The 230,686-nt window shown below is 63.8% G+C and carries 194 protein-coding genes and 3 riboswitches (2 of these 197 only partly in view); of the genes, 122 read left to right on the plus strand and 72 right to left on the minus strand.

The annotated features are described in order from the left end of the window. Positions 1 to 331, minus strand: the 5' portion of a protein-coding gene (locus JVX98_RS05825; RefSeq protein WP_205236113.1) for a glyoxalase. 77 nt of this gene lie to the left of the window's left edge; 331 of the gene's 408 nt are visible here — the first part of the coding sequence; its start codon is at positions 329 to 331; its stop codon lies off the left edge, out of view. Between the two features lie 91 nt (positions 332 to 422). Here JVX98_RS05825 and JVX98_RS05830 point away from each other — a divergent pair, with 91 nt between their 5' ends. Continuing rightward, on the plus strand, positions 423 to 1,331 hold the full coding sequence (locus tag JVX98_RS05830; protein WP_205236114.1) for a LysR family transcriptional regulator: 909 nt from the start codon (positions 423 to 425) through the stop codon (positions 1,329 to 1,331). Then, the gene (locus tag JVX98_RS05835) at positions 1,324 to 1,467 is read left to right on the plus strand and encodes a hypothetical protein (protein WP_205236115.1); all 144 of its coding nucleotides are present in this window, start codon (positions 1,324 to 1,326) and stop codon (positions 1,465 to 1,467) included. The genes JVX98_RS05830 and JVX98_RS05835 overlap by 8 nt, the downstream gene beginning before the upstream one ends. A gap of 16 nt (positions 1,468 to 1,483) precedes the next feature. Here JVX98_RS05835 and JVX98_RS05840 read toward each other — a convergent pair whose 3' ends face one another. Both JVX98_RS05840 and JVX98_RS05845 read right to left on the minus strand, forming a co-directional pair. Continuing rightward, complete coding sequence (locus tag JVX98_RS05840) at positions 1,484 to 1,765, minus strand: hypothetical protein (RefSeq protein ID WP_205236116.1); 282 nt, start codon at positions 1,763 to 1,765, stop codon at positions 1,484 to 1,486. Next, positions 1,762 to 2,766 (minus strand): GlxA family transcriptional regulator, encoded by a 1,005-nt coding sequence (locus JVX98_RS05845; protein ID WP_205236117.1) that lies wholly within the window; start codon positions 2,764 to 2,766, stop codon positions 1,762 to 1,764. The genes JVX98_RS05840 and JVX98_RS05845 overlap by 4 nt, the downstream gene beginning before the upstream one ends. 120 nt (positions 2,767 to 2,886) lie before the next feature. On the opposite strand from JVX98_RS05845, the gene JVX98_RS05850 reads away from it, so the two are divergent. Continuing rightward, positions 2,887 to 3,504, plus strand: a complete 618-nt coding sequence (locus tag JVX98_RS05850; RefSeq protein ID WP_205236118.1) for an isochorismatase family protein — start codon at positions 2,887 to 2,889, stop codon at positions 3,502 to 3,504. Positions 3,505 to 3,573: 69 nt separating this feature from the next. Here JVX98_RS05850 and JVX98_RS05855 read toward each other — a convergent pair whose 3' ends face one another. From JVX98_RS05855 to JVX98_RS05880, 6 genes are all read right to left on the minus strand, one after another. After that, positions 3,574 to 4,590 carry a LacI family DNA-binding transcriptional regulator gene (locus JVX98_RS05855; RefSeq protein WP_205237005.1) on the minus strand — a complete coding sequence of 339 codons (1,017 nt, stop codon included), beginning with the start codon at positions 4,588 to 4,590 and terminating at the stop codon, positions 3,574 to 3,576. 121 nt (positions 4,591 to 4,711) lie between these two features. Then, positions 4,712 to 5,992: a D-tagatose-bisphosphate aldolase, class II, non-catalytic subunit gene (locus JVX98_RS05860; protein WP_205236119.1), complete on the minus strand. Its 1,281-nt coding sequence runs from the start codon at positions 5,990 to 5,992 to the stop codon at positions 4,712 to 4,714. A 5-nt stretch (positions 5,993 to 5,997) separates the two neighbouring features. Next, complete coding sequence (locus tag JVX98_RS05865) at positions 5,998 to 6,939, minus strand: sugar kinase (protein ID WP_205236120.1); 942 nt, start codon at positions 6,937 to 6,939, stop codon at positions 5,998 to 6,000. A 22-nt stretch (positions 6,940 to 6,961) separates the two neighbouring features. After that, positions 6,962 to 7,924, minus strand: coding sequence for an ABC transporter permease (locus JVX98_RS05870; protein WP_043622580.1), 963 nt, complete (start codon positions 7,922 to 7,924; stop codon positions 6,962 to 6,964). Beyond that, positions 7,921 to 9,432 (minus strand): sugar ABC transporter ATP-binding protein, encoded by a 1,512-nt coding sequence (locus JVX98_RS05875; RefSeq protein WP_205236121.1) that lies wholly within the window; start codon positions 9,430 to 9,432, stop codon positions 7,921 to 7,923. The genes JVX98_RS05870 and JVX98_RS05875 overlap by 4 nt, the downstream gene beginning before the upstream one ends. A gap of 110 nt (positions 9,433 to 9,542) precedes the next feature. Next, positions 9,543 to 10,433, minus strand: a complete 891-nt coding sequence (locus JVX98_RS05880; RefSeq protein WP_192450180.1) for a substrate-binding domain-containing protein — start codon at positions 10,431 to 10,433, stop codon at positions 9,543 to 9,545. 258 nt (positions 10,434 to 10,691) lie between these two features. Between JVX98_RS05880 and JVX98_RS05885 the strand changes: the two genes are divergently transcribed. Beyond that, on the plus strand, positions 10,692 to 10,976 hold the full coding sequence (locus JVX98_RS05885; protein WP_205236122.1) for an acylphosphatase: 285 nt from the start codon (positions 10,692 to 10,694) through the stop codon (positions 10,974 to 10,976). 30 nt (positions 10,977 to 11,006) lie between these two features. On the opposite strand, the gene JVX98_RS05890 is transcribed toward JVX98_RS05885, so the two are convergent. Then, complete coding sequence (locus JVX98_RS05890) at positions 11,007 to 11,675, minus strand: TetR/AcrR family transcriptional regulator (protein WP_205236123.1); 669 nt, start codon at positions 11,673 to 11,675, stop codon at positions 11,007 to 11,009. A gap of 189 nt (positions 11,676 to 11,864) precedes the next feature. Here JVX98_RS05890 and JVX98_RS05895 point away from each other — a divergent pair, with 189 nt between their 5' ends. Next, positions 11,865 to 13,061 carry a multidrug effflux MFS transporter gene (locus JVX98_RS05895; protein WP_205236124.1) on the plus strand — a complete coding sequence of 399 codons (1,197 nt, stop codon included), beginning with the start codon at positions 11,865 to 11,867 and terminating at the stop codon, positions 13,059 to 13,061. Between the two features lie 83 nt (positions 13,062 to 13,144). On the opposite strand, the gene nrdF is transcribed toward JVX98_RS05895, so the two are convergent. From nrdF to JVX98_RS05930, 7 genes are all read right to left on the minus strand, one after another. Continuing rightward, positions 13,145 to 14,119 carry a class 1b ribonucleoside-diphosphate reductase subunit beta gene (gene nrdF / locus JVX98_RS05900; RefSeq protein WP_205236125.1) on the minus strand — a complete coding sequence of 325 codons (975 nt, stop codon included), beginning with the start codon at positions 14,117 to 14,119 and terminating at the stop codon, positions 13,145 to 13,147. A 109-nt stretch (positions 14,120 to 14,228) separates the two neighbouring features. Next, the gene (gene nrdE / locus JVX98_RS05905) at positions 14,229 to 16,382 is read right to left on the minus strand and encodes a class 1b ribonucleoside-diphosphate reductase subunit alpha (RefSeq protein ID WP_205236126.1); all 2,154 of its coding nucleotides are present in this window, start codon (positions 16,380 to 16,382) and stop codon (positions 14,229 to 14,231) included. Next, positions 16,352 to 16,768, minus strand: a complete 417-nt coding sequence (gene nrdI, locus JVX98_RS05910; protein ID WP_205236127.1) for a class Ib ribonucleoside-diphosphate reductase assembly flavoprotein NrdI — start codon at positions 16,766 to 16,768, stop codon at positions 16,352 to 16,354. Before nrdI ends, nrdE begins: the two co-directional genes overlap by 31 nt. 12 nt (positions 16,769 to 16,780) lie before the next feature. Continuing rightward, positions 16,781 to 17,002 (minus strand): glutaredoxin-like protein NrdH, encoded by a 222-nt coding sequence (gene nrdH, locus JVX98_RS05915; RefSeq protein ID WP_192450207.1) that lies wholly within the window; start codon positions 17,000 to 17,002, stop codon positions 16,781 to 16,783. A 388-nt stretch (positions 17,003 to 17,390) separates the two neighbouring features. Further along, positions 17,391 to 17,617, minus strand: a riboswitch (cobalamin riboswitch). A 150-nt stretch (positions 17,618 to 17,767) separates the two neighbouring features. Continuing rightward, positions 17,768 to 18,559 (minus strand): acyl-CoA thioesterase, encoded by a 792-nt coding sequence (locus tag JVX98_RS05920; protein ID WP_205236128.1) that lies wholly within the window; start codon positions 18,557 to 18,559, stop codon positions 17,768 to 17,770. Beyond that, complete coding sequence (metE, locus tag JVX98_RS05925; protein ID WP_205236129.1) at positions 18,556 to 20,907, minus strand: 5-methyltetrahydropteroyltriglutamate--homocysteine S-methyltransferase; 2,352 nt, start codon at positions 20,905 to 20,907, stop codon at positions 18,556 to 18,558. Before metE ends, JVX98_RS05920 begins: the two co-directional genes overlap by 4 nt. Before the next feature lie 100 nt (positions 20,908 to 21,007). After that, positions 21,008 to 21,228, minus strand: a riboswitch (cobalamin riboswitch). A 19-nt stretch (positions 21,229 to 21,247) separates the two neighbouring features. Then, entirely contained in the window at positions 21,248 to 21,538 is a 291-nt protein-coding gene (locus JVX98_RS05930; protein WP_205236130.1) for a hypothetical protein, read from the minus strand. Positions 21,539 to 21,690: 152 nt separating this feature from the next. On the opposite strand from JVX98_RS05930, the gene JVX98_RS05935 reads away from it, so the two are divergent. The 6 genes from JVX98_RS05935 to JVX98_RS05960 all read left to right on the plus strand — a co-directional run bounded on the left by JVX98_RS05935 (position 21,691) and on the right by JVX98_RS05960 (position 27,883). Then, positions 21,691 to 22,617, plus strand: coding sequence for a LysR substrate-binding domain-containing protein (locus JVX98_RS05935; RefSeq protein WP_205236131.1), 927 nt, complete (start codon positions 21,691 to 21,693; stop codon positions 22,615 to 22,617). Positions 22,618 to 22,841: 224 nt separating this feature from the next. Next, complete coding sequence (locus tag JVX98_RS05940; protein WP_205236132.1) at positions 22,842 to 23,684, plus strand: metallophosphoesterase; 843 nt, start codon at positions 22,842 to 22,844, stop codon at positions 23,682 to 23,684. Then, on the plus strand, positions 23,681 to 24,847 hold the full coding sequence (locus JVX98_RS05945) for an ABC transporter ATP-binding protein (protein WP_205236133.1): 1,167 nt from the start codon (positions 23,681 to 23,683) through the stop codon (positions 24,845 to 24,847). The genes JVX98_RS05940 and JVX98_RS05945 overlap by 4 nt, the downstream gene beginning before the upstream one ends. After that, positions 24,840 to 25,760 (plus strand): carbohydrate ABC transporter permease, encoded by a 921-nt coding sequence (locus JVX98_RS05950; RefSeq protein ID WP_205236134.1) that lies wholly within the window; start codon positions 24,840 to 24,842, stop codon positions 25,758 to 25,760. Before JVX98_RS05945 ends, JVX98_RS05950 begins: the two co-directional genes overlap by 8 nt. Next, positions 25,757 to 26,593, plus strand: coding sequence for a carbohydrate ABC transporter permease (locus JVX98_RS05955; protein WP_192450227.1), 837 nt, complete (start codon positions 25,757 to 25,759; stop codon positions 26,591 to 26,593). The genes JVX98_RS05950 and JVX98_RS05955 overlap by 4 nt, the downstream gene beginning before the upstream one ends. Before the next feature lie 24 nt (positions 26,594 to 26,617). Then, entirely contained in the window at positions 26,618 to 27,883 is a 1,266-nt protein-coding gene (locus JVX98_RS05960; protein ID WP_205236135.1) for an ABC transporter substrate-binding protein, read from the plus strand. 63 nt (positions 27,884 to 27,946) lie between these two features. On the opposite strand, the gene JVX98_RS05965 is transcribed toward JVX98_RS05960, so the two are convergent. Continuing rightward, positions 27,947 to 28,933 (minus strand): substrate-binding domain-containing protein, encoded by a 987-nt coding sequence (locus JVX98_RS05965; RefSeq protein WP_205236136.1) that lies wholly within the window; start codon positions 28,931 to 28,933, stop codon positions 27,947 to 27,949. 235 nt (positions 28,934 to 29,168) lie between these two features. Here JVX98_RS05965 and JVX98_RS05970 point away from each other — a divergent pair, with 235 nt between their 5' ends. The 8 genes from JVX98_RS05970 to JVX98_RS06005 all read left to right on the plus strand — a co-directional run bounded on the left by JVX98_RS05970 (position 29,169) and on the right by JVX98_RS06005 (position 39,045). Continuing rightward, on the plus strand, positions 29,169 to 30,197 hold the full coding sequence (locus JVX98_RS05970; protein WP_034805587.1) for a substrate-binding domain-containing protein: 1,029 nt from the start codon (positions 29,169 to 29,171) through the stop codon (positions 30,195 to 30,197). A 59-nt stretch (positions 30,198 to 30,256) separates the two neighbouring features. Continuing rightward, positions 30,257 to 31,798, plus strand: coding sequence for a sugar ABC transporter ATP-binding protein (locus JVX98_RS05975; RefSeq protein WP_205236137.1), 1,542 nt, complete (start codon positions 30,257 to 30,259; stop codon positions 31,796 to 31,798). Between the two features lie 28 nt (positions 31,799 to 31,826). Next, positions 31,827 to 32,816 (plus strand): ABC transporter permease, encoded by a 990-nt coding sequence (locus JVX98_RS05980; RefSeq protein ID WP_192450236.1) that lies wholly within the window; start codon positions 31,827 to 31,829, stop codon positions 32,814 to 32,816. 2 nt (positions 32,817 to 32,818) lie between these two features. Next, positions 32,819 to 33,829: a sugar-binding transcriptional regulator gene (locus JVX98_RS05985; protein ID WP_043622624.1), complete on the plus strand. Its 1,011-nt coding sequence runs from the start codon at positions 32,819 to 32,821 to the stop codon at positions 33,827 to 33,829. Then, positions 33,826 to 34,821 carry an aldo/keto reductase gene (locus JVX98_RS05990; RefSeq protein WP_205236138.1) on the plus strand — a complete coding sequence of 332 codons (996 nt, stop codon included), beginning with the start codon at positions 33,826 to 33,828 and terminating at the stop codon, positions 34,819 to 34,821. The genes JVX98_RS05985 and JVX98_RS05990 overlap by 4 nt, the downstream gene beginning before the upstream one ends. Positions 34,822 to 34,833: 12 nt before the next feature. Continuing rightward, on the plus strand, positions 34,834 to 36,582 hold the full coding sequence (locus tag JVX98_RS05995; protein ID WP_205236139.1) for a glycerol-3-phosphate dehydrogenase/oxidase: 1,749 nt from the start codon (positions 34,834 to 34,836) through the stop codon (positions 36,580 to 36,582). After that, the gene (locus JVX98_RS06000) at positions 36,555 to 37,397 is read left to right on the plus strand and encodes a class I fructose-bisphosphate aldolase (RefSeq protein WP_205236140.1); all 843 of its coding nucleotides are present in this window, start codon (positions 36,555 to 36,557) and stop codon (positions 37,395 to 37,397) included. Before JVX98_RS05995 ends, JVX98_RS06000 begins: the two co-directional genes overlap by 28 nt. A 118-nt stretch (positions 37,398 to 37,515) precedes the next feature. Then, positions 37,516 to 39,045: an FGGY-family carbohydrate kinase gene (locus JVX98_RS06005; protein ID WP_205236141.1), complete on the plus strand. Its 1,530-nt coding sequence runs from the start codon at positions 37,516 to 37,518 to the stop codon at positions 39,043 to 39,045. A 75-nt stretch (positions 39,046 to 39,120) separates the two neighbouring features. On the opposite strand, the gene JVX98_RS06010 is transcribed toward JVX98_RS06005, so the two are convergent. From JVX98_RS06010 to JVX98_RS06050, 9 genes are all read right to left on the minus strand, one after another. Beyond that, positions 39,121 to 39,747: an outer membrane protein gene (locus JVX98_RS06010; RefSeq protein WP_205236142.1), complete on the minus strand. Its 627-nt coding sequence runs from the start codon at positions 39,745 to 39,747 to the stop codon at positions 39,121 to 39,123. Positions 39,748 to 39,950: 203 nt separating this feature from the next. Next, complete coding sequence (locus tag JVX98_RS06015) at positions 39,951 to 41,288, minus strand: HAMP domain-containing sensor histidine kinase (RefSeq protein ID WP_205236143.1); 1,338 nt, start codon at positions 41,286 to 41,288, stop codon at positions 39,951 to 39,953. Then, positions 41,285 to 41,959: a response regulator transcription factor gene (locus JVX98_RS06020; protein ID WP_060521968.1), complete on the minus strand. Its 675-nt coding sequence runs from the start codon at positions 41,957 to 41,959 to the stop codon at positions 41,285 to 41,287. The genes JVX98_RS06015 and JVX98_RS06020 overlap by 4 nt, the downstream gene beginning before the upstream one ends. Before the next feature lie 294 nt (positions 41,960 to 42,253). Next, positions 42,254 to 43,993: a M14 family metallopeptidase gene (locus tag JVX98_RS06025; protein WP_205236144.1), complete on the minus strand. Its 1,740-nt coding sequence runs from the start codon at positions 43,991 to 43,993 to the stop codon at positions 42,254 to 42,256. Further along, positions 43,990 to 44,844, minus strand: coding sequence for an ABC transporter permease (locus JVX98_RS06030; RefSeq protein WP_077963156.1), 855 nt, complete (start codon positions 44,842 to 44,844; stop codon positions 43,990 to 43,992). The genes JVX98_RS06025 and JVX98_RS06030 overlap by 4 nt, the downstream gene beginning before the upstream one ends. A 4-nt stretch (positions 44,845 to 44,848) precedes the next feature. Next, positions 44,849 to 45,772 (minus strand): ABC transporter permease, encoded by a 924-nt coding sequence (locus tag JVX98_RS06035; protein ID WP_192450263.1) that lies wholly within the window; start codon positions 45,770 to 45,772, stop codon positions 44,849 to 44,851. Between the two features lie 61 nt (positions 45,773 to 45,833). After that, positions 45,834 to 47,321, minus strand: a complete 1,488-nt coding sequence (locus JVX98_RS06040) for an ABC transporter substrate-binding protein (protein ID WP_371742649.1) — start codon at positions 47,319 to 47,321, stop codon at positions 45,834 to 45,836. 91 nt (positions 47,322 to 47,412) lie between these two features. Further along, positions 47,413 to 49,245 carry an ABC transporter ATP-binding protein gene (locus JVX98_RS06045; RefSeq protein WP_205236145.1) on the minus strand — a complete coding sequence of 611 codons (1,833 nt, stop codon included), beginning with the start codon at positions 49,243 to 49,245 and terminating at the stop codon, positions 47,413 to 47,415. 14 nt (positions 49,246 to 49,259) lie between these two features. After that, the gene (locus JVX98_RS06050) at positions 49,260 to 49,844 is read right to left on the minus strand and encodes a winged helix DNA-binding protein (protein WP_205236146.1); all 585 of its coding nucleotides are present in this window, start codon (positions 49,842 to 49,844) and stop codon (positions 49,260 to 49,262) included. A gap of 121 nt (positions 49,845 to 49,965) precedes the next feature. On the opposite strand from JVX98_RS06050, the gene JVX98_RS06055 reads away from it, so the two are divergent. Both JVX98_RS06055 and JVX98_RS06060 read left to right on the plus strand, forming a co-directional pair. Further along, complete coding sequence (locus JVX98_RS06055) at positions 49,966 to 53,586, plus strand: hydantoinase B/oxoprolinase family protein (RefSeq protein ID WP_205236147.1); 3,621 nt, start codon at positions 49,966 to 49,968, stop codon at positions 53,584 to 53,586. 292 nt (positions 53,587 to 53,878) lie between these two features. After that, positions 53,879 to 55,780 carry a methyl-accepting chemotaxis protein gene (locus tag JVX98_RS06060; protein ID WP_205236148.1) on the plus strand — a complete coding sequence of 634 codons (1,902 nt, stop codon included), beginning with the start codon at positions 53,879 to 53,881 and terminating at the stop codon, positions 55,778 to 55,780. A gap of 141 nt (positions 55,781 to 55,921) precedes the next feature. Here the strand turns inward: JVX98_RS06060 and JVX98_RS06065 are convergent, their stop codons facing one another. Further along, a complete protein-coding gene (locus tag JVX98_RS06065; RefSeq protein WP_205236149.1) occupies positions 55,922 to 60,391 on the minus strand; it encodes a putative Ig domain-containing protein in 4,470 nt (1,489 codons plus the stop codon). A gap of 587 nt (positions 60,392 to 60,978) precedes the next feature. Between JVX98_RS06065 and JVX98_RS06070 the strand changes: the two genes are divergently transcribed. Both JVX98_RS06070 and JVX98_RS06075 read left to right on the plus strand, forming a co-directional pair. Next, positions 60,979 to 61,938, plus strand: coding sequence for a 3'-5' exonuclease (locus JVX98_RS06070; protein ID WP_205236150.1), 960 nt, complete (start codon positions 60,979 to 60,981; stop codon positions 61,936 to 61,938). A 666-nt stretch (positions 61,939 to 62,604) separates the two neighbouring features. Beyond that, a complete protein-coding gene (locus tag JVX98_RS06075) occupies positions 62,605 to 64,887 on the plus strand; it encodes a TonB-dependent receptor (protein ID WP_371826498.1) in 2,283 nt (760 codons plus the stop codon). A gap of 74 nt (positions 64,888 to 64,961) precedes the next feature. Here JVX98_RS06075 and JVX98_RS06080 read toward each other — a convergent pair whose 3' ends face one another. The 6 genes from JVX98_RS06080 to JVX98_RS06105 form a co-directional block, all read right to left on the minus strand. Continuing rightward, a complete protein-coding gene (locus JVX98_RS06080) occupies positions 64,962 to 66,494 on the minus strand; it encodes an aldehyde dehydrogenase family protein (protein ID WP_192450535.1) in 1,533 nt (510 codons plus the stop codon). Positions 66,495 to 66,521: 27 nt separating this feature from the next. Then, complete coding sequence (locus tag JVX98_RS06085) at positions 66,522 to 67,406, minus strand: NAD(P)-dependent oxidoreductase (protein WP_205236151.1); 885 nt, start codon at positions 67,404 to 67,406, stop codon at positions 66,522 to 66,524. Positions 67,407 to 67,582: 176 nt separating this feature from the next. Next, positions 67,583 to 68,500, minus strand: a complete 918-nt coding sequence (locus tag JVX98_RS06090) for a LysR family transcriptional regulator (RefSeq protein ID WP_246764805.1) — start codon at positions 68,498 to 68,500, stop codon at positions 67,583 to 67,585. Between the two features lie 24 nt (positions 68,501 to 68,524). Beyond that, positions 68,525 to 69,682 carry a M20 aminoacylase family protein gene (locus tag JVX98_RS06095; protein WP_205236152.1) on the minus strand — a complete coding sequence of 386 codons (1,158 nt, stop codon included), beginning with the start codon at positions 69,680 to 69,682 and terminating at the stop codon, positions 68,525 to 68,527. A gap of 112 nt (positions 69,683 to 69,794) precedes the next feature. Then, on the minus strand, positions 69,795 to 70,307 hold the full coding sequence (locus tag JVX98_RS06100) for a hypothetical protein (protein WP_192450285.1): 513 nt from the start codon (positions 70,305 to 70,307) through the stop codon (positions 69,795 to 69,797). A gap of 15 nt (positions 70,308 to 70,322) precedes the next feature. Then, positions 70,323 to 71,141 (minus strand): DUF3100 domain-containing protein, encoded by an 819-nt coding sequence (locus tag JVX98_RS06105; RefSeq protein ID WP_192450287.1) that lies wholly within the window; start codon positions 71,139 to 71,141, stop codon positions 70,323 to 70,325. 450 nt (positions 71,142 to 71,591) lie between these two features. Between JVX98_RS06105 and JVX98_RS06110 the strand changes: the two genes are divergently transcribed. The 7 genes from JVX98_RS06110 to JVX98_RS06140 all read left to right on the plus strand — a co-directional run bounded on the left by JVX98_RS06110 (position 71,592) and on the right by JVX98_RS06140 (position 79,651). Further along, the gene (locus JVX98_RS06110) at positions 71,592 to 72,617 is read left to right on the plus strand and encodes an ABC transporter substrate-binding protein (RefSeq protein WP_192450289.1); all 1,026 of its coding nucleotides are present in this window, start codon (positions 71,592 to 71,594) and stop codon (positions 72,615 to 72,617) included. Between the two features lie 159 nt (positions 72,618 to 72,776). After that, entirely contained in the window at positions 72,777 to 74,282 is a 1,506-nt protein-coding gene (locus JVX98_RS06115) for a sugar ABC transporter ATP-binding protein (protein WP_205236153.1), read from the plus strand. Then, positions 74,282 to 75,274 (plus strand): ABC transporter permease, encoded by a 993-nt coding sequence (locus JVX98_RS06120; RefSeq protein ID WP_192450537.1) that lies wholly within the window; start codon positions 74,282 to 74,284, stop codon positions 75,272 to 75,274. Before JVX98_RS06115 ends, JVX98_RS06120 begins: the two co-directional genes overlap by 1 nt. Then, positions 75,271 to 76,227 carry an ABC transporter permease gene (locus JVX98_RS06125; RefSeq protein WP_192450293.1) on the plus strand — a complete coding sequence of 319 codons (957 nt, stop codon included), beginning with the start codon at positions 75,271 to 75,273 and terminating at the stop codon, positions 76,225 to 76,227. The genes JVX98_RS06120 and JVX98_RS06125 overlap by 4 nt, the downstream gene beginning before the upstream one ends. Beyond that, positions 76,224 to 77,243 carry a LacI family DNA-binding transcriptional regulator gene (locus JVX98_RS06130; RefSeq protein WP_205236154.1) on the plus strand — a complete coding sequence of 340 codons (1,020 nt, stop codon included), beginning with the start codon at positions 76,224 to 76,226 and terminating at the stop codon, positions 77,241 to 77,243. Before JVX98_RS06125 ends, JVX98_RS06130 begins: the two co-directional genes overlap by 4 nt. 78 nt (positions 77,244 to 77,321) lie before the next feature. Further along, the gene (locus tag JVX98_RS06135; RefSeq protein ID WP_205236155.1) at positions 77,322 to 78,566 is read left to right on the plus strand and encodes a Gfo/Idh/MocA family protein; all 1,245 of its coding nucleotides are present in this window, start codon (positions 77,322 to 77,324) and stop codon (positions 78,564 to 78,566) included. Between the two features lie 248 nt (positions 78,567 to 78,814). Next, a complete protein-coding gene (locus tag JVX98_RS06140; RefSeq protein WP_205236156.1) occupies positions 78,815 to 79,651 on the plus strand; it encodes a universal stress protein in 837 nt (278 codons plus the stop codon). Positions 79,652 to 79,697: 46 nt separating this feature from the next. Here JVX98_RS06140 and JVX98_RS06145 read toward each other — a convergent pair whose 3' ends face one another. Continuing rightward, entirely contained in the window at positions 79,698 to 80,147 is a 450-nt protein-coding gene (locus JVX98_RS06145; protein WP_205236157.1) for a pyridoxamine 5'-phosphate oxidase family protein, read from the minus strand. 227 nt (positions 80,148 to 80,374) lie between these two features. Between JVX98_RS06145 and JVX98_RS06150 the strand changes: the two genes are divergently transcribed. The 3 genes from JVX98_RS06150 (at position 80,375) to JVX98_RS06160 (ending at position 84,047) form a co-directional block, all read left to right on the plus strand. Next, complete coding sequence (locus JVX98_RS06150) at positions 80,375 to 81,853, plus strand: SLC13 family permease (RefSeq protein WP_246764806.1); 1,479 nt, start codon at positions 80,375 to 80,377, stop codon at positions 81,851 to 81,853. 172 nt (positions 81,854 to 82,025) lie between these two features. Next, on the plus strand, positions 82,026 to 83,198 hold the full coding sequence (locus tag JVX98_RS06155) for a glycerate kinase (protein WP_205236158.1): 1,173 nt from the start codon (positions 82,026 to 82,028) through the stop codon (positions 83,196 to 83,198). Between the two features lie 141 nt (positions 83,199 to 83,339). Beyond that, on the plus strand, positions 83,340 to 84,047 hold the full coding sequence (locus tag JVX98_RS06160) for a class I SAM-dependent methyltransferase (protein WP_205236159.1): 708 nt from the start codon (positions 83,340 to 83,342) through the stop codon (positions 84,045 to 84,047). A 12-nt stretch (positions 84,048 to 84,059) separates the two neighbouring features. Here JVX98_RS06160 and JVX98_RS06165 read toward each other — a convergent pair whose 3' ends face one another. Then, positions 84,060 to 85,457, minus strand: coding sequence for a S8 family serine peptidase (locus JVX98_RS06165; RefSeq protein WP_246764807.1), 1,398 nt, complete (start codon positions 85,455 to 85,457; stop codon positions 84,060 to 84,062). 157 nt (positions 85,458 to 85,614) lie between these two features. On the opposite strand from JVX98_RS06165, the gene JVX98_RS06170 reads away from it, so the two are divergent. Together JVX98_RS06170 and JVX98_RS06175 are read left to right on the plus strand one after the other, a co-directional pair. Next, entirely contained in the window at positions 85,615 to 86,157 is a 543-nt protein-coding gene (locus JVX98_RS06170; RefSeq protein ID WP_205236160.1) for an RNA polymerase sigma factor, read from the plus strand. Further along, positions 86,154 to 86,954, plus strand: a complete 801-nt coding sequence (locus JVX98_RS06175) for an anti-sigma factor (protein WP_205236161.1) — start codon at positions 86,154 to 86,156, stop codon at positions 86,952 to 86,954. The genes JVX98_RS06170 and JVX98_RS06175 overlap by 4 nt, the downstream gene beginning before the upstream one ends. Positions 86,955 to 87,003: 49 nt before the next feature. Here the strand turns inward: JVX98_RS06175 and JVX98_RS06180 are convergent, their stop codons facing one another. Next, a complete protein-coding gene (locus tag JVX98_RS06180) occupies positions 87,004 to 87,486 on the minus strand; it encodes an Lrp/AsnC family transcriptional regulator (RefSeq protein WP_043621407.1) in 483 nt (160 codons plus the stop codon). 154 nt (positions 87,487 to 87,640) lie between these two features. Here JVX98_RS06180 and JVX98_RS06185 point away from each other — a divergent pair, with 154 nt between their 5' ends. Genes JVX98_RS06185 through JVX98_RS06195 form a run of 3 tightly spaced genes read left to right on the plus strand, consistent with a single transcriptional unit; the run spans position 87,641 to position 91,293 of the window. Then, positions 87,641 to 88,846 (plus strand): diaminopropionate ammonia-lyase, encoded by a 1,206-nt coding sequence (locus JVX98_RS06185; protein WP_205236162.1) that lies wholly within the window; start codon positions 87,641 to 87,643, stop codon positions 88,844 to 88,846. 39 nt (positions 88,847 to 88,885) lie between these two features. After that, positions 88,886 to 90,025, plus strand: coding sequence for a M20 aminoacylase family protein (locus JVX98_RS06190; protein WP_371826499.1), 1,140 nt, complete (start codon positions 88,886 to 88,888; stop codon positions 90,023 to 90,025). A gap of 29 nt (positions 90,026 to 90,054) precedes the next feature. After that, positions 90,055 to 91,293, plus strand: a complete 1,239-nt coding sequence (locus JVX98_RS06195; protein WP_205236164.1) for a Zn-dependent hydrolase — start codon at positions 90,055 to 90,057, stop codon at positions 91,291 to 91,293. A 100-nt stretch (positions 91,294 to 91,393) separates the two neighbouring features. Here the strand turns inward: JVX98_RS06195 and JVX98_RS06200 are convergent, their stop codons facing one another. The 4 genes from JVX98_RS06200 to JVX98_RS06215 form a co-directional block, all read right to left on the minus strand. Next, a complete protein-coding gene (locus tag JVX98_RS06200; RefSeq protein WP_205236165.1) occupies positions 91,394 to 91,930 on the minus strand; it encodes a hypothetical protein in 537 nt (178 codons plus the stop codon). Positions 91,931 to 92,301: 371 nt separating this feature from the next. Beyond that, entirely contained in the window at positions 92,302 to 94,125 is a 1,824-nt protein-coding gene (gene thiC / locus JVX98_RS06205) for a phosphomethylpyrimidine synthase ThiC (protein WP_205236166.1), read from the minus strand. Positions 94,126 to 94,215: 90 nt separating this feature from the next. Further along, positions 94,216 to 94,344: riboswitch (TPP riboswitch) on the minus strand. Between the two features lie 97 nt (positions 94,345 to 94,441). Beyond that, on the minus strand, positions 94,442 to 95,806 hold the full coding sequence (locus JVX98_RS06210; RefSeq protein ID WP_205236167.1) for a sigma-54 dependent transcriptional regulator: 1,365 nt from the start codon (positions 95,804 to 95,806) through the stop codon (positions 94,442 to 94,444). Positions 95,807 to 95,809: 3 nt separating this feature from the next. Beyond that, entirely contained in the window at positions 95,810 to 97,678 is a 1,869-nt protein-coding gene (locus tag JVX98_RS06215; protein WP_205236168.1) for an ATP-binding protein, read from the minus strand. 228 nt (positions 97,679 to 97,906) lie between these two features. Here JVX98_RS06215 and JVX98_RS06220 point away from each other — a divergent pair, with 228 nt between their 5' ends. Then, the gene (locus JVX98_RS06220; RefSeq protein ID WP_205236169.1) at positions 97,907 to 99,232 is read left to right on the plus strand and encodes a dicarboxylate/amino acid:cation symporter; all 1,326 of its coding nucleotides are present in this window, start codon (positions 97,907 to 97,909) and stop codon (positions 99,230 to 99,232) included. A gap of 77 nt (positions 99,233 to 99,309) precedes the next feature. On the opposite strand, the gene JVX98_RS06225 is transcribed toward JVX98_RS06220, so the two are convergent. Then, positions 99,310 to 100,029, minus strand: coding sequence for a YafY family protein (locus tag JVX98_RS06225; RefSeq protein ID WP_192450326.1), 720 nt, complete (start codon positions 100,027 to 100,029; stop codon positions 99,310 to 99,312). Between the two features lie 94 nt (positions 100,030 to 100,123). Here JVX98_RS06225 and JVX98_RS06230 point away from each other — a divergent pair, with 94 nt between their 5' ends. Further along, positions 100,124 to 100,735 carry a glutathione S-transferase family protein gene (locus tag JVX98_RS06230; RefSeq protein ID WP_205236170.1) on the plus strand — a complete coding sequence of 204 codons (612 nt, stop codon included), beginning with the start codon at positions 100,124 to 100,126 and terminating at the stop codon, positions 100,733 to 100,735. Positions 100,736 to 100,766: 31 nt separating this feature from the next. Here JVX98_RS06230 and JVX98_RS06235 read toward each other — a convergent pair whose 3' ends face one another. From JVX98_RS06235 to JVX98_RS06270, 8 genes are all read right to left on the minus strand, one after another. Next, entirely contained in the window at positions 100,767 to 101,267 is a 501-nt protein-coding gene (locus tag JVX98_RS06235; protein ID WP_192450330.1) for a hypothetical protein, read from the minus strand. Positions 101,268 to 101,362: 95 nt separating this feature from the next. After that, positions 101,363 to 102,286: a response regulator transcription factor gene (locus JVX98_RS06240; RefSeq protein ID WP_192450332.1), complete on the minus strand. Its 924-nt coding sequence runs from the start codon at positions 102,284 to 102,286 to the stop codon at positions 101,363 to 101,365. Next, positions 102,279 to 105,665, minus strand: a complete 3,387-nt coding sequence (locus JVX98_RS06245; protein ID WP_205236171.1) for an ATP-binding protein — start codon at positions 105,663 to 105,665, stop codon at positions 102,279 to 102,281. The genes JVX98_RS06240 and JVX98_RS06245 overlap by 8 nt, the downstream gene beginning before the upstream one ends. Positions 105,666 to 105,862: 197 nt before the next feature. Next, positions 105,863 to 107,266, minus strand: a complete 1,404-nt coding sequence (locus tag JVX98_RS06250; protein WP_205236172.1) for a CehA/McbA family metallohydrolase — start codon at positions 107,264 to 107,266, stop codon at positions 105,863 to 105,865. Between the two features lie 7 nt (positions 107,267 to 107,273). Beyond that, complete coding sequence (locus JVX98_RS06255; RefSeq protein ID WP_205236173.1) at positions 107,274 to 108,377, minus strand: ABC transporter ATP-binding protein; 1,104 nt, start codon at positions 108,375 to 108,377, stop codon at positions 107,274 to 107,276. 13 nt (positions 108,378 to 108,390) lie between these two features. Continuing rightward, positions 108,391 to 109,224 (minus strand): carbohydrate ABC transporter permease, encoded by an 834-nt coding sequence (locus JVX98_RS06260; protein WP_205236174.1) that lies wholly within the window; start codon positions 109,222 to 109,224, stop codon positions 108,391 to 108,393. Continuing rightward, complete coding sequence (locus tag JVX98_RS06265) at positions 109,224 to 110,132, minus strand: carbohydrate ABC transporter permease (RefSeq protein WP_205236175.1); 909 nt, start codon at positions 110,130 to 110,132, stop codon at positions 109,224 to 109,226. Before JVX98_RS06265 ends, JVX98_RS06260 begins: the two co-directional genes overlap by 1 nt. Positions 110,133 to 110,248: 116 nt before the next feature. Further along, positions 110,249 to 111,610 (minus strand): extracellular solute-binding protein, encoded by a 1,362-nt coding sequence (locus JVX98_RS06270; protein WP_205236176.1) that lies wholly within the window; start codon positions 111,608 to 111,610, stop codon positions 110,249 to 110,251. A 232-nt stretch (positions 111,611 to 111,842) separates the two neighbouring features. Between JVX98_RS06270 and JVX98_RS06275 the strand changes: the two genes are divergently transcribed. Both JVX98_RS06275 and JVX98_RS06280 read left to right on the plus strand, forming a co-directional pair. Then, positions 111,843 to 112,883, plus strand: coding sequence for a LacI family DNA-binding transcriptional regulator (locus tag JVX98_RS06275; protein ID WP_029742798.1), 1,041 nt, complete (start codon positions 111,843 to 111,845; stop codon positions 112,881 to 112,883). A 312-nt stretch (positions 112,884 to 113,195) separates the two neighbouring features. After that, complete coding sequence (locus JVX98_RS06280; RefSeq protein WP_246764808.1) at positions 113,196 to 114,830, plus strand: DUF5054 domain-containing protein; 1,635 nt, start codon at positions 113,196 to 113,198, stop codon at positions 114,828 to 114,830. Here JVX98_RS06280 and JVX98_RS06285 read toward each other — a convergent pair. After that, on the minus strand, positions 114,817 to 116,127 hold the full coding sequence (locus JVX98_RS06285) for an adenylate/guanylate cyclase domain-containing protein (RefSeq protein WP_205236177.1): 1,311 nt from the start codon (positions 116,125 to 116,127) through the stop codon (positions 114,817 to 114,819). The two genes, JVX98_RS06280 and JVX98_RS06285, sit on opposite strands and share 14 nt — an antisense overlap. 325 nt (positions 116,128 to 116,452) lie before the next feature. Here JVX98_RS06285 and urtA point away from each other — a divergent pair, with 325 nt between their 5' ends. From urtA to JVX98_RS06315, 6 genes are all read left to right on the plus strand, one after another. Then, positions 116,453 to 117,745 carry an urea ABC transporter substrate-binding protein gene (urtA, locus tag JVX98_RS06290; RefSeq protein ID WP_205236178.1) on the plus strand — a complete coding sequence of 431 codons (1,293 nt, stop codon included), beginning with the start codon at positions 116,453 to 116,455 and terminating at the stop codon, positions 117,743 to 117,745. Positions 117,746 to 117,917: 172 nt separating this feature from the next. Next, positions 117,918 to 119,534: an urea ABC transporter permease subunit UrtB gene (gene urtB, locus JVX98_RS06295; protein WP_205236179.1), complete on the plus strand. Its 1,617-nt coding sequence runs from the start codon at positions 117,918 to 117,920 to the stop codon at positions 119,532 to 119,534. Then, complete coding sequence (gene urtC / locus JVX98_RS06300; protein WP_205236180.1) at positions 119,531 to 120,691, plus strand: urea ABC transporter permease subunit UrtC; 1,161 nt, start codon at positions 119,531 to 119,533, stop codon at positions 120,689 to 120,691. The genes urtB and urtC overlap by 4 nt, the downstream gene beginning before the upstream one ends. A 4-nt stretch (positions 120,692 to 120,695) precedes the next feature. After that, positions 120,696 to 121,460, plus strand: a complete 765-nt coding sequence (gene urtD, locus JVX98_RS06305; protein WP_205236181.1) for an urea ABC transporter ATP-binding protein UrtD — start codon at positions 120,696 to 120,698, stop codon at positions 121,458 to 121,460. Between the two features lie 35 nt (positions 121,461 to 121,495). Then, a complete protein-coding gene (gene urtE, locus JVX98_RS06310) occupies positions 121,496 to 122,191 on the plus strand; it encodes an urea ABC transporter ATP-binding subunit UrtE (RefSeq protein ID WP_205236182.1) in 696 nt (231 codons plus the stop codon). 306 nt (positions 122,192 to 122,497) lie between these two features. Continuing rightward, positions 122,498 to 122,956 carry an Rrf2 family transcriptional regulator gene (locus JVX98_RS06315; RefSeq protein WP_192450353.1) on the plus strand — a complete coding sequence of 153 codons (459 nt, stop codon included), beginning with the start codon at positions 122,498 to 122,500 and terminating at the stop codon, positions 122,954 to 122,956. A gap of 50 nt (positions 122,957 to 123,006) precedes the next feature. Here JVX98_RS06315 and JVX98_RS06320 read toward each other — a convergent pair whose 3' ends face one another. After that, a complete protein-coding gene (locus JVX98_RS06320) occupies positions 123,007 to 123,720 on the minus strand; it encodes an SDR family NAD(P)-dependent oxidoreductase (protein ID WP_205236183.1) in 714 nt (237 codons plus the stop codon). Positions 123,721 to 123,771: 51 nt separating this feature from the next. On the opposite strand from JVX98_RS06320, the gene JVX98_RS06325 reads away from it, so the two are divergent. From JVX98_RS06325 to JVX98_RS06335, 3 genes are all read left to right on the plus strand, one after another. Beyond that, positions 123,772 to 124,389, plus strand: a complete 618-nt coding sequence (locus JVX98_RS06325; RefSeq protein WP_205236184.1) for a Crp/Fnr family transcriptional regulator — start codon at positions 123,772 to 123,774, stop codon at positions 124,387 to 124,389. A 66-nt stretch (positions 124,390 to 124,455) separates the two neighbouring features. Further along, entirely contained in the window at positions 124,456 to 125,031 is a 576-nt protein-coding gene (locus tag JVX98_RS06330; RefSeq protein ID WP_246764809.1) for a class I SAM-dependent methyltransferase, read from the plus strand. Positions 125,032 to 125,171: 140 nt separating this feature from the next. Continuing rightward, positions 125,172 to 126,398, plus strand: coding sequence for an acyl-CoA dehydrogenase family protein (locus JVX98_RS06335; RefSeq protein WP_205236186.1), 1,227 nt, complete (start codon positions 125,172 to 125,174; stop codon positions 126,396 to 126,398). A gap of 78 nt (positions 126,399 to 126,476) precedes the next feature. Here JVX98_RS06335 and JVX98_RS06340 read toward each other — a convergent pair whose 3' ends face one another. Together JVX98_RS06340 and JVX98_RS06345 are read right to left on the minus strand one after the other, a co-directional pair. Beyond that, a complete protein-coding gene (locus JVX98_RS06340; protein WP_205236187.1) occupies positions 126,477 to 127,874 on the minus strand; it encodes an LLM class flavin-dependent oxidoreductase in 1,398 nt (465 codons plus the stop codon). Positions 127,875 to 127,953: 79 nt separating this feature from the next. Further along, entirely contained in the window at positions 127,954 to 129,171 is a 1,218-nt protein-coding gene (locus JVX98_RS06345; RefSeq protein WP_205236188.1) for an SfnB family sulfur acquisition oxidoreductase, read from the minus strand. Between the two features lie 395 nt (positions 129,172 to 129,566). On the opposite strand from JVX98_RS06345, the gene JVX98_RS06350 reads away from it, so the two are divergent. The 14 genes from JVX98_RS06350 to JVX98_RS32230 all read left to right on the plus strand — a co-directional run bounded on the left by JVX98_RS06350 (position 129,567) and on the right by JVX98_RS32230 (position 146,986). Then, entirely contained in the window at positions 129,567 to 129,953 is a 387-nt protein-coding gene (locus JVX98_RS06350; RefSeq protein WP_043617543.1) for a hypothetical protein, read from the plus strand. 157 nt (positions 129,954 to 130,110) lie between these two features. Then, the gene (locus JVX98_RS06355; RefSeq protein WP_034805970.1) at positions 130,111 to 131,013 is read left to right on the plus strand and encodes a LysR family transcriptional regulator; all 903 of its coding nucleotides are present in this window, start codon (positions 130,111 to 130,113) and stop codon (positions 131,011 to 131,013) included. Positions 131,014 to 131,102: 89 nt separating this feature from the next. After that, complete coding sequence (locus JVX98_RS06360) at positions 131,103 to 131,591, plus strand: GAF domain-containing protein (protein ID WP_192450367.1); 489 nt, start codon at positions 131,103 to 131,105, stop codon at positions 131,589 to 131,591. Between the two features lie 57 nt (positions 131,592 to 131,648). After that, positions 131,649 to 132,767, plus strand: coding sequence for an NAD(P)-binding domain-containing protein (locus JVX98_RS06365; protein WP_205236189.1), 1,119 nt, complete (start codon positions 131,649 to 131,651; stop codon positions 132,765 to 132,767). A 216-nt stretch (positions 132,768 to 132,983) separates the two neighbouring features. Then, positions 132,984 to 133,928 (plus strand): ABC transporter permease, encoded by a 945-nt coding sequence (locus JVX98_RS06370; RefSeq protein WP_192450369.1) that lies wholly within the window; start codon positions 132,984 to 132,986, stop codon positions 133,926 to 133,928. Beyond that, positions 133,925 to 134,743, plus strand: a complete 819-nt coding sequence (locus JVX98_RS06375) for an ABC transporter permease (RefSeq protein ID WP_205236190.1) — start codon at positions 133,925 to 133,927, stop codon at positions 134,741 to 134,743. The genes JVX98_RS06370 and JVX98_RS06375 overlap by 4 nt, the downstream gene beginning before the upstream one ends. Then, positions 134,740 to 136,368: an ABC transporter ATP-binding protein gene (locus JVX98_RS06380; RefSeq protein WP_205236191.1), complete on the plus strand. Its 1,629-nt coding sequence runs from the start codon at positions 134,740 to 134,742 to the stop codon at positions 136,366 to 136,368. Before JVX98_RS06375 ends, JVX98_RS06380 begins: the two co-directional genes overlap by 4 nt. 1 nt (position 136,369) lies before the next feature. Continuing rightward, entirely contained in the window at positions 136,370 to 137,227 is an 858-nt protein-coding gene (locus JVX98_RS06385) for a serine hydrolase (RefSeq protein WP_205236192.1), read from the plus strand. A 31-nt stretch (positions 137,228 to 137,258) separates the two neighbouring features. Then, positions 137,259 to 138,803 (plus strand): ABC transporter substrate-binding protein, encoded by a 1,545-nt coding sequence (locus JVX98_RS06390; protein WP_205236193.1) that lies wholly within the window; start codon positions 137,259 to 137,261, stop codon positions 138,801 to 138,803. Between the two features lie 112 nt (positions 138,804 to 138,915). After that, complete coding sequence (locus JVX98_RS06395) at positions 138,916 to 140,355, plus strand: M20 family metallopeptidase (RefSeq protein ID WP_205236194.1); 1,440 nt, start codon at positions 138,916 to 138,918, stop codon at positions 140,353 to 140,355. A gap of 250 nt (positions 140,356 to 140,605) precedes the next feature. Continuing rightward, on the plus strand, positions 140,606 to 141,865 hold the full coding sequence (repA, locus tag JVX98_RS06400; protein WP_205236195.1) for a plasmid partitioning protein RepA: 1,260 nt from the start codon (positions 140,606 to 140,608) through the stop codon (positions 141,863 to 141,865). 5 nt (positions 141,866 to 141,870) lie between these two features. Then, on the plus strand, positions 141,871 to 142,950 hold the full coding sequence (gene repB, locus JVX98_RS06405) for a plasmid partitioning protein RepB (RefSeq protein WP_205236196.1): 1,080 nt from the start codon (positions 141,871 to 141,873) through the stop codon (positions 142,948 to 142,950). A gap of 341 nt (positions 142,951 to 143,291) precedes the next feature. Continuing rightward, a complete protein-coding gene (locus tag JVX98_RS06410) occupies positions 143,292 to 146,144 on the plus strand; it encodes a DNA translocase FtsK (protein WP_205236197.1) in 2,853 nt (950 codons plus the stop codon). A gap of 158 nt (positions 146,145 to 146,302) precedes the next feature. After that, positions 146,303 to 146,986 carry a DUF930 domain-containing protein gene (locus JVX98_RS32230; protein WP_246764810.1) on the plus strand — a complete coding sequence of 228 codons (684 nt, stop codon included), beginning with the start codon at positions 146,303 to 146,305 and terminating at the stop codon, positions 146,984 to 146,986. A gap of 74 nt (positions 146,987 to 147,060) precedes the next feature. Here the strand turns inward: JVX98_RS32230 and JVX98_RS06420 are convergent, their stop codons facing one another. The 6 genes from JVX98_RS06420 to JVX98_RS06440 all read right to left on the minus strand — a co-directional run bounded on the left by JVX98_RS06420 (position 147,061) and on the right by JVX98_RS06440 (position 151,128). After that, complete coding sequence (locus tag JVX98_RS06420) at positions 147,061 to 147,939, minus strand: SDR family NAD(P)-dependent oxidoreductase (protein WP_205236201.1); 879 nt, start codon at positions 147,937 to 147,939, stop codon at positions 147,061 to 147,063. Beyond that, on the minus strand, positions 147,936 to 148,721 hold the full coding sequence (locus JVX98_RS06425; RefSeq protein ID WP_205236203.1) for a hypothetical protein: 786 nt from the start codon (positions 148,719 to 148,721) through the stop codon (positions 147,936 to 147,938). Before JVX98_RS06425 ends, JVX98_RS06420 begins: the two co-directional genes overlap by 4 nt. A gap of 10 nt (positions 148,722 to 148,731) precedes the next feature. Beyond that, positions 148,732 to 149,319: a protein-S-isoprenylcysteine O-methyltransferase gene (locus tag JVX98_RS06430; RefSeq protein WP_205237012.1), complete on the minus strand. Its 588-nt coding sequence runs from the start codon at positions 149,317 to 149,319 to the stop codon at positions 148,732 to 148,734. 186 nt (positions 149,320 to 149,505) lie between these two features. Then, the gene (locus JVX98_RS06435; RefSeq protein ID WP_043616286.1) at positions 149,506 to 150,075 is read right to left on the minus strand and encodes a hypothetical protein; all 570 of its coding nucleotides are present in this window, start codon (positions 150,073 to 150,075) and stop codon (positions 149,506 to 149,508) included. A gap of 144 nt (positions 150,076 to 150,219) precedes the next feature. Then, positions 150,220 to 150,351: an ABC transporter gene (locus JVX98_RS32235; RefSeq protein WP_082006004.1), complete on the minus strand. Its 132-nt coding sequence runs from the start codon at positions 150,349 to 150,351 to the stop codon at positions 150,220 to 150,222. 189 nt (positions 150,352 to 150,540) lie between these two features. Then, on the minus strand, positions 150,541 to 151,128 hold the full coding sequence (locus tag JVX98_RS06440) for a L,D-transpeptidase (RefSeq protein ID WP_192450383.1): 588 nt from the start codon (positions 151,126 to 151,128) through the stop codon (positions 150,541 to 150,543). Positions 151,129 to 151,464: 336 nt separating this feature from the next. Here JVX98_RS06440 and JVX98_RS06445 point away from each other — a divergent pair, with 336 nt between their 5' ends. The 13 genes from JVX98_RS06445 (at position 151,465) to JVX98_RS06505 (ending at position 168,978) form a co-directional block, all read left to right on the plus strand. Further along, on the plus strand, positions 151,465 to 152,220 hold the full coding sequence (locus tag JVX98_RS06445) for an SDR family NAD(P)-dependent oxidoreductase (protein ID WP_192450384.1): 756 nt from the start codon (positions 151,465 to 151,467) through the stop codon (positions 152,218 to 152,220). 177 nt (positions 152,221 to 152,397) lie between these two features. After that, the gene (locus JVX98_RS06450; RefSeq protein WP_246764811.1) at positions 152,398 to 153,471 is read left to right on the plus strand and encodes a LacI family DNA-binding transcriptional regulator; all 1,074 of its coding nucleotides are present in this window, start codon (positions 152,398 to 152,400) and stop codon (positions 153,469 to 153,471) included. Positions 153,472 to 153,490: 19 nt separating this feature from the next. Continuing rightward, positions 153,491 to 154,237, plus strand: a complete 747-nt coding sequence (locus JVX98_RS06455; protein WP_192450385.1) for a transporter substrate-binding domain-containing protein — start codon at positions 153,491 to 153,493, stop codon at positions 154,235 to 154,237. 78 nt (positions 154,238 to 154,315) lie between these two features. Next, on the plus strand, positions 154,316 to 155,971 hold the full coding sequence (locus JVX98_RS06460) for an amino acid ABC transporter permease (RefSeq protein ID WP_205236204.1): 1,656 nt from the start codon (positions 154,316 to 154,318) through the stop codon (positions 155,969 to 155,971). Between the two features lie 10 nt (positions 155,972 to 155,981). After that, complete coding sequence (locus JVX98_RS06465) at positions 155,982 to 156,644, plus strand: SDR family oxidoreductase (RefSeq protein WP_205236205.1); 663 nt, start codon at positions 155,982 to 155,984, stop codon at positions 156,642 to 156,644. Between the two features lie 13 nt (positions 156,645 to 156,657). Further along, entirely contained in the window at positions 156,658 to 159,687 is a 3,030-nt protein-coding gene (locus JVX98_RS06470) for an aminotransferase class III-fold pyridoxal phosphate-dependent enzyme (protein ID WP_205236207.1), read from the plus strand. Between the two features lie 194 nt (positions 159,688 to 159,881). After that, positions 159,882 to 161,030, plus strand: a complete 1,149-nt coding sequence (locus JVX98_RS06475) for an ABC transporter ATP-binding protein (RefSeq protein WP_205236208.1) — start codon at positions 159,882 to 159,884, stop codon at positions 161,028 to 161,030. Positions 161,031 to 161,050: 20 nt separating this feature from the next. Further along, complete coding sequence (locus tag JVX98_RS06480; RefSeq protein ID WP_192450389.1) at positions 161,051 to 162,280, plus strand: sugar ABC transporter substrate-binding protein; 1,230 nt, start codon at positions 161,051 to 161,053, stop codon at positions 162,278 to 162,280. Between the two features lie 25 nt (positions 162,281 to 162,305). Continuing rightward, a complete protein-coding gene (locus tag JVX98_RS06485; RefSeq protein ID WP_246764812.1) occupies positions 162,306 to 163,259 on the plus strand; it encodes a carbohydrate ABC transporter permease in 954 nt (317 codons plus the stop codon). Beyond that, on the plus strand, positions 163,252 to 164,064 hold the full coding sequence (locus JVX98_RS06490; protein WP_205236210.1) for a carbohydrate ABC transporter permease: 813 nt from the start codon (positions 163,252 to 163,254) through the stop codon (positions 164,062 to 164,064). Before JVX98_RS06485 ends, JVX98_RS06490 begins: the two co-directional genes overlap by 8 nt. A 4-nt stretch (positions 164,065 to 164,068) precedes the next feature. Next, positions 164,069 to 165,775: an amylo-alpha-1,6-glucosidase gene (locus JVX98_RS06495; RefSeq protein ID WP_205236212.1), complete on the plus strand. Its 1,707-nt coding sequence runs from the start codon at positions 164,069 to 164,071 to the stop codon at positions 165,773 to 165,775. A 29-nt stretch (positions 165,776 to 165,804) separates the two neighbouring features. After that, positions 165,805 to 166,839 carry a LacI family DNA-binding transcriptional regulator gene (locus tag JVX98_RS06500; RefSeq protein ID WP_192450395.1) on the plus strand — a complete coding sequence of 345 codons (1,035 nt, stop codon included), beginning with the start codon at positions 165,805 to 165,807 and terminating at the stop codon, positions 166,837 to 166,839. Between the two features lie 126 nt (positions 166,840 to 166,965). Beyond that, complete coding sequence (locus JVX98_RS06505; protein ID WP_246764813.1) at positions 166,966 to 168,978, plus strand: beta-galactosidase; 2,013 nt, start codon at positions 166,966 to 166,968, stop codon at positions 168,976 to 168,978. Between the two features lie 112 nt (positions 168,979 to 169,090). On the opposite strand, the gene pcaF is transcribed toward JVX98_RS06505, so the two are convergent. Genes pcaF through JVX98_RS06520 form a run of 3 tightly spaced genes read right to left on the minus strand, consistent with a single transcriptional unit; the run spans position 169,091 to position 171,950 of the window. Further along, positions 169,091 to 170,296, minus strand: coding sequence for a 3-oxoadipyl-CoA thiolase (gene pcaF / locus JVX98_RS06510; RefSeq protein WP_205236214.1), 1,206 nt, complete (start codon positions 170,294 to 170,296; stop codon positions 169,091 to 169,093). After that, positions 170,296 to 171,078, minus strand: a complete 783-nt coding sequence (locus tag JVX98_RS06515) for a CoA-transferase subunit beta (protein ID WP_205236215.1) — start codon at positions 171,076 to 171,078, stop codon at positions 170,296 to 170,298. The genes pcaF and JVX98_RS06515 overlap by 1 nt, the downstream gene beginning before the upstream one ends. An 11-nt stretch (positions 171,079 to 171,089) precedes the next feature. Next, positions 171,090 to 171,950 (minus strand): CoA transferase subunit A, encoded by an 861-nt coding sequence (locus JVX98_RS06520; protein WP_205236217.1) that lies wholly within the window; start codon positions 171,948 to 171,950, stop codon positions 171,090 to 171,092. A gap of 177 nt (positions 171,951 to 172,127) precedes the next feature. Between JVX98_RS06520 and JVX98_RS06525 the strand changes: the two genes are divergently transcribed. The 4 genes from JVX98_RS06525 to JVX98_RS06540 all read left to right on the plus strand — a co-directional run bounded on the left by JVX98_RS06525 (position 172,128) and on the right by JVX98_RS06540 (position 180,632). Next, entirely contained in the window at positions 172,128 to 172,883 is a 756-nt protein-coding gene (locus tag JVX98_RS06525) for an IclR family transcriptional regulator (RefSeq protein ID WP_205236218.1), read from the plus strand. Between the two features lie 636 nt (positions 172,884 to 173,519). After that, on the plus strand, positions 173,520 to 174,416 hold the full coding sequence (locus tag JVX98_RS06530; protein ID WP_205236219.1) for a GAF domain-containing DNA-binding protein: 897 nt from the start codon (positions 173,520 to 173,522) through the stop codon (positions 174,414 to 174,416). Between the two features lie 256 nt (positions 174,417 to 174,672). After that, positions 174,673 to 179,655 (plus strand): autotransporter domain-containing protein, encoded by a 4,983-nt coding sequence (locus tag JVX98_RS06535; RefSeq protein ID WP_205236220.1) that lies wholly within the window; start codon positions 174,673 to 174,675, stop codon positions 179,653 to 179,655. 314 nt (positions 179,656 to 179,969) lie between these two features. Next, on the plus strand, positions 179,970 to 180,632 hold the full coding sequence (locus JVX98_RS06540; RefSeq protein ID WP_205236221.1) for a sulfite oxidase-like oxidoreductase: 663 nt from the start codon (positions 179,970 to 179,972) through the stop codon (positions 180,630 to 180,632). Here JVX98_RS06540 and JVX98_RS06545 read toward each other — a convergent pair. After that, positions 180,617 to 181,282, minus strand: coding sequence for a TetR/AcrR family transcriptional regulator (locus JVX98_RS06545; RefSeq protein WP_205236222.1), 666 nt, complete (start codon positions 181,280 to 181,282; stop codon positions 180,617 to 180,619). The genes JVX98_RS06540 and JVX98_RS06545 overlap by 16 nt on opposite strands. Then, a complete protein-coding gene (locus JVX98_RS06550; RefSeq protein WP_205236223.1) occupies positions 181,267 to 182,736 on the minus strand; it encodes an amidase in 1,470 nt (489 codons plus the stop codon). Before JVX98_RS06550 ends, JVX98_RS06545 begins: the two co-directional genes overlap by 16 nt. 166 nt (positions 182,737 to 182,902) lie before the next feature. On the opposite strand from JVX98_RS06550, the gene JVX98_RS06555 reads away from it, so the two are divergent. Together JVX98_RS06555 and JVX98_RS06560 are read left to right on the plus strand one after the other, a co-directional pair. Further along, positions 182,903 to 183,211, plus strand: a complete 309-nt coding sequence (locus tag JVX98_RS06555; RefSeq protein WP_205236224.1) for a hypothetical protein — start codon at positions 182,903 to 182,905, stop codon at positions 183,209 to 183,211. Continuing rightward, positions 183,211 to 184,152 carry a sterol desaturase family protein gene (locus tag JVX98_RS06560; RefSeq protein WP_192450416.1) on the plus strand — a complete coding sequence of 314 codons (942 nt, stop codon included), beginning with the start codon at positions 183,211 to 183,213 and terminating at the stop codon, positions 184,150 to 184,152. The genes JVX98_RS06555 and JVX98_RS06560 overlap by 1 nt, the downstream gene beginning before the upstream one ends. A 48-nt stretch (positions 184,153 to 184,200) precedes the next feature. Here the strand turns inward: JVX98_RS06560 and JVX98_RS06565 are convergent, their stop codons facing one another. Then, a complete protein-coding gene (locus JVX98_RS06565; RefSeq protein WP_205236225.1) occupies positions 184,201 to 185,649 on the minus strand; it encodes an NCS1 family nucleobase:cation symporter-1 in 1,449 nt (482 codons plus the stop codon). A gap of 248 nt (positions 185,650 to 185,897) precedes the next feature. Here JVX98_RS06565 and vapB point away from each other — a divergent pair, with 248 nt between their 5' ends. Then, positions 185,898 to 186,131 (plus strand): type II toxin-antitoxin system VapB family antitoxin, encoded by a 234-nt coding sequence (gene vapB / locus JVX98_RS06570; RefSeq protein ID WP_205236226.1) that lies wholly within the window; start codon positions 185,898 to 185,900, stop codon positions 186,129 to 186,131. After that, positions 186,131 to 186,538, plus strand: coding sequence for a tRNA(fMet)-specific endonuclease VapC (vapC, locus tag JVX98_RS06575; protein WP_205236227.1), 408 nt, complete (start codon positions 186,131 to 186,133; stop codon positions 186,536 to 186,538). Before vapB ends, vapC begins: the two co-directional genes overlap by 1 nt. A 12-nt stretch (positions 186,539 to 186,550) precedes the next feature. Here the strand turns inward: vapC and JVX98_RS06580 are convergent, their stop codons facing one another. Continuing rightward, positions 186,551 to 187,450 carry a helix-turn-helix domain-containing protein gene (locus tag JVX98_RS06580; protein WP_205236228.1) on the minus strand — a complete coding sequence of 300 codons (900 nt, stop codon included), beginning with the start codon at positions 187,448 to 187,450 and terminating at the stop codon, positions 186,551 to 186,553. A 128-nt stretch (positions 187,451 to 187,578) separates the two neighbouring features. Here JVX98_RS06580 and pobA point away from each other — a divergent pair, with 128 nt between their 5' ends. Beyond that, positions 187,579 to 188,751, plus strand: coding sequence for a 4-hydroxybenzoate 3-monooxygenase (pobA, locus tag JVX98_RS06585; protein ID WP_192450426.1), 1,173 nt, complete (start codon positions 187,579 to 187,581; stop codon positions 188,749 to 188,751). Here the strand turns inward: pobA and JVX98_RS06590 are convergent. Both JVX98_RS06590 and JVX98_RS06595 read right to left on the minus strand, forming a co-directional pair. Continuing rightward, positions 188,745 to 189,287 (minus strand): GNAT family N-acetyltransferase, encoded by a 543-nt coding sequence (locus JVX98_RS06590; protein WP_205236229.1) that lies wholly within the window; start codon positions 189,285 to 189,287, stop codon positions 188,745 to 188,747. The genes pobA and JVX98_RS06590 overlap by 7 nt on opposite strands. A gap of 87 nt (positions 189,288 to 189,374) precedes the next feature. Next, positions 189,375 to 190,289 (minus strand): LysR substrate-binding domain-containing protein, encoded by a 915-nt coding sequence (locus JVX98_RS06595; protein ID WP_192450430.1) that lies wholly within the window; start codon positions 190,287 to 190,289, stop codon positions 189,375 to 189,377. Between the two features lie 368 nt (positions 190,290 to 190,657). Between JVX98_RS06595 and JVX98_RS06600 the strand changes: the two genes are divergently transcribed. From JVX98_RS06600 to JVX98_RS06675, 16 genes are all read left to right on the plus strand, one after another. Further along, positions 190,658 to 191,695 carry an extracellular solute-binding protein gene (locus JVX98_RS06600; protein ID WP_246764814.1) on the plus strand — a complete coding sequence of 346 codons (1,038 nt, stop codon included), beginning with the start codon at positions 190,658 to 190,660 and terminating at the stop codon, positions 191,693 to 191,695. Between the two features lie 114 nt (positions 191,696 to 191,809). After that, positions 191,810 to 192,796 carry an ABC transporter permease gene (locus JVX98_RS06605; protein ID WP_205236231.1) on the plus strand — a complete coding sequence of 329 codons (987 nt, stop codon included), beginning with the start codon at positions 191,810 to 191,812 and terminating at the stop codon, positions 192,794 to 192,796. Further along, positions 192,796 to 193,590, plus strand: coding sequence for an ABC transporter permease (locus tag JVX98_RS06610; protein ID WP_127889868.1), 795 nt, complete (start codon positions 192,796 to 192,798; stop codon positions 193,588 to 193,590). Before JVX98_RS06605 ends, JVX98_RS06610 begins: the two co-directional genes overlap by 1 nt. After that, positions 193,590 to 194,672, plus strand: a complete 1,083-nt coding sequence (locus tag JVX98_RS06615) for an ABC transporter ATP-binding protein (RefSeq protein ID WP_043612758.1) — start codon at positions 193,590 to 193,592, stop codon at positions 194,670 to 194,672. Before JVX98_RS06610 ends, JVX98_RS06615 begins: the two co-directional genes overlap by 1 nt. 68 nt (positions 194,673 to 194,740) lie before the next feature. After that, positions 194,741 to 195,856: an NAD/NADP-dependent octopine/nopaline dehydrogenase family protein gene (locus tag JVX98_RS06620; RefSeq protein WP_205236232.1), complete on the plus strand. Its 1,116-nt coding sequence runs from the start codon at positions 194,741 to 194,743 to the stop codon at positions 195,854 to 195,856. Next, positions 195,853 to 197,040, plus strand: coding sequence for a glycine C-acetyltransferase (locus JVX98_RS06625; protein WP_205236233.1), 1,188 nt, complete (start codon positions 195,853 to 195,855; stop codon positions 197,038 to 197,040). The genes JVX98_RS06620 and JVX98_RS06625 overlap by 4 nt, the downstream gene beginning before the upstream one ends. Positions 197,041 to 197,051: 11 nt before the next feature. Further along, the gene (tdh, locus tag JVX98_RS06630; RefSeq protein ID WP_205236234.1) at positions 197,052 to 198,086 is read left to right on the plus strand and encodes an L-threonine 3-dehydrogenase; all 1,035 of its coding nucleotides are present in this window, start codon (positions 197,052 to 197,054) and stop codon (positions 198,084 to 198,086) included. A 128-nt stretch (positions 198,087 to 198,214) separates the two neighbouring features. Beyond that, positions 198,215 to 199,210 (plus strand): LysR family transcriptional regulator, encoded by a 996-nt coding sequence (locus JVX98_RS06635; RefSeq protein WP_205236235.1) that lies wholly within the window; start codon positions 198,215 to 198,217, stop codon positions 199,208 to 199,210. A gap of 63 nt (positions 199,211 to 199,273) precedes the next feature. Further along, positions 199,274 to 200,374 carry an extracellular solute-binding protein gene (locus JVX98_RS06640; protein WP_205236236.1) on the plus strand — a complete coding sequence of 367 codons (1,101 nt, stop codon included), beginning with the start codon at positions 199,274 to 199,276 and terminating at the stop codon, positions 200,372 to 200,374. A gap of 79 nt (positions 200,375 to 200,453) precedes the next feature. Further along, positions 200,454 to 201,434, plus strand: a complete 981-nt coding sequence (locus tag JVX98_RS06645) for an ABC transporter permease (RefSeq protein WP_205236237.1) — start codon at positions 200,454 to 200,456, stop codon at positions 201,432 to 201,434. 10 nt (positions 201,435 to 201,444) lie between these two features. Then, positions 201,445 to 202,236, plus strand: a complete 792-nt coding sequence (locus tag JVX98_RS06650) for an ABC transporter permease (protein WP_192450441.1) — start codon at positions 201,445 to 201,447, stop codon at positions 202,234 to 202,236. A 4-nt stretch (positions 202,237 to 202,240) separates the two neighbouring features. Then, complete coding sequence (locus JVX98_RS06655; protein ID WP_043614933.1) at positions 202,241 to 203,311, plus strand: ABC transporter ATP-binding protein; 1,071 nt, start codon at positions 202,241 to 202,243, stop codon at positions 203,309 to 203,311. A 13-nt stretch (positions 203,312 to 203,324) separates the two neighbouring features. After that, positions 203,325 to 204,794: an NAD(P)-binding domain-containing protein gene (locus JVX98_RS06660; protein ID WP_205236238.1), complete on the plus strand. Its 1,470-nt coding sequence runs from the start codon at positions 203,325 to 203,327 to the stop codon at positions 204,792 to 204,794. Between the two features lie 31 nt (positions 204,795 to 204,825). Then, the gene (locus JVX98_RS06665; protein ID WP_192450443.1) at positions 204,826 to 205,332 is read left to right on the plus strand and encodes a CMD domain-containing protein; all 507 of its coding nucleotides are present in this window, start codon (positions 204,826 to 204,828) and stop codon (positions 205,330 to 205,332) included. A gap of 1 nt (position 205,333) precedes the next feature. Then, a complete protein-coding gene (locus tag JVX98_RS06670) occupies positions 205,334 to 205,912 on the plus strand; it encodes a peroxidase-related enzyme (protein ID WP_205236239.1) in 579 nt (192 codons plus the stop codon). Beyond that, positions 205,913 to 207,259: an MATE family efflux transporter gene (locus JVX98_RS06675; RefSeq protein WP_246764815.1), complete on the plus strand. Its 1,347-nt coding sequence runs from the start codon at positions 205,913 to 205,915 to the stop codon at positions 207,257 to 207,259. It begins immediately after the preceding gene. 18 nt (positions 207,260 to 207,277) lie between these two features. On the opposite strand, the gene JVX98_RS06680 is transcribed toward JVX98_RS06675, so the two are convergent. Then, entirely contained in the window at positions 207,278 to 208,516 is a 1,239-nt protein-coding gene (locus JVX98_RS06680) for an FAD-binding oxidoreductase (protein WP_205236240.1), read from the minus strand. A gap of 24 nt (positions 208,517 to 208,540) precedes the next feature. After that, positions 208,541 to 209,365, minus strand: coding sequence for a M55 family metallopeptidase (locus JVX98_RS06685; RefSeq protein ID WP_205236241.1), 825 nt, complete (start codon positions 209,363 to 209,365; stop codon positions 208,541 to 208,543). Between the two features lie 109 nt (positions 209,366 to 209,474). Here JVX98_RS06685 and JVX98_RS06690 point away from each other — a divergent pair, with 109 nt between their 5' ends. The 19 genes from JVX98_RS06690 (at position 209,475) to JVX98_RS06780 (ending at position 230,386) form a co-directional block, all read left to right on the plus strand. Next, positions 209,475 to 210,932: a M81 family metallopeptidase gene (locus JVX98_RS06690; protein ID WP_205236242.1), complete on the plus strand. Its 1,458-nt coding sequence runs from the start codon at positions 209,475 to 209,477 to the stop codon at positions 210,930 to 210,932. Positions 210,933 to 211,107: 175 nt separating this feature from the next. Continuing rightward, positions 211,108 to 211,740: a helix-turn-helix domain-containing protein gene (locus tag JVX98_RS06695; protein WP_205236243.1), complete on the plus strand. Its 633-nt coding sequence runs from the start codon at positions 211,108 to 211,110 to the stop codon at positions 211,738 to 211,740. A gap of 123 nt (positions 211,741 to 211,863) precedes the next feature. Further along, complete coding sequence (locus JVX98_RS06700) at positions 211,864 to 213,405, plus strand: ABC transporter substrate-binding protein (protein ID WP_205236244.1); 1,542 nt, start codon at positions 211,864 to 211,866, stop codon at positions 213,403 to 213,405. Between the two features lie 131 nt (positions 213,406 to 213,536). Continuing rightward, positions 213,537 to 214,550, plus strand: a complete 1,014-nt coding sequence (locus tag JVX98_RS06705; protein ID WP_205236245.1) for an ABC transporter permease — start codon at positions 213,537 to 213,539, stop codon at positions 214,548 to 214,550. A 47-nt stretch (positions 214,551 to 214,597) separates the two neighbouring features. After that, positions 214,598 to 215,461 carry a D,D-dipeptide ABC transporter permease gene (gene ddpC, locus JVX98_RS06710; protein ID WP_246764873.1) on the plus strand — a complete coding sequence of 288 codons (864 nt, stop codon included), beginning with the start codon at positions 214,598 to 214,600 and terminating at the stop codon, positions 215,459 to 215,461. Between the two features lie 2 nt (positions 215,462 to 215,463). Beyond that, on the plus strand, positions 215,464 to 216,483 hold the full coding sequence (locus tag JVX98_RS06715) for an ABC transporter ATP-binding protein (protein ID WP_246764816.1): 1,020 nt from the start codon (positions 215,464 to 215,466) through the stop codon (positions 216,481 to 216,483). Further along, entirely contained in the window at positions 216,480 to 217,472 is a 993-nt protein-coding gene (locus JVX98_RS06720) for an oligopeptide/dipeptide ABC transporter ATP-binding protein (RefSeq protein WP_246764817.1), read from the plus strand. Before JVX98_RS06715 ends, JVX98_RS06720 begins: the two co-directional genes overlap by 4 nt. A gap of 232 nt (positions 217,473 to 217,704) precedes the next feature. Further along, positions 217,705 to 218,073, plus strand: coding sequence for a hypothetical protein (locus tag JVX98_RS06725; RefSeq protein WP_246764818.1), 369 nt, complete (start codon positions 217,705 to 217,707; stop codon positions 218,071 to 218,073). Between the two features lie 61 nt (positions 218,074 to 218,134). Then, positions 218,135 to 218,959 carry a creatininase family protein gene (locus JVX98_RS06730; RefSeq protein WP_192450451.1) on the plus strand — a complete coding sequence of 275 codons (825 nt, stop codon included), beginning with the start codon at positions 218,135 to 218,137 and terminating at the stop codon, positions 218,957 to 218,959. Positions 218,960 to 219,022: 63 nt separating this feature from the next. Then, positions 219,023 to 220,636 carry an ABC transporter substrate-binding protein gene (locus tag JVX98_RS06735; RefSeq protein WP_192450550.1) on the plus strand — a complete coding sequence of 538 codons (1,614 nt, stop codon included), beginning with the start codon at positions 219,023 to 219,025 and terminating at the stop codon, positions 220,634 to 220,636. A gap of 110 nt (positions 220,637 to 220,746) precedes the next feature. After that, positions 220,747 to 221,394 (plus strand): AAA family ATPase, encoded by a 648-nt coding sequence (locus JVX98_RS06740; RefSeq protein WP_192450452.1) that lies wholly within the window; start codon positions 220,747 to 220,749, stop codon positions 221,392 to 221,394. A gap of 348 nt (positions 221,395 to 221,742) precedes the next feature. Next, positions 221,743 to 222,507, plus strand: a complete 765-nt coding sequence (locus tag JVX98_RS06745) for an IclR family transcriptional regulator (protein WP_205236247.1) — start codon at positions 221,743 to 221,745, stop codon at positions 222,505 to 222,507. Further along, on the plus strand, positions 222,507 to 223,619 hold the full coding sequence (locus JVX98_RS06750; RefSeq protein WP_052201714.1) for an ABC transporter substrate-binding protein: 1,113 nt from the start codon (positions 222,507 to 222,509) through the stop codon (positions 223,617 to 223,619). The genes JVX98_RS06745 and JVX98_RS06750 overlap by 1 nt, the downstream gene beginning before the upstream one ends. 121 nt (positions 223,620 to 223,740) lie before the next feature. After that, positions 223,741 to 225,459: an iron ABC transporter permease gene (locus JVX98_RS06755; protein ID WP_192450454.1), complete on the plus strand. Its 1,719-nt coding sequence runs from the start codon at positions 223,741 to 223,743 to the stop codon at positions 225,457 to 225,459. Further along, positions 225,452 to 226,531, plus strand: a complete 1,080-nt coding sequence (locus tag JVX98_RS06760) for an ABC transporter ATP-binding protein (RefSeq protein WP_205236248.1) — start codon at positions 225,452 to 225,454, stop codon at positions 226,529 to 226,531. The genes JVX98_RS06755 and JVX98_RS06760 overlap by 8 nt, the downstream gene beginning before the upstream one ends. A gap of 21 nt (positions 226,532 to 226,552) precedes the next feature. Then, complete coding sequence (locus tag JVX98_RS06765; protein WP_205236249.1) at positions 226,553 to 227,767, plus strand: CaiB/BaiF CoA-transferase family protein; 1,215 nt, start codon at positions 226,553 to 226,555, stop codon at positions 227,765 to 227,767. Beyond that, complete coding sequence (locus JVX98_RS06770; protein ID WP_205236250.1) at positions 227,764 to 228,612, plus strand: CoA ester lyase; 849 nt, start codon at positions 227,764 to 227,766, stop codon at positions 228,610 to 228,612. Before JVX98_RS06765 ends, JVX98_RS06770 begins: the two co-directional genes overlap by 4 nt. Before the next feature lie 38 nt (positions 228,613 to 228,650). Further along, entirely contained in the window at positions 228,651 to 229,676 is a 1,026-nt protein-coding gene (locus JVX98_RS06775) for a hydroxyacid dehydrogenase (RefSeq protein WP_246764819.1), read from the plus strand. Between the two features lie 23 nt (positions 229,677 to 229,699). Then, positions 229,700 to 230,386 carry an RraA family protein gene (locus JVX98_RS06780; RefSeq protein WP_205236251.1) on the plus strand — a complete coding sequence of 229 codons (687 nt, stop codon included), beginning with the start codon at positions 229,700 to 229,702 and terminating at the stop codon, positions 230,384 to 230,386. 200 nt (positions 230,387 to 230,586) lie between these two features. Here the strand turns inward: JVX98_RS06780 and JVX98_RS06785 are convergent, their stop codons facing one another. Next, positions 230,587 to 230,686 carry the 3' portion of an outer membrane protein gene (locus JVX98_RS06785; RefSeq protein ID WP_205236252.1) on the minus strand. Its footprint extends 512 nt past the window's final position, so 100 of the gene's 612 nt are visible here — the last part of the coding sequence; its start codon lies off the right edge, out of view; it ends in the stop codon at positions 230,587 to 230,589.

The raw sequence follows: 230,686 nt of genomic DNA on the forward strand, positions 1-230,686 counted from the left end.
CGGGTGCGCGCAGGAACAGCCGGCGCTCGCCGATATCGGCAAGGTCCATGGTCGAATAGGGAATGGCGAGCCGGTCGAGCCTGGTGCGAAAGGCGGCGTAGCCTTCGAGCCGGAAGCCGACATGGTCTATCGCCTCGGCCGCCCGCTCAAAGCCCATGCCGCGGCTACCGATGATGTGCACGATCGGCTTGCCTTTGGCATAGAGCCAGCAGCCGGGTATGTGGCGGATCTCGGCCGGACGTTCGCCGACGGTGAGATGGAAGACCGTTTCGAAGAACGCGCGCGTCCCGTCGATATCGGCAGTGCGAATGGTGACATGGTCGAGCTGCATCACGCGTCTCCTTTCGCTTCGGAATTTAGCGCTTGCGGTGCATCCGGATAATTGGCTTAGTTCCAAAATTATATTTCGGAGAAATCGAAAGATGTTGCTCGACAATCTGGCACTGTTCCTTCTGATCGTCGAAAAGGGCGGGCTTTCCGCCGCCGGCCGCGAGAAGGGGTTGTCGCCAGCCTCGGTGTCCGAGCGGTTGGCTGCACTGGAAGCGCACTATGGCGCGGCACTTCTGAAACGGACGACGCGGGCGATCAGCCTGACGGAGGAGGGGCGCCTGCTGGTGGACGGAGCCCGCCGGTTGCTGGCGGAGGCGGACGAACTGGAAAGCGGCATCCGTTCGGGCACGCGCACGATCTCCGGACCGATCCGGCTGAGTGCGCCTGAGGATATGGGGCGGCGCTATATCGTGCCGATCCTCGACCGTTTTCTCGCCGAGCACCCCGACGTGACGGTCGATCTCAATCTCACCGACGGTTACCTCGACCTGGTCGGCCAGGGCATGGATTTTGCAATCCGCCACGGCGTGCTTGCCGACAGCACGCTGCGGTCTCGGCCGCTCGGGGAGAACCGGCGCGTGGTGTGCGCGGCGCCGGCCTATCTCGACGCCATGGGGAGACCGGAGCACCCCGACGATCTCTCCCGCCACGACTGCATCATCATGCGCTTCGGCGCCAATCTCGATCGCGAATGGACCTTTCAGGTTGACGGCAAGCCGCACAGGGTGATGGTGCGCGGCCGGCGCGTCGCCAATGACGGCGGGCTGGTGGCGCAGTGGTGCCGCGACGGCCATGGCATCGCGTTCAAGTCCGTCTGGGACATCGCCGAGGACCTGGCGTCCGGTGCCCTCATCGAACTGCTGTCCGAGTTTGCGATGGGCGAAACCGGGCTTCAGATCGTCTATCCGCCGCTGAGCGTGCAGCCGCGCCGGGTGCGGCTGTTGATCGAGCGGATTGCTTCGGAACTGAGCGCCGTCGAGCATACGGCAAAACGTGCCTAGACCGGCCGGTTGCTGGATCGCCGAGCGTTTCGGCTATTCGGCCTTCTTCCTCTGCGTGGCCGGGGTTTCGCCGGTTGCGGTGCAGGCGATGGCGATCCTGTTGCGGCAGCCGAAGACGCGGCCGCTGCTGGCTTGATGTCCTCAGCGCTGGATCACACTAGGTAGAGGATCGGCTGCCCGTCGCGAACGAGGGCGACGCCCTCATTGCCATGGAGCACGCCCCGGTGCCTGCTGCGGCACAACCACAAGGAGTCCCTAGCCGCCATCGCGTCCAGCAGCGGTGAGAGCAGGACGTGCGGGGCGGGAACCCGCTCCAAGAATTTCGGGGCGCCGAATTCGCAGTCAATCTTCTGGGCGATCCAGTCGCTGAAGCCTTCTGGCGTGGTTTCCTGCACCAGTTCGACGTCGTCCGGGTCGCAATCCAGTCTGGTCATGTCACCGCTGCTTCCGAAGGTTTGCGATCTGAGACGACCCTATCCGACGACTTTTTGTTCCGGAACTGCCGGCGATAGCTCGCCGGCGAAATGGAAAACGCCCGGGTAAAATGCTGGCGGAGCGAGACGGTGGAGCCGAAGCCGGCCATGTCTGCGATGTGATCGACGGAACAGGAACCGGTCTCGAGCAGGCGCTGCGCCACCGCGAGACGCTGCGCCAGCAGCCATTGCGTGAAGGTCGTTCCGGTCTTCTTGCGGAAGTGACGGGTGAAGCTGCGCAGACTCATGCCGGCGTGATCGGCGAGGCGCTCGAGCGCCAGCGGCTCGTCGAGATGTTCGATAGCCCAGGCGATTGTTGCTCCGAGCGGGTCGCCGCTGCCGGGGGCGGGGAGCGGCGCTTCGATATATTGCGCCTGGTCGCCCTGGCGATGCGGCGCCACGACCAGCCGGCGGGCGACGCGATTGGCGATCTCGGCACCATGGTCGTTGCGCACGATGTGCAGACAGCAGTCGATCGCGGCAGCGGTTCCGGCCGACGTCAGGACGTCGCCCTCGTCGAGGTAGAGCGCGTTCCGATTCAGTGCGACTTGCGGGTACGCACGCTCGAATTCATCGGCCCAGGCCCAGTGCGTCGAGGCCGCCCGCCCGTCGAGCAGGCCGGCTTCGGCCAGCACGAAGGTGCCGAGGCAGAGACCGACAAGCCGGGCGCCACGGGCGTGGGCGGCGCGCAGGGCCTCAAGCAGCCTTTGCGAAGGACGGGTGTTCGGATCGTTCCAGGCAGGCACGATGATCGTATCCGCCTCAGCGAGGCGCGCGAGATCGTGCTCCACCGCGATGCTGAAGCCGGACATGGTGCGGATGGAACCAGTCTCCTCTCCGGCAATCAGCAGGCGGTAACGCGGCGCGCCGAGCTTCAGGAGGTCGTCGCCGAAGACGATGCAGGGCACCGAGAGGTGAAACGGGCTGATGCCCTTAAAGGCGACGATGGCGATGGTGTGCATGTTCCTGGCCGGTACTCATTCATTTGGCTGGAACCTATCACATATTGTCATTCAGGCCACTTTCGCGTGGAGGCCGCTTTGACGATCTTCGCGGGCGTCGAAATACGAAAGGAACCTTTGATGACACAACACCCGACCATCCGCACGATTGCCGGCGCTCCGGCGCCTAAGAGCCTCGATCCCCAGACGACGGCGCTTTTGGTGATCGATTTCCAGAACGAGTATTTTGCCGGCCGTATGCCGATCCCGGACGGCGAAAAGGCGCTTGCCAATGCAAAGCGGCTGATCGCGCGCGCCGATGCCGAGGGCATGAAGGTCTATCATGTCAAGCATGTCACGCCGGCCGGCAGCCCTGTCTTCGCCGAGGATAGTGAGACCTCTGCGTTTCACCGGGACATTCAACCGGCTGCGAACCATTCGGTGGTGCGCAAATCGTCGGTCAGCGTTTTTGCCAGCACGGATCTCAGCATCCAGTTGAAGCAGGCGGGCGTCGATACGCTCGTCATGTCAGGGCTGATGACCCATGCCTGCGTTGCCGGCGCGGCACGCGATGCCGTACCGCTCGGCTTCAGTGTCATCGTCGCTTCGGATGCCTGCGCCACGCGCGATCTCGATACGGGTGATGGCGAGGTCGTTCCGCATGCGGTGCTGCATCGCTCGTCGCTGGCGACGATCGATGACACCTTCGGTGACATCCTGACGACCGATCAGGTTCTGGGGCTGGCGCGCCGATCCTGATTGTTGGGCGTCTGCCTGGACGGGCTTTTCCGAAGGGTCGCAGTCCGGGAAATTGCTGGTCGACGTCTATTAGGCCGAACCGCGCAGCATGATCTCGGCGCTCAGGAGAATACGCTCGTCCTCGGGGAAGGCGCCGCCGTCGTCGGTGGTTTCCCCGAGCTTGAACAGCAGCAGCTCGATCGCCAGCCGGCCGATCTCGTTGTAGTTCTGCGCCACCGTCGTCAGCGGAGGGCAGGTGTAGCGTGACAGCGGGTGGTCGTCGTGGCCGGCGACCCTGATATCAGCATCGGCATCACGCCCGACCTTGAGCCCGGATTGGAAGGCGGCGGCGATGACGCCGAAGGCGACGCGGTCGTTGGCGCAGAGCACCGTCTGGGTCGGGAAGCCGCCGGAGCCGAGGATGCGCAGCGTCTCGTCAAAGCCGAATTTTTCAAAATCCCAGGCGGCATTCGGCGTGGTTTCGACCAGCGCCGGCTCCATCTTCAACTGCTGCATCGCCTCCAGATAGGCGTCGCGCCGGGCGATCGCGTTGTTGTTGACCGGTGGCATGCCGAAGTAGCAGGGCGGGCTGCCGGAACGGCAGAGATAATCGACCATCAGGCGGAAGCTCTGGCGGTTGTCGGTGCCGACGAAGGAGGAGCTGTCGTCGAGCGGCGAGTCCACGTAGATCAGCGGAATGCTGGCGCCGAGCGTTGTCAGCGTCTTGTGGTGCGATTGCACGCCGAGCGGGGCGATGATGGCGCCGGCGACGTTCATCGACTTGAAAGTCTCGATCGCCCGCTCCTCCATCTCCGGTCGCCCGTCGGAGGAGAGCACGAAGGCGAGGAAACCCGCCTGGTTGGCGATGTGCTCGATCCGGCGCGTCAGCGCCATGTAAAAGGGGTCGGTCGAGTTCGGAACGATGACGCCGAGGATGTTGGTGCGGCGGCGGTTCAGGTTGACGGCGAAGATGTTCGGGCGAAAACCCGACTGCTTGATCGCCGCCTCGATGGCATCGCGGGTCTTCTTGCGAACCGAGCCTGGATCATTGAAGTATTTTGAGACCGTCGGGCGCGACAGGCCGACGAACTCCGAAAAATCCTCCATGGTCTTGATCTGTCTGTCCACGGTCGCTGTGCCCCATATTGTTTTGATTTCGTTTATAGGTTCATTTCGAGGGGATAGGCAGTACCGGCTCGCAAATATTCACCGAACATCCGACCTGCCGCTAAGCGCGACAGGCCACAAAGTAATCCTTGAGAACCCGGTCGACGGCAGCAAGTGCCAACGGATTTGCTTGAGCGGCCACCTTGCCGTCGCGCACTCGCTCGTAACTGCCGGGGAGATACTGGCTGATCAGCGTTTCCGGGATCGTCACGCCGTCGAGTAGTGCCAGAAGTTCTTCGACCGCTGCTGCGACCTTCGGATGCGGCCAGTAATAGCGGATGCGGTCGCTATAGGAAAAATGCCGCTGCAGCCGCTGAGCTTCCGCCGAGCCGTGGTAATACTTGCCCCAGTTGGCCGGCTCCTCGCGCATCACGTCCTCGGTGACCGCCGCCAGCGTCTGCTTGCGGGCGTCCGGAAAGAGGAAAGCGGCGATCTGGTCGAGGCCGTAAAGCGCCTCGCGCAGCGCGAAGGTCAGGCCGGGGCCGACCTTGAGGATCGCAAAACCATCGGAGACGAGATCGCGCAGCGCTTCCGGTGTCTGGTAGTCGGTCGAATGTGCCTCGAAGACGACGCCGTCGAGCTGTTTCAGGCTGGCGCTGAGCTTGGCGGCCTTTGCCCTGTCATAGGCGATGACGTTCTCGTTGCCGAATTCGACTCCCGGCTGGACCACTGCGCCGACGACACGTCCGAAGGCGTCGGCCGCACCGGCCTTTTCGAAGGCCTGGCGATGGATCGATACGGTCTCGATCGCCGCGTCGGGGGCGGTGACTTCCAGCGTGTCGAGTTCTTCCAGCGCGCCGCCCGGAACCGGCACTTCCGTGCCGATGATATAGACGGGAGCGGTGTGGCTCTCGCCACGAAGGGCGGCTTCGGCGGCCGCGGCCAGACGCGCGGCACGTTCTGCGGTCATCGCATCGGGCAGAGCCACCGGCTCGCCGGCGCAGCCCATGCTGGTGTCCAGATGCAGCTTGGTGAAGCCGGCCTTCGCATAGGCCTTGATCATCGTCTCGGCCTTGTCCATCGCTTCCGCAGCCGGCAGGTGCTTCCACGGGTTCGGGCCGAGATGATCACCGCCAAGGATGATTTTGTCCTTGGGGAAGGCGACGCGATCGGCGATCTCGGCAACGAAGCGGGTGAAGTCGGCGGGCGTCATGCCGGTATAGCCGCCGTCCTGGTTGACCTGGTTGCAGGTCGCCTCGATCAGGAGCGCCGCGTCCTCCTTGAGTGCCCGCAGCATGGCGGCTTCGATCACCAGCGGGTGGGCCGAGCAGACGGAGGGAATGCCGCGCGGGCCGGGGCGTTCGGACCAGCGGGCGATGTCGATCAGAAGGTTCTGTTGCATGGCGGTCAGCCCTTTTTCGCAGTGATGAAGGTTTCGAGATCGATGCGCGTCGAGGCGCCTTCCATCGGGCCCGAAATCATGACGGCGCGCGCGCCCGAGGCATTGGCGAATTCCAGCGCCTCGGCCGGCTTTGCCCCGTTCAGCCAGAAGGTGACGAAGGTCGCGCCAAAGCAGTCGCCGGCGCCGGTCGGGTCGATTTCCTCGACGGCAAAGCCCGGATGCGAAAGCGTCGTTTCACGATCGAAATAGCTGGCGCCCTCGGCGCCGCGCTTGACGACGATCACCTTGATGCCGGCGGCGAGCAGTTCCGATACGGCTTCCGCTTCGGTCTTCGCCTTGGTGAACAGGAAGAGTTCCTGTCCGCTCGGCAGGAAGAGGTCGGTCTTGGCGAGGACCGTCTGCAGCGCCTCGCGCATGCCCGGGCTGTCGAGGATTTCGGGGCGAAGGTTCGGGTCGAAGGAGACCGTGCCGCCGGCCGATTTGATGATCTCGATTGCCGCGATGATGCTCTCGACCACGCTTGGGGCGTAGAGCGACGAGCCCATCACATGCAGGTGGCTGCAGGTTCTGACCAACGCTCGGCTTGCCTCGTCGAGCCGGATCGTGCCGCAGGCGCTGTGGCGGATGTTGAAGACGAAGGCGCGGCTGCCGTCGGGCCGGTAGCGCACGAAGGCGCTGCCGGTGGTGCCGAGCGGGTCGACCGCTATGCCCGAGATATCGACGCCATCTGCTTTCAACCGGTCGAGGTTGACGTGGCCGAAATCGTCGTTGCCGACGCGGGAGATCATGGCCGCTGCCTGGCCGAGCTTGCCGACCTGGTCGATGAAGATCGCCGGCGCGCCCGAGGGGTAGGGACCGATCAAAGGGGTCGCCCGGCGAAAGCCGTCGCCCTTTTCGGTGGCGATGATCTCCACGAGGATTTCGCCGATCGTCAGTATCTTGTGCATGGGTGTGTTCTCTTCGGAAAGATCAGCGTTTTGCCTGCTTGGCGCGCACGTCGAGCCAGACGGCGATCAGGATCACCAGGCCCTTGACGATGAGCTGGTAGAAGTAGGGGACCGACAGCATGTTCATGCCGTTGTTCATGACGCCGATGATGAGGGCGCCGATCAACGTGCCGACCATTGTGCCGACGCCGCCGGCAAGCGAGGTGCCGCCAAGCACGGCAGCCGCGATCGCGTCGAGCTCGTAGCTCATGCCGGCATTGGTCTGGGCGGAGAACAGGCGGGACGAGAGCAGCACGCCGCTGATCGCCGCCATCACGCCGGAGATCATGAAGATGGTGATCTTCAGCCGGTCGACCTTGATGCCGGAATAGACGGCCGCCTCGCGGTTGCCGCCCGTCAGATAGGCGCGGCGGCCGAAGCTCGTCTTGCTCAACAGGATGTGGTTGACGAGAAAGAGCACGGCGACGACCCAGATGATGATGGGCAGGCCAAGGAAGCTCTCGGTGCCAATCGCGGTCCAGGTCGAGTTCTCGATCATCGCCGGCGCGCCGTTGGTCGGCAGGCTGACCATGCCGCGGTAGATGCCCATGGTCGCGACGGTGACGATGAAGGAGGGCAAAAGCAGCTTTGCCGTCAGCACCCCGTTCAGCATGCCCATGAGGGCGCCGGCGAGAAGCGTGACGACGAGCGCCGGCGCAAAGCCGAGGCCGAAGGCGAAACATTGCGCGCCGACCATGCCGGCGACCGCAATGATCGAGCCGACCGAAAGGTCGATCTCGCCGAGCAGGATCACCCAGGTCATGCCGAAGGCGGCGATCGCCACCACGGCCACCTGCTGCAGGATGTTCATGAAGTTGACGACCGACATGAAGCGCGGGTTGAGGAAGGAGAAGATGACGCAGAGCATCACCAGCGACAAAAGGATGCCGCCATACTGTTTCAGGGCACGCAGGAAGGCGGCCTGGACTTCGGATTGCTGTGTCATGATTGGAATCCCGTTGCGTGCGCCATGATCGTTTCGGGGTTGAGGTCGGCGCCGGAAAGCGTTGCGCCGATGACGCCTTCGTGCATGACGACGACGCGGTCGCTCATTCCCAGAACCTCCGGCAGCTCGGAGGAGATCAGCAGGATCGCCGTTCCCTCGGCCGCCAGCTGGCGGATGATCTTGTAGATTTCGAACTTGGCGCCGACGTCGACGCCGCGGGTTGGCTCGTCGAGGATCAGCACCTTGGGTCGGGTCAGCAGCCACTTGGCAAGCACGATCTTCTGCTGGTTACCGCCGCTCAAGGAGCCGGAGGGCGTATCGAGCGAGTGGGTCTTGATCGCCAGCCGGCCGACTTCCTGGGCTGCCGCCGTGCGTTCGGCGCGGCTGCGGGTGAAGCCGAGCGGGCCGGTGAAATCGGAGAGGGCGGCCATCGAGATGTTCCAGCCGACGCTGTGGCTGAGCACGAGGCCCTCTTCCTTGCGGTTTTCGGTGACGAAGCCGATGCCGCGGGCGATCGCCTCTGCCGGCGAGCGGAAGCGGACCGCTTGCCCTTCGAAGCGCACGGTGCCGGTCGCAGTCTTCATGCCGAACAGCGCGTTCATCACCTCCGAGCGGCCGGAACCGACCAGCCCGAAGAATCCGAGGACTTCCCCGGGCCGGATGTCGAAGGAGATGTCCTCGAATTCGCCGTCGCGGGTCAGGCCATCGACGGCCAGAACCGGGGTAGCATCCGCCTTCTGCTCGTGCGCCGGCGGCGGATAGATTTCGTCCATGCGGCGGCCGACCATCAGCGCGATCAGCGCCTCGATGGTGACGTCGTCGCGATCATGGGTGGAGACATATTCACCGTCGCGGATGACGGTGATGTCGTCGCTGAGCCGCATGATCTCTTCCATGCGGTGCGAGATGTAGATGACGGCGACGCCGCGGCTCTTCAGCCGCCCGATGATCTCGAACAGGATCTCGGCTTCGCTCTCGCTGAGCGATGACGTCGGCTCGTCGAGGATGACGACCTTGGCCTCGTGGCTGAGGCCCTTGGCGATCTCGACCAACTGACGCTGGGCGATCGAGAGATTGCCGACCTTCTCGCTGACGTCGATCGGCAGGCCGAGATCGGCAACGATCGCGCGGGCCCTTGCGACCAGCTCCTTGTCGTTGATGAAGCCGAAGCGGCGCGGCTCGCGGGTGGCGAGAATGTTCTCGGCTACCGTCAGGTTGCTGCAGAGGCTGAGTTCCTGGAAGACGATGGCAAGCCCGAGGGCGGCGGCATCCTGCGGGTTGCGCGGCTGGTAGGGGCGCCCGTCGAGTGCGATCTCTCCCGAGGTCGCCGCGTGCACGCCGGCAAGGATTTTCATCAGCGTCGATTTGCCGGCGCCGTTTTCGCCGAGCAGTGTGTGTACCCGGCCGCGCCGGACCTTGAGGCGCATGCCCTTCAGTGCCGCGACCTGGCCGAAGGATTTGGTGACGTTGTCGATTTCGAGAATGGTATCGCTGGTCGAACCAAACATGGCGGCCTCCTTCAGGTCAGCCGAGAGCAGCGTCTCCGGCCAGAGGACGGAAACGGACCCCGATGGGTGCCGCCGCCCCTGAGGTGAGGCGGCGGCTGTCCAGGGAGGACTTATTTCGCGGTGTAGACGCCCGGAACGATCGGCTGTTCGGCCGGGACGGTCTCGCCGGCGGCAACCTTGACGGCGGTGTCGACGGCCTGCTTGCCCATCTGGTCCGGGAACTGCTGGATGACGCCGACCATGACCGGGTTGGTGTCGACGGCGTCGCGGGCTTCCTTCATGCCGTCAAAGCCGATGACCTTGACCTGGGATTCCAGACCAGCAGCCTTGACTGCGACGGCGGCAGCGAGCGCCGCATCGTCGCCGAAGCCGAAGATGCCGGTGATATCGGGATTGGCCTGCAGCATGTTCTGGGCAGCGGCCAGCGCTTCGGCGCGGGTAATGCCGGTCTGGATCGCGACGATCTCCATGTCGGGATGCTTGGCGATCGCTTCCTTGAAGCCGTTGACGCGGTTCACCACCGACTGGACCGTCGGGTAGTCGATGACGGCGACCTTGCCCTTGTTGTCGAGGACCTTGGCCATCAGCTCGCCGGCCTTGACGCCGCCGGTGAAGTTGTCGGTGCCGATGTGCGAGGTCACGGTCGCGCCGTTGGCCGGAACGTCGACGGTGATCACCTTGATGCCGGCCTTTTCGGCCTTCTCGATCGCGGCGCGTACGCCCTGGCTGTCGACCGGCGAGATGACGATGACGTCGACGCCTTTGACGATGAAGTCCTCGACGTCGGCGAGCTGCTTGTTCAGATCCTGGTTGGCGATCGAGACCTCGAGCTTGACGTTCTTGGCTTCGGCCTCGGCTTTCATCGCGTCGGCGAGCTCGATGTAGAACGGATGCTGCTGGGTCAGCAGCGATGCGCCGATGCCATCGGCGAAGGCGGTGGAGGCGAGGAGCGACAGCGCCGTGCCGGCGACGAGCGATTTCAGAATGCGGGACATGTTCATGGTTTCCTCCCTGGAAACGGCGCGGGCCTTCTTGTGTCTCAGCCAAGCTGGCGAGGCCCTCCCATCGCCGTCTTGGTGAGGCCGTAAAAACCATAAAAGTTTTCGCGCGTCAACTTTTAAAAAGACACGAACAAAATATTTGAAATGCAGTGTGGAAATTTTTAGGTTGCAGTGATCGCCTTTCGGTCCTTTTGCGGGTGGCTTGTCTTTCCACCGCTCTGCGCCAGATTGCGTGATAGACGACAAGGGAGACGAGCCATGGCTGAGGCTGATAAGACGGCGCTGGTCCGAATTCTCGGGCGGGTGCAAGGCGTTAGCTTCAGGGTCTGGACGCGCGACGAGGCGCGCAAGCTCGGCCTTGTGGGATGGGTTCGAAACGAAGCGGATGGCTCGGTGGCTGCATTGATCAGCGGCCCGGAGGATGCGGTCACCCTCATGCTAGAGCGTCTGCATGACGGCCCGCCGGGTGCATGGGTTTCGAAGGTCGTTGCCGAATTTGTCGACCCGCCCGAGCACATCGGTGATTTTCGCATCACCAGATAGGTCGGCATTGGTTTCTGGCCCCGGGTGGCCTTAGCCCGCCGAAACCGCTGCCGGCCGGCCATAGGCGCGCAGGAACGTCTTCACAGCCCTGCGGGCGCTGATCTCCAGGTCTTCTTCGCTCGGCGTTTCACCGAAGAGCCCGCCCATCTGCAGGTCCGCCTTGATCAGCGCGATGAACTGGCGCGCTGCGAGGTCGAAGTCGTCGATGTCGAGCGGTGCCACGTGGGCAAGGCGTGCAAACAGCGCCGCCAGCGCCCGGTCGGTCTTGCCCGGTCCCTGCTCCCGCCAGAACTGGAACAGATGCGGATAGCGATTGCCCTCGGTCGAGATCAGCTTCTGGATGAACTTGGCGTCCTGGTTGCAATTGCAGTTCTTGTTGAGGCGCACGACAAATTCGACCAGGTCTTCCTCGAGGTTGTCGGCGTTTTCTGGAAAGGTTGCGAGGATGGAGAAAAGCACGCCGTTCACGCGATCCATGATGTCCTGGATCACCGCCATGAACAGCGTCTCTTTCTCGCGGTAGTGATTGTAGATGGTCTGGCGCGAGACCCCGGCCACGACCGCAATCTCGTCGATGCTGGCGCCGGAAAAGCCTTCCCGACAGAAAACATCGGCCGCGGCCTCCAGGATCGAGAGGCGTTTCGCGAATTGCCCTTTCTGGGGGCGAGCGTCAGCCGAGGCCAAATCAAATTTCTTCATGGATCGAAGATAGGCCCCATTGACGATTTAGACAATACTGTCTAATTTTACACTTGTGTCCAAATTAATGGACGAAATAGTCAGCGCAGGATTCGGTTCCCCAACGCTCGATCCTGGCACGACGATGTCTTTGAGTTTCAATCCGGGCGGCAGCGGTTCGGCTGGCGCGATTTCTGAAAGTTCATTGCCATGACAACGTCCTTCCTTCGCACGGCGATCGTGCTCGGCCTGATCTCGGCGATCGGCCCCTTTGCAATCGACATGTACCTGCCGGCCCTGCCGTCGATCGGCAAGGATCTGGCGGCCGAAAACGGCGTGGTGCAGCTTAGCCTGCTGGCCTTCTTCATCTCCTTTGCCATCTCGCAGCTGATCTACGGTCCGCTCTCCGATATCTGGGGCCGCAAGGCGCCGCTCTACCTCGGCATCGGCCTCTTCACCGTCGCCAGCATCGGCTGCGCGCTTTCGACCGACATTGAAACCCTGATCGCCTTCCGCTTACTGCAAGGCATCGGTGGTGCCGCCGGCATGGTCATCCCGCGCGCCGTGGTGCGCGATATGCACACCGGCGTTCAGGCGGCGCGGCTGATGTCGATGCTGATGCTGGTCTTCAGCATTTCGCCGATCCTGGCGCCGCTTGCCGGCAGCGCAGTCATCGGCTTCTACGGCTGGCGCGGTGTGTTCTATGCAGTGACCATTGCCGCCTTCATTGGCCTGATCCTGCTGTTAACGCAACTGCAGGAAACCCGGCCGAAGAAGGATCGCGCCGGCAGCAGCATCGCAAGCGCGCTTGCCGCCTATCGCCTGCTTCTGTCCGACCGCAATTTCCTGACGCTCACCTTCATCGGCGGGCTTGGGATCTCCGGGTTCCTCGTCTATCTCGCCAACTCACCCTTCGTGCTGATCGACCACTATGGGCTGACGCCGACGCAATATAGCCTGGCGTTCTCGATGAACGCCGTGTCGTTCTTCGCGGTGTCGCAGGCGACCGGCTGGCTCGGCGAACGTTTTGGCCTGGTGCGCGTCATGCATCTTGCCGTCGGCGCCTTCGCGCTCACCATGGTCACGATGTTCATCGTCATGAGCCTCGGCTTCAACCAACTGCCTGTCATGGCCGCCTTCCTGTTCGTCGGCTACGGCGTGCTCGGCCTGGTCATCCCGACCTCGGCGGTGCTGGCGCTCGAAGACCACGGCGAGATCGCCGGTACGGCGTCGGCACTGATGGGTACGCTGCACTTCGTCACCGCCGCCGTCGCCATGGTGGTTGCGACCATCTTCTTCGACGGCACGGCCCTGCCGATGGCCGGCGCGATTGCCGCTTGCGCCCTTGCCGCCTTCCTCCTGACCCAGGCCACGATCGGCCGCAGCCGGGTGGTCGCTGCGGAATAGGGGCTGCTATTACCGAACCAAAAGGCCGGCGAGGGTGTTCCTCGCCGGCCTTTTGTTTTCAGGTGTGACCGGATGGGCTGTCTTTAAAAGTCCCAGTCCTCGTCCTCGGTCGCCACCGCCTTGCCGATGACATAGGAGGAGCCGGAGCCGGAGAAAAAGTCGTGGTTCTCGTCGGCGTTCGGCGAAAGGGCGGAGAGGATGGCCGGATTGACCTTGCACGCCTCCGCCGGGAACAGCGCCTCGTAGCCGAGGTTCATCAGCGCCTTGTTGGCGTTGTAGTGCAGGAACTTCTTCACGTCTTCGGTGAGCCCGACGTCGTCATAGAGTGCCTCGGTGTATTTTGCCTCGTTGTCGTAGAGTTCGAGCAACAGGTCGAAGGCGAAGTCCTTGATTTCCTGACGGCGCTCCTCGCTCAGGCGCTCAAGCGCGCGCTGGAACTTGTAGCCGATGTAATAGCCATGCACGGCTTCGTCGCGGATGATCAGCCGGATCATGTCGGCAGTGTTGGTGAGCTTGGCGCGGCTCGACCAGTACATCGGCAGATAGAAGCCGGAATAGAACAGGAAGCTTTCGAGGAAGACGCTCGCGACCTTCTTCTTCAAGGGATCGCCGGAGGCATACTCTGCCATGATCAGCGCCGACTTCTTCTGCAGGAACTCGTTTTCCTCTGACCAGCGATAGGCGTCGTCGACATCGGGTGTCAGGCAGAGCGTCGAGAAGATCGAGGAATAGGAGCGCGCGTGCACCGCCTCCATGAAGGAGATGTTGGAAAGCACCGCCTCCTCGTGCGGGGTGGCGGCATCCTCCATCAGCCTGATGGCGCCGACGCCGTTCTGGATGGTGTCGAGCAAGGTAAGCCCGGTGAAGACGCGGATCGTCAGCGTCTGCTCCTCGGGTTTAAGCGTCGCCCAGGACGGGATGTCGTTGGAGAGCGGCACTTTTTCCGGCAGCCAGAAATTGCCGGTGAGCCGGTTCCAGACCTCAAGATCCTTGTCGTCCTCGATCCGGTTCCAGTTGATGGCGCGGATGCGGCTAGCGGGTTTGGTGTGCATGTTCATCGGTTAGCCTTCTTTGGGTCGTGTCGGCCCCTCATCCGCCTGCCGTCACCCTCTCCCCACGTGCGGGGAGAGGGTGAGGGGCAGCTTGGGCAGTTGCTGGAATGCAAAGTTACAGAGCGCAGGAAACGCAGCCCTGGACCTGTGTGCCCTCAAGCGCCATCTGGCGAAGGCGGATGTAGTAGATGGTCTTGATGCCCTTCTTCCAGGCGTGGATCTGGGCGCGGTTTATGTCGCGGGTCGTCGCCGTGTCGCGGAAGAACAGCGTCAGCGACAGGCCCTGGTCGACGTGCTGGGTGGCCGCCGCATAGGTGTCGATGATCTTTTCCGGGCCGATCTCGTAGGCGTCCTGGTAGTATTCGAGATTGTCGTTGGTCATGAAGGCGGCCGGGTAATAGACGCGGCCGATCTTGCCTTCCTTGCGGATCTCGATCTTCGACACGATCGGGTGGATCGAGGACGTCGAATGGTTGATGTAGGAGATCGAGCCGGTCGGCGGCACGGCCTGGAGGTTCTGGTTGTAGAGCCCGCCTTCGATCACCGCCCGTTTCAGTTCCAGCCAATCCTCCTGGGTCGGGATGGCGATGCCGGCTTCCTCGAACAGGTCCTTCACCTTTTCGGTCGCCGGTAGCCATTCGGCCTCGGTGTATTTGTCGAAATAGTCGCCAGAGGCGTATTTCGAGTTTTCGAAGCCGGCGAAGCTCTTGCCCTTTTCGACCGCCAGCCGGTTCGATGCGCGGATGGCGTGATAGGTCACTGTGTAGAAATAGATGTTGGTGAAATCGATGCCTTCCTCGGAGCCGTAATAGATGCGCTCGCGGGCGAGATAGCCGTGCAGGTTCATCTGACCGAGGCCGATCGAATGGCTGTCGTCGTTGCCCTTTTCGATCGAGGGCACGGACGAGATATGGCTCATTTCGGAGACGGCGGTCAGCGCCCGGATCGAGGTCTCGATCGTCTGGCCGAAATCCGGGCTGTCCATGGCAGCCGCAATGTTCAGTGAGCCGAGATTGCAGGAGATATCCTTGCCCATGTGCTTGTAGGAGAGGTCGTCGTTGAACGCGCTCGCCTCGCTCACCTGCAGGATCTCCGAGCAGAGGTTGCTCATGGTGATGCGGCCGGCAATCGGGTTTGCCCGGTTCACCGTGTCCTCGAACATGATGTAGGGATAGCCGCTCTCGAACTGGATCTCGGCGATGATCTGGAAGAAGTCGCGCGCCTTGATCTTGCGCTTGCGGATGCGGGCGTCCTCCACCATCTCGCGATATTTCTCCGTCACCGAGATTTCGGTGAGGGGCACGCCATAGACCTGCTGCACGTCATACGGCGAGAACAGGTACATGTCCTCGTTGTTGCGGGCGAGCTCGAAGGTGATGTCGGGAATGACGACGCCGAGCGACAGCGTCTTGATGCGTATCTTCTCGTCGGCGTTCTCACGCTTGGTGTCGAGGAAGCGCATGATGTCAGGGTGGTGGGCATGGAGATAGACCGCGCCCGCGCCCTGGCGCGCACCGAGCTGGTTGGCATAGGAGAACGAGTCTTCCAGCAACTTCATGACCGGGATGACCCCGGAGGACTGGTTCTCGATCTGCTTGATCGGCGCGCCCATCTCGCGGATGTTGGTGAGCGACAGCGCCACGCCGCCGCCGCGCTTGGAAAGCTGCAGCGCCGAATTGATGGCACGGCCGATGCTCTCCATGTTGTCCTCGATCCTCAACAGAAAGCAGGAGACGAGCTCGCCACGGCTTTTCTTGCCGGCATTGAGGAAGGTCGGCGTCGCCGGCTGGAAACGGCCGGAAATGATCTCGTCGACGAGGTCGCGGGCAAGCGCCTCGTTGCCGCGCGCCAAGGCCATCGCCACCATGCAGACGCGGTCTTCGTAGCGTTCCAGGTAGCGCTTTCCGTCGAAGGTTTTGAGCGTATAGGACGTGTAATATTTGAAGGCGCCGAGGAAGGTCGGGAAACGGAACTTCTTCGAATAGGCGTGGTCGTAGAGATCGCGCACGAAGTTGAACGAATACTGGTCCAGCACGTCCTGCTCGTAGTAGCCCTCGGTCACCAGATAATCGAGCTTTTCCCGCAGGTTATGGAAGAAGACCGTGTTCTGGTTGACGTGCTGGAGGAAGTATTGCTTCGCCGCCTGCCGGTCCTTGTCGAGCTGGATCTTCCCCTCCTCGTCGTAGAGGTTCAGCATCGCATTCAGCGCGTGGTAATCCAGCGCCGCTTCCGTCGCCTTCAGGGGGCGTTCGAGTGTTGTGACGTCCAAAATCGTTCCATCCCGTTTTTGACATTGGCGACGTCCTCGTCGGTTCCGAGCAGCTCGAACCGGTAGAGGTAGGGCACCCGGCACTTGTCCGAGATCACGTCGCCGGCGATCCCGTAGGTCGCGCCGAAATTGCTGTTGCCCGCTGCGATCACGCCGCGGATGTGAGAGCGGTTGCCCGCGTCGTTCAGGAAGCGGATCACCTGTTTCGGCACGGCACCTCGGCCATCGTCGCCGCAATAGGTCGGTACGATGAGCACATAGGGCTCCGAAACCGTAAGTGCATCCTTACTTTCTTTGAGCGGTATGCGGGCCGCGCGAAGGCCGAGTTTCTCGACGAAGCGATGGGTGTTTTCCGAGCGGCTGGAAAAATAGACGATCAGCCCCATCGCTTCTCTCCCTCAGGAAAGCGCGCTGATCATGTCCGGGCGGAACCCCGCCCAATGCCGCTCGCCGGCGACGACCACTGGAACCTGCCGATAGCCGAGACCCTGCACGAGCGCGAAACCGTCGGAATCCTCGGAGATATCGACGATGCGATAATCGATGCCCTGGCGGTCGAGCGCGCGGGTGGTGGCGGTGCATTGGACGCAGGCGGGTTTGCTGTAGACGGTGATCGACATGGGTTCCTCGTGAGGGGCTGGCAAATGGGCGCAAAAAATCGGCGGGTCGCGCGAACGCGAACCGTGGGCTTGACGATAGGGTACGAAACATCGCTCCCCGATCGCCTCGACCGGAGTGGATGTCGGCAAGCTGGCCCAAAATCGACTAGGCAGCCGGGCCGGCTCGTTCTGGTCGGGCGCTCTGGAATTTCCGCGGGTGCGGGCTCTCAGGACGCGGCCTTTCGATCAGGCGCGCAACAATGCGCACCCGTCCGCAGAAGGTGGATCTGAACTGGAAGAAACTGACATGACTTCACCCCGAAGCTTTCGACAGGCTGCCGGGGAGATGTCGAGACGATCGGGCAGGCTCATCCTGCCACGCACTCAACCCCTCCGGACACCCCGCCCGTGGACGTTTGTTGCTCGAGGCAGGTCTCCTGGCTTACGGGTCAAAGCTTTCATCCCGACCTTCCCGAGGCCTCATGCCTCAGTGGTCCAATTCCGGACAGTCGCTCGCCGTCTACAGTTGCGGGGGCAGCTACGGCATAGCCTGAGCGGAAACCCGCCGGCGCACCGTATTCCCGTCTTAGCTCCCAATCCTTGCGAATCGGAAGAACCTCGAACACTAGATATAGTAGTTCATCGCAAATCTGCGTCAATAGGTTCTATATGCTGGAGGCAGGGGTGCAGCGGTCTTTTCTTTTTCGGTGTGGATAACGGGGAGTAAATGGCGGGCGCGATCAATCCTGTGGACCGAGGGCGCCATGAGCGGCGCCCCCGGCTTGCTCAGGCGGCGAAGGCCGCAACCGGGCGGTTGCGGCTGTCGACGGCCACCATCACGAAAGTCCCGGTGACGGTCAGCACGCGCACGCCGCTGAGCAGTTCTTCCGACCAGAGCTCGACCTCGATCGTTGTGGAACTGCGTCCGGTCCGGGTGACCCGCGCCAGCGTATCGACGATCGTTCCGGCGGCGACACGCCGCTTGAAATCGCCACTGCAGGAGGCGAGCGCCATCAATTTTCCGGTCAGCCGGCTCGCGGCGACGAAGGCCGCCTTCGTCATCTGGGCGAGTGCATCGCCGCCGAAGAGCGCGCCGGCGCTGTTGGTCTGGCCCGGAAAAATGATGTCGGTCATGCCGACGAAATCGGCCGCGGGCACAGCTGGCGTGGGCTCGGCGAGCGGCGGAAGGTGCCAGTCGGCACCTTTGTCCTGCGGCATCCCAACCATGGTGAACTGTCCGCGTGAGCAAAGATCGCGGCCGCCGGTCGCAAGGTCTTCGGCCACCATCTCGACGTCGACGACCATCGAGAGCCGCCCGACGCGCACCGGGCGGCCAGAGAAACTGACGGTCTGGCCGATGCGGGCGGGTGCGCGAAAGTCGATCCGGTCGCAGGAGGCGGTGACGAAGGGAACGCGGCCGTGGCGGGTGGCGACGATGAAGGCGATCCGGTCCATCAGCGCCAATGCGGCACCCCCGAAGAGGGTGCCGTGATGATTGGTGTCGCCGGGAAAGACGATATCGGCGAGGGTCTGTGGCGCCGGGGTTTCCCCCGACGCCGCTTCCGTGTGGTCCGTCATGCGCGAAGCGCCTTGCGGGGATCATCCGCGAAGGCCTGGCGCAGGGCGCGCGCCGCCGCCACCATGTTGACAAGCGCCGGCCGGGTTTCCTCCCAGCGCCTGGTCTTCAGCCCGCAATCCGGGTTGACCCAGATCTGCGCCGGCGTCAGCCCTTCGGTCGCGCGCTCGATGAGATGCACCATTTCATCCACCGCCGGTACGCGGGGCGAATGGATATCGTAGACGCCCGGGCCGATCTCGTTCGGATAGGCCCTTCCGGTGAACGCGCCGAGCAGTTCCATCTTCGATCGCGACGTCTCGATCGAAATCACGTCGGCATCCATTGCCGCGATCGCCGGCATGATGTCGTTGAACTCCGAGTAGCACATATGGGTGTGGATCTGGGTGGCGTCGCCGACGCCGGCGGCGCTGAGGCGGAAGCACTCCACCGCCCAGTCGAGATAGGCCTTGCGGTCGGCGGCCTTGAGCGGCAGGCCCTCGCGCAGCGCCGGCTCGTCGATCTGGATGATGGCGATGCCCGATGCCTCGAGGTCCCTGACTTCGTCGCTAAGCGCCAGCGCGATCTGCCGGCACACCACCGACCGCGGCAGGTCGTCGCGCACGAAGGACCATTGCAGCATGGTGACCGGACCCGTCAGCATGCCCTTGACCGGTCGATCGGTCAGTGACTGTGCAAAGGCCGCCCATTCGACCGTCATCGGGTTTGGCCGAGAAACGTCGCCGAAGATGATCGGCGGGCGCACGTAGCGCGAACCGTAGCTCTGTACCCAGCCACTTCGGGTAAAGGCGTAGCCCGAGAGCTGCTCGCCGAAATACTGCACCATGTCATTGCGCTCGAACTCGCCGTGTACCAGCACGTCGATGCCGATCTCCTCCTGCCAGCGCACCGCCTGCTCGGTCTCCCGGCGCAGATAGGCGGTGTAGTCGACATAGCTGAGTTCGCCCTTGGCATGCAGGGAACGGGCCTGCCGTACTTCCGGCGTCTGCGGGAAGGAGCCGATCGTCGTCGTCGGGAAAAGCGGCAACGGCAGCGCGTCCGCCTGGAGCGCGCGACGGGCCGGGAAGGGAGACCGGCGCTCGCTGTCGGCTGCCGTCAGCGCCTTCAGTCGCCCGGCAACGAGTGGATCATGGATCCTGAGCGACGTCAGACGCGCCTTGGCAGCTTCGCTCGATGCCGCAAAGGCCCTTTCCGGATGGGCAAGCCCCGGCTCGAAGGCGCGGGCAAGAAGGCTCAACTCGTCGAGCTTCTGCACGGCGAAAGCGAGCCACGAGGCAAGCTCCGGGTCGAGCGCCTGTTCCAGGTCGAGGTCGACGGGCACATGCAGGAGCGAGCACGAGGGCGAAAGCTCGATCCGGTCGCGGCCATGGGCGGAGATGAGCGGCTGCAGGCGGCGCAACAGGCCGGCAAGATCCGTCCTCCAGACGTTGCGGCCGTCGATGATGCCGAGCGACAGCACTCGGTCAGCCGGAGCGGACTGGAGGAGGACCTCGATCTGCTGCGGCGCGCGCACGAGATCGACATGCAGGCCCGCGATCGGCAGCGCCAGGGCGCTCACCATATTGTCGCCGATCGCGCCGAAATAGGTCGCAAGCATGATCCGGAGCCCGGGAACCTTCGCCCGGAACGTATGATAGGCAAGGTCCAGGGCCTGCCTTTCCCGGTTGGTGAGATCGAGCACTAGGCAAGGCTCGTCGATCTGAACCCAGTCGGCGCCGGCATTGGCAAGTTCGGTTAGCAGCTCGACGTATACGGGAAGCAGGCGCTCGATCAGGTCCAGGGGATCGAAATCTCCGCCCTTCGCCTTGCCGAGCTTGAGGAAGGTCACCGGGCCAAGCAGGACCGGGCGGGTTCGATAGCCGAGGGCTTCGGCCTCGAGAAAGGCTTCGAGCGGCCGGTTACGCGTCAGCGCAAAGCGTTGATCCGCTTCGAATTCGGGCACCATGTAGTGGTAGTTGGTATCGAACCACTTGGTCATCTCGAGTGCGGCGTTGCCGCCGTCACCCGCATGCGTGCAACCGGAAGCGCAGGGCGAACCGGTCGAGCCGCGCGCCATGGCGAAATAGGTATCGAGATCGACGGGACCGCCCTCCCAGCCATAGGCGGCCGGGACCGCACCGACGAGCACGGCAGTATCGAGCACGTGGTCGTAGAACGAGAAATCGTTCGAAGGGAGGATGTCGATGCCGCGCGCCTTTTGCGCCGCCCAGTTTTCGGCCCGAAGCCGGCGGCCGACGTCGAAAAGGTCGTCACGGCTGATCTTGCCGGACCAGTAGCGTTCAAGCGCGAATTTCAGTTCGCGGTGGCGGCCGATGCGCGGGAAGCCGAGATTGGCAGTCTTGATGGTCATTTCCTTACCCCGAAGGTTGAAGGGCAAGGCTTGAATGCGACGCATCCGCGACGCGAGAAGGGTCCCGCGTCGTCAACGCGCCCCATCGGACACCCCGCCCGTGGACGTTGTTTATCGCGGCAGGTCTCCTGGCTTGCGGGTCAACGCGGACCGTTCCGTCTTCCCGAGGCGTCTTCCTCAGTGACATCATCGAACGGCCGCTCTCCGCCTACAGTTGCGGGGGCAGCTCCGGCCTGGGCGCTTGTCAGCGCCGCACCGAATTCCCTCTTAGCTCCGCCCCGCCGGATGGCGAGGCGCAGAACCACGATGTCGGGAACAATGCCCTGCAATCGCTCGGCCGTCAATCGCATAAAGAAATGCTTATGTCTTTATTCTCTCCGGCCTGGGCGCGGGGCGAAACGCGGGCAATGCGCGGTCCTTCGCTGCAAACTGCTTTCGCGGCGGGTTGCACCGGCACGGGCTTGGGCTCCTCCGGCCAGTGCCACGGATCCGCGGTGTCGCCGACGCGCGCACGGATATGTTCCTGGTCCCGCGTCAGGCCGATATCCCGGAGCTGGAACTCGTTGAACGTGTCGATGGCGACCGGAGGACTGAGGGTCCTGTCGGCCCAATTCAGGGCATGGTAAATCATTGATCGCACTGCGCTAAGCATTGCTATCCTCACTTCTCTACAAGGCGTGTGTTCGCGAAAAAAGTGAGGTTTTTTGCCGTTTCGCGCAAAGCGATTTCTCGCATGCTGGCATAAAGAATGCTTATCTCAGCGTCATGAGCAAGATTCCCCCTATGAGTGCAGTGCGCGCCTTCGAGGCCGCCGCCAGGCACCTGAGTTTCACCCGCGCCGCCGAAGAGCTTGGCATGACGCAGGCGGCCGTCAGCTATCAGATCCGGTTGTTGGAGGAACGCATCGGCGCGCCGCTCTTTGTCCGCCTTCCGCGCGAGGTGCGGCTGACCGGTGCCGGGCGGCAGCTGGCGCCAAAGGTAACCGAAGCGATCGATCTTTTAGGGGCGGCCTTCTCGGAGATTGCCGACAAGACCGAACATCACCTGCACATTTCGGTGCTACCGACCGTCGTTTCGAGCTGGCTCGGCCAGCGGCTCGCCACCTTCCAGACCGCGCATCCGAACATCAGCATCAGGGTCCACATGTCGACCGAGCTGGTCGATTTCAAGCGTGACGCTATCGATCTCGCGGTGCGCAGCGGTGCCGGCGACTGGCCGGGAAACGATGTCTTTCCCTTGTTTCCGCTCGATTACGTGCCGGTCTGCACGCCGTCCTTCCTGGAGAAACATCAACTCAAGGAGCCCGCCGATGTTCTGAGGATCCGGCGTTTCGGCAATGCCAACTGGTGGCGGCGGTGGATGATCGAAACCGGCGTCGAGCCGCCGGCGAGCAATGGTACCGAGCTGATCTTCGACGTCCAGGCGATGGATGTCGCCACCATCCTGGCGGATCACGGCATGGCGATTGCCGTCTCGACCTTCCTGATGGATGAACTGAAGAGCGGCCGGCTGATCCGGCCGTTCGAGCATGTGGTGCGCGACGGCCGCGCCTATTGGCTGGTCTATCCGCAAAGCACCAGGCGGCAGAAGAAGATCCAGGCCTTTCGCGACTGGGTCGTCGCCGAAGCAGACGCGTCGAATGCGATGCTTGCGACCGTCATGGAGCAGTCCTGTCCGGCATCTTTTCGGGGCAAACTCGGCGCAAAGTAATGAGCCTGGGGAAAGAAGACGCAGACGCATCTGGTGCGCGCGTGCCGGTTCGCGCCGGCCGGGCTTCTGAAAATGACGCTTTCATGGAGAAACTGAAAATCAGCTGAGAACGGCTGTTACCAAACTGACATGGCGGCTCCCTAAAGACTGCGGCCAACCGCAGAGAAGGGGAGAGACAACCCTCCGACGCGGATACCGCAAGCCATTGTCGGAGGCCCGTTTCCATGAAAATCGTCCAGATCAGCGACACCCATCTCAGCCCCGCCAAAAGCCATTTCAACGGCAATTGGGAACCGGTTCGCGCCTGGATCGAGGCGGCGGCGCCCGATCTCGTCATCCACACGGGCGATGTCACCATCGATGGTGCCGACCACGAAGACGACATCACCTTCTCGCTCGATCTGATCGGTCAGCTCTCGATGCCGGTCGCGATCGTTCCCGGCAATCACGATGTCGGCCATCTACCGGGCTCGCACCAGCCTGTGGATCCCGTCCGGCTTGCCCGCTGGCGCCGTCTCGCTGGTCCGGACTACTGGGGCCGCGACCATGGCGACTGGCGGCTGCTCGGCCTCAACAGCCTGCTGATCGGCTTCGAAGACGACGAAGAAGACAGGCAATTTGCCTGGCTGGAGGAGCAGCTGCTTGGTCGCGACGGCCGCCGGGTGGCGGTCTTCGCCCACAAGCCGCTCTTCGTCGACGACCCGGCCGAGGGCGACACCGGCTACTGGGGCATCCGTCCCCGCCAGCGCCAGCGCCTCTTTGATCTTTTCGCCGAAGCCGAGGTGGCGTTGCATGCAAGCGGTCACCTGCACTGGGCCTGGACCGGCGAACATGCCGGGACGTCGCTCGTCTGGGCGCCGCCGACCTCCTTCATCATCGACACGCTGGAACGGCCGATGCCGGGCGAGCGGCTGGTCGGTGCCGTCGTGCACGAACTCACCGATGCCGGCGTGACCAGCGAAATCGTCGCGGTGCCGGGTCTGACGAGCCACGTGCTCGACCCGATCGTCGAGGAGGTCTATCCGCTCGCCGCCAAGAAGAAGGTTCGCGTGGAGGCAGCGCAATGAGCGTGCTTTCGCTGGATGGCATCACCAAGTCCTATGGCGGCAACGCCATCCTGAAGGGCGTCAGCCTGGAGGCGGAAGCCGGCGAGTTCATTGCGCTCGTCGGCCCTTCCGGCTGCGGCAAGAGCACGCTTCTGCGCATCGTCGCCGGCCTCGATCACGGCGATGCCGGCGAGATCGTGATCGGCGGCCGCAGTGTCGCGCGGATGGCGGCGGCCGATCGCAACGTGGCGATGGTGTTCCAGTCCTACGCGCTCTATCCGCACCTGACCGCAGGTCAAAACATTTCGGTGCCGCTCGCCATGCGGCGCCTGACGGCGATGCAGCGCTTGCCGGTCATCGGCAATCTCCTGCCGGGGCAGAAGCAGATCCGCAGCGATATCCAGCGCCAGGTCAAGGAGATGGCCGGAGCGCTGAAGATCGATCATCTGCTCGACCGCAAGCCCGGCCAGATGTCCGGCGGCCAGCGCCAGCGCGTAGCGCTTGCCCGCGCCATGGTGCGCCGCCCGGCCGTCTTCCTGATGGATGAGCCGCTCTCCAATCTCGACGCCAACCTGCGCGTCCATGCCCGCGGCGAAATCGTGGACCTGCACCGCCGCGCCGGCGTGCCGACACTCTATGTCACGCACGACCAGTCCGAAGCGCTGTCGATGGCCGACCGCGTCGCCGTCATGATCGGCGGCAATCTCTTGCAGCTGGCGAGCCCGAAGGAGATCTACGACAACCCCTCGCATATCGAGGTCGCGCGCTTCCTCGGCCAGCCGAAGATCAACGTGCTCGAAACCCGCACGGATACGGCAAGCATCGTGCGCTTCGGCGATCTCGTGCTTCTGGCAAGCCGCGGGCAGGCGCCGGATGCGGCGGTGAAGCTCGCGATCCGCCCGGAATTCGTGCGCTTTCATGCGGCAGGTGCCGGCCGGCTGACTGCGCGGGTCGAGCGCATGGAGTTTCTCGGCTCCGAGGTGATCGTCCACGCACGCCTCGATGCGATCGGCGCGGTGGTCACCGCCAAGGCAGCACCCGCCGAAGCCGCAGCACTCGCGATCGGTCAGCCCGTCGATGTCGCGTTCATGCCGGAACGGGCGATGCTGTTCGACGGCGAGGGCACCCGGGTGGCAGCCGAGCCGATCGCTATCGCCGCGACGCTGGAGAAGGTCCATGGCTAGTGTCGCGACCTTCGAAACGGCGATCGCTGCGCCCCATCCCGACCGCCGCGAAGCGCGCATCGCCTGGTTGCTGGCGCTGCCGGCCATCACGCTGCTCTTCCTCTTCATCCTGCTACCGACCGCAGCCGTGATCGTGCTCGGCTTCACCGATTTCGAGCTCGGCTACGGCAGCTTCCGTTTCGTCGGTTTCGAGAACTATGCCGAGCTCTTCGGCGACCGCACCTTCCGTCGCTCGCTCTGGAACACCGCCGTCTACACCGCGATCGTCACGCCGGTGTCGATCCTGCTTTCGCTGGCGATCGCCATGTTGATCGAGGCGGAAACCAAGGGCAGGGCCTTTTTCCGGACCGTCTATTTCCTGCCGGTCGCCTCGCTGCTCGTCGCCATGGCCACGGTCTGGCAATTCCTGTTCCACCCGACCATCGGCCCGATCAACACCTTCCTCGCCGTTTTCGGCATCGCCGGCCCGAACTGGCTCGGCGCCTCCAGCACGGTGCTTTACGGTCTCTCGATCATCGGCATCTGGCAGTCCGTCGGCTTCAACATGGTGCTGTTCCTCGCCGGCCTCACCGCCATCCCGCGGGAACTCTACGCCGCAGCCGAAGTCGACGGCGCAAAATCCTGGTTCGATCGTTTTCGGCTGGTGACCTGGCCGATGCTCGGGCCGACGACGCTGTTCGTCACCACCATTAGCATCATCAATTCGGTGAAGGTGTTCGAGACGGTGAAGACGCTGACCGAAGGCGGTCCGAACAAGGCGTCGGAAGTGCTGCTCTTCACCATCTACCAGGAAGGCTTCGTCTATCTGCGCGTCGGCTACGCCTCGGCGATGACCGTGGTCTTCCTCGCAATCCTCGTCGTCCTGATGTTTCTGCAGTACCGCGTGCTTGACCGGAAGGTGCACTACGCATGACCAGCAACGCCTTCTCCGTCGCCCGCATCGCCCGTCTGACGGTGCTGTCGCTCGGCGCCCTTATCTTCCTTGCGCCCTACATCTTCATGGTCTCGACCGCAGGCAAGGCGCAGAGCGAGATCTTTTCCTCGTCGCTGTCGCTGATTCCTGAGCAGTGGTCCTACATCGAGAACTTCTCCAAGGCGCTATCGCGCGTCTCGATGTCGACGCTGCTCTTCAACGGCGTGATCGTCTGCGCGCTGATCTTCGTCATCCAGATCGTCGTCGCCATACCTTGCGCCTATGCCATGGCGAAGCTGAAGTTCCGGGCCGCCCGCACCATGATGGTTCTGGTCATGCTCGGACTGCTCGTGCCGATCCATGCGACGGCGCTGCCGATCTACGTGGCCTTCGACCGGCTCTCGGTGCTGAACAGCTACACGGCTCTGGTGGCGCCCTTCTCGATCTCGGTCTTTGCGATCTTCCTGTTCCTGCAGTTCTTCCGCGCCATGCCCGACGATCTGATCCATGCGGCGCGCCTCGATGGCATGTCTGAGGCCGGCATCGTCGCGCGCGTCATCGTGCCGAACGCCTGGCCGGCGATCACGGCTTTTGCGATCTTCTCGGTCGTTGCGCACTGGAACGATCTCTTCTGGCCGCTGATCGTCGTCACCAACCAGGATTATGCCACCCCGCCGCTCGGTCTTCTCTACTTCCGCGCCGCGGAGGCCGGCGACGACTACGGCGCGCTGATGGCGGCCACCCTCATCATCACCCTTCCCCTCGTGACCGCCTTTCTGCTCGCGCAGAAGCGCTTCGTCGAGGGCATCACAATGACCGGTCTCAAAGGCTGAACGGTCCAACCTGGAGCGCAACCCATGACACATCTGAGACAGCTTTTCACCGCCGCTGCCGCATCGCTGATGCTCGCTGCCCCCGCCTATGCCGAGACCCAGCTGACGGTGCATTATCCGATGCCCGGCTTCTTCAAGGACGTGATGGACACGATCTCGAAGAAGTTCATGGAAGAAAACCCGGATATCAAGATCACCTTCGCCAATCCGTCGGCGACCTATGAGGAAGGCATCCAGACGATCATGCGTCAGGCCGGCACGGCCGAGATGCCCGATCTGACCTTCATCGGTCTCAACCGCCTGCGCATGGTCAACGAGCGCGACATCCCCGTCGATCTCGGCCCGTTCATTGCCAAGGACGGCAACATGGCCGAGCAGGGCTTTTCCGAGAACATCCTGAAGCTCGCCCAGGTCGGCGGCAAGCAGGTGGGCCTTGCCTTCGCCACCTCCAACCCGATCATGTATTACAACGCCGATCTGGTACGCAAAGCCGGCGGCGACCCGGAAAACCCGCCGAAGACCTGGGACGAGGTCATCGCGCTCGGGGGCAAGATCAAGGCGCTCGGCGACGGTAACGAGGGCATCGACTTCCGCTGGCAGGGCGACGACTGGATGTTCTCCGCGCTGCTCTTCGGCGCCGGCGGCGAGATGCTGAGCGAAGACGAAAGCCAGGTTGCCTTCAACGGCCCCGAAGGTGAGAAGGCCGTCGAAGTGCTCGACCGCATGGTCAAGGAAGGCGGCCTGCCGGTTCTGACCAAGCAGGCTGGCGAACAGGCCTTCGTTGCCGGCAAGGTCGGCTTCGCCTTCCAGACGACAGGGGCGCTTCGCAACACCATCAAGAATGTCGGCGACAAGTTCGACCTGCGAACAGCGCATATCCCGCTGATCGATCCGGCAAAGGGCAAGCTGCCGACCGGCGGCAACGCCGTCGTCATCCTGACGCGCGACGCAGAAAAGCAGGAAGCCGCCTGGAAGTTTGCGAAGTTCGCTGCCGGCCCCTATGGCGCCTCGGTCGTCGTTCCCGGCACCGGCTATGTGCCGAACAACGAGCTGGCCGCCAAGTCGCCGGAGTACCTCGCCAACTTCTACAAGGAGAACCCGCTGTTCCGCGCCGGCCTCGAGCAGATGCCGCTGATGCGCCCCTGGTATGCCTTCCCGGGCAGCAACGGCGTGAAGGTCACGCAGACGATCGTCGAGAACCTGTCGCGCATCGTCGAGCAGCAGGCCACACCGAAGGAAGCGCTGGACGAAGCTGCAATCGAAGTCGAAAGCCTGCTGCCGCGCAGCTGATCCTGTAGCCGAAGCGACAGACGCCGCCCCGGGGAAATCTCGGGGCGGCGTTTTCGTGTTTGCTCAGGCGAGGTGGCGAACCGTGCCGCCTGGATAAAGGCGGCAGTCGAGATTGAGATGGCGGCAGACCGACGCGTTCTCCGCCATATCGAGCAGCAGCGCGGCCGCCGCAAGCCCCATGTCGCCATCGGGCATCGAGATGGTGGTTAGCGCCGGCGTCATCAGCCGGCCAAGGGCGATGCCGTCGAAGCCGGCGACGGAGACATCGTCCGGTACGGCAAGGCCTTCGCGCCGAAGCGCGGCGATCACGCCAAGCGCCAGCAGATCGTTGGAAGCGATGATCGCCGTCGGGCGGTGCTGCGTTAGAACCGTCGCGAGGTCGGGGTTCTCGTAGCCGTCGACGAAGGGGATCTCGACGGCTTCCATCGGCTTGACACCCGCTTCTCTCATGGCGGCGGAATATCCGTCGTAGCGCAGGCGCGCCCGGTCGGACGAACGGAAGTGGCCGGAGACGACGAGGATGCGGCGATGATCGTGGTCGAGCATGTGGCGGGTGAGTTCGAAGCCCGCCCGGTAATTGTCGACGGTGACGGCGGCGGCGAAGCGGGCGACCGGCCGGTTGTTGAGAAGCACCGTCGGCGGCAGCGCCGCCGAAAGCGCCTCGCTGGTCTTGGCGTCGCAGAGCGTCAGGATCAGACCGGTCGGTCGCTGTTCGAGCAGCGAGCGCACGGCGCGTGCCTCGAGTGCGGGATCGTAGTTTGACTGGGCAATCAGCACGCCATGGTTTGCGGCCTGCAATCGATGCTGGATGCCGCCGAGCGATGCCGCGAAGACCGGATTGGTGACGCTTGGCACCAGCACACCGACGACTGGCTGGCTGCGGTTGGTCGCACGGCCCGTGGCCAGCGGCTGCCGGTAGCCGAGTTCGGCCGCGGCCCGGCGCACGCGGCGCACCATCTCGTCGCTGACGGGACCTTCGCCCTTCACCACCCGCGAGACGGTCGCCAGCGAGCAGCCGGCATGAAAGGCGATCTGTTGCAGGGTAACCATGACCGCGCTTTAAAGGGTCTCCGTGACAGCTGATTGAAGGACCAGATCCAAGGTTTTCCACGGCGTGCATGAATTATTATTCATGCCATGAATTATATTGACATAAGCTGAGTCCGCGGCTTAAATCGCAATTGTCGGAAGTCGAGGAGGAGTTCCGGCAAACTCATACATTCAGCGGCCGCAAGCAAACGGCCCTATCGGTTTTTGGGAGGGGCTTCGGCCTCGAGGAGGACGCGTGCGCAAATTTCTCAGCACGACCGCTCTGGCGGTCATTGCAGCTTCGTTCTGGGCAGGTTCGGCCAGTGCCGAAACGGCAAACCCGTTTCGCTGCCAGCCCGGCGAAAAATACGTTATGAACGTCATGGTATCCGGCGTCGAATACTGGTTCCCGGTCTATGAAATGTTCAAGCAGGCCGGCCAGCAGTTCGGCTGCGAGACTGAATATACTGGCACGCCGGAATATGACGTCAACAAGCAGATCGCCACTTTCGACCAGGCGCTTGCCCAGAACCCTGCCGGCATTCTGGTACACCCGATGAACTCCGATCCGTTCATCGAGCCGATCAACCGGGCGATCGACCAAGGCACGGCGGTCGTGACCTTCGCGGCGGACTCGCCGCTGTCGAAGCGCGTCTCCTTCATCACCTCGGACAACACCCGCGAAGGCATCTATGCCGCTGACGCGATCGCCGAGAAGATGGGCGGCAAGGGCGAATATGCCGTTCTGGAAAACCCCGGCCAGGACAATCACGACAAGCGCATCACCGCCTTCGTCAACCGCATGGCTGAGAAATGGCCGGACATGAAGCTCGTCGGTCGCGCCGCCTCGAACCAGGATCCGAACAAGGCCTATCAGGGCCTGATGAGCCTCATCCAGGCCAATCCGAACCTTGGCGCAGTGTTCATGCCGGAAGCCAACTCCGCAATCGGTGCGGCCCAGGCCAGCAAGGAAAGCGGTGGGAAGGTGCTCGTCATGTGCGCCGACGTCAACGCCAACATCCTCGACATGATCAAGGCCGGCGAAGTCTTCGGCTCGATCAACCCGAACCAGGGCATGCAGGGCTACATGGGCTTCATGCTCCTGTGGATGGCCAAGCACCCGGAACTGATCGACCCGATGAACGACGCCAAGCGTTCCGGCTTCAATCCGATGAGCATCCCCTTCGTCGACAACGGCCTTTCGATCGTCACCGCCGAAAATGCCGATGACTTCTACTGGGACAAGTACCTGAAGCGTCGTGGCACCAAGGGCATCGACGAGTAAGATCGTGAATTGGCTGCCCGGGCGTTTCCGGGCAGCCAGGACTGCGGGTGGAGGACAGCATGACAGCACAACCGGTTCTGGAGGTCCGGCGCGTCACCAAGCATTTCGGTGCGGTGAAGGCGCTGACGGAGGTGGATTTTCGCCTCGAGCGGGGAGAGATCCACGCACTCTGCGGCGAAAATGGCGCCGGCAAATCCACGCTGATGAACATCATTGCCGGGGTGCTGCAGCCGAATGACGGCGAGGTGCTGGTCGATGGAGCGCCCGTGAAGATCGCCTCACCGGCCATCGCCCAGACGCTCGGCATCGGCCTCGTCCACCAGGAAATCGCGCTCTGCCCGGATGCGACGGTGGCGGAAAACATGTTCATGGCAGCCACCAACCGCCGGCGTTCACCGCTGATGAATTACGGCGCGCTCGAACGCGAAGCCCAGGTCGTGATGAATCGGCTGGCGCCGATCGACGTTCGCCGCAAGGTCGCCGACCTTGCCATTTCCAGCCAGCAGCTCGTCGAGATCGCCAAGGCGCTGACGCTCGACTGCCGCGTGCTGATCCTCGACGAGCCGACCGCGGCGCTGACGGAAGCCGAGGCGCAGGCGCTGTTCGCCATCATCCGCGATCTCAAGGCCGCGGGTATTTCCATCATCTATATCAGCCACCGCATGGCCGAGATTTTCTCGCTTTGCGACCGCGTCACTGTGTTTCGCGATGGCCGCCATGTGGTCACCGAGAAGATCACTGACGTGACGGCCGACGACGTGGTGCGCCGCATGGTCGGCCGCGAGATCAGCCAGCTCTATCCGCAAAAGCAGGCGCCGGAGGCGCGCTCAGACGAGACCATTCTCTCGGTCCGGGCCTTGAGCGACGGCGACCGCATCGACACCGTTTCCTTCGACCTGAAGCGCGGCGAGATCCTCGGCATCGGCGGCCTGATCGGTTCCGGTCGCACCGAGATTGCCGAAGCAATCTGTGGCCTCAGGGCCAAGTCGAAGGGTGAGATTGCGCTGCGCGGAAAGCCGCAGCGCATCGGCAATTACCGCGATGCGGTCGATGCCGGCATCGTCTACCTCTCGGAGGATCGCAAGGGCTCCGGCGTCTTTGTCGACCTGTCGATCGCCCAGAACATTTCCGTGCTTGACCTGAAGACGCTGACCGGGCCGCTCGGATTGCTGAATTCCAGGGCCGAGGCTGATCTCGCGCGCGATTTCGTGCGCCGGCTCGGCGTGCGCATGGGCGGCATCGATATGCCCGTCTCGTCGCTGTCGGGCGGCAACCAGCAGAAGGTGGCGATCGCCAAGCAGCTTGCCGTTCGCCCGCAAGTGATCCTGATGGACGAGCCGACGCGCGGTATCGACGTCGGCGCCAAATCCGAAATCCATCGGCTGCTGCGAGAGCTCGCCGAAACCGGCATCGGCATCGTGGTGATCTCGTCGGAATTGCCGGAACTGCTCGGACTTTGCGACCGTGTGCTGGTGGTGCGCGAAGGCGCGATCGCCGGCGAGCTTGATGATACGGACATGAGTGAGGAGGCGGTGATCCGCCTGGCCTCAGGGGTGACGCAAACGGCCGAGGCTGGCCGGATGGTGGATCATGTCGCCTGAAAGAACTGACAGAGCCGGGGAGGCGGAAATGGCTGTTGATACGATGGTTGCAACGCAAGCACAGGCGCCGGCCTGGAAACGCATCGGCACGATGCGCGAGGCGGGTCTGATCGCCATCATCCTGGCGCTCGGCATCGTCATGAGCTTTGCCTCGCCGCACTTCCTCACCTTTGGCAACATGCGCGCCATGCTGATGAGCTTCTCGGTCGAAGGCATCGTCGTCGTCGGCATGACGATCCTGCTCATCGTCGGCGGCATCGACCTTGCGGTCGGTTCGGTGGTCTGCTTCGCCATGGTGCTGGCCGGCTCGCTGTTCCTCGCCGGTGTCGATCCCTGGACGGCCTCGCTGGTCGGTATCCTCGCCAGCAGCATGATCGGCATGATCATGGGCTTCTTCGTCACCGTCGTCGGGCTCAATCACTTCATCACGTCACTGGCGGCGATGGTAATCGTGCGGGGCCTCTGCCTCGTGATTACCAAGGGCACGCCGCTGTCGCTCTTCACGCTGCCGGCGTCGTTCAAGGCGGTGGGGCAGGGCACCTTCCACGGCGTGCCCTACGTGATCCTGATCTTCGTCGCCGTCGTCGTGCTCTTCGATTTCCTGCTGCGCCGGGCGACGGCCTTCCGCAAGGTGTTCTATACCGGCAGCAACGAGAAGGCCGCGCTCTATTCCGGCATCAAGACGAAGCAGGTGAAGTTCTGGGTGACGGTGCTGTGCTCGACGCTCGCAGGTGTCGCCGGCGTCATCTACATGTCGCGCTTCGGTGCCGCGACCCCCACCTTCGGCGTCGGCATGGAGCTCAACATCATCGCTGCAGCCGTCATCGGCGGTGCCTCGCTCAACGGCGGCTCCGGCACCATCCTCGGCGCCATCCTCGGCATGGCCCTGCTATCGGTCGTCACCAGCTCGTTGATCCTGCTCGACGTCTCCGTCTATTGGCAGGACATGATCAAAGGCTGCATTCTCTTGGCTGCCGTTTCCATCGACCACTTGCTGCACAAGCGGAAGGCAGCCTGACCATGCCGATTGCCAAACCCATTTTGTCCCAGGCTCCAACCGCGCGAGAAGAACTCGTCGTCGCGCGGCAGATGCACCAGGCGCTCGTCCTGCACTTCCTTGAAGGGCTGACCCAGTCGCAGATCGCCGACCGCCTCGGCATCTCGCAGCCGACCGTCAACCGGCTGATCAAGCGCGGCCGCCAGCTCGGTCTGGTCGAGATCAAGATCAAGTCACCGATCGAACCCTTGGTCGACATGGAAGAGCAACTGCTTGCGATCGGCGGCATCCGCCGGGCGATCGTCGTACCTACCGTCTCCGATAACCAGCAGACCGCGCTCCAGGCGGTCGGCGAGGCGGCAGCCCGCCTGCTGCTCGAGGAGATCGGCGATGGCGACACCATCTGCATCACCGGCGGCAAGGGCGTCAGCGCCGTTGTCGCCGGGCTGCAGGCGCCGCGACGCTTCGATGTCGAGGTTATCCCCGGAACGGGCTGCGTTCAGGGCAAGCACTATACGGATGTGAACCACGTCTCGACGATGATGGCGGATCGGCTTGGCGGGCGGTCCTTCCAGATCCACGCGCCGCTCTTTGCAGACAGTGCCGCCGAGCGGGCGATGCTGATCAATATGCGCTCGGTGGCCGATGTCTTCGGACGGGCGCGCGAGGCGAAGGTGGCGGTCGTCGGCATCGGTTCGATCCTTTCGGACGATTCGAGTTACTACGACCTGCACCCGTCCTCGAGCACCGACCGGGCGGCGATCGAGCGCTCTGGCGCAAGCTGCGAGCTGCTCGCCCATCTGCTCGATGATAAGGGCCAGGTCTGTGACTACAGCCTCAACCGTTCGCTGGTGTCGTTGACGCTCGAGGAATTCGCCTCGATCCCGACGAAGATCGGCGTGGCGAGCGGACCGAACAAGGCCGGGCCGATCCTCAGCGTCATGCGGGGGCACCACCTCGACACGCTGGTGACGGACGAGGCGACCGGCGAGCGCGTGCTCGCCATGGCACAAGAAAAGGGACTTCTGGCATGAGCGGGGATCAATTGATGCGGGAGATCGGCCGATCGGGCGTGACGACTTCGGCCGTCGGGCTCGGCACCTGGGCGATCGGCGGCTGGATGTGGGGCGGAACGGACGAGCGGGAATCGATCGCAGCGATCCAGGCCTCGCTTGACGCCGGCGTGACGCTCATCGATACGGCACCGGCCTATGGCCTCGGCCGCTCCGAAGAAATCGTCGGCAAGGCTTTGGCCGGCCGCCGCGACAAGGCAATCATCGCCACCAAATGCGGCCTCGTCTGGCATACGGACAAGGGGCGGCACTTCTTCGATCAGGACGGCAAGCCGGTGCATCGCTACCTCGGCCGCGATGCCATCCACCATGAAGTCGAGCAGAGCCTGAAGCGGCTCGGCACCGATTACATCGATCTCTACATCACCCACTGGCAGGACCCGACGACGCCGATCGAGGAAACGATGGCTGCACTCGAGGAGTTGCGCCAAGCCGGCAAAATCCGGGCAATCGGCGCCAGCAATGTCGGGCGCGGCGAGCTGGAACAGTACATCGCGATCGGCGGGCTCGATGCCATCCAGGAGCGCTTCAGCATGATCGATCGCGAGATCGAGGCGGAGCTTTTGCCGCTGACGCGGCGCAACGGTGTTGCGACGCTGAGCTACTCCTCGCTGGCGCTCGGGCTTCTCTCCGGCGGGATCGGACCGGAGCGGGTGTTTTCCGGCGACGACCAGCGGCGCGACAATCCGCGCCTTTCGGTCCGCAACCGCGAAAAGGTCGCGGCCTTTGCCAAGGCGATCCGGCCGGTCGCAGAGAAACATGGCGCGACGATCGCGCAGATCGTCATCGCCTGGACGCTTGCGCAGGAGGGCGTGACTTTCGCTCTGTGTGGCGCGCGCAATCCGGCGCAGGCACTCGATAATGCACGGGCCGGGACGATCCGGCTCGATCAAGACGATCTCAAGGGGATCGACGCGGCGATCGCCGCGACGCTCGTCAACATGGACAGCTAACGGACTGCCATCATGAACCGGGAAGAGATTTTCAACGGGCTCGCCAAGAGCCCGAAGGTGGACGTGTGCGTCCTCGGCGGCGGCATCAACGGCCTCAGCGTCTTTCGTGAACTGGCGCTGCAAGGGGTGAACGTGCTGCTCGTCGAGAAGCACGACTACTGTTCTGGCGCCAGTGCGGCACTGTCGCGCATGGTGCATGGCGGGCTTCGCTATCTCGAAAATGGCGAGTTCAGCCTGGTCCGGGAATCGCTGGTCGAGCGCGACCGGCTGCTGAAGAACGCGCCGCATTACGTGGCGCCGCTGCCGACGACCGTGCCGGTCTTCGACATCTTCTCGGGCCTTGCCAATGGCGCGGTGCGCTTCCTGGGATTGACACGCCGGCCAAGCCGCCGCGGTGCCATCGCCGTCAAGATGGGCCTTGGTATCTATGATTTCCTGACGCGCAAGCGGGCGCTGATGCCCAAGCACGCCTTTCGCGGGCGGCGCGCCACGCTTGCCCGCTGGCCGGCGCTCAACCCTGACATCAAGAGTTCCGCCACCTATTACGACGCCTGGGTCAGCCAGCCGGAGCGCCTCGGCATCGAACTCTTGAAGGACGGCCTTGCAGCCGGTTCTCACGCCCAGGCGCTGAACTACACGGAATTGACCCTGGCCGCACCCGGACGTTACGAACTGAAGGACGGTGTCACCGGCGCGGTCGCTGCGATCGAGCCCAGCCTCATCATCAACGCCACCGGCGGTTGGATCGACATCGCCAACGGCGCGCTGTTCCCCTCGACCTCGAAGCCGGCGCCGCTGATGGGCGGCACCAAGGGTTCGCATCTGATCATCGACAATGCCAAGCTCATGGACGCGCTCGACGGACACATGATCTACTACGAGAACGAGGATGGGCGCATCTGCATCCTCTTTCCCTATCTCGGCAAAGTGCTGGTGGGCTCGACGGACATTCGTGTCGATGATCCCGAAACCGTGCGCTGCGAAGCCGACGAGCGTGACTACATCCTGCAGTCGCTCGCCTTCGTCCTGCCCGATATCCGGATCCGACCGGAAGAGGTGGTCTTCCAGTTTTCGGGTGTCCGGCCGCTGCCGGCAAGCCAGGACAGCTTTACCGGACGCATCCCGCGCGACCATTTCTGCACCTTCGTGGAGAGCGCCGACGGCGGCCCGCCGGTGCTCTGCATGATCGGCGGCAAATGGACAACGTTCCGCTCCTTCGGCGAAATGGCGGCAGACCTCACCCTGGAACGGCTTGGACGGCAGCGCCGCGTCAGCACTGGCGAGCGCGCCATCGGTGGCGGGCAGCACTATCCCGCCGACCGCGACCGGTGGATCGATGATGTTGCAGCAGCCACCGGGCTTTCGCGGGAGCGCTTGCGCGTGCTTTTTGTCCGCTATGGGACGGGCGCGCGCGACGTCGCCGATTTCATCGCCGGCGGTGCCGACCATGCCTTGCCGCACCCGGATTACTCCGCGCGCGAGCTGCAATATCTGATCCGCAGCGAAGCCGCCGAACACCTCGACGACCTTTTGCTGCGCCGCACGACGCTTGCAATCACCGGCGCGCTCTCGCTCGACATAGTGGACGCGGTGCTCGCTCTGCTTGCCATCGAAAGGCAATGGTCGCCGCCACGTGTCACTGCCGAGCGTAAGCGATTTCTTACCTTTCTCGCCGAGCGCCATGGCGTCGACGAGCAAACCCTATCCGTACGGAACGAACAAAGGAGTGCATTATGCGAAACAACAGCAAGGTCCGGATGAACCGTCTGTTCGGCGGTGGACGTTGCCTCGACGTGGCGATCGACCACGGCGTCTGCAACGAACCGTCCTTCCTGAACGGGCTGGAAGACATGTCCGCAGTGGTCAAGGCCTTGGTTGCGGCCGCGCCGGATGCGATCCAGATGAACTATGGCCAGTCGGATCTGTTGCAGGAGGTGCCGGGCAAGGACAAGCCGGCGCTGGTGATGCGCCTCGACATGGGCAATCCCTATAACCGCATCCGCCACCGGCACATGTGGGCCGTGCTGCAGAACGAAGCCGAGCCGCTGATCGGCGCGCTGGCGATGGATGCGGCCTGCGTCGTCGTCAACCTGTTCATGCTGCCGGACGAGCCCGATCTCTTCCGCCAATGCGTCGCCAACATCTCGCGCGTGCGGGCCGATTGCGACAAGTACGGCATGCCGTTGATGATCGAGCCGCTGGTGATGCAGCCGGTCACCGAGCATGGCGGCTACATGGTCGATGGCGACGCCGAGAAGATCGTGACGTTGACCCGGCTTGCGCGCGAAATGGGTGCCGACATCGTCAAGGCCGACCCGACCACCAACGCCGAGGATTTCCATCGGGTCGTCGAGGCGGCGCGCTGCCCGGTTCTGGTGCGTGGCGGCGGCAAGGAGGATCTGCGCAACGTCTTTGAAAAATCGGCGGCCTTGATGCGCCAGGGCGCAATGGGCATGGTCTATGGGCGCAACATCTACCAGCACGCCAATCCGAGCGCCGTCGTGCGCGGCCTGATGGCGATTATCCACGAGGATGTCAGCGGCGAAGAAGCCTACGCGCTCTACCAGCGCGGTTGAAATCGCTCAGCCGGAACCGCTTCATAAGCGATGCTCCGGCGCAAGAGGAACGCTGCCGCTGTGAGGACACCGGCGGCGTTCGGGCAAAGGAATTATGGACCTTGGGAGGGGTTCGGCAATGGGTAAATATCTGCTCGGGATCGATGCTGGAAACACCGTGATCAAGACGGTACTTTTCGATCGCGACGGCAACGAGATCGCGATGGCTGCGGAAGAAGGACACAGCCACGTGCCGATGCCCGGCCACGTCGAGCGTGGGCTCGGCGAACTGTGGAGCCATGCCAAGGTGGTGATCCGCGCCTGCATCGAGCGCGCCGGCATAGATGCCAGCGAGATCGCCGCGATCGGTTGCGCCGGGCACGGCAACGGACTTTATGCGCTCGATCGAGACGGGGAACCGCTTGTCGGCATCCAGTCGCTCGACACGCGCGCCGCTGGCCTCGTCGAGGAGTGGCAGGCCGCAGGTGTCGGCGAGCGAACCTATCCGATCGCCGGACAGAAGCCCTGGCCGTCCCAAACGCCGACACTGCTTGCGTGGCTGAAGCGCCATCGGCCGGAGCAGTTTGCAAAGATCGGCACGGTGTTTCTTTGCAAGGACTTCGTCGTCAATCGCCTGACCGGCGCGCGCGTCAGCGACGTCTCGGACATGAGCGGCGCGGGTCTGCTCGATGTCGCCGGTCGGCGCTACGATGCGGTTTTGATGAAGGCCTATGGTCTCGGCGACGACATGGCGCTGCTGCCCGATCTCGCCGAAAGCGCCGATATCGTCGGACGCGTCACCGCGGAGGCGGCGGCGCAGACGGGTCTGGCTGCCGGAACACCTGTGGTCGGTGGGCTCTTCGATGTGGTCGCCTCGGCGATCGGCTCAGGCGTCACCCGCACAGGCGCTGCCTCGATCATCGCGGGCACCTGGAGCATCAACCAGGTGATCATCGATCAGCCGGATCTTTCGCGCCCGCTCTTCATGTCTTCGACCTTCGACCGCGAGCGCTACATGGCGATCGAGGCGAGTGCGACATCGGCCGCCAATCTCGAATGGCTGGTGCGCGAACTCTTCCCGCATGACGGCAAGGACGGCCGGTCGCCCTTCGATCTCTGCTGCCAGCTGGCCGCCGAGATCACGCCGGCCGCGGATGATCCGCTTTATCATCCGTTCCTCTATGGCGCGCAGCAGGATGGCAACGCGCGGGCGGGCTTCTACGGCGTTGCAGGCTGGCACGGCAAGGGGCATCTGGTCCGCGCCTTGCTTGAAGGCGTCGCCTTCGGCCATCGCCAGCATATCGCGGCGTTGCGCGCGGCCGGCGCGCGCTTCGAGGATGCGGTCCTTTCGGGTGGCGGATCGCGCAGCCTGATCTGGCCACAGATCTTCGCCGACGTGCTCGACGTGCCGGTCACCGTCGCCCGTTCGCGCGAGACCGGCGCGCTCGGTGCGGCGATCACGGCCGGCGCCGGCATCGGCCTTTTCGCTGATATCTCCGCCGGTGCGGCGGCGATGGTCAAGGCCGAGCGTCACTACCGGCCGAACCCGGCACTCGCCGCGCATTACGACAGGCGCTTTGCACTTTACGGCGAGATCGCCGCCGCCATGGCGCCGATCTGGCGTCGGCTGGCGACGCCCGAGCGATCGGCGCGGGAAGCGGCGGAGTGATCAAGGTAGGGGCATCGATCTGTCGGGGCGCTGCTGGGAGGAACGTTGCAGCGCCGCCACAAACCGCCTGACCCGTCAGAAACGCATATTGATGCCGGCCTTGATGACGTGGCTGTTGATGTCCTTCTCGCTGGAGCCGGAACTCGTGTAGGTGCGGACATCGGGCGTCGTGATGTAGTTGTATTCGAGCTTGGCGGAGAGGCCGCCGGCAAAGGCCTGCTCCACGCCGGCGCCGAGCAGATAGCCGCCCTTGAAGCCGACGTCGTTACGCACGTCGCCGCCCTTCTTGTAGCTGGTCATGGCATAACCGGCCGTGCCGTAGACAAGCGTCTGGTCGAAGGTGAGACCCGCCTTCGCCTTGATCGCGCCGCGCCATTTCTCCTTGAGCTTGCCGCCATTGACCTTGTGCTCGGTGTCGCCAAGATAGGAGCCTTCGATTTCCGCGCCGACGATGCCGGGTCCGGCCTGCATGTTGTAGCCGGCCTGGACGCCGAGTGCGACGCCGTTGCGGTCGGCGAACGGGTTGGGGCTGCCGGTAAAGCCAAGGCCGCCATGGGCGCCGACATAGGCACCGCTCCAGCTGAAGGCTGGCGGGTCCTGATAGGTGGGGGCGGAGAAATCAGCCGCCCGGGACGATTGTGCGCCGCAGAGGGCGAGGAGGGTAAGACCCGACCAGATGGAAAGCTTGCTGGACTGCCGCATTTTGTTGCTCCGTGCATAGGAAACGCGCCTTGGTGGCGCTTGCGTCCTCCCATGCGCGCTTCACCTTCGGGGCGAGATGGTCATGTTTGGACGGTACACCGCCTTTGTCGGCCTCGCGGATTGCATCAACATTGCGCAACTTTCCTAAGCTGCTGATTTTGTTGTTAGTTGTCTGTTAACCATAAGCCCCACGGAGACATGACCTAGCCGGTCGGCAAGGTGATCCGGAAGCAGGCGCCACCGGCGGGATCGTCGACAACGGAGATATGGCCCTTGTGGCGGCCGATGATTTCGCTGACGAGATGCAAGCCGAGGCCGGCGCCGTGGTCCCGCGGCTGCAGGCGATGGAAGGGCTCGAAGATCCGCGCGCGTTCCCGTTCCGGGATGCCGGGGCCTTCGTCGGTAACCTCGATCACGCCGCCGCGCTCCACCCGGATCGTGATCAGGCCACCGGCGTGTTCGATGGCGTTGCGCACGAGATTGGTGACCGCCCGCTCGATGGCGCCGGTATCGCCGCGTACGATGACGCGCTCGATGCCCGGTGCAAAGGAAAGCTCGCAACCGGCCGAAAGCGCCAGCGGAGCAAGGTCTGCCGTCACGTCACGGCAGAGCGATACCAGGTCGAGCGTGGAGAAATCCGTGCCGTCGCGATCGATACGTTCGAGGTCGAGCAACTGTTCGGCAAGGCCGGCAATGCGATTGGAATCGATCAGCAGGCGGTTCCTGAGCGGGCCGGCCTCCATGCTTTCCAGGCGCGTGTGCAGGATCGCGACTGGGGTGCGAAGCTCGTGCGCGGCATCGAGGATGAAGCGCTGGCGGCGCTCGTAGCCTTCATCGAGCCGCTGCAGCGCGCCGTTGAAGGCTTCGACGAGCGGCCGCACTTCGCCTGGAATGCGATGATCGGGCAGCCGAGCGCCGCGGCGGTCGACATCGATCGTCTTGGCCTGGTCGACAACCTCGGCGAGGCCGGCAAAGGCGCGCCTTACAATGATCGGAATTGCGAAGGCCGGGATCAGCACCACGATCAGGACGATCGGCAGCAGCAGCAGGTTGGCCAGGATGAATACCGCGAAGGACGCGCTCCAGAGCCGCCCGCCGCCGGCAAGCACTGTGTAGGTGCCGCTGTCCGTGGTTACCGAGCGCACGATCGACGAGAGCGTATAGGGCTCGATGCTGTCGCGCATATCGCCAAAGGCGATGCGGTCGAGGTGCTCGCCGATGCTGCGATAGGCGTCCGGCACCGGACCGCTGCGGATCATCTCGCCGCGTTCGTTCCGCGCGACGAACCAGAAATCGGCGGACTCGGCCCGCATGGCAAGCAGTTGCGGCGTCTCCACAAGCGTCAATCCACCCGCGGGATCTGGCCGGATTGCCCCGGCTGCGATCGATGCGGCATCGGCGTCGAGGAACTTGCCGCCGAGATCGGCGCGCGTCAGCAAGGCCATGAAACCGGCGATGACCGCCATCAGCAGCAGCACCTGAAAGGTCAGGATCTGCCAGATCAGGCGTTTCTTCAGCGAGTTGGTGGAAACGTTCGTCATGGAGAGGGTCTCAGGAGGTAGCCGACGCCGCGGATGCTGTGAATTTCGACACCGGCACCGGTTTCAGAGAGCTTCCGGCGCAGCCGCGAAACATGCGCGTCGAGGGAGTTGGACTGGATTTCGTCGTCATAGCCATAGACGGATTCTTCCAGCGTCGAGCGCTGCACCGTGCGCCCCTGCCGGCGCGCCAATGCCTCCAGTACCAGGAGCTCCCGCCGCGGCAGGTCCAGCACCCGGCCGTCGACGCGGGCCTGTCTGCCTTCGAAATCGAAGATCAACTGGCCGATGCGGGCGGTGATCGGCGCAATGTCCGGCGAACGCCGCATCAGGGCGCGGATGCGCGCCAGCAGTTCCTCCACGGCAAACGGTTTGGCGAGATAGTCGTCGGCGCCCATGTCCAGCCCCCGTACCCGTTCGTCGATGGCGCTGCGCGCCGTCAGCACGATCACCGGGATACCCGATCGCAGCGCGCGCACCCGCGGGATCAGCGACAGGCCATCGCCATCGGGCAATTGCCGGTCGAGGATGATGCCGTCGTGAACCTGGTTGGCCAGCGCCGCCATTGCATGGTCGATCGACGGTGCGTGGTCGAGGATCATGTCATAGCGGCTGAGTGCGGCGCTGAGCGCGGCCGCCATTTCCAGCTCATCCTCGACAAGGAGCAGGCGCATTGAATATCTCCGAATCCGATAGGCGTGTCTCGTTCACGTCTGGTGGACGAGGATTGCAACAACGTTGCGGCCTTTCCTGCCTTTTTAGCGGCGAGGGCGGGTGCCCGACAATGCGGCACCGGGGAGGCTTACGGTATTCGGATGGGACGGAGAGAATGCCCGCGCATTCGCGGCGGGCTATCGGAGGAGTGCCAGTAAAGTCGCCTTGCGCGAGGTGCAGATCGTCAAACAATGTGCCGCTGCGCAAGGGCACGCAGCGGCACGGACCGGCCGTGGGCCGGTCGATGGTGGCGGTCAGGCGACCGCCATGATCCGCTGGAATGCGTCATAGGCCGCGAGCACCGTTTCCTTCTGCGCCTCGTGGCCGGCGATGAAGGCATCGCCGTAGATGGTCTCGTCGGGATATTCGGTGATCAGCGTCAGCGGTGCCGTGTGGCGGTCGTCGACCGAGATCATGCACGGGAAGCCGTTGATGATGCGGAAGCCGGTTTCGCCGGCATGGGTCTCGTAAAGTGCGATCTGGGCGTCGTTATAGGCGATCAGGCCAGGAACGGCGGCGAGCCGCTCGGTGACGTCTGCGATCAGCTGTTCGGCGCGCGCTTCCCATTCGGCGTGGTGGCGCATGATCAGGAAGAAGCCCTTGGGCAGGGTCCACATGGCAAAGCCGCGCGGTACGTAGCCCGAAAGCGGTCGCGTCCATTCATGCGAGGGATAGCCGTGCAGGTTGACGTGCAGCTGCGCGCCCGTCAGCCGCTCGGCCTCCTTGCGGATCTCGCGCTCGTTGAGTGCGGCACCCGTACGGTATTCGAGATCGTCGCCAAGGGCGGTGTAGCGGGCGGCGTGGTGCATGTGCAGCGGGTTGTCCAACCGCAGCCGCTGGTGCACGGCGTAGCCGTCGGGGTTTTCGAGCGGCGAGATGGTGAAGTGGCTGCCGGCGCGGGCGCCAAGCGTCTGGGCGGCACGTAGCACGCCGACGATGCCGGTCGTCTCGTTCGGGTGCTGACCGCCGCTGATCATCACAGGGGCGTCGGTTCCCTTGTGGTAGCGGGCCTTCACCGGCCGGCCGGCACGCGACTTGGCCTCGAAGGGCTCGCCGTCGATCGCCGCGAGTTCGGCGTGGATCTGCGCCACCGCCAGCGGTGCCTCGGCGGTATTAAGCGGCAGGGTTTCACCGTCGACATCGGTCGCCTGCAGCGGCAGCACTTTGACGACGACGGTTGGCTTGCCGACGCCGAAGACGATTTCCGGTACAATCTGGCCCGGCTTTAGGCCGCGGTCGCCGAGCGGACGTCCGGACTTCTTCTGGAAGACTTCGAGCAGCGAGAAATAGAAGTCCTCGTGCAGCGCCTCGCGAAGGCTGATGACCTCTTCGCCGACCGGCAGGCGGAAGTCGGTGATCGGCAGGGTGGCGCGGATGTTGAGCTCTTCGAAATAGGGCTCGCTGTCGCCCCAGGCGTGATCGGCGATCGCCTGCATCGTACCGGCAAACAGCCGCTCGTAATCGGTCTCGAGGTGGCACTCGCGATGTTTGTCGCAGCCCTCGTCGAGGCGGATCCAGCCCGTCGGCGAAAGCAGCGTTTCGCCGATGAAATCGGTGTGGATACGGTTCGGGGCAAAGACCGCGTGGCTCTCCTTCCGTCCGTCACGGAAGGTCAGCGCGACATCGTAAGTGAAGGCTTTGGCGCTACCGGCCGCAAAGTGGATCTCGGCATCGCCGAGGAGGGCTGCGAGCGGATAGGCTTCGAGCAGGAAGCGGTTCTGGGGGGCGCCCTCGTGCTGGGGATAGCGGACGATGACGTTCGCGAGGGCCGCGCGATCCACTTCTTCAAGGAAGAAATGCAGCAGCGGCTTGTAGGCGCTCCTGAGCGCCGCCTTGACGCCAAAGCTTGCGAGCTTCTGTTCGGCCGCCTTGCGGCTGGCGGCATCGTCGAACAGCCAGGCTTCGAGCTTGGTGCCGCGGGCGGCTTCCTTGCCGTAGGTGGTCAGAAGCGTATCGAGCGTGCGCTCGAAGGCGCCTTCGAAAATCGTCGTCATCGTGAGGTTCTACCGGTTGGGTCGAGGCTGTCACGCAGCCAGTCGCCGAGAAGATTGAGGCCGAGAACGGTCAAGAGGATCGCAAGGCCCGGGAAGACGCTGACCCACCAGGCGTTCTGCAGGTAGGTACGACCGTCGGCGAGCATGCCGCCCCAGCTCGGGATCAGCGGATCGACGCCGAGACCGAGGAAGGTAAGGCTGCTTTCGAGCAGGATGTTGTTGGCGACGTTGAGCGTCATCAGGACGATGACCGGGCCGATCAGGTTCGGCAGCAGGTGCTGGAACAGGATCTTGTAGTCGCGCACGCCGATGGCGCGGGCCGACTGGATGAATTCCCGCTCGCGCAGCGACAGCACCGAGCCGCGCACGAGGCGGGCATATTGTACCCATTGCGACACGATCAAGAGGATGATGGTGTTGCCGAGCCCGCCGCCGACGATGGCGATGAAGGTGATCGCGAGGAGAATGAAGGGGAGCGCGAGCTGAACGTCGGCAAAGCGCATGACGATCATGTCCCAGAAGCCGCGATAGTAGCCCGAGACGAGCCCCATGACCACGCCGACGACGACAGCGCCGGCAACCGAGGTCAGGCCGACGAGCAGCGAGATCTTGCCGCCGGCGACGACACGGGCAAGCACGTCGCGGCCGAGCGGGTCGGTTCCGAGCGGATGCGCCCAGTTGACGAAGGGCGGCGTCAGCCGCGCCATCAGGTCGATCTTGTCGACGCCACCGGGAAAGAGCACGCCGGAGAAAAGAACGGCGAGGCAGATGCCGCCGGTAAGCAACGCACCGAGGATGAATTCGAGATTGCGGAAACGGGCAAAGCGGGAGTTTGCAGCCTTTGACGTCATCGGCTCACTCCGTCCGGATGCGCGGATCGACGAGGCCATAGGCGATGTCGACCAGAAGATTGACGAACACGATCATCAGAGAAAGCACTGTTATGACCGCCTGAAGCACGGGGTAGTCGCGCGAGGCGACCGCATCGAAGGCGAGTGTGCCCATGCCCGGCCAGTTGAAGACGAGCTCGACGACGACGATGCCGCCGAGCAGACCGCCGAACTGCAGGCCGAAATAGGTGATCAGCGGGATGGCGCAGTTACGAAGCGCATGCTTGTAGAGCACCTTGCTTTCGCTGAGGCCCTTGGCGCGGGCAACCATAATGTATTGCGACTGCAGGGTTTCGAGCATCGCCGTGCGCACCAGTCGCACATTGGTCGCGGTCAGGATGATGCCCATGGTCAGCGCCGGCATGATGAAGCTCGCAAAACCGTCCATGCCGCTCGGCGGCAGCCATTTCAGGACGATCGAGAACAGCAGCACCAGCATGATCGCCAGCCAGAAATTCGGGAAGGAGAGCCCGATCAGTGACAGAATGCGGATCGTCTGGTCGGCCCATTTGCCGCGGGCGACGGCGGCGCGGATGCCGAGCGGAATGGAAATGGCGATCGAGACGATCAGCGAGGCAAAGGCAAGCAGCATGGTGGCTGGCAGCGCCGAGGCGATCAGCTGCGAGACAGGGGTGCCGCCCATGAACGAACGGCCGAAGTCGAGCCTGAACATGCCTGTGATGAAGTCGTAGTACTGCGAAAGGAACGGCTGGTTGAGGCCGAGACCTTCGCGGATGCGCACGAGGTCTTCCTCGGTGACGCTGCCGGCACCCTGGGCCAGCATCAGCGCGGGGTCACCGGTGAACCGGATGGCATAGGAGACGGTCAGTGTCACGACGAACACGACGAAAACCGCCTGCAGAAAACGTTTGATCAGAAATCCGGCCAAGTGACCCGCCCTTTAAGGAAAATGGTCCGCCGCCCCGAAGCGGCGGCGGACCGCACTGTTTTTACTCGACCGTCACATCCGTCAGCCGCAGGCGGCTGTCCGGCACCGGCACGAAATTCTTGACGCGCTTGCTCACGCCGAAGATGGCGTTGAGGTTGTAGAGCGGCATCTCGAGCGAACGATCGGCGGCGTAGTTGGCGATCTGCTTGAGGATTTCCTCGCGCTTCGCCTGATCGGTGATCGAACGCTGCGACTCGAGCAGCTTGTCGAGTTCCGCGTCCTTGTCGTAGGGGTTCCACTTTTCGCCGGAGTGGTACATCGAGTAGGCGGTGTTGTCGTAGTCGAGCGTCCAGCCGCCCCAGGACTGCTGGAACATCGCGCCGGTCTTGCCGGCCGGAATGATGTCGTTCAGCAGAACGTTGGTTTCATACGGCTTGATCGTCGCGTTGATGCCGATCAGTTGCAGGTAGCTGGCGACCGCCTGCACGACCTCGTTGAAGGTCGCGTCGTTGCCGCGAACGTCGATCTGGACCGTTGCGCCCGGCGCAACGCCAGCTTCCTTGAGAAGCGCCTTGGCCTGTTCCGGATCGTAAGGCAGCGGCTTCATCGCCGGGTCGAAGCCGAAGGAGAGCTTGCCCTGGAAGCTGGCGATCGGGTCTGCCTGGCCGCCGAGGATCGACTGGATGATGGTGTCGCGGTCGACGCCGAGGATCAGCGCCTTGCGGACCTTCGGATCCTTGGTGATGCCGTCGCGGGTGTTGAAGCGCAGCGCATAGACCGTCGGGCCGGCGCTGGTGACGATCTCCAGGTTGCTGTCGTCCTGGATCGTCGGGATCATGCCGATCGGAATGGTCGGCGGGATGACGAGATCGACGCGGCCTGCCTGCAGTTCGGCAACGGCGGTCGCCGGCTCCGAGATGAAGCGGTAGTTGAGGTTGGAAAGCTTCGGCGCGCCGCCCCAATGATCGGCGAAGGCTTCGAGCTTGATGCCGACCTTTGGCTCATAGGAGACGAACTTGAACGGGCCGGTACCAACAGGATGGGCGTTGAAGTAGTCTTCGCCCTTTTCCTGGATATACTTCGGCGGCACGATCATCGCGCCGTAGCCGGCGAGCTTGGTGAGAAGCACCGGATCCGGGGTCTTGAGAACGAGGTCGACGGTCTTTTCGTCGACGATCTCGACCTTCTCGATCACGGCATAGTTGGACTTCTGCGGGCCCTTGGAACCTTCTTCGCCGAGCAGGCGGTCGAAGGTGAACTTCACCGCTTCGGCGTTGAAGGGCTCGCCATTGTGGAACTTAACGCCTTCGCGCAGCGTGAAGCGCAGGCGCTTGCCGCCGTCGAGCTCTTCCCAGGCGGTCGCAAGACCGGGCACGAGCTTCAAGTCGGGGCCGCGATAGGTCAGGCCGTCATAGATGTTGGTGGCAACCGACGCCCAGTTGACGAGGAAGGTGTCGACCGGGTCCCAGCTTCCCGGATCCTGCGGCGAAGACACCGTCAGCGTGCCCGCGGCAAAGGCCGGGGCTGCGGTCATGAAACTGCCCGCCATCGCAAGGGCGATGAAAGCGGCGTGGATCCCCTTTTTGTTGATCATTTACTCACTCCTGTTTCGACAGCCTTCTTCAAAGAAAGAAAGCGGCTCACGCACCCTTGGCCACAAAATGGCCAGGGGCGATCTCTTTGCGCGGCAGAACCGCGGGTTCGTCGCCGACACGACGGATCGGGCTCGGGATTTCGCCTTCGAGCATCGCGCGTTCGCGGCCTTTGCCGGGCTCGGCGACGGGCACTGCGGAAAGCAGCCGGCGCGTATAGGGATGACCAGGCGTTTCGAATACCTGCTGGCGGCTGCCGAATTCCATGACCTGGCCGAGATAGAGCACGGCTACACGGTGGCTCATGCGCTCGACGACCGCCATGTCATGGCTGATGAACAGATAGGCGAGGCCTTCCTGCTCCTGCAGTTCCATGAACAGGTTGATGATTTGCGCCTGGATGGAGACGTCGAGGGCCGACAGCGCCTCGTCGGCGATGATCAGCTTGGGGCGGGAGGCGAGCGCACGGGCGATACAGACGCGCTGACGCTGGCCGCCGGAGAATTCATGCGGATAGCGCTTGGCATGCGCGGCCGTCAGGCCGACGCGCTCCAGCAGTTCATGCACGCGCTTTTCGATTTCCTTTTCGCCAAGGATCAGGCCATGGGTGCGGATCGGCTCTGCGATCGAGAAGCCCACCGTCTTGCGCGGGTCGAGCGAGGCGAAAGGATCCTGGAAGATGTACTGGATTTCCTGCTTCAGCCGCTGCCGCTCGGCATAGCTCATGGCCGAGACCGGCCGGCCGCCGAAAAGGATCTCGCCGGAGGTTGCGCTCTGCAGCTGCTGGATCGTGCGGCCGATCGTCGACTTGCCGGAACCGCTCTCGCCGACGAGCGCTAGCGTCTCGCCCGGAAAGATCTCGAAGCTGACATTCTCGATGGCGTGCACGCGATGCGTCGCCTTGCCGAACAGGTTCTTGCGCACGTCGAAGCGGGTGACGAGGTCGCGCACCGAAAGGATCGGTGCTGCGTCGTAGCGGGCGGTGCGCTGGATATGGGTTTCGCCGACACGTTTCGGCTCGCCGTCCACCATCATGGTCAGCAGCAAGCGCTTCGGGAATTCCTCGCCGGTCATGCTGCCGAGCTTCGGCACGGCGGAAAGCAGCGTCTGGGTGTAGGGGTGCTTGGGGCTTGCGAAGATCTCGTCGACCGGGCCTTCCTCGACCTTGCGACCCTTCCACATGACGACGACGTCGTCGGCCATTTCGGCAACCACGCCCATGTCATGGGTAATGAAGATTACCGCCATGCCGAGTTCCTTCTGCAGGTCTCGGATGATCGTCAGGATCTGCGCCTGGATGGTGACGTCGAGCGCCGTCGTCGGCTCGTCGGCAATCAGAAGCTTCGGCCGGCAGGCGAGCGCCATGGCGATCATGACGCGCTGGCGCATGCCGCCCGAGAGCTGATGCGGATAACGGCCGATCAGTTCGGCGCTGTCGGGAAGGCGGACCATGTCGAGCAGGCGGCGCGTCTCGACGAGCGCTTCGGCCTTGGTCATCTTCTCATGCAGCATAAGCACTTCGGCGACCTGGTCGCCGATGGTGAAGACCGGGTTCAGCGAGGTCATCGGCTCCTGGAAGATCATGGCGATCTCCTTGCCGCGGATGGCGCGCATGGTCTTCTGCGGTGCAGCTGTCAGGTCGATCTCGCCGTCCTTGCCGCGAAACAGGATGCGCCCGGTCGGAAACTGGCCGCCCATCATGTCGGCGAGCCGCATGATCGACAGCGAGGTCACCGATTTGCCGGAGCCGGATTCGCCGACGATTGCCAATGTGCGCCCCGGAGTTACCGTGAAGCTCAGGTCTTCGACGACGGGATTGCCGTTGAAGGCGACGGAAAGCTTCTCAACGGCGAGCAATGGCGCAGGCTTTTCGACGGTCACGCGGTCTTCCTCGTTTAAAGTGTGGTCGCGGCGCGCGCGGACTGTTCATAGGCGCCCGACATGAAACGCAGGACGGCGGCGATTTCGGAGAGTGTCTCTTCGGAGGGGCGGGCCTTTGCAGTCGAGGAGACCAGGAGGCTTTCGCGGATCTTCGCGTAGCGGCTGCAGGCGTCCGACCCCTTGTCGGTGATGCGGATGGTTTTTTCCTTGCCTTCCTTGCCCGTCGTCACCAGGCCCGCGGCCTCGAGCTTGCGGATCGCATAGGTCGCGACATGCGTGTCTTCGATGTCGAGCACGAGACAGATGTCGGCGAGCTTCTTGCCGCGATCGCGATGACGGATCGTGTGCAGAATCAGGATTTCGATCGGCGAAAGACCGGGAACGCCGGCAGCCGCCATGCAGCGCATCATCCAGCGATGAAAGGCGTGCGACGCGAGAATCAACCCGTATTCGACCTCGGAGAGGCCGGGAGAGCCGCCTTCGGCAAGGTGCGCGGAAGAGACGATCGGGCCGATGGCCGCGACCGGCTTTAAATGTTCGGGCAGGGCGTTTTCGGCCCATTCCCGTCCTTCGAAGCTCTCCTCCGACTTCTTCGTCATTCAGCTCTTCCTCATCTTGACGATTTTATGTCATCATTTTATCGACATTTTGTCAACGAACTGCTTTGATGAATTTCCGGGCTTGCACAATGATGCGGCTCGCGAACGAGAGGGATGGACAATGAGCGCACGCGAAACCGGCAGTTGGGACTTCTGGATCGACCGTGGCGGCACCTTCACCGATGTCATCGGTCGCGATCCGCAGGGCAATCTGCATGCGCGCAAGGTGCTTTCGGAAAATCCCGAGGCCTACCGCGACGCGGCCGTGCAGGGCATTCGCCTGCATCTCGGCCTTGCGACCGGTGCGCCGATCCCGACCGGTCTCATCGGCGAAGTGCGCATGGGCACGACGGTTGCCACCAATGCGCTGCTCGAGCGCAAGGGCGAACCCTTGGCGCTGGTGACGACGAAGGGTTTCCGCGACGCGCTGAAGATCGGCTATCAGGAGCGAAAGAAGATCTTCGCGACCGAAATCATCAAGCCGGAAGCGCTCTACCAGGATATCGTTGAGCTTGACGAGCGTGTGCTGGCCGACGGTATCGTCGAGCAGCCGCTCGACGAGGCAAAGGCGCGCGTTGCCCTCGAAGATCTCAAGGGCAAGGGCTACAAAGCCGTCGCCATCGTCTTCATGCATGCCTACAAATACCCGGAGCATGAGGCGGCCGTTGCCCGCATCGCCCGTGAGCTCGGCTTCGAACAGGTCTCCGTCAGCCATGAAGTCTCGCCGCTGATCAAATATGTCGGCCGCGGCGACACCACCGTCATCGATGCCTATCTCTCCCCGGTTCTGCGCCGCTACGTTGCCCAGGTCTCCGGCGAACTCGATATTGCCCGCACCGGCGCGCGCGTCATGTTCATGATGTCATCCGGCGGCCTGACGGCAGCGGAGATGTTCCAGGGCAAGGACGCCATTCTCTCCGGTCCGGCCGGCGGTGTCGTCGGGCTGGCCAAGACCGGTGAAGCCGCGGGCTTTGATCGCGTCATCGGCTTCGACATGGGCGGCACCTCCACCGATGTCGCCCATTTCGACGGCGAATATGAGCGCGCGTTCGAGACCGAGGTTGCCGGCGTGCGCGTGCGCGCACCAATGATGCTGATCCACACCGTTGCCGCCGGCGGCGGCTCGATCCTGCATTTCGACGGCGAGCGCTTCCGTGTCGGCCCGGACTCCGCCGGCGCCAACCCTGGCCCCGCCTGCTACCGCAACGGCGGCCCGCTCGCGGTTACCGATGCCAATGTCATGCTCGGCAAGCTGATGCCGGACTTCTTCCCGGCGCTCTTCGGCCCGAACCAGGACGAGCGTCTCGATGTCGAGACCGTGCGTGGCCGCTTTGCCGCCATGGCAACCGAGATCGGCGATGGACGCAGCCCCGAGGACGTGGCCGACGGTTTCATCCGCATTGCCGTTGCCAACATGGTCGAGGCGATCAAGAAGATTTCCGTGCAGCGCGGCTATGACGTCACGCGCTATGCGCTCAGCTGCTTCGGCGGCGCCGGCGGCCAGCACGCCTGCCTCGTTGCCGATCAGCTCGGCATGAAGAGCATTCTCGTACACCCGATGTCCGGCCTGCTTTCGGCCTATGGCATGGGGCTCGCCGATATCCGCTCGACCCGCCAGAAGGCGCTCGGCGTCGCGCTCGACGACCAGGCGCCGGCAGCGCTGAGCACGCTTGGCGCCGAACTGGAGGTCGAATGCCGCGGCGAACTGGAGGCACAGGGGATCGCCCGCGACGAGATCCGCACCCATCTGCGTGCCCATATCCGCTACGCCGGCACCGACACGGTGCTCGCGGTCGACGCAACCTACCCCGCCCATGACGACATCGCCCGCCTGCGCGCCGAGTTCGAAACCTTGCACAAGCGCCGCTTCGGCTTCGTTGCCGACAATAAGGCGCTGGTCATCGATGCCGTCGAAGTCGAGACGGTCGGCGGTGGTGCTGCCCAGATGGAACGCGAAGGCGCGTCCGTCACCACGGGCATCCCCGACGTTTCACGCCGCACCCGCTTCTATTCGCAAGGCCAGTTCCACGACGCGCCGGTCGTCCTGCGCGCCGAACTGAGCCCCGGCCAGCGGCTCGACGGCCCGGCGATCATCATCGAACCGAACCAGACCGTCGTCGTCGAAGACGGCTGGCAGGCGGAACTGACCGCCAAGGACCATATCGTGCTTCGCCGCGTTAAGGTGCTGCAGCAGCAAAGCGCGATCGGCACCCATGCCGATCCGGTCATGCTGGAGATCTTCAACAACCTGTTCATGTCGATCGCCGAGCAGATGGGCGTGACGCTGCAGAACACGGCCTATTCGGTCAACATCAAGGAGCGGCTCGATTTCTCCTGCGCCGTCTTCGACAACAGAGGCAACCTCGTCGCCAATGCCCCGCACATGCCGGTGCATCTCGGCTCCATGGACGCCTCGGTCGCGACCGCGATCCGCGAAAACCCGGTCATCCATCCGGGCGACGTGTTCCTGATCAACGCGCCCTATAACGGCGGCACGCACCTGCCTGACCTCACCGTTTGCACGCCCGTCTTCGACGATGCCGGACAAGAGATCCGCTTCTGGGTCGCCAGCCGCGGCCACCATGCCGATATCGGCGGCATTTCGCCGGGCTCGATGTCGCCGCTTGCCACCAATATCGAGGAGGAAGGCGTCTATATCGACAACTTCAAGCTCATCGATGCCGGCCGCTTCTGCGAAGCGGAGCTCGAAACGCTTCTGAACGGTGCTCGTTATCCGGTGCGCAACATCCTGCAGAACGTCAACGACCTGAAGGCGCAAGTTGCGGCCAACGAAAAGGGCGTCGCCGAACTGAAGAAGATGATCGCCCAGTTCGGCGAGGATGTGGTCGAGGCCTATATGGGCCACGTCCAGGACAATGCCGCCGAGAGCGTGCGCCGCGTGCTCGACCAGTTGCCGGACGGCGAGTTCTCCTACGAGATGGACCAGGGCTGCAGCATCGTGGTCAAGATCACCGTCGACCGCGACAAGCGCGAGGCGACGGTCGATTTCACCGGCACGTCCGAGCAGCGCGGCGACAACTTCAATGCGCCGGCGCCTGTCACCCGCGCGGCGGTTCTCTATGTCTTCCGCGTGCTCGTCGAGGCCGACATCCCGATGAATGCCGGTTGCCTGCGTCCGATCCACATCGTCATCCCCGAGGGCACGATGCTGACGCCGCGCTATCCGGCCGCTGTCGTCGCCGGCAATGTCGAGGTCAGCCAGGCTGTGACGAACTGCCTGTTCGGTGCGGTCCAGAGCCAGGCGGGCGCGCAAGGGACGATGAACAATCTGACCTTCGGCAACGACAACTATCAGTATTACGAGACGATCTGCTCCGGCGCGCCGGCCGGTCCCGGCTATAACGGTGCCGATGCGGTTCACACGCACATGACCAACTCGCGCCTCACCGACCCGGAAATCCTCGAAACCCGCTTCCCGGTGGTGCTCGAAGACTTCCACATTCGCCTCGGCTCCGGCGGTCGTGGCCAGTGGCACGCCGGCAACGGCACGAAGCGCACGATCCGGGCGCGCGAAACGCTCGATTTCGCGATCCTCTCCGGACATCGCCGTGTCGCGCCCTTCGGCATCAAGGGCGGCAGCCCGGGTGAACTCGGCCGCAACATCGTTCGCCGCAATGACGGCCGGACGGAGGAGCTGTCGGGCTGTGCCCACACGGTGCTCGAGGCGGGCGAAGCCTTTACCGTGGTGACGCCGACCGGCGGCGGCTACGGCCGGTCATAAGCCGGAAAGACTGAAATCTCCCAAGACTGCTGCGGTGGTCTGCGGGCGGGCGAGCGATCGTCCGCCCGTTTTTCGTTCTGGGATATGCGCACTTTCTTGTGCTGCAACTGCGAAAAGACGCGATCGCTTTTTTAACCTGAATTTAAATTCGAAATTACTAAGTGCTTATCGGTCAGTGCGCGCCCGACCTCCTCCCTCGACGGCGCTCGCAAACATCCGGTCCTCCTCCCGCCGGTTTGGCTGACCATGTCCCTCCCAACAGCGCGATCGCGACATCCAAGGAGTCACGGCAGTGACGTTCAAGAACCTTTCGATTTTGACCAAGGTCGGCCTCGTGGTCGTGGTCATGGGCATATCCTCAATCCTGATTGCGCTCGCCGGAGCGCGTGGTCTTTCCTCGCTCGGTGCGACGATCGTCGATGTCGGCGCGCGTGAAGAAGCAGCGCGCGAGGCGATGGACCTGCGCGTCGATATCATCGCCGTCAGCCGCATGACCTATCAGCTTGCCGCCGCGCCTGAGAACGCTGCCGACTTTGGCGCGGAAACCGAGAAGCGTGCCGAAGAAATGCTCGGTCGCTTGACCAAGATCGAGGCCGTCGCCGACGATGCCGAAGACAAGCTGTTGAACGATGTTCGCCTGACGCTGAACAGCTACTTCGACGAGATCCGCGCCATGGTCGCCGTTGCCGCCGAAAAGGGCGTCGATGCCGGCGCCGTCAAGGCCGCACTCGACAAGGCGCTCGAAGCGCAAAAAACAGTGACGGCAACGGTCAAGACCTACAGCACCTATTCCGGCGATGCGCTGGCGGCTGCCCGTGAAGAGGCGCTTAACTCCTCGTCCGTGGCCATGACGATCCTTGCCGCCGCTGCGGCGCTTTGCGTTCTCTTCGGCGTCGGCGTCAGCCTCGTCGTTGCCCGCCGCGGCATCGTCATGCCGGTCCGTGACCTGACCTCGACGATGAGCGAACTTGCCGACGGCAAACTCGATGGAGATGCGACGGACGTTTCCCGCCAGGACGAGATCGGCGAGATGGCCCGCGCCGTTGAAGTGTTCCGCAAGAACGGCATCGCCATGCGTGCAATGAAGGCGCAGGAAGCGGCCCTCCATGCCCGCAGCAGCGACCTGCAGTCCAGTATCAGCGTCGTCGTCGCTTCGGCCGTTGCCGGCGATTTCACCGGCCGCATCAACAAGGACTACGAAAACGACGACCTCAACCGCTTTGCCTCGAGCGTCAACGAGCTGGTGTCGAGCGTCGACCAGACGGTCAACGAAGTTCGCCGCGTCATTGCAGCCCTTGCCGATGCCGACCTGACGCAGACCATGCGCGGCGAATTCCACGGCGCCTTTGCCGAGCTGCAGGTGAACGTCAATCAGACGATGGTGACTCTGCGCTCGACCATGCAGAACGTGCGGAGCGCCGCAAGCACCATCAACGACAACTCCGCCGAACTGAGCTCGGCTGCCAATGATCTGTCGAAGCGCACGGAACAGCAGGCGGCTGCGCTTGAAGAAACCGCTGCCGCGCTCGACGAGATCACCTCGACCGTGCGCACCGCCTCCGAGCGGGCGAACGAGGCGCATGAGATGGTACGCGCCACCAAGGAAAGTGCCGGCCGGTCCGGCGCGATCGTGCGGAGCGCGGTCGACGCAATGGGGCGCATCGAGGATTCGTCGAACCGCATCAACCAGATCATCTCGGTCATCGACGAGATCGCCTTCCAGACGAACCTGCTGGCGCTCAACGCAGGCGTCGAAGCGGCACGCGCCGGCGAGGCCGGCCGTGGTTTTGCCGTCGTCGCCCAGGAAGTGCGAGAACTCGCCCAGCGTTCGGCCAACGCCGCCAAGGAAATCAAGACGCTGATCCACAGCTCGGCATCGGAAGTCGAAACCGGCGTTTCGCTGGTGCGCTCCACCGGCGAAGCGCTGCTGGAGATCGAGACGCTGGTCAACAATGTCAGCGGCCACGTCAACACGATCGCAACTGCCGCCCGTGAGCAGGCGACCGCGCTGCAGGAGATCAACACTTCGGTCAACCACATGGACCAGATGACCCAGCAGAACGCGGCGATGGTCGAAGAGACCACGGCGGCCAGCGGCACGCTCGCCGAAGAAAGCCGCCAGCTGCGCACGATGCTGGCGAAGTTCAAGCTGGAAAGTGCAGCGGCACGCGAAAGCTGGAGCCGCGCCGCCTAGAGCCGGACGTAGTCCAAGTACCAAACAAATTTGCGATCGGAGCGGCGGCAAACTGCCCCGATCGTTTTCGTTTTCCCAGGAAGCCTGCGCCTGAGTGTTCGGCCGGCGGTCGTCGCAGGCCGCTGTCCTTCGAAGGCGCCACTAGAAGCGCACGCTAATCCCCACTCTGCCGCCAGCGGCCTGTTCGCCATCTTCTTCGATGTTGAAAAGCAGAGCGGCGTCCAGATTCCAGTTGATGTCGTTGGACAGATCGACGCCGGCCGACAGCGTGCCGAAAGCGCCACTGTTGTCGAGCGCAGCAAAACCGACGCTGGCGCCCATTCGTGGCGTTAGCGTCAAGCCGTTTTCAAGCTCGTAGCTGCGCTCGATTTCCGCACCGGCGCTGAACCGCCATTGCTGCTCGGTAAAACCGTCGAGGGATACGGTCCCGCCGGCGCCGTTCGAGACGCTGTAGTCATCGACCTTTTCGTTGAAGAAGACCGCTCTGAGTTTTGGCGTCAGGATCGTTTCCTCATCGATCAGCCATTGTCCCTGCAGCTTGGTGTCCCACAGCCAGCGGGTCGTGTCGAACGAGCCGTCGAAGAACGCCGTGTCGATGTCGTTCCAAGAGCCGCCATAGAGCAGGCTCGTGTCGAGGAACACGCCCTTGCCGATCTCGAACGAGGCGTAGGGACCGGCGAGCCAGCCGTTGCCAGTCAGTTCGGCATCCTCTTCCGTCGGGTCGCTCATACGGTCGAAATGGAAGGATAGACCGACCAGGGCCTTTTCGTTGATGAGGTAGTCGGCACCCGCCGAAAACATTCCGAAATTGCCCCGCCGGCCGTCGTTCTGATCGCGTTTGTGCATCAGGAACGTGCCATCGATCCAGACGTCGAAGGGCGTGAGCATGGGATCGACTTGCGTTTCGGCGCCTTCGGCGGTCTTGCGGGCCGCCTCGATCTGCGAAATGCTGGTGGCAAAACCAAGCGTAATGCCGTCGGCTGACGGCGACACGCGGGTCGTGACGGGATCGCTGCTCGTCGCATTTCTCCGGCGATCGAGCAGACCGGGCACCTTCAGCGTCGAGGAGATGAGGTTCTGTCGAGTTTCGACAAAACCACGGACGAGACGGTCGACTTCATCCGCGACATGCCGAGGATCAAAACCGATGCGATAGGAAACGCTGGCGACGTTCGACGCGCCACTGGCGCTCGACAGTCGGTAACCGACAACGGCGGTACCTGAGAAGGCAGGGTTCGGAGTGAACTTCAGATAGTATCCAACGGGCGTGAAGCTGCCCGCAGCGGCAAGTTCACCTTCGATGATCTCAGCCCTTCCCGCGTTCGGCGGCTGGACGAACGCGACGGCGGCCGAGGTGAAGGGGCCGCCCGTCGCGCCAGCATTCAGGTAGACATTCGGCGGCGAAGAGCCGGGGGGAACGGTGACTGTCCTGTCGGGCGCTGTCACCTCGCGCGCCTCGACCGTGATGGAATAGGACGCCGTACCGCTGTTGCCGGCCGTGTCCGTCGCCCTGATCGTGAACCGGTGTTCACCGATTGTCGCGTCTGCGTCGAGCGGCCCTGTCAGCGCACCGGTGGAGACGTTCAGGATCATTCCCTTGGGCAGGCTGCCGCCGCTGACGTCGTAGAGCAGTGCGCCAACACCTCCGTTCGCCACTATGCCGACGCTGTAGTTCTCGCCGGCCATGGCTGCCGGCAAGGTCCCGGCGGCCGGTACGAACGACAGAGCCAGCGGTGCAGCCTTGATTGTCAGGGAATATGTCGACGCGCCGCGTGTGCCAAATGCATCCGTGGCGGTGACGGTGAAGTTGGAGCTGCCGGCCGCAGTCGGCGTTCCGGACAAGGTGCCGTCGGCCGCGATGCTGAGGCCTGCCGGAAGTGTGCCTGCGGTCACCGAATAGGAATAGGGTGCTGCACCGCCGCTGGCAGAGATCGTTTGGCTGTAGGCTGTACCGACCGTTCCTGCGGCGAGGCCCGAAGGCGCGACCGTGATCGTCGGGGCGTTGACGGCCAATGTGTAGCTCTGCGCCCCGGTTCTGCCGAGGGCGTCGGTTGCCTGGATGTCGAACGTGGCGTTCCCGCTCGCAGCCGGCGTGCCGGAGAGCGTCCCGTCGGCGGCAAGGTTGAGGCCTGCGGGCAACGCGCCTGAGTTGACGGAAAATCCGTAAGGGCTGACGCCGCCGCTAGCGATCAACGTTTGGCTATAGGCGGTGCCTGTCGACGCGGAAGGCAGTGTCGCAGGCGAGAGTGTGATCGTGGGCGTGCCAATCACCAGTGTATAGGCTTTATCGGCGAAAAAGGGCGCGCCGGTTCCGCTGGAGGTGTCGGTGGCGCGAATTGTAACGTTGAAGGTTCCGCTCGCTGTCGGCGTGCCGGAAAGGGTACTGTCTGCGGCCAGGGTGATGCCGGCCGGCAACGTGCCTGACACGATGGAAAAGGTGTACGGTGCTGTTCCGCCGGTTGCCGTCACCGGCTGATTGTAGGCGACACCTATTTCACCGGCGGCAAGGCTTGCCGTTGAAAAGGTGATCGTCGGTGCGCCAACCGTGACCGTGTAGGCCTGAGTGCCGATGCTGCCGAGAGCGTCGGTCGCCTTGACGGTGAACGAGAAGCTTCCGCTGCCTGTTGCCGTCCCGGACAATGTTCCGTCGCCCGACAAAGTGATCCCCGGCGGGGCTGTGCCTGAAGACATCGTATAGCTGTAGGGTCCGGTTCCGCCGGTCGCCACGATCGCCTGATTGTAGGCAGCACCGATCGATATGGCTGGCAAGGTCGCAGGCGAGAGCGTGATCGCCGGTGCCCCGATCAACAGTGTGTAGGTCCGGGTGCTGGTATAGGGGCCGGCGCCGGTGGAACTGTCAGTGACCTCAATGGTGACGTTGGAAGTGCCGATCGCCGTTGGAGTGCCGGACAAGGTGCCGTCTGGGGCAAGCGTCACCCCCGTCGGCAATGCGCCAACCTTGACGTTAAAGCTATACGGCGCTGTTCCACCGCTGGCCAGAATGGTCTGGCTGTAGGCCGCGCCGATATTGCCGCCTGGCAGGCTTGCCGGAGATATGGCGATCGTCGGAGCGTTGACGGTGAGGGTGTAGGCCCGGGCGCCGGTGCTGCCGAACGCGTCGGTGGCCACGACCGTGAACGCGAAACTTCCTCCAGCCGTCGGCGTGCCGGACAATGTCCCGTTGCTCGCCAAGGTCAGTCCCGCCGGAAGTGAGCCAGATTGCAGCGTGTAGCTGTAGGGGCCGGACCCGCCCGTTGCGGTGATCGTCTGGCTATAGGCGGTGGCGACCGTTGCTGCAGGCAAGGTCGCAGGCGAAAGCGCAATCGTCGGCGCCACTATTTCAAGGGTGTACACCGCCGTGATGGTATCGTTATGGCCGTCCGTGGCCGTGATCGAAAAGTTGTAGGTATTGGCCGCCGTCGGTGTACCCGAGAGCGCACCGGCCGATGAGAGGGTCAATCCGGTTGGAAGTGCGCCTGCCGTGACGGAATAGGTCCGGGGCGCCATTCCTCCGGAGGCGACGAAATCCAGGTCGTAGGCCGCCCCGACGGTGCCCTGGGCCAAAGTGCCGGCTGGCGGGGCGAGGGACAACGGTGCGCCGCGCGTGACGACAAGCGAATAGGTCTTCTGAGTGGATCGATCCTGCGCTGTAACGGTCACGAAGATGGAGTTCATTCCCATGGCCAGGCCGATGGCGGGCGAAGGCGAGCCGCTTGCGACCGGAGTGCCGTTGATGGAAACGGTCGCTCCGCTGTCGGCGGTCGTTGAGGTCAGTGACAGCGACGAGACGCTGTTTGGAACATTCATGGAATAGTTCGTCGTCGTGGGCGCGAACGAAGGCGAGAGCGTCCCCGTGCTCGGAGAGAGGAGGCTGAGCGTCGCGTCGATCGATGGCGCGTTATAGGTGAAACCTCCCGGAAGTGTCCCTGTCCCGGCTGGGTTGGTGACGACGACATCGACGGCGCCAGCCGCATGCGCCGGCGCGACGGCGGTTATCTGCGTGGCGCTGACGACGACGACGGACGTGGCTGCGGTTCCGCCGAAAGTGACGCCTGTCGTACCGGTAAAATCGGTGCCGCGGATTGTGATGGCGGTCGTGTCCAATGTCAGACCGGTTGCCGGCGAGATCGACGTGACGGTGGGCGGCAACAGCGTCGAGCGGCACGTAACCGTAGCCGTCGCGACGCCACCTTCGGCGCCACCCATGACGTAGATCCAATATGTCTGCCCCGGGTCAAGCGCGATGGTGCCGGATCGCGTGAAATCGTTCGGCTCGGTCGTGCCGATCGTGTGCTCAACGACCGTTATGTCGTAGCCGCCGCCTTTCGAAACCCCAAACGAGGCTCCGGCATAGCCGCCACTCTTTTCCAAAGCACTGCTGTTGGTGGTAGTGGCTGTATAGGAGAGTTCTTCCCCCTGCTCGAACGACCCATAGAAGCCGTCGAACCATGCGCTTGGTACGCCGCGCGAAATATTCGACCAATTGGCGTTGATTTCGTTGCAAGCATTTGAGAGGGCGTAGGCGTTGCCGGCCATCAGCAGCGCAACTAGGAACGTCGCAAACCACGTGGCGACCGCCTTGCTCCAACGGGGCAGACCTGCCGGGCGCATGGGGCGGGCCACGGAGAGCGCGACGGGAGAAGAATTTCGTGTTGCAACGATTTCTCGTCCAGAGTCACGACAGGAATACGTCATCGAAGAAGTGCCCCACCACGAATGCCAAACGCAAGCGTGCGTGGCGAGAAGGCAAGGCCTTCGTCACACGCTTCCTTCGTCTGGATTGTCCCCCGATTGCCGTCGCTCCGTTGCCACCAACAGAGCTCAGCAAGTGATAAGTATTATCTATTACTGGTTCGCATATGTGTGGCTGTAACCTTCTTGCCACACACGTGCAGATCTAGTGATTTTGCCTGGGATATTCATCTTTCAGCGATGTCCGCTGCGGCACTGCCGTTCCTGTTCTGCGTTTGCGAGGACAGGGCGGCAGATGCCGCCGAAGGCTTTTCAAGGGGCGATGCTCGCCATCTGGCGCGCCGTGTCGGCTCGGGCAGGCACCGTTTTTGTGATTAGCCCTGCCGGCCCTCGGGCCTTGCGTAAGCGGTCGTCCCCATCATTCTTCCCCATTTGCTGGGAAGCATGCCTGTTAGCCGCTATTCTGGAACACAGACGTGTGAGTCGTTAACTTGCGGGACAACCGAATGACGCAGCAGTTCGACCTCTTTGTTTCGGACGAGGCAATTTCCAAGAAGGCGGGCGGTGGGCCGGCGGTCAAGCGGGCATCGCTGACCGAGGACGATATGGTCCGTCACCTTCAGGCGACGGGTCGCTATCGCCTGTTGCAGCGGCTTGTGCCGCGCGCTGTGGTGCCCGTCGCTCGCCCCGGCTTTCCACTGCATGGCGTCATTCTCGATACCGAAACCACAGGGCTCAACCATCGCAAGGATGAGATCATCGAGATCGGGCTGATCGCCTTCACCTTCGATGAGAAGGGGAACCTGGGAGACGTGACTGGCGTTTTCGGCGGTTTGCGGCAGCCGTCCAATCCGATCCCTGCGGAAATCACCCGCCTGACCGGCATCACCAACGAGATGGTCGCGGGAAAGACGATCGACCTCGACGAAGTGCGGACGCTGATGGAAAAGGCGGACCTTGTCATCGCCCACAATGCCGGCTTCGACCGTCCCTTCTGCGAGGCCTTCTCGCCCGTTTTTGCAGGAAAGGCATGGGCCTGTTCCGTCTCCGAGATCGATTGGTCTTCCCGCGGCTTCGAAGGCACCAAGCTCGGCTATCTGATCGGGCAGGCCGGTTACTTCCACGACGGCCACCGGGCGGTCGACGACTGTTTCGCTCTGCTCGAAGTCCTTGCCAAGGATGGCGGCTCCGGCAGCACGCCCTTTGCCGAACTCTACGAGGCGAGCCAGCGATCGCGCGTCCGCATTTTTGCGGAAAACAGCCCGTTCGACATGAAGGACCACCTGAAAGCCCGCGGCTACCGCTGGTCTGACGGAAGCGACGGGCGCCCGAAAGCCTGGTGGGTCGAGGTCGCCGAAACCGCACTTGAAGACGAACTCGGCTACCTCCGCTCGGAGATCTACCGCTGGAAGGAAGCCGATCCGCCGATCAAGCGCTTGACCGCTTTCGATCGCTTCCGCGCCTGACAGGCGAGCGAGCCGCTCCGGCGGACTGAGCGGCCCTTGGGCGGATATGGGCGTCGCTCGATAAGGGCATCCCCTCCGATCTTCGGAGACCCGGCTTCCGATCGGCCGGCCGGCGTTGGAGTGGGCTGTGCCGTGTCCGGCGTGAGATAACGGACCCCGCCACGCCCGATTACCCGTCTTTCCGCATCTGGCAGGCAATGTCCGGTTTACCGTTAACCGCTGAATTCACGCACAAAAAGCGTGGACGCCCGGCCGAATCCGACTATACGTGCACAGACTTGACTTAGAAATTCAAGTTTTATGCCGTTGTTATAGTTGATGTTTCAATGCCGATGTTCGCAATGTCGCCCAGTTTTGAGACTGTTCCCAACCATGGGACGCCCCGCGATCGCCGACACTTTGTCTGGCTGCGGGCCTGCATCGGCGTAACCGCACGCGCAGTGACCGAAGGGCCGGTCACGCACCCGCTTTGCCGAAGCGAGCTGCTGCGCACGAGACCCGTCTGTCGGTCGAAATAGCCGCAACTGAACGCAATGTCTGGGGCTCGTCCTGCACCGTTGTTCAACGGGCAAGGCGCGTGCGTCGCGTTTTGAGCGGCGGCTGGGTTCGGCCGGCGACCGTGGCGGATACGGAATTCACGTTAATCGAAGTTACAGGGGTAAGAGAATGGCAAGGGGCAGGTTCAATTCGGTTTCGCGTCGGCGAGGCAAAGTCGCTCTGGCGGGTGTGTCGCTGCTGGCGATGTCCGCCGTAGCGGCGTCGGCGCAGGAGGTGCGCAAGACCAACCGGGTCGAAAGCCCGGCCCGGGCTGAACGCAGCTCGGGCGGCGCGACGCAACTGGCCCCTATTGTGGCCGTCGGTCAAACGGGAGGCCAGCCGCCTGAGACCGGCACCATCGGCCAGCCTTCGGCTCCCTATGCGGGCGGTCAGATGGCGACCGGCGCACGGCTCGGCGCGCTCGGTAACCGTCCTGTCAAGGAAACGCCGTTCAGCATCACCAGCTACACGGACAAGCTGATCCGCGATCAGCAGGCCCGGTCGATCGCCGACGTCACGCTCAACGATCCGTCCGTGCGCATGGATGCGCCGGCATTCAGCGAGCGCGACTCCTTCTTCATCCGCGGCTTCTCGGTCACCAACCTGGATACGGCTTACGACGGCCTGTTCTACATCACCAATCCGCGCCGCAGCCCGCTTGAGGGCATCGAGCGGGTCGAGGTCCTGAAGGGCCCGAGCACCCTGGTCAACGGCGGCGTCGGCCGCGTCGGCGGCACCATCAATCTGGTGCCCAAGCGCGCCGCGGACGAGCCGCTGACGCGGCTGACGACGACCTATATGTCGGACTCGCAACTGTGGTCGCACCTCGATGTCGGTCGCCGTTTCGGACCCGAGGGCGAATGGGGCGTCCGTTTCAACGGATCCTATCGCGGTGGCGACACGGCGCTTGATCACAACGAGAATGAGATCGGCGTGCTGTCGCTCGGCCTCGACTATCGCGGCGAACGGGTACGCGCCTCGCTCGACATCAACCACTCCAAGCAGAACATCAATGCGCCGGCCTCGCTGTTCAACGCGGCAGCGCCGGGCATCAAGATCCCGGAAGCGCCGGACGGCCGGATCAACACGTCCAACCCGTTCGAATACCATGACAGCGAACACAATATGGTCGCTGGCCGCGTCGAGTTCGACGTGCTCGACAACACCACTGTTTACGCCGCCGGCGGCATCAGCCGCTACCGTGAGGACTTCCTGAGCACGTCCTACACCATTCAAAATCCCAATGGCGATGCGCTGGCCGAGTTCGGCTACAATCCACAGGAGATCCAGGGGGTCTCGGGTGAGGTTGGTCTTCGCTCGGAGTTCGATACCGGACCCGTCGGTCATCAGCTCAGCGTTTCTGTGAGCCGAGCGCTCAATGAGAACAACCGCGGTTATTTCCATCCCGGCAGGCTCGGCTTCAGAAGCTACATGACCAACATCTACAAGCCGGTCTATGTGCCGAGCGATTGGGTGGACACGGGCGGGCTGCCGCGCTCGAACGATCTGCACCAGTTCTCGGATCTGCTCGCAACCAGCGTCGCTATCTCCGATACGCTGTCGTTTGCCGACGACAGGTTCCAGCTGACGGTCGGCGGGCGCTATCAGGAAATGCGCGTGCGCGGCTTCAATACGCGTCCGGGGCCAATCCCGCTGGGTCAGCAGACCTATTTCTACGAGGACTCGCGGTTCAGCCCCGCCGTGGCCGCACTTGTCAACGTCACCGACAGTTTTTCGGTCTACGCCAACTACGTGGAAGCGCTGACCGAAGCCCCGACGCCGCCTTCGACTGCCACGAACAACAACGAGGTCTTCGCTCCCGTTGTGAACAAGCAGAAGGAAATCGGCTTCAAGTACGATCTCGGCGAGGTGATGTTGGGCGCAGCGCTGTTCGAGATCAGACAGCCCAACGGTCTGACGACCGGCGGCGTTTTCGCCGTCGACGGCCTGCAGGTCAACCGTGGTCTCGAGCTCTCGGCCTACGGCGAACCGGTTGACGGTGTTCGCCTGCTCGGCGGGGTCACGTTCATGGACGCTAAGCTCGATAAGGCAGAAAACTCGCGGACAGGCGAGCGGTTCGATGGCAAGCGCGTTCCCGGCGTTCCGGATGTGGCCGTCAGCCTCTACGGCGAATACGACACGCCCTGGGTCGAGGACCTGACGCTGACGGGCCGCCTCGTCTATACCGGCAGCACCTACTACGACCAGCGGAACACGCAGAAGGTTTCGGACTGGACACGAGTCGATCTCGGTGCGCGCTATTCCTTCGAGCGGGAAGGCGGCAAGCCGGTGGAAGTCCGCGCGACCGTGCAGAACGTCTTTGGCGAGAACTACTGGGCCTCGTCGGCTCGAGGCTTCCTCGCCGCCGGCGCGCCGCGCACCTTCATGGTCTCGACCGCATTTGAATTCTGAGCCAGCGGAACTTCAGTCACAAAAAGAAACGGCCGGCATTCGCCGGCCGTTTCTCGTTTCAGGAGATGTCTAGATCAGGCTTCCGGCGAATAGCCGAAGACGACGGCCGGGTTTTCCGCCGTCTCGACCCAGACGCTCTTCGTCTGGGTATAGGCCATCAGCGCGTCGCGGCCGGAGGAGCGGCCGTAGCCCGAGCGGCCGAAGCCGCCGAAGGGCGACATGACGCTGATCGTCTTGTAGCCGTTGATCCAGAAGGTACCAGCCCGCACCTTTGACGCGACCCGGTGGGCGCGGCCGACATCACGGGTCCACACAGCACCGGCAAGGCCGTAGGGGTTGTCGTTGGCGAGGGTCACCGCTTCTTCCTCGTCGTCGAAGACGGTAACACCGACGACCGGGCCGAAGACCTCTTCGCGGGCGATCGTCATGTCCGGCTTGACGTTGTCGAGAATGGTCGGCGCGAAATAGAAGCCGCCGGAGGACTGAAGGGCAGCCGGCTTGGCGCCGCCGGTTGCAAGCGTCGCACCTTCGGCCACGCCCTGCTTGACCATTTCCTCGATCTTTGCCCATTGGCGGGCGTTGTTGATCGGACCGATCTGCGTCGTATCCAGGTAGGGATCGCCAACGGGGATGCGGGCGGCAGCCTCGGCATAACGCTCGACGAACTGCTGGTGCACCGAGCGATGCACGAGCAGGCGCGAGCCGGCAACGCAGCTCTGGCCGGCGCCAGAGAAGATCGCCGATTGGGCGCCGACGATGGCGCGGTCGATATCGGCATCGGCAAAGACGATGTTGCCGGACTTGCCGCCGAGTTCGAGGATACAGGGCACGACGTTCTTCGCAGCCGCTGCCGCAATGGCCGAACCGGCGAGCGCCGAGCCGACGAAAACGACGAGCGCCGTCTTCGGATGGGCGACCATCGCCTGGCCGGCTGTCACGCCTTGCCCGGCGATGACGTTGACGAGGCCGCGCGGCGCACCGCCCGCCTCGCAGAGCGCACCGAGCACGAGGGTGCTCAGCGGCGTCAGTTCCGACGGCTTGATGACGACGCCGTTGCCTGCGCAGATCGCCGGCGCGATCTGCCAGCCGCCGGTAAAGAGCGGTGCGTTCCAGGGGGTGATCTGGGCGACGACGCCGACCGGCTCGTTGCGGGTATAGTTCAGGTGCGAGGTCGGGACCGGGATCACCTCTCCATGCAGCTTGTCGCACCAGCCGGCATAATATTCGAACATCTCGGCGACGCGCAGCGCCTCGCCGCGGATGTCGCGGATCGGCCGGCCGGCAGAGCGGCTTTCAAGTTCAGCGATCTCGCCGGCGCGCTCGCGGATCTTGCGGGCGATCTCGTTCATCACCCGGCCGCGCGCCGAAGCCGTCATCGAAATCCATTCGCGCTGGGCGCGCGCTGCCGCCTGCATCGCCGCGTCAACGACATCAGCGCCGGCATCCTTGAAGTTGGCGAAGATTTCGCCGGTCGCCGGATCGGTCAGCGCCTGTTCGTCGCCGGAGCCGGGTACCAGCGTGCCGTCGACATAGCTGCCGATCTCGCTGCCGGGGATGAGGCCGTGGAACAGCGCCCGGATGCGCTCGGCCTTGGCGGGCATGGTCATGTCGTTCATCGTCGTTCCCTTCAGGTCTCAGTTGTCGTTGGCCACGGGGCGGAAGGCGCCCATGCGGGTGAAGTCTTCGGCGTTGTCGAGCGGGCTTTCGGCCCAGAGCTTGGCGACGGCGCTTGTCAGCGGAAGCTCGGCGCCGGTGCGCGCCGCAAGCTCGCTGGCAAGCCGCACGTCCTTGCGCATCAGGCCCATGGTGAAGCCGCTGTCGAAGCGGCCGTTCATCACCCAGGTCGGGAAATGCACTTCGCTGATCATCGACTTGCCGGAGGCAGCGTTCAGCACTTTCAGCGCCTCTTCGGCATCGAGCCCGGCGGCAAGCGCCAGCTTCAGCCCTTCGCCCGTCGTCACCATATGGGCCGCGGCAAGCAGGTTGTTGACGAGCTTGGCGACGTTGCCGGCGCCGCTCGGGCCGACATGCAGGGCCTTGGCCGACATCGCGTCGATGACCGGACCGGCAATGGCGACATCCTGATAGCTGCCGCCGATCATCATCGTCAGCTTGCCGTTTGCGGCACCCGCCGGTCCGCCGGAGACGGGCGCGTCGATGAAGCCGTGGCCGAGACCGGCAAGGGCGGCAGCGAGATCACGCGAGACATCCGGCTCGGAGGTCGATGTGTCGATGATGACGACCCGCCGACCGGCCTCCTTCAGCGTCTCCAGATTGGCCTCGACGACGGCTGCCACGTCCTTGGCGGTCGGCAGCGAGAAGACGATGAAATCGGTGTCGAAGAAGACCTCAGCGAGGGAGGTCACCGGGGTCACCCCGCCATCGGCGGCGAGCACTCGGCGTGCGTCGGAAAGGTCGAAGCCCTTGACGGAAAAGCCTTTTCCGGCGAGCGTCGTCGCCATGCCGAGCCCCATGGCGCCCAGTCCCACCACGCCCACTGTCGTTCGTTCCGCCGTCATGATCCGCTTACCCTCGTATGATCAGATTGATCCGGAGAAGGTGGCACGCGGGCTGGTGAGCGGGTAGACGGCGCGCCTGGTACAATGCGTTGCTGGCGTGGCAACGTCTGGAGGGCCAACGGCGACGGGGCAGGCGCGCGTCAGCGGCACGCGGGTTCATAGGGCCGGGAAGCTGCCTAGGAGCGGAAGGACTGCATTTCCTGTGCAAGGTGCTGGCCGAGCTTTTCGACCGACAGTGGCAGGCGGCGGTGCGCCCGCACCATCAGATGCGCGCTCGCCTCGCTCAGCAGCGGATCGGCGAGGTCGATCGCCTGCATGGAGCCGCGCGCGATTTCGACAGTGACGGACGTGCGCGGGAGGAAGGTGACGCCAAGGTTTGCTGCGACGAAGCGGCGGAGCACCTCGATCGAATGGGTTTCGAGCAACGGCGCCAGCGCCAGCCCCGCATCGGCCGCCACGCGCGCCACCAGTTGGGTCACGCCATTGCCCTTGCCGAGCAAGGCGCAGGGGAAGGCGAGGCAATCGGCAAGTTTCAGGATGCCGCGCTCTGACAGCGGATGGCCCGCCGGCACGATGACGCAGAGCGGCTGGCGCGCAATCGCCAGCGCCCGGATGCGCGGCTCGGTCAGGGGATTGTAGGCGATGCCGATATCCGCATCGCTGTTGGCGATGGCGTCAACCACGTCTTCGGTGCTGCCGAGCTCGACGATGTAGCGCACATAGGAATGCGCCTTCGAAAACGACGAGAGCCCGTGCTCCACCAGATCGGCCATGAAGCCTTCGCCGCAGCGAATGCGGATGCGGGTCTGCTGCACGCCGCGGATCTGGTCGAGCTGCTCGGCGAGCAGCCCGTTGTCCTCGAGCACCCGTTTGCCGTGTTCGAGCACCAGTTCACCGGCGTCGGTCAAAACCGTGCCGCGGGCGGTGCGCTCGAAGAGGGACAGGCCTATGTCGCGTTCGGTGTCGGCAATCTGGCGGCTGACGACCGATGGCGCCAGCCCCATATGCTCCGCAGCGCCCCGGATCGAGCCGATGCGCGCAACCGCCATAAAGATCCTGAGCGCTTTCGCGTCGAGTACGTCCATGGTGGTCATGGATGCGACGGAATCCCTTTGGGGTCAACGACCAAGCGAGGTCGCAATCAGGCGTGTCCAGAGGTTTACGCCCTGGCCGATGATCGCATCGTTAAAATCGTAGTGCGGCGAGTGCAGGCCGGGGTTAGGGCCTTCGCGTCTTGCGCCGAGCCAGAGGTAGCAGCCGGGGCGTTCGTCGAGCATGAAGGCGAAGTCTTCCGCCGCCATGCTGGGGGCCGCGTCGACGACGGTCAAGGCAGGGTCCGCAGCGGCGACCGAGCGGGCGAGCGCGGCGGCCGCCGGATCGTTGATGGTTGCGGGGTAGCGGCGCTGATAGTCGAGTTCGGCCTTGCAGCCGAGGCCCTCCGCGAGTGCGGTGACGAGCGTGCGCATGCGGCTTTCGAGCGTATCGCCTACCGCCTTGTCGAACCAGCGCGTGGTGCCGCGGATCACGGCTTTCTCCGGGATCACGTTCCAGGCGTCGCCACCGTGGATCTGCGTGACGGAGACGACGGCGGCTTCGAGCGGCGAGACGTTGCGGCTGGCAATTGTCTGCAAGGCCGTGACGATCTGGGCGCTCGCGACCAACGGGTCGGCGCCCTCATGCGGCATCGCTCCATGGGCGCCGCGACCGGTGATAGTGATCTCGAAGACGCCGAAGGCGGCCATCATCGCATCGTCGCGGGCAACCACCGAGCCGACGTCGAGCGCCGGCCAGTTGTGCAGCGCATAAACGGCATCGGCGGGGAAATCGCGGAAGAGGCCGTCGGCGACCATGACGCGGGCGCCGCCCTCGGCCTCTTCGGCCGGCTGGAAGATGAAGTGCACGGTGCCGTCGAAATCCATCTCGCTTGCCTGCCGGGCGGCGGCAAGCAGCATGGCGACGTGGCCGTCGTGGCCGCAGGCGTGCATCTTGCCCGTCGTCTTCGAGGCGTAGGCAGCGCCGCTCGTCTCGACGATCGGCAAGGCGTCCATATCGGCGCGAATGGCGATCGATCGGTTCGATGTGCCACGCCTGAGCGTGCCGACAACCCCGGTGCCGCCATAACCGTCCTTCACGGCAATGCCCCATTCGGCAAGCCGGCCGGCGATGAAGGCCGCGGTCTGGCGTTCCTCGAAGGCAAGCTCGGGATGGGCATGCAGGTGATGACGCCAGCGGATCGTTTCCTCGATGCGCTCGGGGCTGATGTCGTGGCGTATCATGGCGTGCGTCCTGTCATTAGAGGGATGGCCGGCCGCAGAGCGGCCGACCCTTTTTTGCACAGTTCCGGACGGAAAACCGCTTCGCAGTTCTCCCTGGAATTGCGCGCCCGCGTTATTGGCCGAGGCGCAGGAAGAGATCGGCGACGACGACCGAGCCCATATAAGTGCCGACCATCACGCAGATCGCGACGATGACGATCTTCCAGCCGGAGCGGCGGGCGATCGCGAATTCGCTCGCGGTCAAAGCCAGGCCGCCATAGGCTAGCGCCGGGGTCGCCAGTGCAAGGAAGTTGAGGTGCTCGACCTGCTCACTGACCCAGGCTGCACCCGGAACGCCCGGGATGGTGATGAGGATCGCGATCAGCGAAACCCAGGCGACGCTTGGGAGGTAGAAGGGCACGAAGCGGGCGAGCGCCAGGCCGACGATGCAGGCGGCATAGAGCGTCGCCATGCCCGGCAGTGCGGTGAGCGGCGAGGTGCCGGTACCGACCCAGTTGGCGACGAGGCCGATGGCACAGGCGATGATCAGCAGGCCCGCATGGCCGACGACGTCGAGCTTGCGCTCGTCCTCCGGGTTCAGCGGGAGATCGTCGGCGTAGTTGGCGGAAGTGTTCTGGTTGGTCATGGTTCTCTCTCCCGATCAGGCTGCGGTACGACGCTCGGACGGGCGCGCCTTGTTGTAGAGCCACTCCGTCAAGGGCAGCGCGACGAACATGCCGACATAAAGCCCGGTGGCGTAGGTCAGGATGTTGCTGGCGGCGGCGAGCGCGAGAATGATGTCCTTCTGGTCCGGCACGGCGGCGACAAGGCCACCGGTGCAGGCGGCGAGCATCGAGCCGGAGCCGACGCCGCAGGACATGGCGAGCGCGCGCACGTCGAAGATGCCGAGGCCATGCACGATCGGCGGCATGATGGCGAAGACGAAGGTGCCAATCAGCGTGCCAGTCGCGTAGACGCCCATGGCGCCGGCACCTTCCGGCGAGTTGAGGCCGTATTTGTCGGCGATCAGCGCGATGTTCGGCTCGCGGTCGATCGAATAGGTGGCGCCGACGGCTTCACGGCCCATCTTGAGAAGAAACACTGCGACCGGGAAGGCGACCATGATCGTGCCGAGATTGCCGAGTTCCTGCAGCACCAGCGCCGGGCCGGCCTCGATGATCTGCGAAATCTGCGGGCCGACCGTCGTTCCGAACTTGGCGATGAACGGCATGATGGCAACGGTGATCATCGCGCCGGAAAGCTTGACCGCGTCGCGCGACAGGAACTTGCCGGTCGCCTTGAAAATGGCCGGATTGAAGGCGATGCCGAGCGCGAAGGCGTAAAGGATCGGCAGGAAGATGACGGTGCCGATGCCGATCGGCAGGCGCTGAATGCCGATCAGCTCGGAGACGATGACGATCGCCAGCACAAGGATATGGAGATAGAGCGCGCCCGAGGCGGCTCCGGTTTTCCCGGTCATGATGTTCTCCTCTGGTTGGGAGCCAGTTGTTGTTCTTTGCCCAGCGTTCAGAGTAGGCGGTGAGGGCAAATTGCGGCTAGCCGGCCGGCGAGCAACGAAGTGTTGCGATTTGAGCAACGGGCGGGCCGCTGTTCGGGCGGCCATCGGGATCGATCCCTGAGCGCCTTCGTGTCATGGCGTCATTCCTGCAGTTCATTCCAGTTGGCGCAACGACGAATCGTCAACGCCTCTGCCCTTGCTGTCGCACAGCGGGGAGGGGCAGCCAAGCGCTATTGGCTTCTTTCGGCGAGAGACTTGCCGAAGTCCATTCCGCCTGCGCCCACGCTCTCCATCATCTCCTTGATCCTCCCGGCGACGGAAAACGAGAGCCAACAAAATTCCCTGAAAACCCCCATTGAAATCGATTACATTTTCTGGCTTCATGGTTTTCGCAAGATCTGGGAGGATTTGATGAAGAAATTTATCGCCGCAGCGCTTGGCGCTGTCGCAACCATTGCTATTTCCGCTTCTGTCGCCAATGCCGAGACTTTCAAGATCGGCCTGTCCAACGGCTGGGTCGGCAGCGAATGGCGCACGCAGATGATCGACGAGGCCAAGGAGGCCGCGGCGAAGTGGAAGGAGAAGGGCGTCGATGTCGAAGTCTCCGTCCAGAGCGCCAATGTCGACGTGCCCGGCCAGATCGCGCATGTGCGCAACTTCATCGCCGAGGGCGTCAACGCCATCATCATCAACCCCAACAGCCCGACGGCCTTCGATCCGATCTTCGCCCAGGCGAAGGAAGCCGGCATCCTGGTGATCGCGACGGACGCCGAGGTTTCCTCGCCGGATGCGACCTATGTCGGCATCGACCAGACGGCCTGGGGTGCGGCCGGCGCCAAGTGGCTCGCCGATACGCTCGGCGGCAAGGGCAAGGTGGTCGCCATCAACGGCGTTGCCGGCCACCCGGCCAACGAGATGCGCGTTGCCGGCTACAAGAGTGTCTTCAAGGACTATCCGGATCTGCAGGTGGTCAACGAGGTCAACGCCAACTGGGATCAGGCCCAGGGCCAGCAGGCGATGCAGAACATCCTTGCGACCTATCCTGACATCAACGGCGTCGTCGTGCAGGATGGCATGGCGGCGGGTGCCTGGAAGTCGATCATGGATGCGGGCAAGACCAGCCAGATCGCCGCGACCGGCGAAATCCGCAAGGACTTCATCGATCTCTGGAGCAAGGACAAGCTGAATTCCGGCGCGACCGTCAACCCGCCCGGCGTCATGGCAAGCGCGCTCAACGTCGCGGTGCTGATGCTGCAGGGCAAGGAACTGAAGGAGCCGGCAACGGCCGGTCAGTACAAGAACGCCATGTATCTGCCGATCCCGTTCATCGACTCGAAGAACCTTGGCGACGCTGCCAAGCAGCTCGACGGCAAGCCGGGCTACTACTCCTACACCAACGCGCTTTCGATCGACGACGCCACGGCGTTGTTCAAGTAAGCACGGTTTCGTCGGGCGGCTCCTGTCTTGAGCCGTCCGGCGACCGTTGCCGCCGATGGCGAACAAGGCCGATCGGCGTGAAGGAGCGCTGCAGTGGAGCCTGTCCCGAGACACGGGCATCCCTGATGATGCGGCAAACAACCAAGTGGACGACAGCCGATGTCGAAACTGAGACTGAACGGCGTGAGCAAGGCTTACGGCGCAACGCTGGCGCTACGCCGCGGTGATCTCGAGATCGCCGCCGGCGAGGTGCATGTGCTGATGGGCTCCAACGGCTCCGGCAAGAGCACGCTCTGCAAGATCATTGCCGGCAGCGTGCGACCCGACAGCGGCCAGATCTTGATCAACGACAAGGCCGTGACGATCACCGGGCCGCAGGCCGCGCGCGCCGCCGGCATCGGCATCTTCTACCAGGAACTCAGCCTCGCCAGCCACCGGTCGGTCGAGGAGAACATCTGCCTTTCCGCCCTGCCGGTGAAGGCGGGCCTCTTCATTGACCGGCAGGCTCTCAAGGCCCGCGCGGCGCGCTACATCGCACTCTTTTCTGAGGTCGCTGGCGAAGGATTTTATGCGGAGACGCTGGTCGGCAACTTGCGCGCCGACCAGCGGCAACTGGTCGAAATCATGAAGGCGCTCGCCAGCGAAGCGCCGATCCTGATCTTCGACGAACCGACCTCGGCGCTCGACCGCGCTCAGGTCGATCGCTTTTTCGAGATCCTGCGCGATCTGAAGGCGCAGGGGCGCGGCATCATTTTTATCTCCCACCGCATGGACGAAATCACCGCGATCGGCGATCGCGTCACGATCATCCGCGATGGCGAAACCATCGAGACGCTCAAGCTCTCCGAGACCGATCCGGCAACGGTCATCCGGCTGATGGTCGGCGGCGCCAGCGACATGCCGGCGGCGCGATCCTCGGCGCCGGCAGTGGTGGAAATCGGGGCACAAGCGGCAATCTCGGTTCGCAACCTCGCGGGCAAGGGCTTTCGCGATGTCAGCTTCGAGGTTGCAAAGGGCGAGATCCTCGGCCTCGGCGGCCTGCACGGCCAGGGGCAGTCGGCGCTGCTGCGGGCGATATTCGGCGCAGGCACCGTCACATCCGGCGCGGTGACGATCGGTGGCCAACGCTACGAAGCCAAAAGCCCGCGTGACGCCATCCGCCGCGGCTGCGCCTATGTCTCCGGCGACCGCGGTCGCGACGGCGTCATCAGCGGCCGTCCGATCATCGAGAACGTCACGCCGATCCATTATCTGCGCGACCGGCTGATGCTTGCGCGACCCTCAAGCCTTCGGGACAAGGCGATGCCGGCGCTGGAAGCGATGCACACCAAGTTTGCGAGCCTCTTCCATCCGATCAATTCGCTCTCCGGCGGCAACCAGCAGAAGGTGATCATCGCCCGCTGGCTGATCGATCGTCCCGATGTGCTGCTGCTCGACGATCCGACCAAGGGCATCGACCTCCAGGCCAAGGCCGATCTCTTTGCACTCATCCGGCAGCTTGCGGCCGAGGGTCTCGGCATCCTGCTCTATTCGTCCGAGGACGCCGAACTGCTCGGTAATGCCAACCGCATCCTCGTCTTCAACGGCGGCTCGGTGACGCGTGAACTGACCGGCGTCGATCGCACCCGCTACAATCTCTACCAGGCTGCATACGAGGCCGCATGATGACATCGATCGCCACAGACATTTCTACGCCAAGGAGCGGTGGCCTGCGCTCCTGGCTCGAGCGTTACCCGTTCCTGCCGGCGCTGGTCATCCTCATCGCGCTTCTGGCGCTGAACGGCCTCTTTTCGCCCAACAGCCTCAGCTTCCGCTCTCTAGCGGGCCTGCTCAGCACCTACATGGCGCTGGTCATGCTCGCGATCGCCCAGACCTATGTCGTCTCCGCCGGCGACATCGACCTTTCCGCCGGTGCGACGCTGTCGCTGGTCAATGTCGCAATCGTCGTGCTGATGGAGCGCTGGGGCGGCGGCGCAGGCGCGGTACTGCTTGCGCTGACGCTTGGGCTCCTCATCGGTCTTGCCTGCGGGCTGGTCAACGGACTGGTCGTTGCGGCCCTTCGGCTGCAGGCGATCGTCGCAACCTTTGCGACCAGCATCTTCTTCACCGGCCTGGCGCTCTATGTCATGCCCGTCGCCGGCACGCCGGCGCCGACAATCTTCTGGCGCACCTATGGCGGACGGCTGCTCGGCCTGCCCTTCGTCTTCTACGTGCTCGCGGCCCTCGCGATCCTGCTCTTTCTGTTGTCGCGCACCCGCATCGTCACTGAACTTCTGGCCGTTGGCGACGACCAGCAGGCGGCCTATCAGACGGGGCTTCCGGTCGTCGCGGTCCGCATCAAGGGCTACCTGCTTTGCGGCCTGTTCTCTGCCCTCGCCGCCTTCTGCCTGACGGGCGATACGGCGAGCGGCGATCCGCTCGTCGGCGGCAAGATGACGCTCTATAGCGTCGCCGCCGTCGTGCTCGGCGGCAGTGCGCTTGCCGGGGGCTGGACGACGGTGGTCGGCTCGCTCCTCGGCGCGCTGACGATCGGCCTCGTCAATTCGCTGGTCTTCTTCATGGGCACGCCGTCGGAATGGCAGAACTTCGTCCAGGGCCTCGCCATTCTGATCGTCCTGATGGCGGGCGTGCTCGCCGGCCGGAGGGCACGCGTATGAGTTCGGTTTTCGCCTTCTTCAAACGGCCGCTGGTCGTGGCGCTCATCCTCATCGTCGCGCTGCTTGTTCTCGGCCAAAGCCTCTCGCCGGGCTTTGCCTCGGCCGACCAGATCCTGCGGCTCTTGATCGTCGCCTCGCTGCTCGGCATCGTCGCTGCCGGCCAGAATGTCGTCATTCTCGGCGGCCGCGAGGGCATCGATCTCTCCGTCGGCGGCGTCGTGTCGCTCTCGGCGATCATTGCTGGCAATGTCATGAACGGTGCCGATGGCGGCATCCTGCCGGCCGTGCTTGCCTGCCTCGCAGCCGGCGCCGTCTTCGGACTTTTGAACGGTCTCGGCGTCACGCTTCTGCGCATCCCGCCGCTGGTGATGACGCTCGGCATGCTCGGCGTGCTGCAGGGCCTCCTGGTGGTCATTCGCCAGGGCATCCCTTCGGGCCGCGCCGCGCCCGGCCTCTCCGCCTTCGTGACCCAGCCGATTGCGCTCGGCATTCCCGGCATCATCTGGCTCTGGGTCGCGATCGGCCTGTTCATGGCCTTCATGCTGAACCGCACCGTCTTCGGTCATCGGATCTACGCGATCGGCTCCAATGATCACGCGGCCTATATGGCCGGCGTGCCGGTTCGGCTCATGCGCATCGGTCTCTTCATGATCTCGGGCATGTTCGCCGCGATCGCCGGGCTCTGCCTGCTCGGTTACTCCGGCTCGTCCTTCGCCAATGTCGGCGAGCAATACATGCTCTCATCGATCATCGCCGTCGTCTTCGGCGGCACGTCGCTTGCCGGCGGCAAGGGCGGCTACACGGGCACCATGGCTGGCGCGCTGCTGCTTGTCATCCTTCAGGGCATCCTGACGACGGTGAACATCGACGAATCCGGGCGTCAGATGGTGTTCGGCGCCACCCTGCTACTGCTCATGCTGTTCTATGGCCGCGGGAGGGCGATGCGCGCATGAGCGAGCGGCCGAAGATCAAGGATATCGCAGAACGCGCCGGAGTCTCGGTCGCGACCGTCTCGCGGGCGCTGAGCGGCTCGTCGCTGGTGACCGACGAGACACGCAAGCGCGTCAACGCGCTGGCGCGCGAGCTCAACTATCGCCCGAATGTCAGCGCCCGCAACTTGCGGACCCGCCGCTCCATGTCGGTGCTGCTCGTCGTGCGCGACGTCGGCAACCCCTTCTATCTCGAAATCCTCAAGGGCGTGGAAGCGACGGCCCGTGAAGCCGGCTACGCCGTCCTCATGGGCAACACCGAGAACGACCCGGACCGCGAGGTCGAGTATTTCAACATGCTTCGCGACGGCCATGCCGACGGCATGATCCTGATGACCGGCAAGCTGCCGCCACCGCAGCCGGGTGAAAGTGCCGATCTCTCGCATCTGCCTGTTGTTATCGCGCTGGAAATGATCGAGGGATCGGGTTTCCCGCATGTGCAGATCGACAATGTGGCCGCGGCTCAGACTGCGGTCGAACATCTGATCGCGCTCGGTCATCGCCGCATCGCCCATATCGCCGGTCCGCTGCCGGAGGTCATGGCGGTCCATCGCCGTGACGGCTACCGGGTCGCGATGAAGGCCGCCGGCCTTGATATTCCCGAGGGGTACGAGGTTCGCGGCGATTACCTGCTCGAAAGCGGCGAGGCCCGCGCCGCGGAGCTTTTCGCGCTGCCGGAACCGCCGACGGCGATCTTCGCCGCCAACGACGAGATGGCCTATGGCGCCATCCATGCGCTGCGGCGGCTCGGCCGCGATGTTCCGAGCGACGTCTCGGTCGTCGGCTTCGACGATCTCTATCTCAGCAAAGCCTTCTATCCGCCGCTGACGACCGTCAGCCAGCCGCGCGCCGACATCGGCCGCACGGCGATGTCCCAGCTTCTCAACGTTCTCTCGGATGGCGACGTCGGCGCAGAGCCGGCCATCGTCCTGCCGACGACGCTCAACATCCGTGGCAGCACCGCACCGCCGCGAAAATAGCCGGAGCGGGATGAACGCACGTGGTTTCCGCACGTCCCGCATCCCGCCGTTATCACACTCGATCAATGGGAGAAGAGAATGACACAGCTACCGAAGCAGACGCTGCGCGTGGGTTTCGTCGGATCGGGCTTCATCGCCCATTTCCACCTGAAGTCGATGATCGGCGTGCGCAATGTCGAGGTCACCGGTGTCTTCAGCCGCAAGGCTGAAAACCGGGAGAAGTTTGCAAACGAAGTCGCGTCCCTCGGTCTCGGAACCTGCCGCACCCATGAAAGCCTGGAAGCGCTGCTGAGCGCCGACGATGTCGACGCCGTCTGGATCCTCTCGCCCAACTACACCCGCATCGACGTCATGCGTTCGCTGCACAAGGCGGTCAAGGACGGTCGCAGCAGGATCTTTGCCGTTGCCTGCGAAAAGCCGCTGGCGCGCACCGTCGCCGAAGCCCGCGAGATGGTGTCGCTTGCCGAAGATGCCGGCCTCAACCACGGTTATCTCGAAAACCAGGTTTTCTGCACGCCGGTGCTGCGCGGCAAGGAAATCATCTGGCGGCGTGCGGCGTCCACCACCGGCCGTCCCTATCTCGCGCGCGCGGCCGAGGAACATTCCGGCCCGCACGAGCCCTGGTTCTGGCAGGGCGACAAGCAGGGCGGCGGCGTGCTTTCGGACATGATGTGCCACAGTGTCGAGGTGGCGCGCTACCTGCTGACGGCACCCGGCGCACCGCGCAATTCGCTGAAGATCAAGGCGGTGAACGGCACGGTCGCCAATCTCAAATGGACGCGGCCGCACTATGCGGAGCAGCTGCGCAACCGCTTCGGCAGCGAGGTCGATTATCGCAACCGGCCGTCCGAAGACTTCGCCCGCGCCACGGTGACGCTCGAAGATCAGGACGGCAACGAGCTGATGATCGAGGCGACCACCTCCTGGGCCTATGTCGGCGCTGGACTTCGCATCCAGCTCGAACTGCTCGGTCCGGAATATGCGCTCGAATACAATTCGCTCTCAACCGGCCTTAAGATCTTCATGTCGCGCGAGGTCAAGGGGTCCGAAGGCGAGGACCTCGTCGAGAAGCAGAACGCCGAACAGGGCCTGATGCCGGTGCTCGAGGACGAGGCCGGCGTCTATGGCTACACGGATGAGAACCGCCATATGGTGGAGTGCTTCCGCAAGGGCGAAAAGCCGCTCGAGACCTTCGAGGACGGGCTTGCCGTCGTCGAGATGCTGATGGGCCTTTACCGGTCGGCAGAAATCAATGCGACGCTCAACTTCCCGGCGCCGGAACTGGAACATTACGTGCCGGTCGTGGCACGCCGGGGTGCCTGACGACTGATGCTCGGCGCCCGCGCGATCGGGGCGGTGGGCCGAGTTTGCGGAGCAATTGGGCGGCGGAGGCGATGACCGTCTTCGCCGCCCCGCCAGCAACGAGGGCCGCCGGCGTACAGCTGTGCGCGTAGAGCCCCCAAAATTATACGCTTTCCTCCATGATCCCGGTTGACGGGGATCAATGTCGCCGCGCGCGCATCTGCCTAGGCTCACCCAGTCCTTAGGTCCGGTCGCGAGGAGGAAACGCGATGACATACAAGACCATTCTCGCCGTCGTCGGCGTCGATCATTCTGCAGACGATCTGCGTGCCGCGGCACAGGTCTGCGCCTCGGCAAACGCTCACCTCTGCCTGTTGATCGTCAAGCTCGCCGCTTCTCCACCGATCGGCGATTTTGCCGCCGCCATCTCGATTGACTGGCTGAACGAACGTCAGCGCGAAGTCGACAAGCTCGAATCCTGCGTGGCGCGTGCAACCGACATTCTCACCCGGGAAGGCATCTCGTTCAGCGTCGAGACGAAATACACCGAAGCCGCCTGGGCGGATGACGAGATCGGCGAGCGCGCCCGCTATGCCGACCTGACGCTGGTCGGCGACGGCCTGATGCTGGACCCGGAGCTACGGTCGCGCACCATCGACGGGACGCTGTTCAACTCCGCCCGACCGGTCCTCGTCCTGCCCAAGGGCAAGCCGGCGCGGCTTGATCCGAAGACGGTCGTGCTTGCCTGGAACTCCCGGCTGGAAGCGGCCCGTGCCGTGCGTGAAGCGCTCGACCTTCTGAAGGGGGCCAGGACCGTGCACGTGACGATGGTCGACCCGCGTTCGGCCTATGGCAAGAACGGCGAGGAACCGGGCGCCGATATTGCCGGTTACCTTGCCCGGCACGGCGTTTCGGTTTCCGTCGAGCGGCTGCCGAGCGGCGGGCATAGGGTCGATGACGTGATCAATCGGTTCGCTTCCGACGTGGCGGCCGATCTGATCGTCATGGGCGCCTATGGCCACTCCAGAATGCGCGAACGCGTCTTTGGCGGGGTCACCCGCTCGATGCTCGAAAACGCCGTGGTTCCCGTGCTCATGGCCCATTGATCGGCAGGGCCGGGCGCGCAGCGATCTAACTGCGCGCCGACGGCCGTCAACCCACGGACGCTGCCCGTCCGGTCACCTCGTCGATCTCGATTTCGAAGAAGAGATGCGGCGAGGCGCCGGCAATCACCTGGTCGCCAGGCTTCAGGCCGCCCGGTTCCCACCAGTTCACGCGCTGTTCGAGAAACGCCCAGGCGTTCAAGCGCTCTCGGTGCCATTGTTTCGTATCCGGCAGTTCCTGATAGCGGCCGTAGATGACGACACTTCGCCAGGCCTGCCGGTCCGTTACCGTGTCCAGCTGAATGCAGACACGGGGATTGGCTCGCATCCAGTCGATCTTCTGTCCGGGCATCGAAAACCCGTAGAGCCTGTTGGCGGCAAAAGCATACTGGACGGGGACGACATAGGGCCGACCATCCCGGGCGCATCCAAGACGAGCGATATGGTTCTCGGCGACGAGGTCGATGCATTCCTGCCGCGACATTTCCCTGATCAACATCAAACTCTCCTTTTTAAAGAGGTCATCCAAGCATCAGTCTCTGCCGGTCAGACGGACCGGCATTGATCTCGCTCATTTCGGACATAGGGCAAGAAAGCCGAAAAAATTCTGGAGCGGGGGAATAAATCGCCCAGGGCTCCGTTTGCCCTCCCACGACATCAGCCTGATGGCTTCGTGCGGCGCGGTTGCCGCTTGCGAGCGTCGGCCAGCAAAAAGGGAGCGTAGCTATGACCATCAGCCCGGTGATCGCTTCGGAAAAAGACCTTGTCACCCTGAACGCGGCGGTAGCCGAACGCATTGACGGCCATATGCCGGTGAGCCAGGTGCGCCTGCTCGTCGGCGTAATGCTCGTCGCCTTTGCCGCCGTCCTGATCTTTCTCGCGGCTGACGGCCTGACGCTGCCGATGCGCCTTTCGCTGATGGTGTTTGCGACGACGCTGATCTGCTGGACGATCTTCGACCTGCCGGAAACGCCGGTGGCGCTTGCCGGGGCGGCGGCCTTGGCCGTGACCGGTGCCGTCGGCGAGGAGGCGGTTTACGCCGCGCTCGGCAACGACATCGTCTGGCTGATGATGGCGGCTTCGGTGATTGCGGCGGTGTTGCAGGCATCGGGCCTCGTCGAGCGGCTCGCTTTCCGGCTGCTCGCCCGTTTCCGCGACGTCAACCGACTGTTCTGGGTAGTGACGCTGACGATCTTCGTGACGGCTTTCGTCATTCCCTCGACCTCGGCACGGGCGGCCATTTTCATGCCCGTCTTCCTGGGGCTCGCCTCGACCATCGGCCGTCCCGGCATCACCCGCGCTTTGGCGCTGCTGTTTCCGTCGGTGATCCTGCTATCGGCGGCCGCTTCGCTGACTGGCGCCGGCGCCCATCTCGTCGCCGTCGATTTCATTCGCCGCAGCGGTGGCGAAGCACCGGGCTTCCTCGGCTGGGCCTTGCTTGCAGCACCCTTCGCGCTGCTGACGAGCCTGATTGCCTGCAGCCTGATCCTGCGTTTCTTCCTCGACGATACCGATCGGAACTGGCGCCTCGACCTGCCGGCCGCGCCGGCGGAGAAGCGTCCGTTTTCGACGCGCGACAAGGCAATCCTCGCTGTCACCGCGGCGATCGTCGCAGCACTCGCGACCTCGGACCTGCACGGCATCGCGCTGCCGGTGGTGGCACTCGTCGGCGCTCTTGTCCTTGCGTCGGAAAAGATCTCCGGCATGCCGTTCCGCAAGGCGCTGAAAGGTGTGGAGTGGAACCTGCTTCTGTTTCTTGCCGGCACGCTCGTCATCGGCGAAGCGCTGCTGTCGACCGGAACGGCGACCGAGCTTGCCGATCGCCTGATCGGCGCCTTCGGCCAGATCGGCGAGCCGCCGGCGTGGCTGGTCGTGCTTCTTGCCATCGCGGTCGCGACCTTTGCCCATATCGTCGTTGCCTCGCGAACGGCGCGGGCGACGGTGCTCATTCCGGCCGTGGCGCTGCCGCTGGCAGGCTTCGGGGTCAGCCCCGCCAGCCTCATCATGGTTACAGCTATAGGTAGTGGTTTCTGCCAGACGCTGATGGTTTCGGCCAAACCCGTGGCGCTGTTCGGAGGCATGGAGCCGCCGGCTTTCAGCCCTTCCGATCTGCTGCGTCTGGCCTTGATGCTGGCGCTCCCGTTCATCGCGCTGCTTGCCCTTTTCGCCCTTGTGATCTGGCCGGCAATCGGCTTGGCGATGTAACGATAAACATCTGATATATAGATATCTTTTGAGCCGCAGCGTCGTTCGCTTCGGCTCTTTTGTTTTTCTTTCCGCAAAAGAAAGAATTCTGCATTTCGGGCGGAATAAACGTCGCGAGCCGCCGTTTCTCCCTTGCATCCGCATTGTCACAAAAGTGCAAGGAGATTGTCACATGTCACTTACCATTCTGGTTGCACCGTCCGGTTTCAAGGAAAGCCTGTCGGCGGAAGAAGCTGCCGATTGCATCGAGAAGGGCGTGCTGCGCGCCTGCCCGAATGCCGAGGTTCTCAAGGTGCCCATGGTTGACGGCGGTGAAGGTTTCACCAAGGCGCTCGTCGCGATTACCGGCGGCAGCCTGCATGAACTTGATGTCACCGGTCCGCTCGGCGAGCCCGTCGCCTCACATTTCGGTTTCCTCGGTGGTCAGTCCGAACGCACGGCCATCATCGAAATGGCGGCGGCCGCCGGTCTGCGGCTGGTGCCGCGCGACCGCCGCAACCCCTGCATCACCACCAGCTACGGTGTCGGGGAGCTCATCCGGGCGGCGCTCGACGCCGGTGCCCGCCGTATCCTGCTGGGCTGCGGCGACAGCGGCATCAACGATGGCGGCGCCGGCATGGCCGCGGCCTTGGGCGTGAAGCTGCTCGACAGCGATGGCAATCCGCTCGCGCCCGGCGGTGCGGCGCTTGCCTCGCTGGCAAGCATCGATATGTCCGGTCGCGATCCGCGTCTTGCCGAGGTTCGCATCGACGCGGCCGTCAACTGGCACAATGTGCTGCTCGGCGAACGCGGCGTCGCCCGCGTCTTCGGGCCGCAGAAGGGCGCGACGCCGGAGCAGGTGGAACTGCTCGCGGCAGCGATGGAGACCTATGCCGCGGCCATTCAGGCGACGACCGGCATTGCGGTCGGCGACGCACCGGGAGCAGGCGCGTCCGGCGGCCTCGGCGCGGCGGTCATGGGGCTGCTCGGCGGCGCACTGCATCCGCGCTACGACATCGTCATGCGCTATCTCGATCTCGATAGCATGATCGGCAGGGCCGACCTGGTGATCACCGCAGAGGGCAGCCTCGACGGGCAGACGCCGTTCGGCAAGGTGCCGGCCGAGGTCGGCCATAGGGCCAAGGACGCAGGGCGCCCGGTCATCGCGCTCGCCGGCACCATCGGCAAGGGCGTGACCCTCAACTTCGACCACGGCATCGATGCCTTCGCCTCAATCCTGAAGGCGCCGTGCACCCTCGACGACGCCATCAATGCAGCGCCGAAACTGCTGGTGCGTGCGGCGGAAGATGCCGTGCGCATGGTGCGCGTCGGCATGCTCCTGAACGAGCGTGGACTGGCTGCCTGATCGACGCATTGACCGGTCTGGCGGGATGGTGGCGCTGCCGCCTCCCGCCGGAACCGTACGGGTGGCTACCGTCACGCAATCGCCGAGATTGTCCTCTCAGTCTTCGTAAACGCAGGACGGATCACGAGGACCAAACGTCAAATGTCAAACGGATGGGAAGAGTCGGCGGCGGCCTGGATTTCCGGGCTGGGCGTCGAAGGGGATTTTGCGCGGCGTTTCGTTCTCGATGTGCCCATGCTCGAACGGGCGCGGCGAAGCGGGGCAGGAACGGTCCTCGATGTCGGGTGCGGCGAAGGGCGGTTCTGCCGGCTGCTTACGGCGGAGGGGCTGAGCACGGTCGGCATCGATCCCGCCGGGTCGCTCGTTGGCCAGGCGAGACTCCTGCATCCGGATGGTGACTATCGTATCGCACAGGCCGAACAATTGCCTTTCGCGGACGAGACCTTCGATCTCGTCGTTGCCTATCTCAGCCTCATCGACGTTGCCGACCTGGAGGCGGCGATCGGCGAGATGAACCGGGTTCTGCGCCCAGGCGGTCATCTGCTGATCGCGAACCTGACCAGCTTCTACAGCGCCAGCAATCCGACCGGCTGGCGCGATGGCGCCGATGGCAAGCGCAGCTTCATGATCGACCATTACATGGACGAACGGTCCGATTGGATCGGCTGGGGCGATCTTCGGGTGATCAACTGGCACCGGCCGCTCAGCACCTATATGTCGCTGTTGCTGGGAGCGGGCCTGCAGTTGCGCTATTTCGACGAACCATTGCCGCGGGGCGGCGACCCGGAGCAGACGGATCTCTTTCGAAGGGTTCCCTCGTTCCTGGTCATGGACTGGCAAAAGCCGTAGTCCCTGCCGCTGCTACGAGCGGCAGAGCTCGCGGGCGTTGAGAACGCCCCAGCCAAATACAGGATCCTTGCCCGGTGCACCAAGATCCTGCGTCGTCTCGGTGACGAGATTTGCGACTTCTGCCGCCGAGAGATCAGGATGCGATGCCCGCAGGATGGCGGCGGCAGCCGTGACGAAGGGGGCGGCAAAGGAGGTGCCGGTTCGTGGCGCTGCGCCTTCGATCGACGCCGCCGTCCAGACACGGGTGCCGAGTGCCGCGACATCGATATGGTCGCCCCGCCCGGCGCGGCGATAGGGCTTGAAGTTGCGGTCGACGGCGGTGACCGCGATCATCGCCGGATAGGCGGCAGGATAGACGGGCTTTGCCCTCGGGCCGTCATTGCCGGCCGCAGCCACCTGGATGATGTTCCGCTCGGCCACGAGCGCGACGGTCTTTTCGAGCAGCAGGTTGTGCGGCCCGGAGAGGCTCATGTTGATGACCGTGACCTTGCGCGAGGCCAGGAGGTCGATGGCACGCACGAGATCGTAGGTCTCGGCGATATCGCTTTCGCCGCCCTTGCGCTGGAAGGCGTCGACGGCGATCAGATGGGCATTGCCGAGCAGCCCCGGCGCGCGGCTGTCCTTCCGTCCGGCGATGAGGGCGGCAACCGCGGTCCCGTGCTGGCGGCCGGATTCCGGCGCCTTTTCTTCCGCCAGCCTGACGATGTCGAGCTTGACGTCCATGAGCGAGGGATGGGCGGGATTGATCGCCGTGTCGATCAGCCCGATCGGGCCGGCGGCCGTGCAAGCCGCGCTGGCGTCCGGCCAGCCGATGGCGGTGCGAACGAGCGCGCAACCACCGTCGGCGCAGGGAGCCGGTGAGGCGGCGCCTTCGTTCGGGTCGAAATAATGGTTGAGATCGGCGATCGCTCCCGGCGTCGCATCCGCGACCTGTTGGCGTGCGTCTTCGAGCGCCATGCCGCTGGGCGCGCCGAGCTTGATGATCTCTGTCGTCGAAAGCCCGAGCGGCTCTCTTGCGCGCACCGTAAAGCCGCTTTCCGTCAGGCGCTGGACGGCCGCCTCGTCGAGGCCGAGCGCGATAATTTCGCCCGGCACATGGGTCGCCCGGTGGGCCGACGGACGCAGGCGCACGACACGTCGCTCCGGCGTTCCGCGGAAAAGATCAAGCAGGTTGCCGCCGCCTCCGCCCCAGCTGCCGCTCGAGCCGCGATCGCTGGAGCTGCGTGACGAGCCGCCGCCACTGCCGCCATCGTCATCGTCGCCCCCATCGTCGTCGTCCGCCTGGGCCTGGCCGACCCAGGCAAAGCGAAGTGCCGACTGGCCGTCGCTGCTGCCAAAGGAGAGGTCCCCCGCGCCCGCGGCCAGGCCGCACAACGACAGGAGGGACATTCGAAACAGGCGGTTTTTCAAGGTTTTCTCCTTGTGCAACGGCGTCCGAAAACGAAAGCTTACCGTGAATGAAAGGACCATAAGTGGTGACTTTCGGGTGTAGTTCCCATAACGCTCAACGGATGAATGGACAAATTATTCCACCGGGAACGAAGGGTTGTACCCAAAGAGGCGCCCGATGACGGACCCGACCATCGCCTTCGGTGAGCGCCTGGTCGCGTTTCTCCCGAACCTGCGCCGCTTTGCCATTTCGCTTTGCCGGTCGCGGGATGTGGCCGACGACCTGGTGCAGGCGGCTTGCGAAAAGGCGCTTGCCGGTTCGGATCGTTTCGAAGAAGGCACGCGTTTCGACGCGTGGATGTTCCGTATCCTGCGCAACCTGTGGATCGACCAGCTGCGCCGGCAGAAGACCGCCGGTCCGACGGAGGAGATCGAGGCGCAGGCCGAACTCGCCGTCCCCTCCGGCGAAGCCGGGAGCGAGGCGCGCATGGCGCTGAAGAGCGTGGCGGCTGCGATCGACGACCTGGTGCTCGAACAGCGGGAAGTGCTGATCCTCACCTGCGTCGAGGAGCTTTCCTACAAGGAGGCCGCCGAGGTCCTCGGCATTCCGATCGGAACCGTCATGAGCAGGCTTGCCCGGGCGCGTAAAAATCTTGCGGAGGCGACAGGAATAGAACCGCCGGTCGCGCGTTCACAGGACATGAGAGGCGGGACAAGATGAGCGACACGGAATTCAGCGATGAGATCTTGATGGCGTTCGCCGACGGCGAACTCGACGAGGAGACGATGCGTCGTGTCGAGGCGGCGCTGGAAACGGACGACGAACTGATGGCGCGTATCGCGATGTTCATGGAAACGCGCGCCGCCGCAAGCGAGGCCCTGAAGCCGGTGCTCGACGAGCCGGTTCCGGACGAACTGGTTGCCAAGGTGCGGGCCATGGCGGCGGCGGCGAGTGGCACTGAAAGTGCTGTGGACGCGCTGACGGCCGGCGGCGACAATGTCGTGGCCTTCCGGCGCCCTGCGGATCGGCCCGCGTCGCCGAACGCCGGGCCTTCGCGATTTCTGATGGCGATGGCAGCGTCGATGCTGGTGGTCGTCGGCGGCGCCGGCGGCTACCTGCTTCGCGGCGGCGGACTGGCGGAGACTGGCGCCCTACAGTTGGCTGGCACAGTCGGCCCCGCGCTCGCCGCCATCCTCGACAAGGCGGCTTCGGGGGACGAAGTCGCCGTTGGTGAAGACCAGGGGACGGTCCGGCTGGTATCGGCATTCGAAGTCGGCTCGGGGCAGCTCTGCCGCGAATACGAACTCACCCAGCCCGGTGCGCCCGGCCTCGTTTCGGTCGCTTGCCGCAAGGCATCAACCTGGCAGACGCGGCTGGCCGTCGCCAGACCGGAAGGCGGAGACGGCTATGCGCCGGCCTCCTCGCTTGAGACCGTCGATGCTTTTCTGACTTCCATCGGCGCCGGGCAGCCGCTCGATGCGGACGCCGAGAAGAAGGCGCTCGCCGGCACGAAATAAACGGTGAATTCCAACGTCGGGCAATCGCTGCGCCGCTTCCGGACTCTTCCTAGAGCGGCACCGAAAGCCCGACCTTCACCGGATCCATCGTCACGAAGGTGCGGAAGCGCTTGATGTTCGCGTTGCCGAAGAACATGCGACGGGTGAAGGCCTCGTAATCGGCCATCGTCGGCACGATGACGACGAGCATGAAATCGACGTCGCCGGTGACGTAGTAGCATTGCTGCACCTCGGGCGCTGCGGTAAAGGCCACTTTCGCCGCATCGAGCAGCGCGATCTGCTCGCTCTCGACCTCCACTTCGACGAGGATCGTCAGCGCCTGGTTGACGCTGACCGGATCGACCAGGGCGACATTGGCGCGGATGACGCCGGTTTCCTCCATGCGCTTGATCCGCCGCTGCACGGCGGGCGCCGACAGATTGACCGCCTCGCCGATCTGGCGCTGCGGCGTCGTATTGTCCTTCTGCAGGATGGCGAGGATCGCAAGATCGAAGCGATCCAGTTCGACCTGTGGCTTTTTCGACGGGGCCATTCAGTGCCTTTCGGTTCCTGCTCTCCGGCGCCGAAGGTGGAACTCCACGTCACGGCACCTCCTCGGCTTTACAAACTTGCATTCGTGATGGCCAATTAGAGCGCATTTCTCGGCGGCGATGAAATAGATTTTCGTGGTCTACGGAGATTGCACCATGTTTCTCGCCAATACCCATGCCGATTTCGGCCACCCGCTGTTGCCCGCGGATGCCGACATGCTGTCGCTGACAGCCGCTGCCCGCGTCGAGCAGCAGCTTGCCCGCCGCCCCGACCATCGGGAGACGCCGCTTCATGCCTTGCCGGCCTTGGCGGAAGAGCTCGGCGTTGCCGGCGTCTTCGTCAAGGACGAGGGCTATCGGCTGGGGCTTGGCAGCTTCAAGGCGCTTGGTGGGTCCTATGCGGTGATCCGGCTGGTGATCGAAGAGGCGGAACGGCGTCTCGGGCGCAGCGTCGATTTCGATAATCTGGACCGGCCCGAGGTTCGGGCGATCGCCGCCGCCCAGACTTTCGGCTGCGCCACCGATGGCAATCACGGGCGCTCGGTCGCCATGGGCGCCCGGCTTGTCGGCGCCAAATCAGTGATCTTCGTGCATGCGGGCGTCAGCGAAAAGCGCATCGAGGCGATCGCGGCCTATGGCGCCGAAATTGTCCGGGTCGCCGGGACCTATGACGATTCCGTCCGCGAGGCCGCGCGCGTCTGTGACGAAAATGGCTGGACGGTCGTCTCGGACACCACCTGGCCCGGCTACGAGTACATTCCCGGCCTGGTGATGCAGGGCTATACGGCGCTGCTGAGCGAGGCCCTGCGGCAGATGGAAGGGCCGCCGACCCATGTCTTCGTCCAGGCGGGTGTCGGCGGCATTGCCGCCGCCACGGCTGGACATCTGGCGCTACGCTATGGCACGCAGCGCCCCCGTTTCGTCGTCGTCGATCCGGCCCGCGCCGCCTGCCTCTACGAAAGCGCCAAGGCCGATCGTCCGGTCAAGGTGGCGCATGGCGAGGCGACGATCATGGCGATGCTCGAATGCTACGAGCCGTCGCTCGTCGCCTGGCGTATCCTGTCGCGTGTCGCCGATGCGTTCATGACCGTCGACGAGGAGGATGCCGTTTCGGTGATGAACCGGCTGGCGCGGCCCGCAGGCTCCGACCCGGCGATCGTGTCCGGCGAAAGCGGCGGCGTCGGCCTTGCCGGATTGCTGTCGGTTGCCCGTGATCCGGCGCTGCGGGAGACGCTCGGATTGACGGCCCAATCGCGTGTTTTCGTCATCAATACCGAGGGTGCGACCGACCCCGAGCGGTATGCCGCCCTCGTCGGCTTGTCGCCCGAGACCGTTGCAAACACATCGAACGAGAGAGGGTGAGCCATGGCGGGATCAAATCTTGACCGGCTTGTGAAAGACATGACTGCCTGGCGTCGCGACCTGCACGCGCATCCGGAATTCGGCTTCGAGGAACAGCGTACCTCATCCTTCGTCGCGGCCAAGCTCCGGGAGTTCGGGCTCGACGAGGTGGTGGAGGGGGTCGGAGGCACCGGTGTCGTTGGCCGCTTGAAACGCGGCAGCGGCAACCGCGCCGTAGCACTTCGGGCCGACATGGATGCGCTCAGGATACCGGAGCAGGGAGAACTGCCCTATCGCTCGACGAAGCCCGGCACCATGCATGCCTGTGGCCATGACGGTCACACGGCCATGCTGCTCGGCGCAGCCAAGATGCTCGCCGAAGATGGCGGCTTCGACGGCACTGCCTGTTTCATTTTCCAGCCGGCCGAGGAGTGGGGCAAGGGCGCGCTCGCGATGCTCGATGACGGGCTGATGGAACGCTTCCCCTTCGACGAGATCTACGGCCTCCACAACATGCCGGGGCTGCCCGTCGGCCGTTTCGAGACCCGCGTCGGCGCGATCATGTCGGCGGAGGACAATTTCGAGATCGTGCTTAGGGGCGTCGGCGGGCACGCGGCGCGGCCGCACTGGGGCAATGAGACGTTGGTTGCCGCCTGCGCCACCGTCGTCAATCTGCAGACGATCGTCTCGCGCCGCCTGTCGCCGACGGATATCGGCGTTGTCTCTGTCACCGAGCTTTTGACCGATGGCACGCGCAACGCGCTGCCCGGTCTCGCCCGCATCCTCGGCGATGCCCGTAGCTTCCGCCCGGAGGTCAGCGCCAAGATCGAGGCGGAGATGCGGGTGATCGCCAAGGGAACGGCGGATGCCTATGGCTGCGCGGTCGAGGTCAACTACACCCGCGAGTTCGTTCCGTTGATCAACGATGCGGCCCTGACCGGCCACGCCTTTGCTGCGGCGGAAACGGTGTTCGGTGCGGCGAATGTCGCAACGGCCGCCGAGCCGATGACCGGCTCCGAGGATTTCGCCCGCTTCCTCGAACACGTGCCGGGTTGTTTCGTCTTCATCGGCAATGGCGAGGCATCGGCGCCGCTGCACAATCCGCGTTACGACTTCAATGACGACGCCCTGATCTTCGGCGCGCGTTATCACGCCGAGATTGTTCGGCAGAGGCTGGCGCCCGCCGAAAGCCGGCCATGAACCGAAATCCGCATGAAAGCAGGACAGAGATGCCATCTTCTTCCATAGATGCCGCGCGCCTGATCGGGCGTATCCGTGAGCTCGGCGACATCGGTCGCGATGCGGAGGGGCGATTGACCCGGCTCGCCGGCTCCGACAACGACAAGGTCGGTCGCGATCGTCTCGTGGCGTGGATCGAGGCGGCCGGGCTCGACGTTGCGGTCGACCGTATCGGCAACATCTTCGGCATCTGGCGCGACGACGCGAACGGCGGCGAAGCGCCGGTCATGCTCGGCTCGCACATCGATACGGTCATCAATGCCGGCATCTATGACGGTTGTTACGGCGTGCTTGCCGGATTGGAAGTGATCGAGACGCTGAAGAGCAGTGGTGCGACGCCGGCCCGGCCGATCGTCATTGCCGCCTTCACCAATGAGGAGGGTGTGCGGTTTGCGCCCGACATGCTCGGCTCGCTCGTCTATGCCGGCGGTCTGCCGCTGGAGACGGCGCTTGCGACCATCGGCACGGATGGCTCGTTGCTGGGCGAGGAACTTGAGCGGATTGGCTATGCCGGTACCGTCGAGCCGGGGTTCCTCACCCCCCACGCCTATGTCGAGCTTCATATCGAGCAGGGGCCGGTGCTGCAGCGCGAGGGCTTTGCGATCGGTGCGGTCGAGAACCTGCAGGGCATCTCCTGGCAGCGCGTGACGATCGATGGCGTCGCCAACCACGCCGGCACGACACCGATGGCGATGCGTTCCGACGCCGGTCTCGCCGCCGCCCGGGTTGGCCTGTTCCTGCGCGAACATATTGCCCGGTCGAACGCGCCGAGTGTCGCGACCATTGGCACCATGCGTTTCGAGCCCGACGCGATCAACGTCATCCCGTCGCGTGCCACCTTTACCGTCGATCTGCGCGATCCGAACGAAGAACGGCTGCAGGCGCTCGAAACGGCACTTGCGGACTTCCTTGTCCGTATCGCCGAGGAAGAGGGGGTGACGATCGCCGTCGAGCGGCTTGCACGCTTCCAGCCGGTGGTCTTCGATCAGGGCATCGTCGCAGCGATCGAGGCTTCGGCCAGCGCGCGAGGCCTCAAGAGCCGGCGCATGACCTCGGGCGCCGGCCATGACGCCCAGATGATCGCGCGCATCGCGCCGACGGCGATGATCTTCGTGCCGAGCCGCGACGGCATCAGCCACAACCCGCGTGAACACACGGAGCCGGACGAGCTCGTCGCCGGCGCCAATGTGTTGCTCGACGTGGTCGAGCGGATGGTGGGGAGTCGCTAGAGGGGTAGGGGTATTGCGCGTCCGTTGATTAAACAGGATCGATGTCGCGCTTCCCTCTTCCCATCATGCCAAGGCTTGGCCCGAGCGTGCAGACGTCGCTTCAAGGCTCTTTTTTCGTGTGACCCGCACTTTTATGGGATCCCGCATCGCCCTTCTGCCGGGTGGAAGATTCTGGCCCGCTCCCCTCGGCGGGCTCTTCCGGTGTCTGGCGGAAAAGATTGAGGAAGCTGCTGCCGCCGTGCCATACGCTGCCGGTCGGTCCGTAATCGCGCCCGTCGCGCGAAGAGTGACGCTCGCTGTCTCCACCGCTCAGGCCGCTTCCGTCGATGACGCCGCCTCCGCCGCCTGCGCCGGTCCCACCGGGCTCGCCACCCACGCCGCTACCGTCGCCGGAGCCCCAGTTGCCGCCACTCCCGTCACCGCCACCCTCGGTGCCGCCGCTCCCGACGTTTTCGCCGCCTTGGTCGCCGCCGCCCGGAGCACCTTCACCATTCCCGCCGCCGGTATTGGCGTCGTCCGCATGGGCGGCGGAAATCCAGGAAAGGCCCGCGGTAAAGCTCCCATCGCGCGGCAGGTCGCCTGCGAATGCAAGGGCCCCGATGGACAGGGCCGTCAGTCTCAGCAGGCGTGTCCTCAAGTCTTTCTCCTTGTGCGAACGGCGTTGTTGCGTCGTTCTGCAAGACCTTCTGCGCGTCATAGGACTGCAGCGCGTCGCGAATGAATTTCGCCGACAGCGACTTTTGCGAGTGCCTTGCATACCGTTCAATCGACGCGGGGACAAGCTATTCGGGTGCCGCGCAAGGTGCGGGCCCATGGCGGTGGCCGCAACACGCCGATGATCGCGGGTTCGACGGGGGGGGGGCGCATTCGTCGATTGGGCGGGTCGGAAGCGCGCCTGCCACTCCGGTCAAACCCGAACGTGAAGGAGGAGGAGACCGTTGGCGAGCACCGGGAAATCCTGCGCGAATTGAAGGGGCCGTGACCGGCCCCTTCAGTGGGCTTTGCCGCCTACTCGGCCGCGCCAGCCGCCTTTTCCACCGGCATGTAGAGGTCGCCGCCCTCGCGGTACTTCGCAGCCATCGCCTCCAGCCCTTCCTTCTGCGCCTCGGCCCGGATGTCGTGCGAGATCCGCATGGAACAGAATTTCGGGCCACACATGGAGCAGAAATGCGCGACCTTGTGCGCCTCCTTCGGCAGGGTCTCGTCGTGAAAATTGCGGGCTGTTTCCGGGTCGAGCGAGAGGTTGAACTGGTCCTCCCAGCGGAACTCGAAGCGGGCGCGCGACAGCGCGTCGTCGCGCACCTGGGCTGCCGGGTGACCCTTGGCGAGATCGGCGGCATGGGCGGCGATCTTGTAGGTGATGACGCCGACCTTGACGTCGTTGCGGTCAGGCAGGCCGAGATGCTCCTTCGGCGTGACATAGCAGAGCATGGCGGTGCCGAACCAGCCGATCATCGCAGCACCGATGCCGGACGTGATGTGGTCGTAGCCGGGTGCGATGTCCGTCGTCAGCGGTCCGAGCGTATAGAACGGCGCCTCGCCGCAGACCGCGAGCTGCTTGTCCATGTTCTCCTTGATCTTGTGCATCGGCACGTGGCCGGGGCCTTCGATCATGACCTGACAATCCTTGGCCCAGGCGATCTTGGTGAGTTCGCCGAGCGTTTCGAGTTCGGCGAATTGTGCCGCGTCGTTGGCGTCGGCGATCGAGCCCGGGCGCAGGCCGTCGCCGAGCGAGAAGGAGACGTCATAGGCGCGGCAGATGTCGCAGATCTCCTCGAAATGCTCGTAGAGGAAGCTCTCACGATGATGATGCAGACACCACTTGGCCATGATCGAGCCGCCGCGTGACACGATGCCGGTGACGCGGTCGACGGTGAGCGGGATGTAGTGCAGGCGGACGCCGGCATGGATGGTGAAATAGTCGACGCCCTGCTCGGCCTGCTCGATCAGCGTGTCGCGATAGACTTCCCAGGTGAGGTCCTCGGCAATGCCGTTGACCTTTTCCAGCGCCTGGTAGAGCGGTACGGTGCCGATCGGAACCGGCGAGTTGCGGATGATCCATTCGCGGATGTTGTGGATGTTGCGGCCGGTCGAAAGGTCCATGACCGTGTCAGCACCCCAGCGCGTCGCCCAGACCATCTTCTCGACTTCCTCGGCCATCGACGAGGTGACGGCGGAGTTGCCGATATTGGCGTTGATCTTCACCAGGAAGTTCCGGCCGATGATCATCGGTTCGGATTCCGGGTGGTTGATGTTGGCGGGCAGGATCGCCCGGCCGCTGGCGATTTCCTGGCGCACGAATTCCGGCGTCACGTGATCGGGAACGTGGGCGCCGAAGCTTTCGCCGTCGCGGACCTTCGCGCGCGCCGCGTCGCGGCCGAGGTTCTCGCGGATCGCCACGAACTCCATCTCCGGCGTGATGATGCCGGCGCGGGCATAGGCAAGCTGCGTCACTGCCCGGCCACCCGTGGCCTTCAGCGGCGCATGCTGGAACGGGAAGGTCGGTGTCAGCCGGTCGCCGCTCACAAAGCCGTTGTCTTCGGGGCGGACGGTGCGTCCCTCATAGGTCTCGACATCGCCGCGATCGACGATCCAGTTGCGGCGAAGCCGCGGCAGGCCGTCCTCGATGCGGATCTCGGCACCGTCGGCGGTGTACGCGCCGGAGGAGTCATAGACCGTGACCGGTTGCTCGCCCGAGGTCGGGTGCAGAGCAATCTCGCGCATTGGCACGCGGATATCCGGATGAAGAACGCCCGGCTTGTGGATCTTTCGGGAGGCCGGAAGCGGGCCTTGCGTGACCGCGAGGGCTGCGGTTTTGGTGGCAATATTCATGACGAGGCTCCAAGTTTGCGATTGGAGACCCAGTTCTGATGCCGGAAAGATGAAAGACGCTCCGCCAGGTGCTCACCGCACGGAATCCTGGCTTCGATATCTGCACCGTCCCTACGCCAGTATGAACTGGATCAGGTTCAACGGGTCACTGCGCTATAGCCGGCAAGCCGGCCATCCAGCAGAATCTCAGCCCCTTGCGGGACCCCCCTGGTGAATGCCTGGATCATAGCCATCGAACGGCCCGGGTCGTCAAGCGTGAATTCGCGTGTCGACAAAGATGCACCTAGTGCGTGTGTTTTCGGATTCGAATTTGGCGCTAGCGGCCGGCCTTTTCCGGTGCTGTCCGCTCGGCATAGTCGGCGCGGTTGATGCCGTGGCGCTGGAGCTTGTCGTAGAAGGTCTTGCGCGGGATGCCGAGCGCCTCGATCGTCGCCTTGACGTCGCCGCGCTGGGCGCGCAGCGCCTCCTTCAGGATCTCCGCCTCGTAGCGTTCAAGCCGTTCCGGCAGCGCGAATCCGGGCTGTTCGGTAGGCGCAATCGTTTGGCCCAGCGGACCTTCCACACCAAGCGCCACCCGCTCGGCAAAATGCGAGAGTTCACGCACATTGCCCGGCCAGGCATGCGTCACCAGATGCCGTTGTACGGCTGGAGAGATCATCGGCACGTCTCGCTTGAAGCGCTCGGCCGCCCGGGTCAGGAAGTGCGAGAAGAGCAGCGGGATATCGTCACGGCGTTCGCGCAGCGGCGGGATCGACAGCGTCACGACGTTCAATCGGAAGTAGAGGTCTTCGCGGAAGTCGCCGCGCTCCGCCGGATTGCCGAGATCGATCTTGGCAGCCGCGATGACGCGGATATCGACCGGACGAACCTGGTTGGTGCCAAGCGGCGTGATCTCGCGCGCTTCCAGAACGCGCAGCATCTTCACCTGCGTTGCCGGCGGCATCGCCTCGATTTCGTCGAGGAACAGCGTGCCGCCGCTCGCATGCTCGATCCGTCCGATGCGCTTCTTCAAGGCGCCGGTGAAGGCGCCCGGTTCATGGCCGAAGAGTTCGCTTTCGATGACCGTCTCCGGCAGAGCGCCGCAATTCAGCGCCACGAAATTGCCGTTGCGGCGGCGGCTCCAATTGTGAAGCAGGGTCGCCACCACCTCCTTGCCGCTGCCGGTCTCACCGGCGACGAGCACGTCGACATCGGTATCGGCGATGTGCCGGATCGTCTGGCGCAGGCGTTCCATGACCGGCGTCTGGCCGATCAGCGGCAGGCTGTCGCCGGCCGTCTCGGCGGCCCGCTTCAGTGCGCGGTTCTCCATCACGAGCCGGCGTTTTTCCAGAGCGCGATGCACGCTCTGCACCAGCCGGTCGGCGGCGAAGGGTTTTGGGATGAAGTCGTAGACGCCGTCCTGAAGCGCCTGCACCGCCATCGGGATATCGCCGTGGCCGGTCACCAGGATCACCGGCAGGTCTGCGTCGAAGGCTTCGATGCGGCGGAAGAAGGCGAGGCCGTCGATGCCCGGCATGCGGATATCGCTGACGACGATGCCGTCGAAATTGGCATCGAGCGTCTTCAACGCTTCGGCGGCGCTGGCAAACGGGATGACGGTGAGGCCGGCGAGTTCCAGCGTCTGCGTCATCGCCTTGCGCAGATGGGTGTCGTCATCGACGAGATAGACGGTCGGCTGCATCGCTCAGGCCCTCTTCAGGCGAACCGTGAAAACGGTGCCCTTGTCGCTGGTGTCGACGGTGATATCGCCGCCATAATCGGCGACGATCTCCTTGGAGATGGCAAGGCCAAGGCCGAGGCCCTCGTCCTTCGAGGTGTTGAACGGCGTGAACAGATCCTCGCGGATATGCGGGGGAATGCCCGGGCCGTTGTCGGCAACGACGAGCGAAACCGTCCCGGACGGGCTCTCCTCGCAGCGCACGCGGATCTCGGCATCGCCGCGCGCGCCGAGCGCTTCCAGCGCGTTCTGGAGAAGATTGATCAGCACCTGTTCCAGCCGGATGCGGCTGCCGAGCACGCGTAGGCCATTTTCCGGCAGGTCGATGACGATCGCATCCATGCGGCCGGCAAAGCGGCTGCGCAGCAACAGCATCGCCCCTTCGATCACGTCGCGCATCGGCGTCGGTTCGGCGACGAAGCGGCCCTTGCGGGCAAAGCTTCTGAGTTCGTCGGTGATGGTGCCGACCCGGTCGGTCAGTTCAGCGATGCTGACGAGGTTCTCGACCGCGGTCTGCTGCTGGCCGCGATCGAGGAAGGTGCGGGCGTTGTCGGCATAGGCGCGGATGGTCGCGACCGGCTGGTTGATCTCATGGGCGACGCCGGCCGCCACCTGGCCGAGGATCGCCAGCCGGTTCGCCTGGACCAGCTCCTGTTGCACCGCCTGCAGCTTTTCGCCGGTGCGCCGGTGGTCGGCGATCTCGGTTTCGAGATGATCACGGGCAAGGCTGAGGTCATGGGTGCGCTCCGCCACGCGGGTTTCCAGCTCGTCGCGGGCGGCGCGATCGCGCGCTGAGACGAGCGCCAGCGTCTGGCGGCGGCGCAGGAGGAAGGCGGTGAGCGCCAGTAGCGGTGCGAGAAGGGCGAGCGCAATCAGCCGGGCCTCGCGGGTTGCCGCCGAGATCGCGCCATCGAGCGGCGCCAGCTGCTCCAGCCGCCAGCTTGTGGTCGGCACCATGGTTTCGACCCTGAGGAACCGCCGCTCGCTATCGCCGGGCAGGAGCGCGCGCAACTCGCTGGAACCGTCGCTCGTCGGTTCGATGTCGCGGAAGGGCAACGGCAGCAGCGAAGCATCGCCGAACTGCAGGCTGTCGCGGATGGCGGCGACACGATCGCGCGGAATGGTCCTCGTCGTCATGAAGCGCCAGGACGGGAAGCTGGTGATCAGCACGATACCGCGCCGGTCGGTGACGTAGACCGGCTTGCCGGAGGCGAGCCATTCGGCTTCCACGTCGTCGAATTCGAGCTTTGCGACGACGACGCCGATCGGACCGTCGGGACCCTGAACCCGTCGCGAAATGTAGAGACCGGGCCGCTTGCTGACGTTGCCCATGGCGAAATGCTCGGCCTTGCCGTCGCGCATTGCCATGCGGAAATATTCGCGGAAAGCATAGTCGTTGCCGACGAAACTCGTCGGCTCGCGCCAGTTGCTGGCAGCGACGGCAACACCATCGGGGCCGATCACATAGATGACGGCGGCATCCGTGTTGGCCGCCAGCGCCTGCAGCTTCTCGTCCAGCCGCTGCAGCGCCTGTGGGCTGCGGGTCGAAAGGGCCGCCTTCACCTCGACATCGTCGGCCAGCACCAGCGGCGTCGAGCGCTGGCGTTCAAGCACGGCGCGCAACAGCGAGGCCTTCAGATTGGCATCGATCCGGCTTTGGGCATCGACCGTTTCGAGCGCCTGGCTTCGGCCGTATTCGCCGGCGAGCAGGAGCGCGGCGACAAGCAGGGCGACGGCAAGGCCGGCAAAGACCAGCCAGGTGCGCCGCATCGACTGGTCGAGATCTGCCAGATTGAGGGGGGCGGAGAGGGCATCGAACATGGCCCAATTGTGCATTCTTTCGCTCAAGCTTCCAGATGGGCTGTGCGGAAATCCGCTCAACTCTTCGTGCGCGCCAAGCCGCCCGCACAAAACATCCTCATCAATTCAAAGGGTTGGTTACTGCCGCGGCGAACTGGCACGGCCGTTGCAAATGACATCCACATGACAGCCCGCGCTGTCGCGCATCGGAATTTGACCCGGGAGGCCCGGCATGACGCCGGACTGGGTGCAGTGGAGGATCTCATGATTATCGAACAGTCCGCGGAACCGCGCGGCAAGACACCTTTCTATCGCCATCTCTATGTCCAGGTGCTGGCGGCGATCGCCGCCGGTATTCTGCTCGGCCATTTCTATCCGTCGCTCGGCACGGAACTGAAGCCCCTCGGCGACGCCTTCATCCGTCTCGTCAAGATGATCATCGCGCCAGTCATCTTCCTGACGGTCGCGACCGGCATTGCCGGCATGACCGATCTTGCCAAGGTCGGCCGCGTCGCCGGCAAGGCGATGATCTACTTCCTGACGTTTTCGACGCTGGCGCTGATCATCGGCCTGATCGTCGCCAATGTCGTCCAGCCGGGCGCCGGCATGCACATCGATCCGGCTTCGCTCGACGTCAAGGCCGTGACGACCTATGCCGAGAAGGCGCATGAGCAGACGATCACCGGCTTCCTGATGGGCATCATCCCGACGACGCTGGTCGGCGCCTTCGCCGATGGCGACATCCTGCAGGTGCTGTTCATTTCCGTGCTCTTCGGCCTGTCGCTCGCCATGGTCGGCAAGAAGGCCGAGCCGGTCGTCGACTTCCTGCATGCGCTGACGCTGCCGGTGTTCAAGCTCGTCGGCATCCTGATGAAGGCCGCCCCGATCGGCGCCTTCGGTGCGATGGCCTTCACCATCGGCAAGTACGGCGTCGGCTCGATCGCCAACCTCGCGATGCTGATCGGCACCTTCTACATCACGTCCTTCCTCTTCGTGTTCATCGTTCTCGGCGCCGTCGCCCGCTACAACGGCTTCTCGATCGTGGCGCTCATCCGCTACATCAAGGAAGAGCTGCTGCTCGTTCTCGGCACTTCCTCGTCGGAAGCCGCCCTTCCGGGCCTGATGAGCAAGATGGAAAAGGCCGGCTGCAAGCGCTCGGTCGTCGGCCTCGTCATCCCGACCGGCTATTCCTTCAACCTCGACGGCACCAACATCTACATGACGCTGGCCGCGCTCTTCATCGCCCAGGCGATGGATATCCCGCTGTCGCTTGGCGACCAGGTGCTGCTGCTGCTCGTCGCGATGCTGAGCTCCAAGGGTGCTGCCGGCATCACCGGCGCCGGTTTCATCACGCTGGCCGCGACGCTCTCGGTCGTGCCGGCCGTACCGGTCGCCGGCATGGCGCTGATCCTCGGTATCGACCGCTTCATGTCGGAATGCCGCGCGCTGACCAACTTCGTCGGCAATGCGGTCGCAACCATCGTCGTTGCGAAGTGGGAAGGGGAACTCGACGAGGCACAGATGGCCGCGGTCCTTGGTGGTCGCACGCCGGAAGCCTTGCGGCAGCCGGCCTTGCAGCCCGCGGAATAAGTTTGCCTCCCAAGGCATGACTGCGAAAGCAGTCCGGACGCGGCTCGTGGCAACACGGGCCGCGTTTTCGTTTGGGGCTACTGGCCGCTCAAGGTCATCTTCGACGTCTCAGGCGCGCCGGCGTTCAGATAGGCGACGAAGTCTCGGAGCATCGGCACCCGGCGCGGGCGGAAACTCTCCTCCGTCATCGCGACATCGACGATGCGGTCGACGCGGAACTTGCGGAAATCCTGGCGCAGGCAGCACCAGGCAAGCAGCACCAGCATCCGCTCGAGATAGACGATCGCCAGCGGCAGGACCTGTCGGTCGGTCCGCTGCTGGTCGGCGTCGACATAGCCAATCATGACTGCGCGCTCCTGCCAGCAGGCCTCACGCAAAAGAGCGACATCGGCAACCGGCGGCTCCCGGCGCTCGAAGCGGTAGACCTGCGATGCCGCATGCAGCGCCTGGCGCTGCAAGCGATCGGGCAGTGTCGCCGTTATCTTGGAAAGCACGGCGCCTGCGGCCGCCGCGAGATCCGGCTCTCCCATGTGCTGCACCTCGGCAAGGCCGAGCACCAGTGCCTCGATCTCCAGGCGCGTGAAGGTTTGTGGCGGCAAGGCGATGTCCTCCGTCAGCCGGTAGCCGAAGCCGCGCTCGCCGTCGATGACGGCGCCGGCGGCGCGCAGGCTGTCGATGTCCCGATAGAGCGAGCGCAATGACACGCCCGTTTCCTCGGCGAGGCGCGCGGCCGTTACCGGGGAGGGCAGTGTGCGAAGCGCCTGGAGCAGGCGGAACAGACGATCACTACGGGCCATGACTTTGGAGGATAGAGGAAGCCTACTGACGAAAACTGGCAGTTGGCCGACTGTATAAGATCCGCATTGCCAAACGCAACCGAGGAACCAGACCATGCTGACACTCTTTCACGCCCCGCGCTCGCGCTCGTCGCGCATCATCACCCTGCTTCGCGAACTCGACGCCGTGGACAAGGTCGTGATCGAGATCGTCGATATCACTCGAGGCGATGGCAGCGGCCGCAAGGATCCGAAGAACCCGCATCCGGAAGGCAAGGTACCGCTTCTCGTCCATGACGGCGTCGTGCTCTGGGAGAGCATTGCGATCATTCAGTACCTGACGGATCTCTTTCCGGAAAAACAGATGGCGCCGGTTGCAGGCGACCCGCAGCGCGGTCGGTATCTGAGCTGGCTTGCCTGGTATGCCGGCGTCGTCGAGCCGGTGCTGATCACACACGCTGCCGGGCTCTCGCACCCCTATCTAGACGCCACGTTCCGCGGCCCGGCGGAAATCGCAGAGCGGCTCGAAAACGCCTTGAAGGACAGTCCCTATCTGATGGGCGACCGCTATACGGCCGTCGATCTTCTGCTGCACTCGCCCTTTGCCTGGTATCCGGAGGCAACGCCCGATAGCGCCGTCGTCAAGGCCTGGTTCGAACGCTGCGGCGAGCGCCCGTCGCTGCAATGGACGACCGACTTCGACACTCGCACCACGGCGGCGGCCTGATCGCTGGCCAAGGCCGCTCCGGCGGGGCGACCTATTTTCGCTTGAGATTGATCTCGCTTGTCACCACCCGCCTTCCTGAAGCGGGATCGACATCGATGGTTGTCAACCGCATTCCATTGGCGCCGATCTTGCGCAAGGTGAGGTCGGCGCTGCGGTCGCCGTTGACTTCCTTGGCCCAGCGGATGGTGAGGTTGATCGCGTCGCCGCGCCGGCTGCCATTAAGGCCGGCGCGCCCGCCGCGCGGGCCGAGATAGGAGCCGCTATAGGTTGAGCCGGAATAGCGCAGCTTCGCGTCGACCGAGCGCGAGATCACGAGCAGGCCGCGACAGACGCCCTCCATCGACAGTGCAAGGCCGCTGGCCTCGGAATTGAAGCTGCAGGTGACATTGACCGGCGACAGGTTGGTGCGGATGCGCACCGTTCCTGTTCCCGCCCAGTTGCCGCCGAGCGTCTTCAGGAAAGCGCCTTCGTCTGCGCGCGCACCGCCGGCAGCGAGTGCGGTCATGGCGACAAGCAGCAACCATTGGGGCATGGACGCAACCCTCCCTCCAGGGCGTCGATCTTACAAAAAGGGCATCTGGATAACCAGCCGAACGTGTGACGGCGGCGGATGTTCCGTTCGCGGCGTCATATTCCGTGCAGAACTTGCGTGGCTTTCACCGCGGCGGACGCCCGGTTCTCGACGCCGAGCTTCACGTAAATCTGCTCCAGATGCTTGGTGACCGTACGTGCACTCAGGCCGAGGATCTCGCCGATGTCGCGGTTCGCCTTGCCCTTGGCGATCCACAGCAGCACCTCCGCTTCCCTGGGGGTCAAAGCGAAGTGCTGACGCAACACCGCATCGTCTGAGCGACGATTTTCGGCCGTGAGACGGAAGAGGTGTTCATTCGGGCCGATCGAGCCGAGGAAGGATATCTGCAGCGACGACTGCTCGGGCTGGTCGAGCGTGAAGCTGCCGTCTTCGGGCGCGCTGGCGCGCAGGCGGGTTGCCATCCAGCCCGCGATGCGCCGGGTGACGATTGCCATGCCATCGTCGCGGCCGGTTGCGGCGTTGACGAGACGCGTTGCCTGCGGCGTCGACCAGCAGACGCTTCCGTCGCTGCGCACCGCGAGCAGATGGCGGCCGGCCGCGTCGAGTGCGACCCTTGCGCTCTGCGCCGAGCGGGCATTGGAGAGATGGACGCGGATGCGCGCCCTCAACTCATCGATGTTGATCGGCTTGGTCAGATAGTCGACGCCGCCGGCCTCGAGCGCGCGCACCACGTGTTCGGTCTCTGTCAGCCCTGTCATGAACAGCACCGGCGTCTGGCCGACGGCGGCGTTGCCCTTGAGGCGGCGGCAGGTCTCGAAGCCGTCGATGCCGGGCATGACGGCATCGAGCAGGATGACGTCGGGCGTGATGCGCTCGGCAATCGAAAGGGCAGCATTGCCGGAGGTCGCGATCAGCACGGAAAAGCCGGATTGTTCCAGCGCTTCCGTCAGGAAGCCGAGCGCCTCCGGGGAATCGTCGACGAGAAGCACGATGTCGCGGCGGTCATTGGTTTCAGCCATGGGCGTTGTCTCCGTTGGCCGCGTTGTTCTTGAGGAAAGCGTCGTAGCCCGAGAGGTCGAAGGCCTGCACATAGGCGCGGGCGGCCTCGGCGAAGGGCTGGTGTTCGGGCTGCAGGGCAATCTCCGTCAGCTTGGCCTCGATGCCCCTGACATAGCCGATCTCTCCAAGGCGGATCAGCTCTTCGACGTGGAAGGCGTCGGGGCGCATCAGCGGTTTTGTGGCCGGTGCCGGGCCGGCTTGCTTCTCCTCTCCCTCGTGAACCCAGGTGAGGCCAAGGTGCACGGCGAGCTTGTCGGCGAGTTGGCCGACGGGGAAGGGCTTGGCGAGCGTGTCGCTGTGGCCGCGGAACGCTCCGGTCGCCGAACCGTCGCCGATATTGGCCGACAACATGATGATCGGCGCGACCTGTCCGCCCTGGCGCAGCCGGTCGACAAGCTCCCAGCCGCTCATGCCCGGCATCGAAATATCGATGAGGAAGAGGTCCGCGCCGAGGTCTTGAAGCAGCGCCAGGCAATCGGCTCCGGACGCGGCGGTCAGCACTGTGAAGTCCATCGGCACGAGGATCTCACGCATGAGGTCACGATGGTCGGCATTGTCGTCGACGACGATGATGGTGCGGCGCGGGCCGAGATAGGAGGTGATGCGGCGCGGGGCTGCGGGAGGTAGCGCACGATCGACCGCCGACAGCATCAGCCTTACCCGGAAGCTGGTGCCTTGCCCCAGCGCACTGGTGACGGAAATTTCGCCGCCAAGCGTCTGCGTCAAAAGCCGCGTGATCGTGAGGCCGAGACCGAGGCCCGGCATGCTGCCTTGATGTTCGGCCTCGCCGCGCTGGAAGGGATCGAAGATGCGCGGCAGGTCCTTGTCGCCGATGCCGCGGCCGCTGTCGGCAATCGTGAAGGTCGCGACCTGACTGCGATAGGCGACATCCAGACGGATGCCGCCGCGCTCGGTGAATTTCATAGCGTTGGAAAGGAGGTTGACGAGGATCTGGCGCAGGCGTTTCTCGTCGGTCTTTACATAGCGCGGCAGGCTGGCGGCGCGCTCGTGCTCGAAGCTGATGCCCTTCGCCAACGCCTGCGGCCGGAACATCTCGACGATCTGGTCGAGGAAATCGTGAATGTTGATCTCGTTCGAATAGACCTGCAGCTTGCCGGCCTCGATCTTCGAAATGTCCAGCAGTCCGTCGATCAGGCCGGAAAGATGATCGGCACTGCGCTTGATCACCTTGATCGCGCCCTGGCGCGCCGGCGGGATCGTCTCGTCGCGCTCCAGCACCTGGGCGTAGCCGAGCACGGCGTTGAGCGGCGTTCGAAGCTCATGGCTGAGGCCGACGACGTAGCGGCTCTTGGCGCGGTTGGCGGCCTCAGCCGTTTCCTTTGCCTGCTGCAGGGCAGCGTCGGTCTTCTTGTGGGCGGCGATTTCCTTCAGGAGCAACGTATTCTGCCGGGAGGATTCTTCTTCGGCGACCACGCGGCTGTCATGGGCAAGCACGTAGAACCACGAGACGATACCGGCGAGCACCGCAAAGACGAAGAAAACCACGGTTACGGTGCGCTCGACGACCGCCGCGACCTCCGGGGATGTGCCGGCGGTCTGATGCGCGATCATTGCGAGGATGAGGCCGATACCGGCGATCGACAGCACTGCAGAGATGGCGTAGCGGCCGAGCCGCGTCGCCAGCTTTTCCGTGACGGAGCGCGGAAGCAGCGTGTTGGCAACGGTCGCGACCTGAGCGTTGAAGCGCGCCTTCGGCTTGCACATGTCGTGGCAGCGGCTATCGAGCGAGCAGCAGAGCGAACAGATCGGCGCCACATAGGCCGGGCACCAGGCCATGTCCTCCGGCTCGAACGGGTGCTCGCAGATCGAGCAGGTGATGTCCGTCCGGTTGGCCCAGCTTCGGCGCGGTTTGCGGGCAAGGTAGAACTTGCCGTCGGTCGCCCGGGCGATCGCAGGCGAGGCGACGAAGGAGGCGACCAGCGCGATGTAGGGCGCAAGCGACGCAGCGACGTCGCCGAAGGCGCCGAAATGCGCTGTCAGTGCCACCGTCGCCGAGATCGCCATGGCGCCGAGGCCGACAGGGTTGATGTCATAGAGATGGGCGCGCTTGAACTCGATGCCCGGCGGCGACAGGCCAAGCGGCTTGTTGACGAAGAGGTCGGCCGAAATGGTGCAGAGCCAGGCCATGGCGATGATCGAGAAGACGCCGAGCGTTTCTTCGAGCAGCCGGTAGATGCCGAGTTCCATCAACAGAAGCGCGATCGCGACGTTGAACACCAGCCAGACGACGCGGCCCGGGTGGCTGTGGGTCAGCCGCGAGAAGAAGTTCGACCAGGCGAGCGACCCGGCATAGGCGTTCATGACGTTGATCTTCAACTGCGACACGACGACGAAGGCGACCATCAGCAGCAGTGCTGCCGTATCGGAGGGGATCATGTAGCCGAAGGCGGTGTAGTACATCTGCGCTGGATCGGCGGCCCGGGTCGAAGGCACGCCGGCCGAAAGCGCCAGCACCACCAGGAAGGAGCCTGCCAGCAATTTCGGCGCGCCGACGATCACCCAGCCAGAGCCGGCGAGGAAGACGGCGATGCGATGATGCAGCTTGCGCTGACCATCGGGCGGCAGGAAGCGCAGGAAGTCGACCTGCTCGCCGATCTGCGCCATGAGCGCGAAGATGACGGCCGATGCCGCGCCGAACTCGACGAGATCGAACGGCGCGAAGGTGCCGGGCGGCCCTGAAGCGTGATGCATGCCCGCATAGGCAAGCCAGGCGCCGACCTTCCCCCAATCGGCGAAGGCGATGAAGACGAAGGGCAGGACGTTGAGCACGATCCAGAAGGGCTGCGTGATCAGCTGGAACTTGCTGATCAGCCGCACGCCGTGGGTGACGAGTGGGATGACGACGACGGCGCTCAGGATGTAGCCGATCCACAAGGGAATCCCGAGCGCCAGTTCGAGCGCGCCGGACATGATCGAGGCCTCGATCGCAAAGAGGATGAAGGTGAAGCTGGCATAAATCAGCGAGGTCACCGTCGAGCCGATATAGCCGAAGCTGGCACCACGAGTGAGCAGATCGATGTCGACGCCGTGGCGGATGGCGTAGCGGCTGATCGGCAGCCCGACGGCCAGGATCATCAGGCTGGCGACGACGATTGCGACGATCGCATTTGTGGTGCCATAGGACATGGTAATGGCGCCGCCGATCGCTTCTAGCGCCAGAAACGAGATCGCGCCGATGGCGGTCTGCGAAATGCGCTCGGAGGAAAACCGCCGGGCGCTCTTGGCGGTGAAGCGCAGCGCATAGTCTTCAAGCGTCTGGTTGGCGACCCAACGATTGTATTCCCGCCTTATGGGAATGATGCGCTGGCGTGCCGCCATGGGGGTCCTAACGTGCCGTCGAGGGAACTTATGCCTCTTTTCTTAGCACGGAAGATTTCTGCTTAAAATTGCTGCAAACGAAAAATTTGCGGGAAGGGCAGACTGGGGCGGCCCGTTCCCAATGCCCATAGGTCAACGGACGGCAGGCGGTAGCTGATGCCGTGGAAACCAATTCAAACGAGAGCAGGAAGCGTGCGTCAGCCAGCGTGGCAATAGATTGGGTTGCTGATCGCCCGGCGGATCGTCTGGCGGGCGATATCCTCCTCGGAAAGCTGCCAGGGCAGGCTTTTACCGGCGAATGCGTCGCGGAACTCGGCAACGATCGTCTCGCGGCTTGCGACGGCGACGATTTCGGTCCGGAAGAAGCGATCGGGCGAACCGGCATAGTGGCCGGTCCAATCGTCGGCTTCGATCACCTGTTCGCTGACAATGCCCGAGGCGTCGAGCCACAGCAGCCTGTCGCCGACGGCGCCGCGAACCAAAGCCTCTGCAGCCACCGGGCCAGCTACCGTCGATCCCATCGGCTGGCCGTTGGCAACGAGTTCCAGATGCGGCCCGGTTGGGCTTTCCGTGACATAGCCATGGCCTAATTTCATGGCCCCGAGCACGGCGTCTTCGGAAAGTTCGTTGAGATAGAGAACCGTCGTCGGCCGAGCAAGAACCAGCGGTCCCTCGGGCATCAGCCGCGCCGGCTGATGGAAATCGCTGCCGCCGATCGCCGAGATCTTCAGGCCGGAGGCGAGGCGCTGCTGGTAGCGTTCGAGTGACACCCAGTTCCACGCCAGCCAATGGGACTGCCAGACCTCCATGCAGTCGATTTCGGGCAGGTCGTAGTCCCAGGGGATGGTCGGCTTGTCGTGATTGACCGAGATCAGGCCGTCGCTTTCGTGCACCAGGCGCGCGAGTGTGTGGGCGTGCTCGGGTTTCGTCATGCGGAAATCGATCCAGTCGTCGACGCCGAAGACATTGGCGTGGCCGACCGCGGTAGTAATTTCCATGGCACGGACGAAGACGAGGTCGGCGGAGGAATGCGGGTGAAAATAGCGCCGCTGGGTGATGGTGTTGTGGTCGGCAACCGCAAGAAAATCGAGCCCCGCCTGTTTGGCGGCGGCGTGCAACAATTCGGGCGAGCCGGCCGCATCCGAGTGGAAGGTGTGGCAGTGCAGGTCGCCGCGATACCAGCCGGCCTGTCTGCGCACGGGGACGGTTCTTTCCGGTTGCGGAGCAATCGGACGTGGGCTCTTGTCGAAGTCGACCATCACGCGGACGTCGGCGCCGTCATCGGGGATTTTGTAGAGACCGAGCATCACCTTCCACCGGCCGGGCGGTATCTGGCCGTGAATGTAGCCGGGTGTTGCGTCATCGGTGGCGATGAAGAAGCGGTCGCGCGCCCCGCCGCTCCAGCCGCGAAAGCCTTGGCTGGTCGGGTAGTCGGTCGCCCGCGGATCGAGCGCGCCGAGATCGATGATGCAATCTTCCGCCTTCGGATAGCTTAGCGTGGCGTCGATGCGCGTCACCCCATCGGGCACCTCGAAGGGTATGTAGAAATAGGGATCGGCCGCCTGATGCTGCCGGGTGATCCGCACGGAAAATTCCTGCATGGCGGCCTCAGCACTCGTCGGCGGCGGGAATACGCGCGCCGCTGTCGTCGAAGAGGGTGATGTGCCTGGCGTCGAAGGCGAGATGGACTGATGTTCCGACCTTGATCTCGTCGTCTGTAAAGATGCGCGCGGTGACGCGACCGTTGTCGCCGCGTTCCAACGTGACGAGGCTCTCGGGTCCCATGTTCTCGTTGGCGAAGAGTGCGCCGGAGACCACGTTCGGGTCACCCGCGGCAGCAATGCGCAGATGTTCGGGGCGGACGCCGAGCGTCATCTTGCCTGATTTTGCCGCCTTGGCGATGGCCTCGGTGAGGGGGATCGGCGCAAGCTGAAGGCCGTCGGCGCGGAGGTGGAGGGCGCCCTCGCCGATCGATGCTTCGACCGGTACCAGGTTCATCGGCGGATTGCCGACGAAGTTGGCGACGAAGGTGGTTGCCGGTCGGCGGTAGATCTCGATTGGCGGGGCGAACTGAACGATCCGGCCCTTGTCCATGACGGCGATACGGGTCGCAAGCGCCATGGCCTCGGCCTGATCGTGGGTGACGTAGACGGCGGTCATGCCCATGTCGCGCTGCAGGTGGTTGAGGAAGCCGCGCGCTTCGAGCCGGAGCTTGGCGTCGAGGTTCGAAAGCGGTTCGTCGAAAAGATAGACCTCGCTCGGATAGACGAGCGCACGCGCCAACGACGTTCGCTGTTGCTGGCCGCCGGAGATCTGGCTTGGCAGGCGCTTCATCAAGTCGCCGATCTTCAGGACATCGGCGACTTCCTTGGCCCGGGCGTGGCGCTTGGTTTCCTGCTCGCCGCGCACTTTCAAGGGGTAAGCGATGTTGTCGGCGATGTTCATGTGCGGGTAGAGCGCATAGTCCTGGAAGACCATGGATATGCCGCGGTCCTTCGGATGCAGGTAGGTCACGTCCCGTCCCCCGATCATCACTCGGCCGGAGGTCGGAGTTTCAAGTCCCGCGATCATGCGCAGGCTGGTGGTCTTGCCGCAGCCCGACGGGCCGAGCAGGCAGATGAATTCGCCATCGGCGATCTGGAAGCTGATGTCGGGCACGGCGACGAAGGCGCCGAAGGTCTTGGAGATGTTCTGGAATTCGACAGAGGCCATGACAGATTTCCGATTACGACTTGATGCCACCGAAGAACCGGAAACCGAATTTCCAATTCACGAAGAGATAGAGGGCGATGACGGGCAGGGAGTAGATCAGCGAATAGGCGGCAAGCAGCGTGACGATCGGCGTGCCGGCCTCCGAATAGAAGGAATAGATGGCGACGGAGGCCGGCATCAGCTTGTCGCTGCGCAGCAGGATGAAGGGGATGAGGAAACTGCCCCAGATGTTGACGAAGGCCCAGACGACCACCACGACGATGCCCGGCCGGATGACCGGCAAAGCCACGTCGAAGAACGCCTGCAGCGGCGAGGCGCCGGCGACCATGGCGCTCTCTTCATAGGAGCGCGGGATGGCGTCGATGAAATCGCGCAGAATGAACATCGCGGTCGGCAGTAGTCCGCCGGCAAAGACGAGGATGACGGCGAGATGGGTATCGATCAGGCCTGCCGCCGAGATGATCAGGAAGATCGGCACCATCGCCGCCGAGCCTGAAACGACCGACGAGAAGAGCAGCAGGATATAGGTGACGGCACCCTTGCCGGGGATCGGCGAGCGCGAGAGGGCATAGGCGGCAAGCGTCGCCGCCGCGCCGACCAGTACCACGCCGCCCGCCGCCTGGATCAGGCTGTTCAGCAGGGCCTGCATCGCAAACGTGTTCTGGAAGACGGTAGTGAAGTTCGAGAGCGTGAAGGGCGAGGGGATCGCGAGCCCGAGTTCGGCACGGGCATTGAACGGGGCGAAGATGAACCAGACGAGCGGCAGCGCGAAGACAGTGCCGAGGAAAGTGGCGGCGGCCGCAAAGATCGTGCGCCGCACGAAGATGTTCTGAGTTTTCTTCCGCATCATTCCGCCTCCACCGGCTTCTTGTGGGCAAGGCGTAGATAGACGAGCGCAAAGGCCAGGTTGATCAGCATGATGACGACGCCGACGGCAGCGCCCTTGCCGAACTCGAAATCCTTGAACGCGATGCGGTAGGTGTAGATCGAGAGGATCTCGGTGCGATAGGACGGCCCGCCATGGGTGAGCAGGAACGGCGTGAAGACGTTGAAGGTCCACATGGTGATGAGGATCAGGTCGGTCACGACATGGCCGCGGATCAGCGGCAGCGCAATGTCGCGAAGCTTCTGCCAGGAGGTGGCGCCGGCCACATCTGCCGCCTGGAAATAACTCGGCGGGATCGACTGGAACGCCGAATTGAACAGCATCATCGAGAAGGCGGCGCCCCGCCAGGTGTTGAAAAACACGATCACCCAGAACGGTTGCTGCAACAGCCAGTCGCCGGGCGGCAGGCCGAGACCGCGCAGGATCATGTTGAGCGTGCCGTTGTCGTAGTCGAGGAAGGCGAACCAGGCGAAGCCGATTACCACCTCCGGCAGGATCCAGGCGGCGATGACAGCCGTCTGCAGGAAGGATTTGAGCGTCGGCGTGACCGTCTGGCTGAGCCAGGCGAGCAGGAGACCCAAAAGCGCCTGGCCGATGAGGGCCGATAGCAGCACGAACTGGATCGTCAGGATCAGCGAAAAGCCGAACTGGCCGCGGGTAAAGAAGGTCGCGGGATTGAAGAGCGCGAAATAGTTCTGGAGGCCGACGAAATCGGGGTCGACGGCCGTGCGGCCGAGCAGCGTGCGGTTGGTGAAGGATACGAAGATCACCCAGAAGAAGGGAATGATGACGAAGACCCCGACGAGGGCCGACGCCGGTGCCAGGAAAAGCGCGCCGGCGCGCGTCGAAAGCAGGGTGAATTTCTTCATGCGTGTTTCATGCCCATATCCTGGATCGGGAGCCCGGCCACGGATGGCAGCCGGGCGCTCTGTCGTTGGATCGAAGCGGGACGAGGGCTTGGTTAGGGCCGCATCCCGCATTGGCGTTAGAGCGTGCTGACGGTGTTTTCTTCGCCGACGATGGCGATCACGGCCGCCTTGTACTGGGCCATTGCGTCTTCAGGCGAAAGCTCGCCGGAAACGACGCTTTCGGTCATGCGTTGGATCTCGGTCGAGACCTTGTTGTAGTTGGCGTCGTTCGGACGGGCCGTGGTGATCGGCAAAAGCGTCGTTGCCGTTTCCGTCAGGAACGGCGAGTTCGGGATCGCCACGTCGTCCCGGATGCGGATGGCCGGCTGGATTTCCTGGAACGCGTCGAGCTGCTCCTTGCTGTTCATGAAGGAAAGCAGCGCCCAGGATTCGGCAGGCGCGTCCGTATGCGGATTGATGACGAAGCCGGTGCCGCCCGACATGGTGACGAAGTCCTGGCCGCGCAGGCCCTTACCCGGTGCCGCGGCCGGCATCTTCTTCCAGGTCATGGTGTTGTCGCGATCGGCGACGGCGAATTCGGCGCCGGGCGCTGTCACCGAGCGATAGAACCAGTCGCCCTCGATGAGCATCGCCGTCTTGCCGTCGCGGAAATTGGCGAAGGTCCGGTTGCGGCCGTCGGCCAGCAACTGCGCGCGCTGGTCGCCGAGCTTGTCGTCGACATAGATGGTCTTGTAGAGCTTCAGCGTGTCGAGAATGCCCTGGCTCGAAACGATGTATTTGCCGCTGTCGTCGGTGACCTGTTCGCCGGTGCCGAGCAGCGCCATCCAGTAGCCCTGCATCGTCGTCGCCTCGCCCATGGAGACACCGGCATTGAGCTGCAGCGGGAAGCTGTCAGGGGCCGCCGCCTTGATCTTGCGGGCGGCGTCGAGCAACTCGTCCCAGGACTTCGGCTGCCAGCTGTCGGCATCGAGGCCGGCCGATTTGAACAGGTCCTTGCGCACGAAGATCATGCGGGCGTCGGTGCCAAGCGCGATGCCATAGGGCTTGCCCTGGTAGCTCATCAGCGCCTTGGTGCCGTCGGAAATATGCTGCCAGCCTTCCCATTTCGGAACGTCTGGGCCGGCCACTTCCTCAAGCGGCTTCAGGAGATTGCCCTGGACGAAGCTCGGGATCAGGAAGCCGTCGAAGCCGGAGACATCAGGGCCGGCGCCGGTGGAGAAATCGAGCGCGAGCTGCTGCGTCAGCTGCTCGTCCTCACCGCCGAACTGGGTGAGCTTGACGGTGACGTCCTTGCCTTCGCCCTTCATCTTCTCGGTAAAGGCCGGAATGACCTTCTTTTCGATCCACTCGGCCATGCCGCTGTTTACGCCGCCGATGATGCAGCGGCAGGTAATGTTGAGTTCGGTGGCGCTCACGGGTGCTGCAAAGGCGATGGCCGCGGCTGCGCTGAGCAATAGGGAATGAAACCTGGTACGCATGTTTTCTCCTCCCGGTCGATCCTCTCAAGGACCTATGTGTCTGGCTGCGACAGTCCGTCCCTCCTCCAGGTCCGGCGTCCCGACGACGGTCAAGAATGAACACGCTTTCATTTTTGTCAACACGCATCATGTGTTCCAGGCGCAAAAATTGACGGAATACCTATTCCACTTGACGAAATCGCTGTGTTGCTTTCTTCTGCGAATGAACACGTTTTCATTTTGTGACGGATCGATGAACGAGCGCGCCGACAAGAAAGCTGCCCGAGCCACCGCCGACCAGGTGGCGCGCGAGGCCAATGTTTCCCGCGTGGCGGTCTCGCGGGCCTTCAACCCGAATGCTTCACTGAAGCCGGAGAAACGCGACCGCATCCTGCAGGTGGCGCGGGAGCTCAACTACACGCCCGACATGGCGGCGCGATCGCTGGTGACCGGCCGCTCGCATCTCGTCGGCATGATCGTGCCCGACGTCTGCAGCCCCTGGGAGAGCCAGGAAATCGACGCGTTGACGACGGCGCTGCAGGCGGAAGGCTTCGCCACGCTGCTCTTCAAGGCCAAGGCCGATTTCAGCATGGATCCGCGCCTGCTCACCTATATGCGCGGCTTCAATCCGGATTCGGTGATCGCCTTTACCGAGAACATCCTGCCCGACGTGCTCTGCGGCTTTCTGGACCGCGCCGTGCCGATCTACGTGATCTACGACGACGTGAAGCAGTTTGCAGGGGCTGCCTCCGGCACGCTCTATGACCGCCTGCTCGTGCGGCAGAAGAACGGCATCGAGCAGGCCGTGGCCCTGCTTCAGGGCTATGGCGCGCGACGCATCGCCTATCTCGGCGGCAAGGCGCAGTCGCTTGCCAATGCCGAGCGCGAGCGCACGCTGAAGGAGACGCTGGCCGAACGCGGCATGGACGCGCCGATCGTCCTTGCCGGCGACTACACCTACGACACCGCCTACCAGGCGACGCTCGATCTCTTCAGGATCGGCGAGGGCGCCGATGCGATCTTCGCGGCCAACGACGTCGGCGCCTTCGGTGCGATCGACGCGCTCCGCCACGAACTCGGGCTTTCGGTGCCAGAGGACGTCAAGGTCGTCGGTTTCGACGACATCCCGCAGGCGCACTGGAAGAGCTACAACCTCACCACCGTGCGCATCGACCTCGAAGAGCGCGTGCGTGCGCTCGTCCGCCTCATCCTCATGCGGCTTCGGGCACCCGATGCCGAGCCATTTACCGAGACACTCAACACCCGCCTGATCGTGCGGGGCACCGTCGGCTGAAGGTAGCGAACATGACCGAAAAAACGCATTCACGTCGTCTTCAAGACCCATCTCGATATCGGCTTTACCGATCACGCCGAGAAGATCCGCAAGCAATATCACGAGCGCTTCATCCCGCAGGCGATCGAGACGGGCGCGCATTTTTTCAACGAAAACCCGGACGAGCCGCAGTTCATCTGGACGACCGGCGCCTGGCTGATCTGGGATCATCTGAATTCACGTTCGAAGGAGGAGGTCGCCCGCCTGGAGCAAGCGATCGAGCGCGGCCTGATCCGCTGGCATGCGCTGCCCTTCACCACCCATACGGAGCTGATGTCGCCGGATCTTTTCAAGGCGGGGCTTTCCTACGCGCAGGAACTCGACCAACGCTTTGGCCTGAAGACGATCGCCGCCAAGATGACCGACGTGCCCGGCCATACGCTCGGCATGGTGCCGCTGCTCGCGGAAGCCGGCGTGCGCTTCCTGCATATCGGCGTGAACTCCGCTTCGCCGCCGCCTGAAATCCCGGATATTTTCCGCTGGCGGGCGGCGGGCGGCGAGGAAATCGTCGTCATGTACCAGCGCTCCTATGGCGAGACCTATTTCCCCGAGGGTCTCTCCGATGGCCTGAGCTTCGCCCATACCAGCGACAACATCGGCCCGCAGAGCGTGTCGCAGGCGGCCGAAGCCTATCGCGAAATCCTCAGACACGAGCCGGGTGCAACCGTGCGCGCAGCGACGCTGGAGGACTACGGCAAACTGATGTGGGCGGCGCGCGAGCGTTTCCCGGTCGTCGAGAAGGAACTCGGCGATAGCTGGATCCACGGCAGCGGCACCGATCCGGAAAAGATCGCCCGCTATCTGGCGCTGCAGCGGCTCTACGACCGCTTTGCCGGTGAGCGGATGACCGCAAGCCGCCAGGCCTTTGGCCGCAAGCTGGCGCTGGTGGCCGAACACACCTGCGGCGTCGACATCAAATCCTTCCTGCGCGACGAAAAGGCCTGGGCACGCCCCGCCTTCGAGGCGGCACGGAAATCCGATCAGCGCTTCCACTATACCGAGGCCTCCTGGGCGGAGCAGCGGGCCTACCTTGAACAGGCAGTGGCGGAACTAGACGGAGAAGATGCCGCGCGTGCGGGAGCGGCGCTTGTCGAGCTTGCCGCGCCACCGTGTCCTGAACCCGCGAATTCTGCCACTCGGCTAAAGGTGGGCGGCTGGACCATCGACCTCGATCCGGCCACAGGGGATGTCGCCGCCTTGACCGCGCCCGACGGCCGGACGGTCCGTGGCGACGATGGTTCGCTGATCGCCTATCGCTACGAAAGCTACGATGCCGGCGACGTGCGGCGGCATATGGATACTTACCTGACCCAATGGATGGACTGGGCGGTGCTTGATCACGACAAGCCCGGGCTTGCCAATGTCGCGGAGGCCCGGTCCCGGACTTATGCGCCCAGGCTTCGGGGTACGACGGCGACATCGATTGTCGGGGAAATGCCCATCGAGGCTGTGGAGCAATTGGGTGCGCCGGCCGAAATCGCCATCGACTTTTCCGCTGGCAAGGACGGCCTAGACATCCGGCTGACGCTTTACGGCAAGAACGCCAACCGTATGCCGGAAGCGAGTTTCCTGTCGTTCACGCCCGAGGGGCGTTCCGCGTGGGGTGTGCGCAAGACGGGGCATTGGCATGCGACCGACAATTTTGCCCGTGCGGGGGGTGCGCAGCTGCAGGCGGTCACGGCTGTTCGCGGGCAGACGGAAGCGGGTGTAGAGCTGCTAGTCGAAAATCTCGACACGCCGCTGGTTGCGCCGCAGTCCTGGCCGTTCATGGCCTTCTGCAAGGACTTGCCCGACTACTCCTCAGGCGTCCGCTTCAACATCCACAACAACAAATGGGGCACCAACTTCCCCATGTGGTGGGGCGGCGACTTCACCACGCGCTTCAAGCTCAGCTTCAGCGGTCGGTAATCGTCAGCGACTGCGGAGTGGTGGAGGGCTCGTCTTCGTTCGGGTGAGCCGATCCCGTCTCCCGTTGGAGGCACCAGATGTCGACCGGAAGGCGGCGACCCGGCAGCACGACCGCCTCGTGCGATATCCATGCGGCCTCCGGTGCGGGTCCTTGAAGCCGGCACATCAGCGAGGCGGAGACGACGAGCGGCACCTGCAGCGTCTTGGTCATGGATTCCAGGCGCTGGGCGACGTTGACCGCATCGCCGATGACGGTGAATTCGCTGTGGCAGCCGCTGTCGAGAACGCCGCCGACGACGGTGCCGTAGTGCAAGCCGATGCCGGCATCGAGCGCCGGATGGTTGTTGCGCGCGTTGTGGTTCTTCCAATCCGTGAGGATGTCGACGAGATCGAGTGCGCAGGCAAGCGCCCTGTCGGCATCGTCTTCCTTTGGCCTTGGCTGGCCGAAGACCGCCATGACGCCATCGCCGATGAACTTGTCGACCGTACCGCCGTGTTCGAAGATCGTCTGCGAGACGAGCTGGCGGTATTCGGCAAGCACGAAGGCGAGCTCAGGTGCCGGCGCCGCCTCGGCAAAGCTGGTGAAATCGCGCAGGTCCACGAACATGATTGCGGCGCTGCGCCGCTCCAGGCCGAGCACATCGCCTTTCTCCTGAAGCGCGGAAACAACCAGCGGCGAGAAGAAGCGCGAGAGATTTTGCCGCCGCTGGTCGGCCTTCAACGCTTCCTTGCGCGTCCGGTCGTGGTCGCGCGCAAGAAGATAGATGGCAAAGGCGGTGAAGCCGAAGCTCACGGTCAAACCAAGATCCTGGTTGAAGAACGCTCCGAGCAGCGAAAGCGGACCGGACGCATCGTGCCTTGCCGCAGTCATGGCCAGCATCGTTACCCAGGATAGGAGCACAATGGCGGAAAAGAGCAGGACCAGGCGTCGCTCGAGCTTGAGGCCGACATGGACGAGCAGGATAAAGGCGACGACGAGGCTGGTCGTCGTCAGATTGTGGTTGGCCGTTACTGGACCGGCCAGGATATGGGCGTAGAGCAGCAGCGCGACCAACAGCGCATCGAGAACGACGAAGAGGGTCGTCAGCGAGGTGCGGCCGGGCAGATAACGCGACGTCGCCACCGACGCCACGCTGATGGCGAGATAGCTGACGACGACGACCGCGTGCATGCGTTCCGCACCCGCATTGCCGCCGAGCAGCAGGCTTGCCAGCAGGATTGCGAAAGCAACGAAGCGCAGGGTGAGCGAACGCTTCTCCCGGGCAGAATCCCAATGCGGATGAAGTGAGGACGTCATGTCTTTCGGCATTCCCCTGCGTCAACGGCCGGCGATAGCCGCTCTGCTACCAGTCGATTCGCGTCGAATATGTGGCGTGGCCGAACGCCCGCTGACCTGCGGCCAGATTAGGTTTTAGGGCTTCCAACGATGGGAAGGTCAAGGCCGCTGCCATCGTTGCGATGCAACTGCCCGCGACGAGGCTACCTCTCGCGTTCCTCTTTGCCCCCGGCGCCTACGTAGAATGACGTATGTGCAGTGCAGCGTGGCTGTCCGATGATCCCCTCAAGCAGCGGCTAGAAGCACCGAAAGGCCAGTTGCTCCAGAACGAGAGGGGTTCCATCAGATGACTATCAAGGCAAGCGTGACCGGCGCATTCCTGGCCGCTATCCTGTCGACGACGGCGTTCAGCGGCGCCTTCGCCGCGGACGACACGATCAAGGTCGGCATCCTGCATTCGCTCTCCGGCACCATGGCGATTTCCGAGACGACGCTGAAGGACGCCATGCTGATGCTGATCGACGAGCAGAACAAGAAGGGCGGCCTGCTCGGCAAGAAGCTCGAGGCCGTCGTCGTCGACCCTGCGTCCGACTGGCCGCTCTTTGCCGAAAAGGCGCGCGAACTGGTCTCGGTCGACAAGGTCTCGGCGGTGTTCGGCTGCTGGACCTCGGTGTCGCGCAAGTCGGTTCTGCCGGTATTCGAGGAGCTCAATTCGATCCTCTTCTACCCCGTCCAGTACGAGGGTGAGGAAAGCCAGCGCAACGTCTTCTACACAGGGGCTGCACCCAACCAGCAGGCGATCCCGGCCGTCGACTACCTGATGGAGAACGAAAGCGTCGAGCGCTGGGTGCTCGCCGGCACCGATTATGTCTATCCGCGCACGACCAACAAGATCCTCGAAGCCTATCTGATCGCCAAGGGCGTGAAGCCCGAGGACATCATGATCAACTACACGCCCTTCGGTCATTCCGACTGGCAGACGATCGTCTCCGACATCAAGAAGTTCGGCTCGGCCGGCAAGAAGACCGCCGTCGTCTCGACCATCAACGGCGATGCCAACGTGCCGTTCTACAAGGAACTGGCGAACCAGGGCGTCAAGGCCGAGGACATCCCGGTCGTTGCCTTCTCGGTCGGCGAAGAAGAGCTTGCCGGCCTCGATACCGGCCCGCTCGTTGGCCATCTCGCCGCCTGGAACTACTTCCAGTCGGTCGACACGCCGGCCAACGCCGAATTCATCAAGACCTGGAAAGCCTACACCAAGAACGACAAGCGCGTGACCAACGACCCGATGGAAGCGCATTACATCGGCTTCAACATGTGGCTGAAGGCGGTCGAGAAGGCTGGCACGACCGATACGGACAAGGTTCTGGACGCGATGATCGGCGTCTCCGTGCCCAATCTTTCGGGCGGCTATTCGACGATGATGCCGAACCACCACATCACCAAGCCGGTGCTGATCGGCGAGATCCAGGGCGACGGCCAGTTCGAGACCGTCTGGGAAACGCCCGGCCTCGTCGTCGGCGACGAATGGTCCGACTATCTGCCCGACTCGAAGGACCTGATCTCCGATTGGCGCGCACCGATGTCCTGCGGCAACTTCAACATTGCCACCGGCAAGTGCGGCGGCAAGGGCTCCTGATTTCATCACCTAGTCAAAGGCCGGGCGGCTTGCCGCCCGGACAGTGATTGCATGACGAAAACTTGAGACAGGCATGCCCTTCGTTCGGCGGCGCGCACGAGCGAAGGGAGCCTGCCTGGGGCGATGACGGGTTTGTGCATGCGCCGCATGACCGGACCCGGACGAGGGGGCCATGTACCGAATTCTGCAGATCCTATTTGTTGCGCTGTGCCTGGTGATATCCGCCCATGTGGTCGGTGCCCGCGCAGCCGAGGACCTCGGCCCGCTGATCGACCAGCTGGGCAGCGCAAAACTTTCCGACATGGACGACCACATAGCGGCGCTGGCCAAGACCGGCGACGCGAAGGTCATTCCGGTGCTTGAGGCCCTGGGCGAGGGCGAGCTTTACCAGCGCAAGTCCGACGGCAAGGTCTTCCTCGTCAAGACGCAGGGCGCGGACCTGTTGCTCGTCGATCCCGTGAGCGCCGCCGATGCCGGAGAGGCCCCGAAGGCGGCGATGCAGAAGGTCAAGGTCAACAATGCCGTGCGTCGCGCGGTTCGCAGCGCGCTCGGAGGTCTCACGCTCTTCAGCGACGATACCAGTGCGCGCATGAAGGCGGCGCAATCCATGCTGCAGACGCCGAATGCCGATGCGCTCGAGGCGATCGAAACGGCGATCGCGGCTGAGAAAGACGGGACTGTGCGCAAGGTTCTCGATGAGGCCCGCGCGGTGACGCTGCTCGTCTCGGATCGCCCGGACGATCAGAAGCGGCAGGCGATCGCGCTGCTTGCCGAAGGCAACGGACGCAACGGTCTAGCCGTCCTGACCTCTGCTCTCGCCACTGCCGATGTTTCCCTCAAACCCGATATCGAGGCGGCGATCGCTCGGATCGAGCAGACCCAGGCCTTCTGGGGCGCCGGGCAGAACGTCTGGTACGGGCTGTCGCTCGGCTCCGTCCTTTTGCTGGCGGCAATCGGCCTTGCCATCACCTTCGGCGTCATGGGGATCATCAACATGGCCCATGGCGAGATGGTCATGCTCGGCGCTTACACGACCTTCCTCGTGCAGGAAGTCATACGCAATGCCTATCCCGGCCTCTTCGACTGGTCGCTGGCGATCGCGCTGCCGCTTGCCTTTCTCGTGACCGGCGCGGTGGGCCTTGCAATCGAGCGCGGCGTCATCCGCTTTCTCTATGGCCGCCCGCTCGAGACGCTGCTTGCCACCTGGGGCATCTCGCTCATCCTGCAGCAGTCGGTGCGTTCGCTCTTCGGGCCGACCAACCGCGAGGTCGGCAATCCCTCCTGGATGTCCGGCGCGTTTGATCTCGGCGGGCTGACGATCACCTGGAACCGGCTCTGGATCATCATCTTCGCGCTGGCGGTCTTCGCGGCCCTCCTGTTCCTGCTGAAGAAGACGCCGATGGGGCTTCGGATGCGGGCCGTGACCCAGAACCGGCGCATGGCGTCCTCCATGGGTATTCGCACGCCGCTCGTCGATGCCCTGACCTTCGCGCTCGGCTCCGGCATTGCCGGCATGGCTGGCGTCGCGCTCTCGCAGATCGACAACGTCTCGCCCAATCTCGGACAGGGCTACATCATCGACAGCTTCATGGTTGTCGTCTTCGGTGGTGTCGGCAATCTCTGGGGCACGCTCGTCGGCGCCTTCTCGCTCGGCATCCTCAACAAGTTCCTCGAGCCCTATGCCGGTGCCGTGCTCGGCAAGATCCTTGTCCTGGTGCTGATCATCCTCTTCATCCAGAAGAAACCGCGCGGGCTCTTCGCGCTCAAGGGAAGGGCGGTGGAAGCATGATCACCTCGTTTCTGATGAAGTCAGCAGACCGCAGCATCCTCACGGTCGTGGCGATCCTTGTCGGCCTCGCCATGCTTGTCCCGGCGCTCAATCTCTTGACCGCACCCGACCATCCGCTGCATGTGCCGACCTATCTGGTCTCGCTGTTCGGCAAGTATCTCACCTATGCGCTGCTTGCGCTGGCGCTCGATCTCGTCTGGGGTTTCTGCGGCATCCTTTCGCTCGGGCATGCGGCCTTCTTTGCGCTCGGCGGCTATGCCATGGGCATGTATCTGATGCGCCAGATCGGCGCGCGCGGCTCCTACGGCAATCCGCTGCTGCCGGATTTCATGGTCTTCCTCAACTGGAAGGAACTGCCCTGGTTCTGGCACGGCTTCGACATGTTCTGGTTCGCCGCCCTGATGGTGGTGCTGGTGCCGGGGCTGCTTGCCTTCGTCTTCGGCTGGTTCGCCTTCCGCTCGCGCGTCAACGGCGTCTACCTTTCGATCATCACCCAGGCGATGACCTATGCGCTGCTGCTCGCCTTCTTCCGCAACGACATGGGCTTCGGCGGCAACAACGGCCTGACCGACTTCAAGGACATCCTCGGCTTCAACATCCAGGCCAACGGCACCCGCGCCGCCTTGTTCGCGGCCTCGGCGCTGATGCTGGCGCTCTGCCTGATCCTGACGTCGGCGATCGTGCGCTCCAAATACGGCAAGGTGCTCGTGGCCGTGCGTGATGCCGAGAGCCGGACGCGCTTCCTCGGTTACCGGGTCGAACACATCAAGCTTTTCGCCTTCACCGTCTCGGCGATGATGGCGGGTATTGCCGGCGCGCTCTATGTGCCGCAGGTCGGTATCATCAATCCCGGCGAGTTCGAGCCCGGCAATTCGATCGAAGTGGTCATCTGGACGGCGGTCGGCGGGCGCGGCACGCTGATCGGCCCGATCGTCGGCGCGATCCTCGTCAATGGCGGCAAGAGCATCTTCACCGCGGCGTTTCCTGAATTCTGGCTTTTTGCGCTTGGCGGCCTCTTCGTGCTCGTCACCCTGTTCCTGCCGAAGGGCGTCGTCGGAACGGCCGGCGGCTACCTTGCCCGCCGTCGTGCGGAGCGCAAGGCGCGGGCGGCTGAAACACCGGACAATCTGGCCGTTGAACCCATGGCGGCGGAGTAACCACATGAACCAGACAATCGGGCAGACCAAGCCGACCAGCCTTCTCTATCTCGACGGCGTCTCCGTCTCCTTCGACGGTTTCAAGGCGTTGAATGCGCTCTCCTTCGTTATCGAGCCCGGCGAACTCCGGGCGATCATCGGCCCGAATGGCGCCGGCAAGACGACGATGATGGATATCATCACCGGCAAGACCCGGCCGGACGAGGGACAGGTGTTCTTCAAGGGCGAGATCGACCTGACGAAAAAGGACGAGGCGGAGATCGCCTCGCTCGGCATCGGCCGCAAGTTCCAGAAACCGACGGTGTTTGAAAGCCACACGGTGTGGGACAACCTCGAACTTGCGCTCAACCGCCAGCGCGGCGTGTTTTCGACACTGTTCTATCGGGTGACGGCCGAGGACAAGGTACGGATCGAAGAGATCCTTGCCACCATCCGCCTCTCTTCGCGTCGGGGCGATCTCGCCGCCAATCTTTCGCACGGCCAGAAGCAATGGCTGGAGATCGGCATGCTGCTTGCGCAGAAGCCGGAGCTGCTGTTGGTCGACGAACCGGTCGCCGGCATGACGGACGCCGAAACCGCGGAAACGGCCGTCCTGTTGAAGGAGATCGCCAGGACCCGTTCCGTCGTCGTCGTCGAGCACGACATGGGCTTTATCCGTGAACTCGGGGTCAAGGTCACCTGCCTTGCCGAAGGGGCGGTGCTGGCGGAAGGCTCGATCGATTTCGTCAGCAGCGATCCGAAAGTGATCGAGAACTATCTTGGCCGGTGATGGTTCACACCGAAAATCTTCAAGGAGGGCGCGCCATGCTCAGCGTCGAAAACGTCAATCTGCATTACGGCGCCGCGCAGGCGCTGCGAAACGTGTCGATCACGGCCAAAATGGGCAAGATCACCTGCGTGCTCGGGCGCAACGGCGTCGGCAAATCGAGCCTGCTTCGGGCAATCACCGGCCAGCATCCGGTCAGCGCCGGCGCGATCGGCTTCAACGGCGCAGCACTCGCCGGCATGGCGCCCCATCGGCGGGCAAAAGAAGGCATCGGCTACGTCCCCCAGGGGCGTGAGATCTTTCCGCTGCTGACGGTCAAGGAAAACCTGGAGACCGGTTACGCACCACTGAAGCGCGGCGACCGCTCGATACCCGATGACGTCTTCAACCTGTTCCCGGTTCTGCGCTCGATGCTCGGCCGTCGCGGCGGTGACCTCTCCGGCGGCCAGCAGCAGCAGCTGGCAATCGGCCGGGCGCTGGTGACACGGCCGAAGATCCTGGTGCTCGACGAACCGACCGAAGGCATCCAGCCCTCGATCATCAAGGATATCGGCCGGGCGATCCGCTATCTCCGGGATTCGACCGGCATGGCGATCCTCTTGGTCGAGCAATATCTCGATTTCTGCCGCGAACTCGCCGACCACGTCTACATCCTCGACCGGGGCGCTGTGGTCCACGAGGGCGCAGCCGAAACACTGGACACATCAGAGGCGCGCCGCCATCTGACGGTGTGATCGCATCCTGAACAGTTACACCTCCGATGCACCGGCGTTGGGTTTCGTGGCGTCCGAGGCAAGCGACTGCAGGCTCTTGAGGCAAAACCACCTTCTCAAGGGAGCGGAAATTCTCCCCCTGCCATAAAAGCGCCTTCTAAAATCACTAAATCTATGCAGTAACTGACGTATTTTATTGAGAATGGTGCAGTTTGGGTGTAGGACATCCTAAGCGAAAGAGTGCGGCCGTCACAACCCGTTACCCCCGGTAAATGCCGCGGGAAGGGGCGTTGTGGCGGCTTTCCTTGTTCAGGAAAGTGAAGTGACATGTTGACCAAAAAAGGAAAATACGGGCTCAAGGCCCTTGTCGACCTGGCTCAACTGGAGCCCGGAGAGACCGCCTTCATCACCGAGATCGCCACGCGGAACAACATTCCGAAGAAGTTCCTGGATGCGATCCTGCTCGAATTGCGCAACGCCGGCATCCTGCGCTCGAAGAAGGGCCCGGGCGGCGGCTATTCGCTTTCCCGGCCGGCCTCCGACATTCGTATCGGCCAGGTCATCCGCACGCTCGACGGCCCCCTGGCGCCGATCCGCTGCGCCAGCCGCACCGCGTTCGAAGCCTGCGACGACTGTGCCGATCCGGTCAACTGTCATGTGCGCAAGTCGATGAGCAACGTTCGCGACGCGATCGCCTCGATCCTCGACAACATGACGCTGGAGCAGTTCGCCGCCAACGACAACGCCTCCGAGATCGTCGCCTTGAAGGACGCGGAAGCCGGTTGACCTCGTCCGCTGTGCCTGCGATCGCGCGATGCGACCGAACAATCGCGGCGTCAGAGCTTCCTGATGATCGCGGCGGCCACTGGTGGTGCTATGATTTCGAGCAGGCGCAGCAGCCGTGCCTTGCCGACATGGATGCGGGTGGCGCCCGGTTCGAGCGCGCGCAGGATTGCCTTTGCCGCATAGGCCGCGCTGATCTTTCCCTTCCCCCGCCCCGAGGTCATCGGGGTATCAACAAGCGGCAGCACCACATCGACCACCCTGACCGCGCCTGCCTGGTGCTGGACGGAGAGCGCGTCCGAAAACATGTGCAGCCCCGCCTTGGTCGCGCTGTAAACCGCAGACGTCGTCTTCGGATGGCAGGCGAGCGCTGAGCCGACATTGACGATGACGAAAGGGCGTCCGGGCGTCTTTGGCAGAAGCAGCCGCGACAGCAGCATCGGCGCAAGCAGATTGGTATCGACCTCGTCGGCGATGTGCTCGACGTCGTAGTGGGGGTCATCGAAGCGGACATTGTGCTGGATGGCCGCGTTGTTGATGAGACCGTCGATCGGATCGCCCGCCAGCGCGCTGCCGCAAGCAATGGTCGCGGCCCGATCGCGGAGTTCCACCACCCGGGTTTCGATCCTCCGGTTTCGCAGGGCCAAGTCCTCCAGCCGCTCCCGGTCGCGGCCAAGCGCGACGACATCGTGCCCGCCCGCAGCCAGTTGCAGTGCGATCTCCCTGCCGATTCCCGAGCTTGCCCCGGTGACGACGTAGCGTGCCATGTGATCTATTTCCCGTTGTTGCGCAGTCGAATCTGCAACGGGGGGACGGGGATGGCATTAACCGAGGTTAAGCGCGGACAGGGCGCTGCGATTTCGCTGTTCGAGCACATCGCCGGGCACCCGTTGCCGCAGGCGGAGCGGCTGGCCGAGGCGATCCAGGTGCGCAGCATCGGGGCCGGCGAAACCGTTTTCCATCAGGATGAGCCGCATCCCTATGTCTACGTGATCGAAAGCGGCCTGGTGAAGCTCACCTATCTGCGTGCCGATGGCGAGGAATGGATCAAGTCCTTCGCCATCGAAGGTCGGTTCTTTGCCAGCCTCTCGGCCCTGGTGCCTGCCGGGCGGGCGAGCTTCTCGGCGATCGCGGTCGAAGGTGGGCGTCTCGAGAGATTTCCGTTCGGGACGCTGCAGGCGCTGGCCGACGCCGATCTCGGCTGGTCGCGGATGATCCGAAGCGCGCTGATGATGCTGGCTGAGCGCAAGGAGCGCCGCGAATGCCAGTTCCTGACGCTGGATCCCGCAGAACGTTATCGCGCACTGCTCGTCGAGGAACCGGAGGTGGTCGCGCGCGTGGCGCAGAAGGACCTCGCCGGCTATCTCGGCATCACCCCGGTCGGCCTCAGCCGCATCGCCAAGCGCGTGCGGGCGGAGGCCGGCGCCCAAGCTTAACCCGGGTTAATGCGCGGCATCCGACAAGGAGCGATACCAGCCGCCGTTGCAAAACGGAGGCTCATCTTGACCAAACAGAAAACGGCATCGGATTTCCTGCTCTTCCTCAGATCCTGGGCGGCAAGACCGCTGGAGGTCGCGGCGATCGCCCCTTCGAGCAGGCGGCTGGCGGCCGCCATGACCACCGAGATCGGCCCCCTCTGCGGCAACGTGCTCGAACTTGGGCCTGGCACCGGAGCCTTCACGCGGGCACTGCTGCGCAATGGTGTCTACGAGGACAATCTCATCCTGGTGGAACGCAATCCGGCTTTCGCGACGCTGTTGCGGGAGCGGTTCCCGAGTGCGACGCTGATCGAGGGCGACGCCCAGCACCTGGCGCTGCCTTCGGTGAAGTCGGTCGGGGCGGCGATCAGCGGCCTGCCGCTTCTGTCCATGCCGGCGCAGACCGTGCGGGCGATCCTTTCGTCGGTCTTCCATCACCTTGCCGAGGACGGAAGCCTGTTCCAGTTTACCTATGGACCGCGATGCCCGATCTCGCCCCGCGTTCTGGACGAGCTTGGCCTCAAGGCTTCGTTCCGGCGCTGGGTGCCGCTCAACCTGCCGCCTGCCAGCGTCTATCGCATTTCGCGGAGCTGCGCCTGAGGTGGGCAGTCTCATTACCTTGACGGCGCGCGCCGGCTGGGCGGGTAGGACTTTCTCGGCCTCCTGCCCAAGTCGGAATTCATTTGCTGTTATTATCTATAGAATAAGTTCATTATCGCGCCTCAACCAAGGAGAGGCGGATGAGCAACGTACACTTCCTGAGAGAACCGGCGCCAGCGAGCGCCGAGCATGACGAAAGGCGCCGAGAGCTTTTCGCCCGCGCCGAGGCGTTGTCACAGGATCTTGCCCGGCGCGGCGCCGAACTCGACCGGGTGGGCGCGCCGCCGCGCGCGGAGATCGAGGCGCTCCGCCAGGCCGGTCTGTTGACGGCGCTGCATTCGCCGGAGATCGGCGGGGCGGGCTTGAACTGGGTCGACGGGTTGCGGCTGGTGCGTATCGTCGCGCGCGGCGAAAGCTCGATCGGGCAATTGCTGGGCTACCACTACGTCAACAGCCAATACGTCTACTGGGCGGCCGCCGACCCCCGACAGACCTGGGTGCTGGGCGCCGAAACAGTGGAACGCCAGCTCTATTGGGGCGCTGCCGTCAACCCGCGCGACCCAGGGCTGACGCTGGAGCGGCGCGGCGCGCACTACGTGTTGAATGGCCGCAAGACCTTCTCGACCGGCGCCCATGTTTCCGACCGCATCAACGTCAATGCGGTGCTCGACGGCAAGATCGCCAACTTCGTCGTGCCCACCGACCGTCCCGGCTATATCGCCAACGACGACTGGGACAACATCGGCCAGCGCCTGTCGGACAGCGGCAGCGTCGAGTTCCGCGACTTTCCGGTGTATGGGCGAGATTTCATCCAGCCGCTTGCCGATCCGTCCGACCCGCCAGCAGTGCTGGCGACCTTCAACACGCCGCTGATCCAGCTCGTCTTCGTCAATTTCTATCTCGGCACGGCCGAGGGGGCGCTGGCAGCAGCGCTCGACTACGTCCGCAGCACGACGCGTCCCTGGGTGACATCGGGCGTCGAACGCGCCAGCGACGACCCCTATATCCTCAAGGCGATCGGAGAACTCCAGACAAGCCTGAAGGCATCTGTCGCACTTGCCGATGCGGCAGCGGCGGCGGTGGAAGCGGCCTTGTCGCAGGGCAGTTCGGTGACGGCGGAGGCGCGGGGCGCGGCGGCGATCGAGGCCTATGCGGCCAAGGTGCATTCGACCCACGTGGCGCTCGACGTGACCGCAAGGGTGTTCGAATTGATGGGCGCGCGGGCCACGGCCGGCCACTACCGCTTCGACCGCTACTGGCGCAACGTTCGCACCCACACGCTGCACGATCCAGTTGCCTACAAGGCGCGCGAGGTCGGCGACTTTACACTCAACGGGCGGATCCCGCTGGTCAGCCTCTACAGCTGAACCTGACGTACGGGGTATTGTGCAAAAGAAAACGCCGCCTGAACAAAAGTTCCGGCGGCGTTTCTGTGATGTCTTCGATTAAGCGGAGGCTGCGACGGCCTGCCTCTGGCCGGCGAGGTCGCGATAGCCGGCGCCCGGGTGCGGCGCCGCAAGCCTTGGACCGGCGCCGAAGAGCTTTTCTCGCAGCGTGCCTTCGCGGTAGCCGGTCTTGTAGACGCCGCGCCTCTGCAGTTCCGGCACCAGCAGGTCGACGGCGTCCTCGAAGGTCGCGGGCGTGACGGCATAGGCAAGGTTGAAGCCGTCGACATCGGTGTCCTCGACCCATTCCTGCAGGAGATCGGCGACCGTCGAGGGCGAGCCGACGAACACCGGGCCGAAGCCGCCGATGCCCACCCAGTCGGCCATTTCGCGCACGGTCCACACCCGGTCCGGATCGATGGTCGTAAAGGTCTCGACGGCCGATTGCACCGCGTTGGTGTAACGGTGGCGCAGCGGCTCGTCCGGGGCGAACTGGCCGAAATCGATGCCCGTCCAGCCGGAGATCAGCGCCAGGGCACCCTCGTAGGAGACGTGGCTGCGGTACTCGTCGAACTTCTTCTTCGCCTCCGCATCGGTTTCGCCAAGGATCACCGTCTGGAGATTGAAGGCAAGGATTTCGCGCGGGTTGCGGCCGGCGCGCGCTGCCGCCTCGCGGACATTGGCGACATAGCGCTTCAATACGGTTTTGGATGGCGCGGCGACGAAGATGCATTCGGCATGCGCCCCGGCAAAATCCTTGCCGCGGCTCGAAGAACCGGCCTGGTAGAGCACGGGCGTGCGCTGCGGCGATGGTTCGCTGAGGTGGATGCCGGGAACGGTGAAGTGGCGGCCGTGATGGTTGATCGGGTGCACTTTTTCCGGATGGGTGAAGATGCCACTTGCCCGGTCGCGCACGACGGCTGCGTCCTCCCAGCTTCCCTCCCAGAGCTTATAGCAGACCTCCAGATACTCTTCGGCGAGATCGTAACGGTCGTCGTGGCGCGCCTGCTGCGCCTGGCCGATGTTGAGTGCGCCGCTGTTGAGATAGGAGGTGACGATGTTCCAGCCGACACGCCCCTTCGTCAGATGGTCGAGCGTCGAGATGCGGCGGGCGAAAGTATAGGGGTGCTCGAACGAGAGCGAGGCCGTCAGCCCAAAGCCGAGATGCTGGGTTTCGTAGGCCATGGTCGGCACCAGTTGCAGCGGGTCGTTGACCGGCACCTGGGCCGAATGGCGAAGGGCTGCATCCGTATTGCCGTTCAGCACGTCATAGACGCCAAGCACGTCGGCGATGAACAGGCCGTCGAACTTGCCGCGCTCGAGCGTCTTTGCCAGATGCACCCAGTAATCGAGATCCTTGTAGCGCCAGGACTGGTCGCGCGGGTGGGTCCAGAGCCCCGGCGACTGGTGGCCGACGCAGTTCATGTCAAAGGCATTCAGCCGGATTTCGCGGCTCATGGGTCTCTCCTTCGGGCAAGATTGGGCGCTGCCCGAAGCGCCGGTCACGCCTCGGAGCGATCGCGCGCGGTCGATGGGCTCAGAGTGCGCCGTTCTTCGGCGGCTTGATGCCGTTCAGGTGGTAGTTGCCGACGACGTGGTGTTTCCAGCGCACCGGGTCGTGCAGCGTATGGGTGCGGGCGTTTCGCCAGTGGCGGTCGAGGTTGAGGCCGATCTTCGTCGATGCGGTGCCGGCGAGTTCGAAGAGCGTGTTGCTCGCCTCCAGGGCGATTTCGGTCGTCAGGACCTTTGCCGCGGCAACGGCGAGCGTCGCTTCGACCACGCTTTCCTCGGTGCCGTTGATCTGGGCGACGTCGACCTTCTTGCCGGCACGCTCGACCGTTGCCGTTGCCGCCTCCAGGCGGATGGCCAACTGGCCGATGCGGGCGATCGTCAACGGATCGTCGGCCGCCCGTTCGACGCCGCTGTCCATCCAGGGGCGCGCGTGATTGCGTACAAAGTCGAGGGTTTCGGCAAAGGCCGCGCGCGCAATGCCGAGGTCGATGCCGGCATGGATGATCTGGCCGACGCTACCGATCGTCGTCGGTCGCTCGAAGCCGCGGTGATGGCGCACCACCGCATCGGCGGCGACATAGACATTCTGCAGCACGGTCGTGCCGCTGCCGGTCGTGCGCTGGCCGAAGCCGTCCCAGTCGTCGATGATCTGCAAGCCCTCGGCGCCACGGGGCACGAAGGCCATGGTCAGCTTGTCGTTCGGATCGAGCGCGAAGACGACGATCCATTCGGCAAAGAGCACGCCGGTCGAATAATATTTGCGGCCGTTCAGGCGGAAGCCGGGGCCGTCGGGGGAAAGCCGGGTCTCATAGTCGCCGACGGTTTTCGTGCCGCGCTCGGAAAGGGCGTTGCCGAAACGGTCGCCGGCAAGCGCCCGCCCGAAGAAAAAGGCCTTCTGCTCCTCGGTGCCGTCGGTGCGCAGCGCCTCGAGAATGTAGAAATGGTTCTGCGGGATCTGGCCGATCGAGGAGTCCGCTTCCGAAAGGATGGCGGTGACTTCGGCAAGAACGGCATTGGAGACGTCTATGCCATCATATTCCGGCGGCACGGTGATCGCCAGCAGGCCGGATTGGGCGAGCGCATCGAGCTCGTCGAAGGGCAGAATGCGATCGGTATCCCGCTCGTTGGCGCTCCCCGCAAATTCCGCCGCCAGCGCACGCGCGATCGACAGCGCTTCCTCTTCGCTTTCGATCCGGTGCGCCGGGGCTCTTGTTTTCTCGGAAAGCCGCGAGATCGTTCCCATGTGACTGCTCCCTGTCGATTGAGGTGCATATCAGTGAATTATCTGGCCTGATCGGGTAAGATAGTATATTCTATAGAATTTATCGATTGGAGTATTTCGTTTCGGCCTTGATGGCGACTTGGTGTTTACCTTCGGGTCGGGATGGGTAAAATCGATTCGGGGGAAGGCCGGGGAAGAGGACCCTGGTGACGGTCGGCGGCGTGTATGCTCACCGATTTCCCGCCAAAATTGACTGCGGCTCAGGGAACCATCGCCCGATTTGTGCATTGCCTCATCGCCTGCAGTTTGACCCGTCGCGTGGCCCCAGAGTATCGGCCACCTGGCACGAACACAAATACATGCTGACAGAATTGGCCATTCGCGTTTCCCGGCCTTAACCACTGAAGGAGACACAAATGACGAATTTCCTGCCTGCTCTCCATGAAGGGCACGCCTCCATCACGCTCCAGAACCTGTTTCGTGATGCTCTGGAGGCCTATGATGACTGGGGCGCCAACATGCCCGAGCCCATCGTTGCGTTCGAAGGCAAGCGCATTCCCATCAGCGAGGTCTTCGACTGGATGAAACCTTGCACCGACATCATGCCGGCAAACCTCATCGGCATCGTGACGGACCGGCTGAACAAGCCGTGGAGCGGTGAGGGGCCGCTCGACGCCATGACCGTCTCGACGGCGGCGCGTGTCATGTCGGTGCTGACGCGGCGGCAGCTGCGCAGCTTCGGCCGCGGCTCGATCGAGATCTTCGCCGACCGCTTCAACCATCCGGTCCATGCCAGCGCGTGAGACCGGTGACCTCTGGGGAGCGCGTGCGCGCGCTCCTCGTTCCCGGCGGGTATCCGGCATGGATTTTCCCGCAGCTTGCCCACCCCTTCCTTGAAGCATCGCCTTCCCGTAAACACGAGGGGAGAGCAAGCGGATGTTCGAGCGGACCGGGGGCGGCGTGAATTTTCGACAATTGGAAGTGCTGCGCACGCTGTTGGCGACCGGATCGACGATCGCGGCCGCAAAGACCATGGGGCTCAGCCAGTCCGGCGTCAGCCGGCTGTTGCAGCAGCTCGAGGAAGAACTGTCGCTGACGCTATTTGCCCGCGACAAGGGCCGGCTGATTGCGACGCCCGAGGCGATGAAGCTCGCCGAGGATGCGGAGCATATTCTGCTCGGCATCGACCGCTTCACCAATCTGGCGCAGGACCTGCGCAGCGGCGCAGTCGGCCCAGAGGTCGTGCGCATCGGCCTGCCGAACAGCATGTCCGAGACCTTCGCCCCGGCGATGCTCGCCGACTATGCCAAGGATTTTCCCGGCGTGCGCGTCGAAACCTTCTTCGACACGACCGTTGCGATCGCCCGCCTCGTCGAGCAGCGCATCATCGATTTCGGCTTCCTGCGCTATGAGGGGCAGCTGAGCGCCGGTCTCGAAATGCAGCCGGTCGCAACCGGCCTCAGCGTCTGCGTCATGGAAAAGGGGCACACGCTTTCGCAGCACGAAACCGTGACGCCGAAGGAACTGCGCGGCGTGCCCTTGATCCTGATCGGCCGCCGCCGGCCGACGCGGGTCATGCTCGACGAGATCTTCCGCAAGGCCGGCGTGCCGCAAAAGGTCAAGATCGAGACCCACAGCAACAGCTCGGCCTGCGCCTACGCGGCCTACGGCCTTGGGGTCGCGATCATCAGCAGCTTCTTTGCCAATCTGCACCGACACCTGCCGATCGAGATCCGTCCGTTTTCGCCGCACCTCACCCAGGATTTCGGCGTCGCGACGGCGGCTGGCGTACCGCTGTCGCTCGCAGCCCAAGCCATGATTGACTGCCTCAAAAGGCAGGTCGCCGCTTCGCAGCAGCCGTGAGGCAATGGCCTCAGGGTTGCGGCCATTGGCAATGGGACGGGCGCGACACTACATTGCCGGCCGATACGAACATTAGAGCGGATAAGATCATGTTTCAGGCAGCCACCATCGACACAGGCGACAAGCGCGCTTTCTACGCGGAGCTGGCCCAGCAGCTCGAATCGCTGCTTCATGGCGAGCCGAACCTGATCGCCAACGCGGCCAATACGTCGGCGCTGATGTTCCAGACCATGCCCAGCCTCAATTGGGCGGGGTTTTATTTCCTCGAAACCGACGACGAACTCGTGCTGGGACCGTTCCAGGGCAAGCCTGCCTGTGTGCGCATCGCCGTCGGCCGCGGGGTCTGCGGCACGGCCGTCAAGGAAGACCGCTCGATCCTCGTGGAAGACGTCCACGCCTTTCCCGGCCACATCGCTTGCGATGCGGCCTCGCGCTCGGAACTCGTCGTTCCGGTCAGGCGTGACGGCCGGGTGATCGGCGTCATCGATCTCGATAGCCCGGAGCCTGCGCGCTTCGACCGCGACGACCAGAGTGGCATCGAAAAACTTGCCGCGATCTTCGCGGCGGCAATCGCATAGGGCCGCCGTCGTGGATGATCTGGCAAGGACAGACAGGCTTTCGCTTCGAGCCGCAGCATGACGGATGCCGCTCCTGTCGTGAACGTCGAAACGCATGCGCGCGTGGCCCGCAAGATCGACGTCGTCGTCATTGGTGCCGGCCAGGCGGGACTGTCTTCGGCCTTTCATCTGAGCCGGCTCGGGCTGGAGCCTCACAGGCAGTATCTCATCATCGACCGGTCGCCGCAGCCGGGCGGCGCCTGGCAGTTTCGCTGGCCGTCGCTGACTTTGAACACGGTCAACGGAATTCATGATCTCCCCGGCATGAAATTTTCCGAAGCGGTCGATACCAGCAAGGGCGAGGTCCACGCGGCCGTCGCAGTGCCGCAATATTACGGCGCCTACGAGAAGGCGTTCGATCTGCCGGTCCGCCGGCCGGTGGCCGTCAAGGTCGTGTGCGACCGTGGCGAGCGCTTCAGGGTGGAGACGGACGACGGCGCCTATGCCGCCCGAGGCATCATCAACGCGACCGGCACCTGGGAGGCCCCCTATATTCCGCCCTATCCAGGCGCGGAGCGCTTCAAGGGGCGCCAGTTGCACACGAAGGATTATCAGTCGGCAGGGCAGTTCGCCGGGCAGCATGTGGTGGTTGTCGGCGGCGGCATCTCCGCCATCCAACTGCTCGATGAAATATCGCAGGTGACATCGACGACCTGGGTAACGCGCGAGGAGCCGGCCTTCCGCAACGAGCCGTTTACGCCGGAGGTCGGACGCGCCGCCGTAGCGATGGTCGAGGACCGGGTTCGCCGCGGCCTGCCGCCGGGCTCGGTCGTCTCGGTGACGGGCATTCCGGTGACGCCGGCGATCATGGCCGCACGCGCACGCGGCGCGCTCGAGCGCCAGCCGATGTTTGCCGAAATGACAGAAAACGGCGTGCGCTGGCCGGATGGACGCGAGCTGCCCGTCGACGTCATTCTGTGGAGCACCGGCTTCAGAAGCGCGCTCGATCACCTGGCGCCGCTGCAACTGCGCAATGCTGACGGCGGTATCCTGATGACCGGTCGGCTGGCGACGCAGGTGGCAAAAGACCCCCGGATCCATCTCGTCGGCTACGGTCCGTCGGCTTCCACCATCGGTGCGAACCGGGCGGGAGGCGCTGCCGCTCGCGAACTCTCAGATTTTCTTCATCTGACCTGACGGACACCGGCGCGATCGCGAAGGCTTCGTCGCCGGCAAGCCGGCGGGCAACGCCCGTCCGGCGGCGCTGAAGTTGCATGCCCTTTTCATAGAGGTATGACGTTTACTCATAATATTGCGCGATTTTTTCCAATCGATCATAGTCCCTGTAACAAGAGAGCCGACGGGCGGGAGAATCGCGGTAACGCGGGCGGCCTGCCTCAGTACGGGGAACCCATGATCAAATTCATTCTCAATCGCCTCGTGATGGCGATACCGACGATGGTCATCGTCTCGGTGGCCGTCTTCACGCTCATCCGCCTCATTCCCGGCGACCCGGCAGCGCTGATGCTCGGCGACATGGCCGAGCCGCAGCAGATTGCCGCGTTGCGCACGGAGCTCGGTCTCGACCGCAGCATCCCGGAGCAATTCGTCATCTGGGCCGGCAATATCCTCTCCGGGGATTTCGGCACCTCGATCGTCACCGGCGAGCCGGTGCTGCATCTGGTGGTCAGCCGCTTCTTCGTCAGCGCCGAAATCGTCGTCATCGCCGTGTTTCTTGCAAGCCTGATCGCGGTTCCGGCCGGCGTCATCGCCGCCTGGCGGCAGAACAGCCTGACCGACCTGGCGCTCGTCGGTTCCGCGACTGTGCTTCTGTCGATCCCCACCTTCTGGCTCGGCCTTCTCCTGCTGCTCGCCTTCGGCCTGAAGCTCGGCTGGCTGCCGGTGCTCGGCTACGTGCCGATCTCGGAGAACTGGAAGGCCGGCCTTCTCTATCTGGTGCTACCGGTCATGACCCTCGTCATCCACGAGATGGGCGTGATCATCCGCATGGCGCGCGCCTCGACGCTCGAGGTGCTCAGGCTCGACTACATCACTCATGCCCGCGCCAAGGGGCTTTCGGAAAGTGCCGTTCTCTGGCGCCATGCCTTCAAGAACGCCTTCGGTCCGACCTGGACGATGATCGGCCTGATCCTCGGCAACCTGCTCGGCGGCATCGCCGTCATCGAGACGGTGTTCACCATTCCGGGTCTCGGTCGCCTGATGGTCGATGCGATCTTCCAGCGCGACTATCCGGTGATCCAGGGGTGCCTGCTGCTCGTCGCCTTCTCCTATGTCGTCGTCAACCTCGTGGTCGACCTCCTCTATCCTCTCTTCGATCCGCGGGTGGTGGCAGAATGAGAAAGCTCACTTTCAACGGCGTCATCGGCGGCGGCCTGATCGGGCTGCTGGTCATCGCCGCCCTCATCGGCCTTTTCTGGACGCCCTATGATCCGATGGCGCTCGGCTTCACCGCGCGTCTTGCCGCCCCCGGTGCAGCGCACTGGCTCGGCACCGACGAGTTCGGCCGCGATGTCGCGAGCCGCCTGATGGTCGGCGCCCGCGCCAGCGTCTGGATCGGTTTCCTGACGGTCACCTTCGCCGTCGTCTTCGGCACCTTCATCGGCGTCGTCAGCGGCTATGCCCGCGGCTGGATCGATGGCGTGATCATGGCGATCAACAATGCGCTTCTGGCCTTCCCCGGCATCCTGCTGGCGCTCGGCCTGCTCGCCATCTTCGGCGCCAACCAGTACGGCATCATCTTCGCGCTCGGCATCGCCTATACGCCGTCGATGGCCCGCGTGGTACGCGGCGCGGTGCTGTCGCTGCGCGAACGTGAGTTCATCGAGGCGTCGCGGGTGATGGGCAATGGCGAGATCTACACGATGCTGCGCCACATCCTGCCGAACTGCCTGGCGCCGATCACGGTGCTTGCGACCTCGATGTTCGGCTGGGCAATCCTGTCGGAAAGCGCGCTTTCCTTCCTCGGCCTTGGCGTTCCGCCACCGGCTCCCACCTGGGGCAACATGCTCGCCGCCGGCCGCCCGTTCATCGAACAGGCCGTCTGGCTCGGTTTCTTCCCCGGTCTCTGCATCGCTCTCACCCTGCTCGGCATCAACCTTCTGGGCGACGCCCTGCGCGACAAGCTCGACCCCCGCATGCGAGGCCTGAAATGACCGGCAAGACCCTCTTAAGCGTCGAAGGCCTTTCGTTGGCCGTCAGCCATACCGGCAACCAGGTGGTCAAGAAAGTCAGCTTCGACGTCGCGCCCGGCGAAATCGTCGGAATCGTCGGTGAAAGCGGCTCCGGCAAGACGCTCGCGACCCGCGCGATCATCGGGCTCATTCCGCCGGCTGTCCGCCATGTCGGCGGAACGATCCTCTACCGGGGCAAGGATGTGCTCGGGATGAAGGATCGCGAGCTGCGTGAGCTTCGCGGCGGCGAGGTCGGCGTTGTCTTTCAGGAGCCGATGACCTCGCTGAACCCGTCGATGACCATCGGCCGGCAGCTCGAAGAAGGGCTGATCCTGCACACCAAGATGTCGGTCGAGGAGCGCCGCACGGCGATCCTCTCGATGCTTGGTCGCGTCGGCATCCGTGAGCCCGAGCGGGCATTGACCGCCTATCCCCACGAGTTCTCCGGCGGCATGCGCCAGCGCATCATGCTGGCCTCGGTCATGCTGTTGAAGCCGGCCTTGCTGATCGCCGACGAGCCGACCACGGCGCTCGATGCCGTCGTGCAGCGCGACGTCATGGAGTTGATGGTCGAGCTGACCCAGGCCCAGGGCACGGCGGTGCTGCTCATCAGCCATGACCTGCCGATGGTTGCCCGCTACACCAACCGTTTCGTGGTGATGGAAAAGGGCGTCGTCGTCGAGCAGGGGCTGACCGAAGAGATCCTGCAGGCGCCGCAGCATCCCTATACCCGCAAGCTGCTCTCCTCGCTGCCGTTCCGCGGCGCGGCGCGTGAACTCGACACGACGCGCACGCCGATGGTTTCGGCACGCAACATCGTGGTCGAATATCCGGGCCGCAAGGGGCTGTTCCGCCGCCACGAGCCGAAGCGCGCGCTGCATGGCGTCAGCGTCGATATCCACGTCGGCGAGGTCGTGGCGCTTGTCGGCGGTTCCGGCTCCGGCAAGACGACGCTCGGCCGCACCATCGCCGGCCTCGTCCAGCAGGCCGAAGGCGAGATCCTGTTCCAGGGCCGCGAGCGCAGCGCCGACTGGCGCGACTATCGCTTGAACTGTCAGATGGTGTTCCAGGATCCCTATTCCTCGCTCGATCCGCGCATGACCATCCAGGCGCTGGTCGAGGAAGCGCTGCGGCTGGTGCCGGATCTCGACACGCCGGCCAAGCGCCGCCGTGCTCTTGAAACGCTGGAGGAAGTCGGGCTCAGTGCCGATTTCGCCAATCGTTATCCGCATGAACTTTCCGGCGGCCAGCGCCAGCGCGTGGCGATCGCCCGGGCGATCGCGCGGCGACCGAAGTTCCTGATCGCCGATGAGCCGGTTTCGGCGCTCGACGTGACGGTCCGCGCCCAGGTGCTGGAACTCTTCTCCAACCTGCAGAAGCGATACGGCTTCTCGTGCCTGTTCATCAGCCACGATCTGGGCGTCGTTGAGCAGGTCGCCGACCGGGTCATCGTCATGCAGGACGGGCGCATCATCGAAGAAGGCGACCGCGATCGTATCTTCGATGCGCCGAAGGAGGCCTATACCCGCAAGCTGCTGTCCGCGATCCCGGCGCTCGATCTCAACCAGACCGGCGGCGTCACCCTCAAATGGCGTCTGGAGGCCTGAGATGAGCACCGAAATCAAGACCGGCATGATCGCGGCCGAACTCCATGCGATCGCCGATGCCCAGCCCTTCGTCACCCGCTTCCTCGTGCGCAACCTTCGGACCGGTGAAACCATCGGCCGCGGCGAGCGTGAGGAAACGCCGTCCGCCAGCACCCGCAAGACCTCGATCATGATGGCGGCGCTGAAGGCGGTATCCGAAGGGCGGCTTAACCTCGACGAGTGCATCACCTACGAAGCACGCCTCGCCCACGAAGTGGCGAGCGGCATGTTCCGCTACCTGACGCCCGGCATCGTCATTTCGCTGCGCGACGCGATCGTCGGCATGATGGTGCTGAGCGACAATGTCTGCACCAAGATGGTGTTCGAGCGACTGACGCTCGAGGAGGTCGACGGCTATTGCAAGGCGCTCGGCATGGTTGGCACCCACCATCGCTTCCTCATTCCGCCGCTGGCGCTCAAACCCGATCACTCGCTGGCCGATGTCACGACGACGACGGCTGCCGACCAGGTGATGCTGCTGGAACTGATCCTCGCCGCCGAGCACGATGCCGCGGCTGCGGCGAAGCTTGGCATTACGGTCGAGCTGGCCGCCTTTGCCGTCCAGACGCTGAAGAACCAGATTCTTCGCTACGGCATCCGCGCGCGGCTGCCCTTCGATACGGTCGCCGCCTGCAAGGGCGGCCGTGGCAAACGCGGCCGCATGGATGCCGGCGTCGTCTATCGCGACGGCAAGCCGCTCTACGCCATTGCTGCCTTTACCGACGGTGTGCCCGCGCTGATGCCCGACGGCACGCCCGGCTACACCATCGCGCTCGAAACCATCGGCAAGCTGTCGCAGGCCTGCTGGCGCGCATTTTGAACCGACAACCAACAACAAGAGAGAGGAACCCATGAAAACCATGCTTCTTGCCGGCACCATGCTGATGAGCGCGATCGCGCTCGGCCATGCGCGTGACCTGACGGTCGCCCAGAGCTCGGACATCCGCAGCAACGAGCCCGGCGTCAACCGCGACGGCAACACCGACTCGGTGATCTTCCACATCGTCGAAGGACTGGTCGGCTACGCCGAAAACGGCGAAGTGAAGCCGCTGCTCGCAAAGAGCTTCGAGGTTTCGCCCGATGGCCTGACCTATACGTTCAAGCTGCGAGACGATGTGAAGTTCCACAACGGTAAGGCGCTGACCGCTGAAGACGTGGTCTGGAACTGGAACCGCTACATGAAGCCGGAGACCAAGTGGACCTGCGCCGGCGACTTCGACGGCAGCAAGTCGATCAAGGTGACGAGCGTCGCCGCAGCCGACGCTTCCACCGTCACCATGAGTATCGAGAAGCCTTCGGCCGTCTTTCTCGGCCTGATGGCCCGGCCGGAATGCGGCTACACCGGCATCGTCTCCCAAGATTCCGTCGGCGCAGACGGCGCTTACACTGCGCCCATCGGCACCGGCCCGTTCAAGTGGGCGGAATGGAAGAAGGGCGAATATGTCCGGCTCGAAAAGAACGCCGACTACGTCTCACCCGCCAATGACGGCAAGCCCGATGGCATGGTCGGCTCGAAGCGGCCGCTCGTCGACGGCATCAAGTTCATGGTGATCCCGGACGCCTCGACCGTGAAGACCGGCCTGCTTTCGGGCGCGCTCGATACGGCCGAAGTCTCGGCCGATCTCATTGCCGAGTTCAAGGACAGCGACACGATGCAGCTCATCGTCAAGCGGAACAACGGCAAGAACCTGCTCTACTTCCAGACTCGCGACAAGATCCTGAGCAACGTCGCGGTTCGCCGCGCCATGGCCGAAGCGCTCGACCTCGACCAGCTCGTCGCCGCCGTCTCCAACGGCACCGGTGAAGCCAACGCCTCGATGGTCTCGGCCGACTCGATCTTCTACTCCGACGTCCAGAAGAAGAAGATCCCGATGGATCTGGAAAAGGCGAAGAAGAACCTGGCCGATGCCGGCTACAACGGCGAGCCGATCACCATCATCGCCAACAAGCGCGGCAACGTGCCGAGCTTCCCCGCTGCCGTCGTCGCCCAGGCGATGATGCAGCAGGTCGGCCTCAACGTGCAGATCGAAGTGCTCGACTATGCGACCCAGGTCGATCGTCGCCGCTCCGGCAACTACCAAGTGATCTCGCAGTCGGTGTCGCCGCGCCTCGATCCGGCGCTGATGTACAGCTTCTATGTCGGCAACAAGGACAAGAACGCCTCGCTGATGTGGGACAACCCGAAGGCGATCGAGTTGATGAAGGCGGCCTATGTCGAGGCCGACCAGGCCAAGCGCCAGGCGATCTTCGACGAGTTTCACCAGCTGATGCTCGAAGAGGTCCCCGGCATCTTCATGTACGACATGGTCGACATCTGGGGCGCCACCAAGAAGCTGCACGGCCAGCCGGTCTGGCAGTCCAACACCCGCCTCTGGGAAGTGACGCTCGACGACTGATGCGGGCGTAGCCCTTCCTCTCCAGCGGATGGCGGCCGTTTGCCGCCCTCCGCACCTCCCTAGACAAACTGCTGATGCGACCGCGCCCCGCGCCGTCGCAAAAGGATGATTGATGCCAAATCCGGCCGCACGAACCGCCCTTGTCGAAACGATCGAAGCGCTGAAGCCCGAATTCGCAGCCATGAGCGACGCGATCTGGGACCACGCGGAACTGAGTTTTCATGAGCAAAAGTCGGTAGCGACACAGATCGCCATGCTGGAGAAGCACGGGTTTCGCGTGTCGCGCGGGTTGGCGGAGATCGACACCGCCTTCGTCGGCGAGAGCGGGCAGGGCCTGCCGGTGATCGCCTTTCTCGGCGAGTTCGACGCACTGGCCGGTTTGAGCCAGGTGGCCGGCGTTGCCGAGGCGCGCGCCGAAGTCGACGGCGGTACGGGCCATGGCTGCGGCCACAATCTGCTCGGCACCGGCTCGCTGCTCGCTGCCGTCGCGCTTGCCCGCTACCTCCAGGAAAACGGCTTGCCGGGCACGGTGCGCTATTACGGCTGCCCCGGCGAGGAAGGCGGCTCCGGCAAGACCTTCATGGCGCGCGCCGGCATCTTTGCCGATGTCGATACGGCGCTGACTTGGCACCCGGCACCCTTCAACGGCGTACGCTCGACCAACAATCTCGCCGTTCTCGAAATCTACTATCGCTTCAAGGGAGTGGCCGCGCACGCATCGAACGGTGCCCATCTCGGCCGCAGCGCGCTCGATGCGCTGGAACTGATGAATGTCGGCGTCAACTTCCTGAGGGAGCATATGCCGCAAGATTGCCGCGTGCACTACGCGATCACCGATGCCGGCGGCAAGGCGGCAAATGTGGTGCAGGCCCGCGCCGAGGCGCTCTATCTTGTACGCGCGCCGCAGATGCCGGAGGCCTTGGCGCTCGCCGCCCGCATCGACAAGATCGCCAAGGGGGCGGCGATGATGACGGAGACCGAGGTCGAGATCGTATTCGACCGCGCGGCGACCAACCTGCTGCCCAATATCGCGCTGGAAACGGCGATCCACGAAAACATGGTGGCGCTCGGCCCGGTGCCCTTCGACGAGGCGGATATCGCCTTTGCCAAGGACATCCAGAAGACCCTGACGCAGGAAGCAATATCGAGCAGCATCCGGCTCTATCAGATCAAGGGCGACGTTTTCGCCAACAGCCGCATGGACGGTTCGACCGGTCTGCATCTCGGCCTGCGCGATTTCGAGGGCCAGTCGCATTTCCGCGCCGGCTCGACCGATGTCGGCGACGTCAGCTGGATCACGCCGACGGCGCAATGCTGGGCGCCCGCCTGGGCGATCGGAACGGCGCCGCACACCTGGCAGGTGGTGGCGCAGGGCAAGAGCCCGGCCGCCCACAAGGCTTTCGCCCACGCGGCAAAATCACTGGCCACGACCGGTCTCGACCTGATCCTCGACGCCGATCTCTTGGCACGGGCAAAGGCCGAATGGCGGGAAAAAACCGAGGGCAAACTCTACCAGTGCCCGATCCCTGATCATATCGGTCCCAAGCTCTGAGTTCACTTTTTCGATGTTTGCAAACGCCCGCGCCACCCCGCGGGCGTTTCGTTTTGTGGGCGTCCGGACCGCCTGCCAGTCAAGCGCACGCGCCTTTGATTGGCGCCCGACTCTTGACGCGAATCGCAAGCTCCGGCATCTCTGTTACGGAGTTTTCCGAATAAGTGCCGGTTGGCCGTATTTGAGTTGAATCTCTGTTAGCGCGATGGGGCGCCGTTGGGCCGCTGACGCGCGCAAGGAGTATGGCAGAATGAATATGACGGCAACCCAGGCAAAACAGGATGCAGGCCACGCCCAGGCCCGGCGCCCAGCCGACGAGGCGATCGCGGCGGATGCCCGCGCGCTTTCCGAACAGTTGAAGGCGATGCGCGAGCGGCTGTTCCCGCCGACGGCGATGAAGACGCTGCGCAGCTTCACCTCGGGCGAGGCGGCCAAGCTGATCGGCGTTTCCGACGGTTATCTGCGCCAGCTTTCGCTTGCCGGCGAAGGGCCGCAGCCCGATACCGGTCTTGGTGGCCGCCGTTCCTATTCGCTCTCCGACATCAATGCGCTGCGCCGGCATCTGGCCGAGCAGGCCCTTGCCAAGGGCAACGCCGCCAAGGCGCGCAGCTATCTGAAATGGCGCGATGCGGAAGCGGGTGAACATCTGCAGGTGATCTCGGTCACCAACTTCAAGGGCGGCTCCGGCAAGACGACCTCTTCGGTGCACATCGCGCAATATCTCGCCATGACCGGCCACCGGGTGCTTGCCGTCGACCTCGACCCGCAGGCGTCGCTGTCCGCCCTCTTCGGCTACCAGCCGGAACTCGACCTCACCGGCAACGACACGCTCTATGGCGCGATCCGCTACGACGCCGAAGCACGCCCGCTGAAGGACATCATCCGCAAGACCTATTTCGACGGTCTCGATCTGGTGCCCGGCAATCTCGAACTGCAGGAATTCGAGCACACGACGCCGCAGGCTCTGGGCGCGCGCCAAAACGGCACGGACGCGGGGCCGCTGTTCTTCGCCCGCGTGCAGGCAGCGCTGGCCAGCGTCGCCGACGACTATGACGTCGTCATCATCGACTGCCCGCCGCAACTCGGTTACCTGACGCTGTCGGCGCTGTGCGCCTCGACGTCCGTCGTCGTCACCGTGCATCCGCAGATGCTCGACGTCGCCTCGATGAACCAGTTCCTCTACATGACCTCGGATCTGCTCAGCGTCGTGCGCGAGGCCGGCGGCGAACTGAATTTCGACTTCCTGCGCTATCTCGTCACCCGCTTCGAGCCGAATGACGGGCCGCAGGCACAGATCGTCGGCTTCATGCGCTCGCTCTTCGGCGACCGCGTGCTGACGTCGGCCATGGTGAAGTCCACCGCGGTTTCCGATGCCGGCCTGACGAAGCAGACGCTCTACGAGGTCGGGCGGGAGAATTTTACCCGCGCCACCTATGACCGCGCGATCGAATCGCTGAACGCCGTCAACGGCGAGATTGAAGCGCTCATTCACGCGGCTTGGGGGCGCTGACCGACATGGCTGGCAACCGCAAGAACGAACTGCGCGCACTCTTTTCGGGCAATGTCGCCCCGGCGGCACCTGCCGCGGAAGCGGACGACAAGGCGCCCGCCGCACCAAGCGCGCAGCCGGCAAAGCCGGTGGTCGTCCCTGCAGCCCAGGCCGACGTGCCGCGGGCGGCCTCCGGCGCGATCAAGGCCATGGGGCTTTCACTCGGCAGTATCACCCGCGAGGCGGAAGAGGCGCGCGCACTGCGCGAGGCCCTGCACCAGGGCGAGCGCGTCGTCGAGCTTGATCCGGAACTGATCGACGCGTCCTTCGTCGGCGACCGCCTGACCGATGGCGAGACCGACGATCCGGAATTCCTGGCGCTCGCCGACAGCATTCGCGACAGCGGCCAGCAGTCGCCGATCCTCGTGCGTCCGCACCCGCAGAAGCAAGGCCGTTACCAGACCGCCTACGGTCACCGTCGCCTCAACGCCGTGCGCAGCCTCGGCATCAAGGTCAAGGCCATCGTCCGGCCGCTGACCGACGACGAGCTGGTGCTGGCGCAGGGCAAGGAAAACGCCGAGCGGCGCAACCTGTCCTTCATCGAGCGCGCCATGTTTGCGTCGGCGCTCGCCGACCGCGGCTTCGACCGCAAGGTGATCGGCGAGGCGCTCGCGGTGCAGAAGAGCGAGCTGTCGCGCCTGCTGCAGGTGGCCGAAGGCGTGCCGCCGGCGATCGCTCGCGCCATCGGCCCGGCGCCGAAGGTCGGCCGCGAACGCTGGATGGCCTTTGGCGCGCTGCTTGAGGATATGGCGACCGTGGAACTGGCGCAGGAAGAGTGCCGCGCGCGCCGCTTCCTCGAAGCCGAAAGCGACCAGCGGTTCCAGATCGTCTTCACCCGCCTGTCGCGCAAGCCGAAGCCGGATGCAGCGGCGACCAAGCCGGAAGCGTTGGTCGACGCCGGCGGGCGCGCCTTTGCCAAGCTCAAGCGCGACGGCAAGAATGCCCGCATCGAGTTCTCGGCCGATGTCGATCCCGCCTTCATCGACGAGGTCGTCGAGCTGCTTGCAAGGCATCATGCGGTGTTTGCGTCCGGCCGCGAAGGCTGAGCGAAGCCTACGTCTTAGAAACGTTCGATAGGGCCCGCGTGATGCGCTCACGCGGGCCCGATTCGTTTTCCCGGTGGAGCCGGTGGCGAGCCACCGTGGGCATCCCTTAGCGAGCGCCGATATCGCCTTCATCCAAGAAATATTTTCGGCCGTGCGAGGGCGGCGACGGGATGTCGCGGTCGCCTTGGGGCGTCGGGCCTCGCCGTTGCATCAAGCCCACAGAAAGACGGCAATCGACCGTCGAGTCCGGTTCGAAACGGGGCGTTGGAAGGGACTTGTTAACCTTCATTTCCTATCGCTTAGAAGGCCCCGCGGCGATGTCTCTAGCTCTTCCAGGACCCATGCGTATTCCCAGGACAAACTTCTCACAGGCTGCTTTGCATGATGCAAACCAGGCGGATTATTTCGATGGTCCGCAGGATGATGCGTTGAGCGGTATGCCCACCCATGAGGCGGACCCCGCCGACCCCTATCAGTTGTACGAGGCGCCGGCGGCGCCCCGCCGGCCGGCAAACCAGCAGGCCGAAACCGCGAGCCGTGCGACCCGCCTCTATGGGCAGGGTTCCGCCTACGCTCCTGCACAGGTGACGTCGACGATGAGCGAACCCTTGCCGACCCTCTCGGAGATTGCCGGCCACTACGGTGATTCCACCTGGGAGAGCCATTTCTTCCTGGCCCCGAACGTGCGCTTTACCCGCACGCCCGAGCGCGAATTCATGAAGCGGCGCGCGCCGCAGGTCGAAGAAAGCGAAACGGTTACCGAAGCCGAAGAGGCGATCGTCGCGGTGGCGGCGGAGCCTGCTCCGGTCCTGGTCGAAACCGTCGAGCCCGTCGCGACGGCTCCGGTCGAACCCGCGCCGATGGAAGCTTCGGCCGCTGCTGCTGACGAGGTGCTGCAGGCCGAGGTCGCGCTGCCGTCCTACAGCCCGTCCGAACTGCTGCGTATGCTGACCAACCAGCTGCCGACCTGGACCGCGGCACAAAACACGATCGAGCCGGCCATGCTCGAGCGCGTCGAAGCGCCGGCCGATGAGGGCGTCGCCCTTGCGCCGGTGCTGACGACGCCGATCGCCGTTTCCGCACCGGTTGCCGAAGTGACGCCCACGCCCGCTCCGACCTCAGCCGAAGCTCCCGTCGATCAGAGCGCTGCGCATTCCGTCTTCCTGTCGGACTTCGCCTTCTTCGAATTCGGCCCGGCCGACGATGCAGAGGTTGCGGGCGCCGAAGCCGCGCATCCGAAGCCCTATGTCGAGACGCACGCGCCGGCAGCGATGACGCCCGTTATCGCTCCTGCCGTTGTCGCGCCCGCTGCGGTCACGCCGCCAGCGCCCGTGCGCCAAGTTGAAATCCGCCGCGTGCCGCCGACGGCGATCACCTCGCTGTTCCGCGTCGTGGACGTTCGTGGGGCAAAGCCCGAGGATATGCCGGCATCGCAGCCGCTTGCCGACGTTGCCCCGACTCCCGTTGCCGTGGCTGAAGAACCGGCGTCTGTCGCCGCCGCTGAAATCATCGACGCCGAACCGGTCGAAATCGAACAGCCGGCGCCGGTCGCCACGAAGGCGGCGATCACCATGCCGGCGCAGGTGACCCGCGCGCCGAGCAACATGCCGCCCATCGGCTCGACCGACCGCGCGCCGAGCGCCGACGGCTATGAATTCCCGTCCGAAGAACTGCTGCAGGAAGCGCCGGTCGGCCAGGGCTTCTTCATGACGCAGGAGCAGCTGGAACAGAATGCCGGCCTGCTTGAAAGCGTGCTCGAAGATTTCGGCGTCAAGGGCGAGATCATCCATGTGCGTCCCGGCCCGGTCGTCACGCTCTATGAATTCGAACCGGCACCCGGCGTGAAGTCATCGCGCGTCATCAACCTTGCCGACGATATCGCCCGCTCCATGTCGGCGCTTTCGGCCCGTGTCGCGGTCGTGCCCGGCCGCAACGTCATCGGTATCGAACTGCCGAATGCGACCCGCGAGACCGTCTATTTCCGCGAGCTGATCGAATCCGTCGATTTCCGCAAGACCGGCTACAAGCTGGCGCTGTGCCTCGGCAAGACGATCGGTGGCGAGCCTGTTATCGCCGAGCTTGCGAAGATGCCGCATCTGCTCGTTGCCGGCACCACCGGCTCGGGCAAGTCGGTCGCGATCAACACCATGATCCTGTCGCTGCTCTATCGCTTGAGCCCGGATCAATGCCGCCTGATCATGGTCGATCCGAAGATGCTCGAACTCTCCGTCTATGACGGCATCCCGCATCTGCTCACCCCCGTCGTTACCGACCCGAAGAAGGCGGTGATGGCGCTGAAGTGGGCGGTGCGCGAGATGGAAGACCGCTACCGCAAGATGTCGCGGCTCGGTGTGCGTAACATCGACGGCTACAACCAGCGTGCCGCCGCTGCCCGTGAAAAGGGCGAGCCGGTCATGTGCACGGTCCAGACCGGCTTCGAAAAGGGCACCGGCGAGCCGCTGTTCGAACAGCAGGAAATGGACCTGGCGCCCATGCCCTATATCGTCGTCATCGTCGACGAGATGGCCGACCTGATGATGGTCGCCGGCAAGGAGATCGAAGGCGCGATCCAGCGGCTGGCGCAGATGGCGCGCGCTGCCGGTATTCACCTGATCATGGCGACGCAGCGCCCCTCGGTCGACGTCATCACCGGCACGATCAAGGCGAACTTCCCGACCCGCATCTCGTTCCAGGTGACCTCGAAGATCGACAGCCGCACGATCCTCGGCGAACAGGGTGCCGAGCAGCTGCTCGGCCAGGGCGACATGCTGCACATGCAGGGCGGCGGGCGTATCGCCCGTGTCCATGGCCCGTTCGTCTCCGATCTGGAAGTCGAACACGTGGTCGCACACCTGAAGACGCAAGGGCGCCCGGAATACCTCGACACCGTCACGGCGGAAGAAGAGGAAGAAGAGCCGCAGGAGGAGACCCCGGTCTTCGACAAGAGCGCGCTTGCGTCGGAAGACGGCAACGAGCTCTACGACCAGGCGGTCAAGGTGGTGCTGCGCGACAAGAAGTGCTCGACCTCCTACATCCAGCGCCGCCTCGGTGTCGGCTACAATCGTGCGGCCTCGCTGGTCGAGCGCATGGAGAAGGAGGGCCTCGTCGGCCCGGCGAACCACGTCGGCAAGCGCGAGATCATCTACGGCAACCGCGACCACATGAGCGCGCCGGACAACGACGATATGGATTGATACTGGTCGCAGGCGTCGCCCAAAACACGGATATCAAGCCGTCGCTGGCAGATTGTCGGCGGCGGCTTTTCTATTGTCGCGTTGGTGGTAGTGTCGCTGGCGCCAGGAGTGGCCGTGATGTTTCCGGCCCTGATAGCGCGCATGGGATGATCTGATCGGTGCAGGCAGTAACGCATCGTCGCAATGAGACACCGATCTGGCCAAGCCTGACGCTTGCTCTCGTCCTTCATGCGCTCGTCGTGTTGGCGCTTTTCCTCCTCCCGTCACCGCGGCCACCTGTTCCGAGCCCGGACGAGGGGATCGCCGTTCAGATACTGGAATTGCCGCTCCCACGCTCTGAGGTGGTGCAGTCCGTGCTCGGACCGCAAGATGCGCCGCCCATCGCGCATTCCGTCCCGGAGACGGCGCCTGCTGCGGAAGCAGCCACGCTGCCCCCGGCTGCCCAGCCGGTGGTACAAGCGAAGCGGTTCTTCTCGGCGGCGATACTGGCCGATTCACGCAGCAGACAGGCGCTGGAAGGACTTTCGCAGCTTGCCGCCGACGAGCGGATCGTCCAGCTCTGCAATCTCGAGGCGATGGAGCAGGTTCATCGCTGGCGCGTCGACTTTAACCCCGACTTGCTCGTCGCCTATGCCACGTCGAATATCCTCCTGACGGGGCGGGACCTCCGCGCCGATGGCGCCGCCTTCCGCAGCAGGGGGCGTTGGTTCAACATCAAGTTTGGCTGCGCTGTGGCGCCGGATATCAAAAGCGTCGTGCGGTTCGAGTTTCAGGTCGGCGATGAAATTCCGAAAAGCGAGTGGGAGGCGCATTTCCTCCCTGCAGGCGCCGAAGCCCACTGATCGCCATGGCCAGGGTCCGCCTGCACCCGGCGCATTTTGGCGAGGTGCCGGACGAGAACAGGCTGCGAAGGGGATCACGCCGGGGCCGGTCCGCCTTTGGCGTGGCCTGCGCGGCAGCAGTGCTTGAGTTGCTTGCCGGATCCGCAAGGGCAGGGGTCGTTTCCGCGCAGTTGCAGGCGACCGACAAGCGGCAGAAGCGCTGAGGAGGGAAGAAGGCTGGCCATCAGGATCGCCAGCCTGGCGGACATGCCGGGAATGACCAGCCGCCGCCGGGCCTTGAAACCGCGCCAGGCGCATCTTGCCACGTATTCCGGTGTGGCCTTCGGAAGCGCTTTGAACAAGGCCGCCCTGTTGGCGCCGGATTTTTCGAGGAATTCGGTCGACACCGGTCCCGGCGCAACGCAGGTCACGGTTACGCCCGTCTTTCGCGTCTCCTGGTAAAGCGCCTCGGAGAAGGAACGAACGAAGGCTTTGCTCGCATAATACATCGCCATGTACGGGCCGGGCGTGAAACTGGCGACGGAGGCCAGATTGATGATGCCGCCGCGGCCGCGCGCGACCATGCCCGGCAACAGGTGCAAGGTCAGGGCCGCTAGCGCGCGTACATTGACGTCGATCATGCCGATCTGGTCGGCAATCGGCAAAGCGGTCGCCGCGCCGCGCAGGCCATAGCCGGCGCTGTTGACAAGAACGTCGCAGACGAGGCCTTCGCGCGCGAGAAATTCGTCGAGGATGCGCGTGGCATCGGGGGCGGCAAGATCGACTGGCAAGGAGAATGCCTCGCCGCCCGCCTGGTTGATCGCAGCCTCCACGACGCGCAAGCCTTGGATGGACCGCGCGACCAGAACGACCGGCGCGCCGTCTCGCGCGGCAAGCTCGGCAATTGCTCTGCCGATACCCCGGGACGCTCCGACGACGACAATGGCGGCTCGTGGTGGGTGCTGCGATGTCATGCGGAAGGCTCCGGCGCAGCGATGGGCGCACTGTCGTCGGCTTTCGTAAGGCCTGCCACCTCGTCGGCGATCTCGCCGTTCAATATTTCCTCGAAACGCGCCAGGGCGCGCGCGACGTTGGCGCCGTCCATGACGCGGTGGTCATAGTGGATTCTCACGGTAACCGATCCGTCGTCACCGATAGGCCCATAGTTGAAGATGGTGGTGAGCGGCGTCAGCGGATTGAGCGATTCAGCACCCAGGCCGGAGTAGACAGACAATTGGAAGGTACCGAAGCGGTGGCCCCGCTGACGCCCCATGTTCAGGCTGAGCCACATCAGCAGCCGCCGCAACGGCGCCGGCAGGCGCGCGATCTTCAACGCCCGCCGAAATTCCCTGATCTCGGGCACGGGACGGGATCGGGCCTCCTGGAGCAGGGCGCTCAATTCGGCAATGGATCGCCGTTCGGGTGTCTTGATCGTGCTGAGGAGAACGACTCGCTCGCCTTCGTACTCGCGCTCGTGTGCCACGGACGCGATGCTTCCGGGGTACTCATAGAGTTGCGGTCTCGGAAGCTTGATATAGGCCCGGCGCAAGTCTGGTGTCTCCTGCGAGAGCAAACCGTAGCCCTTGAGAAAAAGCACCACCCACGATGGCCGGTCCGAGCGGCTTGCCCGGGCTTTGTGCAACGCGCTGATGTCCATCTGCCGCTGCACCGTGACCCGAGGCACGCCGATGGAAAATCGCATCAGATCGCCGACGAGGCGTCGTGCGGCGGAAAGCTTGATCGGTCGGCCCCGCATAGTGCCACCTCTAGTAGATATAGGGTATAATTCGCTTCGTCCTGTCCATGTAGTCGCGATATTCGGGCCCGAAGAATTCCAGCATCAGGCGCTCCTCCTTGCCCACGCGCAGGAAGAAAAGAACAGCGAAACCAACAAGCCCCGCAAGTCCGACCATCCAGTTCGACAGCAGCAGCATCTGGCCGAGTCCCATAAGCAGGAAGCTCGTATACATCGGGTGGCGGACGGTGGCGTAAGGGCCCGTGCTGATCAGCTTGTGTTTTTCGCGAATTTCCAGCGAAATGGACCAGTTGCGGCCGAGTTCCTTATGCGTTCGACGGAAGGTCCAGATCGCGGCGGCGAACACGAACGCCCCAAGCCCGACCAGCCAAGGTTGGGCGACGTAGTCGGCAAATCTCGGAATTCCCGTCGCCACATAGAGTGCCGGCACAATGGCAAGGCCGAGCGAAGCAGCAGCCAGGCCAATCGTATCGGTCGTCGATCGACGGTTGCTCATCACCCGCACACGCCTTGCGCGGCGTTCGAACGGGTAACGGACGACATACCAGGCAATGATGCCCACGACCCAGACGATTTCGCCGATGGAAGCGGCAGACATGTTCACGTTGGCTCACCCAAGCTCTTTTGTGCGGATGCTGGTCCGCAGGTGGCAATCACGCACGAGACTGCCATGCGTCGCTCGGACCTGACAAGGCAATAAAACCGCAGCGGTCGAGAACACCGTTGCCGGGCGATGAAGGCGTTTCCTTGTGCCTGGTCAGGCGTGGCGTGGCGCGCTCGCCCGCTAGCCGCCGTTCATCTCTCGCAGCCGCGTGATGAACTGCTGCGGCCTTAGCCAGATGCCAGGTGTCTTGTAACCCATGGATCGCGCGATGTCGGCAACGAAAGCGTTGCAGTTGTAGATCGACGCCTGCCAGAAGCGGGCTTCGGACTTGAGCTTCCGGATTTTGGCAACGACGTCGCGATATTGCGCTTCCGTCAACATGACGCGCCAGCTCGCGGACCTGTATTGTTCCTCCAGGTCGCCGTCGCTGGCGCCAGTTTCGGCCGGAACCGGCAGAAGGTGGCCAATAACATAGGGGGCGGTATCGCTTGTGGCGGGTGCAAGCCCCGCAACTTCCGGATTGACCATTGCTCCCGACTTGCTGAGCTGGCCGAAAATTACATAGGAGTGCCCGTAGCTGAGCGCATAACGAGAGCGGAACTCGATGAAGTAGCCCTGATTGCTCTGTTGCGATGTGCCCGCATAGCTTGAGACAAACCGCGGCTGTGGGCCCTTATCCTGCGATTGACACGCCGTGAGCGCCATTGTGGCCAATACGGCGAACGAAATAAGACCTCGTGAACGCATCATTCCTGCGCCATCTTTCCCGAATTCTGATGAGCACACGAGAATGCCACTTACGGCTTTCGGTCCGCGCACCCCTACGAGTGGCCGGGCTGGCCACGATCAGACAGGGCGGGGAGGACGATGGTCCTCCCCGAACCAAGGTCAGAATTATTTGTAAACGGGCGCCGGTTCTGCCGCCACGGGTGGCGGGGCCTTGCCTTTGCCTTTGCCGATGGTTCCGCACGCCGCGAGGCTGGCGACGGAAAGCAACGCAACTGTAACGATTAGGATTCTGCTCATCAATATGTCCTTTCCTCTGTGGTCGGAATGGTTATTCGAAGGCAACGATTACAGTATTAGTAGCAATTCACGATTCGGCCTAGTGCGGAAAGAGCACACTCCCTGTCCGCTTTATCGTTACCAAAATCCAAACTGTGTTTCGGAACATTCCCGCCCTACTCCAATACGGAAGGGAGATAGCGTACGTTATCAAATGATCAATACCGGAGTTCCAACTGGTGTCCGTGCGTAGAGATCGACTATGTCATCATTGGTTAGACGTATGCAGCCGTTCGAAACTGCCTGTCCTATAGTCCAGGGTGCATTCGTGCCGTGGAGCCGGAACTTGGTGTCCTGGCCGTTGCGATAAAGGTATAGAGCCGACGCGCCCAAAGGGTTGTGAGGGCCGCCTGTAACGCCGCCGGCGTATTGCGCCAGTTCCGGTTTGCGTCGGATCATGCTTGCGGTCGGCGTCCATGATGGCCACTCAGCCTTGCGACCGACGATGGCTCGCCCTTTGAGTGTGAGCCCTTCCTGCCCGACGCCGATCCCGTAACGCATCGCCCATCCGCCGTTTTCGATCGAATAGAGGTAGCGTTGCGATGTATCGACGAGGATTGTTCCGGCCGGTTCTTTGCCGTCGTACCGGACGTGTCTCTTTCGGTAGCGTGGATCCACACCCGGTGTGCCACCGTACAGCGATGGGAACGAAACGCCCTGCCAGCTTGAACTGCACCCGGCCAGCAAGCCAAGGCTGCTGATGAACAGGGCTCTTCGAGTAATGCGCTGATTGTCCATCTTTACCTGCTGAGAAAAATGGTACACCCCGACTCGCTTTTAGCATTACAATATTTGCCGGCAAAGTTCCGATCAGTCAAACTAAACCATGCGTCAGCCTATGCGGTCGGGACAGGAGATATTTATGCACGTTCCGCGGGAAAGTCTGCGCAAGAGTGATGTATTCGTGCGGACGAATCTGGATCGTTCTCGGAAATCTCATTAAAAGTGCTGGTGTTTTTCGCGTCTTTCTGTGGACGGTGGGTCGATAAATCTGTGCCTCGCATCGAATGCATGAAATGATTTGCGATGTCGCACACGCTCGGTTGGTCGAGCGTGACAACTGGAAATGACGGTATGAATTTAGGCTTCACTGGCAAAGTCGCTGTGGTGACCGGCGCCGGTTCAGGAATCGGCGCGGCCGTATGCCGGCAACTCGCGGCCGAGGGCGCGGAAGTCATTGCTGCCGATGTCGATGCCGACGCAGTGCGTCTCGTCGTCGAAGATATTTGCGCGAATGGAGGCAAGGCCCATCACGTCGCGCTTGATGTCGCCGATTCTGCCGCCGTCGAAAAGCTGGTGAACTACGCCGTTCAGACCTGTGGTGGCCTGCATCTCGCAGTCAACAATGCCGGGATCGACGGCGTGCGCAAGGCAACCGCCGACTATCCAATCGACAGCTGGCACGCGCTGATGGACGTCAACCTTCACGGCGTTTTCTATTGCATGAAATACGAGATCGCGGCCATGGCGGCGCAGGGTGGCGGCGCGATCGTAAACACGACGTCCATTCTCGGTTCCGTCGCTCTGCCGACAGCCGCCGCCTACACGGCGGCCAAGCACGCTGTGGTCGGGCTGACGAAGGCCGCTGCGATCGAGTACGCCCGTAGCGGTATCCGCATCAATGCGGTGGCGCCCGGCTGGATCGACACGCCGCTATCGGGCGAAAATGCCGACGTGTCCAGCAGCCGGCGTATGATGTCGCTGCAGCCGATGGGACGCCGTGGCACGCCGCAGGAAGTGGCGGCCCTGATCTGTTTCCTGTTGTCGGAACAGGCAAGCTTCATCACGGGAAGCGTTCACCTCGTCGATGGCGCCTACACCGCTCACTAGCGGGCCGCGCACGCACCGTTCCAACCCCTCCCGTTGTTCAGGGCGCGCAGACGCGCGTCCGGCGTCGCGTAGCGTTTGCTGTGTGACAGGAATAAAAACGTTTTTATTTTTCTTGAAAACGTTTTTATTGGCTGTTACCTCTGGTCTCCAGGAGAAGGCCTAAGCCTGGGAGGGTGCATGGCGGCTGAGATGCACAGGGCGCGACGCACACCGACGCCGACGATCAAGACCCTGGCGGAGATGACCGGCTATTCCATTGCCACGATCTCCAAGGCCCTGCGTGAATCGCCCGTGGTTGCGCCCGCGACCAGAGACATCATCTACAAGGCGGCACGCGAAGTCGGCTACCAAGCCAACGCTCGCGGCATGGCGCTTCGCACCGGCAAGAGTTTTCAGGCGGCCGTGCTGATGCCGGTGACCGCGGCGCGCGACTATGAATGGGACGGCGTCGAATACACCCAGACCCTGAGCGGCATCAGTCAGGCGCTCGAAGGCACCGACTACCGCATGTCCGTGCATGTCATCCGCGATGCCGCCGATGGCGCGGATGCGGCGCGCCGCATCGTCGACCAGGGGCTTGCCGACGGGCTGATCTTCTCCGGCATCCTCGCCGACGATCCGCGCATCGATCTGCTCGTCGGCGAGGATTTCCCCTTCGTCTCGATGGGACGTTGCCGCGGGGATCTCGACTATGCCCATGTCGACATCGACAACGAATGGGCCGCGCATGCGGCGACCGCGCGGCTGATCGCCGGCGGCCACCGGCGGATCGCGCTGGTCAATCCGGAACGGCGGCTTTCCTACGCGCTCGACAGGATCGACGGCTTTGTCCGGGCGTTTCGCGAGGTCGGCCTGGAAACCCCGACGGATCTGATTGCCGAGGGTGATCTCTCGACCCATTTCGGACGGAAGACGGTGACCGATTTCCTGCAATTCGACGACGCGCCGACCGCCTTCGTCTGCATCAACGAATCCACCACGCTCGGCGTGCTCTCGGGCCTCGGCAGCCTCGGGCGCCAGGTCGGCGTCGATGTCGATGTCATCGCCTATGACGACATCAATGTCAGCGCCTATTTCACGCCACCGATCACCACTTTCTATCAGCCGATCGAGGTGCTTGGTCGCACGCTCGGTCAATTCCTGCTGCGCCGTATGGAGGGGGAGGACCCCAAGGTGCTGAGGCAGGTCTTCCGGCCGACGCTGATTGAGCGCCAACCCGACAATCTCGGCGGCCGTCTAATCCAAAACTAATCATCCAAGGAGGAGAACCATGAAAAAACTGATGATTGCCCTGGCCATTGCGGCCCTTGCTTCGAGCGTATCGCACGCCGCCGATCTCGGCGGCAAGCTCTTGAAGGTCGGCTCCGACACGACCTCGCCGCCGATGGAAAGCATCGATCCGGCAACCGGACAGGTCGTCGGCTTCGACGTCGATGTCGTCAATGCCGTCTGCGCCAAGATCAACTGCCAGGCCGAATTCATCACCACCGGCTGGGACGGCATCTTCGCAGCCCTCGACCAGGGCAGCTTCGACCTTGTCGCATCGGGCGTCTCGATCACCGAGGAACGCAAGAAGGCGATGGACTTTTCCGACCCTTACATCGTCAACAGTCAGGCCGTGCTGATGCGTGCTGACGACCAGGGCATCACGCTCGACGCCTTCAAGGACGCCGGCAGGAAGCTTTCGGCCCAGGCCAACACCACCGACGCCCAGGTTGCCGAAAGCGTCGTCGGCAAGGAGAACGTCGCCGCCTACGACACGTTCAGCGCCGCGATCATCGCGCTCAAGAACAAGGACGTCGACGGCGTCGTCATCAACGGCGCCAATGCGGCTGCCTACGAGCGCGAGTTCGCGGGCGAGCTCGTCGTTGCCATCAAGGATCTCGAATCCGATCCGCTCGGCCTCGTCTTCCGCAAGGGCGACGAAAACGTCGCGGCCTTCAACGAAGGCCTGAAGATGATCAAGGACGACGGCACGCTCGACCAGCTGATCAGCAAATACTGGGGCCTCAAGTAAGCCTTTGAAATCGATCGGATCCGGAGCGTGCCGCGCTCCGGGTCGTCTGTTTGTCTGTCCTGTGCCCCGGAGGAATGAATGTCGTTCCTGAGAAGCGTGCGTCCGAGCAATCTGATCATCCTGACCGCGCTGCCCTTCATCATCTATCTGTTCATCTCCTCCGGCGACTATCAGCGCTCGCTGCGGGCGATTCTCGGTGTCGAGAACGGCTCGTCGGCCTTCGTGCCGGGCTTTCTGGCGCTCGCGATCGCGTTTACCTCGGGCATCGCCGTGCTCGTGTTCTCGCGCGCCAAGGCGCCGCGCCCGCGGCTTGCGAACGTTGCGGCGCTGCTCAATCTGGCTGCCGCCGCCGTTCTCGTCATCGGCCACAACATCCACCCCTTCATCGCATCCGTCGTCGCCAACGGCGTCGATCCGTTCAAGTCGACGCTGATCGTCAAGGGCGTGACGCCCCGGCAGTTGACGGAAGCCGCGGACCTGATGGTGCAGGGCGTCGAAGCCTGGCTGTTCCCCGCCTATCTCGCCGTCACGCTGATCGGCCTCGGGCTTCATTTCCTGAGCGGCCGTCCGGATGCCCCTTCCGACGGAAAGGCGCGTCGCGTCGCCCGCTGGATCCTTGGTCTCACCAATGGCGCCGGTTTGGTTTTCGTCTTCTTCTTCGCCCATATCGCCTTTGCGGCCGGGGTCGCGACCACCATCCGCGCCGCGATCGCCGCCTATATCCTGGCGGCGCTCATGGGTCTTGTCTGGGTCGGGCTGCTGCAACTGCATTCAACAGTTAGAACCAGCCTCTATTTTGCCATTGCCACCCTTGTGCTGGCGGTTGCGGCCGGCTGGTTCCTGATGCAGCCGCGCGACACCTACGTGCTCGCCGGCACGCTTGAGGGCAAGGTCGGCATCGTCACCAACACGCCGGCGGGCCTGATCAGCGCGGTGCGCTTCGGCCAGTATGACGGTGCGCCGCAGACGGAAACGCCGGTGCGCACCTTCGTCGGCCCGGCCGAGGCGCTCGCCTCGATTGCCAAGGGTGAGGGCGTTTCAGGTGCCCTGCTGCCGGCCGCTTCCGCGCCCGCCGACATGCCCGTCCTCTGGAAGACCGAGGCGCTGAACGATCGCGATCGTGCCGCCGGTGTCACCGTCGCCGTGCTTGCGATCATACTTGGTCTCTTGACCTTCGGCGGCTATCTGCATCAGCGCCATCCGCTGGCGATCGGCTCGGAGTTCATCGTCGATACGATCCGCGGCATCCCCATGCTGGTGATCGTGCTCTATGTGGGCTTGCCCTTAAGCGGGGCGCTCAAGGACGCGACACAAGGCGTGCTCGATCCACCAAACCTGATGCGCGGCATCGTCGCCATGGCGCTCGCCTATTCGGCCTATCTCGCCGAAATCTTCCGCTCGGGCATCAACGCGATCCCGGTCGGCCAGATAGAGGCGGCGCGCAGCATCGGTCTCAACCGCTGGCAGACGGCGCGCCTCGTCGTGCTGCCGCAGGCCTTCCGCATCATCATTCCGCCGCTCGGCAACGAACTGATCGCGATCCTCAAAGACACGTCGCTCTTGTCGATCCTGTCGATCCGCGACATCACCCAGCGCATGCGCGAGTTCCAATCGGCAAGCTTCCTGCCGTTTGCACCCTACAACTCGGCGGCGATCTTCTACATCTTCCTGACGCTGGCTGCCGCCAGCCTCGTCAACATGGTCGAGCGGAAATATGACATCAAGCACCGCTAGACCCCGCACGGTGTTGATCACGGGAACCTCCCGCGGCCTCGGCGCGGAACTCGCGCGGCTTTACGTCGAAGACGGCTGGCGGGTGATTGCCTGCCAGCGGAGGCCGATCTCGAGCGAAGGTTCGACGGAACGGCTGGCGCTCGATGTTGCCGATGCGGCATCGATCGACGCCCTTGGGCGGTCGCTCCAGGGCGTTGCGATCGACCTGCTGATCAACAACGCGGCCGTGCGCGGCGATGTCGGGGGCCTTGCGACGCTTGAACCGGGCGATTTTCTCGACGTGATGCGCGTCAATGCGCTGGCGCCGCTCTTGGTGACGCGGGCGCTGCTTCCGAACCTGTGCGCCGGCAAACAGCCTGTCGTCGCCAATATCAGCAGCCGGGCCGGGTCGCTCGCCGAAGGCACGCTCGACGATGATGACGGCGACTATGCCTACCGCTGCTCCAAGGCGGCGCTGAACATGGCGACGGTCAAGCTTGCCCAGGATCTGAAGCGCGACGGGATTTCCGTCGTTTCGCTGCATCCGGGCTGGGTGCAGACGGACATGGGCGGCAGCGAGGCCGTCGTTTCGGTGGCTCAAAGTGCGACCGGGTTGAAGGCGATCATCGACCGCACAGGTTTGGCCGATAGCGGCAGTTTCCGCGCCTATGACGGGCGCCGGGTTTCGTGGTGACAGGACAGTGAATATGGACAGAGATTTGAGAACCGAGCAGGAAATGGCGACGATCCGGGCCTGGCTCACCGAGACCTACGGCATCGAGGCGAGCCTGTCGCCGCTACCGGGCGAGCACGATCTCAACTATCGCGTCTCCGCCGCCGATGGCCAGGAATACCTGCTGAAACTGCACGCCGCCGGCGATGCGGACGAACTGGACATGCAGGTGGCTGTGCTCGAACACCTCGCGGCCAAGGCATCGGGCCTGCCGGTCTCGAGGGCGTTTTGTGATCGTTCAGGCGGTGTCACCAGCCGGATCGAACTTCGGGGTCCGCGCACCGCACGGCTTCTCTCCTGGCTGCCGGGCGATATCTGGGCGAAGGCGCCGCGGCGCGATACGGCAAGCGCCGAAAGCCTCGGGCGCCTGCTCGCCGGACTTGATCGCAGCCTTGAAGATTTTTCCCATGCCGGTGCCAAGCGGCTCTATGCCTGGGACATCGGCCGCGCCGACATGCACCGCAAGCATGTGGAGCTGATCGGCGGTGACGACAAGCGCGAAGCGGTCGATGCGATCCTCGACCGCTTTGCCGCGGCGGTGCTTCCGCGTCTGGCGTCGTGCCCGATGCAGGTCATTCACAACGACGCCAACGACTATAACGTGCTGCTCGACAAGGACGGAACGGTCAGCGGCCTGCTCGACTTCGGCGATATGGTCGAGACCTGGCGGGTGATCGAGATCGCGGTCGCTTCCGCCTATGCGCTGATCGGGGCTGCCGATCCGGTCGGCACGGTCGCAGCCCTTGCCGGTGCCTACCACCAGGTCAATCCGTTGAGCGAGGCGGAAGTCGAACTGGTCTTCGATCTGGTCATGACCCGCTACGCCGTCAGCATTTGCATGGCGGCAAAGCAGATCCGCGACAATCCCGAAAATACCTATCTGCTCGTCAGCCAGGAGGATGTCTGGCGCGAACTCAATCGCCTGCAGGGCGAAAACCGTGCAATCGCCATCGCGCGCATCCGCGACGCCTGCGGTTTCGCACCGATCCCGCAGGCCGCCGCCGTCGTTCGCTGGCTCGAAAAGAACGCGCATGACTTCGCGCCGATCGTTCAGCCCTCGGTCAAAAAGCCGAAGGTGACGGTGTTCGATTTCTCCGCCTCGGGACCTGAAGCCGCGCAATGGGCAAACCTCGACGCGGCGGAAGCCGAAGCCCGCATCATGGCCCAGATCGGCAGCGAGCGTGCCGCCTTCGGCATCGGTATTTACGGCGAGGATCGCGGCATCTATCAGGGTGACGCTTACGAGACATCGGTCGAGGGCGCACGGCGCTCGGTGCATCTCGGCGTCGACATCTTCGCGCCGGCAGGCGAGCCGGTCTCGGCGCCCTTCGCCGGCACGGTCGCCTTCATTCACGACGACGCGGTCGCCTTTGGTTTCGGTCCGACCGTTCTGCTGGAACACGAGATCGAAAACGGTGTTCGCTTCTGGACGCTTTACGGTCACCTGTCACGCGACAGCGTTGCCAAGCTCACCGACGGGCAGGCGATCGCCAAGGGCGAAGTTTTTGCCACCTTCGGTTCCGCTGACGAAAACGGCAACTGGGCGCCGCATCTGCATTTCCAGGTCGTTACCGATCATCTCGGCCTTGCTGGGCAGATGCACGGCGTCGGCGTGGGTGACCAATGGCAGGTCTGGCGCGAGGTGAGCCCGGATCCGAGCGTCGTGCTTGGCCTTTCGGTTCCGGTCTCGGTGATCGTGCCGCGCGACAAGCAATTCCTGGTCCGAGAGCGTCATCGCCGCATCGGCCGGTCGTTGAGCATCGCCTATAGCGCCACCCCCTTGAAGATCGTTGGCGGCGAGGGCGCGCATCTGATCGACGAGGACGGCACGCGCTGGCTCGACATGGTCAACAATGTCTGCCACGTCGGCCATTGCCACCCGCGCGTCGTCAAGGCAGCGCAGGCGCAGATGAGTAAGCTCAACACCAATTCGCGCTATCTGCACGATTCGTTGGTCGAATACTCCCGTCGGCTCGCCGCGCAGTTCCCGGACCCGCTCAACGTCTGCTTCTTCGTCAATTCCGGCAGCGAGGCGAACGACCTCGCGATCCGCCTGGCGCGTGCCTATACCGGCAACCGCGACATCATCACCGTCGACCACGCCTATCACGGCCATCTGTCGAGCCTGATCGACGTCAGCCCCTACAAGTTCGCCGGCAAGGGCGGCGAGGGGCAGGCGGCGCATGTGAAGGTCGCCGAAATGCCGGATCTCTATCGCGGGCGCTATCGTTATGGCGACGCGGATGCCGGCCGGAAGTATGCCGAGGACGTGCGTAGCCAGGTGGCGGCCCTTGCCGCCGAGGGCCGTCGTCCGGCGCTGTTTTTCAGCGAGGGCATTCTCGGCACCGGCGGTCAGCTGTCGTTGCCGGACGGGTATCTGCGCGAAGCCTATGCGCATGTGCGCGCGGCCGGCGGCCTCTGCCTTGCCGATGAGGTGCAGGTCGGCTTCGGTCGCGTCGGCAGCCACATGTGGGCGCACGAGTTGCAGGGCGTTACGCCCGATATCGTCACCATGGGCAAGCCGATCGGCAACGGCCACCCGATGGCCGCCGTCGTCACGACCGAGGCGATCGCCGCCTCGTTTGCCAACGGCATGGAGTATTTCAACACCTTCGGCGGCAATCCGGTTTCGGCCGAGATCGGCCTTGCGGTGCTCGACGTCATCCGCGACGAGCGGCTGATGCACCATTGCCGCGTCGTCGGCGACCGGCTGATGGACGGCGCACGGGCACTCGCTCAAAAGCACGCGATTATCGGCGATGTCAGGGGGCACGGCCTCTTCAACGGCATCGAGCTGGTGCGCAACCGCGAGACGCTGGAGCCGGCGGCGCGTGAGCTCGATTTCGTCATTGCCGAGATGAAGCGCAAGCACCGCATTCTCTTGAGCAGCGAGGGACCGCACCACAATGTGCTGAAGGTAAAGCCGCCGGCGCCCTTCAGCGCCGAGGATTGCGACCGCTTCCTCAATGCGCTGGACGATACGCTTCAGCGTCTAAGCGTCTGAGACAAAAGACCAAAAACGGCCGCCTCCGGGCGGCCGTTTTGTCATTGCCCGCTGCTCTCAACAGCAAAATCGGATCAATGCTATTTTCCGCTTTACAAGAAAGTTAAACGTTTTTATCGTATATATAAACGTTTAACTTGGTGCTGCAACTCGGCCGATGGCCGTAGCAGTGCTCCGCCGGCAGGGAGGGCCCGTTGGCAGCGATCCGCATCGACAATTTGCGCAAAGGCTTTGGTTCGCTCGAAGTCTTGAAGGGTATCAACCTCGATATCGCCGACGGCGAGTTCGTCTGCTTCCTTGGGCCCTCGGGCTGCGGCAAGAGCACGCTGCTGCGCTCCATCGCCGGCCTCGAGGATCTCGATGGCGGCTCGATCCATCTGGGTGAGCGTGACATCACCGACGTCGCCTCGGCCAAGCGCGATATCGCCATGGTCTTCCAGAACTACGCGCTCTATCCGCACATGAACGTGCGCAAGAACCTGTCCTTCGGCCTAGCCCTGAACGGCATGAAGCGCGACGAGATCGAGCGCCGTGTCGACAACGCTGCCGACATCCTGCGCATCAAGGAACTGCTCGCTCGCAAGCCGCGCCAGCTCTCCGGCGGCCAGCGTCAGCGCGTGGCGATCGGCCGCGCGATCGTGCGTGAGCCGAAGCTCTTCCTGCTCGACGAGCCGCTGTCGAACCTCGATGCCGGGCTTCGCGTCACCATGCGCGTCGAGCTCGCAGCGCTGCACGAGCGCCTCGGCGTGACCATGATCTATGTGACCCACGACCAGGTCGAGGCGATGACGCTGTCTGACCGTGTCGTGGTGCTCGACAAGGGCAAGGTCAGCCAGTTCGGCACGCCGCTCGAACTCTTCTATCAGCCGGCCAACCTGTTCGTCGCCGGCTTCATCGGCTCGCCGCGCATGAACTTCGTGACAACAGAAGTGACATCGCAGGTCGATACGGCGGTGACGCTCAACGGCGGCGGTCTTGCCCATCCGCTCGCGCTCGAAATGCTCTCGGCCACACCGATCGCAAAGCCCAAGGCGGTGACGCTCGGCATTCGTCCGGACAAGATCGAGCTGGTGTCCGCCGAGGAGGGCCATCTTGTCGGCGACGTCCGCCTGGTCGAGCGGCTCGGTACCGAAAGCCACGTCCATATCAGCCTTCAGAATGGTGGCGACATGACCGCGGTCGTGCGCGGCACGCATCCGGTTTCCGCCCGCGAGCGCGTGCATCTGCGTCTGCCGGCCGAGCATTGCCATCTGTTCGACGGCGAGGGCCAGGCGGTTGCGCGGCGTCTCGATGTCGAGACGCAGGCGCTCATCAATCAGGAAAAGGCAAAGCGGGTCGCGTAACCCGAAGGAGGAGGAGAAACATGCTCAACAGGAAGTCGATTATCGGCTCGCTGATGGTTCTGGCGATGGCCGGAACCGCAACGGCCCGCGCGGAAGAGATCTTGCGCTTTGCGACCTGGGACACGGATGAAAGCCTGGCGATCCAGCAGGAAATCGCCAAGAAGTTCGAGGAAAAGCACCCGGGCGTGAAGGTCCAGGTCGAGCCCTACGCAGATGGCTACGATCAGAAGCTGATCGCCGCCTTCGGCGCCGGCAACCCGCCCGATGTCATGTATATGTGGAACTTCCCGCAATACTACACGTCGCTGAAGCCGCTCGACGATCTGATCGCCAAGGATGCGGCCGAGATCAAGCCGGACGATTTCCCGCAAGGCCTGATGAACACGGTTCGTGTCGAGGGCAAGACCTACGGCATGCCCTCGGGCTTCACCACGCAGGTGGTGTTCTACAACAAGGACATGTTCGCCAAGGCCGGCGTCGAGGAGCCGAAGGACGGCTGGACCTGGGACGACCTGCGCGCCAAGGCCGCCAAGTTCCGTGACGAGCCGAACAAGGTTTACGGCTTTGCCGTCGACGCCAAGCCGGATCCGTACGACTTCGAACAGTTCCTCTGGTCGAACGGCACCAAATACATCTCCGACGACGGCAAGAAGATCGACGGCTACATGAACAGCGATGCGGCAGCGCAGGTGCTCGACATGTTCGGCGACATGGCCAAGAAGCAGGAAGCGATCACGCTCAACCTCGGCGACGACACGTCGGGCAGCACGCTCTTCAAGGGCGGCAAGATCGCCATGTTCCAGAGCGCGATGTGGTCGAAGTCCGGCATCGACGCCTCCGGCATCAAATACGGCGTGGCGCCGCTGCCGAAGTTCGGTGACAAGACCGCCCATTCCGCACTCGGCGTCTCGGCCATCTCGATCGCCAAGGATGCGGCCCATCCGGACCTCGCCTGGGAGTTCGTCAAGTTCTTCTCCTCGCCTGAAGCCGTCGCCATGCGCAAGAACGACCTGCCGGTGCGCACGAGCGTCGCGGAAGAAAAGGGCATGACCAAGGACCCTATCTACAAGCCGTTCTTCGACATTCTTGCGACCTCCAACACCGAGACCCACGCGTTCCTGAAGAACGCCAACTGGGGCAAGGTGCAGGACAATCTCGCCCGCGCCATCGAGGCGACGATGATCGACCAGGGCAATGCCAAGCAGCATCTCGACGAGGCGGTCGCCCGCTCGAAGCGGCTGATCAAGTAAGAAAAGGGAGCCCGGGGAGATGGACATGACCTACGCAACAGCCGCAGTGCCGGCAGCGGCCAAGCGCAAGCGCTCGGCTTTCGCCCGCCACATCGCGGCCTATCTGTTCATCTCTCCGTGGATCCTGGGCTTCCTGTTCTTCACGCTCGGCCCGCTCGTCTTCTCGCTGACAATGAGCTTCTACGACTGGCCGGTCGTCGGGGAACGCACGTTCGTCGGGCTCGAGAACTATCGTTCGATGCTGTTCGAGGATCCGCAATTCTGGGAGAGCCTCTGGATCACGGTCAAGTTCGCGGCGATCTACGTGCCGTTCAACATCGTCATGTCGTTCCTTCTGGCGCTGATGCTGCACAACATCACCTTTGCCAGCGGCTTCTTCCGCACCGCCTTCTACCTGCCGAGCGTCATTTCCGGCGTCGCGCTGGTGACGATCTGGAGCTGGATCTACAGCCGGGAATACGGGCTTTTGAACTTCATGCTGTCCTTCGTCGGCATCGAGGGGCCGAACTGGCTCGGCGATCCGAACCTCGCGATCGTCGCCATCATCATCGCCAGCCTCTGGGGTCTTGGCGGCACCATGCTGATCCTGCTCACAGGGCTCAAGGCGATCCCGAAGGAACTCTATGAAGCAGCGACCGTTTCGGGCGTTCCCGGCTGGGCGCAGATGCTGTTCATCACCCTGCCGATGCTTGGGCCGATGCTGCTTTTCACCTTCATCACCTCGATCATCTCCGCTTTCCAGCAACTGACGATCGCGCTGCTCCTGACCAAGGGCGGCCCGCTCGGCTCCACCTATTTCTTCGCCATGTACATCTACGACAACGCCTTCAAGTATTTCGACATGGGTTATGCCGCCGCCGGCTCCTGGGTGATGTTCATCATCGTGTTGCTGCTCAGCCTCGGCGTCATGCGCTGGTCGGCCGCCTGGGTCTATTACGAAGGCGAAGTCCGCGAGAACGATGGAGAACGCAATGCGTAAGACGCTGCTCTATTCCGCGCTGATCCTGCTGTCGGCGCTGTTCATCGCGCCGTTCTACTGGACCTTCATGACAGCGATCAAAAGCTCGGCCGAGCTCTACCAGTTCCCGCCGGTCTTCTGGCCCTCCGAATGGCACTGGGAGAATTTCGCCGCCGCCTGGAACAAGCAGCCCTTCGGCACCTATCTCACCAACTCGCTGATCGTGGTGGTGCTGTCGACGATCGGCCAGTTGATCTCCTCGTCGCTGGTTGCCTATGGCTTTGCCCGTTTCCGCTTCCCCGGCCGCGACCCGCTGTTCATCCTGTTGCTCGCCACCATGATGATCCCGTGGGACGTGAAGATGATCCCGCTCTACATGGAGTTCAACCTGCTCGGCTGGATCAACACGCTGAAGCCTTTGATCGTTCCCGCCTATTTCGCCGATGCCTTCTTCGTGTTCCTTTTGCGCCAGTACATCATGACCGTGCCGATGGAGATCGACGAGGCCGCCCGCATGGACGGCGCCAACGCCTTCGACATCTACTGGCGCATCCATCTGCCGCTGATGATGCCGGCACTGGTGCTGGTCGGCACGTTCCACTTCATGAACGCCTGGAACGACTATCTCGGCCCGTTGATCTTCCTCAACGACCAGTCGAAGTACACGCTGACGCTCGGCCTTTCGATGTTCAAGGGCCTGCACGAGGTGGACGTGACGTCAATCGCCGCGATCACCGTCATCCTCTGCCTGCCGCCGCTGGGCCTCTTCTTCGTCGCTCAGCGCTACATCATGGATGGCGCGGTCGGCTCGTCGGTGAAGGGATAAGGGCATGCTGTTCGATATCGACTTTGTCCCCTTCAGCCGCAGGGGCCGGTTCTTGACGCTCTCGATGATGCGGGTGCCGGGCCGCGATGGCGAGCGGGCGCTTTATCTTCGCCACGTCGCCGGCGGTGACGAGCGGCCGTCGCTCGGCCGCCTCTGCCGCGTCGAGTTTCTCGATGCGGCGGGCGAGACCGTCACGCCCGTGCTCGTGCTTTCCCCGGAACGGCTCGACGCCCGTATCGGTGAGGGCGAGGTCAGCTTCGTCATCGGCGAAGGGGAACGGCTGCATATAACGGGCAAGCGGGCCGGCGTGCTCTTCCATCTCGAAGGGTCGCGCTACGACTATGTCTACCGCACGCCACAAGGTGAGGATTGCCTGGTCGCCGCGGTCGAAAACGTCAAGTTCATTCCGCGCGCGATCGCAGGCGAACTCAAGGTCACCGGCGCCTGGCAGCGCGATCATTCCGAAGACGTGTCCTTCGCCCTCTCGGGCGCTGATATTTTCGAAGGCAATGTGGATTTTTTCCGCACCGTGCCGCCGGCGGATCGGCCCGGCCGATTCGCTGAGGCACTTTCGAATACGACGGCCGAATTCGCCGAATGGCACGAACGCGTCCCCGGCGGTGTCGCCGGTCAGGACGAGGCGCACCGGCTGGCGAGCTATCTGCTCTGGGCGAACGGCGTGCCCGCTGGCGGCGCCTTGACGCGTCCGGCGATCTACATGTCCAAGAACCACATGATCAACATCTGGAGCTGGGACAACGCCTTTTCCGCGCTCGGTGTTGCCGCCTTCGACCAGGATCTCGCCTTCGACCAGTTCGCAGCGATCTTCGACCACCAGGACGCTTCGGGCCTGCTGCCGGATTACATCAACGACCGCGACGTGCTCTTCGCTTTCACCAAGCCGCCGGTGCATGGCTGGGCGGTGTCGCTGACCGCTGCTGCCGATCCGGGCTTCCTGACGGCGGAGCGCAAGGCTTACCTGTGTGGCGCGATCGCCAAGCAGGTGGACTACTGGCTCACCTATGGCCGCAAGGATGCGGTGAGCCTGCCATCCTATTTCCACGGCAACGACAGTGGCTGGGACAACGCCACGTTCTTTGCCGAGGGCGGTCCGGTGATCTCGCCGGACCTGCCAGTCTTCCTGATCCTCGCCTGCGAGACGCTCGCCGATCTTCTCGAAGACGACGCGGACCGCCAGGCGATGTGGCGGCAGAAGGCTGCAGACCTGCAGGCGCTGCTGTTTGAGCGTCTGTGGACCGGAGAGACCTTTGGCGCGCGGCTTGCCGCGGATCCGGAGCGGATACTGCCGGGCGAAAACCTCATCCAGTTCATGCCGCTGCTGCTCGGTACGCGCCTGACGTCCGAGATGCGCGAGAAACTTCTGGCGCGGCTGGTCGCCGGCGGTTTCATCACCGAATGGGGTCCGGCGACCGAAAGCCCGAAGAGTTCCTTCTACGAGGACGACGGTTACTGGCGCGGGCCGATCTGGGCGCCGACGACGATGCTGCTGTGGGACGGTCTGCGCCGGCAAGGGGAGATTGAACTGGCCAACGAGGTCGCGGAAAAGTTCTGTTCACTTGCCAGCAAAAGCGGTATGGCCGAAAACTTCGACGCGCGCTCGGGGAGGGGCCTTCGCGATCGCGCATTCGCGTGGACATCCGCAGTCTATCTTCAGCTGGCGGCATCGCTCAGCCGAACCAAATCTTCGTGATCTAGCAACCCGTGACGAGCAGAACCGCCATGCAGAGACCGACGATCAAGACCATCGCGCAGGAGACGGGGCTTTCCATTGCCACCGTTTCCAAGGCCCTGAAGCATTCGCCTCAGGTTCGCCCGGAGACGCGCGCGATCGTGATCGAGGCGGCGGAGCGCGTCGGCTATGAACTGAACATGCATGGCGTGCAGTTGCGTACCGGCAAGACCTACCAGGTCGCAGCCATCATGACGGCGCCAGGCCCGAAGCAGAATGAATGGGAAGGCGTCGAATACGCCCAGCTCTTGAGCGGCATTTCCTGGGCGCTCGAAGACAGTCCCTATCGCGTCTCGCTCTATGCCGTCCGGAATTTCGAGGAGAGCCAGGCGGTCATCAAGCAGATCGTTTCGCTGAAGAAGGCGGACGGCATCATCATCTCCGGCACGCGCGCCGACGATCCGCGCATCCGCACCATGCAGGCGGCGGATTTCCCGTTTGTCACTTACGGCACCAGCATTCACAATGCGCCGCATGCCTATGTCGATGCCGACAACGAGCAGATGATCCGGGTATCGATGGCGCGGCTGACCGAGCGCGGCCATCGCCGCATCGCGCTGCTCAATCCGCTGTCGGACCTGAGCTACGGCATCACCCGGCTCGAAGCCTACAAACATGCGCTTGAAGTCGCGGGGCTTCCCTACGACCCGGCGCTCGTCGCCCATGGCCGCCTGACGCCGGCCTTCGGCCGGGAAAACGTGCTGACGATGTCCGAGCTCAGCAATGCGCCGACCGCCTATATCTGCGCCAACGAAGCCTCGGCGCTCGGCGCGTTTTCCGGCTTCCACGAGCGTGGCCTGGTGCACGGGCGTGACGCCGTGATCAACGCCACCGACGATCTCAATGTCAGCCAGTATTTCGCGCCGCCGATCACCACCTATTACCTGCCGATCAGCGAGCCGAGCAGCCTGCTCGGCGCCTATATCCTCAGGCGCATGGAGGGCGAGCCGCCGGAGGCGCTGCAGACGCTGCTCATGCCGAACCTGATCGAGCGCTGCGACGACCGCCTGAACCCGAACCGTTGACGAACTTCGCGCCCGCGCAGGGCGCCCATTCATGCCTTTGAATATAAACGTTTATATTTGAGGCCGTACTGACAAAACCCGAGGCCGGACCCAACCGGCCGTAAGACATGACGAAGGACCGTACCCGTGCACATGCCCCTGACGAGATCGAACCGCTTCAACGCCAAAGAGCAGCAGACCGACATGCTGGAACTCGGCGTCTGCTACTATCCGGAGCAGTGGCCGCGCGAAAAATGGGAAGAGGACGCCCGCCGCATGGTCGAGCTCGGCCTTGCCTGGGTGCGCATCGGCGAGTTTGCCTGGGCGAAGATCGAGCCCCGGCCGGGCGAGTTCCACTGGGAATGGCTGGACGACGCGATCGAGGTGCTCGGCAAGGCCGGTCTTAAGGTCATTCTGGGAACGCCGACCGCCGCACCGCCGAAGTGGCTGATCGATCGCTATCCGGATATCCTGCCCGTCGACGTCAAGGGCGTGGTGCGCAAGTTCGGCGCCCGCCGCCACTACTGCTTCTCCAGCCGCCGCTACCGCATCGAGGCGGCGCGCATCTCCGAGGCTATGGCCGAGCGCTATGGCAAGAACATCTTTGTCCATGCCTGGCAGACGGACAACGAGTACGGCGACCACGATACGATCTACAGCTATTCCGACGAGGCGCTGCGCGCTTTCCGTGAATGGCTCGAGGCCCGCTATGGCACGGTCGAGGAGCTGAACCGCGCTTGGGGCACGGCCTTCTGGGCGATGAACTATCTGAGCTTCGCTGAGATTGAGCTTCCGAACAACCTCGTCGAAGAGCCGAGCCCGACCCATATCGTCGACTACATCCGCTTCTCCTCCGACCAGGTGAAGAGCTTCAACAAGGCGCAGGTCGACATCATCCGGAAGCACTCGCCGGGCCGCCCGGTGACGCACAACTTCATGTCGCAGAACACTGATTTCGACCATTACAAGGTCGGCGAGGACATCGATATCGCGTCATGGGACGTCTATCCGATGGGCGGGCTGCTCAACGGCCGTCTCTCGTCGGAAGACAAGGGCCGGTATCTCCGCGTCGGCGATCCCGACCAGCCGGCTTTCAACCACGACCTCTACCGCGCCGTTGGCAACGGTCGCGTCTGGGTGATGGAGCAGCAGCCGGGCCCGGTGAACTGGGCCTCGCACAACCAGTCCCCGGCCGATGGCATGGTCAGGCTCTGGACCTGGCTTGCTTACGCCCATGGTGTCGATATGGTCTCCTATTTCCGCTGGCGGCAGGTGCCGTTTGCGCAAGAGCAGTTCCATGCCGGCCTGCTGCTTCCAAACAGCGAGGCGGACCAGGGCTATCTCGAAGTCGCGCAGGTGGCCGAGGAGATGAAGCGGCTGCCAAAGGGCGAGCGCCGCGAGAAGGCAAAGGTCGCGATCCTGCTCGACTATACGTCCCGCTGGGCCACCCGGGCGCTACCGCAGGGCCGTACTTACCTGGCCTCGCAGATCGCGCTCGACTGGTATTCGACCATCGCTAGGCTCGGCGTCGATGTCGACATCATCGGCCAGCACGCGGATCTCGACGGTTACCAGCTGGTGCTGGCACCCGATCTCGTGATCCCGGATCAGGCCTTTGTCGATAAGCTTGCGGCATCGGGCGCCAAGGTGCTGTTCGGACCGCGCAGTGGCAGCAAGACCAAGGACATGCATATTCCCGAAGGCCTGCCGCCAGGTCCGCTCGCCGCGCTGATCGACCTCAGCGTCGCGCGCGTCGAATCGTTGCCGGAATTCCACACCGAGAGCGTGCTCTATGGCAACGAAACTTATTCGGCCGGTGCCTGGCGCGAGACGGTTCGCAGCAGCGAAACCGTGCTTGCGACCTTCGAGGGCGAGTATCGCAACGGCGCCCCTGCGCTCGTCGGCAACGACAAGGCGCGGTATCTGGCAACCGGCGCCCGCGGCGAATTGCTCGACAAGGTGATCGGCGACGCGCTCGGCTGGGCTTCGGTCGAAGCGCTGGCGGATCTCGGTGATCTGCGCATCACCCGCCGCGGCAAGCTCACCTTCGCTTTCAACTACGGCAAGACCGCCGTGGACGTGCCGGCGTCTGCCAACGCAACCTTCCATGTCGGCGGCCGCAAGCTCGGCCCGGTCGACGTCGCGATCTGGTCGGAGTGATCGGGAGGCGGGCTAAAGCGCCTGCCAGCCCACCGGCTTGCCCCAAAAGCAAAGAGCCCGGCCTTTGAAAAGGTTGGGCTCTTTGCTTTTCAGACGGCAATTGTATCCGTGCTCAGACCCGTTCGAGCGCCACCGCGATGCCCTGGCCGACGCCGATGCACATGGTCGAGAGCGAATAGCGGCCGCCGGTCTCCTGTAGTTCGAGTGCTGCCGTGCCGGTGATGCGGGCGCCGGACATGCCGAGCGGGTGGCCGAGCGCAATCGCACCGCCGTTGCGGTTGACGCGCGGATCGTCGTCGGCAATGCCGAGGTCGCGCAGCGTGGCGAGCCCTTGCGAGGCGAACGCCTCGTTGAGTTCGATGACGTCGAGCTGGGCCTCCGTGAGACCGAGGCGGGCCATCAACTTCTTCGATGCTGGGGCTGGGCCGAAGCCCATGATGCGCGGCGGTACGCCGGCGGTAGCACCGCCGAGGATGCGTGCGATCGGCCGCAAACCGTATTTCTTCGCCGCCGCTTCCGAGGCGATGATCAGTGCCGTCGCGCCGTCATTGACGCCGGAGGCATTGCCGGCCGTCACCGTGCCGCCTTCCTTTTTGAAGGGCGTGCCGAGTTTGGCGAGCGCTTCCATCGTGGTGGCACGCGGGTGCTCGTCGCGGTCAACGATCACGGGCTCGCCTTTTCGCTGCGGGATCGTTACCGAGACGATCTCCTTCGCCAGCCGGCCATTGGCTTGCGCTGCCGCAGCCTTCGCCTGGCTGCGGACGGCGAAGGCATCCTGGTCCTCGCGGCTGACATGGAAATCCGCCGCGACGTTTTCGCCGGTCTCCGGCATCGAGTCGACGCCGTACTGCTTCTTCATGACAGGGTTGACGAAGCGCCAGCCGATGGTCGTGTCGTAGATTTCGGCATTGCGTGAGAAGGCGGTATCGGCCTTCGGCATCACGAAGGGCGCACGCGACATGCTCTCGACCCCGCCGGCGATCATCAGCTCGGCTTCGCCCGACTTGATGGCACGCGCTGCCGCGATCACCGCGTCCATGCCGGAGCCGCAGAGCCGGTTGATCGTCGTGCCGGTGACGCCGACGGGCAGGCCGGCCAGAAGCAGCGACATGCGCGCAACGTTGCGATTGTCCTCTCCCGCCTGGTTGGCGCAGCCGAAGATCACGTCGTCGACGGCGTCCCAATCGACATCGGCATTACGCTCCATCAGCGCGCGAAGTGGGACCGCGCCGAGATCATCGGCTCGGACGGAGGAAAGCGAGCCGCCGAAACGCCCGATCGGCGTGCGGATATAGTCGCAGATGAAAGCCTCGGCCATCACGCAGCCTCCCTGTCGCCCTGGTGGGCCTTCTTGGTGCGGGCGTTGATGTCACGAAGGGTCTTGAGTTCCAGTTCCGTCGGTGCCGGCGTCTCGATCACTTCTTCGGCGAACTTGATGGCCCAGCCGCAATTCTCGACGATCTGCTCGCGCGTCACGCCGGGATGGATCGAGACGACGGTCAGTTCCTTGGTCCGCGGGTCCGGTTCCAGGATGCAGAGATCGGTGATGACGCGCGTCGGTCCCTTGGTTTTCATGCCCAGCCGCTCGCGATGGTCACCGCCTTCGCCATGGCCCATGGAGGTGATGAAGGGGAGCTTCTCGACGAAGCCGCGCTTGGAAAGCGCCATGGTGATGAAGATACGGCCGCAGTTGGAGGCGATCTCCGGGGCGCCGCCGCCGCCGGGCAGACGGACCTTCGGGTGGTCATAGGGGCCGACGACCGTAGTGTTGAGGTTGGCGAACTTGTCGATCTGCGCGCCGCCGAGGAAGCCTGTCGTGATGCGCCCGCCCTGCAGCCAGTAGCGGAACATCTCCGGCACCGAGACGGTGAAAAGGGCCGTGTCGCAAAGCTCGCCGTCGCCGATCGATAGCGGCAGCACGTCCGGCTTGGTGCCGACCGTGCCGCTCTCGTAGATCAGCGTGATGTCAGGCGCATGCGTCAGCCGCGCGACGTTGCAGGCCGCAGACGGCGCGCCGATGCCGACAAAGCAGACGTCATCGTTGGAAAGTGCCCGGGAAGCGGCAATCGTCATCATTTCGGTGGGGGTAAAATCGCTCATCCTATCCTCCCTCAAGCCGCTTTTGGCGGCTTGTTGCCGGCGTGCCTGGCGAAGTCTTCCGGCCTAGCGCCGAGCACGTTTTCCTTGATCCAGGCGGTGAAGCTGTCGCGGTCTCGGGCGATCTCGTCCCAGCCGATATAGAAGGCGTTGGAGCGCGGGTAGTAGCCGTGCGCATAGGACGGGAAGGCGCCGCCCGGAACATGGGCAACCGATGTGACAGCCCAGCTCGGCAGCACGAGGGAATTGGGCGACGGCGGGTTGAGCTCGTCGACGATGTCCTCGACCGTGGCGATCGAGCGCTTGGCGGCAAGAACCGCCTCTTTCTGCACGCCGACGATGCCTTCGATCAGCACATTGCCCTTCCTGTCGGCCCGTTGCGCATGGATGATCGTGACATCGGGGCGGATCGCCGGCACGGCGGCCAGCACCTCGCCGGTGAACGGGCAGGTGACTGACTTGATGTTGGGGTTCACCTTCGGCAGGTCGGCGCCGATGTAGCCGCGCAGCGTCGCAAACGGCAGGTTGGCAGCGCCCGCCTCATAGGCGTTGGCCATGGCGGCGTGGGAATGTTCCTCGATCTCGAGCGGTCGCGGCCACTGGTTTTCGACCGCGTCGCGGAAGCGATGCAGCGAGCCGACGCCCGGATTGCCGCCCCATGAGAACTTCATGCCGCGCGCCGCACCCACGCCGATCAGCTGGTCGTAGAGAATGTCGGGCGTCATGCGCACCAGATAAAGGTCCTTGCGGCCCTGGCGGATCACCTCATGGCCCGCGGCATAGGGGATCAGATGGGTGAAGCCTTCCATGGCGATGGTGTCGCCATCCCTGACATTGTCGCCGACGGCCTCGGCGAGCGAAACGATCTTCGCCATGTTTCCTCTCTTCATCTCAGTGATCTCTTGGCCTTCGTCGCCCGGTAGGCGGCAGGCGCCTTCCTCTTCCGGATGGCAATAAGCGCCGATCGAAAGGCTCGGTCAAATATTTTGTGCGATATTTGACTTTTGTTCGTATATCGCACAAAATTGAACGGCATGATTGGGGAGGCAGGGATGCGGGAAACGGACTTCGTCAGCGGCTTTGCGCGCGGGCTGGCAGTGATCGAGGCCTTCGATGAAACGCGGCCGAAACTGTCGATCGCCGAGGCATCGAAGATCACCGGGCTCGACCGGGCGACGGTGAGGCGATCACTTCTGACACTCTCCGAGCTTGGCTATGCCGACTATGACGGCAAGTTCTTCGCATTGACGCCGAAGATCCTGCGCCTCGGCCATGCCTATCTCTCGGCAACCCCGCTGCCGACGATCATCCAACCCTATCTCGATCAGCTCTCCGACCGCGCCGGCCAGAGTGCCTCGGCCTCGGTGCTGGACGGGACCGAGATCGTCTACATCGCCCGCGCCTCCCAGAAGCGCGTGATGTCGATCAACCTGACGACGGGCTCGCGCCTGCCGGCCTATTGCGCGTCCATGGGGAGGGTGTGGCTCGCAGCACTTCCGGATAACGAGGCGCGCGAGATCCTTTCGCGCTCGAACCTCAAGGCGAACACGCCCTATACGAAGACGGATCCCGAAGACCTCGTTGCCGAATTCCGCCGCGTGCGCGACCAGGGCTATGCGCTGATCGACCAGGAACTGGAACTCGGCCTTTGTTCCATCGCGGTGCCGCTCGAAAACGATCGTGGCCGGATCGTTGCAGCACTCAACATCGGCGCACCGGCAGCGCACGTGGCCGCGGCCGAGATGGTGGAGCGCTACCTTCCGCTGTTGAAGGAGACCCAGGCCGCCTTGCGTGTAGTGCTAAGGTAGCAGCTTCCAGCGTCGGCGCTTGATGTCTTGCACGCGCGGTGTGGATACGAAAGCGGTAGGATCCGTGCCAGCACCGCAAGGCCTAGTGCGCCTTGCCGCGCCGGCCCCGATGGTCGAAGCGGCCAGCGACGGACCTCGGAGATCTCGGCGCGCGCCCTTGGCCGGCAACATGTCTCGCGGCCAGGCAGGTCCCCTACGCTTCATGCCGTGGATGGTTTGGCGGTGTTCGTCTCACCGGCAAGAACCGGTCTGGGAAGCTGGAACGCGCGAAACCGACCCAAAAATGTTTCCGTGAGGCAATGCAGTTTAGGCTTGCATTTGTTTTCCCCCCAAATTCAAGTGGTCGCGCGGGTGGATGTCGACGGCGAAGAACGCCGACACTGGACGATGGAGGGGGCCATCGCACCGCGAGAACCGGATATTTTGTCGAATTTTGCCCACGGCCGCCTCTCGGTCACGTCTGGCTTTACTGCCACTGTTACGACCCGATTGCCGGGAAACCCGAAATTTTACTGAGCGATTCCTTTTCGCCTTTACCTATCGAGCGTCATGAATGAGCAATTGCACCCGTCCGATCATTCGATAGGCCTACCGCCCTACGAACTGATCGCGACGAACGAGCCGCCTTGCCCTGCCGTGGGGCAACCCACGCACGACTGGGCCTATCTGGCTGCCACCCACCTCATCGGTTCGCCGGCCAAAACGGCGATCGCCGCGATCCTGGAGGAAACCGGCAAGCTTGCCGGCGCCGACCGGGCGTGGATGTTCGAATACAGCGACGATCTTCTGCGTTTCCGCAACACCGACGAATGGGTGCGAGGCGGGGTGTCGTCGCATGTCGATGACCTGCAGCAGTCGCCGGTGACGATGATCGGCTGGCTGCATCAGTGGCTGGTGGCCGGCAAGGCAGTCATGATCAACGATGTCGCAAGGCTACCGCGTCCGGCGCGGGCGCTTCAGGCGGAAATGCTTCGCCAGAACGACAAGAGCGTTCTTTGCGTCCCGGTCTTTCAAAAGGGCAGGTTGCGTGGCTGTATTGGTTTCGATGCAACGAGGGCGTTGCGTCGGTGGCCGATCGAAGAAATCCACCAGCTCGTCCGCTGTGCAAAGCTGATCGGGATCGCACGCTATGGGCGCACGCGGACGGATGGCGGCCGGGACGATGCGGGTGCCATTCCGTCCGCCGAGACCGACCCGGTCGTCCACCTGCATATGCCGGGACGCACCCGCGGCGTGCCGCTGTCTGCGATCGTCGGGCTTCGCTCCGCCAAGGACTACACCCAGATCTGGCTGAAGGACGAAGCCGCGGTCCTGGATCTTCGTCCGCTTTCATTCTGGATCGGCCTGCTGCCCAAGGCGAACTTCCTGCGCATCCATCGGACGGCGGTGATCAACCTGGCGCATGTGACCGAGCTCGACCGTCATTCCGGTCCGACGAAACAGGCATGGGCCGTGCGTCTGCGCAGGGCAGGCGAAACCTGGACCGTATCCCGCCCTTACAGGCAGGAATTGCGCAGTCGTCTCGGCATCTGAGATTTTCCACAGTGGCTGATATCGCGGTTTGTCGTTTCGTCGAACCCGTAGGTTGCTTCGTCGATAAGGCGTTGTCGCTGTAGAGTTGTCGTGTCAGCCAGCACCCTGGAGAATTTTAGGGTGCGGGGCGGAGGGCAAGCCTTTGAAAAAAATCAATTGTCAGAATCAGGGCTTGGGAAGCGGGCATGAGAGCGAAGAGCGCAACGACCGGCGGTCGCCGTCGCGTCGGTCTGCAGCCGGCCGCCAGCGTTCGCTGATGAGCAGCACCGCTCTGTGGTTGTTCACAGCCTCCGGTATTGCTCTCGGTATGGTCGCGGCCGCGCCGCTGGCGCATGCTGGAGGCAAGGGCGGCACCGGTGGCAGTTCGGGCGGCGCAGGCGGCAGTGTCGACGGAAATCTGCAGGGAACGCCCGGCAGCGATGCGACTGCTTCCGGAAATGGCGGCGGTGGCGGCGGGCCGGGTGCGGCCGGTGGCGCGGGCAGCCAGGTCGGTGCCGGGGTTGGCGGCACGGGCGGTGCCGGTGGTGCCGCCGGCAGCCCGAACGGAGCAATGGGTGGAAACGGCATCGGCAATGGCGGCGATTTCGGCGGCGGCGCGGGTGGCGGCGGCGGTGCGCATGGCAGCGTCGGCAATGTCGCTGGCCGCGGTGGCGAGGGCGGCGGGTCTCCGAACGGGGACGGCGGTGGTGGCGGCGCCGGCGGATATGGCCGTATTGTTGCCGCCGGTGGAACGGATAGCATAACGGGACCGGCCATATCAGGCGGGCGGGGCGGACACGGCGGTGCCGGCGGGGCAGCGTCAGGGGCCATCGGTATTGGTGGCAGTGGCGGTGACGGCGGCGACGGCGCGGCACTTGTCAGCGGCGGCACATTGACGGTGAACACAAACGTCACGGGCGGCAACGGCGGCAACGCCGGCGCCGGCGGTTATATGCTTGAAAAGTTCAATGGCGATGGCGGTCACGGCATCAGCGCCTTGGATGGTGGCACTGTGATCGTCAACGGTAGCGTGACGGGTGGTGTTGCCGGAACCGGTGGAACCGGCGGCGCCCACGGTGCCGGCGTTTTCGGTCGAAACCTGGACGTGACCCTGGGCGCATCAGGCGCGATCATCGGCGGAAACGGCGGGACCGCAAATGCGCTGACGCTCGACGGTGGCGCAAACACGCTTCGATTTTCCACGGCGACCCCAAGCCTCTCCGGCAACATCGCGATCAACAACTCCGGAAGTCTGACGCTCGATCAGACCGGCGCCAGCCGCATCAACAACGTGATCACCGGCAACGGCTCGCTGATCAAGTCCGGCAGCGGCACGCTGACGCTGACGGGCATGAACACCTACACCGGTGCGACGAGCATCGCGGCTGGCGGCACGCTGGTGCTGTCCGGCCAGGGCCGTATCAACGCCTCCAGCGGCTTGACGGCCGACGGCATCTTCGACGTTTCCGCGGCAGCCTCCGCACAGGTGAAGTCGCTGGCCGGCAGCGGGCAGGTGGTGCTCGGAACTCAATATCTGACCATCCACAACGCCACCGGCACATTCTCGGGGATCGCAACGGGCACCGGCGGCATCAACGTCATGGCTGGCACGCAGGTTTTGACCGGCGCCAACACCTTTACGGGCAGCGCGGGTACCAATGTCGGCGCGACGCTGCAGATCGGCGACGGCGGCACGGGTGGCTCGCTCGTCTCGAACATCAATAATGGCGGCGCGCTGATCTTCAACCGGTCCGACAATGTGACCTATGGCGGCGAGATCACCGGCAACGGCACATTCTCGCAGATCGGCAGCGGCACGCTGACACTGACGTACAACAACAGTACGCGCGCGCCGGTTACGATCGGTTCGGGCAGCACGTTGCAGCTCGGCAACGGCGGCACGACCGGCTGGATCGGCGGCACCAACAATTTTGTCGGCTCGATCACCAACAACGGGGCGCTGATCTACAACCGGTCGAACAATGTCAGCTACACCGGCAAGATCACCGGCTCGGGTACGCTCTCGCAGGCCGGCACGGGCAGGCTGACCCTGACGGGCGACAGCTCGTTGTTCTCCGGTGCAACGTCGGTGACGTCCGGCACGACCTATGTCAACGGCCAGCTTGGCGGCAACGTCAATGTCGGCTCCGGCGGCACACTCGGCGGGTCGGGCAGGATCGGCGGCAACGTCGTCGTCGACGGTACGCTGTCGGCCGGCAACAGCCCGGGTACGATAACGGTTGGCGGCAACCTGACGCTCAGCGGTGGCTCTTCATCGGTCTTCGAGCTGAATACGCCCGGCCTCGTCGGCAGTGCGGCCGGCAACGATCTGGTGAAGGTCGGCGGCAACCTGACGCTCGGCGGCGCGCTGAACGCCCAGGTAGCGTCGGCCGGCTACTACCGGCTGTTCGAGTATGACGGCGCGCTGTCGGGCAGCTTTGCGACGACGGCCGCGACATCGACGGCTCCTGGCTTCACTGTTGCCAGCCATCAGGTCCAGACGGGGATTGCTAGCCAAGTCAATCTGTCGGTGCTCGGCGCCGGCCAGACGATGCACTTCTGGGACGGCGCGGACACAACGGGCAACGGCACCGTCAACGGCGGCACCGGCACCTGGACATCGGGTGGCACCAACTGGACCGGTGCACCGGGGCGCGCCAACATCAACGGCAGCTTCGGCGGATCGGTCGGCGTTTTTGCTGGCGCCACCGGCGGCACCGTCAATGTCGTCGGCACGCAGAGCTTCGACACGCTGCAGTTTTCCGCGACGAACGACGGTAGCGGCTACACCATCAATGGCGGCGTGCTGAGCTTCAATCCTGCAAGCGGCACGGCGGCGACGATCAATGTCGGCAACGGTGTTGCCACTACGATCGGCTCGGTGCTGCGGGATGGCGGAACCGGAACCGGGCTCAACAAGGTCGGCAACGGCACGCTGACGTTGACGGGCATGAACACCTATACCGGCGCGACGTCGATCGCCGCGGGCGGCACGCTCGCGCTTTCGGGCCAGGGCCGGATCAACGCTTCGAGCGGCCTGACGGCCAACGGCACCTTCGACGTTTCGGCGGCGGCCTCGGCGCAGGTCAAGTCGCTTGCCGGCAGCGGTCAGGTGGTGCTCGGCAGCAAGACGCTCATCATCAACAACGCCACGGGCACGTTCTCGGGCGCGATCACCGGCGCAGGCGGCATCTCGGTCGGTGCCGGCACGCAGGTGCTGAGCGGTGCCAACACCTTTACTGGCGGCGCCGGCATCTCATCCGGCGCGACGCTGCAGGTCGGCGATGGCGGTGCGGGCGGTTCGCTCGCATCCAACGTCACCAACTACGGCACCCTCGTCTTCAACAGTTCGGCCAATTCGACCTATGCCGGCTCGATCAGTGGTCCTGGCTCGTTCTCGCAGATCGGCACGGGCACGCTGACGCTGACGGCCAACAACAGCACGTCCGGTGCGGTGACGGTGGGTACCGGCAGCACGTTGCAACTCGGCAACGGCGGCACGACCGGCTGGATCGGCGGCAGCGGCAAATTCGTTGGTTCGATCACCAACGACGGCGCGCTGATCTACAATCGTTCGAATGACGTGACCTATGCCGGTGCGGTCTCGGGCAGCGGCACGCTGACCCAGGCGGGCACGGGCAAGCTGACCTTGACGGGTATCAATACCTTCACCGGTGCGACCAACATTGCGTCGGGTGACCTGATCGTCAACGGCTCTCTGGCGAACTCCAGCTTGACCACCATCCAGCGCGGGGCGCGTCTCGGCGGCACTGGCACGCTTGGCAACACGACCGTCCAGGCTGGCGGCGTCCATGCTCCGGGCAATTCGATCGGAACGCAGACGATCGCCGGGAATTACACCAACAACGGCGTGCTGCAGATCGAAGGCACGCCCGCGGCCACCGACAAGCTGGTCGTATCGGGCAACGTCGATATCTCCGGCGCGACCCTTGATCTCCTCCTCTCCCCCAACACGGCGGCGAGCTGGAACCCGGTCAACGGCCCGTTCATCCTGATCGACAAGACGAGTTCCGGGGCGATCACCGGCACGTTTGCGTCGATCGTCGACAATTTGGTGTTCCTCGATCCGACCGTCGATTACAGCGGCGGCGACGGCAACGACCTGTCGCTCCAGCTGACCCGCAACGATCTCAGCTTTGCCAGCGTCGCCCAGACTCGCAACCAGATCGCCACCAGTGGTGGGATCGACCGTCTCGGCATGGGCAATCCCATCTTCAACGCGGTCGCCTTTGCCGCAACGCCAGAAGCGGCGCGCAGGGCCTTCGATCTGCTTTCGGGCGAAGTGCACAGCTCGTTCCAGTCGATCCTGATCGAGGACAGCCGGTTCCTGCGCGATGCCGCGAACGATCGCCTGCGCAGCGTGCTCGGCACGGTGGCGGCGAAGCAATCGAGCGAGATCACCGGCGCGATCGACAGCGGTGAACTTGCGCTCTGGAGCCAGGGCTTCGGTTCCTGGGGACGGATCGACGGTGACGGCAATGCCGCCAAGGCGGATCGCTCCATCGGCGGCTTTTTCGTCGGTGCCGATACGCAGGTTGACGAATGGACCGTCGGCGCGCTTGCCGGTTACTCGCGGTCCTCGATGGACATCGACGCGCGGTTCTCGTCGGCAACCTCCGACAACTATCATATCGGGATCTATGCTGGCGGACGTTGGGGCGATGCGTCGCTGAGGACCGGCGCCGCCTATAGCTGGCACGATATCGAGACAAGCCGCACCGTTTCGTTCCCGGGCTTCACGGACAGCCTTTCTGCCGACTACAGCGCCGGGACAGGCCAGGTCTTTGGCGAGTTCGCCTATGCCTTCCAGGCCGGGTCGGTCGATCTGGAGCCGTTTGCCAACCTGGCCTATGTGCATCTCAACCGCGACGGCTTTGTCGAGCGGGGTGGCGCTGCCGCTCTCATCGGCAAGGACGCTTCGCAGGACACGACGTTCACGACCCTTGGCCTGCGCGCAGCGTCGAGCTTCGACCTTGGCGGCGTGCTGGCGACGGCCCGCGGCACCATCGGCTGGAGACATGCCTTCGGTGACACCTTGCCGCTGTCGTCGAACGGCTTCTCGACGGCGAGCACGTTTGCCATCGCCGGTGTCCCGATCGCCGAGAATTCTGCGGTGATCGAAGCCGGCCTTGATTTCGCCGTCGCGCCGGAGGCGACCCTCGGCTTGACCTACACAGGCCAATTCGGCGGCGGCGTCAGCGACCAGAGCGTCAAGGCAAATCTGAGCGTCAAGTTCTGATTGAACGCAGTCGCGCCAAACGCCCGCCTGTCCGGGTCATGGGTGACCTTGGCAGGCGGCCGTTTGGCGTTTCAAGGCTGGTTTTGACGTGCGCATGGATGTGGCATGCCGGAGGCCAACGCGTCCAAGCTTCGCCCGCTCCGCACGTCGCCACGACGGAGGTGGCCGAGCGCTATCCGCCGCTGCTGAAGGACACACAAAGGGGCGGCACGCATGGGGCCGAGCCAACGACGCCGTGCGTTTGCGCTTGACGTTCCGCGACACCGCGCTTTCTATCTCGCCTGGGTGTGAATTCGGGCTGGGAGTGGACCATCATGACTGACGATACGCAGCCGCCGGAAACCAAGCTGACGACGACGAAGCGGCGCTGGGCCGCCGCCGGCAAATTCCTGACGGGGCGGATCGTGCGCCCCGAGGACGAGCGCCTTCCGCCTGGGCAACATCTGGTCAAGGACTGGCCGGTGCTCGACCTCGGCCAGCAGCCGATGATCCGGACGGAAAGCTGGCGGCTCGATATCACCGGGCACATCGAGCATCCATTGTCGCTCGATTGGGCCGCGTTCAAGGCCTTGCCGCAAAGCGACCGGCTCTCCGACATGCATTGCGTGACGACCTGGTCCCGCTACGACAACCGCTGGCAGGGCGTGGCCACACGCGATCTGCTTGACCAGGTGATGCCGAAACCCGAGGCGAGCCACGTCATGCTGACGAGCTATGACGGCTACACCACGAACATGCCGCTTGCGGACTTCGCCTCCGAAGACGCGATCCTTGCGACCGACTGGGAGGGCCAGCCGATCGGCCGTACCCATGGTGGACCGATGCGGCTCGTCGTTCCGCATCTCTATTTGTGGAAGAGCGCCAAGTGGCTGACGCGCATCGACTTTCGCGAAGGTGACATGCCCGGCTTCTGGGAGCGCAACGGCTACCACATGCGTGGCGACCCGTGGCGCGAGGAGCGCTACTCGGACGATTGATCGGAGCGGGCGAAGGCCTGACGACCGCCGCCCGGCGCGTCCGGGTCCAGAAGCGACTGCAGCCCCGCAAGGTGGTAGCGCCAGAAGAGCGCTATGGCCGACTGGATGGACGGAGCGTCACCGTATTCACTGAGCGTATCGGCAATGGTGTCCAGGGTTCGGGTGAAGGTTCGCTCGAGCATGAAGCCCATCAGTGGCGTCAGGGCTTGCTCGCCGCCCTTGTCGGTCAGATAGCCGGAAGCCAGCCGCACCATCTCCCGGATCATCAGCTTGCGGACATGGGCGTAGCGCGTGCCGTCGGCGCCGCGAAGCAGGATTAGCACCACGAGCCGCTGTTCGATCCAGAAGGACAGCAGTGCCCGGGCGTGCTCGGATCCGGAAGCATCGGCCTCCAGCCAGATGCCAACTGACCGCAGTTCCCGCACGCGGGCGCGCAGCAGGCGCAACAATTGCCCGGCAAGCGCCGGTGTTACGATCTCGTAAAACAGCGCTTCCTTGTCGGCGACGTATTTGTAGATGTTGCTCGAGCTGGTGCCCGCCCGTTCCGCCACATCGGCGAGTCGGGCCTTTTCGAAGCCTTGCTCGGCAAACACCGCAGCCGCAGCCGCAAGCAGCCGCTCACGCACTTCCTGCTTCAGACGCTGAGGCATGCGAGCCTTCCTGCAAGCTCGACCAGCCTTGGTTGCCAAGGGGCCGCTTCTTCCAGCTGGAAGGCAAGCGACAAGAGCAGCGCGTCCTCGCCGGCTGCCGCCACGAAATGGCAGCCGACCGGCAGCCCCTCGGGCGACCAGAAAAGCGGCACCGACATCGCGGGCCATCCGGCAAAGGAGGCCACGTTGGTGAAACCGGCGAGGCGTTCGGTAAAAGCGATGAGTTGGTCCGGATCCTCGGTCGGGCCTTGCGTCCCCAGCGGAAAGGCCGTGAAGGGAACCGTGGGCGAAAGCAGCACGTGATAGCCGGAGATCGCCTGATTTGCGCTCGCCCCGGCCTTCATCGTCGCGCCGATCGCCTCCGTGATTGCCGTCTCCGGCAGCCGCCGGGCCCGGCTCACGAGCTCGACCGTGTAGGGCTCGAACAAGGTCTCATCGAAGGCGCCACCCATGGCGGCTGCGATCTGGTCGAACAGGCCGGAAAGAACAATTCCGGTCAGGTTGAAGAAGGCGCGGCTGGTTTCCTGCGCGTTGATGTCAGGGCCCACGCATTCGAGGACCTCGTGCCCCAAGGCCGTACATAGCGTGATCGTCGCGTTGAGCGCGTCCTCGACCACTTCGGACACGCCGCGCCCGAAGACATCGTGGCGATAGACGCCGATGCGCAGTCGTTTCTGCGGGCCACGGCGCATGTCGTCGATCCCAGGCAATGGTTGGGTCAGGTCCAGCCGTTCGGTTGCCGCCAACCACGCGGCGCTGTCGCGCACGGAGCGGCTGACGCAGTGATCGCTGATCAGCCGCGCCGTCGGCATCGCCGGCGGCAGGCCGGCATTCACCGTGCGGTCGCGGCTCGGCTTGAAACCGAAGAGCCCGCAGAAGGAGGAGGGGCCACGGATCGAGCCGCCCCCGTCGGACGCGTGGGCGATCGGTACCATGCCCGAGGCAACGGCCGCCACCGCGCCGCCCGACGAGCCGCCGGTCGAAAGAGCGAAATTCCACGGATTGCGCGTGGCGCCATGGGCGAGGGTCTCGGTGGTGCCGAGCAGGCCGAACTCCGATGTGGTCGTCTTGCCAAGAACGATCAGACCGGCCTTATCGAGAGCGTCCGTGTAATCCGAACCGCCTTGGGCGGGCTGTCCCTTGAAGAGGCGCGAGCCGAAGCCGGCCGCGTGCCCGGGATAGGCAAGCAGGTCCTTGAGCAGGGTCGGCACGCCTGCAAACGACATGTTCGCTTGCGGCCGAAAAGCGCGGGCGCACTTGCGCGCGTGGTCGAAATCCGTGGATGCAAGCGCGTTGACGTGCGGCTCGCGCCTTTCGATGCGCCGGATGGCGGCTTCGACGAGTTCGAGCGGTGAGGCTTCACCCGCCGAGACGAGACGGGCCTGTTCGGTCGCGTCCAGCGCGGAAAAGTCGTCCGATTCCAGTTGTGAGAGTTCGGGATTGGGAGCGCGCATCTGTCCAGATTCCATTGACGATGAAAAGAGAATGATAAATTCTCTTTTCATCGTCAATGGGCGGTTGCATCCTCCAGCGACTGATTGCATCTTCCCGTCTCCTGCAATGCTGGTGCAACCCACCCCCCGCAAAGCTCGTGCAACGTTTCAACAAAGGACGTTGTCGATGCGCCTGGCCATTTTACCGATGTGGATGATCCTCTTCAGCGCGAGCCCAAGTCATGCCGAAGAAAAGGGAATGTGGATTGCGGACAATCCGTATCGGACCGTGCAGCCTTTGTACGATCCCTGTCGTGATGGTCGGCTAAGTGATGGAACGCCGCGAACCTGCGCCGAGATCAGGCGCATGTACCGGCATGGAAGAGGCGGCTGGTCCGAAGAGGACCATCGCCTGGACGCATGTAGCGACGGGCGCGTCAGCGACGGCCGGCCGCGCACATGCCGGGAACTGCTTGAATGGATGGAGCGTCGTTGATGAAGGCAGAGCGCAGAGACACCGTGTCGAAGCTTGGACAGGTTTTCAGATTAGTGCTTGGGTATCTGTCCTGGCCGCTGGTGTTTTTCGGCGGACTGCTCGGCGCGCACTACGCGTTCGCGAGCGCAAAGCCGATGGTCGGATTTGTGGCGGTCTATGCGGGCGCCGTCTTCATCCTCTTTCTTCTCGAGCGCTACATTCCCTACGAGCGGGGCTGGCTTCAGTCGGACGGCGAAACGGTGAACGACATCGGCCACACGCTGGCGACGAAGGGCCTGCTGCAGGCGGCTGGCCTGATCGCCGCCGTCTTTCCCATGTACGCCGCCAACATCCTGCAGCCGCTCGCAGCGCTCAAGTTTGGTCTCTGGCCATCGGATTGGCCTATGGTGCTTCAGGTGGCGCTTGCGGTGGTCGTCGCCGAATTCGGCCTCTATTGGTCGCATCGGATCGCCCACGAAAAGCTGTTCTTCTGGCGGTTCCACGCGCTGCATCACAGCGTCGTTCGCCTCTGGGTCATCAATACCGGCCGCTTCCACGTGGCCGATTCGCTGTTCAAGATCGCCATGAGCCAGATCCCGCTTTATTGCCTCGGCGCTCCCCTGCACGTTTTCTGGTGGCTCGGCGCGGTCACGGCCTTCATGGGCATTCTCACCCATTGCAACGTCGACATGCGCACAGGTCCCTTCGACTATCTCTTCAGCACGCCGCGGCTGCACCGCTGGCACCATTCGAAGGACCTCCGAGAGGGCAACATGAACTACGGCGAGAACGTCGTGGTCTGGGACCTTTTGTTCGGCACCTACTACAATCCGGACCGTCCGTCCTCGACCGACATCGGCATCAAGGGTCAGATCGCTCGAGGCTTCCTGGCGCAACTGGCGCAACCCTTCACCAAGAACGGCGTGCGCGAAATCCTCGGCCTCCCGAAGCGACGCTCATGAAAATGCGCAAGCATGCCCGGTCTTCAACCGGGCATGCTTGCGCAACAGCTAGGCCGCGAAGGCCGGCTTGCGGGCGCCGATCCTCAAGACGTAGTAGATCGCCCCGCCGATGGCGACCCCGAAGAACCAGCCGTAAATCACCCACCAGGCCGGCAGGATGTTGGTGAACGTCGGCAGGATCGAGGAGAACAGTGCGCCGATGGCAAAGGCGATAAACGCGCTGCCGTGCCAGCCGCCCTGGAAGCGGAACTCGCCGTCCTCGTGATAGAGCGCTTCGACATTCAGCTGGCCGCGGCGGATCAAATAATAATCCACCATCATCACCCCGAAGATCGGCCCCATGGTCGAACCAATGAAGTTGACGAAATGCGCAGCCCCCGTTTCCCAAGGGGCGAAGGGGTAGAGGATGAGGGCGATGAGGGCCGCGATGTAGCCGCCGCGCTTGAAATTGATCTGTCGCGGGAAGACGTTGGCGAAGTCGAAGGCCGGCGACACGAAGTTCGCGACGACGTTGATGCCGAGGGTGGCAACGGCAAAGGTGAGTGCGGCAAGCAGCGCCAGGAACCAGCTGTCGAATTTCGCCGAGATCTGGTCCGGATGCAGCAGCACTTCGCCGTAGACGGCAAATGCAGCGGTCGTCGTCACGCCGGCAACCAGGCAGAAGGCGAGCAGGTTGATCGGCAGGCCCCAGAGATTGCCCTTGCGCAGGGTCTTCACGTCGGTCGCATAGCGCGAGAAGTCGCAGAAGTTCAAATAGAGCGCTGCGAAATAGGTGATCCAGGTGGCAGAAACCGCCGCAAGTGCGGGGAAAGTGCCCGGTTCCCACGGAACGCCCGCGTCTTTGGTTTTCTCGATGAGCACGTCGCGCGGGATTTCCGAGCCGAAGGAGAAGGTGCCTGATTTGACGATCAGGTAGACGGCAAGGATCAGCATCATGATCCAGACCGCCGGGCCGGCCCAATCCTGGAACTTGCGCACGGTTTCCATGCCTCGCTGGATGATGAGCAATTGCAGCGACCAGACGACGACGTAGCAGATGACCTCAAGCGTCGAATGACCGAGCATGTGGCTGTTCTGGTGAAATGCCAGCATGCTTTCGTTGCGAATGAGAAGCGCGACGATGGCGCCGGACGCGGCAGCCGTCTGTGCGCCATACCAGAAGCAGGCGACCACGGCGCGAACGAGTGCCGGTACGTTGGCACCGAAGGTGCCGAAGGAGGCGCGGGCGAGAACGGGGAAGGGCACGCCGGTTCGCACGCCCGCGTTGCCGACGAGGCTCATCAGGAAGAAGATCACCAGCGATCCGATGCCAATGGCGATGACGAAGTTTATGAAGCTGCCGCAGAGCAGGAACAGGCTTGCCGCGAGGTAATAGCCCCACAGGCTATGCACGTCGGATGTCCAAACATTGAAGATGCTGAAAGCGCCCCACCGGCGCTCTTCGGCCGGTGCCAGATCCTCGTTGTACAACGAGGGCGACGGATCGCGTACTGCCATGTCTTCCTCCGTATTTCCGCCGGGTCCCCCTCGGACCCAAGCCTTGATTCTGCTCCCGTTTTGAGTCGTTGCAAAAGTCTTTTTGGATTGCCGAGAGGCGGGAAGCCGGTCGTGGTCGAATAAAGCCAAGCTCCCTTCGATCAAAGCGACCAACAGGAGACAGCCGCGAGAGATCGCGTGTATCCCATTGACATATCCTGCCACTGAAACCATCTTGGATATACGCAAGGTATATCCCGGAGGCGGCAATGTCTGAACAGGGCGCAGTTTTTCTCAGCAACCGCAGTCAGGCGATCCGGCTGCCGAAGGCCGTGGCGCTTCCGGAGGATGTCAAACGTGTCGATATTGTCGTCGTCGGGCGAACGCGGATCATTACGCCCGCTGGCGAAGCCTGGGACAGCTGGTTCGATGGCGAGCCCATAACAGCCGATTTCATGGTGGAGAGAGAGCAGCCGGAGGCCCAGGAACGCGAGCCACTCTGATGTTGAAATACATGCTCGACACCAATATCTGCATCTACACGGTCAAGAACCGGCCGCAGCAGGTTCGCGAGGCGTTCAACAGGCATCACGGACAATTGTGCATCAGCTCGATCAGTTTGATGGAGTTGATCTACGGCGCGGAAAGATCCGCAATGCCCGAGCGCAACCTATGGGTCATAGAGGGGTTTGCCGCGCGTCTTGAGGTTCTCAACTACGATCAGGCGGCAGCCAGCCATACCGGACAGTTGCGCGCCGAACTCGCCCGCAGTGGCACGCCGATAGGGCCTTACGATCAGTTGATCGCTGGTCATGCACGCTCTCAAGGTTTGATCCTGGTGACCAACAACCGCCAGGAGTTCGATCGCGTGCCCGGCTTGCGCGTCGAGGATTGGACCGCAGCACCCTGACGCTCCCCGTCTCTACGCGCCGAGCCTGTCCCGCTCGGCAAGTCGCCAGGCGCGCGGCGTCATGCCCGTCTGGCGTAGGAAGAAACGGGAGAAATATGCCGGATCGGCAAAGCCGAGGCGGAAGCTGATTTCCTGCACGCTGGCGCGGGTGAAGACGAGTTCGCGTCTCGCCTCTCCGACGAGCTTTCGCGAAATCATTTCGTGCGCGCTGAGCCCGGCGATGGCGCGCGTGATCCGGTTGAGATGAGTGAGAGACAGGCCGAGTTCGCGGGCGTAGGCGGCGGCCGGCCAATGGGTGCGATAGTGTTGCTGCAAAAGCGCCTGGAAGCGCTGGACCCGCCGTTCGTTTTCACTCTCGCTGCTGTCATCCCGCTCGTCGCTCGTCTCGTCGCTCGTCTCGTCGAGACGTGCCGTCAGCGTCAGGGCAGCGGTCAGATAGGCGTCGAGAAGATCGGCGCGGTTGCTGCGGTTGCTTTCCCATTCCCTGGCGAGGCGGGTGAGCGTTGTGGCGATGTAGGCCGCATCCTCGCCACCGCCGAGCCGGATCAGATGCGGGGCGGCGAGCCAGGCGCCAAGGCGGCTGCGCTCGCCGGGCGTCGTCTTCAAATGTGAAGCGAGGATGGTGAAGACGAAACCGTCGATGTCGCGCGAGAAGCGGAAGCCGTGGCTGAGCGCCGGCGGAACGGTGATGACGACAGGCGGTTTGATCATGTTGACCGCGTTGCCGAAGACGGCATCGCCGGAGCCGCCGGCAATGTACAAGATTTGAAAGAAACTCTCGTGCCGGTGTAGCCCGATCTCCCAGTGGTAGAGGCTGCTTCGTGACGGGATCGTCTCGCAATGCAGCCAGAAATCCGGCCGTTCTCCGGACTTTTCGCCGTAGAGCTCATAGGTCGGAACCGTCTTCTTCATGCCGCACATCCTGAAGCCATGTTCGATTTGTGCAATTTCATGGCGGATTTGTCCATTGAGAGCGAAGCCGGCCCGGCGCAGATTTTGCCAAAAGACAATTCTGACAAAGGGCAATTCCGGAGGAGAGCATGCGCACCAAGGTCGTCATCATCGGGTCGGGCCCGTCAGGTCTGTTGCTCGGCCAACTGCTGACGGAGGCCGGCATCGACAACGTCATTGTCGATCGTGTCAGCAAGGACTACATCCTCGGTCGCGTGCGCGCCGGCGTGCTGGAGGAAGGCACGGTCGGTCTGATGGATCGCGCCAGGGCCGGCGCACGTATGCACAAGGAAGGGCTGCCGCATGACGGCTTCTCGCTCGCCTTCGACGGTCGCGACCACCGTATCGATCTCAAGCATCTGACCGGCGGCAAACGCGTCATGGTCTATGGCCAGACGGAACTGACGCGCGACCTGATGGAGCATCGCGGGCATTCAGGGGCCGTCACGATCTACGAGGCGGCCAATGTCGAACCGCATGACTTCGATGGCCACCAGCCCTATGTGACCTTCGAGAAGGATGGCGCCACGCAGCGCATCGATTGCGACTTCATCGCCGGTTGCGACGGCTTTCACGGCGTCAGCCGCAAGGCCGTGCCGCAAAAGGCGCTCAAGACCTTCGAGAAGGTCTATCCTTTTGGTTGGCTCGGTATCCTCGCCGACGTGCCGCCGGTCGATCACGAACTGATCTATGCCAACCATCCGCGCGGCTTCGCGCTCTGCTCGATGCGTTCGACGACGCGCAGTCGCTACTACATTCAGTGCGCGGTGAGCGAGAAGATCGAGGACTGGTCCGACGAACGCTTCTGGGACGAACTGCGCCGGCGCTTGCCGCAACACCATGCCGAAGCAATGGTGACCGGACCGTCCTTCGAAAAATCGATCGCGCCGCTGCGCTCCTTCGTTGCCGAGCCGATGCGTTTCGGCCGATTGTTCCTGGTTGGGGACGCCGCCCATATCGTGCCGCCGACGGGTGCGAAGGGCCTGAACCTGGCCGCCAGCGACGTGCACTATCTCTTCGAGGGGCTGCTCGAACACTACCAGGATCGCTCGAACGCCGGCGTCGACGCCTACTCGGCACGGGCGCTGGCGCGTGTTTGGAAGGCCGTGCGCTTCTCGTGGTGGATGACGACGATGCTGCATCGCTTTCCGGATACCGGCGATTTCGACCAGCGCATCCAGGAAGCCGAACTCGACTACCTGACCCATTCGGTGGCGGCCGAGACAGCGCTGGCGGAGAACTATGTCGGCTTGCCCTACTGAGCGGCGGCGGCGCGCTCGACCCATTCCCCTCTGAGCAGGCCGTAGATTGCCGTGTCCCACCTGGCATCGCCGACCCTGGCGGAGGAGCGCCGAACGCCTTCTTCCTGAAAGCCGAGGCTGCGGTAGGTGCGGATCGCCGCCTCGTTGAAGGTGTAGACGTTGAGTTCCAGCCGCTCGAAGGCAGGGTCGGCGAAAAAGCGGCGGGTCACTTCGCTGAGGAATGGCCGGGCGAGGCCCTGTCCGCGCATGCGCGGATTGATGGCAATTCGGGCGAGGCGGCCGACGCCGTTTGCCCAGTCGAGCGCCACCTGCGCATGGCCGGCGAGCTTGCCGTCGACGATCCCTGCAAACATCAGGCGCTCGGCTTCGGCGCCTTCGGTCCCGGCGAGCATCGCCTCGAACTGCGCTGCTTCCAGCGGAAAGGAGAGGCCGGGGCCGCCCCATTGGACCAGCGCCTCCAGGCTCGAAAACCAGTCGAGCATCTCGGGAACATGCGCTTCGGAAAATGCGTCAACACGGAGGGGAGTGGTCGGCATGGATCACCAGTTCTGTCGGACCCGCAATCTCGGTTTCTGATCGAGGCTTGTAAAGCCGCGAAATCCCGCGGGCCGCCACACGCGACCTCAGACCGTCTCCATTGCTTGTCGCATGTCGTGGACCGTCGCGCGGGTCGCCTCGACATAGGCGTCGACCAGGTGCCGGTTCCGCGTGTCGCGCAACCAGCAGAGGCTGAGATCCGATGGGATGCTGGGGAGGAACGGCCTGATCGTCAGCCGGTCGCGTTGGCCAAAGGCGAAGACCGGGTCGACGATGGCGATCCCGAGCCCGTTGGCGACCATTTCACACACCGCCGGCGCCAGCGTCGCGTCCATGATGTAGTTCAGGCGCGTGCCATAGGTATCGAGCGTACTTTCGATCTTCTGCCGGATGCGGTTGTCGGCGGCAAAGCCGATATAGGGTTCGCCGTGGATGTCGCTGGGCACGATCTCCTGTTTCGCGGCAAAGCGATGATCGCGCGGCGCGATGCAGACGAGATCCCCACCGCGCAGCGGCACGCACTCGATGTAAGGGTTGTCCGTGTTGCGATTGATCAGGCCGATATCGACCTGCTTGGACAGCAGCCATTCGACGATGAACTGCGAGCTGCGGATCACCACCGAGATATAGGCGTCGCCGTGACCGGCGAGGAAACGCTTGTTGGTGTGGCTAATGAAGAGGCCTGAGAGCGCCGGCATCACGCCGACCGAGATCTGCCCCAGTTCCTCGCGCCGGATCAGGTCGACGGCGCGCTCGATCTGCTTGATGCCGGCGAAGACGCGATCGATCTCCTTGTAGAGCCGCATCCCATGCTCCGAAGGAATGAGCCGCCCCTTGATGCGCTCGAAGAGTTCAAGCTCCGTATCTTCTTCCAGATGCGCCAGCAGTTTGCTCACAGCGGGTTGCGAGATGTGCAGGACTTCCGCGGCACGGCTGACCGTGCCGCATTCGATGACGGCCTTGAGAGCCTCGATTTGTCGTAGGTTCGGTGCGCGCTTCATTTCATAACTTCATGCAGGTCCGAATTGGCTCCAGCCTAGCTTTGCGCGCGCAGGTTGACAATGCGTCTGCCCGGGGCCCCTGCAAAATATCGCCATTCCCCATCCCAGCGCAAATCCTAGCCTATAACCTTTTGGAATGGACGCAGACTCAAAAACAATTAGACGGGTCAAATTTGCTGCGCTTATCTCTAGGCAGGCTGCAGTCGGATCGATCCGGTTGCGCGATTGGCGACGGGATCAGGATAGCGCTTATGCGGCGCACTGACGCCATCAGGTCACGCTGGGAGGCGAGAGGAGGAACAATGATTATCGGGCAGAAAATCAATCGCAGGAGCGCGCTCAAGCTGTTGGGGGCAGGGGGCGCTACGATGCTCGCCGCGCCTTACATCCGGTCGGCGCATGCGCAGAGCTCGGTTCTCAACATCACAACTTACGACAAGTTCCTGCCGCAGGACTTCATCGAGCAGTTCCAGAAGGATAGCGGCATCGAGGTTCGCATCCGCCTGACCGACGACCAGGGCAAGCAGTACAACCTCTTGACGGCGGAGGGCGCAAACCCGACGACCGATATCGTCACGGTCGCGGGCCACCGCTACGGGCAGTTCATCGGCTCGAAACTGGTGCAGGCGCTGGATACGGCAAAGCTGCGCAACTGGTCGAACCTCAATCCTGCCTATCAGGATGCCGCCTGGGCGCGCTATGAGGGCAACCTCTGGGGATTGCCGATCCTTGCCGGCTACGAAGGCCTCGTGCGCAACACTGACTACGTGCCGGAAGCCGACAGCTGGGGCATCATGTTCGACGAGAAGTACGAAGGCCTGACCGCTTACATGGCCGGCGATTTCATGTCGATCACCATGAAGTATCTCGGCCATGACGGGGACTTCGTCACTTACACCGACAAGGTCGAGGCGGCCCAGAAGGCCGCCAGCGAAGCGCGCGACCACCTGATCAAGCACAAGCATATGGTTCGCAAGTATTACGATGCGGCCAGCGAAGTGCAGCAGATGTTCATCAACGAGGACATCCACCTGGCGCAGGCCTGGTCGGGTCCTGCCGCCAAGCTGATCATGGACGGCGTGCCGGTCAAGCTCTCCGTTCCGAAGGAAGGCACCTACGGGTTCTGCTACACGCTGAACATCGTCAACAACGCGCCCAATGCCGAGAACGCCTACAAGCTGTTCGACGCGATCCTCGCCAATCCCGAGGTCGGCGCGGCGATGACCCGCACCTCCGGCTTCAGCTCGACGATCTCTGGCGTCGACAAGCTGCTCGACGACAGGGAGCGGCTGGCATCGACGCTGCCGCAGGAAGAGCTCGAGCGCGTCACCTTCTTCAGCTCGCTCAATCGCTCGATGAAGAACGAGATCATCGATCGGGCCGTCGCGGAACTGAAGGCGGCTTAAGCAATCGTATCGTGACGACTGACTGACCGACCTCGCCGTGGCGGCGGGGTCGGAACGGTGACGCATGTCCTGCCAACACCCGTCGGGTCGCGGACAAGCTTTGGGATTAAAACAATGGCCGTGGGAACACATGCGGCAGGTGGCGGTATCCCCGTCCGCGCTGCGCACATGAAATACTCGACCGGTGTCGCGAGGGTGATCAACTCACCGCTCTATCGCTACACTCTGGGCGCGGTTGCCGAGTGGCGATATGGGCGCATCCTGCTTTTGGCCGGCGTGCCGGTCGCCTGGATGCTGATGATGCACATCGGCCCCATCTACGAAATGCTGCGCATCAGCCTGCTCTCCAGCTATCCGCCGCAGCCGGGCGTGGAGGCCGAATTCACATTCGACAACTACGCGCTCTTCTTCAGTGAAAAGCTCTACTGGATGCCGCTGCTGCGCAGCTTCATCTATGCCTCCATCGCAACGGCCGTCACCTTGGTCGTGGTCTATCCGGTCGCCTACTACGTGGCGAAGGTGGTTGCGACCGGCAACAGGTCGCGCGCGCTGCTCCTGCTCTTGGCGCCGTTCTGGGCAGGCGAAATCATCCGCATCTTCTCGGTCATCATGCTTCTCGCCAATCGCGGTGCCGTCAACGTGCTGCTGCGGGAGATCGGCCTGACCGAGCGTCCGATCCAGATGCTCTACACCTCGTTTTCGATCAGCTTCGGCCTGGTCTACATGGTCTGTCTCTACATGCTGCTGCCGCTCTATTCGGCGATCGAGAAGATCCCGAAGTCGCTACTCGACGCCTCGGCGGATCTCGGCGCGGGGCCGTTCACGCGCTTCCGCCGCATCATCCTGCCGCTTTCGCGCGATGGCATCGTGTCGGGATGCTCGCTGGTCTTCCTCACCTGCATGGGTGTGTTCGCCGCTCCCATTCTTCTCGGCGGGCCGACCACCAGCATGTTCTCCGAGACGATCAGCAGCTTCTTCCACGGCGCCAGCAGCCGTTGGCCGGCCGGTGCCGCCTTCGCGATGATCATGCTTGCCGCATCCCTCGTCACCGTAGGTCTGTTCATGCGGGTCGTCGGCGGCTCGAAGCAAAGGACATTCTGATGCGCGCCATGTTTCACGATTGGCCGGGACTGGCTCTGAAGTCCTTCTACTGGCTGTTTGTCCTGTACCTGTTTCTGCCGCTGTCGCTGATGGTGGCGGTCAGCTTCAAGGATGCGAGCTTCATTTCGTTCCCGCTCGGTAACCTGACGATCGACTGGTATGCCAAGGTTATCAAGGACAAGCAGTTCCTGGACGCTTGCCTCTACACGATCATGATCGCCGCGGCGACGACCGCCATCGCGACGGTCATCGGCGTCTGGATCGCGATGCTGATCGGGTCGCTGCGGGGCGCCGCTCAATACGTGGCCTTTGCCGTCGCCTGCCTCCCGGCCGTCGTGCCGGGCATGATCTCGGCGATTTCGCTGCGCATCTTCATCACCACCATCGACCTGCCGACCGGCACGGTCGCCATCATCCTCGGCCACGTCGTCCACGCGGTGCCCTTCGTGGTGGTCATGGTGCTGACGCGGCTGCGCTCGATGCCAGGCAATCTCGTCGATGCCGCCCGCGATCTCGGTGCCGACAGCATCGTCACCTTCTTCCGCGTCACGCTCCCCTACCTCGGACCGGCCATCTTCGGCGGCATGATCTTCTGCCTGCTGCTGTCGAGCGATGACTTCGTCCGCACCTTCTTCCTCGGCGGGTATCGCCCGACGCTGCCGATGCTGATCTTCGCCCGCGTGCAGTCCGGCATGTCTCCGGAAATCAACGTCATGGCGACGCTCGTCCTGGTCGTGACCGCCGTGGTCGGGCTCTACGCAGAATATCTCACACGTCGTTCGAGGATCCGCTGATGCAACCGGTTGTTCAGTTCGAAAATGTCCGCAAGAGCTTCGGCAGTTTTGTCGCCGTCGATAATCTCAACCTCAACATCGAACGCGGCAAGTTCGTCACCCTGCTCGGCCCCTCCGGCTGCGGCAAGTCGACGACGCTGCGCATGCTCGGCGGGTTCGAAACGCCGACGGAGGGCCGCATTCTGCTCTCCGGCCGCGACGTGACAATGGTTCCGCCGAACCGGCGCAACGTCAACATCGTGTTCCAGGATTACGCGCTGTTCCCGCACATGTCGGTCGCAAAGAACATCGCCTTCGGCCTGGAGCTGAAGGGCGTCGACCAGAAACAGATCCAGAGGCGTGTCTCCGAACTCCTGGAACTCGTGCAACTGCAGGATTTTGCCGGCCGCCTCCCGTCCGAGCTGTCGGGCGGCCAACGTCAGCGTGTTGCGCTCATGCGCGCCTTGGCGCCGGATCCCGATGTTCTGCTTCTGGACGAGCCGCTCTCGGCGCTTGACGCCAAGCTTCGCCAGACCATGCAGATCGAGCTCAAGGCGATCCAGGAACAGACGGGCAAGACCTTCATGTTCGTGACCCACGACCAGGAAGAGGCGCTCACCATGTCGGATACGATCGTGGTCATGAACAATGGCCGGATCGAGCAGATGGGCGATCCGGCGAGCCTCTACAAGCGGCCCGGTTCCGCCTTCGTGGCGACCTTCCTCGGCGAAACCAATCTGTTGCAGTCGGATGTCGTCGGCACCGAAGCCGGCGAAGCGGCGGTGCGGTGGAACGGCATGACGATCAAGGCGTCGGCCGGCGCGCTGTCTCCCAAGGCAGGCGATGCGATCTATGTCGTCCTGCGGCCGGAAGCGATCCAATGTTCGGCGCAGGAACCGGGCGTCGCCAACCGGATCCGGGGGCGCATCCGCCAGCGGGTTTTCAAGGGCAACCACACATCGCTCAAGGTCGAGATCGGCGAGGGGCATCTGCTCAACGCGCTCGTTCATCCAAGCGAGGTGGAAGGCCTCAGCCGCGACGACATCTGGGTCGGCTGGTCGTCCGAAGCGACCACGCTCATCCCCGCCCGCAACGCGGCTTAGCCGCAACATCTCGACGGCGGGCGCCCGGCTGCGCCCGCTACCCGATATCAATGAAAGTGGAAAACGACATGCGCGTAGGTATCGCAGGTGCTGGCTCTATTGCCTTTGGCACCGCTGCACTTCTTGAAAAACTGGGACACAAGGCAACGCTCTGGTCGCCGTCCGGCACCGGCACTGTGGCACTTGCCGAGGGAGAACGCCTCAGGGCCGAGGGCGCCATCGAAGGTACCTTCCTTCCGGCCGTTGCCAAGAGTGCGGAAGATCTCGTCCACGATACCGATGCGATCCTCATCGCGCTGCCGGCCTATGGCCACCGTTTCGTGCTGGACGCTATCGCGCCGCATCTGACCGCCGGCCAGGTGGTGATCTTCAGCTCGCACACTTCGTTCGGAGCGCTCTATCTCTCGTCGCTGCTGGCCGCACGCGGCATTACCTTGCCGATCGTTGCCTGGGGCACGACGATCGTCAGCGGCCGGAAGCTCGGCCCGGCGCTGGCGCATGTCAACACCATCCGCAAGCAGGTCGATCTGGCGACGCTTCCAGCATCGGAGAGTGCGCGCGGTCACGCGGTCTGCACGGCGCTTTTCGGCGAACATTTCGTCGATCGCGGCAGCCTGCTGGCCATCGCGCTTTCGAACCTCAACCCGCAAAACCACCTCGGCATCGCGCTCGGCAACATGTCGCGCATGGAGCGTGGCGAAAGCTGGGTGCAGGCCCAGAACGTCACCCCCAACATCGGTCGCCTATTGGAGACGCTCGACCGTGAGCGGCTGGCCGTCGCCGAGAGGTTGCAGCTGAAGGTGCGTGACATCTTCCAGCATTTCCACCTGTCGTTCCATGTGCCGGTCAGCACCATCTCGCAGATGAACCAGGAAATGTACCAGGCCGGAAACAACGGTACGGGCCCTGCGACGGCCGATAGCCGTTACGTGACGGAAGATGTCCCCTTCGGTCTGGTGGTCACGGCGCAGCTCGCGCGTCTCGCCGGATGCCCGGCAGACCTGCACGAGGCGGGAATCCGCATCTTTTCGGCCATGTACGGCCGGGACTTCGAAGGCGAGAACGACCTCCTTCCGGAACTGGGTCTCGAGCAACTGGATCTCGAAGGTCTCGATGCGCTCTGCCGCACCGGCTTTCCGCCCGTTGCCGCTGTCGATCGAGCCGAGAGGGGCGTGCCTGAATGAGCGACCGCTTCCTGTCCCATCTCCGATCAGAACTCGAGGGCCTGAGGACGGCCGGGTTGTACAAGTCGGAGCGTGTGATCACCTCGAAGCAGGCGGGCGAGATTGCGGTCGCCTCGGGCGAGCGGGTGCTCAACTTCTGCGCCAACAACTATCTCGGCCTGGCTGACAACGAGGAGCTGGCGGAGGCCGGCAAACAGGCGCTCGACCGCTACGGCTACGGCATGGCCTCGGTGCGCTTCATCTGCGGTACGCAGGAGGAGCATAAAGCACTCGAGGCCCGGATCTCGTCGTTCCTCGGCATGGAAGACACGATCCTCTATTCGTCGTGTTTCGACGCCAATGGCGGCCTGTTCGAAACGCTCTTGGGCGAAGAGGATGCGATCATCTCCGACGCGCTCAACCACGCCTCGATCATCGACGGCGTGCGGCTGTCGAAGGCCAAGCGCTTCCGTTATGCCAACAACGACATGGCAGCGCTGGAAGAGGAGCTGAAGAAGGCCGAGGGCAGCCGCTTCAAGCTGATCGCCACCGACGGTGTGTTCTCGATGGATGGCATCATCGCCAATCTCAAAGGGGTCTGCGATCTCGCCGACAAGTACGGCGCCATGGTCATGGTCGACGACAGCCATGCGGTCGGCTTCGTCGGCAGACATGGTCGCGGCTCGGCCGAACATTGTGGCGTCGAGGGCCGGATCGACATCATCACCGGCACGCTCGGCAAGGCGCTTGGCGGTGCCTCCGGTGGTTACACCTCGGCCAAGACCGAAGTGGTCGACTGGCTGCGCCAGCGCTCGCGTCCCTATCTGTTCTCCAACACGCTGGCGCCGGTGATTGCCGCGGCCTCGCTCAAAGTGTTCGATCTGATCGAGAACGGCGATGCGCTTCGCGAAAGGCTTTACGCCAATGCGAACCTCTTCCGCTCGGAGATGTCGAAGCTCGGCTTCACGCTGGCCGGCGAAGGCCACCCGATCATCCCGGTCATGCTCGGTGATGCAGCCCTTGCTCAGGAGATGGCGGCACGCATGCTGAAGAAGGGCGTCTATGTCATCGGCTTCTCCTTCCCGGTGGTGCCGAAGGGCCAGGCGCGCATCCGCACGCAGATGTCGGCAGCGCATAGTGAAGCGGACGTCCGCCGGGCGATCGCCGCCTTCGAAGAGGTCGGCCGCGACCTCGGTGTGATCTGAGGGAGAGACCGATGACGAACATGATGAAGGCGCTGGTGAAGTCGAAGCCGGAAGAGGGCCTCTGGATGGAGCGCGTGCCGGTGCCGGAGATCGGCCCGAACGACGTGCTGATCAAGGTGAAGAAATCGGCGATCTGCGGCACGGACGTGCACATCTGGAACTGGGACCAGTGGGCGCAGAAGACCATTCCGGTGCCGATGGTCGTCGGCCACGAGTTCATGGGCGAGATCGCCGAGGTCGGCTCGGCGGTCACCAAGTACCATGTCGGCGAGCGGGTCTCGGGCGAGGGCCACATCGTCTGCGGCAAGTGCCGCAACTGCCGGGCCGGGCGCGGGCATCTCTGCCGCAACACGCTCGGCGTTGGCGTCAACCGGCCGGGTTCGTTCGGCGAGTTCGTCTGCCTGCCGGAGTATAACGTCGTGCCGATCCCCGAGGACGTGCCGGATGAAGTCGCGGCGATCTTCGATCCGTTCGGCAATGCGGTGCACACCGCCCTTTCCTTCGATCTCGTCGGCGAGGACGTGCTTGTGACCGGCGCCGGCCCGATCGGCATCATGGGGGCGATGGTCGCCAAGCGCTCGGGCGCGCGCAAGGTGGTCATCACCGACATCAACCCGACGCGGCTGGCGCTCGCGAAAAGCGTCGGCATCGATCATGTCGTCGACGCGTCGAAGGAGAACCTTGCCGACGTGATGAAGGCGATCGGCATGACCGAGGGTTTTGACGTCGGGCTGGAAATGTCCGGTGCAGCACCCGCCTTCCGCGACATGATCGACAAGATGAACAATGGCGGCAAGATCGCCATCCTCGGCATCGCACCCGCCGGCTTCGAGATCGACTGGAACAAGGTCATCTTCAAGATGCTCAACCTCAAGGGCATCTACGGCCGCGAGATGTTCGAGACCTGGTACAAGATGATTGCCTTCGTTCAAGGCGGCCTCGACCTCTCCCCGGTCATCACCCACCGCATCAAGATCGACGAATTCCGCGACGGCTTCGAAGCGATGCGCTCCGGCAACTCCGGAAAGGTCGTCATGGACTGGTGAGGCCGCAAGGGCCGGCCTGATCCGGCCCGGTCGACCCCATCCGAGAAAAATTGTCTTTTGTCACTAGAACTAAGAATGCGTTTTATGCACTATTGATCGTCAACCATGCAGGGAGCGCATGATAGCCGATGGAAGTACGCGATCTCGAGGCCTTTCTCGCCGTTATGTCGACGGGCAGCATCACAGGTGCTGCCCGCCTGCTCGACCGCTCGCAGTCGCAGGTGACGCGCCTGATCCAGGACCTGGAGACGTCGCTCGGTTTTGCGCTGTTCGAGCGGAATGGCCCGAGGATCGCGCCGACCGACAAGGGCATTGCCTTCCATGAGGATGCGGAGCGTTTTGTCAGCGGCATCGGGCACCTGCGCAATCGCGCCAAGGCAATCGCCGGCAAGGAACCCGAGCCGATCGAGATCGCCGCAACGCCGGCCTTTGCCAGCGGCATCATCCCGATCGCACTTGCCGAACTGCCGGAACATCTGCTGCCCCACACGATCAATCTGCGCAGCATGCCGGCCGAGGCGGCCGTGCAGTCGGTGTTCGCGCGCACGGCCGATTTCTGCGTGACCTCGCTGCCGGCCGATCAGCCGGGCCTGGAGGTGCAAGGCTTCTTCGAAGGGCGCTGCGTCGCCGCCGTTGCGCCGCACGATCCGCTGGCGGCGAAAGACGTGATCTCGATCGCCGATCTCGCCGGGCGCACGCTCGTCACCATGTCCAATCCGTTTCGGCTGCGCCACAGCGTCGATGAAGTGCTCGATGCAGCCGGCGTGCGTCCCAATCGCATCATCGCGACCAACGCGGCGCAAAACGCTGTGCAAGTCGCATCGCTCGGCCTTGGCGTGGCGATCATCGAGCCGGCGACCGCCTATGGCCTGCAATCGGCGCCCATCGTCGTTCGGCCTCTCGACGTCGAGATCCCCTTCCTGTGGGCGATCCTGTCGGCCGGCTCGCGCCCGCTTTCGGCCGGCGTCCGGGAACTCATTCAACGGATAGCGCGGATCGCGTCGGAGCGGATGCCGGATCTCATCGTGCACGATCCCAAGCAGATGGCGCGTATCGCCGAAAGAAGCTTTGCCGGCAGGAACGCCGGCAATGGTGCGCTGCCGGACAACCCGGCGGCGAAATAAAGGGGAGCAAAAAGCTCTGAACGCTCACATGGAAATTGAGCCTGCTAAAATGAGGAGAACGAGATGAACAATTTTGACGTTACCCGCCGATCGGCCATGAAGCTGTTGGTAGCCGGGGCGGGGGTGCTCGCGGCACCTTCGATCATCCGCCCGGCCTTCGCCCAGAGCAAGGTCGTGAACATCACGACCTACGACAAGTTCGTACCGCAGTCCTTCATCGACCAGTTCCAGAAGGATACCGGCATCGAGGTGCGCATCCGCCTGACCGACGACCAGGGTAAGCAGTACAACCTCTTGACCGCCGAGGGTGCCGCACCTTCCACCGATATCGTGACCGTCACCGGTCACCGTCTGTCGCAGTTCATGAAGTCGAACCTGCTCTCGACGCTCGACACCGGGCGGCTGAAGAACTGGGGCAAGCTCGCCGCCGCCTACAAGGGCGCGCCGCAGCTCACCGTCGACGGCAAGACCTTCGGCGTGCCGCTGCTTGCGGGCTTCGAGGGCCTCGTGCGCAACACCGAATACGCCAAGGCCTCCGACAGCTGGGAGATCATGTTCGACGAGGAAAACAAGAACCTGACGTCTTACATCGTCAGCGACTTCCTCTCGATCGTCATGCGCTACCAGGGCAACGACGGCGACTACGTGACCTATGGCGACAAGCCCGATGTTGCGCAGGCCGCCACGAACCAGGCCCGCGACTTCCTCATTCAGCACAAGGACAAGGTCCGCAAATACTACGACGCCGGCTCCGAGCTGCAGCAGATGTTCGTCAACGAGGACATCTATCTCGCGCAGGCCTGGTCGGGACCGGCCGCCAAGCTCGTCATGGACGGTCATCCGATCGAGATCTCGGTGCCGAAGGAAGGTACGTTCGGCTTCCTCTATTCGTTCAACATCGTCAACAACGCGCCGAACGCCGACGCCGCTTACACCTTCCTCGACGCCATCCTGTCGTCGCCGGAGATTGGTGCTGCGATGACCCGCCAGTCCGGCTTCTCGTCGGCCTTCGACGGCGTCGACAAGGTGCTTGACGACAAGGAGCGCGCCGCGCTGTCGCTGCCGCCCGAGCAGGTCGAACGCATCCAGTTCTTCAGCTCGGTCAACCGCGACATGAAGAACGAGATGATCGACAAGGCGACCGCCGAGATCAAGTCGGCCTGACCTCTCGAAATCCGGGCGATCGGCTGAGGCCGGTCGCCCGTCAAAAAAATGGACTCTTCCAGAGCCGGGAACAAACAGAATGCTGGATACGACAACACAACCGCCATCCGTCGGTTTGTCGACGATGCCGCGCTATGCCGGATGGATCGGCAGGGCGGCGCGCTCGGGGCTATACCGCCATACGATCGGACTGCTCGTCGAAAGCCGGCGCGTGCGTCTCGCCGTGCTCGCGGGCGTACCGCTTGTCTGGATCGCCATGCTGCACATCGGCCCGATCCTGCAGATGGCCAATATCAGCCTTCTTGCCAACTACCCGCCACAGCCGGACAAAAGCAGCGAATACACGCTTTCGAACTACGCGCTGTTCTTTTCCGACCGGCTCTATTTCCTGCCTTTCGTGCGCAGCCTGATTTTTGCAGCTGTTGTTACGATCTCGACGCTGGTGATCGTCTATCCCGTTGCCTATTACGTCGCGAAGATCGTGCAGCCGAAGAACCGGATGCGGGCCCTGCTGCTGTTGCTCATCCCCTTCTGGGCAGGTGAGCTGATCCGCACCTTCTCGGTCATCATGCTGCTTGCCAATCGCGGGGCGCTGAACGTGCTGCTGCGCGAATTCGGCTTCATCGACCGGCCGATCCCGATGCTCTACACCTTCTTCTCGCTGAGCTTCGGCGTCATCTACCTGCTCGCGCTCTACATGCTGCTGCCGCTCTACTCGGCGATCGAGAAGATCCCGACGCCGCTGATCCAGGCGGCGGCCGATCTCGGCGCCGGCCCCTTCCAGCGGTTCCGCCGGGTCATCCTGCCGCTATCGAAGGACGGCATCGTGTCGGGCTGCAGCCTCGTCTACCTGACGGCTGTCGGCGTGTTCGCCGCACCGCTGCTGCTTGGCGGCCCGAACTCGGTCATCTTTCCCGAGGTCATCGCGACCCTCTTCCACGGGTCGAACGACAAATGGCCGGAGGGTGCTGCCTTCTCCATGATCATGCTCGTGGTGTCGCTGACAACCGTCGGGCTTTTCATGCGGGTCGTTGGCGGCCGCTCCGTTCGGCTGATGTGAGGACGGAACGATGCGAACCTATTTCAACGACCTTCCGAAAACCGCGCTTGGCGCTTCCTACTGGATTTTCGCCGTCTATCTGGTCTTGCCATTGGCGCTGATGATGGCGATGAGCTTCAAGGATGCGAACTTCATCGCTTTCCCGATCGGCAACTGGACGCTGTCCTGGTACGGCAAGGTGATCCAGGACAAGCAGTTCCTCGAAGCCTCGCTCTATTCGATCGGCATCGCACTCGCCACTACGATTTCGGCGACGATCATCGGTGTGTGGATCGCACTGCTCGTTTCGGCGGAAAACATCTGGGGCAAGGCGATCATCTTCGCGCTCGCCTGTCTTCCGGCCGTCGTGCCCGGGCTGATCAACGCGATCTCGATGCGCATTTTCATTCGCGCGGTCGACATTCCGACCGGAACCTTCGCGATCATCCTCGCCCATACGGTTCATGCGGTACCCTTCGTCGTCATCATGGTCTTGACGCGGCTGCGGTCGATGCCGGCCAATCTCGTCGACGCCGCGCGCGATCTCGGCGCCGATCCGTTCATCGCTTTCCTGCGCGTCACCATCCCCTATCTGATGCCGGCGCTCTTTGGCGGCATGATCTTCTGCGTGTTGACCAGCATCGACGACTTCGTCCGCACCTTCTTCCTCGGCGGCTACCAGCCGACCCTGCCCATGCTGATCTTCGCCAAGGTGCAAGGCGGCATGTCGCCGGAAATCAACGCCATGGCGACCATCGTGCTCGTCGTCACCACCGCCGTCGGCATCTATGCCGAGCATATCACCCGCCGTTCCAGGAGCTGACGCAATGCAGCCTGTCGTCCATTTCAAGAACGTCAACAAGTCCTATGGGGCGCTGACCGCCGTCGATGATCTCGATCTTGCGATCGCGCCCGGTCAGTTCGTCACGCTGCTCGGCCCTTCCGGCTGCGGCAAGTCGACGACGCTGCGCATGCTCGGCGGCTTCGACAGTCCGACCTCGGGGGAAATCTACCTCGAGGGCAAGCCGATCTCGCACCTGCCGCCGAACAGGCGCAACGTCAATATCGTCTTCCAGGACTACGCGCTCTTTCCGCACCTCACGGTTGGCCGCAACATCGCCTTCGGGCTCGAACTGAAGGGCATGGAGAGTGCGGCGATCCACAAGCGGGTCAGCGACCTCCTTGCCCTCGTCTCCCTCCAGGACCATGCCGAACGCATGCCGGCGCAGCTTTCGGGCGGGCAGCGCCAGCGCGTGGCGCTGATGCGGGCGCTGGCGCCCGATCCGAACGTGTTGCTCCTCGACGAGCCGCTGTCGGCGCTCGATGCGAAGCTCCGCCAGCAGATGCAGATCGAGCTGAAGTCGATCCAGAAGAAGACCGGCAAGACCTTCATCTTCGTCACCCACGACCAGGAAGAAGCGCTCACCATGTCCGACGTCATCGTCGTGATGAACAAGGGCAGGATCGAGCAGATGGGTGGTCCTGACGAACTCTACGCCCGGCCGCGCAGCCGCTTCGTCGCGAATTTCATCGGCCAGAGCAATTTTCTTGAAGGCACGGTCGCATCGGTTGCGGGCGGGATCGCCGCCGTCGAGTGGCGCGGCAATGTCGTGCATGCGGACGTGAACGGCACGTCGCCGATCCCGGGAGACGATGCCACTGTGGCGCTGCGTCCGGAGGCGGTGTTCTGCCTGTCGCGCAAGCCCGAGGACCGCCCGTCGATGAAAGGGCGCATCGACCAGCGCGTCTTCAAGGGCGCCCACACGTCACTGACCGTGGTTCTCGACAATGGCAGCACCTTGGTGGCGCAGATCGATCCGGTGGCGCTTTCGCATATCGAAGGGGACGACGTCTGGGTGGGGTGGCGCGACCGCGATGCCGTCCTGCTGGCGAAGTGAAGGGAGATCGGGGATGACCGACAGTCAAAAACAGCAACGGCTTGCCGCGCTCAATGCGAGGGTAAGGCAGGATCTGAGCTATCTCAACTATCCGCCGGCCAACTGGTCGAAGCCGGTGACGACGGCGGCGGGCGAGGACGTCAGCGATGTAGTCGTGATCGGCGGCGGCATGTGCGGGCTTGTTGCCTGGCATGCGCTCACGCGCGCCGGCATCGCCAATCTGCGCATCGTCGACCGCGCGCCCAAGGGGTTCGAGGGTCCTTGGGTCACCTATGCGCGCATGGAGACGCTGCGCTCGCCAAAAATCCTTCTCGGCCCGGCGCTTGGCGTTGCCTCGCTCAGTTTCCGCGCCTGGTTCACCGCGCTCCATGGTGAAGCGGAATGGGAGGAGCTCTTCCGCATCCCACGCCCGATGTGGATGGATTACCTGCGCTGGTATCGCGATGTCATGGACATCCCGGTCGAAAACGACACGCACGTCACCCGCGTCGTGCCGCGCGCCGATGGGCTGCTGGAACTCGAAATCGCCGGCGGAGCTAAGCCTGCGATCATCACCCGCAAGCTGGTGATGGCGACCGGCCGCGACGGGCTCGGCGAGCCGACCATTCCGGATTTCGTCAAGACCATGGAGCGGCATACCTCGTGGGCGCATTCGGCCGACGCGATCGACTTCGATCGCCTGAAGGGCAAACGCGTCGTCGTCATCGGCGTCGGCGCTTCGGCGGTCGACAATGCTGCAGAAGCGCTGGAGCAGGGGGCAGGGGAAGTCCGCCTTCTCGCCCGCCGCAAGGAGATGCCGACGGTCAACAAGCTGATGGGCATCGGCTCCTATGGCGTCACCGCAGGTTTTGCCGAGATTTCGCCGGAATGGCGCTGGCGGCTGATGGATTATGCGGCCAAGCAGCAGACGCCGGCACCGCACAATTCGACGCTGCGTGTCAGCCGGCATCCGAACGCCTACTTCCACTTCGATTGCGGTATCCGTTCGATGAAGGAGGAGGGCGGCGAGGTCGTCATCACCACCACGAACGGCCGCACCTTCCGCACCGATTTCGTCATCCTCGGCACCGGCTTCTCGATCGATCCGCTGAGCCGCAGCGAGCTTGCTCCCTATCAGGACCAGATTGCCTGCTGGGATGACCGCTACGCGCCGCCGGCGGGCGAAGAGAACCCCGGGCTCGGCCGCTTCCCGTGGCTGAACGGAGACTTCTCCTTTACCGAGAAGGAGCCGGGAACGGCCCCGTGGCTGAAGGACATCCATTGCTTTAACTACGGCGCTTCCGTCAGTGTCGGCAAGGTCAGCGGTGACATTCCCGCCATCAGCGAGGGCGCCCTGTGGCTGGCGCGCGGGGTCGCGGCTTCGCTCTTCATTCGGGATGTCGACTACCACTGGGAAGCGCTGATCGCCTACGAAAAGCCGGAACTCGACGGGACCGAATGGGTGGATGCCGACGCGCCGATGCCGGCACAGAAGACGGCCTGAACCTCCCGCATTTCAGATGACAGGAAAATCAATGACCGCTCCATCGACAAATGACGTGATCGACACGGTTCTCGGGCTCGATCGCTTTCCGGACCTGCAGGCGCTGCGCGAACAAAGGGCGAAGCTGAAGCACTTGAGCCAGACGAGCTATCAGGCCGCACTTCGCCCTGCCGACCCACGCAACTTCTCCTATGCGCTCCGGGCAGCCCTTGCCGCGCGCATGGCGGCACTCTGGAAGTCCCAAGAACTCTCCGCGCATTTCCGGGCCTTGCTTGAACGCGAGGAGGAGGCCGCCGCCCTGGTGTCGGTTGCCGATCCCGGCAACAGCACCGAAGCTGCCGATCCGCGCCTTCGGGCGATCCTCGCCCATGTCGATCTGGTCACGCTTTCGCCGAAGGAGGCGACGCGCGCCAATGTCGAGAAGCTGCTGGCCGCAGGCCTCGACGACCGGGACATCGTCACGCTCGCCGGCCTGATCGCCTTCGTGAACTATCAGGTGCTGGTGGTGGCCGGCCTAAAGATGCTGAGGGATAATTGAGATGTCGCAAGCCGTGCACGAATTCACCGTCGAAGCGCTCGACTGGAAGCCCTATGTCAAGCCGGTCGACGTCGAGACGGCGACGCCCGAACAGCTGGACGCACTGAAGATCACGCCGTCCAACAAGAAGATCTCGGACTATGTGCTGGTTCTCGCCAATGAGCCGGAAAGCTTGAAGGAGCGTACGCCGCTCTTCAACGACATCATGTATAGCGAGGGTGGGCTCTCGCGCGGTGGCCGGGAGATCGGCGCGCTTGCCGCATCCTTCGTCAATCGCTGCATCTATTGCGCCTCGGTGCATGCGGCGCGCTACATCCAGCTCGAAAAGCGGCCGGAGGTGGTCGACGAGATCTATGGCAGCGGCCTCGACGCGAACCTGCCGGAATTCGAGCAGGCGCTGTTCAATTTCGGCGTCGATCTCACGGCCCATCCCGACAATGTCGGCGCCTACCAGTTCTACCATCTGCGCGAGATCGGCCTCGACGACCTGCAGATCCTCGATCTCATCCATGCGGTCGCGATCTTCGGTTGGGCCAACCGGCTGATGCATACCCTCGGCGAACCACACCGGCTGGATTGAGTGAAACACGCGTCCGACCACCCTGCGGTCACGGTCCGCCCCTTCGACATCGCGCATCGCGACGTGCTTCGCATCGCGTTGCCGATGATGATCGCCTATCTTTCGAGCCCGCTTGTCGGGCTCGTCGCAACCGGCGTCATCGGCCAGTTGCGCGACGAGACCCTGATCGGCGGCGTGGCGCTTTCGACCGTCATCTTCGACGTGATCTTCGTCACCTTCAATTTCCTGCGCGGCGCCACCACCGGCTTTACCGCCCAGGCGCTCGGGGCAGGTGACCGGCGCGAAGAGCAGCGCATGCTCGCAAGCGGCCTCATCATCGCGCTCGTCGCAGGCCTGGCACTGCTGGTTCTTCAAAAGCCGATCGGCGCGCTTGGCCTTGCGGCCATGGGCGCGGAAGGCAAGGTCGCCGAAGCAGCCGCAACCTATTTTGCCTGGCGCGTATGGTCGGCGCCCTTCGTTCTCTTCAATTTCGTGGTCTTCGGCTGGATCATCGGGCGTGGCGATGCGCTCTGGGGCATGATCCTGCAAACCCTGCTGAATGCGCTCAATGCCGGCTTGAGTGTGCACTGGGTCCTCGGTCTCGGCTGGGGCGTGGCAGGCGTTGCGGCCGCCTCGCTCGTCGCCGAAGCCGTCACGGCGGTGGCGGGGCTCTATCTCATCTGGGCAAAGACCGACCGGAGTGCGTGGAACCTTCCGGATCTGACGGCCTTCCGCCGCGCCTTTTCGGTCAATGGCGACATGATGATCCGTTCCTTCGCGCTTTTGATCGGGCTGTCCTTCTTCACCCGCCAGAGCGGCATGCTCGGCATCGAAATCCTTGCGGCCAACACGATCCTGCTGCGCTTCTATTTCTTCGGCGTCGCCTTTCTCGATGGGGTGGCAACGGCGGCCGAGCAGCTGGCAGGCCGTGCCGTCGGCGCACGTTATCGGCCGGCTTTCGACCGTGCCGTTGGTTTGACCACGGTATGGGGATTCGTCTTTGCCGGGCTCGTCGCGCTCTGTCTCTTCGTGGCCGGCGACTGGGTGATCGGCATCACTGCCCCGTCGGAAAGCGTGTCAGCACTTGCGCACGCCTACCTGCCCTATGTCGCCGCCCTGCCGATCTTCGGCATCGTCGCTTTCCAGATGGATGGCGTCTATATCGGCGCCACCTGGTCGAAGCAGATGCGAAACCTGATGGTCGCTTCGCTGGTGATCTATTTTGCTGCCTGGGCGGTCCTGCAGCCGGTCTTTGGCAATGACGGATTGTGGATCGCGCTGATCCTGTTCCAAAGCGCTCGCAGCGTCGCCTTCCGGCTCATGTTGCCGCGGCTCGCCGACCGCACTTTTGCTGCGGTGCGGCAGTAACCGCGCTTTAGCGTTGCGCTATGCCCAGTCTCGGGTCGACGGCAACAGAGGCAGGGCCAGCGGATTGGCAGCGCGCCCGGCAACCTGCTCGGCCAGCAGAAGTGCTGTCGTCGGCCCCAGGGTGAAGCCCTGGTGCCCATGGCCGAAGTGAAACCACAGGCCATTGTGACGACTGGGCCCGACGACGGGAAGCATGTCGGGCATGCAGGGACGGGTGCCCGACCAAGGCGCCGCTTCGATGGGGTCGCGCAGCGCAAAAAGCGTGCGTGCGGCGTTGACGGCATGCCGTATCTGTCGCGATGCGGGGGCGGCGCCGAGTGGCGCCAGGTGCGCGCCGGTCAGGACCCGCCACCCGGCGTTCATGGGGGCGATCAGGGCGGAGCTGTCGATGTCCAGCATCGAAATGCGCGGGCCGTCCTTGCCGCCGAAGTGCCAGTGGTAGCCGCGCTTTAACACCATGGGGACACGATAGCCGAACCGCGCCACAAGCATCGGCGACCAGGGCCCGAGGGCGACGACCGCGTTTTCAGCCGTGATATCGCCACCCTCCGACAGCACCCGCCAGCCGGTGCCGGTCTGCTGCAACGACATGGCATCGCCTTGGGCGACCTTCCCGCCGCGGGCAACGAAGAGCGCTGCGTAGCGCGAAACCAGATCGCCCGGGTCGCGGCAGGTCCAGGGCGAGGTCCAGTGGACCGCACCTGCCAGCCGGCTTTTGAGCGCCGGCTCGCTTGCCGCGAGTTCGTCTGACGTGAGCGCCCTAGACGGCACGCCGTACTCTCGTTTCAGGCGTTCGGCAGTCGAGACGGCCGCGTCGAGCTTTGCCGGCGAACGGTAGACCGCGCGCCAGCCGTCGCGAACGATCAGGTCGCCGGCATTGGCCGGCTCGATGAAGCGCGCGTGATCGTCGCTGGCCCTTAGCGCCAGCTTCGAATAGGCCGCGACGGTTCTCGCATAGGGTCCGGGCGCGGATTGCGTGAAATAGCGCCAGAGCGGCCCCGCCAGCTGCGGCATGTCGCCGAGCCGAAAGTCCGTATCGTTGCCGCGCTTCAGCGCCACCCTGACGATCTCTGCCAGGGAGCGCGGAAAGGCATAGGGTTCGACGGCCTCGGTCTGGATGATACCGGCGTTGCCGTAACTGGTTTCCCGGCCCGGCGCCTTGCGGTCGATCAGCACAACTTGGTGCCCGACCTCCTGCAAGGCGAGCGCGGTGGAAACGCCGACCATGCCGGCGCCGAGGACGATTGAGGTGGTCATGGATTGGTTCCGCGGAAATGCTCGTCAGAAGGTGAGGCGGGAATTGTAGCCGACCACGAATTGGATGAAGCGCGAGACGTCGACCATGTCGTCGCCCTGATAGCGGATCGTGTAGCCGTCGGTCCGCTCGACGCCCTTGAGATAGGAGAGATATTCGGCCGGGAGGCGGTTGCGGAAGACGATCTCAAGGACGGGGTTTTCCAGTTTGAACGGCTTTGCCGAACCGGCCCTCGACAATGCCTTCTTGACGCCCTCGCGGATCCGGCGATGGGCGACGGCCGGCGTCAGGGTGATGGCCGATTGCGTGCTGTAGACCTGCTTCACCGGCACCGTCACGATATCGCCGATCCGCTCCTTGATTTCCTCCAAGGCGACGTTGTCACCGGATGCGAGCAGCACCGGGATGCCGAAATGTCCGGCGATGGCGGCGTTGATGCCGGCCTCCGGCATAACGGTGCCATTGATGCGCACCTCAGCAAAGGCGGTGCCGCCGATCGTGTGCGACAGCACGCCGCTCGCATGGCTTGCGCCGGCGTGATGGCCGAGAAGCATGGCGCCGACGAAGGAACCGAGTTCGACGCCCTGCATCATCATCAGCGGCCGCGGCCAGCTGCGCACGACCTGCACATAGTCCGGCAGGCGGTCGATCAGGATGCTCTCGCCATTTCCGTGGGAATCGCTGAGGATGACCTCCTCCACACCTTCCTCATGCGCAGCTTCGCAGGCGTGAACCACGGTGTCGGTCATCCAGCGCCGGGCGTTCTCGTACTCGAAACCTTCGGGCATCAGTTGGTCGCGGCTCACGACCCCGACGATCCCCTCGATGTCAGCGGAAATATAGATGCGCATTCCTGCCTCCCCGGTCAGCCGCGCAAGCGCGGATAATGCATTTGACTTTCCGACGATAAACATAGTTTTATCATTAGAAAATATCTTTCTTGATGGGCGGGAGGCGAAAATGAAACTTTTCATCGCGGGGCTGGATACGGAGACCAACACCTTCTCGCCCATGCAGACCGGTATCGAGGCCTTCCGCGAAAACCTGATCGCCTATGGCGACGCCACCGGCAAGCCGCTCAACTGCTGCTCTTCGCAAATGTTCGTCTGGCGCAACGCCGCTGAGGATAAGGGTTGGGACGTGGTCGAGAGCCTGTGCGCCGTGGCCGAGCCCGGAGGCAAGACGACGCGGGCGGTCTATGAGAGTTTCCGCGCCACCATCCTCGACGATCTCAAGGCCGCTCTGCCGGTCGACGCCGTGATGCTCGCCCTGCACGGCGCCTGCGTCGCCGATGGCTACGACGACGTCGAAGGCGATCTGCTTGCGCATGTTCGGGAAGTGGTGGGGCCCGATGTGCCGGTTGCGGCGGAACTCGACCTGCACTGTCACATCACCGACCGTATGCTGGCCAATGCGACCATGATCGCCACCTATAAGGAATATCCGCATACGGACATTGAAGAGGTTGCCGAACAACTGTTCCAGCTGATGGAGCGCACACTTGCCGGCGAGGTGCGGCCGACTATGGGCCTCCATGATTGCCGGATGATCAACACCTTCCACCCGCATCGCGCGCCGTTGCGCGGCATTGTCGACCGCATGAAGGCGATGGAAGGGCAGGATGGCGTACTCTCGGTTTCCTTCGGCCACGGCTTCCCTTGGGGCGACGTGGAAGACGTCGGCGCCAAGATGCTTGTGGTGACCGACAACGACCCGGAAAAGGCCGCGCGCACGGCGCGATCTTTCGGCCGGGAGATCTTCGAGGCGCGCGAAGAGATGCGCGGAGACTATCTTAGCATTGACGAAGCCCTCGACCGGGCGGTTGCCGCTAAGAACGGCCCGATCGTGATCGCCGATGTCTCAGACAATGCAGGCGGCGGCGCGCCTGGAGATTCGACGTTCATCCTGCGTCGCATCATCGAGCGCGGCATCGAAGACGTGGCTTCCTGCCTCTACTGGGATCCGATTGCGGTGCGTATGTGCCGCGAAGCGGGAGAGGGCGCCACATTGGCGCTGAGGATCGGCGGCAAGGTCGGGCCGGCCTCCGGCGACCCGCTCGACCTGACGGTAACGGTCAGGCGCGTGGCCTCGGGCATCACCCAGCGCTTCGGGCCGACGCCGCTTGGCATCGGCGATGCCGTGTGGGTCTCGGCCGGCAGCATCGACATCGTGCTCAACACCGTGCGTACCCAGACCTTTCATCCGGAATGCATGACGGCGCTCGGGCTCGATCCGGCGAAGAAGAAGGTCGTGGTGGTGAAGTCCAGCAACCACTTCCGTGCCGGCTTCGAACCCATTGCGCGTGACATCCTCTACGTCAGCGCGCCGGGCGCCTTGCAGCCGACTTTCGAGGATCTGGCCTTCACCAAGCTGACGCGCCCCTATTGGCCAAAGGTCGACAACCCGTTCGCCGAATAGGAGGCAGCAGGAAGCTGCAAGTGGTTGCGGGGCAGGGATTGCCTTCAACACGATGTTGCTTTCGGCCACGTATTATAGGAAATGGTTTTCCTATCATGCCAATCGGATTCTGTGTTGCGGGCGGGCGAACCCCGGCGAGCACTTCGATGGCTGCAGGCAAATGGAGACGCCAACGATGACCGACGCGAAATCCAGCCTCGGCGAGATCCTCAAGGATATTCGCAATCGCAACCGCTGGACCTTGGCCGAAGTCAGCTCCATGACCGGGCTTGCGGTCTCGACCCTGTCCAAGGTCGAGAACAACCAGATGCAGCTGACCTACGACCGGTTGATCCAGCTTGCCCAGGGCCTCAAGGTCGACATCGTCGAGCTGTTCGGGACGATGTCTGGCGCGGAAGACACCCCTAGCATGCTCGGGCGGCGCACCTATACCAAATCCGGCGACGGGCGGGAAATCGTCACGCAGAACTACGACTATCTCTATGTCTGCACGGAGATTTCCAAGAAATCGATGGTCCCGATCCTGGCGATGGCGCGGGCGCGCACGCTCGAGGAGTTCGGAGCGCTGATCCGCCACAAGGGCGAGGAATTCTTCTACGTCCTCGACGGTGAGCTGGAGCTCCACACCGAGATCTATGCGCCGCTGCGGCTGAAGAAGGGCGATTCCTGCTACTTCGACGCCATGATGGGGCACGCCTATCTGAGCGTCAGCGACGAGCCGGCGCAGATTCTCTGCGTTTGCTCGACCCCGGAAACCGAGCTGGTTTCCACGCTGGCAAACGCGCAGACGATCAAGCTCAAAAGCTGATCAAAACTAAAAAACGAATACGATAAGAAAAAATATTGCACTTAGGAAAATCGTTTCCTAGTCTAGCACTGCGGTGGATGCCGGGAGGGCATCGCACGCCGCAGTTCTGGGGAGGACTACGAAATGAACGGTTCCAAGTGGAAATCGATCGGCATTGCTTTGCTTCTGGCATCGACGCCGCTTTCCGGCGCCCTTGCTGCGCAGGACGTGCTGGTGCTGGCGCGCGCGGAAGATCCGCCGACAGCCGATCCGGGCTTTGAGATCAGCAACAGCGGCTACACGCTCACCTATGCCGCCTATGAACGGCTCGTTGCCTACAAGGGTGCCTCGACGGAAGTCGGGCCGGAACTCGCCGAAAGCTGGACGGCCGACGATGCCGGCCTCGTCTGGACCTTCAAGATTGCGGCCGGCCACAAATTCGATGACGGTTCGCCGGTCGATGCGGCCGCCGTGAAGTTCAGCTTCGATCGGCTGATGAAGCTGAAGGCTGGCCCGTCCGACGCGTTCCCGGTGCTGAAGGAGGTCGAGGTCGTCGATCCGCAGACCGTGAGATTTCACCTGACCGCGCCGTTTGCGCCTTTCATCTCGACGCTGGCCGTTTCCGGCGCTGCGATCGTCAATCCCAAGGTGATGGAGCATGAGAAGGATGGCGACATGGCGAAGGCCTGGCTTGCCGAACATTCGGCCGGCAGCGGGCCCTATCGCATCGCCTCCTGGGAGCGCAACCAGAGCATCGTGCTCGACCGCAACGAACATTACTCGGGTAGCCAGCCGGCGCTGAAGCAAGTGGTCATCCGCATCGTCGGCGACGTCTCTGCCCGTCGCCTGCAACTGACCAACGGCGATGCCGACATCATCGAACAGATCCCGCTCGATCAGGCCGAGGCGCTGCAGAAGGATGCCTCCGTCGTCGTCGAGAGCAATCCCAGCATGTATGTGAACTACATCTACATGAACAATCGCCAGCCGCCGCTGGACGATGCCAAGGTGCGTCAGGCGATCTCCTATGCGGTCGACTACCAGGGCATCATCGACGGCATCATGCTCGGTCAGGCCAAGCAGATGCGCGGCGCCGTGCCGAGCGGCATGTGGGGGCATGATCCCCAGGGTTTCCAGTACAGCTACGACATCGAGAAGGCCAAGGCGTTGCTTGCCGAATCCGGCAAGGGCGACATCCATTTGACCTATACCTTCTCGCAGGCCGATCCTGCCTGGGAACCGGTCGGTCTGGCGCTGCAAGCCTCTCTCGCAGAAATCGGCGTCAAGCTCGATCTGCAGGCGGTCGCCGACACGACGAAGCGCGAGTTGGTCGCCAATGGCAAGTTCGACATGGCGCCCGGCGCCTGGACGCCTGATTTCGCCGACCCCTACATGTTCATGAACTACTGGTTCGACGCCGGTAAGATGGGCGGTCCGGGCAACCGCTCCTTCTACAACAACAGCAAGGTGACGGGTCTCGTCCAAGAGGCAGCTTCGATCGTCGACGAAGCAAAGCGCAAGGCTCTCTACATCGAGGCGCAGAAGCTTTCGACTGACGACGCGCCGTATCTCTACATCATGGAGAAGAACGACATCTTCGCCCGCCGCGCCGCGGTGAAGGGCTATGTCTACAATCCGATGCTGATCCAGGTCTACAACTTTGGAACGATGTCGAAGACGGAATGAGCAGGAACGGTCAGGCTGCGCTTGACCGACCTCGTTTCCCGGAAACCTGCCGCCGGCCTCAGGGCCACGGCGGCAGGGTTCATCGTTTCCCAAGCTAGGCCGGGGTTCCCGTGCCGGAAGGGCTGACGTCCATGGCAATCACCCGCATCATTCTTCCGCGCCTGATCCTCTTGCTCTTCGTTGTGCTCGGGGTCGCGGTCATCACTTTCACGATCTCGCACCTCATCCCCGGCGATCCGGCGCGCATGATCGCGGGCGACCGGGCAAGCGCCGAGACACTTGAAAATGTCCGGCGCAACCTGGGTCTCGACCGGCCGGTCGTCGAACAGTTCACCATCTATATCGGCAATCTGCTGCAGGGCGATCTCGGCACGTCGCTACGCACCAATCGCCCGGTTGCCGCCGATATCCGCACCTTCCTGCCGGCGACGCTGGAGCTTGGAACGGTCGCGCTCTTCATCGCGATCTGTCTCGGCGTGCCGCTCGGTGTGCTCTCGGCCGTCTACAAGGATGGTCCAATTGATCAGGTGGCACGCACGGTCTCGGTCTGCGGCATCTCCATGCCGGTCTTCTGGTTCGGCCTGATCCTGATCTATGTGTTCTATGCGAAATTCCAGATCCTTCCCGGCAGCGGGCGCCTGGCCATGGGCATCGTGGCGCCCGAGCGCATCACCGGCTTCCTGCTGATCGACTCGTTGTTGCAGGGCCGTTTCGACGCATTCCGCAGCGCGCTTTACCACATCATCCTGCCGGGCTTCGTTCTGGCTTTTGCCAATATGGGCGTGATCACGCGCCAGATCCGCGCCTCGATGCTCGATGTCCTCCAGGAAGACTACATCCGCACCGCCCGTGCCAGCGGCCTGCGCAAGGGCATGATCATCTTCAACTATGCGCTCAGAAACGCGCTCATCCCCTCGATCACCCTGCTCGGGCTCGCGCTCGGCGACCTTCTCTATGGCGCGGTGCTGACCGAGACGATCTTCGCCTGGCCGGGCATGGGAACCTATGTCGTGACCTCGATCCAGACGCTCGATTTTCCCGCCATTATGGGCTTCACCATCGTCGCATCCGTCGGCTATGTGCTGATCAACCTCCTGGTCGATCTCGCCTACATGCTCGCCGACCCGCAGATCAGGGAGGTCTGATCATGTCCGCCGTCATGCCGACAGAGCCTGTCGCGTCGAACGCAGCAATGCGCGGGACGAAGTCCTTCTCCGAGCGGCTGCGTTATCTCTGGTACCTCAGCCGCCGCAGCCCGCTGACGCTGGTGGGCGTCGCGATTATCCTGCTCGTTCTCGTGATGATCATCGCCGCACCTGTGATTGCGCCCTACAATCCGGACAAGGTGTCGCTGACGGCGCGCCTGTTGCCGCCAAGTGCTGCCCACTGGTTCGGCACGGACGAGGTCGGCCGAGACCTGTTCTCGCGGGTGATCTACGGGGCAAGGGCGTCCTGTGGCGCCGCCTTCATGATCGTCCTGATCTCGATGTCGGTCGGGGTGCTGATCGGCTGTTTCTCGGGCGTCGTCGGCGGCCGGGTCGACACCGCCATCATGCGGCTGATGGACGTCGTGCTCGCCCTGCCGGCATTGGTCCTCGCCATGGCGCTGGCCGCAGCCCTTGGTCCGAGCCTGTTCAATTCCATGCTCGCGGTGGCGATCGTGCGCATCCCCGCCTATGTGCGCCTGGCCCGCGGCCAGACGCTTTCGCTGCGCGAGCAGATCTTCGTGAAAGCGGCGCGCACCTTCGGCGCCTCGCCTTTCTATATCCTGCGCTGGCATATCCTGCCGAACGCGATGTCGCCGATCATCGTCCAGGCAACGCTCGATCTCGGCGGCGTCGTGCTGATCGCAGCCGCCCTCAGCTTCATCGGCCTTGGCGCCCAGCCGCCGACCGCCGAATGGGGTGCGCTGGTCAGCAGCGGTCGCAGCTGCATGCTCGATCAATGGTGGTACGCGACCTTCCCGGGCCTTGCCATTCTGATTACGGCCATGGGGTGCAATCTCGTCGGCGACGGCATTCGCGACATGCTCGACCCGCGCTTGAGGGGCAGATGAAGATGACCGGTACGGCAGAACCACGCGGCCAGGCGCTGGCCATCAACAATCTGTCGCTGGAGTTTCCAACCTTCAGCGGCGCGATCAAGGCGCTCGACGACGTTACGATCAACGTCGGCAAGGCCGAGATCGTCGGCATTGTCGGCGAATCCGGCTGCGGCAAGTCGGTGACGACCATGGCCGCAACGGGGCTTCTGCCCAAAGGGCGCTATCGCATCACCGGCGGCACCGTCAGGCTCTTTGGCCACAGCACGCTTTCCATGGACGACGATCAGTTGCAGGACCTGCGCGGCAAGGTGGTCTCCACCATCTTCCAGGAGCCGATGAACGCCCTCAACCCGACGATCCGCATCGGCAAGCAACTGACCGACGTCATCATGCGCCACGAGGAAATAGGCCTGGCAGAGGCGAGGCGCGTCGCTCGGGATATTCTGGCCGACATGCTGATCGGCGAGCCTGAGCGGGTGATGAAGCTTTACCCGTTCGAGCTCTCCGGCGGTATGCGGCAGCGGGTGCTGATCGCCATGGCCTTCTCCTGCAATCCCGGTCTCATCATTGCCGACGAGCCGACGACCGCACTCGATGTCACCGTCCAGGCGGTGATCCTGCGACTGATCCAGAACCGGGCGCGCCGCACCGGCACGTCGGTCATCTTCATCTCGCACAATGTCGCTGTCGTCTCGCAGCTCTGCGACCGGCTTTACGTGATGTATGCCGGGCGGATCGTCGAGCACGGCGCGACGCGGACCGTGCTCGAGACGCCGCAGCATCCCTATACCCAGGCGCTGTTGCGCTGCCTGCCGGAGCGGGTTGCGCCGAAGCAGGAACTCGAAGCGATCCCCGGTGCCGTGCCGAACCTCCTCAGCCCACCGGCCGGTTGTTACTTCCAGCCGCGATGCAAGGAAGCGGTCGACCAATGTCGATCCCAGTCTCCGCAACTGGCGGGGGCGGGCGGCCAGCAGGTGGCCTGCTGGCGTCGCGGTGGCGCGGCGGAACTTGTAGAACAGGGAGGCCGGCAATGATCGAAGGCGTTGGTATCATGACCCGACCGGTGCTCGAGGTCTCCGACCTGCATGTCCGCTTCCCGGCCTCCCGAAACTGGCTCGGCCGGCCCACGTCCTTTGTGCATGCGGTCAATGGCGTGACCCTCGAGGTCCGTGCCGGCAAGAGCCTCGGCATTGTCGGCGAGTCCGGTTGCGGCAAGAGCACGCTCGCCCAGGCGATCATCGGCCTTGCGCCTTACGAAGAGGGTAGGGTGGCGATCGACGGCGAGGATTTTCAGAAAGCGCAGGGCAAACAGAAGCGCGCCCTGCGGCAGAAGATGCAGATCGTCTTTCAGGATCCGCAATCCTCGCTCGACCGGCGCCTGCCGGTCTGGCGGCTGATCAGCGAGCCGCTGCATATCCGCGGTGGACACAGCAGGGCCGAACTGCATGATAAGGCGGAGGAGCTGGCCGTTGCCGTCGGGCTCCGTCCGGAACATCTCGACCGCCTGCCGCACGAGTTTTCAGGCGGCCAACGCCAGCGCATCGCCATTGCCCGCGCGATCAGCACGGACCCGGAGCTGATGGTGCTGGACGAGCCGACATCGGCGCTCGATGTCTCGGTGCAGGCGCAGATCATCAACCTGCTCTTGAAGCTGCAGCGCGAGCGCGGGCTCACCTATCTCCTGATTTCGCATGACGTCGCGCTGGTGCGGCACTTCTGCGACGACGTCGCGGTGATGTATCTCGGCCAGATCGTCGAATCCGGCCCGGCCGACGCGGTGTTGCGCAATCCTCGTCACCCCTACACCCAGACGCTTCTGGCCGCGGCTCCGAGTTTCGAAAGCCCGCTGCCGGACATTGCCCAGGTGCGCGCCGGCGAGCTTCCCAACAACCGCAACCTGCCGGACGGCTGCTTCTATAAGCAGAGGTGCGACCGCGTCGGCGGCGGCTGCGAGGCAGGCCAGGTGCTGCGGCGCCTGAGCGAGAGCGCCCGCCGTGTCAGGTGTCATCTGGCGCAGACGTGAAGGTGTAGGCGATACGCCAGATCCGCGCCCGCCGGCCGCAACCCGCGGCGTGGCGCGGCGTCGTCTGTCTCATTTGATGCGCAATTGCGATAGTTTGAGAAATATAATTTTCTTATAGGAAAAATAATTTGCTTGATATTTCCGACTGTGCAAATTTGTAGCCGCCGCCTTCGCGCGGCGCTTGCTAATCGGGAGCGCCTTTTTGCGATCCCGCCGCTTGCCGGAGATAAGATTGACTGACCCAACGCTGCTCGACGCCTTTCGTCGTCCGGACCCCGCCGACCTGCCGACGCTCTGTGTCAAAATCGATGAAGATCGGCTGACGCGCAGTCTGCGCGACGTGCAGGCGCGGGCCGTTGCCTCAGGTGTCGCGCTGCGCCCGCATATCAAGACCCACAAGAGTGTTGCGATCGCCCGTCGCCTTTCCGAAGAACACGGCTTTGTCCGTTTCACCGACATGGCGCCCGCGATCGGCAGCCGCGTCCGCAGCTTCCCCAATCATTCCTGCGCCGTCGGCGCACAGTTCGACACCGTCACCCTGCGGCAAGCGCATCGGCGGGCAGTGACGCTGCGGGTCGATGCCAGGGGACGCCAGACATAGGCGCATGCCGACGGCGTGGCGGCGAACAGAATTTGCTTTGAAGACATGAAAGAGGCCTGACATGACCAAGGAAGTTGAATGGGCGCGCATGACCGCGCCGAGCCTGCGCGAGATTGCCGGCAAGCCGGGCGCGCTTGCGATCCTGCCGATCGGCTCGCTGGAGCAGCACGGCCCACACCTGCCCGTCATCACCGACACGGCGAGCGCATCCGCAGCCGCGATCCGCGCCGCCCGACTGGTTGCCGATGACATTCCGGTCGCCGTTCTTCCGGGCTTGTGGACCGGCATGAGCGAACATCATCTGCCCTTCGGCGGCACGATCACGCTCGACTACGATACGCTGAGCCGCCTCATCCGCTGCATCGTCCGTTCGCTGAAGACGCTTGGCTTCCAGCGCCTGTTCATCGTCAACGGTCACGGCGGGAACATGGACCCGCTCGCCGTCGCCGTGCGCGAACTGGCGGTCGAGTTCGCCATGCCGATCGTCGCCACGACGCCCTGGATGCTGTCGCCCGAGGAAGCGTCAAAGATCTTCGAGGTCGACACGGGCGCACACCATGCCTGCGAAGGCGAGGCCTCGGTCATGCTGGCGATCGTGCCGGACGCGGTGAAGACCGAGATGTTCGGCCAGGCTTTCGGCAACCAGCAGCACCCTGTCGACGTGCCGGCCGACGTGTCGCGCTTCTATTCCTTCTCCGAACGCGCGCCGGTCACTGGCACCTGGGGCGATCCGCGCAGCGCGACCGCCGAAAAGGGCGAACGCTTCCTCGACCTGCAGGCGAACGAACTGGTGAAGCTGATCCGCAACGACGTGCTCTGGACCAAGCCGGATCCGGTCTGGGCGCCCGGCCGCGGCCTCGGCACCACCGCCGGTAAGGCCGACTGATCTTTCCGGCGCAATTGCAGGCACATCGCATTCCATTCCTTTAGGGAGGACAGACCAATGAATATGAAATTCGCGCGGACGCGCAGCACCCTTGTCTCGCTCTTTGCAGCAACCATGCTGTCGGGCGCGGCACTGACGCCGGCCATGGCAAAGACACTCGTTTATTGCTCGGAAGGCGCGCCGGAAGGGTTCGACGCGGCACTCTATTCGGCCAACAGCACCTGGGACGCCTCGGCCGAGACGGTCTATGACCGGCTCACCGAATTCGCCCCCGGCACCACCAATGTCGTTCCGGGTCTCGCTGAAAGCTGGACCATCTCTGCCGACAATCTCGAATATACGCTGAAGCTGCGCGCGGGGGTGAAGTTCCAGACGACGGACGATTTCACGCCGACGCGCGATTTCAATGCGGACGACGTGCTCTTCACCTTCAACCGCCAGATGGACAAGGACGATCCGTGGCACAGCTATTTCGCCGGCGCGAACTGGGAAATGTTCAACGCGATGGAGATGCCGGCGGCGATCAAGGAGATCGTCAAGGTCGATGACAACACAGTCAAGTTCGTGCTGAACCAGCCGGATGCGTCTCTGCCGTCGAAACTCGCGCTGAACTTCGGCTCGATCGTGTCGAAGGAATATGCCGACAAGCTGGCGGCGGAGGGGCGGCGCCAGGATCTCGACCGCAAGCCGGTCGGCACCGGACCGTTCCGCTTCGTCGACTACCAGCAGGACGCGGCGATCCGCTTTGTCGCAAATGCCGACTATTGGGACGGTGCACCGAAGATCGACAACCTCATCTTCGCGATCACCACCGATCCGACCACCCGCATGCAGAAGCTTCAGGCGGGCGAATGCCACATCGCTCCATATCCGGCTCCGGCCGATATCGCCAAGCTGAAGGAAAATCCTGATCTCAACGTCATGGAGCAGCCGGGGCTCAACGTTTCCTATCTGGCGATGAACACGCTGGTCGCGCCGTTCGACAAGCTGGAGGTGCGCCGCGCCATCAACATGGCGATCGACCGCAAGGCGATCGTCGATTCCGTCTACCAGGGCATGGGACAGGTCGCCAAGAGCGTGCTGCCGCCGACGATGTGGGGCTATAACGGCAAGATCGAGGGCTACAGCTACGATCCGGAGGCGGCAAAGAAGCTCCTCGACGAGGCCGGCGTCAAGGATCTGAAGATGAAGATCTGGGCGATGCCGGTCAGCCGCCCCTATATGCCGAACGCCCGGCGCGCCGCGGAACTGATGCAGTCGGACCTCGCCAAGGTCGGCATCGGCGTCGAGATCGTCTCCTATGAATGGGGCGAGTACCTGAAGAAGGTGCGCGACGAGGCGCGTGATGGCGCGGTCATTCTCGGCGGCACCAGCGACAACGGCGACCCGGACAACCTGCTCAGCTACTTCTTCAGCTGCGCCGGCGTCGGCGGTGCCAACAATGCCAACTGGTGCTACAAGCCGCTCGACGAGATCTTCCAGAAGGCGCGGGTCAGTGCGGACCAGGGCGAGCGCACGAAGCTCTACGAGGAAGCCCAGGCGATGATCAGCGACCAGGCACCCTGGGTGCCGATCGCCCATTCCACCGTCGTGCTGCCGATGTCGAAAAAGGTGAAGAACTACGTGATGGAGCCCCTGGGCTCGCATCGCTTCGACAAGGTCGACATCGAGGAGTAACCCACCTGATCTGGGCTGGGCGCCAATCCGGTCCTTTAGGCGAGCGTTCATCCGGTTCCGCTTGGGGCGCCGAAGTTCTCGGGCTTCAGTGGCCCCATGGGGACGGATGAATGACGGCGACAATGCCCGCCCGGCGGCAGCCGACAGCCGCGCCGGGCGTTGATCGGCGTGTTCGAGTGACTATATCTGCAACTCCCTGGTACGGAGCGCCGCGGGTACGGAACGGTGCGCCTTGCGCGCAGCCGCTGACGACCCGAGGCGGCGAAATGGCCATGAGAGAAGGCAAGATGTGGTATATCCTCGGCGCGCCGGGATCCGGCAAAACGGCCGTCGTCGCGCATTTGCGCTACCTGCTTCCCCAGTCAGTGATCCTGGATTGGGACGCGCTGATGGAGCCGGCCGGGTTGCTTGCCGGCTGCAATATCAGCGAGAACGAGGCGACATGGTCGCCCTATGCCGCGCTCGTGAGGAGGGCGGTCGAGATCGCGGATCCCGCCCGTGTCGTCCTGCTTGGCGTCTGTACGCCGGATGAACTTTCGGATTGGCCCGACGGCCAATGGCTGCTGCTTGATTGTAGCGACAGCGAGCGCACGAGAAGGCTCGCGCATCGAGGCGAGGAAGACGCGACGATCGATTCTGCGCTTTCGGACGCTGCCGAATACCGGAACCTTAGGCTCGAAACGCTCGATACGACCTCTTTGACAGCAGAACAGACGGCAGAGGCGATCGCCAGCATTCTGGCTCGCGGCCGCCGTTAGAGGCGTTTCATGATGTCGCCTGCGGGCGCGGCTCCTGGTTCCGCCCCCTGCGTTCATCCTCTCCACTCAGCCACCGTCCTGCATGCCGCTCGGTCCACCTGCGGATGACCGCGATCTTTCCGCGCGTGGGCTGCTGCCTCTAACACGGTATGGCGCCTCGGTGAGGCGCGTTTGCGGCGTCAGGCCCTGAGATCGGTCGGATGGCCGCGGGTTCGGGGACGGCGTCCTGGCAGCCTCATATGTTCACGAAACGGGATGACGCCGGCGAGCGCCTTGACAAAGGCGAGTCGCTTCCATAGCATTCACAATATAGCACGTGTTCAGTATATTGAACAAGAGGAAACTTGAATGAGCGGCCGCGGCGCGGAAAGAATCCTTGATCTGATCGAGTGGCTCGCGTCGCGCGGCGAGGCCTGCACTCTGGCGGAGGTCGTCCAGGCGCTTGAGCTGCCGAAGAGCAGCACGCTGCTTCTTTTGAGGACGCTGGTTGAGGGCGGGTACGTCACCCGGCAGGCCGATGGTCGTTATCTGCTGATCCGCCTGCCCGGCGAGCCGTCGGCGGACAACAATGGCTGGGGCACGATCCTGCGGGTGGCCGAGCCCATCCTTCGCGAGACGGTCGGTGCGATCGAAGAGACGGGCTTCATCGCCGTTCTCACCGACGACCGCCAGGTCCGCTACCTCAACAAGATCCTGCCGATGCGGGAGATCCGCTACGACCGCGACATCGCTGCGCCGCGCGTTGCGCACTACGTCGCCAGCGGTCTCATGCTGCTTTCCGGGCTGAACGACGGCGACCTCGACGCCTATCTGCGCGGCGACGTCGCACGTGAGGACGATCCGGACGCAATCGCCGAGCGCGTCAGCGCCGCGCGCAGCGACGGCCATGTCGCCAACCTCTACGGACGTGTCGAGGGGGCTGCCGGTGTGGCGGCGCCGATCGTCGATCCGGACGGCCGCATCCTTGCCGTCGTCAATATTTCAGGTCCGCGCGAGCGGATCGCCAACAATCTCGAACGCGTCACCAAGGCGACGGTCGAGGCTGCGCGCCGCGCAAGTGAGGAGCTTTCGCGCCGCGTGATGAAGAACGGGAAAACCCACGGGAGGAAGTAATGACCTATATGAAAAGAGAACTGGCCGGCTGGCTCGTCGCGGCATCGGCAGCGTTCTCGACCGGCGCTTACGCGCAGGAGCCGAAGCTGCCGGACTATTATCCGGCCGACTACGCCCAGCTCGTCGACGCATCGCGCAAGGAAGCCGGGCTCGTCGTCTATTCCAACATGGCCGACAACAACTGGCAGCCGGTAATCAAGGGCTTCAACGAACTCTATCCGTGGATCAAGGTCGAGACGCTGGACCTTGGATCCGGCACGGTGCACACGCGCTGGGAGGCCGAGGCCGGCAGCGGCGCGCGCACCGCCGATGTCCTGGTGTCGGGCGCCAACGACCGCTGGGCACGCTACGGCACCGAGGGCCGCATGCTCGACTATCCCAGCCCGGAAATCGAGCGCCTGCCAGGTTTCGCCAATCCCTATCCGGGCATCTTCGTGATGTCGGCGGATCCGCTCGTCATCACCTACAACGCCGCCCTGCTTCCCGAAGGTCAGCGCCCGACCGGCTTCTCGTCGCTCGTCAAGGCGGCGGCGGCCGACAAGGCAAGCTTCGACGGCAAGATCACCACCTATGACGCCGCGCGCAATTCCTTCGGCCTCGCCGCCTGGTGGAAGACCCTGCAGGTCAAGGGGGACGAAGGCTGGAAGGAACTGCGCCAGATCGGACCGATGATCCGCGGCGAAGTCTCCGGCGGCCCGATGAACGAGAAGATTGCCACGGGCGAATATCTCGTAGGCATCGCCGTCTCGGGCATCACGATTTTCCCGCGCCTGGAACAGCCCGGCGGCGAGATCCTCGGCTTTGCCTTCCCCGACGACGGCACCCCGGTCATGCTGCGCGGCCTCGGCATTCCGAACGAAGCCGCCAACCCGAATTCGGCAAAGCTGTTCGTCGACTATCTGCTCAGCCGCAACGGCCAGACCCAGATCGGCAAGGGCGGGCTGACCCCCTATCGCGAAGACGTCGATGAAGCCGAGGTTCGCTACACCTACCAGGCGATCGCCGAGAAGGTCGGCATGGAAAATCTCATCGCCGTGGGTTTCGACCGGGCGCTGATCGACGACGCGGCGGGCTTTGCCACCAAGTGGACCGCTGCGATGGCTGGCAACTAACGGCCACGGGCAGGGCTGTCGAGCGGACCGATACCGGTCGGCGGCCTGTCCCCTTTTCTTAACAATACGAAGCCTGACGCCCGTCTCTCGCGCATGCGGACGGCCTTCGAGGACTATTGCCATGACCGAACTCGCAGCAGGGTCGCCAGCGCACGCCGGGCGTGACCGATCGACCGCAATCTTCTGGACCGTGAGTATCCTGACCACGATCCTCGTGATCGGGCCGATTGCGCCCATCATCCTCCAGGCCTTCCTGGACCAGCCGCTCTACAAGCCCGATGCCGCGTTGACCGCCGGCAATTTCGTTCGCCTCTTCACCGAGGCCGGCATGGGCAAGATCGTGCTCAACACGCTCTTCTTCGCCGTCGTGACGATGGTGGTGGCGCAGCTGTTCGGTTCGGTGATGGCGGTCATCGTCGGTCGCACCAATCTGCCTGGCCGCAAGTGGATCGGCGAGATCCTGATCTGGCCGCTGTTCGTCAGCAACCTCGTGATGGCCTTCGGTTGGTTCACGATGTACGGCCCGTCCGGCTACATCACCCTTGCGGTCAAGGCGGGGACCGGGCTTACCCCATGGAACCTCTACAGCCTGACCGGCATGAGCATCGTCGCTGGCCTCAGCCAGGCGCCGCTTGCCTATCTCATGTGCATCGGTGCCGTCACCAAGGCCGATGCGCAGCTCGAGGACGCTGCCCGTTCGGCAGGCGCCAGCCCAATGAAGGCGCTGCTCAACATCACCGTTCCGATGATGCGCCCGGCGATGGTCTACTCCGCAGTCCTGAATTTCGTCATCGGCATCGAGATGCTGGCGATCCCGCTCGTCTTCGGCGGCCCGAGCGGCATCCATACCGTGACGACCTTCCTCTACGACCAGGGCATCAACGCCGCCGTGCAATCCGACTACGGCATTGTCGGTGCGGGGGCCGTGATGCTGCTGGTCATCGTCGGCCTGCTCGTCTGGCTGCAGGGCCGCCTGATGAAGGACAGCGGCCGCTTCGTGACGGTGCGCGGCAAGGCCTCGCGCCCGTCGCTCGTCGATCTCGGGAAATGGCGCTGGGTCGCGTTCGCGGCGGTTGCCGCCTACGTGCTCTTCACCATCGTCGCCGTCTTTGCCGGCATCTTCATGCGGGCGAGCGTCAGTTTCCTCACGCCGCTGGTTCCGTTCTGGAAGCTGCTGACCCTTGCCAATTTCGAGCTGATCTTCAGCCAGCCCGGCTACATCAGGGCCATCCTCAATTCGGTGGTCATCTCGTTCCTCGGTGGCATCATCGGCACGGCCTGCGTGGTTCTGATCGCGCTCGTGGCGAAGCGCTCCGAGTACCGCTTCCGCCGTGCCCTGGAATATGTGGCCCTGTTCCCGCGCTCGTTGCCGGGCATCATTGCCGGTCTCGGCTTCTTCTATGCGGTGATCTGGGTTCCCGGCCTCGACATGATCCGCGGCACGATCTGGATCCTTATCGCTGCCTTCGTCGTGCGCTACATTCCGATCGGTTTCGGTGCGATCGCCCCGGCGCTGTCGCAGATCGGCGAGGAACTCGACCGGGCGTCCCGCATCTCCGGCGGCGACTGGTGGACGACCGTCACGCGCATCGTCCTGCCGCTCCTGAAGCCGGCGCTGTTTTCAAGCTTCGCGCTGCTCTTCATCCACTTCTTCAAGGAATACGTCACCGCGGTTTTCCTCTACCAGCCGGGATCCGAGATCATCGGTTCGACCATGCTCCAGCTCTACGCCCAGGGCGACAACGGACCCGTCTCCGCGCTGGCCACCATCCAAGTCATCATCACGGCCTTGTTCGTCTTCATGGCGCGCCGTCTACTGGGAGCCAAGATCTATGGCTGATCTCATCCTCGACGACCTTTCCATCAGCTACGGCTCCTACAAGGCCGTCAGCAACGTTTCGCTGACGATCCCGAAGGGAGAGTTCCTGACGCTGCTTGGACCTTCCGGTTGCGGAAAATCGACCACGCTGTTTGCGATCTCCGGGCTCAATCACGCAACCTCCGGCGCAATCCGAATGGGCGAGCGCGTGCTTTTCGACGGCAGAACCGGAACGGTGGTGCCGCCCGAGCAGCGCAACATCGGCCTCGTTTTCCAGAGCTACGCGCTGTGGCCGCACATGTCGGTCGCCCAGAACCTCGCTTATCCGCTGAAACTGCGCAAGATCGGGCGCGCCGAGCAGGACGAGCGGATCAAGGAAGCGCTCGAACTGGTCGAGATGGCGCGCTTTGCCGAGCGCTACCCGTTTGAGCTTTCCGGCGGACAACAGCAGCGCGTCGCGCTAGCGCGTGCCCTGGTCTACCGCCCCGGTCTCCTGCTTCTCGACGAACCGCTCTCCAACCTCGATGCCAAGCTGCGCGAGCGGGCGCGCGTCTGGCTGCGTGAGCTGCAGGAACGGCTTGGCGTCACGACCGTTTACGTCACGCACGACCAGGCCGAGGCGCTTGCCGTGTCCGACCGCATCGCGGTCATGGACACCGGCCGTATCCGGCAGCTCGGCACGCCGAAGGAGATCTATGAAACGCCGGCCGACGCTTTTGTCGCCGACTTCATCGGTTCGTCGAACTTCCTGAGCGGAACCGTGGTTGGCGGCAGCGGCGGGGCTGCCAGCGTCCGCCTGGATGAACAAACGGTCATCCGCGCCAATGCCGGTGCAGGCGGCACGGGCGAGGAGGTGGTCGTGGCAGTCCGTCCGGAACGTCTGCAGATCGTCGGCGGCGCCGGTGAGAACGTCGTGCAGGCGACGGTGCAGGGCGGCGCCTATCTCGGATCCGTCTATCAGTATGAGCTTGTCGGTGCCGGCAGCACCTTCCGCGTGCAGACGAGCCGCGAGATCGCCGACAGCCAGGTCTTTGTCTATGTGCCGCCGGAAGCTTCGACCCTGTTTTCCGCGCAATCCCGCCCGCAGGCCTGACGCATGAGGACGGATCAACCTATGACCAGGGAACCGAAACGCTTCGATGCGGATGCAAAGGGGCCGCTCCACGGCATTCGTGTCGTTGACCTGTCCCGCCTCGTTGCCGGAAACATGCTGTCGCTTCAGCTCGGCGATTTCGGCGCCGACGTGATCAAGGTCGAGCCGCCGGCCGGCGACCCCTTGCGCGACTGGCGCGACGGCGGAAGCTCGCTCTACTGGAAGACCTACGGTCGCAACAAGCGGTCGGTGATGCTCAACCTGCGCGAACCGGCGGCGATGGACGCGCTGTTCAAGCTGCTCGACACGGTCGATGTCTTCATCGAGAACTTTCGGCCGGGCACGCTCGAAGAGATGGGACTGGCGCCCGGAAAGCTTCTGGCGCGCAATCCCGATCTGATCATCGTGCGCATTTCCGGCTTTGGCCAGACCGGTCCCTACGCGGAGCTTCCCGGTTTCGGCACGCTGGTGGAAGCGATGAGCGGCTTTGCAGCGCGCACCGGATTTCCGGATCGCGAGCCGGTGTTGCCGCCGCTGGCGCTTGCCGACATGATCGCCGGCATCTACGGCGCGTCCGCCGTCAGCACGGCGCTTCTGGCCCGCGAGCGAGGCATTGCCCGCGGCCAGGTCATAGATCTTTCCCTGCTTGAGCCGATGTTCTCCGTGCTCGGGCCGGAGGCGGCGATCTACAAGACCACCGGCAAGATCAAGGAGCGTGTCGGCAGCGGTTCGAACACGACCTCGCCACGAAACGTCTATCGCTGCGCGGACGGCAAGTTCGTCGCCTTGTCCGGCTCGACCCAGGCCGTGGCGAAGCGGATCTTCGAGATCATCGGCCGGGCCGACATGATCGACGATCCGCGCTTTGCCACCAACACCGACCGGGTTTTCAACCGGCCGCTGGTCGACGAGGCGGTGGGGGCCTGGTTCGCGACGCGCGATCGTGATGACGCACTCGACGTGATGCGGGAGGCGGGAGCGACCGTCGGTCCCGTCTACAACATCGCCGATGCCTTTTCCGATCCGCACTTCGTCGAGCGCGAGGTTTTCACCGAGGTCGAGGATCGTGATTTCGGTTCTCTACCCATGCACAACATCCTGCCGCGGATGTCGGGAACGCCCGGCGTCTGGCGCAATCCGGCGCCGTCGCTTGGCGAAAACACGCGCGACGTGCTCGCGGAAGCCGGTCTGTCGACCGACGAGATCGATCTGATCATGGGAGGACGAACCGAATGAGGCTGCGCTCGCTCCTTTACGTCCCCGGCAGCTCGCCCCGGTTCCTTGAAAAGGCGCACGAACGCGGCGCCGATGCGATCATCGTCGATCTCGAAGACGCGGTCGCGCCGAGCGAAAAGGAATCCGCAAGGGCGGCGCTCGGCAAGAACCTGCCGATGGTGGGGCAGCGCGGCGCCATCGTCATCGTCCGGATCAACACCCATGACGAGGCCGCGATGCTCGCGGATGCGGCGGCAGCCTGCGAAGCCGGGGCCGACGCGCTCTACGTGCCGAAGGTGTCCTCGCCCGCGCTTCTGCACCGGCTCGACCGCCATCTGACGCCGATCGAAACCGCGAAGCAGCGCAGCCCGATGCGTTTCGTGCCGCTGATCGAGGACCCGATCGGGTTGCAGAATGTCGCGTCCATTGCGACGGGGCCGCGGGTCTTTGCACTTTCGGCCGGTGGCGAGGACCTCGCCACATCGATGGCGGCACAGCCGACGCCGGAGGTCCTGCGTCTGCCGAAGCTCCTGATCCATTATGCGGCGAAGGCGGCGGGGATCATGTCCTTCGGCTTGCTGCGCAGCACGGCCGACTATGCCGACAAGGTGGCACTGACCGCTGCCATCAGGGAGGCCAAGGACTTCGGCTTCGATGGCGCGACGTGCATCCACCCGAGCGTCGTTGCCCTGCTGAACGATGGCTTTTCACCGTCCGGGGCCGAGATCGACCGCGCCCGGCGCCTCATCGAGGCTGCAGATGCGGCCGCAGCGGACGGCGTCGGTGCCTTTGTCTTCGAGGGCAAGTTTGTCGACCTGCCGATCGTCACGCGCGCCCGCGCCTTGCTGACGCGCGCCTCACATTGACCGCACCCCCAGCGTGGGGAAGCCTATTGGAGAAAACAGTGTCAAATCCTTCCAGCGCCATGGGGGAGCGCCGCAAATGGCGCGTTCTCGTGACCCACAATTCGATCGCCGAGAGCGCGGTCGAATTGCTCAACGCGCATGACTGCGACGTCTTCTTCTCGCCGCCTTACGATGCCTCCGACATCGTCGCCGCGCGTGCGGCTGAACTCGGTATCGACGCGATCATGGTCCGCCAGGGCCAGATCAACGAGGCGGTGATCGCCGCCTCGCCGAAGCTGAAGGTCATCGTCAAGCATGGCGTCGGCGTCGACAATGTCGACATCCAGGCGGCGGCTGACCGGGGCGTGCCGGTATTGCGTTCCATGGGGTCGAACGCACGCGCGGTCGCCGAACACGCGATCGCCCTTTCGCTCGCCTTGCTCAAGGAGGTCGGCCCGCTGACGGCAGCGGTGAAGGACGGCCGCTGGCCGAAGCCGACCTTCATGGGGCGGGATATCATCGGCACGGTGATGGGGCTTGTCGGTTATGGCGCGATCGGACGCGAGACGGCTGCGATGGCCCGCGCGCTCGGCATGGACGTGATTGTCTACGATCCGCATGCGGCGGCGGGGCTCGCCGAGGCGAACATCGAAACCGTCAGCGACGTGGACGACCTCGTCCGCCGTGCCGATATCGTCAGCCTGCATTGCCCGCTGACGGCCGAGACGCGCCACCTGATCGACCCCCGTCGCCTTTCTTTGATGAAGCCGACGTCGTTCATCGTCAACACGGCGCGCGGCGGCCTCATCGACGAGGCAGCGCTTGCCATCGCCTTGCGTGACAAGCGCATCGCGGGTGCCGCCCTCGACAGCTTCGCCACCGAGCCGCCGGCTGACGACAATCCGTTGTGGGCGGCCCCCGACCTGCTCGCCACGCCGCATATCGGCGGCGTGACCAAGGGCTCGTCGAAGGCCATGGCGGAAATCGCCGCGCGGCACATCATCAGCGTGCTCGGCGGCGAAGCGCCCGACGCCTTCAGCCTAGCAACGCCGCAGAGCCTCGGCCTGCGCAAAGAGCCAGCCTAACCGTTCCGAGGAGAGAACAAGATATGCCGATCGGTTTCCGAGTGAAGAACGACATGGAACGTGTCGATCCCTCCTATATCGAGGCGTTCCGCGCCTTGCCTGTCGCCAACGTGTCCGACAGCATGTCCCGGCTGGTTGCCGGCGGCGACCGGTTGCGCCCGATGCATGGCGGCGGCGTGCTTTCCGGCCCGGCGCTCACGGTCAAGACCTGCCCCGGCGACAACCTGATGCTGCACAAGGCGATCGATATCGCCAGGCCGGGTGACGTCATCGTCGTCGATGCCGGCGGCGATACCACCAATGCGCTGATGGGCGAGTTGATGCTGGCCCATGCGGTAAAACGTGGGGTCGCGGGCTTCGTCCTCAACGGCGCGATCCGCGACGCCGAGGCCATTCGCGCCCAGGACCTGCCGCTTTACGCAATCGGCGTGACGCACCGGGGACCCTACCGCACCGGTCCCGGCGAAATCGGCTTCCAGATCTCGATCGCCGGTATGGTGATCAATCCGGGCGATCTCATTCTGGGAGATTTCGACGGCGTGGTGTGCATACCCAGAGCCGATACCGACACGGTTCTCAAGGCGACCCGCGCCAAGCACGAGGCCGAGGCCAAGCAGATGAATGCGACGGTGCTCGGCGAGATCGACCGGTCCTGGGTTGACCGCGAACTGGAAAGGCTGGGCTGCAGCTTCGTCGGCGAGGGCGCCTGAAACGCGTTTGCGAGCGCCTGAGATCGAAAGCGCCGATGCGGCCCGTTCGGCGTTGGCTCGCCCGGGGCGGGTTCGGCCGACATTCGGGGACATGCGCGACCATGATTGTGGCGGCGCCTGCGCAGGCGCCGCCGTTTGGCGAGGTGTTGCCGCTCGCCCGACCGGTGCTAGGGGGACGGTAGAACCGGTCGCATTCGAGATCAGAAGCGGAAATTCAGGCCCGTCTTGATCGCGTGATTGACCAGATTGTTCGAGCCCTTCACGCCACCGATCGTGGAGTCCACGCCGTTGAACCGGGTC

Source organism: Ensifer sp. PDNC004 (assembly GCF_016919405.1).
GTDB lineage: Bacteria > Pseudomonadota > Alphaproteobacteria > Rhizobiales > Rhizobiaceae > Ensifer.

Excerpts from the sequence above, each read along its gene's own strand:
- JVX98_RS05830 (WP_205236114.1), top strand. The coding sequence starts at position 423 with ATGTTGCTCGACAATCTGGCACTGTTCCTTCTGATCGTCGAAAAGGGC.
- JVX98_RS05840 (WP_205236116.1), bottom strand. The coding sequence starts at position 1,765 with ATGACCAGACTGGATTGCGACCCGGACGACGTCGAACTGGTGCAGGAA.
- JVX98_RS05845 (WP_205236117.1), bottom strand. The coding sequence starts at position 2,766 with ATGCACACCATCGCCATCGTCGCCTTTAAGGGCATCAGCCCGTTTCAC.
- JVX98_RS05850 (WP_205236118.1), top strand. The coding sequence starts at position 2,887 with ATGACACAACACCCGACCATCCGCACGATTGCCGGCGCTCCGGCGCCT.
- JVX98_RS05855 (WP_205237005.1), bottom strand. The coding sequence starts at position 4,590 with ATGGAGGATTTTTCGGAGTTCGTCGGCCTGTCGCGCCCGACGGTCTCA.
- JVX98_RS05860 (WP_205236119.1), bottom strand. The coding sequence starts at position 5,992 with ATGCAACAGAACCTTCTGATCGACATCGCCCGCTGGTCCGAACGCCCC.
- JVX98_RS05865 (WP_205236120.1), bottom strand. The coding sequence starts at position 6,939 with ATGCACAAGATACTGACGATCGGCGAAATCCTCGTGGAGATCATCGCC.
- JVX98_RS05870 (WP_043622580.1), bottom strand. The coding sequence starts at position 7,924 with ATGACACAGCAATCCGAAGTCCAGGCCGCCTTCCTGCGTGCCCTGAAA.
- JVX98_RS05875 (WP_205236121.1), bottom strand. The coding sequence starts at position 9,432 with ATGTTTGGTTCGACCAGCGATACCATTCTCGAAATCGACAACGTCACC.
- JVX98_RS05880 (WP_192450180.1), bottom strand. The coding sequence starts at position 10,433 with ATGAACATGTCCCGCATTCTGAAATCGCTCGTCGCCGGCACGGCGCTG.
- JVX98_RS05885 (WP_205236122.1), top strand. The coding sequence starts at position 10,692 with ATGGCTGAGGCTGATAAGACGGCGCTGGTCCGAATTCTCGGGCGGGTG.
- JVX98_RS05890 (WP_205236123.1), bottom strand. The coding sequence starts at position 11,675 with ATGAAGAAATTTGATTTGGCCTCGGCTGACGCTCGCCCCCAGAAAGGG.
- JVX98_RS05895 (WP_205236124.1), top strand. The coding sequence starts at position 11,865 with ATGACAACGTCCTTCCTTCGCACGGCGATCGTGCTCGGCCTGATCTCG.
- nrdF (WP_205236125.1), bottom strand. The coding sequence starts at position 14,119 with ATGAACATGCACACCAAACCCGCTAGCCGCATCCGCGCCATCAACTGG.
- nrdI (WP_205236127.1), bottom strand. The coding sequence starts at position 16,768 with ATGGGGCTGATCGTCTATTTTTCCAGCCGCTCGGAAAACACCCATCGC.
- nrdH (WP_192450207.1), bottom strand. The coding sequence starts at position 17,002 with ATGTCGATCACCGTCTACAGCAAACCCGCCTGCGTCCAATGCACCGCC.
- JVX98_RS05920 (WP_205236128.1), bottom strand. The coding sequence starts at position 18,559 with ATGACGGACCACACGGAAGCGGCGTCGGGGGAAACCCCGGCGCCACAG.
- metE (WP_205236129.1), bottom strand. The coding sequence starts at position 20,907 with ATGACCATCAAGACTGCCAATCTCGGCTTCCCGCGCATCGGCCGCCAC.
- JVX98_RS05930 (WP_205236130.1), bottom strand. The coding sequence starts at position 21,538 with ATGATTTACCATGCCCTGAATTGGGCCGACAGGACCCTCAGTCCTCCG.
- JVX98_RS05935 (WP_205236131.1), top strand. The coding sequence starts at position 21,691 with ATGAGTGCAGTGCGCGCCTTCGAGGCCGCCGCCAGGCACCTGAGTTTC.
- JVX98_RS05940 (WP_205236132.1), top strand. The coding sequence starts at position 22,842 with ATGAAAATCGTCCAGATCAGCGACACCCATCTCAGCCCCGCCAAAAGC.
- JVX98_RS05945 (WP_205236133.1), top strand. The coding sequence starts at position 23,681 with ATGAGCGTGCTTTCGCTGGATGGCATCACCAAGTCCTATGGCGGCAAC.
- JVX98_RS05950 (WP_205236134.1), top strand. The coding sequence starts at position 24,840 with ATGGCTAGTGTCGCGACCTTCGAAACGGCGATCGCTGCGCCCCATCCC.
- JVX98_RS05955 (WP_192450227.1), top strand. The coding sequence starts at position 25,757 with ATGACCAGCAACGCCTTCTCCGTCGCCCGCATCGCCCGTCTGACGGTG.
- JVX98_RS05960 (WP_205236135.1), top strand. The coding sequence starts at position 26,618 with ATGACACATCTGAGACAGCTTTTCACCGCCGCTGCCGCATCGCTGATG.
- JVX98_RS05965 (WP_205236136.1), bottom strand. The coding sequence starts at position 28,933 with ATGGTTACCCTGCAACAGATCGCCTTTCATGCCGGCTGCTCGCTGGCG.
- JVX98_RS05975 (WP_205236137.1), top strand. The coding sequence starts at position 30,257 with ATGACAGCACAACCGGTTCTGGAGGTCCGGCGCGTCACCAAGCATTTC.
- JVX98_RS05980 (WP_192450236.1), top strand. The coding sequence starts at position 31,827 with ATGGCTGTTGATACGATGGTTGCAACGCAAGCACAGGCGCCGGCCTGG.
- JVX98_RS05985 (WP_043622624.1), top strand. The coding sequence starts at position 32,819 with ATGCCGATTGCCAAACCCATTTTGTCCCAGGCTCCAACCGCGCGAGAA.
- JVX98_RS05990 (WP_205236138.1), top strand. The coding sequence starts at position 33,826 with ATGAGCGGGGATCAATTGATGCGGGAGATCGGCCGATCGGGCGTGACG.
- JVX98_RS05995 (WP_205236139.1), top strand. The coding sequence starts at position 34,834 with ATGAACCGGGAAGAGATTTTCAACGGGCTCGCCAAGAGCCCGAAGGTG.
- JVX98_RS06000 (WP_205236140.1), top strand. The coding sequence starts at position 36,555 with ATGCGAAACAACAGCAAGGTCCGGATGAACCGTCTGTTCGGCGGTGGA.
- JVX98_RS06005 (WP_205236141.1), top strand. The coding sequence starts at position 37,516 with ATGGGTAAATATCTGCTCGGGATCGATGCTGGAAACACCGTGATCAAG.
- JVX98_RS06010 (WP_205236142.1), bottom strand. The coding sequence starts at position 39,747 with ATGCGGCAGTCCAGCAAGCTTTCCATCTGGTCGGGTCTTACCCTCCTC.
- JVX98_RS06015 (WP_205236143.1), bottom strand. The coding sequence starts at position 41,288 with ATGACGAACGTTTCCACCAACTCGCTGAAGAAACGCCTGATCTGGCAG.
- JVX98_RS06020 (WP_060521968.1), bottom strand. The coding sequence starts at position 41,959 with ATGCGCCTGCTCCTTGTCGAGGATGAGCTGGAAATGGCGGCCGCGCTC.
- JVX98_RS06025 (WP_205236144.1), bottom strand. The coding sequence starts at position 43,993 with ATGACGACGATTTTCGAAGGCGCCTTCGAGCGCACGCTCGATACGCTT.
- JVX98_RS06030 (WP_077963156.1), bottom strand. The coding sequence starts at position 44,844 with ATGACGTCAAAGGCTGCAAACTCCCGCTTTGCCCGTTTCCGCAATCTC.
- JVX98_RS06040 (WP_371742649.1), bottom strand. The coding sequence starts at position 47,321 with ATGGCGGGCAGTTTCATGACCGCAGCCCCGGCCTTTGCCGCGGGCACG.
- JVX98_RS06050 (WP_205236146.1), bottom strand. The coding sequence starts at position 49,844 with ATGACGAAGAAGTCGGAGGAGAGCTTCGAAGGACGGGAATGGGCCGAA.
- JVX98_RS06055 (WP_205236147.1), top strand. The coding sequence starts at position 49,966 with ATGAGCGCACGCGAAACCGGCAGTTGGGACTTCTGGATCGACCGTGGC.
- JVX98_RS06065 (WP_205236149.1), bottom strand. The coding sequence starts at position 60,391 with ATGCGCCCGGCAGGTCTGCCCCGTTGGAGCAAGGCGGTCGCCACGTGG.
- JVX98_RS06070 (WP_205236150.1), top strand. The coding sequence starts at position 60,979 with ATGACGCAGCAGTTCGACCTCTTTGTTTCGGACGAGGCAATTTCCAAG.
- JVX98_RS06075 (WP_371826498.1), top strand. The coding sequence starts at position 62,605 with ATGGCAAGGGGCAGGTTCAATTCGGTTTCGCGTCGGCGAGGCAAAGTC.
- JVX98_RS06080 (WP_192450535.1), bottom strand. The coding sequence starts at position 66,494 with ATGACCATGCCCGCCAAGGCCGAGCGCATCCGGGCGCTGTTCCACGGC.
- JVX98_RS06085 (WP_205236151.1), bottom strand. The coding sequence starts at position 67,406 with ATGACGGCGGAACGAACGACAGTGGGCGTGGTGGGACTGGGCGCCATG.
- JVX98_RS06090 (WP_246764805.1), bottom strand. The coding sequence starts at position 68,500 with ATGACCACCATGGACGTACTCGACGCGAAAGCGCTCAGGATCTTTATG.
- JVX98_RS06095 (WP_205236152.1), bottom strand. The coding sequence starts at position 69,682 with ATGATACGCCACGACATCAGCCCCGAGCGCATCGAGGAAACGATCCGC.
- JVX98_RS06100 (WP_192450285.1), bottom strand. The coding sequence starts at position 70,307 with ATGACCAACCAGAACACTTCCGCCAACTACGCCGACGATCTCCCGCTG.
- JVX98_RS06105 (WP_192450287.1), bottom strand. The coding sequence starts at position 71,141 with ATGACCGGGAAAACCGGAGCCGCCTCGGGCGCGCTCTATCTCCATATC.
- JVX98_RS06110 (WP_192450289.1), top strand. The coding sequence starts at position 71,592 with ATGAAGAAATTTATCGCCGCAGCGCTTGGCGCTGTCGCAACCATTGCT.
- JVX98_RS06115 (WP_205236153.1), top strand. The coding sequence starts at position 72,777 with ATGTCGAAACTGAGACTGAACGGCGTGAGCAAGGCTTACGGCGCAACG.
- JVX98_RS06120 (WP_192450537.1), top strand. The coding sequence starts at position 74,282 with ATGACATCGATCGCCACAGACATTTCTACGCCAAGGAGCGGTGGCCTG.
- JVX98_RS06125 (WP_192450293.1), top strand. The coding sequence starts at position 75,271 with ATGAGTTCGGTTTTCGCCTTCTTCAAACGGCCGCTGGTCGTGGCGCTC.
- JVX98_RS06130 (WP_205236154.1), top strand. The coding sequence starts at position 76,224 with ATGAGCGAGCGGCCGAAGATCAAGGATATCGCAGAACGCGCCGGAGTC.
- JVX98_RS06135 (WP_205236155.1), top strand. The coding sequence starts at position 77,322 with ATGACACAGCTACCGAAGCAGACGCTGCGCGTGGGTTTCGTCGGATCG.
- JVX98_RS06140 (WP_205236156.1), top strand. The coding sequence starts at position 78,815 with ATGACATACAAGACCATTCTCGCCGTCGTCGGCGTCGATCATTCTGCA.
- JVX98_RS06145 (WP_205236157.1), bottom strand. The coding sequence starts at position 80,147 with ATGTTGATCAGGGAAATGTCGCGGCAGGAATGCATCGACCTCGTCGCC.
- JVX98_RS06150 (WP_246764806.1), top strand. The coding sequence starts at position 80,375 with ATGACCATCAGCCCGGTGATCGCTTCGGAAAAAGACCTTGTCACCCTG.
- JVX98_RS06155 (WP_205236158.1), top strand. The coding sequence starts at position 82,026 with ATGTCACTTACCATTCTGGTTGCACCGTCCGGTTTCAAGGAAAGCCTG.
- JVX98_RS06160 (WP_205236159.1), top strand. The coding sequence starts at position 83,340 with ATGTCAAACGGATGGGAAGAGTCGGCGGCGGCCTGGATTTCCGGGCTG.
- JVX98_RS06170 (WP_205236160.1), top strand. The coding sequence starts at position 85,615 with ATGACGGACCCGACCATCGCCTTCGGTGAGCGCCTGGTCGCGTTTCTC.
- JVX98_RS06175 (WP_205236161.1), top strand. The coding sequence starts at position 86,154 with ATGAGCGACACGGAATTCAGCGATGAGATCTTGATGGCGTTCGCCGAC.
- JVX98_RS06180 (WP_043621407.1), bottom strand. The coding sequence starts at position 87,486 with ATGGCCCCGTCGAAAAAGCCACAGGTCGAACTGGATCGCTTCGATCTT.
- JVX98_RS06185 (WP_205236162.1), top strand. The coding sequence starts at position 87,641 with ATGTTTCTCGCCAATACCCATGCCGATTTCGGCCACCCGCTGTTGCCC.
- JVX98_RS06190 (WP_371826499.1), top strand. The coding sequence starts at position 88,886 with ATGACTGCCTGGCGTCGCGACCTGCACGCGCATCCGGAATTCGGCTTC.
- JVX98_RS06195 (WP_205236164.1), top strand. The coding sequence starts at position 90,055 with ATGCCATCTTCTTCCATAGATGCCGCGCGCCTGATCGGGCGTATCCGT.
- thiC (WP_205236166.1), bottom strand. The coding sequence starts at position 94,125 with ATGAATATTGCCACCAAAACCGCAGCCCTCGCGGTCACGCAAGGCCCG.
- JVX98_RS06210 (WP_205236167.1), bottom strand. The coding sequence starts at position 95,806 with ATGCAGCCGACCGTCTATCTCGTCGATGACGACACCCATCTGCGCAAG.
- JVX98_RS06215 (WP_205236168.1), bottom strand. The coding sequence starts at position 97,678 with ATGCACAATTGGGCCATGTTCGATGCCCTCTCCGCCCCCCTCAATCTG.
- JVX98_RS06220 (WP_205236169.1), top strand. The coding sequence starts at position 97,907 with ATGATTATCGAACAGTCCGCGGAACCGCGCGGCAAGACACCTTTCTAT.
- JVX98_RS06225 (WP_192450326.1), bottom strand. The coding sequence starts at position 100,029 with ATGGCCCGTAGTGATCGTCTGTTCCGCCTGCTCCAGGCGCTTCGCACA.
- JVX98_RS06230 (WP_205236170.1), top strand. The coding sequence starts at position 100,124 with ATGCTGACACTCTTTCACGCCCCGCGCTCGCGCTCGTCGCGCATCATC.
- JVX98_RS06235 (WP_192450330.1), bottom strand. The coding sequence starts at position 101,267 with ATGCCCCAATGGTTGCTGCTTGTCGCCATGACCGCACTCGCTGCCGGC.
- JVX98_RS06240 (WP_192450332.1), bottom strand. The coding sequence starts at position 102,286 with ATGGCTGAAACCAATGACCGCCGCGACATCGTGCTTCTCGTCGACGAT.
- JVX98_RS06245 (WP_205236171.1), bottom strand. The coding sequence starts at position 105,665 with ATGGCGGCACGCCAGCGCATCATTCCCATAAGGCGGGAATACAATCGT.
- JVX98_RS06250 (WP_205236172.1), bottom strand. The coding sequence starts at position 107,266 with ATGCAGGAATTTTCCGTGCGGATCACCCGGCAGCATCAGGCGGCCGAT.
- JVX98_RS06255 (WP_205236173.1), bottom strand. The coding sequence starts at position 108,377 with ATGGCCTCTGTCGAATTCCAGAACATCTCCAAGACCTTCGGCGCCTTC.
- JVX98_RS06260 (WP_205236174.1), bottom strand. The coding sequence starts at position 109,224 with ATGCGGAAGAAAACTCAGAACATCTTCGTGCGGCGCACGATCTTTGCG.
- JVX98_RS06265 (WP_205236175.1), bottom strand. The coding sequence starts at position 110,132 with ATGAAGAAATTCACCCTGCTTTCGACGCGCGCCGGCGCGCTTTTCCTG.
- JVX98_RS06270 (WP_205236176.1), bottom strand. The coding sequence starts at position 111,610 with ATGCGTACCAGGTTTCATTCCCTATTGCTCAGCGCAGCCGCGGCCATC.
- JVX98_RS06275 (WP_029742798.1), top strand. The coding sequence starts at position 111,843 with ATGAACGAGCGCGCCGACAAGAAAGCTGCCCGAGCCACCGCCGACCAG.
- JVX98_RS06280 (WP_246764808.1), top strand. The coding sequence starts at position 113,196 with ATGTCGCCGGATCTTTTCAAGGCGGGGCTTTCCTACGCGCAGGAACTC.
- JVX98_RS06285 (WP_205236177.1), bottom strand. The coding sequence starts at position 116,127 with ATGACGTCCTCACTTCATCCGCATTGGGATTCTGCCCGGGAGAAGCGT.
- urtA (WP_205236178.1), top strand. The coding sequence starts at position 116,453 with ATGACTATCAAGGCAAGCGTGACCGGCGCATTCCTGGCCGCTATCCTG.
- urtB (WP_205236179.1), top strand. The coding sequence starts at position 117,918 with ATGTACCGAATTCTGCAGATCCTATTTGTTGCGCTGTGCCTGGTGATA.
- urtC (WP_205236180.1), top strand. The coding sequence starts at position 119,531 with ATGATCACCTCGTTTCTGATGAAGTCAGCAGACCGCAGCATCCTCACG.
- urtD (WP_205236181.1), top strand. The coding sequence starts at position 120,696 with ATGAACCAGACAATCGGGCAGACCAAGCCGACCAGCCTTCTCTATCTC.
- urtE (WP_205236182.1), top strand. The coding sequence starts at position 121,496 with ATGCTCAGCGTCGAAAACGTCAATCTGCATTACGGCGCCGCGCAGGCG.
- JVX98_RS06315 (WP_192450353.1), top strand. The coding sequence starts at position 122,498 with ATGTTGACCAAAAAAGGAAAATACGGGCTCAAGGCCCTTGTCGACCTG.
- JVX98_RS06320 (WP_205236183.1), bottom strand. The coding sequence starts at position 123,720 with ATGGCACGCTACGTCGTCACCGGGGCAAGCTCGGGAATCGGCAGGGAG.
- JVX98_RS06325 (WP_205236184.1), top strand. The coding sequence starts at position 123,772 with ATGGCATTAACCGAGGTTAAGCGCGGACAGGGCGCTGCGATTTCGCTG.
- JVX98_RS06335 (WP_205236186.1), top strand. The coding sequence starts at position 125,172 with ATGAGCAACGTACACTTCCTGAGAGAACCGGCGCCAGCGAGCGCCGAG.
- JVX98_RS06340 (WP_205236187.1), bottom strand. The coding sequence starts at position 127,874 with ATGAGCCGCGAAATCCGGCTGAATGCCTTTGACATGAACTGCGTCGGC.
- JVX98_RS06345 (WP_205236188.1), bottom strand. The coding sequence starts at position 129,171 with ATGGGAACGATCTCGCGGCTTTCCGAGAAAACAAGAGCCCCGGCGCAC.
- JVX98_RS06350 (WP_043617543.1), top strand. The coding sequence starts at position 129,567 with ATGACGAATTTCCTGCCTGCTCTCCATGAAGGGCACGCCTCCATCACG.
- JVX98_RS06360 (WP_192450367.1), top strand. The coding sequence starts at position 131,103 with ATGTTTCAGGCAGCCACCATCGACACAGGCGACAAGCGCGCTTTCTAC.
- JVX98_RS06365 (WP_205236189.1), top strand. The coding sequence starts at position 131,649 with ATGACGGATGCCGCTCCTGTCGTGAACGTCGAAACGCATGCGCGCGTG.
- JVX98_RS06370 (WP_192450369.1), top strand. The coding sequence starts at position 132,984 with ATGATCAAATTCATTCTCAATCGCCTCGTGATGGCGATACCGACGATG.
- JVX98_RS06375 (WP_205236190.1), top strand. The coding sequence starts at position 133,925 with ATGAGAAAGCTCACTTTCAACGGCGTCATCGGCGGCGGCCTGATCGGG.
- JVX98_RS06380 (WP_205236191.1), top strand. The coding sequence starts at position 134,740 with ATGACCGGCAAGACCCTCTTAAGCGTCGAAGGCCTTTCGTTGGCCGTC.
- JVX98_RS06385 (WP_205236192.1), top strand. The coding sequence starts at position 136,370 with ATGAGCACCGAAATCAAGACCGGCATGATCGCGGCCGAACTCCATGCG.
- JVX98_RS06390 (WP_205236193.1), top strand. The coding sequence starts at position 137,259 with ATGAAAACCATGCTTCTTGCCGGCACCATGCTGATGAGCGCGATCGCG.
- JVX98_RS06395 (WP_205236194.1), top strand. The coding sequence starts at position 138,916 with ATGCCAAATCCGGCCGCACGAACCGCCCTTGTCGAAACGATCGAAGCG.
- repA (WP_205236195.1), top strand. The coding sequence starts at position 140,606 with ATGAATATGACGGCAACCCAGGCAAAACAGGATGCAGGCCACGCCCAG.
- repB (WP_205236196.1), top strand. The coding sequence starts at position 141,871 with ATGGCTGGCAACCGCAAGAACGAACTGCGCGCACTCTTTTCGGGCAAT.
- JVX98_RS06410 (WP_205236197.1), top strand. The coding sequence starts at position 143,292 with ATGCGTATTCCCAGGACAAACTTCTCACAGGCTGCTTTGCATGATGCA.
- JVX98_RS06420 (WP_205236201.1), bottom strand. The coding sequence starts at position 147,939 with ATGACATCGCAGCACCCACCACGAGCCGCCATTGTCGTCGTCGGAGCG.
- JVX98_RS06425 (WP_205236203.1), bottom strand. The coding sequence starts at position 148,721 with ATGCGGGGCCGACCGATCAAGCTTTCCGCCGCACGACGCCTCGTCGGC.
- JVX98_RS06430 (WP_205237012.1), bottom strand. The coding sequence starts at position 149,319 with ATGTCTGCCGCTTCCATCGGCGAAATCGTCTGGGTCGTGGGCATCATT.
- JVX98_RS06435 (WP_043616286.1), bottom strand. The coding sequence starts at position 150,075 with ATGATGCGTTCACGAGGTCTTATTTCGTTCGCCGTATTGGCCACAATG.
- JVX98_RS32235 (WP_082006004.1), bottom strand. The coding sequence starts at position 150,351 with ATGAGCAGAATCCTAATCGTTACAGTTGCGTTGCTTTCCGTCGCCAGC.
- JVX98_RS06440 (WP_192450383.1), bottom strand. The coding sequence starts at position 151,128 with ATGGACAATCAGCGCATTACTCGAAGAGCCCTGTTCATCAGCAGCCTT.
- JVX98_RS06445 (WP_192450384.1), top strand. The coding sequence starts at position 151,465 with ATGAATTTAGGCTTCACTGGCAAAGTCGCTGTGGTGACCGGCGCCGGT.
- JVX98_RS06450 (WP_246764811.1), top strand. The coding sequence starts at position 152,398 with ATGGCGGCTGAGATGCACAGGGCGCGACGCACACCGACGCCGACGATC.
- JVX98_RS06455 (WP_192450385.1), top strand. The coding sequence starts at position 153,491 with ATGAAAAAACTGATGATTGCCCTGGCCATTGCGGCCCTTGCTTCGAGC.
- JVX98_RS06460 (WP_205236204.1), top strand. The coding sequence starts at position 154,316 with ATGTCGTTCCTGAGAAGCGTGCGTCCGAGCAATCTGATCATCCTGACC.
- JVX98_RS06470 (WP_205236207.1), top strand. The coding sequence starts at position 156,658 with ATGGACAGAGATTTGAGAACCGAGCAGGAAATGGCGACGATCCGGGCC.
- JVX98_RS06480 (WP_192450389.1), top strand. The coding sequence starts at position 161,051 with ATGCTCAACAGGAAGTCGATTATCGGCTCGCTGATGGTTCTGGCGATG.
- JVX98_RS06485 (WP_246764812.1), top strand. The coding sequence starts at position 162,306 with ATGACCTACGCAACAGCCGCAGTGCCGGCAGCGGCCAAGCGCAAGCGC.
- JVX98_RS06490 (WP_205236210.1), top strand. The coding sequence starts at position 163,252 with ATGCGTAAGACGCTGCTCTATTCCGCGCTGATCCTGCTGTCGGCGCTG.
- JVX98_RS06495 (WP_205236212.1), top strand. The coding sequence starts at position 164,069 with ATGCTGTTCGATATCGACTTTGTCCCCTTCAGCCGCAGGGGCCGGTTC.
- JVX98_RS06500 (WP_192450395.1), top strand. The coding sequence starts at position 165,805 with ATGCAGAGACCGACGATCAAGACCATCGCGCAGGAGACGGGGCTTTCC.
- pcaF (WP_205236214.1), bottom strand. The coding sequence starts at position 170,296 with ATGGCCGAGGCTTTCATCTGCGACTATATCCGCACGCCGATCGGGCGT.
- JVX98_RS06515 (WP_205236215.1), bottom strand. The coding sequence starts at position 171,078 with ATGAGCGATTTTACCCCCACCGAAATGATGACGATTGCCGCTTCCCGG.
- JVX98_RS06520 (WP_205236217.1), bottom strand. The coding sequence starts at position 171,950 with ATGGCGAAGATCGTTTCGCTCGCCGAGGCCGTCGGCGACAATGTCAGG.
- JVX98_RS06525 (WP_205236218.1), top strand. The coding sequence starts at position 172,128 with ATGCGGGAAACGGACTTCGTCAGCGGCTTTGCGCGCGGGCTGGCAGTG.
- JVX98_RS06535 (WP_205236220.1), top strand. The coding sequence starts at position 174,673 with ATGAGCAGCACCGCTCTGTGGTTGTTCACAGCCTCCGGTATTGCTCTC.
- JVX98_RS06540 (WP_205236221.1), top strand. The coding sequence starts at position 179,970 with ATGACTGACGATACGCAGCCGCCGGAAACCAAGCTGACGACGACGAAG.
- JVX98_RS06545 (WP_205236222.1), bottom strand. The coding sequence starts at position 181,282 with ATGCCTCAGCGTCTGAAGCAGGAAGTGCGTGAGCGGCTGCTTGCGGCT.
- JVX98_RS06550 (WP_205236223.1), bottom strand. The coding sequence starts at position 182,736 with ATGCGCGCTCCCAATCCCGAACTCTCACAACTGGAATCGGACGACTTT.
- JVX98_RS06555 (WP_205236224.1), top strand. The coding sequence starts at position 182,903 with ATGCGCCTGGCCATTTTACCGATGTGGATGATCCTCTTCAGCGCGAGC.
- JVX98_RS06560 (WP_192450416.1), top strand. The coding sequence starts at position 183,211 with ATGAAGGCAGAGCGCAGAGACACCGTGTCGAAGCTTGGACAGGTTTTC.
- JVX98_RS06565 (WP_205236225.1), bottom strand. The coding sequence starts at position 185,649 with ATGGCAGTACGCGATCCGTCGCCCTCGTTGTACAACGAGGATCTGGCA.
- vapB (WP_205236226.1), top strand. The coding sequence starts at position 185,898 with ATGTCTGAACAGGGCGCAGTTTTTCTCAGCAACCGCAGTCAGGCGATC.
- vapC (WP_205236227.1), top strand. The coding sequence starts at position 186,131 with ATGTTGAAATACATGCTCGACACCAATATCTGCATCTACACGGTCAAG.
- JVX98_RS06580 (WP_205236228.1), bottom strand. The coding sequence starts at position 187,450 with ATGAAGAAGACGGTTCCGACCTATGAGCTCTACGGCGAAAAGTCCGGA.
- pobA (WP_192450426.1), top strand. The coding sequence starts at position 187,579 with ATGCGCACCAAGGTCGTCATCATCGGGTCGGGCCCGTCAGGTCTGTTG.
- JVX98_RS06590 (WP_205236229.1), bottom strand. The coding sequence starts at position 189,287 with ATGCCGACCACTCCCCTCCGTGTTGACGCATTTTCCGAAGCGCATGTT.
- JVX98_RS06595 (WP_192450430.1), bottom strand. The coding sequence starts at position 190,289 with ATGAAGCGCGCACCGAACCTACGACAAATCGAGGCTCTCAAGGCCGTC.
- JVX98_RS06600 (WP_246764814.1), top strand. The coding sequence starts at position 190,658 with ATGCTCGCCGCGCCTTACATCCGGTCGGCGCATGCGCAGAGCTCGGTT.
- JVX98_RS06605 (WP_205236231.1), top strand. The coding sequence starts at position 191,810 with ATGGCCGTGGGAACACATGCGGCAGGTGGCGGTATCCCCGTCCGCGCT.
- JVX98_RS06610 (WP_127889868.1), top strand. The coding sequence starts at position 192,796 with ATGCGCGCCATGTTTCACGATTGGCCGGGACTGGCTCTGAAGTCCTTC.
- JVX98_RS06615 (WP_043612758.1), top strand. The coding sequence starts at position 193,590 with ATGCAACCGGTTGTTCAGTTCGAAAATGTCCGCAAGAGCTTCGGCAGT.
- JVX98_RS06620 (WP_205236232.1), top strand. The coding sequence starts at position 194,741 with ATGCGCGTAGGTATCGCAGGTGCTGGCTCTATTGCCTTTGGCACCGCT.
- JVX98_RS06625 (WP_205236233.1), top strand. The coding sequence starts at position 195,853 with ATGAGCGACCGCTTCCTGTCCCATCTCCGATCAGAACTCGAGGGCCTG.
- tdh (WP_205236234.1), top strand. The coding sequence starts at position 197,052 with ATGACGAACATGATGAAGGCGCTGGTGAAGTCGAAGCCGGAAGAGGGC.
- JVX98_RS06635 (WP_205236235.1), top strand. The coding sequence starts at position 198,215 with ATGGAAGTACGCGATCTCGAGGCCTTTCTCGCCGTTATGTCGACGGGC.
- JVX98_RS06640 (WP_205236236.1), top strand. The coding sequence starts at position 199,274 with ATGAACAATTTTGACGTTACCCGCCGATCGGCCATGAAGCTGTTGGTA.
- JVX98_RS06645 (WP_205236237.1), top strand. The coding sequence starts at position 200,454 with ATGCTGGATACGACAACACAACCGCCATCCGTCGGTTTGTCGACGATG.
- JVX98_RS06650 (WP_192450441.1), top strand. The coding sequence starts at position 201,445 with ATGCGAACCTATTTCAACGACCTTCCGAAAACCGCGCTTGGCGCTTCC.
- JVX98_RS06655 (WP_043614933.1), top strand. The coding sequence starts at position 202,241 with ATGCAGCCTGTCGTCCATTTCAAGAACGTCAACAAGTCCTATGGGGCG.
- JVX98_RS06660 (WP_205236238.1), top strand. The coding sequence starts at position 203,325 with ATGACCGACAGTCAAAAACAGCAACGGCTTGCCGCGCTCAATGCGAGG.
- JVX98_RS06665 (WP_192450443.1), top strand. The coding sequence starts at position 204,826 with ATGACCGCTCCATCGACAAATGACGTGATCGACACGGTTCTCGGGCTC.
- JVX98_RS06670 (WP_205236239.1), top strand. The coding sequence starts at position 205,334 with ATGTCGCAAGCCGTGCACGAATTCACCGTCGAAGCGCTCGACTGGAAG.
- JVX98_RS06680 (WP_205236240.1), bottom strand. The coding sequence starts at position 208,516 with ATGACCACCTCAATCGTCCTCGGCGCCGGCATGGTCGGCGTTTCCACC.
- JVX98_RS06685 (WP_205236241.1), bottom strand. The coding sequence starts at position 209,365 with ATGCGCATCTATATTTCCGCTGACATCGAGGGGATCGTCGGGGTCGTG.
- JVX98_RS06690 (WP_205236242.1), top strand. The coding sequence starts at position 209,475 with ATGAAACTTTTCATCGCGGGGCTGGATACGGAGACCAACACCTTCTCG.
- JVX98_RS06695 (WP_205236243.1), top strand. The coding sequence starts at position 211,108 with ATGACCGACGCGAAATCCAGCCTCGGCGAGATCCTCAAGGATATTCGC.
- JVX98_RS06700 (WP_205236244.1), top strand. The coding sequence starts at position 211,864 with ATGAACGGTTCCAAGTGGAAATCGATCGGCATTGCTTTGCTTCTGGCA.
- JVX98_RS06705 (WP_205236245.1), top strand. The coding sequence starts at position 213,537 with ATGGCAATCACCCGCATCATTCTTCCGCGCCTGATCCTCTTGCTCTTC.
- ddpC (WP_246764873.1), top strand. The coding sequence starts at position 214,598 with ATGCGCGGGACGAAGTCCTTCTCCGAGCGGCTGCGTTATCTCTGGTAC.
- JVX98_RS06715 (WP_246764816.1), top strand. The coding sequence starts at position 215,464 with ATGACCGGTACGGCAGAACCACGCGGCCAGGCGCTGGCCATCAACAAT.
- JVX98_RS06720 (WP_246764817.1), top strand. The coding sequence starts at position 216,480 with ATGATCGAAGGCGTTGGTATCATGACCCGACCGGTGCTCGAGGTCTCC.
- JVX98_RS06730 (WP_192450451.1), top strand. The coding sequence starts at position 218,135 with ATGACCAAGGAAGTTGAATGGGCGCGCATGACCGCGCCGAGCCTGCGC.
- JVX98_RS06735 (WP_192450550.1), top strand. The coding sequence starts at position 219,023 with ATGAAATTCGCGCGGACGCGCAGCACCCTTGTCTCGCTCTTTGCAGCA.
- JVX98_RS06740 (WP_192450452.1), top strand. The coding sequence starts at position 220,747 with ATGACGGCGACAATGCCCGCCCGGCGGCAGCCGACAGCCGCGCCGGGC.
- JVX98_RS06745 (WP_205236247.1), top strand. The coding sequence starts at position 221,743 with ATGAGCGGCCGCGGCGCGGAAAGAATCCTTGATCTGATCGAGTGGCTC.
- JVX98_RS06750 (WP_052201714.1), top strand. The coding sequence starts at position 222,507 with ATGACCTATATGAAAAGAGAACTGGCCGGCTGGCTCGTCGCGGCATCG.
- JVX98_RS06755 (WP_192450454.1), top strand. The coding sequence starts at position 223,741 with ATGACCGAACTCGCAGCAGGGTCGCCAGCGCACGCCGGGCGTGACCGA.
- JVX98_RS06760 (WP_205236248.1), top strand. The coding sequence starts at position 225,452 with ATGGCTGATCTCATCCTCGACGACCTTTCCATCAGCTACGGCTCCTAC.
- JVX98_RS06765 (WP_205236249.1), top strand. The coding sequence starts at position 226,553 with ATGACCAGGGAACCGAAACGCTTCGATGCGGATGCAAAGGGGCCGCTC.
- JVX98_RS06770 (WP_205236250.1), top strand. The coding sequence starts at position 227,764 with ATGAGGCTGCGCTCGCTCCTTTACGTCCCCGGCAGCTCGCCCCGGTTC.
- JVX98_RS06780 (WP_205236251.1), top strand. The coding sequence starts at position 229,700 with ATGCCGATCGGTTTCCGAGTGAAGAACGACATGGAACGTGTCGATCCC.